At 65.8% G+C, this 224,104-nt stretch carries 231 protein-coding genes, 1 tRNA gene and 2 riboswitches (1 of these 234 running past the window's edge); of the genes, 91 read left to right on the top strand and 141 right to left on the bottom strand.

The annotated features are described in order from the left end of the window. The 4 genes from A8950_RS11720 to rpsL form a co-directional block, all read right to left on the bottom strand. Positions 1-496, bottom strand: a 496-nt coding sequence (locus tag A8950_RS11720; protein ID WP_133613819.1) for a GTP-binding protein, incomplete at its 3' end; no start/stop codon positions are given. Between the two features lie 33 nt (positions 497-529). Further along, the gene (gene fusA, locus A8950_RS11715) at positions 530-2,605 is read right to left on the bottom strand and encodes an elongation factor G (protein WP_133613818.1); all 2,076 of its coding nucleotides are present in this window, start codon (positions 2,603-2,605) and stop codon (positions 530-532) included. A gap of 20 nt (positions 2,606-2,625) precedes the next feature. Further along, positions 2,626-3,096: a 30S ribosomal protein S7 gene (gene rpsG / locus A8950_RS11710; protein ID WP_133613817.1), complete on the bottom strand. Its 471-nt coding sequence runs from the start codon at positions 3,094-3,096 to the stop codon at positions 2,626-2,628. 12 nt (positions 3,097-3,108) lie between these two features. After that, on the bottom strand, positions 3,109-3,480 hold the full coding sequence (gene rpsL / locus A8950_RS11705) for a 30S ribosomal protein S12 (protein ID WP_133613816.1): 372 nt from the start codon (positions 3,478-3,480) through the stop codon (positions 3,109-3,111). 573 nt (positions 3,481-4,053) lie between these two features. Here rpsL and A8950_RS11700 point away from each other — a divergent pair. Further along, a complete protein-coding gene (locus A8950_RS11700) occupies positions 4,054-5,742 on the top strand; it encodes an SUMF1/EgtB/PvdO family nonheme iron enzyme (RefSeq protein WP_166645130.1) in 1,689 nt (562 codons plus the stop codon). 4 nt (positions 5,743-5,746) lie between these two features. On the opposite strand, the gene A8950_RS11695 is transcribed toward A8950_RS11700, so the two are convergent. From A8950_RS11695 to bufA2, 3 genes are all read right to left on the bottom strand, one after another. Beyond that, positions 5,747-6,547 (bottom strand): HvfC/BufC family peptide modification chaperone, encoded by an 801-nt coding sequence (locus A8950_RS11695; RefSeq protein ID WP_133613814.1) that lies wholly within the window; start codon positions 6,545-6,547, stop codon positions 5,747-5,749. Further along, positions 6,544-7,404, bottom strand: coding sequence for an MNIO family bufferin maturase (bufB, locus tag A8950_RS11690; RefSeq protein WP_208109833.1), 861 nt, complete (start codon positions 7,402-7,404; stop codon positions 6,544-6,546). Before bufB ends, A8950_RS11695 begins: the two co-directional genes overlap by 4 nt. Before the next feature lie 74 nt (positions 7,405-7,478). After that, positions 7,479-7,745 carry a BufA2 family periplasmic bufferin-type metallophore gene (bufA2, locus tag A8950_RS11685; protein WP_133613813.1) on the bottom strand — a complete coding sequence of 89 codons (267 nt, stop codon included), beginning with the start codon at positions 7,743-7,745 and terminating at the stop codon, positions 7,479-7,481. A 295-nt stretch (positions 7,746-8,040) separates the two neighbouring features. Here bufA2 and A8950_RS11680 point away from each other — a divergent pair, with 295 nt between their 5' ends. After that, entirely contained in the window at positions 8,041-9,606 is a 1,566-nt protein-coding gene (locus A8950_RS11680; RefSeq protein WP_166645129.1) for a GGDEF domain-containing protein, read from the top strand. 152 nt (positions 9,607-9,758) lie between these two features. After that, the gene (locus A8950_RS11675) at positions 9,759-12,077 is read left to right on the top strand and encodes a PAS domain S-box protein (protein WP_133613811.1); all 2,319 of its coding nucleotides are present in this window, start codon (positions 9,759-9,761) and stop codon (positions 12,075-12,077) included. A gap of 6 nt (positions 12,078-12,083) precedes the next feature. On the opposite strand, the gene parC is transcribed toward A8950_RS11675, so the two are convergent. From parC to folK, 11 genes are all read right to left on the bottom strand, one after another. After that, positions 12,084-14,330: a DNA topoisomerase IV subunit A gene (gene parC, locus A8950_RS11670; RefSeq protein WP_133613810.1), complete on the bottom strand. Its 2,247-nt coding sequence runs from the start codon at positions 14,328-14,330 to the stop codon at positions 12,084-12,086. Positions 14,331-14,442: 112 nt separating this feature from the next. Continuing rightward, positions 14,443-14,961, bottom strand: a complete 519-nt coding sequence (locus tag A8950_RS11665) for a GNAT family N-acetyltransferase (protein WP_133613809.1) — start codon at positions 14,959-14,961, stop codon at positions 14,443-14,445. Between the two features lie 136 nt (positions 14,962-15,097). After that, on the bottom strand, positions 15,098-16,339 hold the full coding sequence (locus tag A8950_RS11660; protein ID WP_133613808.1) for an NAD(P)/FAD-dependent oxidoreductase: 1,242 nt from the start codon (positions 16,337-16,339) through the stop codon (positions 15,098-15,100). Positions 16,340-16,420: 81 nt separating this feature from the next. Continuing rightward, positions 16,421-17,146, bottom strand: a complete 726-nt coding sequence (recO, locus tag A8950_RS11655) for a DNA repair protein RecO (protein ID WP_133613807.1) — start codon at positions 17,144-17,146, stop codon at positions 16,421-16,423. 9 nt (positions 17,147-17,155) lie between these two features. Then, the gene (gene era / locus A8950_RS11650; RefSeq protein WP_133613806.1) at positions 17,156-18,085 is read right to left on the bottom strand and encodes a GTPase Era; all 930 of its coding nucleotides are present in this window, start codon (positions 18,083-18,085) and stop codon (positions 17,156-17,158) included. A 43-nt stretch (positions 18,086-18,128) separates the two neighbouring features. Continuing rightward, positions 18,129-18,908 carry a ribonuclease III gene (rnc, locus tag A8950_RS11645; RefSeq protein WP_243735611.1) on the bottom strand — a complete coding sequence of 260 codons (780 nt, stop codon included), beginning with the start codon at positions 18,906-18,908 and terminating at the stop codon, positions 18,129-18,131. A 6-nt stretch (positions 18,909-18,914) separates the two neighbouring features. Then, positions 18,915-19,712: a signal peptidase I gene (gene lepB / locus A8950_RS11640; protein ID WP_133613805.1), complete on the bottom strand. Its 798-nt coding sequence runs from the start codon at positions 19,710-19,712 to the stop codon at positions 18,915-18,917. 155 nt (positions 19,713-19,867) lie between these two features. Beyond that, positions 19,868-20,278: a holo-ACP synthase gene (gene acpS, locus A8950_RS11635; protein WP_133613804.1), complete on the bottom strand. Its 411-nt coding sequence runs from the start codon at positions 20,276-20,278 to the stop codon at positions 19,868-19,870. Positions 20,279-20,416: 138 nt separating this feature from the next. Further along, a complete protein-coding gene (locus A8950_RS11630; protein ID WP_133613803.1) occupies positions 20,417-22,552 on the bottom strand; it encodes a RelA/SpoT family protein in 2,136 nt (711 codons plus the stop codon). A gap of 101 nt (positions 22,553-22,653) precedes the next feature. After that, positions 22,654-23,037, bottom strand: a complete 384-nt coding sequence (gene rpoZ / locus A8950_RS11625; protein ID WP_133613802.1) for a DNA-directed RNA polymerase subunit omega — start codon at positions 23,035-23,037, stop codon at positions 22,654-22,656. A 163-nt stretch (positions 23,038-23,200) separates the two neighbouring features. Further along, positions 23,201-23,731, bottom strand: coding sequence for a 2-amino-4-hydroxy-6-hydroxymethyldihydropteridine diphosphokinase (gene folK, locus A8950_RS11620; RefSeq protein ID WP_133613801.1), 531 nt, complete (start codon positions 23,729-23,731; stop codon positions 23,201-23,203). Between the two features lie 101 nt (positions 23,732-23,832). On the opposite strand from folK, the gene A8950_RS11615 reads away from it, so the two are divergent. Next, positions 23,833-24,435 carry a LabA-like NYN domain-containing protein gene (locus tag A8950_RS11615; protein ID WP_133613800.1) on the top strand — a complete coding sequence of 201 codons (603 nt, stop codon included), beginning with the start codon at positions 23,833-23,835 and terminating at the stop codon, positions 24,433-24,435. Positions 24,436-24,451: 16 nt separating this feature from the next. Further along, the gene (locus A8950_RS11610) at positions 24,452-25,090 is read left to right on the top strand and encodes a uracil-DNA glycosylase (protein ID WP_133613799.1); all 639 of its coding nucleotides are present in this window, start codon (positions 24,452-24,454) and stop codon (positions 25,088-25,090) included. Positions 25,091-25,214: 124 nt separating this feature from the next. Here A8950_RS11610 and smpB read toward each other — a convergent pair whose 3' ends face one another. Beyond that, positions 25,215-25,691, bottom strand: a complete 477-nt coding sequence (gene smpB, locus A8950_RS11605) for an SsrA-binding protein SmpB (RefSeq protein WP_133613798.1) — start codon at positions 25,689-25,691, stop codon at positions 25,215-25,217. Positions 25,692-25,714: 23 nt separating this feature from the next. After that, the gene (gene dapA, locus A8950_RS11600) at positions 25,715-26,593 is read right to left on the bottom strand and encodes a 4-hydroxy-tetrahydrodipicolinate synthase (protein WP_133613797.1); all 879 of its coding nucleotides are present in this window, start codon (positions 26,591-26,593) and stop codon (positions 25,715-25,717) included. Positions 26,594-26,858: 265 nt separating this feature from the next. On the opposite strand from dapA, the gene A8950_RS11595 reads away from it, so the two are divergent. Then, a complete protein-coding gene (locus tag A8950_RS11595; RefSeq protein WP_133613796.1) occupies positions 26,859-28,871 on the top strand; it encodes a lytic transglycosylase domain-containing protein in 2,013 nt (670 codons plus the stop codon). Positions 28,872-29,075: 204 nt separating this feature from the next. Continuing rightward, positions 29,076-30,080, top strand: a complete 1,005-nt coding sequence (locus tag A8950_RS11590; protein WP_133613795.1) for a threonine ammonia-lyase — start codon at positions 29,076-29,078, stop codon at positions 30,078-30,080. 176 nt (positions 30,081-30,256) lie between these two features. On the opposite strand, the gene A8950_RS11585 is transcribed toward A8950_RS11590, so the two are convergent. The 26 genes from A8950_RS11585 to A8950_RS11460 all read right to left on the bottom strand — a co-directional run bounded on the left by A8950_RS11585 (position 30,257) and on the right by A8950_RS11460 (position 51,151). Then, complete coding sequence (locus A8950_RS11585; RefSeq protein WP_133613794.1) at positions 30,257-30,733, bottom strand: bactofilin family protein; 477 nt, start codon at positions 30,731-30,733, stop codon at positions 30,257-30,259. Further along, positions 30,717-32,339, bottom strand: coding sequence for a M23 family metallopeptidase (locus A8950_RS19805; RefSeq protein WP_166645128.1), 1,623 nt, complete (start codon positions 32,337-32,339; stop codon positions 30,717-30,719). The genes A8950_RS11585 and A8950_RS19805 overlap by 17 nt, the downstream gene beginning before the upstream one ends. 341 nt (positions 32,340-32,680) lie before the next feature. Then, a complete protein-coding gene (cysC, locus tag A8950_RS11575; RefSeq protein ID WP_133613792.1) occupies positions 32,681-34,570 on the bottom strand; it encodes an adenylyl-sulfate kinase in 1,890 nt (629 codons plus the stop codon). After that, a complete protein-coding gene (gene cysD / locus A8950_RS11570; protein ID WP_133613791.1) occupies positions 34,570-35,364 on the bottom strand; it encodes a sulfate adenylyltransferase subunit CysD in 795 nt (264 codons plus the stop codon). The genes cysC and cysD overlap by 1 nt, the downstream gene beginning before the upstream one ends. A 118-nt stretch (positions 35,365-35,482) precedes the next feature. Then, entirely contained in the window at positions 35,483-35,677 is a 195-nt protein-coding gene (locus A8950_RS11565; protein ID WP_133613790.1) for a hypothetical protein, read from the bottom strand. Between the two features lies 1 nt (position 35,678). After that, a complete protein-coding gene (locus A8950_RS11560) occupies positions 35,679-36,035 on the bottom strand; it encodes a hypothetical protein (RefSeq protein WP_133613789.1) in 357 nt (118 codons plus the stop codon). A 3-nt stretch (positions 36,036-36,038) separates the two neighbouring features. Continuing rightward, the gene (locus A8950_RS11555; protein ID WP_133613788.1) at positions 36,039-36,284 is read right to left on the bottom strand and encodes a hypothetical protein; all 246 of its coding nucleotides are present in this window, start codon (positions 36,282-36,284) and stop codon (positions 36,039-36,041) included. 24 nt (positions 36,285-36,308) lie between these two features. Next, positions 36,309-36,518 carry a hypothetical protein gene (locus A8950_RS11550; RefSeq protein WP_133613787.1) on the bottom strand — a complete coding sequence of 70 codons (210 nt, stop codon included), beginning with the start codon at positions 36,516-36,518 and terminating at the stop codon, positions 36,309-36,311. Between the two features lie 10 nt (positions 36,519-36,528). Continuing rightward, complete coding sequence (locus tag A8950_RS11545; RefSeq protein WP_133613786.1) at positions 36,529-37,068, bottom strand: DUF4376 domain-containing protein; 540 nt, start codon at positions 37,066-37,068, stop codon at positions 36,529-36,531. Positions 37,069-37,097: 29 nt separating this feature from the next. Continuing rightward, positions 37,098-38,612, bottom strand: a complete 1,515-nt coding sequence (locus A8950_RS11540) for a hypothetical protein (protein ID WP_133613785.1) — start codon at positions 38,610-38,612, stop codon at positions 37,098-37,100. After that, complete coding sequence (locus A8950_RS11535) at positions 38,609-39,316, bottom strand: hypothetical protein (RefSeq protein WP_133613784.1); 708 nt, start codon at positions 39,314-39,316, stop codon at positions 38,609-38,611. The genes A8950_RS11540 and A8950_RS11535 overlap by 4 nt, the downstream gene beginning before the upstream one ends. Beyond that, entirely contained in the window at positions 39,313-39,873 is a 561-nt protein-coding gene (locus A8950_RS11530) for a hypothetical protein (protein WP_133613783.1), read from the bottom strand. Before A8950_RS11530 ends, A8950_RS11535 begins: the two co-directional genes overlap by 4 nt. Positions 39,874-39,916: 43 nt before the next feature. Then, entirely contained in the window at positions 39,917-40,327 is a 411-nt protein-coding gene (locus tag A8950_RS11525) for a hypothetical protein (RefSeq protein ID WP_133613782.1), read from the bottom strand. Beyond that, positions 40,320-42,584 (bottom strand): hypothetical protein, encoded by a 2,265-nt coding sequence (locus A8950_RS19475; RefSeq protein WP_166645127.1) that lies wholly within the window; start codon positions 42,582-42,584, stop codon positions 40,320-40,322. The genes A8950_RS11525 and A8950_RS19475 overlap by 8 nt, the downstream gene beginning before the upstream one ends. Before the next feature lie 17 nt (positions 42,585-42,601). After that, a complete protein-coding gene (locus tag A8950_RS11515) occupies positions 42,602-43,177 on the bottom strand; it encodes a hypothetical protein (protein ID WP_133613781.1) in 576 nt (191 codons plus the stop codon). Between the two features lie 86 nt (positions 43,178-43,263). Further along, positions 43,264-43,689: a hypothetical protein gene (locus A8950_RS11510; protein ID WP_133613780.1), complete on the bottom strand. Its 426-nt coding sequence runs from the start codon at positions 43,687-43,689 to the stop codon at positions 43,264-43,266. Positions 43,690-43,767: 78 nt separating this feature from the next. Beyond that, on the bottom strand, positions 43,768-44,628 hold the full coding sequence (locus tag A8950_RS11505) for a phage capsid protein (RefSeq protein ID WP_133613779.1): 861 nt from the start codon (positions 44,626-44,628) through the stop codon (positions 43,768-43,770). 228 nt (positions 44,629-44,856) lie between these two features. Then, positions 44,857-45,690 carry a hypothetical protein gene (locus tag A8950_RS11500; protein WP_133613778.1) on the bottom strand — a complete coding sequence of 278 codons (834 nt, stop codon included), beginning with the start codon at positions 45,688-45,690 and terminating at the stop codon, positions 44,857-44,859. Continuing rightward, positions 45,680-45,970 carry a Bbp19 family protein gene (locus A8950_RS11495; RefSeq protein ID WP_133613777.1) on the bottom strand — a complete coding sequence of 97 codons (291 nt, stop codon included), beginning with the start codon at positions 45,968-45,970 and terminating at the stop codon, positions 45,680-45,682. Before A8950_RS11495 ends, A8950_RS11500 begins: the two co-directional genes overlap by 11 nt. Then, entirely contained in the window at positions 45,967-47,679 is a 1,713-nt protein-coding gene (locus A8950_RS11490) for a portal protein (protein WP_133613776.1), read from the bottom strand. Before A8950_RS11490 ends, A8950_RS11495 begins: the two co-directional genes overlap by 4 nt. 68 nt (positions 47,680-47,747) lie before the next feature. Further along, a complete protein-coding gene (locus A8950_RS11485; protein ID WP_133613775.1) occupies positions 47,748-48,425 on the bottom strand; it encodes a hypothetical protein in 678 nt (225 codons plus the stop codon). A gap of 5 nt (positions 48,426-48,430) precedes the next feature. Then, entirely contained in the window at positions 48,431-49,735 is a 1,305-nt protein-coding gene (locus A8950_RS11480) for a hypothetical protein (RefSeq protein WP_133613774.1), read from the bottom strand. Between the two features lie 103 nt (positions 49,736-49,838). Continuing rightward, entirely contained in the window at positions 49,839-50,117 is a 279-nt protein-coding gene (locus A8950_RS11475; RefSeq protein WP_133613773.1) for a hypothetical protein, read from the bottom strand. Further along, a complete protein-coding gene (locus A8950_RS11470) occupies positions 50,114-50,665 on the bottom strand; it encodes a hypothetical protein (protein WP_133613772.1) in 552 nt (183 codons plus the stop codon). Before A8950_RS11470 ends, A8950_RS11475 begins: the two co-directional genes overlap by 4 nt. Positions 50,666-50,669: 4 nt before the next feature. Further along, complete coding sequence (locus A8950_RS11465) at positions 50,670-50,885, bottom strand: hypothetical protein (protein WP_133613771.1); 216 nt, start codon at positions 50,883-50,885, stop codon at positions 50,670-50,672. 41 nt (positions 50,886-50,926) lie between these two features. Further along, positions 50,927-51,151, bottom strand: a complete 225-nt coding sequence (locus tag A8950_RS11460) for a hypothetical protein (protein WP_133613770.1) — start codon at positions 51,149-51,151, stop codon at positions 50,927-50,929. 243 nt (positions 51,152-51,394) lie between these two features. On the opposite strand from A8950_RS11460, the gene A8950_RS11455 reads away from it, so the two are divergent. The 3 genes from A8950_RS11455 to A8950_RS11445 all read left to right on the top strand — a co-directional run bounded on the left by A8950_RS11455 (position 51,395) and on the right by A8950_RS11445 (position 53,986). Continuing rightward, positions 51,395-52,078 carry an XRE family transcriptional regulator gene (locus A8950_RS11455; protein ID WP_166645126.1) on the top strand — a complete coding sequence of 228 codons (684 nt, stop codon included), beginning with the start codon at positions 51,395-51,397 and terminating at the stop codon, positions 52,076-52,078. A gap of 217 nt (positions 52,079-52,295) precedes the next feature. Beyond that, positions 52,296-52,568 (top strand): hypothetical protein, encoded by a 273-nt coding sequence (locus A8950_RS11450; RefSeq protein ID WP_133613768.1) that lies wholly within the window; start codon positions 52,296-52,298, stop codon positions 52,566-52,568. Positions 52,569-52,753: 185 nt separating this feature from the next. Then, positions 52,754-53,986, top strand: coding sequence for a RidA family protein (locus A8950_RS11445; RefSeq protein WP_133613767.1), 1,233 nt, complete (start codon positions 52,754-52,756; stop codon positions 53,984-53,986). Here A8950_RS11445 and acuI read toward each other — a convergent pair. The 4 genes from acuI to A8950_RS11425 all read right to left on the bottom strand — a co-directional run bounded on the left by acuI (position 53,983) and on the right by A8950_RS11425 (position 58,691). Further along, the gene (acuI, locus tag A8950_RS11440) at positions 53,983-54,969 is read right to left on the bottom strand and encodes an acrylyl-CoA reductase (NADPH) (RefSeq protein WP_133613766.1); all 987 of its coding nucleotides are present in this window, start codon (positions 54,967-54,969) and stop codon (positions 53,983-53,985) included. The two genes, A8950_RS11445 and acuI, sit on opposite strands and share 4 nt — an antisense overlap. A gap of 48 nt (positions 54,970-55,017) precedes the next feature. Further along, positions 55,018-56,391, bottom strand: coding sequence for a dihydroorotase (locus A8950_RS11435; protein ID WP_133613765.1), 1,374 nt, complete (start codon positions 56,389-56,391; stop codon positions 55,018-55,020). A 72-nt stretch (positions 56,392-56,463) separates the two neighbouring features. Beyond that, a complete protein-coding gene (locus A8950_RS11430) occupies positions 56,464-57,171 on the bottom strand; it encodes a hypothetical protein (RefSeq protein ID WP_133613764.1) in 708 nt (235 codons plus the stop codon). Further along, entirely contained in the window at positions 57,168-58,691 is a 1,524-nt protein-coding gene (locus tag A8950_RS11425; protein ID WP_133613763.1) for a hypothetical protein, read from the bottom strand. Before A8950_RS11425 ends, A8950_RS11430 begins: the two co-directional genes overlap by 4 nt. A gap of 233 nt (positions 58,692-58,924) precedes the next feature. On the opposite strand from A8950_RS11425, the gene A8950_RS11420 reads away from it, so the two are divergent. Beyond that, positions 58,925-59,125: a YdcH family protein gene (locus tag A8950_RS11420; RefSeq protein WP_133613762.1), complete on the top strand. Its 201-nt coding sequence runs from the start codon at positions 58,925-58,927 to the stop codon at positions 59,123-59,125. A 36-nt stretch (positions 59,126-59,161) separates the two neighbouring features. Here A8950_RS11420 and A8950_RS11415 read toward each other — a convergent pair whose 3' ends face one another. The 6 genes from A8950_RS11415 to fabD form a co-directional block, all read right to left on the bottom strand. Next, positions 59,162-59,614, bottom strand: a complete 453-nt coding sequence (locus A8950_RS11415; protein WP_133613761.1) for a hypothetical protein — start codon at positions 59,612-59,614, stop codon at positions 59,162-59,164. Then, entirely contained in the window at positions 59,611-60,612 is a 1,002-nt protein-coding gene (mltG, locus tag A8950_RS11410) for an endolytic transglycosylase MltG (RefSeq protein ID WP_133613760.1), read from the bottom strand. Before mltG ends, A8950_RS11415 begins: the two co-directional genes overlap by 4 nt. A 34-nt stretch (positions 60,613-60,646) precedes the next feature. Next, a complete protein-coding gene (fabF, locus tag A8950_RS11405) occupies positions 60,647-61,909 on the bottom strand; it encodes a beta-ketoacyl-ACP synthase II (RefSeq protein WP_133613759.1) in 1,263 nt (420 codons plus the stop codon). 165 nt (positions 61,910-62,074) lie between these two features. Next, the gene (locus tag A8950_RS11400; protein ID WP_133613758.1) at positions 62,075-62,311 is read right to left on the bottom strand and encodes an acyl carrier protein; all 237 of its coding nucleotides are present in this window, start codon (positions 62,309-62,311) and stop codon (positions 62,075-62,077) included. Positions 62,312-62,536: 225 nt separating this feature from the next. Continuing rightward, complete coding sequence (gene fabG / locus A8950_RS11395) at positions 62,537-63,274, bottom strand: 3-oxoacyl-[acyl-carrier-protein] reductase (protein ID WP_133613757.1); 738 nt, start codon at positions 63,272-63,274, stop codon at positions 62,537-62,539. A gap of 12 nt (positions 63,275-63,286) precedes the next feature. Then, the gene (gene fabD, locus A8950_RS11390) at positions 63,287-64,234 is read right to left on the bottom strand and encodes an ACP S-malonyltransferase (protein ID WP_133613756.1); all 948 of its coding nucleotides are present in this window, start codon (positions 64,232-64,234) and stop codon (positions 63,287-63,289) included. 126 nt (positions 64,235-64,360) lie between these two features. On the opposite strand from fabD, the gene A8950_RS11385 reads away from it, so the two are divergent. The 9 genes from A8950_RS11385 to A8950_RS11345 all read left to right on the top strand — a co-directional run bounded on the left by A8950_RS11385 (position 64,361) and on the right by A8950_RS11345 (position 69,215). Continuing rightward, positions 64,361-64,705: a GFA family protein gene (locus tag A8950_RS11385; RefSeq protein WP_133613755.1), complete on the top strand. Its 345-nt coding sequence runs from the start codon at positions 64,361-64,363 to the stop codon at positions 64,703-64,705. Between the two features lie 233 nt (positions 64,706-64,938). Continuing rightward, positions 64,939-65,442: a 30S ribosomal protein S6 gene (gene rpsF / locus A8950_RS11380; RefSeq protein WP_133613754.1), complete on the top strand. Its 504-nt coding sequence runs from the start codon at positions 64,939-64,941 to the stop codon at positions 65,440-65,442. Then, positions 65,439-65,744, top strand: coding sequence for a 30S ribosomal protein S18 (gene rpsR, locus A8950_RS11375; protein ID WP_166645125.1), 306 nt, complete (start codon positions 65,439-65,441; stop codon positions 65,742-65,744). The genes rpsF and rpsR overlap by 4 nt, the downstream gene beginning before the upstream one ends. Positions 65,745-65,757: 13 nt before the next feature. Then, positions 65,758-66,336 carry a 50S ribosomal protein L9 gene (gene rplI / locus A8950_RS11370; RefSeq protein ID WP_133613753.1) on the top strand — a complete coding sequence of 193 codons (579 nt, stop codon included), beginning with the start codon at positions 65,758-65,760 and terminating at the stop codon, positions 66,334-66,336. 139 nt (positions 66,337-66,475) lie between these two features. Beyond that, positions 66,476-67,012: a chloramphenicol phosphotransferase CPT family protein gene (locus A8950_RS11365; protein WP_243735610.1), complete on the top strand. Its 537-nt coding sequence runs from the start codon at positions 66,476-66,478 to the stop codon at positions 67,010-67,012. A 63-nt stretch (positions 67,013-67,075) separates the two neighbouring features. Beyond that, entirely contained in the window at positions 67,076-67,474 is a 399-nt protein-coding gene (locus A8950_RS11360; protein ID WP_133613751.1) for a DUF2946 family protein, read from the top strand. A 63-nt stretch (positions 67,475-67,537) separates the two neighbouring features. Further along, the gene (locus A8950_RS11355; protein WP_133613750.1) at positions 67,538-68,122 is read left to right on the top strand and encodes an SCO family protein; all 585 of its coding nucleotides are present in this window, start codon (positions 67,538-67,540) and stop codon (positions 68,120-68,122) included. A gap of 5 nt (positions 68,123-68,127) precedes the next feature. Continuing rightward, complete coding sequence (locus A8950_RS11350) at positions 68,128-68,646, top strand: copper chaperone PCu(A)C (RefSeq protein ID WP_133613870.1); 519 nt, start codon at positions 68,128-68,130, stop codon at positions 68,644-68,646. A 65-nt stretch (positions 68,647-68,711) separates the two neighbouring features. Continuing rightward, positions 68,712-69,215 (top strand): c-type cytochrome, encoded by a 504-nt coding sequence (locus tag A8950_RS11345; RefSeq protein WP_166645124.1) that lies wholly within the window; start codon positions 68,712-68,714, stop codon positions 69,213-69,215. Positions 69,216-69,226: 11 nt separating this feature from the next. Here the strand turns inward: A8950_RS11345 and mutY are convergent, their stop codons facing one another. Further along, positions 69,227-70,309: an A/G-specific adenine glycosylase gene (gene mutY / locus A8950_RS11340; protein WP_133613748.1), complete on the bottom strand. Its 1,083-nt coding sequence runs from the start codon at positions 70,307-70,309 to the stop codon at positions 69,227-69,229. A 74-nt stretch (positions 70,310-70,383) separates the two neighbouring features. Here mutY and A8950_RS11335 point away from each other — a divergent pair, with 74 nt between their 5' ends. The 3 genes from A8950_RS11335 (at position 70,384) to smc (ending at position 75,257) form a co-directional block, all read left to right on the top strand. Further along, the gene (locus tag A8950_RS11335) at positions 70,384-70,908 is read left to right on the top strand and encodes a DUF721 domain-containing protein (protein WP_243735618.1); all 525 of its coding nucleotides are present in this window, start codon (positions 70,384-70,386) and stop codon (positions 70,906-70,908) included. A gap of 199 nt (positions 70,909-71,107) precedes the next feature. After that, positions 71,108-71,776, top strand: a complete 669-nt coding sequence (locus A8950_RS11330) for a DsbA family protein (protein WP_133613746.1) — start codon at positions 71,108-71,110, stop codon at positions 71,774-71,776. 16 nt (positions 71,777-71,792) lie between these two features. Continuing rightward, positions 71,793-75,257 carry a chromosome segregation protein SMC gene (gene smc, locus A8950_RS11325; RefSeq protein WP_133613745.1) on the top strand — a complete coding sequence of 1,155 codons (3,465 nt, stop codon included), beginning with the start codon at positions 71,793-71,795 and terminating at the stop codon, positions 75,255-75,257. Positions 75,258-75,322: 65 nt separating this feature from the next. Here the strand turns inward: smc and A8950_RS11320 are convergent, their stop codons facing one another. After that, positions 75,323-75,637 (bottom strand): hypothetical protein, encoded by a 315-nt coding sequence (locus A8950_RS11320; RefSeq protein WP_133613744.1) that lies wholly within the window; start codon positions 75,635-75,637, stop codon positions 75,323-75,325. A gap of 331 nt (positions 75,638-75,968) precedes the next feature. Between A8950_RS11320 and A8950_RS11315 the strand changes: the two genes are divergently transcribed. The 5 genes from A8950_RS11315 to A8950_RS11295 all read left to right on the top strand — a co-directional run bounded on the left by A8950_RS11315 (position 75,969) and on the right by A8950_RS11295 (position 78,459). Continuing rightward, positions 75,969-76,289 (top strand): AtpZ/AtpI family protein, encoded by a 321-nt coding sequence (locus A8950_RS11315; RefSeq protein WP_133613743.1) that lies wholly within the window; start codon positions 75,969-75,971, stop codon positions 76,287-76,289. Between the two features lie 60 nt (positions 76,290-76,349). Further along, on the top strand, positions 76,350-77,096 hold the full coding sequence (locus A8950_RS11310) for a F0F1 ATP synthase subunit A (protein ID WP_133613742.1): 747 nt from the start codon (positions 76,350-76,352) through the stop codon (positions 77,094-77,096). 61 nt (positions 77,097-77,157) lie between these two features. Next, positions 77,158-77,382 carry a F0F1 ATP synthase subunit C gene (locus A8950_RS11305; protein ID WP_133613741.1) on the top strand — a complete coding sequence of 75 codons (225 nt, stop codon included), beginning with the start codon at positions 77,158-77,160 and terminating at the stop codon, positions 77,380-77,382. Positions 77,383-77,461: 79 nt separating this feature from the next. Further along, complete coding sequence (locus A8950_RS11300) at positions 77,462-77,953, top strand: F0F1 ATP synthase subunit B family protein (protein WP_133613740.1); 492 nt, start codon at positions 77,462-77,464, stop codon at positions 77,951-77,953. Further along, positions 77,953-78,459: a F0F1 ATP synthase subunit B family protein gene (locus A8950_RS11295; RefSeq protein WP_243735609.1), complete on the top strand. Its 507-nt coding sequence runs from the start codon at positions 77,953-77,955 to the stop codon at positions 78,457-78,459. The genes A8950_RS11300 and A8950_RS11295 overlap by 1 nt, the downstream gene beginning before the upstream one ends. 203 nt (positions 78,460-78,662) lie before the next feature. Here A8950_RS11295 and A8950_RS11290 read toward each other — a convergent pair whose 3' ends face one another. The 4 genes from A8950_RS11290 to A8950_RS11275 all read right to left on the bottom strand — a co-directional run bounded on the left by A8950_RS11290 (position 78,663) and on the right by A8950_RS11275 (position 82,006). Then, complete coding sequence (locus tag A8950_RS11290) at positions 78,663-79,169, bottom strand: phasin family protein (RefSeq protein WP_133613739.1); 507 nt, start codon at positions 79,167-79,169, stop codon at positions 78,663-78,665. A 295-nt stretch (positions 79,170-79,464) separates the two neighbouring features. Continuing rightward, positions 79,465-79,857 (bottom strand): GFA family protein, encoded by a 393-nt coding sequence (locus tag A8950_RS11285; protein WP_133613738.1) that lies wholly within the window; start codon positions 79,855-79,857, stop codon positions 79,465-79,467. A 61-nt stretch (positions 79,858-79,918) separates the two neighbouring features. Further along, complete coding sequence (locus A8950_RS11280; RefSeq protein ID WP_133613737.1) at positions 79,919-81,151, bottom strand: amidohydrolase family protein; 1,233 nt, start codon at positions 81,149-81,151, stop codon at positions 79,919-79,921. 15 nt (positions 81,152-81,166) lie between these two features. Next, the gene (locus A8950_RS11275) at positions 81,167-82,006 is read right to left on the bottom strand and encodes an SDR family oxidoreductase (RefSeq protein WP_133613736.1); all 840 of its coding nucleotides are present in this window, start codon (positions 82,004-82,006) and stop codon (positions 81,167-81,169) included. 248 nt (positions 82,007-82,254) lie between these two features. On the opposite strand from A8950_RS11275, the gene gcvA reads away from it, so the two are divergent. Both gcvA and A8950_RS11265 read left to right on the top strand, forming a co-directional pair. Continuing rightward, positions 82,255-83,214, top strand: a complete 960-nt coding sequence (gene gcvA / locus A8950_RS11270; protein WP_133613735.1) for a transcriptional regulator GcvA — start codon at positions 82,255-82,257, stop codon at positions 83,212-83,214. Between the two features lie 55 nt (positions 83,215-83,269). Continuing rightward, positions 83,270-84,271, top strand: coding sequence for a succinylglutamate desuccinylase/aspartoacylase family protein (locus tag A8950_RS11265; RefSeq protein WP_166645122.1), 1,002 nt, complete (start codon positions 83,270-83,272; stop codon positions 84,269-84,271). A gap of 72 nt (positions 84,272-84,343) precedes the next feature. On the opposite strand, the gene pspC is transcribed toward A8950_RS11265, so the two are convergent. The 4 genes from pspC to A8950_RS11245 form a co-directional block, all read right to left on the bottom strand. After that, positions 84,344-84,739 (bottom strand): envelope stress response membrane protein PspC, encoded by a 396-nt coding sequence (gene pspC / locus A8950_RS11260; protein ID WP_133613733.1) that lies wholly within the window; start codon positions 84,737-84,739, stop codon positions 84,344-84,346. 3 nt (positions 84,740-84,742) lie between these two features. After that, on the bottom strand, positions 84,743-84,967 hold the full coding sequence (pspB, locus tag A8950_RS11255) for an envelope stress response membrane protein PspB (protein WP_133613732.1): 225 nt from the start codon (positions 84,965-84,967) through the stop codon (positions 84,743-84,745). 71 nt (positions 84,968-85,038) lie between these two features. Further along, positions 85,039-85,704, bottom strand: a complete 666-nt coding sequence (gene pspA / locus A8950_RS11250) for a phage shock protein PspA (protein ID WP_133613731.1) — start codon at positions 85,702-85,704, stop codon at positions 85,039-85,041. 32 nt (positions 85,705-85,736) lie between these two features. Beyond that, a complete protein-coding gene (locus A8950_RS11245; protein WP_133613730.1) occupies positions 85,737-85,940 on the bottom strand; it encodes a hypothetical protein in 204 nt (67 codons plus the stop codon). 185 nt (positions 85,941-86,125) lie between these two features. Between A8950_RS11245 and pspF the strand changes: the two genes are divergently transcribed. The 4 genes from pspF (at position 86,126) to A8950_RS11230 (ending at position 89,797) form a co-directional block, all read left to right on the top strand. After that, complete coding sequence (gene pspF, locus A8950_RS11240) at positions 86,126-87,130, top strand: phage shock protein operon transcriptional activator (RefSeq protein WP_133613729.1); 1,005 nt, start codon at positions 86,126-86,128, stop codon at positions 87,128-87,130. A 397-nt stretch (positions 87,131-87,527) separates the two neighbouring features. After that, complete coding sequence (locus tag A8950_RS11235; protein WP_208109831.1) at positions 87,528-88,877, top strand: ammonium transporter; 1,350 nt, start codon at positions 87,528-87,530, stop codon at positions 88,875-88,877. A 25-nt stretch (positions 88,878-88,902) separates the two neighbouring features. Continuing rightward, positions 88,903-89,076 carry a hypothetical protein gene (locus A8950_RS19470; RefSeq protein ID WP_166645121.1) on the top strand — a complete coding sequence of 58 codons (174 nt, stop codon included), beginning with the start codon at positions 88,903-88,905 and terminating at the stop codon, positions 89,074-89,076. Between the two features lie 109 nt (positions 89,077-89,185). After that, positions 89,186-89,797 carry a LysE family translocator gene (locus A8950_RS11230; protein WP_133613728.1) on the top strand — a complete coding sequence of 204 codons (612 nt, stop codon included), beginning with the start codon at positions 89,186-89,188 and terminating at the stop codon, positions 89,795-89,797. A gap of 1 nt (position 89,798) precedes the next feature. Here the strand turns inward: A8950_RS11230 and A8950_RS11225 are convergent, their stop codons facing one another. Then, the gene (locus A8950_RS11225; RefSeq protein WP_208109830.1) at positions 89,799-90,464 is read right to left on the bottom strand and encodes a helix-turn-helix domain-containing protein; all 666 of its coding nucleotides are present in this window, start codon (positions 90,462-90,464) and stop codon (positions 89,799-89,801) included. 156 nt (positions 90,465-90,620) lie between these two features. Here A8950_RS11225 and A8950_RS11220 point away from each other — a divergent pair, with 156 nt between their 5' ends. The 3 genes from A8950_RS11220 to A8950_RS11215 all read left to right on the top strand — a co-directional run bounded on the left by A8950_RS11220 (position 90,621) and on the right by A8950_RS11215 (position 93,764). After that, positions 90,621-92,126, top strand: a complete 1,506-nt coding sequence (locus A8950_RS11220) for an aldehyde dehydrogenase family protein (RefSeq protein WP_133613726.1) — start codon at positions 90,621-90,623, stop codon at positions 92,124-92,126. 76 nt (positions 92,127-92,202) lie between these two features. After that, a complete protein-coding gene (locus A8950_RS19465; RefSeq protein WP_166645120.1) occupies positions 92,203-92,364 on the top strand; it encodes a hypothetical protein in 162 nt (53 codons plus the stop codon). After that, complete coding sequence (locus tag A8950_RS11215; protein ID WP_133613725.1) at positions 92,361-93,764, top strand: purine-cytosine permease family protein; 1,404 nt, start codon at positions 92,361-92,363, stop codon at positions 93,762-93,764. Before A8950_RS19465 ends, A8950_RS11215 begins: the two co-directional genes overlap by 4 nt. Positions 93,765-93,806: 42 nt before the next feature. Here A8950_RS11215 and A8950_RS11210 read toward each other — a convergent pair whose 3' ends face one another. The 7 genes from A8950_RS11210 to A8950_RS11180 all read right to left on the bottom strand — a co-directional run bounded on the left by A8950_RS11210 (position 93,807) and on the right by A8950_RS11180 (position 99,762). Then, the gene (locus tag A8950_RS11210) at positions 93,807-94,637 is read right to left on the bottom strand and encodes a sulfite exporter TauE/SafE family protein (RefSeq protein ID WP_133613724.1); all 831 of its coding nucleotides are present in this window, start codon (positions 94,635-94,637) and stop codon (positions 93,807-93,809) included. A gap of 153 nt (positions 94,638-94,790) precedes the next feature. Continuing rightward, complete coding sequence (locus tag A8950_RS11205) at positions 94,791-95,498, bottom strand: fumarylacetoacetate hydrolase family protein (RefSeq protein ID WP_166645119.1); 708 nt, start codon at positions 95,496-95,498, stop codon at positions 94,791-94,793. 61 nt (positions 95,499-95,559) lie between these two features. Then, complete coding sequence (locus A8950_RS11200) at positions 95,560-96,282, bottom strand: ABC transporter permease (protein WP_208109829.1); 723 nt, start codon at positions 96,280-96,282, stop codon at positions 95,560-95,562. 38 nt (positions 96,283-96,320) lie between these two features. Beyond that, positions 96,321-97,166 carry an ABC transporter ATP-binding protein gene (locus A8950_RS11195; RefSeq protein ID WP_208109828.1) on the bottom strand — a complete coding sequence of 282 codons (846 nt, stop codon included), beginning with the start codon at positions 97,164-97,166 and terminating at the stop codon, positions 96,321-96,323. Then, on the bottom strand, positions 97,108-97,869 hold the full coding sequence (locus A8950_RS11190) for an ABC transporter permease (protein WP_133613722.1): 762 nt from the start codon (positions 97,867-97,869) through the stop codon (positions 97,108-97,110). Before A8950_RS11190 ends, A8950_RS11195 begins: the two co-directional genes overlap by 59 nt. Positions 97,870-97,951: 82 nt before the next feature. Beyond that, positions 97,952-98,926 carry an ABC transporter substrate-binding protein gene (locus A8950_RS11185; RefSeq protein ID WP_208109827.1) on the bottom strand — a complete coding sequence of 325 codons (975 nt, stop codon included), beginning with the start codon at positions 98,924-98,926 and terminating at the stop codon, positions 97,952-97,954. A gap of 125 nt (positions 98,927-99,051) precedes the next feature. Continuing rightward, positions 99,052-99,762, bottom strand: a complete 711-nt coding sequence (locus A8950_RS11180; protein ID WP_133613721.1) for a FadR/GntR family transcriptional regulator — start codon at positions 99,760-99,762, stop codon at positions 99,052-99,054. A gap of 154 nt (positions 99,763-99,916) precedes the next feature. Between A8950_RS11180 and A8950_RS11175 the strand changes: the two genes are divergently transcribed. Next, positions 99,917-100,600: a fumarylacetoacetate hydrolase family protein gene (locus A8950_RS11175; protein WP_133613720.1), complete on the top strand. Its 684-nt coding sequence runs from the start codon at positions 99,917-99,919 to the stop codon at positions 100,598-100,600. An 80-nt stretch (positions 100,601-100,680) separates the two neighbouring features. Here the strand turns inward: A8950_RS11175 and A8950_RS11170 are convergent, their stop codons facing one another. Continuing rightward, entirely contained in the window at positions 100,681-101,406 is a 726-nt protein-coding gene (locus A8950_RS11170) for a hypothetical protein (RefSeq protein ID WP_133613719.1), read from the bottom strand. Between the two features lie 365 nt (positions 101,407-101,771). Here A8950_RS11170 and A8950_RS11165 point away from each other — a divergent pair, with 365 nt between their 5' ends. Further along, on the top strand, positions 101,772-102,851 hold the full coding sequence (locus A8950_RS11165; RefSeq protein ID WP_133613718.1) for a magnesium transporter CorA family protein: 1,080 nt from the start codon (positions 101,772-101,774) through the stop codon (positions 102,849-102,851). Between the two features lie 7 nt (positions 102,852-102,858). Here the strand turns inward: A8950_RS11165 and A8950_RS11160 are convergent, their stop codons facing one another. Then, complete coding sequence (locus tag A8950_RS11160) at positions 102,859-103,845, bottom strand: AraC family transcriptional regulator (protein ID WP_133613717.1); 987 nt, start codon at positions 103,843-103,845, stop codon at positions 102,859-102,861. A 303-nt stretch (positions 103,846-104,148) separates the two neighbouring features. Between A8950_RS11160 and A8950_RS11155 the strand changes: the two genes are divergently transcribed. The 3 genes from A8950_RS11155 to A8950_RS11145 all read left to right on the top strand — a co-directional run bounded on the left by A8950_RS11155 (position 104,149) and on the right by A8950_RS11145 (position 109,514). Continuing rightward, entirely contained in the window at positions 104,149-105,570 is a 1,422-nt protein-coding gene (locus tag A8950_RS11155) for an adenylate/guanylate cyclase domain-containing protein (RefSeq protein ID WP_166645118.1), read from the top strand. Between the two features lie 163 nt (positions 105,571-105,733). Continuing rightward, the gene (locus A8950_RS11150) at positions 105,734-107,191 is read left to right on the top strand and encodes a PAS domain S-box protein (RefSeq protein ID WP_243735608.1); all 1,458 of its coding nucleotides are present in this window, start codon (positions 105,734-105,736) and stop codon (positions 107,189-107,191) included. Between the two features lie 4 nt (positions 107,192-107,195). After that, positions 107,196-109,514: a PAS domain S-box protein gene (locus tag A8950_RS11145; protein WP_133613715.1), complete on the top strand. Its 2,319-nt coding sequence runs from the start codon at positions 107,196-107,198 to the stop codon at positions 109,512-109,514. On the opposite strand, the gene A8950_RS11140 is transcribed toward A8950_RS11145, so the two are convergent. The 4 genes from A8950_RS11140 to A8950_RS11125 form a co-directional block, all read right to left on the bottom strand. Further along, positions 109,511-109,987 (bottom strand): YbaK/EbsC family protein, encoded by a 477-nt coding sequence (locus A8950_RS11140; protein WP_133613714.1) that lies wholly within the window; start codon positions 109,985-109,987, stop codon positions 109,511-109,513. The two genes, A8950_RS11145 and A8950_RS11140, sit on opposite strands and share 4 nt — an antisense overlap. After that, positions 109,987-110,814 (bottom strand): pyrroline-5-carboxylate reductase, encoded by an 828-nt coding sequence (proC, locus tag A8950_RS11135; protein ID WP_133613713.1) that lies wholly within the window; start codon positions 110,812-110,814, stop codon positions 109,987-109,989. Before proC ends, A8950_RS11140 begins: the two co-directional genes overlap by 1 nt. Positions 110,815-110,862: 48 nt before the next feature. Continuing rightward, on the bottom strand, positions 110,863-111,366 hold the full coding sequence (locus A8950_RS11130; RefSeq protein WP_133613712.1) for a type III secretion system chaperone family protein: 504 nt from the start codon (positions 111,364-111,366) through the stop codon (positions 110,863-110,865). A gap of 220 nt (positions 111,367-111,586) precedes the next feature. Next, a complete protein-coding gene (locus A8950_RS11125; protein WP_133613711.1) occupies positions 111,587-111,889 on the bottom strand; it encodes an accessory factor UbiK family protein in 303 nt (100 codons plus the stop codon). 155 nt (positions 111,890-112,044) lie between these two features. On the opposite strand from A8950_RS11125, the gene lgt reads away from it, so the two are divergent. From lgt to A8950_RS11100, 5 genes are read left to right on the top strand one after another with little or no spacing between them, the layout of a single operon-like run. Beyond that, on the top strand, positions 112,045-112,857 hold the full coding sequence (lgt, locus tag A8950_RS11120) for a prolipoprotein diacylglyceryl transferase (protein WP_133613710.1): 813 nt from the start codon (positions 112,045-112,047) through the stop codon (positions 112,855-112,857). Then, the gene (locus A8950_RS11115) at positions 112,854-113,921 is read left to right on the top strand and encodes a class I SAM-dependent methyltransferase (protein ID WP_133613709.1); all 1,068 of its coding nucleotides are present in this window, start codon (positions 112,854-112,856) and stop codon (positions 113,919-113,921) included. Before lgt ends, A8950_RS11115 begins: the two co-directional genes overlap by 4 nt. Then, positions 113,918-114,682: a peptidoglycan editing factor PgeF gene (gene pgeF / locus A8950_RS11110; RefSeq protein ID WP_133613708.1), complete on the top strand. Its 765-nt coding sequence runs from the start codon at positions 113,918-113,920 to the stop codon at positions 114,680-114,682. The genes A8950_RS11115 and pgeF overlap by 4 nt, the downstream gene beginning before the upstream one ends. 20 nt (positions 114,683-114,702) lie before the next feature. Further along, a complete protein-coding gene (locus tag A8950_RS11105; protein WP_133613707.1) occupies positions 114,703-115,110 on the top strand; it encodes a cupin domain-containing protein in 408 nt (135 codons plus the stop codon). A 24-nt stretch (positions 115,111-115,134) separates the two neighbouring features. Then, positions 115,135-115,794 carry a MarC family NAAT transporter gene (locus A8950_RS11100; RefSeq protein ID WP_166645117.1) on the top strand — a complete coding sequence of 220 codons (660 nt, stop codon included), beginning with the start codon at positions 115,135-115,137 and terminating at the stop codon, positions 115,792-115,794. 1 nt (position 115,795) lies between these two features. On the opposite strand, the gene A8950_RS11095 is transcribed toward A8950_RS11100, so the two are convergent. From A8950_RS11095 to A8950_RS11080, 4 genes are all read right to left on the bottom strand, one after another. Then, positions 115,796-116,692, bottom strand: a complete 897-nt coding sequence (locus tag A8950_RS11095; protein ID WP_133613705.1) for a DMT family transporter — start codon at positions 116,690-116,692, stop codon at positions 115,796-115,798. Then, on the bottom strand, positions 116,689-118,515 hold the full coding sequence (recQ, locus tag A8950_RS11090; RefSeq protein ID WP_133613704.1) for a DNA helicase RecQ: 1,827 nt from the start codon (positions 118,513-118,515) through the stop codon (positions 116,689-116,691). The genes A8950_RS11095 and recQ overlap by 4 nt, the downstream gene beginning before the upstream one ends. 74 nt (positions 118,516-118,589) lie before the next feature. Beyond that, a complete protein-coding gene (locus A8950_RS11085) occupies positions 118,590-119,072 on the bottom strand; it encodes a peroxiredoxin (RefSeq protein WP_133613703.1) in 483 nt (160 codons plus the stop codon). Positions 119,073-119,215: 143 nt separating this feature from the next. Continuing rightward, positions 119,216-121,174 (bottom strand): protein-disulfide reductase DsbD family protein, encoded by a 1,959-nt coding sequence (locus A8950_RS11080; protein WP_133613702.1) that lies wholly within the window; start codon positions 121,172-121,174, stop codon positions 119,216-119,218. Positions 121,175-121,293: 119 nt separating this feature from the next. Here A8950_RS11080 and A8950_RS11075 point away from each other — a divergent pair, with 119 nt between their 5' ends. Next, positions 121,294-121,869: a YqgE/AlgH family protein gene (locus A8950_RS11075; protein ID WP_133613701.1), complete on the top strand. Its 576-nt coding sequence runs from the start codon at positions 121,294-121,296 to the stop codon at positions 121,867-121,869. Positions 121,870-121,872: 3 nt separating this feature from the next. Here the strand turns inward: A8950_RS11075 and A8950_RS11070 are convergent, their stop codons facing one another. The 13 genes from A8950_RS11070 to coxB form a co-directional block, all read right to left on the bottom strand. Further along, positions 121,873-122,556 (bottom strand): GNAT family N-acetyltransferase, encoded by a 684-nt coding sequence (locus tag A8950_RS11070; RefSeq protein ID WP_133613700.1) that lies wholly within the window; start codon positions 122,554-122,556, stop codon positions 121,873-121,875. A 22-nt stretch (positions 122,557-122,578) separates the two neighbouring features. After that, positions 122,579-123,859, bottom strand: a complete 1,281-nt coding sequence (locus tag A8950_RS11065; RefSeq protein ID WP_133613699.1) for a M16 family metallopeptidase — start codon at positions 123,857-123,859, stop codon at positions 122,579-122,581. Next, positions 123,856-125,271 (bottom strand): threonine synthase, encoded by a 1,416-nt coding sequence (thrC, locus tag A8950_RS11060; protein WP_133613698.1) that lies wholly within the window; start codon positions 125,269-125,271, stop codon positions 123,856-123,858. The genes A8950_RS11065 and thrC overlap by 4 nt, the downstream gene beginning before the upstream one ends. 140 nt (positions 125,272-125,411) lie before the next feature. Next, positions 125,412-127,502 carry a sensor histidine kinase gene (locus tag A8950_RS11055; RefSeq protein WP_133613697.1) on the bottom strand — a complete coding sequence of 697 codons (2,091 nt, stop codon included), beginning with the start codon at positions 127,500-127,502 and terminating at the stop codon, positions 125,412-125,414. A gap of 100 nt (positions 127,503-127,602) precedes the next feature. Next, positions 127,603-129,096 carry a carboxypeptidase M32 gene (locus A8950_RS11050; protein ID WP_133613696.1) on the bottom strand — a complete coding sequence of 498 codons (1,494 nt, stop codon included), beginning with the start codon at positions 129,094-129,096 and terminating at the stop codon, positions 127,603-127,605. Further along, complete coding sequence (locus A8950_RS11045; RefSeq protein ID WP_133613695.1) at positions 129,093-129,842, bottom strand: SURF1 family protein; 750 nt, start codon at positions 129,840-129,842, stop codon at positions 129,093-129,095. The genes A8950_RS11050 and A8950_RS11045 overlap by 4 nt, the downstream gene beginning before the upstream one ends. Positions 129,843-129,872: 30 nt before the next feature. Next, on the bottom strand, positions 129,873-130,229 hold the full coding sequence (locus A8950_RS11040) for a DUF983 domain-containing protein (protein WP_133613694.1): 357 nt from the start codon (positions 130,227-130,229) through the stop codon (positions 129,873-129,875). 21 nt (positions 130,230-130,250) lie between these two features. Next, positions 130,251-131,081 carry a cytochrome c oxidase subunit 3 gene (locus A8950_RS11035; RefSeq protein ID WP_133613693.1) on the bottom strand — a complete coding sequence of 277 codons (831 nt, stop codon included), beginning with the start codon at positions 131,079-131,081 and terminating at the stop codon, positions 130,251-130,253. Positions 131,082-131,159: 78 nt separating this feature from the next. Continuing rightward, a complete protein-coding gene (locus A8950_RS11030; RefSeq protein WP_133613692.1) occupies positions 131,160-131,798 on the bottom strand; it encodes a cytochrome c oxidase assembly protein in 639 nt (212 codons plus the stop codon). Next, positions 131,798-131,950: a hypothetical protein gene (locus tag A8950_RS19460; protein WP_166645116.1), complete on the bottom strand. Its 153-nt coding sequence runs from the start codon at positions 131,948-131,950 to the stop codon at positions 131,798-131,800. Before A8950_RS19460 ends, A8950_RS11030 begins: the two co-directional genes overlap by 1 nt. Further along, the gene (gene cyoE, locus A8950_RS11025) at positions 131,944-132,846 is read right to left on the bottom strand and encodes a heme o synthase (protein WP_133613864.1); all 903 of its coding nucleotides are present in this window, start codon (positions 132,844-132,846) and stop codon (positions 131,944-131,946) included. The genes A8950_RS19460 and cyoE overlap by 7 nt, the downstream gene beginning before the upstream one ends. Positions 132,847-132,953: 107 nt before the next feature. Next, complete coding sequence (ctaD, locus tag A8950_RS11020; protein ID WP_133613691.1) at positions 132,954-134,582, bottom strand: cytochrome c oxidase subunit I; 1,629 nt, start codon at positions 134,580-134,582, stop codon at positions 132,954-132,956. Between the two features lie 34 nt (positions 134,583-134,616). Beyond that, complete coding sequence (coxB, locus tag A8950_RS11015) at positions 134,617-135,507, bottom strand: cytochrome c oxidase subunit II (protein ID WP_133613690.1); 891 nt, start codon at positions 135,505-135,507, stop codon at positions 134,617-134,619. A 571-nt stretch (positions 135,508-136,078) separates the two neighbouring features. Between coxB and hrcA the strand changes: the two genes are divergently transcribed. Together hrcA and grpE are read left to right on the top strand one after the other, a co-directional pair. After that, the gene (gene hrcA / locus A8950_RS11010) at positions 136,079-137,185 is read left to right on the top strand and encodes a heat-inducible transcriptional repressor HrcA (RefSeq protein ID WP_133613689.1); all 1,107 of its coding nucleotides are present in this window, start codon (positions 136,079-136,081) and stop codon (positions 137,183-137,185) included. A 52-nt stretch (positions 137,186-137,237) separates the two neighbouring features. After that, positions 137,238-137,849 carry a nucleotide exchange factor GrpE gene (gene grpE / locus A8950_RS11005; protein WP_133613688.1) on the top strand — a complete coding sequence of 204 codons (612 nt, stop codon included), beginning with the start codon at positions 137,238-137,240 and terminating at the stop codon, positions 137,847-137,849. Here grpE and A8950_RS11000 read toward each other — a convergent pair. Genes A8950_RS11000 through ispH form a run of 4 tightly spaced genes read right to left on the bottom strand, consistent with a single transcriptional unit; the run spans position 137,846 to position 140,787 of the window. Then, positions 137,846-138,403 carry a cysteine hydrolase family protein gene (locus tag A8950_RS11000; RefSeq protein WP_133613687.1) on the bottom strand — a complete coding sequence of 186 codons (558 nt, stop codon included), beginning with the start codon at positions 138,401-138,403 and terminating at the stop codon, positions 137,846-137,848. The two genes, grpE and A8950_RS11000, sit on opposite strands and share 4 nt — an antisense overlap. Continuing rightward, on the bottom strand, positions 138,400-138,846 hold the full coding sequence (gene rnhA / locus A8950_RS10995) for a ribonuclease HI (RefSeq protein ID WP_133613686.1): 447 nt from the start codon (positions 138,844-138,846) through the stop codon (positions 138,400-138,402). The genes A8950_RS11000 and rnhA overlap by 4 nt, the downstream gene beginning before the upstream one ends. Continuing rightward, a complete protein-coding gene (locus tag A8950_RS10990) occupies positions 138,846-139,820 on the bottom strand; it encodes a homoserine kinase (protein WP_133613685.1) in 975 nt (324 codons plus the stop codon). The genes rnhA and A8950_RS10990 overlap by 1 nt, the downstream gene beginning before the upstream one ends. A gap of 22 nt (positions 139,821-139,842) precedes the next feature. Then, positions 139,843-140,787, bottom strand: a complete 945-nt coding sequence (gene ispH / locus A8950_RS10985) for a 4-hydroxy-3-methylbut-2-enyl diphosphate reductase (RefSeq protein ID WP_133613684.1) — start codon at positions 140,785-140,787, stop codon at positions 139,843-139,845. A 316-nt stretch (positions 140,788-141,103) separates the two neighbouring features. Here ispH and A8950_RS10980 point away from each other — a divergent pair, with 316 nt between their 5' ends. The 6 genes from A8950_RS10980 to gcvPB all read left to right on the top strand — a co-directional run bounded on the left by A8950_RS10980 (position 141,104) and on the right by gcvPB (position 146,907). Beyond that, positions 141,104-141,343 (top strand): CDGSH iron-sulfur domain-containing protein, encoded by a 240-nt coding sequence (locus A8950_RS10980; RefSeq protein ID WP_133613683.1) that lies wholly within the window; start codon positions 141,104-141,106, stop codon positions 141,341-141,343. A 59-nt stretch (positions 141,344-141,402) separates the two neighbouring features. Beyond that, positions 141,403-141,993 carry a hypothetical protein gene (locus A8950_RS10975; protein WP_133613682.1) on the top strand — a complete coding sequence of 197 codons (591 nt, stop codon included), beginning with the start codon at positions 141,403-141,405 and terminating at the stop codon, positions 141,991-141,993. A gap of 99 nt (positions 141,994-142,092) precedes the next feature. Further along, a riboswitch (glycine riboswitch) is annotated at positions 142,093-142,198 on the top strand. 3 nt (positions 142,199-142,201) lie between these two features. After that, a riboswitch (glycine riboswitch) is annotated at positions 142,202-142,331 on the top strand. A gap of 77 nt (positions 142,332-142,408) precedes the next feature. After that, on the top strand, positions 142,409-143,545 hold the full coding sequence (gcvT, locus tag A8950_RS10970; RefSeq protein WP_133613863.1) for a glycine cleavage system aminomethyltransferase GcvT: 1,137 nt from the start codon (positions 142,409-142,411) through the stop codon (positions 143,543-143,545). Between the two features lie 78 nt (positions 143,546-143,623). Next, entirely contained in the window at positions 143,624-144,001 is a 378-nt protein-coding gene (gcvH, locus tag A8950_RS10965; RefSeq protein ID WP_133613681.1) for a glycine cleavage system protein GcvH, read from the top strand. Positions 144,002-144,025: 24 nt separating this feature from the next. Then, positions 144,026-145,372: an aminomethyl-transferring glycine dehydrogenase subunit GcvPA gene (gcvPA, locus tag A8950_RS10960; RefSeq protein WP_133613680.1), complete on the top strand. Its 1,347-nt coding sequence runs from the start codon at positions 144,026-144,028 to the stop codon at positions 145,370-145,372. Further along, positions 145,369-146,907: an aminomethyl-transferring glycine dehydrogenase subunit GcvPB gene (gene gcvPB, locus A8950_RS10955; RefSeq protein ID WP_133613679.1), complete on the top strand. Its 1,539-nt coding sequence runs from the start codon at positions 145,369-145,371 to the stop codon at positions 146,905-146,907. The genes gcvPA and gcvPB overlap by 4 nt, the downstream gene beginning before the upstream one ends. 34 nt (positions 146,908-146,941) lie before the next feature. Here gcvPB and A8950_RS10950 read toward each other — a convergent pair whose 3' ends face one another. Continuing rightward, on the bottom strand, positions 146,942-147,892 hold the full coding sequence (locus A8950_RS10950) for an AraC-like ligand-binding domain-containing protein (protein WP_133613678.1): 951 nt from the start codon (positions 147,890-147,892) through the stop codon (positions 146,942-146,944). A gap of 151 nt (positions 147,893-148,043) precedes the next feature. On the opposite strand from A8950_RS10950, the gene A8950_RS10945 reads away from it, so the two are divergent. The 8 genes from A8950_RS10945 to A8950_RS10910 all read left to right on the top strand — a co-directional run bounded on the left by A8950_RS10945 (position 148,044) and on the right by A8950_RS10910 (position 153,888). Continuing rightward, positions 148,044-148,475 carry a 2,4'-dihydroxyacetophenone dioxygenase family protein gene (locus A8950_RS10945; RefSeq protein WP_166645115.1) on the top strand — a complete coding sequence of 144 codons (432 nt, stop codon included), beginning with the start codon at positions 148,044-148,046 and terminating at the stop codon, positions 148,473-148,475. A 52-nt stretch (positions 148,476-148,527) separates the two neighbouring features. Beyond that, positions 148,528-149,508, top strand: coding sequence for a thiamine pyrophosphate-dependent dehydrogenase E1 component subunit alpha (locus tag A8950_RS10940; protein ID WP_133613676.1), 981 nt, complete (start codon positions 148,528-148,530; stop codon positions 149,506-149,508). 12 nt (positions 149,509-149,520) lie between these two features. Continuing rightward, the gene (locus A8950_RS10935) at positions 149,521-150,564 is read left to right on the top strand and encodes an alpha-ketoacid dehydrogenase subunit beta (RefSeq protein ID WP_133613675.1); all 1,044 of its coding nucleotides are present in this window, start codon (positions 149,521-149,523) and stop codon (positions 150,562-150,564) included. Continuing rightward, positions 150,561-150,791, top strand: a complete 231-nt coding sequence (locus tag A8950_RS10930) for a lipoyl domain-containing protein (RefSeq protein ID WP_133613674.1) — start codon at positions 150,561-150,563, stop codon at positions 150,789-150,791. Before A8950_RS10935 ends, A8950_RS10930 begins: the two co-directional genes overlap by 4 nt. 21 nt (positions 150,792-150,812) lie before the next feature. Next, entirely contained in the window at positions 150,813-151,505 is a 693-nt protein-coding gene (locus tag A8950_RS10925) for a lipoate--protein ligase family protein (RefSeq protein WP_133613673.1), read from the top strand. Positions 151,506-151,543: 38 nt separating this feature from the next. Beyond that, complete coding sequence (locus A8950_RS10920; protein WP_133613672.1) at positions 151,544-151,906, top strand: tRNA-binding protein; 363 nt, start codon at positions 151,544-151,546, stop codon at positions 151,904-151,906. Between the two features lie 141 nt (positions 151,907-152,047). After that, positions 152,048-152,551, top strand: a complete 504-nt coding sequence (locus A8950_RS10915) for a pyridoxamine 5'-phosphate oxidase family protein (RefSeq protein ID WP_133613671.1) — start codon at positions 152,048-152,050, stop codon at positions 152,549-152,551. After that, entirely contained in the window at positions 152,548-153,888 is a 1,341-nt protein-coding gene (locus tag A8950_RS10910) for a GAF domain-containing protein (protein ID WP_133613670.1), read from the top strand. Before A8950_RS10915 ends, A8950_RS10910 begins: the two co-directional genes overlap by 4 nt. A gap of 10 nt (positions 153,889-153,898) precedes the next feature. On the opposite strand, the gene A8950_RS10905 is transcribed toward A8950_RS10910, so the two are convergent. The 3 genes from A8950_RS10905 to A8950_RS10895 all read right to left on the bottom strand — a co-directional run bounded on the left by A8950_RS10905 (position 153,899) and on the right by A8950_RS10895 (position 156,570). After that, positions 153,899-155,239 carry an ATP-binding protein gene (locus tag A8950_RS10905; protein ID WP_133613669.1) on the bottom strand — a complete coding sequence of 447 codons (1,341 nt, stop codon included), beginning with the start codon at positions 155,237-155,239 and terminating at the stop codon, positions 153,899-153,901. A 17-nt stretch (positions 155,240-155,256) separates the two neighbouring features. After that, positions 155,257-156,000 carry a response regulator gene (locus tag A8950_RS10900; RefSeq protein ID WP_133613668.1) on the bottom strand — a complete coding sequence of 248 codons (744 nt, stop codon included), beginning with the start codon at positions 155,998-156,000 and terminating at the stop codon, positions 155,257-155,259. A gap of 66 nt (positions 156,001-156,066) precedes the next feature. After that, positions 156,067-156,570, bottom strand: a complete 504-nt coding sequence (locus A8950_RS10895; RefSeq protein ID WP_133613862.1) for a MarR family winged helix-turn-helix transcriptional regulator — start codon at positions 156,568-156,570, stop codon at positions 156,067-156,069. A 104-nt stretch (positions 156,571-156,674) separates the two neighbouring features. Between A8950_RS10895 and A8950_RS10890 the strand changes: the two genes are divergently transcribed. After that, positions 156,675-157,547, top strand: coding sequence for a branched-chain amino acid aminotransferase (locus A8950_RS10890; protein ID WP_133613667.1), 873 nt, complete (start codon positions 156,675-156,677; stop codon positions 157,545-157,547). A gap of 142 nt (positions 157,548-157,689) precedes the next feature. On the opposite strand, the gene A8950_RS10885 is transcribed toward A8950_RS10890, so the two are convergent. Then, positions 157,690-159,273, bottom strand: a complete 1,584-nt coding sequence (locus A8950_RS10885; protein WP_133613666.1) for a DegQ family serine endoprotease — start codon at positions 159,271-159,273, stop codon at positions 157,690-157,692. A gap of 231 nt (positions 159,274-159,504) precedes the next feature. Here A8950_RS10885 and A8950_RS10880 point away from each other — a divergent pair, with 231 nt between their 5' ends. The 3 genes from A8950_RS10880 (at position 159,505) to A8950_RS10870 (ending at position 163,201) form a co-directional block, all read left to right on the top strand. Beyond that, on the top strand, positions 159,505-160,266 hold the full coding sequence (locus tag A8950_RS10880; RefSeq protein ID WP_243735607.1) for a response regulator: 762 nt from the start codon (positions 159,505-159,507) through the stop codon (positions 160,264-160,266). After that, positions 160,263-161,657: an ATP-binding protein gene (locus tag A8950_RS10875; RefSeq protein ID WP_133613664.1), complete on the top strand. Its 1,395-nt coding sequence runs from the start codon at positions 160,263-160,265 to the stop codon at positions 161,655-161,657. The genes A8950_RS10880 and A8950_RS10875 overlap by 4 nt, the downstream gene beginning before the upstream one ends. Before the next feature lie 233 nt (positions 161,658-161,890). Continuing rightward, entirely contained in the window at positions 161,891-163,201 is a 1,311-nt protein-coding gene (locus A8950_RS10870; protein ID WP_133613663.1) for a GAF domain-containing sensor histidine kinase, read from the top strand. 34 nt (positions 163,202-163,235) lie between these two features. Here A8950_RS10870 and A8950_RS10865 read toward each other — a convergent pair whose 3' ends face one another. The 4 genes from A8950_RS10865 to queA all read right to left on the bottom strand — a co-directional run bounded on the left by A8950_RS10865 (position 163,236) and on the right by queA (position 168,066). Next, entirely contained in the window at positions 163,236-164,483 is a 1,248-nt protein-coding gene (locus tag A8950_RS10865; RefSeq protein WP_133613662.1) for an SAM-dependent methyltransferase, read from the bottom strand. Between the two features lie 214 nt (positions 164,484-164,697). Beyond that, the gene (queG, locus tag A8950_RS10860; RefSeq protein WP_133613661.1) at positions 164,698-165,843 is read right to left on the bottom strand and encodes a tRNA epoxyqueuosine(34) reductase QueG; all 1,146 of its coding nucleotides are present in this window, start codon (positions 165,841-165,843) and stop codon (positions 164,698-164,700) included. Between the two features lie 10 nt (positions 165,844-165,853). Beyond that, positions 165,854-166,975, bottom strand: coding sequence for a tRNA guanosine(34) transglycosylase Tgt (gene tgt / locus A8950_RS10855; protein ID WP_133613660.1), 1,122 nt, complete (start codon positions 166,973-166,975; stop codon positions 165,854-165,856). Continuing rightward, complete coding sequence (queA, locus tag A8950_RS10850; RefSeq protein WP_133613659.1) at positions 166,972-168,066, bottom strand: tRNA preQ1(34) S-adenosylmethionine ribosyltransferase-isomerase QueA; 1,095 nt, start codon at positions 168,064-168,066, stop codon at positions 166,972-166,974. The genes tgt and queA overlap by 4 nt, the downstream gene beginning before the upstream one ends. Before the next feature lie 159 nt (positions 168,067-168,225). Here queA and A8950_RS10845 point away from each other — a divergent pair, with 159 nt between their 5' ends. Then, positions 168,226-168,927: a queuosine precursor transporter gene (locus tag A8950_RS10845; protein ID WP_133613658.1), complete on the top strand. Its 702-nt coding sequence runs from the start codon at positions 168,226-168,228 to the stop codon at positions 168,925-168,927. A 190-nt stretch (positions 168,928-169,117) separates the two neighbouring features. Here A8950_RS10845 and A8950_RS19455 read toward each other — a convergent pair whose 3' ends face one another. The 14 genes from A8950_RS19455 to rimP form a co-directional block, all read right to left on the bottom strand. After that, the gene (locus tag A8950_RS19455; protein ID WP_166645114.1) at positions 169,118-170,170 is read right to left on the bottom strand and encodes a hypothetical protein; all 1,053 of its coding nucleotides are present in this window, start codon (positions 170,168-170,170) and stop codon (positions 169,118-169,120) included. Between the two features lie 183 nt (positions 170,171-170,353). Then, positions 170,354-170,917 (bottom strand): hypothetical protein, encoded by a 564-nt coding sequence (locus A8950_RS10835; RefSeq protein WP_133613657.1) that lies wholly within the window; start codon positions 170,915-170,917, stop codon positions 170,354-170,356. 13 nt (positions 170,918-170,930) lie between these two features. Beyond that, on the bottom strand, positions 170,931-171,878 hold the full coding sequence (locus A8950_RS10830; protein WP_133613656.1) for a DMT family transporter: 948 nt from the start codon (positions 171,876-171,878) through the stop codon (positions 170,931-170,933). Positions 171,879-172,024: 146 nt separating this feature from the next. Next, positions 172,025-172,726, bottom strand: coding sequence for a B3/B4 domain-containing protein (locus tag A8950_RS10825; RefSeq protein ID WP_243735606.1), 702 nt, complete (start codon positions 172,724-172,726; stop codon positions 172,025-172,027). 10 nt (positions 172,727-172,736) lie between these two features. Further along, positions 172,737-174,137, bottom strand: a complete 1,401-nt coding sequence (locus A8950_RS10820) for an NAD(P)H-dependent flavin oxidoreductase (RefSeq protein WP_133613655.1) — start codon at positions 174,135-174,137, stop codon at positions 172,737-172,739. 51 nt (positions 174,138-174,188) lie between these two features. After that, positions 174,189-174,947 carry a glycerophosphodiester phosphodiesterase gene (ugpQ, locus tag A8950_RS10815; RefSeq protein WP_133613654.1) on the bottom strand — a complete coding sequence of 253 codons (759 nt, stop codon included), beginning with the start codon at positions 174,945-174,947 and terminating at the stop codon, positions 174,189-174,191. A gap of 63 nt (positions 174,948-175,010) precedes the next feature. Continuing rightward, positions 175,011-177,173 carry a polyribonucleotide nucleotidyltransferase gene (pnp, locus tag A8950_RS10810; RefSeq protein WP_133613860.1) on the bottom strand — a complete coding sequence of 721 codons (2,163 nt, stop codon included), beginning with the start codon at positions 177,171-177,173 and terminating at the stop codon, positions 175,011-175,013. A gap of 270 nt (positions 177,174-177,443) precedes the next feature. Then, positions 177,444-177,713 carry a 30S ribosomal protein S15 gene (gene rpsO, locus A8950_RS10805; RefSeq protein WP_133613653.1) on the bottom strand — a complete coding sequence of 90 codons (270 nt, stop codon included), beginning with the start codon at positions 177,711-177,713 and terminating at the stop codon, positions 177,444-177,446. Positions 177,714-177,731: 18 nt separating this feature from the next. Continuing rightward, on the bottom strand, positions 177,732-178,658 hold the full coding sequence (gene truB / locus A8950_RS10800; protein ID WP_133613652.1) for a tRNA pseudouridine(55) synthase TruB: 927 nt from the start codon (positions 178,656-178,658) through the stop codon (positions 177,732-177,734). A 2-nt stretch (positions 178,659-178,660) separates the two neighbouring features. Beyond that, positions 178,661-179,089 (bottom strand): 30S ribosome-binding factor RbfA, encoded by a 429-nt coding sequence (rbfA, locus tag A8950_RS10795; protein ID WP_133613651.1) that lies wholly within the window; start codon positions 179,087-179,089, stop codon positions 178,661-178,663. Between the two features lie 151 nt (positions 179,090-179,240). After that, positions 179,241-181,829 (bottom strand): translation initiation factor IF-2, encoded by a 2,589-nt coding sequence (infB, locus tag A8950_RS10790; protein WP_133613650.1) that lies wholly within the window; start codon positions 181,827-181,829, stop codon positions 179,241-179,243. An 87-nt stretch (positions 181,830-181,916) separates the two neighbouring features. Beyond that, positions 181,917-182,582 (bottom strand): RNA-binding protein, encoded by a 666-nt coding sequence (locus A8950_RS10785; protein WP_166645113.1) that lies wholly within the window; start codon positions 182,580-182,582, stop codon positions 181,917-181,919. A 30-nt stretch (positions 182,583-182,612) separates the two neighbouring features. Continuing rightward, on the bottom strand, positions 182,613-184,133 hold the full coding sequence (gene nusA / locus A8950_RS10780; protein WP_133613648.1) for a transcription termination factor NusA: 1,521 nt from the start codon (positions 184,131-184,133) through the stop codon (positions 182,613-182,615). Positions 184,134-184,176: 43 nt separating this feature from the next. Continuing rightward, positions 184,177-184,677, bottom strand: a complete 501-nt coding sequence (rimP, locus tag A8950_RS10775; protein ID WP_133613647.1) for a ribosome maturation factor RimP — start codon at positions 184,675-184,677, stop codon at positions 184,177-184,179. Positions 184,678-184,951: 274 nt separating this feature from the next. On the opposite strand from rimP, the gene A8950_RS10770 reads away from it, so the two are divergent. Together A8950_RS10770 and A8950_RS10765 are read left to right on the top strand one after the other, a co-directional pair. Beyond that, positions 184,952-186,058: an enolase C-terminal domain-like protein gene (locus A8950_RS10770; RefSeq protein WP_133613646.1), complete on the top strand. Its 1,107-nt coding sequence runs from the start codon at positions 184,952-184,954 to the stop codon at positions 186,056-186,058. A gap of 58 nt (positions 186,059-186,116) precedes the next feature. Continuing rightward, on the top strand, positions 186,117-186,728 hold the full coding sequence (locus A8950_RS10765) for a hypothetical protein (RefSeq protein WP_133613645.1): 612 nt from the start codon (positions 186,117-186,119) through the stop codon (positions 186,726-186,728). Here A8950_RS10765 and A8950_RS10760 read toward each other — a convergent pair. From A8950_RS10760 to A8950_RS10750, 3 genes are read right to left on the bottom strand one after another with little or no spacing between them, the layout of a single operon-like run. Continuing rightward, positions 186,716-188,095 carry an ATP-binding protein gene (locus tag A8950_RS10760; protein ID WP_133613644.1) on the bottom strand — a complete coding sequence of 460 codons (1,380 nt, stop codon included), beginning with the start codon at positions 188,093-188,095 and terminating at the stop codon, positions 186,716-186,718. The two genes, A8950_RS10765 and A8950_RS10760, sit on opposite strands and share 13 nt — an antisense overlap. Further along, positions 188,092-188,769, bottom strand: coding sequence for a response regulator transcription factor (locus A8950_RS10755; protein WP_133613643.1), 678 nt, complete (start codon positions 188,767-188,769; stop codon positions 188,092-188,094). The genes A8950_RS10760 and A8950_RS10755 overlap by 4 nt, the downstream gene beginning before the upstream one ends. Continuing rightward, complete coding sequence (locus A8950_RS10750) at positions 188,769-189,104, bottom strand: PepSY domain-containing protein (protein ID WP_133613642.1); 336 nt, start codon at positions 189,102-189,104, stop codon at positions 188,769-188,771. Before A8950_RS10750 ends, A8950_RS10755 begins: the two co-directional genes overlap by 1 nt. A gap of 162 nt (positions 189,105-189,266) precedes the next feature. Here A8950_RS10750 and A8950_RS10745 point away from each other — a divergent pair, with 162 nt between their 5' ends. Further along, on the top strand, positions 189,267-189,569 hold the full coding sequence (locus tag A8950_RS10745; RefSeq protein WP_166645112.1) for a PepSY domain-containing protein: 303 nt from the start codon (positions 189,267-189,269) through the stop codon (positions 189,567-189,569). Here the strand turns inward: A8950_RS10745 and A8950_RS10740 are convergent. Beyond that, positions 189,550-189,858: a hypothetical protein gene (locus A8950_RS10740; protein WP_133613640.1), complete on the bottom strand. Its 309-nt coding sequence runs from the start codon at positions 189,856-189,858 to the stop codon at positions 189,550-189,552. The two genes, A8950_RS10745 and A8950_RS10740, sit on opposite strands and share 20 nt — an antisense overlap. Before the next feature lie 181 nt (positions 189,859-190,039). Here A8950_RS10740 and A8950_RS10735 point away from each other — a divergent pair, with 181 nt between their 5' ends. Further along, the gene (locus A8950_RS10735; RefSeq protein WP_133613639.1) at positions 190,040-190,345 is read left to right on the top strand and encodes a YkgJ family cysteine cluster protein; all 306 of its coding nucleotides are present in this window, start codon (positions 190,040-190,042) and stop codon (positions 190,343-190,345) included. 14 nt (positions 190,346-190,359) lie between these two features. Here the strand turns inward: A8950_RS10735 and dnaQ are convergent, their stop codons facing one another. Genes dnaQ through coaE form a run of 3 tightly spaced genes read right to left on the bottom strand, consistent with a single transcriptional unit; the run spans position 190,360 to position 192,539 of the window. Then, entirely contained in the window at positions 190,360-191,052 is a 693-nt protein-coding gene (dnaQ, locus tag A8950_RS10730; protein ID WP_133613638.1) for a DNA polymerase III subunit epsilon, read from the bottom strand. Continuing rightward, the gene (locus A8950_RS10725) at positions 191,045-191,935 is read right to left on the bottom strand and encodes a glutamate racemase (protein ID WP_133613637.1); all 891 of its coding nucleotides are present in this window, start codon (positions 191,933-191,935) and stop codon (positions 191,045-191,047) included. Before A8950_RS10725 ends, dnaQ begins: the two co-directional genes overlap by 8 nt. Positions 191,936-191,945: 10 nt before the next feature. Further along, positions 191,946-192,539: a dephospho-CoA kinase gene (gene coaE, locus A8950_RS10720; RefSeq protein WP_133613636.1), complete on the bottom strand. Its 594-nt coding sequence runs from the start codon at positions 192,537-192,539 to the stop codon at positions 191,946-191,948. 227 nt (positions 192,540-192,766) lie between these two features. Between coaE and A8950_RS10715 the strand changes: the two genes are divergently transcribed. The 4 genes from A8950_RS10715 to A8950_RS10700 all read left to right on the top strand — a co-directional run bounded on the left by A8950_RS10715 (position 192,767) and on the right by A8950_RS10700 (position 199,266). Next, positions 192,767-195,247, top strand: a complete 2,481-nt coding sequence (locus A8950_RS10715; RefSeq protein WP_133613635.1) for a cation:proton antiporter — start codon at positions 192,767-192,769, stop codon at positions 195,245-195,247. Further along, complete coding sequence (locus tag A8950_RS10710) at positions 195,240-196,280, top strand: DMT family transporter (RefSeq protein ID WP_133613634.1); 1,041 nt, start codon at positions 195,240-195,242, stop codon at positions 196,278-196,280. The genes A8950_RS10715 and A8950_RS10710 overlap by 8 nt, the downstream gene beginning before the upstream one ends. Before the next feature lie 191 nt (positions 196,281-196,471). Next, positions 196,472-197,986 (top strand): aldehyde dehydrogenase, encoded by a 1,515-nt coding sequence (locus tag A8950_RS10705; protein WP_133613633.1) that lies wholly within the window; start codon positions 196,472-196,474, stop codon positions 197,984-197,986. Between the two features lie 221 nt (positions 197,987-198,207). Further along, complete coding sequence (locus tag A8950_RS10700) at positions 198,208-199,266, top strand: tetratricopeptide repeat-containing serine protease family protein (protein WP_166645111.1); 1,059 nt, start codon at positions 198,208-198,210, stop codon at positions 199,264-199,266. Positions 199,267-199,311: 45 nt separating this feature from the next. Here the strand turns inward: A8950_RS10700 and A8950_RS10695 are convergent, their stop codons facing one another. From A8950_RS10695 to A8950_RS10680, 4 genes are all read right to left on the bottom strand, one after another. Then, positions 199,312-199,935 (bottom strand): GNAT family N-acetyltransferase, encoded by a 624-nt coding sequence (locus A8950_RS10695; protein ID WP_133613631.1) that lies wholly within the window; start codon positions 199,933-199,935, stop codon positions 199,312-199,314. A gap of 347 nt (positions 199,936-200,282) precedes the next feature. Further along, entirely contained in the window at positions 200,283-200,717 is a 435-nt protein-coding gene (locus A8950_RS10690) for a universal stress protein (RefSeq protein ID WP_133613630.1), read from the bottom strand. Between the two features lie 128 nt (positions 200,718-200,845). Beyond that, complete coding sequence (locus A8950_RS10685; RefSeq protein ID WP_133613629.1) at positions 200,846-201,841, bottom strand: NAD(P)H-dependent glycerol-3-phosphate dehydrogenase; 996 nt, start codon at positions 201,839-201,841, stop codon at positions 200,846-200,848. Next, positions 201,838-202,863: a proline racemase family protein gene (locus A8950_RS10680; protein ID WP_243735604.1), complete on the bottom strand. Its 1,026-nt coding sequence runs from the start codon at positions 202,861-202,863 to the stop codon at positions 201,838-201,840. The genes A8950_RS10685 and A8950_RS10680 overlap by 4 nt, the downstream gene beginning before the upstream one ends. Positions 202,864-203,049: 186 nt before the next feature. Here A8950_RS10680 and A8950_RS10675 point away from each other — a divergent pair, with 186 nt between their 5' ends. After that, entirely contained in the window at positions 203,050-204,105 is a 1,056-nt protein-coding gene (locus A8950_RS10675) for an ABC transporter substrate-binding protein (protein ID WP_166645110.1), read from the top strand. A 48-nt stretch (positions 204,106-204,153) separates the two neighbouring features. Here the strand turns inward: A8950_RS10675 and A8950_RS10670 are convergent, their stop codons facing one another. Next, positions 204,154-204,633 (bottom strand): hypothetical protein, encoded by a 480-nt coding sequence (locus A8950_RS10670; RefSeq protein ID WP_133613626.1) that lies wholly within the window; start codon positions 204,631-204,633, stop codon positions 204,154-204,156. A gap of 235 nt (positions 204,634-204,868) precedes the next feature. Here A8950_RS10670 and A8950_RS10665 point away from each other — a divergent pair, with 235 nt between their 5' ends. Continuing rightward, the gene (locus A8950_RS10665; protein ID WP_243735603.1) at positions 204,869-205,609 is read left to right on the top strand and encodes a GNAT family N-acetyltransferase; all 741 of its coding nucleotides are present in this window, start codon (positions 204,869-204,871) and stop codon (positions 205,607-205,609) included. A gap of 59 nt (positions 205,610-205,668) precedes the next feature. Here A8950_RS10665 and A8950_RS10660 read toward each other — a convergent pair whose 3' ends face one another. Next, entirely contained in the window at positions 205,669-207,291 is a 1,623-nt protein-coding gene (locus tag A8950_RS10660) for a mechanosensitive ion channel family protein (RefSeq protein ID WP_166645109.1), read from the bottom strand. Positions 207,292-207,759: 468 nt separating this feature from the next. Here A8950_RS10660 and A8950_RS10655 point away from each other — a divergent pair. Together A8950_RS10655 and A8950_RS10650 are read left to right on the top strand one after the other, a co-directional pair. Further along, positions 207,760-207,836, top strand: a tRNA-Arg gene (locus tag A8950_RS10655). 117 nt (positions 207,837-207,953) lie between these two features. Beyond that, complete coding sequence (locus tag A8950_RS10650; protein WP_133613623.1) at positions 207,954-208,400, top strand: DUF411 domain-containing protein; 447 nt, start codon at positions 207,954-207,956, stop codon at positions 208,398-208,400. 185 nt (positions 208,401-208,585) lie between these two features. Here the strand turns inward: A8950_RS10650 and A8950_RS10645 are convergent, their stop codons facing one another. Then, entirely contained in the window at positions 208,586-209,158 is a 573-nt protein-coding gene (locus tag A8950_RS10645; RefSeq protein ID WP_133613622.1) for a hypothetical protein, read from the bottom strand. 74 nt (positions 209,159-209,232) lie between these two features. On the opposite strand from A8950_RS10645, the gene A8950_RS10640 reads away from it, so the two are divergent. The 5 genes from A8950_RS10640 to A8950_RS10620 all read left to right on the top strand — a co-directional run bounded on the left by A8950_RS10640 (position 209,233) and on the right by A8950_RS10620 (position 214,958). After that, on the top strand, positions 209,233-209,574 hold the full coding sequence (locus A8950_RS10640) for a hypothetical protein (RefSeq protein WP_133613621.1): 342 nt from the start codon (positions 209,233-209,235) through the stop codon (positions 209,572-209,574). A 12-nt stretch (positions 209,575-209,586) separates the two neighbouring features. Next, positions 209,587-210,747 (top strand): TolC family protein, encoded by a 1,161-nt coding sequence (locus A8950_RS10635; RefSeq protein ID WP_133613620.1) that lies wholly within the window; start codon positions 209,587-209,589, stop codon positions 210,745-210,747. 12 nt (positions 210,748-210,759) lie between these two features. Next, positions 210,760-212,049 (top strand): multicopper oxidase family protein, encoded by a 1,290-nt coding sequence (locus A8950_RS10630; protein WP_133613619.1) that lies wholly within the window; start codon positions 210,760-210,762, stop codon positions 212,047-212,049. Further along, positions 212,033-212,575, top strand: coding sequence for a cupredoxin domain-containing protein (locus A8950_RS10625; protein WP_133613618.1), 543 nt, complete (start codon positions 212,033-212,035; stop codon positions 212,573-212,575). The genes A8950_RS10630 and A8950_RS10625 overlap by 17 nt, the downstream gene beginning before the upstream one ends. Positions 212,576-212,870: 295 nt before the next feature. Then, positions 212,871-214,958 carry a methyl-accepting chemotaxis protein gene (locus A8950_RS10620; RefSeq protein ID WP_133613617.1) on the top strand — a complete coding sequence of 696 codons (2,088 nt, stop codon included), beginning with the start codon at positions 212,871-212,873 and terminating at the stop codon, positions 214,956-214,958. On the opposite strand, the gene A8950_RS10615 is transcribed toward A8950_RS10620, so the two are convergent. Next, positions 214,955-215,320, bottom strand: coding sequence for a hypothetical protein (locus A8950_RS10615; protein WP_133613616.1), 366 nt, complete (start codon positions 215,318-215,320; stop codon positions 214,955-214,957). The two genes, A8950_RS10620 and A8950_RS10615, sit on opposite strands and share 4 nt — an antisense overlap. 165 nt (positions 215,321-215,485) lie before the next feature. Here A8950_RS10615 and A8950_RS10610 point away from each other — a divergent pair, with 165 nt between their 5' ends. Beyond that, entirely contained in the window at positions 215,486-216,979 is a 1,494-nt protein-coding gene (locus tag A8950_RS10610; protein WP_133613615.1) for a M81 family metallopeptidase, read from the top strand. Between the two features lie 40 nt (positions 216,980-217,019). On the opposite strand, the gene A8950_RS10605 is transcribed toward A8950_RS10610, so the two are convergent. Together A8950_RS10605 and A8950_RS10600 are read right to left on the bottom strand one after the other, a co-directional pair. Continuing rightward, on the bottom strand, positions 217,020-218,027 hold the full coding sequence (locus A8950_RS10605) for an ABC transporter permease (protein WP_133613614.1): 1,008 nt from the start codon (positions 218,025-218,027) through the stop codon (positions 217,020-217,022). A gap of 56 nt (positions 218,028-218,083) precedes the next feature. Next, the gene (locus A8950_RS10600) at positions 218,084-218,824 is read right to left on the bottom strand and encodes an ATP-binding cassette domain-containing protein (protein ID WP_133613613.1); all 741 of its coding nucleotides are present in this window, start codon (positions 218,822-218,824) and stop codon (positions 218,084-218,086) included. Between the two features lie 675 nt (positions 218,825-219,499). On the opposite strand from A8950_RS10600, the gene A8950_RS10595 reads away from it, so the two are divergent. The 4 genes from A8950_RS10595 to A8950_RS10580 form a co-directional block, all read left to right on the top strand. Next, complete coding sequence (locus A8950_RS10595; protein ID WP_133613612.1) at positions 219,500-220,489, top strand: sugar-binding protein; 990 nt, start codon at positions 219,500-219,502, stop codon at positions 220,487-220,489. A 276-nt stretch (positions 220,490-220,765) separates the two neighbouring features. Further along, positions 220,766-221,731 carry a galactofuranose ABC transporter, galactofuranose-binding protein YtfQ gene (gene ytfQ / locus A8950_RS10590; RefSeq protein ID WP_133613611.1) on the top strand — a complete coding sequence of 322 codons (966 nt, stop codon included), beginning with the start codon at positions 220,766-220,768 and terminating at the stop codon, positions 221,729-221,731. Between the two features lie 58 nt (positions 221,732-221,789). Further along, positions 221,790-223,328 (top strand): sugar ABC transporter ATP-binding protein, encoded by a 1,539-nt coding sequence (locus tag A8950_RS10585; RefSeq protein ID WP_133613610.1) that lies wholly within the window; start codon positions 221,790-221,792, stop codon positions 223,326-223,328. Continuing rightward, on the top strand, positions 223,325-224,104 hold the 5' portion of the coding sequence (locus tag A8950_RS10580) for an ABC transporter permease (RefSeq protein WP_133613609.1). Its footprint extends 240 nt past the window's final position; 780 of the gene's 1,020 nt are visible here — the first part of the coding sequence; it begins with the start codon at positions 223,325-223,327; the stop codon falls past the right edge of the window. Before A8950_RS10585 ends, A8950_RS10580 begins: the two co-directional genes overlap by 4 nt.

Here is a 224,104-nt window from a genome sequence, read left to right as displayed (position 1 = left end):
CGCCCGGGAATTCGTACTTCGACAGCAACTCGCGCACTTCCAGCTCGACCAGGTCGAGCAGCTCCGCGTCGTCCACCATGTCGCACTTGTTCATGAACACAACCAGCGCCGGAACGCCGACCTGGCGCGCCAGCAGGATGTGCTCGCGGGTCTGCGGCATCGGGCCGTCGGCCGCCGAAACCACCAGGATGGCGCCATCCATCTGCGCCGCACCCGTGATCATGTTCTTCACGTAGTCGGCATGGCCCGGACAGTCCACATGCGCGTAGTGCCGGTTCGTCGTCTCGTACTCGACATGCGCCGTCGAGATCGTGATCCCGCGCGCGCGCTCCTCCGGCGCCTTGTCGATCTGGTCATAGGCCGTGAACGTCGCACCGCCCGTCTCCGCCAGAACCTTCGTGATCGCCGCCGTCAGCGACGTCTTGCCGTGGTCAACGTGGCCGATCGTGCCAATGTTGCAGTGCGGCTTGTTACGCTCGAATTTAGCCTTCGCCATCGTCTTGCTCCGTCAGTGTCTCTGCAGTTCCGGTTAGGCCATCTTGGCGCGGACTTCGTCCGCCACCGCCTGCGGGACCTGCTCATAGTGGTCGAAAGTCATGGTGTACTGGGCGCGGCCCTGGCTCATCGAGCGCAGGGTATTGACGTAACCGAACATGTTGGCCAGCGGCACCATCGCGGTGATGACGCGGGCGTTGCCGCGGCTGTCCATGCCCTGCACCTGGCCACGGCGGGAATTGAGATCGCCGATCACGTCGCCCATGTAGTCCTCGGGCGTGACCACCTCGACCTTCATCATCGGTTCCAGCAGCTTCGGACCGGCCTTGACGATGGCTTCGCGGAAACAGGCGCGCGAGGCGATGTCGAAGGTCAGCACGTTCGAATCAACGTCGTGATAGGCGCCGTCGATCAGGGTCGCCTTGAAGTCGATGGTCGGGAAGCCGGCGATGACACCGGTCTCCTTGGCCAGCTTCAGGCCCTTCTCGACGCCGGGCACGTATTCGCGCGGCACCGAGCCGCCGACCACAGCGTTCTCGAAGACGAAGCCCGAACCCGGCTCAAGCGGCTCGAAGCGGATCTTGACGCGGGCGAACTGGCCCGAGCCGCCGGTCTGCTTCTTGTGGGTGTAGTCGTGCTCGATCGTCTTGGTGATGCTCTCGCGATAGGCCACCTGCGGGGCGCCCACATTGGCCTCGACCTTGAATTCGCGCTTCATGCGGTCGACGATGATCTCGAGATGCAGCTCGCCCATGCCCTTGATGATGGTCTGGCCGCTTTCCGGATCGGAATTGACGCGGAAGCTGGGATCCTCCTGGGCCAGACGGCTGAGCGCCACGCCCATCTTCTCCTGGTCGGCCTTCGACTTGGGCTCGACCGCCACCTCGATCACCGGCTCGGGGAATTCCATGCGCTCCAGGATGATCGGATGCGCCGGATCGCACAGCGTGTCGCCAGTGGTGGTGCCCTTGAGGCCGCAGATCGCGACGATGTCGCCGGCGCGGGCTTCCTTGATGTCCTCGCGGCTGTTGGCATGCATCAAGAGCATGCGGCCGACGCGCTCCTTGTCTTCCTTCACTGTGTTGATGACGGAAGTACCGGTGTTGAGCACGCCGGAATAGATGCGCACGAAGGTGATCGAGCCGACGAAGGGGTCGGTCATGATCTTGAAGGCCAGGCCCGAGAACGGCTCGTCATCCGAGCTCTTGCGGGTCAGTTCCGTCTCACCCTTCACGTCGACGCCCTTGACGTCCGGCACGTCGGTCGGCGAGGGCAGGAAATCGACCACGGCATCCAGCATCGGCTGCACGCCCTTGTTCTTGAAGGCCGAGCCGCACAGCACCGGCACGAAGGTGCTGGCGATGGTGCCCTTGCGGATGAGCTTCTTCAGCGTGTCGACATCCGGCTGCTTGCCCTCGAGATAGGCTTCCATCGCGGCGTCGTCGAGCTCGACCGCCATCTCGACCAGGCGGCCGTGATATTCCTCGGCCTTTTCCTTGTACTCGGCCGGGATGTCGGTGACGACGAACTCGGCGCCCAGCGTCTCTTCCTTCCAGATCATCGCCTTCATGGCGACCAGATCGACCAGGCCGACGAAATCGCTTTCCGAGCCGATCGGCAGGTGGATCACCAGCGGCTTGGCACCGAGGCGGTCGACGATCATGTCGACGCAGCGATAGAAATCGGCGCCGATGCGGTCCATCTTGTTGACGAAGCAGATGCGCGGCACGCCGTACTTGTCGGCCTGGCGCCACACGGTCTCCGACTGCGGCTCGACGCCGGCGACCGAATCGAACACGGTCACGGCACCGTCGAGTACGCGCAGGCTGCGCTCGACCTCGATGGTGAAGTCGACGTGACCCGGGGTGTCGATGATGTTGACGCGGTGGTCACGCCAGAAACAGGTGGTGGCGGCAGAGGTGATGGTGATGCCGCGCTCCTGCTCCTGCTCCATCCAGTCCATCGTCGCCGTGCCTTCGTGCACTTCGCCGATCTTGTAGGACTTGCCGGTGTAATAAAGGATGCGCTCGGTCGTGGTGGTCTTGCCGGCATCGATGTGGGCCATGATGCCGATATTGCGATAACGATCGAGCGGGGTGGTACGCGCCATGATCCTGCTTCCTTCCGCCCTTACCAGCGATAGTGCGAGAAGGCCTTGTTGGCCTCCGCCATGCGGTGGGTGTCTTCGCGCTTCTTGACCGAGTTGCCGCGGTTGTTGGCGGCGTCCAGGAGCTCGGCCGCGAGGCGGTCGGTCATGGTCTGCTCGGAGCGGCCGCGCGCGGTCGCGATGATCCAGCGGATGGCCAGCGCCTGGGCGCGTTCCGGGCGAACCTCGACCGGCACCTGGTAGGTGGCGCCGCCGACGCGGCGCGAGCGCACTTCGAGGTGCGGCTTCACATTGGCCAGCGCCTCGTGGAACAGCTTCACCGGATCGGCCTTGGCCTTCTTTTCGACCGTGGCGAGGGCGCCATAGACGATGCCTTCGGCGGTCGACTTCTTGCCGGCATACATCAGGCTGTTCATGAACTTGGTGAGGACGATGTCACCGAACTTGGCGTCCGGCAGAACTTCGCGCTTCTCGGCGGCGTGACGACGCGACATCTTGGGATCTCCTTACTTCGGCCGCTTCGCGCCGTACTTCGAACGGCGCTGCTTGCGGTCCTTCACGCCCTGGGTATCGAGCGTGCCGCGGATGATGTGATAGCGAACACCCGGCAAATCCTTGACGCGGCCACCGCGGATCATGACGACCGAGTGTTCCTGCAGGTTGTGGCCTTCGCCGGGGATATAAGAGGTGACTTCAAAACCGTTGGTGAGCCGCACGCGCGCGACCTTGCGCAGCGCCGAGTTCGGCTTCTTCGGCGTCGTGGTGTAGACGCGGGTGCACACGCCGCGCTTCTGCGGGCTGGCTTCCAGCGCCGGGACCTTGTTGCGGGCCTTCAGGGGCTCGCGGCCCTGGCGAATCAGCTGGTTGATCGTTGGCATTCTTCTTCCTCACCTCGTTGCGCGTCCGGGCCGGGCCCATTGGCGCAGATCTGCCACTTGCAATGTTTGCCGTAAGCAAAAGCGACCTCATCGCGGCCCTTATTGCTTTCGCAAAGCGGCTCTCGATGCGGTCACCAAAAAAACGCCAGATGGTTCGTGCCGTGAGGCAGAGGAACCCTATGTCGTTTAAGTGCTTTCGCCGGGACAGCGTCTAGGTCGTCGGGCGCGTGAAGCGCCGGGTGACCTACCACCAGCCCCCTTAAAGGCGGGCGGACTATATTGATTCGACCACCCCCGGTCAAGCGGAAGAATCCCCCCGGAAATCGACCTTTTTCAAGGAGTTAGGATGGCTCCCGCGCGCCACGCATGGCTACCATACTGTGGGTGCCAGATGGGCGCCGGACACCAATTCTGGGGTGGCGCGACCGATCCGGAAACCTGTCGGCGGGATTCTGTAATAAAATTACGCGACTCACCGCCCTGCTCGTAGAGGACGCTTGCCCGCCACACGCCTTGCCAGGGGACGGGGGCGGGCCTAGCCTCGGACCGAGACGGTGGCGGCGGAGGGGAGAGATGCGTCTCGCGCCCTTTCTTGTGGTTCTGGCCTGCAGCATCTGGCTCGGCCCCGCACCGGCCGCGGCGGAACCCCGTGTTGCCCTGGTGATCGGCAACGGCGCCTATGATGCCACCCTCGGACCCCTCGCCAATCCGGCGCGGGATGCCGCCCTCGTGGCAGCCAGCCTGGAGCAGGTCGGCTTCAGCGTCCGCATCCTGGCCGATGCCGACCTCAAGGGGATGAAGCGCGCGATCTCGGAATTCGGCCAGCGCCTGCTGGCGGCCGGGCCGGATGCCACCGGCCTTTTCTATTTCGCCGGCCATGGCGTGCAGATCGAGGGCGTCAACTACCTGCTGCCGCTTGCCGCCACCATCGCCACCGAGGCCGATGCCGAGATGGAGGCGGTCAATGCCGATTGGGTGCTGAAGCAGATGGAATTCGCCGGCAACCGCGTCAACATTGTTATCCTCGATGCCTGCCGCAACAATCCGCTGAGCCGGGGCCTGCGCAGCGTCACCCGCGGCCTTGCCCGGATGGATGCGCCGACCGGCAGCTTCATCGCCTATGCCACCGCCCCGGGCGAAGTGGCGCTGGACGGCAGCGACGGCAATTCGCCCTACTCCGCCGCCCTGGCCGCGGCCATCCAGGGCCCGCCGGTCCCGCTCGAGGAAATGTTCCGCAATGTCCGGGTCGCCGTGATGGCGGCGACCGGGCGCCGGCAGGTGCCGTGGGATTCCTCCTCCCTCACCGGGGCCTTTTATTTCAGCGCCGCAGTCGAGGCGGCACCCGCCGCCGTGCCGACGACCGTCCCCGCGGCAGCGGCCGAGCCGGTAGCCGAGGCCAGCGACAGCCGCGGCGGCGCAGTGCCGCCGGCGCCCGGCTCGGTCTTCCGCGACTGCGATTACTGCCCCGAGATGGTGGCGATCGCACCCGGCGGCTATCTCATGGGCACGGCCGCCGGCGCGGAGGTCCGCCATGACGATGAAGGGCCGCAGCACGCGGTCGATATTCCAGCCCCTTTCGCGCTTTCCATCCGCGAGGTCACGCGCAACGACTACGCCGCCTTCGTCAAGGCGACCGGGCGCGCGACGCGGGATTGCTGGTATGGCGATGGTGGCAATGGCCGCATGGCGGCCGAGGGCGATTTCCGTGCGCCCGGCTTCGACCAGGCGGGCGACCACCCGGCCACCTGCGTCAGTTGGGAGGATGCCGTCGCCTATGCCGCCTGGCTCTCCGCGCGCAGCGGTTTTGCCTACGGCCTGCCCACGGAGGCGGAATGGGAATATGCCGCCAGGGCCGGCAAGACGAGCACCTGGCCCTGGGGTGACGACAATCCCTCCGGCGGCTGCGCCTTCGCCAACGGCCTCGATGTCTCGGCCGATCCCGCCTATCCCGGCAACGGCGCCAGCGCCTGCGAGGACGGCTTCGTCCACACCGCGCCGGTGGGCAGTTTCGCCGCCAACGGCTTCGGCCTCCACGACATGCTGGGGAATGTCTGGGAATGGGTAAGCGATTGCTACCGGCCCGGCTATGACGGCGCCCCGGCCGATGGCAGCGCGCTGGCCGATGCGGATTGCGAAAACCGCGTCGCGCGCGGCGGCTCCTGGCTGGAGAATCCCTGGGACATGCGCCTTGCCCGGCGCTATGCGGTGCCGCCGGACGGACGCGAGAACATCATCGGCTTCCGCCTCGCCCGCGATCTCTAGCCGGTCATCCGGCCTGGGTCGATGGCGCCGCATCGCCCGCAAACGCGGCGACCAGTCCCTGCGTCAGCCAGTCATTGATGAATTGCGCGGCGGAATGCTGTGCCGGTGCCGCCTCGTGGGGTCCGGCAGCGAGGGCGAGGCACATCTCGCCCAGGGAACCGCCGCCCTGCATCACCTCGAGTGCGACGCGCTCGGCCGCAGGCAGGGAGCGATACTGGACCGAATCACCCTGTCGCCAGACCAGCCAGGCGCTCTCGTCACCCAAGGCAGCTGTTTCGGAACCTTCGCCACGCAGCAGGCCGCGGCGCAATTCGCCGAGGCCGGCATCGCCGGCAACGACCGCAAGCGAGGCGACGAAGGTGAAGCGCAATCCGGCCGCACTTTCCGGCGGCATGCCGGCAAGGTCGGCGAGGCCGATGGCGGCCTCGTCCGGCGCATCGAAGGCCATGGCGACCGCCCAGTCGAAACGGGCCATTCCGGTGGCGACCGGCGTCACCAGCGGATCCGCCGCGGCAAAGGCGGGCAGTTGCGCGCCGAACCAGCGCAGCGAGGGGTTGCGCGACGGATGTGCCGCGACATAACGCCGGGCTAGGTCGGCGAAGGCGGTCGCGCCCAGCAGGGCGGCAAGACCCGGAAAATCATTGGCCAGTGCCTCGGTCAGGCGCTGGCGATAGGCATAGCGGTAGATGCCGAGGCGATCTGCCGGCGCCAGCTCGCCCTGGGTTTGGATCGCCGGCAGCACGGTTTGCGACCCCAGTGTCAGGTGATCCTGGAACTGCCGCTGCAGGTCGGCCAGCGTCGTCATGCGACCTCGCGGGCGGGGTTTGGTTGCCGCGCTGCCGCCGTCACTTCGCGTGCCCGGTCAAGCTCGGCAACGAGCGCGGGCAATGGCGGGATGTGGTCGTCGCGCTCGATCATGGTGGGCACCGCGCCGAGCCTGGCGATGGTGTAGGCATAGAGCTGCCAGACCGCATCGGCCACCGGCTGGTCGTGCGTGTCGACGATATGCGAGCCGTTGTCCTGATGGCCGGCGAGATGAATCTGCCAGACCGCACCGGCCGGGAGCGCGTCGATAAACTCGGTGGCGCGGAAGCCGTGATTGACGGCGTTCACATGGACGTTGTTGACATCGAGCAACAGCCTGCAGCCGGTGCGCCGCACCAGCTCGGCGAGGAAGTCCCATTCGCTCAGGGCCGATTGCACAAAGGCGACGTAGCTCGAGGTGTTCTCGAGGAGGAGCGGCCGGCCGAGGAAATCCTGCACCTGATCGACGCGCGCCGCGACATGGGCCAGCGCTTCCTCGGTGAATGGCAGTGGCAACAGGTCGTGCATGTTGAGGCCGGCAATGCCGGTCCAGCACAAATGGTCGGAGATCCAGGCGGGCTCGACGCGGGTGGCAAGCTCCCGCAGCGATCCGAGATAGGCGCGATCGAGCGGTGAAGTGGAGCCGATCGAGAGCGAGACGCCGTGCATCACCATCGGGTAGTCGGCGCGGATGCGCGTCAGGTGCCGCAGCGGCGGTCCGCCGCGCACCATGAAATTCTCTGAGATGATCTCGAACCAGTCGATTCCCGTCACACCGGCCTCGATCGCCGGATAATGTGGCGGTCTAAGGCCAAGGCCGAAACCGTGGAGCGCGCTGGAGGAGCCGGGCTGCATCATCGCGTTGCCGCTATCCCGGCCGGCGCCCGCCAATGCTGACCGGCGCCGACCGGAAATTGCATCAGGTTCGGAGATCAGCTGTCGAGCACGGTGCCGCCGGCCGCGGCGCAGGCCTCGGCGCTGGACTGCTCAAGCCAGCCATGGCCCTTGCATTCGTTGAGGCCCTTGCATTCGTTGCTGGCCGTCTTGCAGGCGCTGGTGCCCTTGCACGAATTGATGCCGGCGCATTTCACCATATCGGCCTGGGCCGGCTGGCTGGAAAGGCCGATGGCGCCGCCGGCAAGCAGGCTCAACGCCGCGGCGGCCATGGTCGCGGCTTTCAGGTTGCGCATATTGGTCATGGAGAACTCCCTGGTTCGCTGATGAACGGATCGTTTCGCAGGCCATGGCGACCGCGGCTTGCCGGGGCATGCCGGAGACGGCCAATCGCTCTTGCAGAAGGGGTTTCGCACGTCACCCGCCCGCTGTTACGGCACCCGAACGCGAACCACGAAGATATTGCGCGCCGCGCCGGGGCAAGACGAGCGCACCTTGAGACGCCCGGGATCGGCCGTTAAGCTGGATTCGGCCGCGGCGGCGCCCATACCGCAGCGCAATAAAGGGCCACGCCCCCACTAAGGTCGTCAGGACTGCATGATGCCGTCATCGCCACAGACCGGTCAGGCGGACCGGGATCCAGACCCCGATGGCGCTCACGACAAGGCGGTGGCGCAGGCGCAACTCGGGGCGCTGTTGCGTCAGATGCGGGCGACTTGCCGGGCCAGCGGCATGGCCGTTCTGGCAAGGGCGAATGACCGGCTTGCCGTCGCCGCGGCCGACCCCGCCGGATTGGCCGGACAATCCCTGCCGCCATGGCCGGGAGAGGCGCCAGTCGCCGACGGCACCATACGCGGCACCGCCGACCTGCCCTGGCCGGCTGCCTTCGATGCCTGGCCGGGCGAGACGCCTGCCTACATTGTTGTACTTGCCTTGCCGCCCGGTGCTGGCGCCGACCTGCTGCTGACCTGCTGGGCGCGGGCGGATCGGCCCGATCCGAACACGCTGCAGTCCTTGCGCCAGGATGCCGCCATCCTCCTCTCCTGCCCGCTGGAACTGCGCCGGCTCGCGGCGGAGAAATGCCGCCTGGCCGATCGCCTAGATGCCATTCTCAGCAATGTCAGCTTAGGGATTGCCATCGCCGATGCCACCGGCGAGGCGCATGTCAACGCCATTGCCGCGGGGCTGCTGGGCCTTGATCCCGGACCTGCCGATCCGGGCCGGCTGACCGCTGCCCTGCGCGATCTGCGCACCCGCTGCGAAGTGCGCTCGGCGCTCGACATCGACCGCCCCGGCAGGTCCGACAATGCCGAGTATTGGATGCTGCCCGCCGCTGCCGATCACCCTGGCGCAACCGCTGGCGTAACCTCCGGCCCGGCCAATGCCGGCGGCCCGCGCAGAGTGATCCGCAGCGAGGGCCATGCCATCGGCAGTGTGGGGCATGGCGGCCGTATCTGGCTGTTTACCGACGTGACCGCGCTGTGGGAGAGCGGCGAAAGGTTCAAGCGCCTTAGCGCCGAACTGCTCGCCAGCCGCGCCTCGATCGAGGAACAGGCGCAGCAGGCCCTCGAACTGGCCGAGGAACTGCACCAGCAGAAGCAGGAACTCGAGGTCTCCAAGCGCGAGAGCGACTATCTCGCCAATCATGACCCGCTGACCGGGCTCAACAACCGGCGTGCCTTCCGCCACGCCCTGCAGCAGATGATGGATGTCGCCCGCGGCACCAGGGGCCAGGTCGCGATCCTGTTCATCGATCTCGACCGCTTCAAGGCCGTGAACGACACGCTCGGCCACGATACCGGCGACCAGTTGCTGAAACAGGTGGCGCAAATCCTGACCGAGGCGCTGCGCGACACCGATCTGCTGGCCCGCTTTGGCGGCGACGAATTCGCCATCGCGACACGGGTGCCGGCCCAGGGCGACCTCGCCAAGGTCAGTGCGCTTGGCGAACGCATCCGCCAGAAGCTGCAGATCGCCGTGCCGGCGCCGGCGGCGGAAAATCCCGGTGCCGCGATCGATATCTGCGGCACCATCGGCATCGCGCTCTATCCGGACGATGCCGACAATATCGACGAGCTCTTCATCTGCGCCGACCAGGCGATGTATGCCGGCAAGAAATCGGGGCGCAACCGCGTCGTGCTGTTCCGCGCCTTGCTGCCGGGCTGAACGGAGAATCGCTCACCGGCGTTGACGCCAATCAACCGCCTAGGATCGGAATCGCCTTCTTTGGACAATCCTCGGAAACCGGGCCATGAAAGCGCTTTTCCGGACATTCTCGATTAAGATTAATTTAAATGTAGCGCGCATATTCTGCCGGCATGTCTCCGGATGAATCCGTATCCTCGGCCGTCGCCGACCCTTCGATTCTTGCAGCGGCACTCGACTCGCTGCCGGGCGGCGTGGCGCTGGTCGACGCGGCCGGTCGGATCATCTACATCAACCGCACCCTGGCCGGTTGGTCGGGCGTCGATGCAAAGACGGCCTGCGGCCTGCAACTCGCCGAATTGCTGCCCTTCATCCTCGACCAGGCGCCGATGGCCGCGGCCTTCCGGCGCGCCTTTGGCGGTCTGCGCGGGACCCATCAGATCGAAATCGTTTTCCCCGACGGCATCTCGCGTCTGACGCGGATGGATTGCGTGCCCCAGGCATCGCCCGATGGCGCGATCTGGGGCTGCAGCATCGTGTTCAATGATTTCAGCCAGGCCGAAGCGACCGTGCGCACGCTGGCCAACGAGCGCGCCTTTGCCAACGCCCTCATCGACGTGGTACCGGCCATTGTCCTGCTGCTCTCGCCAGACGGCAGCATCCTGCGGGTAAATCCCTATTTCGAGCAATTGTCCGGCTATCGCCTGGACGAAATCCGCGGCCAAAACTGGGTCACCACCTTCCTGCCGGAACGCGAGCGCAGCCGGATCCTGGGTCTTATGGAGAACGCCATCGGCGGCAAGCCCACGCGCGGCAACGTCAATGCGATCGTATTGCGCAACGGCGAGGAACGCGAGATCGAGTGGTCCGACGCGGCAATCCGCGACGCGCAGGGCCGCGCCGTCTCGCTGCTGGCAATCGGCCATGATGTCACCGATCAGCTGCGCACGCAGGAGCGACTGCAGCGCAGCGAGAGCCTGCTGCGGGAAGTGACGCACCTTTCGCAGATCGGCATCTTCGATCACGACCACATTACCAACAGCATCTATTGGTCGCCGGAACAGGCGGAGATATTCGGCTGGGGTGGGGACGAAACGGTGTCGATCGACAAGTTGTCGGTCTTGTTCCATCCTGCCGACCGCGCGCGTGTCCTGGCCGCAATCGAACAGGCCCACAACCCCGCCGGCGACGGGCGCTTCGACATCGAGTATCGCATCATCCGACCCGACGGGACCGAGCGCTGGATCGACAACCGCTCGCAGACCTTCTTCACCGGCACAGGCGACCAGCGGCGCCCCTTGCGCACCATCGGCGCCGCCATCGACGTGACGGAGCGGCACCGGGCCGACGCAGCGCTGCGCGAGCGGGAGAATCTGCTGCGTCAGGGGGCGCGGATCGGCCGCTTCGGCACCTGGGTCTGGGATGTCAGCAACGATCGCTGCCTGGTCTGTTCCGAGGAACTGGCCGGCCTCTTCGGAATGACGGTCGAGGAGTTCATGCGCGAGCGCGGCAGCGACCGCGCCATCCGCTACGATCCCCTGCCGGCATTTCGCGCCGAGGATGATCCAGGCAGTATTCCCGAGCTAGGTCGGCCTTTCGAGGTCGAGTTCCGCGCCCTGACCAAGGACGGATCGATGCGCTGGTTTCACGAGATCGGCCATACCTATCGCAATCCGGAAACCGGGCTGCTGTGGTCCGTGGGCGTCACCCAGGACGTCACCGAGCGCAAGGAAACGGAAACCGAATTGCGCCGGCTGATCGACGAATCCGCGCGCCTCGCCCAGCTGGCCGAACAGGCGAACCAGGCTAAGTCGGAGTTCCTGGCGACGATGAGCCACGAGCTGCGCACCCCATTGAACGCCATCATCGGATTCTCGGAATTGCTGATGCGCCTCGGCCAAGGCGTTGAACCGGATCGGCTGGACGAATATCACGGCATCATCCTGCAGAGCGGTCGGCACCTGCTCAGCCTCATCAACGACATCCTCGATCTCGCCAAGGTGGAATCGGGACGGCTCGAATTGCGCCCCGAACAAGTATCTCTGCGTGCGCTTGCGTACGAATGCACATCCTATCTGGAGCCCACCGCACAGCCCAAGCGGATCAGCTTCGCTGTCGACGTAGCGGGACTAAACTTCGAGAGCGATCGGCGGCTGCTGAAGCAGCTCCTCCTCAACCTGCTGTCCAATGCGGTCAAGTTCAACCGCGACGGCGGCAGTGTCGCCGTGCGGGCTCAGATCGAGGGCGACACGGTCGTGATTGCGATTGCGGATAGCGGCATCGGCATGAATGCCGAGGAGATCGAGCGGGCATTGCAGCCCTTCCAGCAGATTGCCAACACCTACAGCCGCACCAGTGAGGGAACCGGGCTCGGCCTTACCCTAGTGCAGCGCTTCACCGCCATCATGGGCGGCAGCTTCACCATCGAATCCGAACCCGGCATCGGCACCACAGCCAGGGTCACCCTGCCGCTTCGTCTCCCTGCGTCCTGAACCCACTCAGCCGCTGAACTTGTTGGCCTTGGGGAAGCCGGTGGGCGGCAGGCGACCGGCCTGGGCGCGTTCGCCGATCCAGTCCTTCAGATTGCCGTGGCTCTCGGTCCGGGTCTTGTCCCCAAGCCGCCAGGTGAGGCCCTCGGCGCGGGCATAGACCTTGGCATCGGAGATGCCGCCATCCTTGTATTTCTGCAGCATGACGCCGCGGCCGCGGGTCATCTCCGGCACCTCCGACAGCTTGAAGATGAGCAGCTTCCGGTTCTCGCCGATGACAGCCAGCATGTCGCCCTCGGCGGGGACGCAGATGCTGGCCTCCTCGCCCTCCGGCACGGTCAGCACCTGCTTGCCGTTCTTGGTCTGCGCCACCACGTCGTCCATGCCGACCACGAAGCCGCGACCGTCATGGCTCGCCACCAGCAGCTTGGCTCCGGGCTTGTGGATCATCATGGCGACGATGTCATGCTCGTTGCCAAGGTCGATATAGAGCCTGACCGGCTCGCCATGGCCGCGCCCGCCCGGCAGCTTGTCACAGGGGATCGTGTAGAACTTGCCGTTGGTGCAGAAGATCACCAGCTTGTCGGTGGTCTCGGCATGCAGCTGGAACTTGCCCCAATCGCCTTCCTTGAACTTGATCTCGGCACCGGGCTCGACATGGCCCTTCATGGCGCGGATCCAGCCCTTCGAGGAGCAGATCACCGTAATCGGCTCGCGCTCGACCATCGCTTCCATCGGGATGACGATGGCCGAAGGCGCGTCGCCCATTTCGGTGCGGCGGCGGCCCAGCTCAGTCTTCGGCCCATAGGCCTTCTTCAGTTCCTGCACCTCGCCACCGATGGCGGCCCATTGCTTGTCCTCGGAGGCCAGCAGCCCCTGCAGGTCCTTGCGCTCGGCCGACAATTCCTTGTGCTCACGCCGGATCTCGACTTCCTCCAGCTTGCGCAGGGATTTGAGGCGCATGTTGAGGATGGCCTCGGCCTGGATGTCGGAGAGCTTCCACTTCTTCATCATGACGGCCTTCGGCTCGTCCTCGAAGCGGATGATGCGAATGACCTCGTCGATATTGAGATAGACGATGAGGTAGCCTTCGAGAATCTCGAGGCGCCGCTCGATCTCGGAGAGGCGATGCCTGGTGCGCCGCTGCAGTACGACGCGGCGATGGTCGAGATAGGCCTGCAGCACCTCAGGCAGGCTCATCACGCGCGGCACCTGGTTGGCGTCCAGCACGTTCATGTTGAGGCCGAAGCGGGTCTCGAGATCGGTCAGGCGGAACAATTGTTCCATCAGATGCTCGGGCTCGACATTCCTGGATTTCGGCGTCAGCACCAGGCGGATGTCGGTCGTCGATTCATCGTTGATGTCGTCGAGGAAGGGCAGCTTCTTGTCGAGCAGCAGTTCGGCGATCTTCTCGATCAGCTTGGACTTAGCCACCTGATAGGGAATCTCGGTCACCACGATCTGGTAGCCACCGCCCTTCAGCTGCTCGACATTCCAGCGGGCACGGATGCGGATCGAGCCGCGCCCCGTGCGATAAGTCTCGAGCAGGCTTTCGCGCGTCTCGCAGATGATGCCGCCAGTCGGGAAATCCGGGCCCGGCAGATAGTTCATCAGCGTCTCGATGCGGGCATTCGGCGATTTCAGCAGATGCGCAAGGCAGTCGCAGATCTCGGCCACGTTGTGCGGCGGGATGCTGGTCGCCATGCCGACGGCGATGCCCTGCGCGCCGTTGGCGAGCAGGTTGGGAAAGGCCGCCGGCAAAATCACCGGCTCCAGGTTCTCGCCGTCGTAAGATGCGCGGAAATCGACCGTGTCGTTGTCGAGGTCCTGCAGCATCAGCGCGGCGGCACCGGTGAGGCGCGCCTCGGTGTAGCGCATGGCGGCCGGGTTGTCGCCGTCGATCGAGCCGAAATTGCCCTGCCCTTCCACCATCGGATAGCGCACGGCGAATTCCTGGGCGAGGCGCACCATGGCGTCGTAGATCGAGGAATCGCCATGGGGATGGTATTTGCCCATGACGTCGCCGACGACGCGGGCCGATTTCTTGAAGCCCGAGCCGGGATCGAGGCGCAATTGCCGCATGGTGTAGAGAATGCGCCGGTGCACCGGCTTCAACCCGTCGCGCACGTCGGGCAAGGAACGCGCCATGATGGTAGAGAGCGCATAGGAAAGATAACGTTCGCCGAGCGCCTCGGCGAGGTTGGTGAGCTTGATCTCGCCTTCGGGTGGCGGCGTCTGGGCGGCTTTCTTGGCCATTCGGCTTGTGTTCTTTCAGCGAATCTTGAATTGGGGCGCCATCCTAGGCGGCAAGCCCGGCGCGTCAAGCCTTTGATCCCGCTTCGTTCGCGGCGAGGGGTTTGGCGCCGGCCTAGTCCAGCTTCAACTGCCGGTGCTGCTTGTCGTGGGACTGGCCGCCGACCCGCAGCGCGTCGCGCTCCAGGCCATAGGTCACGAAACCCAGGCGGTCATAGAGCTTTTCGGCGGCCTCGTTGGGCAGGGTCAGGCTCAGCTCGATCTGGCTGATGCCGAGCGAACTAGCCTGGGCGATGACATCCTGCAGAAGTGCTGTGGCGATGCCGCGGCGCTGCCATTGCGGGGCGATCTGCAGGCCCAGCACCTGGCCGATATGGCGGCGCTTGATCCCGGGCTCGCGGCGAAAGCCGATACAGCCGATGAGGTTCCTGCTGGCATCGAAGGCGCCGGTCCAGCGATTGGCGGGGGATTCCTTGAGCCGCCGCTCGGTCGAGGCCAGCGGCTTCTGCGCCTCCTCATCCGCATCGGCACGGAACAGGTGCGGATAGCGCTTCAGGGCGGTGAGGCGGAAGATGCGGTACTGGATCGCATCTTCCGGCGACAGCACGCGGATGGAGAAGGTGCCCTCGGTCATGGCGGCAGCCTAACCCATATTTCCTCTCCACGTCATGCCCGGGCCCAGCGTTGATCCATTTGGCCGGGCATCCAATCTCTCCGACGCAATACTGGATCCCCGGGTCTTCGCCCAGGATGACGATGAGAGGTGGTCCCTAGAACCGGTCCACCCGGAACGGCCGCAGATCGAGGCCGGGATCGCGTCCCGCCGCGAGGTCGGCGATGATGCGGCCGGTGACGGGGCCCAGCGTCAGGCCGATATGGCCGTGGCCGAAGGCAAAATAGGTATTGCGGAAGCGCACGCCCTGGCTGATCACCGGCACGGAATCGGGGATCGAGGGGCGATGGCCCATCCAGTCCGAACGCCCATCCTCGTTGAGTTCGCCGAACATGCGCCGCCCGTGGATCATCAGTTTTTCGGCGCGGGCGTAATTGGGCGGCAGGTCGAGCCCGCCCAGTTCCACCGTGCCGGCGAAGCGCAGGCCGATCTCGAGCGGCGTGATGGCGAAGGAATGGTCGCCGGAATAGAGCGGCATGCGCGGCATCTTGCCGGGGTTCGGCAGGGTCACGTGATAGCCGCGCTCGGTCTCCAGCGGCACGTTATGGCCCAGCATCTTCGCCAGCTTCTTCGACCAGGCGCCGGCTGCCACCACCACCGCATCGCAGGCGATCTTGTCGCCCCCGGCGCGCACATGGGTGGGGCCGTCGGGGCCGAGTTCAAAACCCTGCACCTCCGATTTCACGATCCGCCCGCCATTGGCGGTGAATTGTGCCGCCAGGCGCTGCACCAGGGCGAAATTGTCGGTCACATAGGCGTTCTCGGGGTAGTAGACCGCGTGCTTGTAGATCGGCTGCAGGCTGGGCTCGAACTGGCGGATCTCCTCCTGCTTCAGCACCTTGAAATCGACGCCGCGGCGCTTCTGCAGCTCGAGATCGGACTGGTAGGAAGCGAACTTCTCGTCCTTCTCGAAAATGCCCAGCCAGCCGGTCTCCTTGATCATCAGCGCCTGCCCGGCGAGGGCCGCCAGTTCCTTGTGGGCGGGCAGGGCCTGCACCAGCGCCGCGCGCAGCGCGATCGAGGTCTGCTCGACCTTGGCGGCACCCGACGACGCCACGAAACGCAGCAGCCAGGGGGCCAGTTTCGGCAGATAGGACCAGCGGATGGCAAGCGGGCCCAGCGGGTCCATCAGCATCTTCGGCACGTCCCAGACGATGCCGGGGGTGGCGACCGGGATGCAGCTTTCGGCGGCGATCACCGAGGCGTTGCCCTTCGACGTGCCTTCGCCGGGATCGACCCGGTCGACCACCGTCACCTGGTTGCCGTCCTTCTGCAGGTAGAGGGCGGTGGAAATGCCGACGATGCCGGCACCGATGACGACGACGTGACGCTTGCTCATGATATTTCCGCGTGATGTTGCGCGTGCGATGGCTGGTTGGGCCGGAGCATGGCGAAGGCCCGGCGGCGGGTCAAGGCGGGGTTATCGGCCCACCCGCTCCACCAGGCGGTCGCGCGCGGTAAGGCGCTTTTCGGCACCGGGCGCATCGATGAGATGGGCGTGCAGGAAGTGGCCGGTGAGGCGCAGGCCCTGCTGGATATCGCCCGGCTGCACCGGCGCCGCGGGATCGCAGAGGATTTGCGGCAGCGGCAGCAGGCGCCCGGCATAGCGCCCGGCGCCGGCTGCCGTGACGGCGCGGCCGGTCTTCGGCGAGACGAAGGCGAGCCCATCGGTCGCCCCGGTCACCGCGCAGCTTGAGAGATCGAGGCCGAAGCCGAGATCGGCCAGGATCCGCAGCTCCCAGCGCAGATAGGCAAGGCCCCAATCGCCGGCGCCACCGGCAAGGGCCGCGACCAGATCGGCAAAATCGGCGTAAATGTCGGCATGCGGCGCGCGTTCCGGCAGGGTGGCGTCGATCACCGCGGCGGCGGCATTGAGGGCGGCGAGGCGATCGGCATCGTCCAGCAGCAGGGCGGCATGGGCGGCCAGCAATTCCACCTGGAAATAACCCAATTGCTCGGCGAGTCGCGCGCGCCATTGCACCGCCAGCGCATTGCCGATTTCCAGCAGCGGGCGCGAGCGCCGCGAGGCGCCGCCCTTCACCAGCCCCAGATGCCGCCCATGGTCGCGCGTCAGGCAGGAAAGGATGACGTCACCCTCGCCATGGCGCCGCGCGGAAAGGACGAAGGCGGTATCGGTGAAGTCCACCCTTTCCCCTCATTCCTCGAAATCGAGGCCCATCTCGCGGTAGCGCTCGGGATCGTCCGCCCAGCCGGTGCGCACCTTGACGAAAAGGAAGAGGTGCACCGGACGTTCCAGCATCGCCTGCAATTCCCGCTGCGCGGATTCGCGAATCTGCTTGATCTTCTGCCCGCCCTTGCCGATCACGATCGGCTTCTGGTTCTCCTTGGCGAGGAAGATCACCTGGGTGATCTTGACCGAGCCGTCCTTGAACTCCTCCCAGGCTTCCGTCTCGACGGTGAGCTGGTAGGGCACCTCCTCGTGCAGCTGGCGAAAGAGATGCTCGCGCGTCACCTCGGCGGCGAGGAAGCGCTGCGGCGCATCGGTGATGTGGTCTTCCGGAAAATGATGCGGCCCCGGCGGCATGCGCCGTGCCAGTTCGTCGACCAGATCCGCGACACCGTCACCGGTTTCGGCCGAGATCATGAAGGTGTCGCTGAAGAGCGGCCTGTCGCCGCCACCTGATTCGTTGGCGCCGAGTGCGTTCAACTCGGCCGTCTTGGCCAGCAGCCTTTCCCGCTCCTTCACCAGATCGACCTTGTTGAGCACCAGTATCGCCTGGCGGTTATGGGCCCTCAGCCCCTCGATGATGCGGCGGGTGTCGTCGTCGATCCCCTTGCGGGCGGCATCGACCAGCAGCACCACGGCATCGGCATCGCCCGCCCCGCTCCAGGCCGCCGCCACCATGGCGCGGTCGAGGCGGCGCTTCGGCGCGAAAATGCCGGGCGTGTCAACGAAGACCATCTGCGTCGGCCCCTGCATGACGATGCCGATGACGCGGGCACGCGTCGTCTGCACCTTCGGGCTGACGATCGAGACCTTCTGGCCGACGACGCGGTTGACCAGGGTCGACTTGCCCGCATTGGGCGCCCCCAGCACCGCGATGAAGCCGCAGCGTTGTTCCATGAAGCGATACTTTCTTCGGTTGATGCCGGCAGCTGTTGCCGGCCTAATCTTGGCCCCTGGCGACGGCCGAAAGCAATTCCCGCGCGGCGGCCTGCTCGGCGGCGCGTTTCGAGCGACCGGCGCCGCGCGCCGGTGCGGCGCCTTCCACCGCCACCTCGACCTCGAAGACCGGGTCGTGCGGCGGGCCGTCGCTCCTGACCACGCGGTAGCGTGGCAAGGCGAGGCCGGCGGCCTGGGCCCATTCCTGCAGCGCCGTCTTGGCGTCCTGCGGCGGGATCGCCTCGGCCGACATCAGCGGCTGCCAGTGCCGCTCGATGAAGGCCCGCGCCGCGTCGAGGCCGCCGTCGAGATAGAGCGCCCCGATCACCGCCTCGCAGGCATCGGCCAGCGTCGCCGGATTGTCGCGGCCGCCGCTCTCCTCCTCGCCGCGCGACATCTTCAAATAGCGGCCGAGGCCGAGATCGCGCGCGACGATGGCGAGGCCCTCCTGCCGCACCAGGGCGGCAAGCCGCTTGGCCAGCGCGCCTTCGTCCTCGGCAGGGAAGGCCGCAAACAGCATGTCGGCGACGATGAGGCCGAGCACCCGGTCGCCGAGGAATTCGAGGCGCTGGTTGTCGCCCTGCCTGGCCGCCTTGCCCTTGCCGCTGCCGCTATTGCTGCCGCCGGTTGCGGCGCCGCCGCGGCGCTGGCCGCGGCCGCGGGCGCGGTCGATGGCGCTGGGATGCGTCACCGCCATCTCGAGCAGGTCGGGCCGCGCGAAGGCATGGCCGGTCAGGGCGGCAAGCTCGGCCAGGGTACCGCTGGCGCGGGAGGCGGCCGCCACGCCCGCCTACTCCACCAGATTGCCGAGCCGTCTCCAGCGCAGGGCGGTGACCCAAGTCAGCGGGTTGGTCAGCTCGAAATTGTCGTCATAGGACCAGAACAGGATCTTGGCCGGGCCGATCAGGTTCTCGAGCGGCACGAAGCCCACCGTTCCCAGGTCGCGCTGGTCGGTTATCTCGTCGTCAGTCCCCAGGCCGACGCGGAAGGCGCGGCTGTCATTGGAAGCGTCGCGGTTGTCGCCCATCATGAAATAATGGCCTTCCGGCACGACATAGGTGGGCGTGTTGTCGTATTGGCCGTTGTCGCCCGATCGCTCGATGATGCGGTGGCTGGTGCCATCGGGCAGCGTCTCGATATATTGCGCCGCCTTGCCGCCATAGACGCCCTCGTCGCTGACGAAATCCTCGATCCGCTCGCGCTTGACCGGTGCGCCGTTGATATAGAGCAGCCCTTCCCTGACCTGGATGCGGTCGCCCGGCAGGCCGATCACGCGCTTGATGAAATCGGTCTGCGGCTCGCCCGGCGGGCGGAACACCACCACCTCGCCCCGTTCCGGCAGATCGCTCCAGATGCGGCCCTCGAACGGCACCAGGCCCCAGGGAAAGGAATAGCGGCTGTAGCCGAAGGCGGTCTTGGAGACGAACAGGTAGTCGCCGATCAGCAGGGTCGGCACCATGGAACTCGAGGGAATGCTGAAGGGTTCGTAGGCGAAGGTGCGGATGCCGACCGCGATCAGCGCCGCCCATACGATGGTCTTCACGGTCTCAGCGATCTGGCTGGGCTCGGTCTCGGTCTTGCGCGCCATGTGGGGGATTTGCGCCTTATCGGTCTGGAATCGGGGTGGGGCGCGACTGCGCCCGGCTGTGGGGGCGGATCAAGCCAGCCGGCATAGTTAAAGTCAAGGCCGCTGACCCGCTCCGGAATGTCGCGGGACCCGGGATCGGCCGCTTTTTCAATTGGTTAGTCGCCAGGCGGCTGCGGCAGGGCGGAAATGATGACGATCGCCTGGGCGAGCGGGAAGTCGTCGGTAATGGTGAGGTCGATCTGCGCCACCATGCCGGGGGGCGTGATCGCCTCGAGCCGGCGGAGCGCCCCGTTGGTGAGCTGCAGGGTCGGCTTGCCGGAGGGCAGGTTGACCACCCCCATATCCTTCATGAAGACCTGGTCGCGAAAACCGGTGCCGAGGGCCTTGGAACAGGCCTCCTTGGCGGCGAAACGCTTGGCGTAGGATGCTGCCCTCTGGGCGCGGCGGTCGGATTTCCGCTGCTCCACCTCGGTGAAGACGCGCTGGATGAAGCGGTCGCCGAATCGCTCGATGGATTTCTCGATGCGGCGGATGTCGATGAGGTCGTTGCCGATGCCGAGGATCATGGGGTGGTCCGGTTTCTTTGCTGTGTCATGCCCCGGCTTGGCCGGGGGATCCACGAGTTTGTTGCCGCGCCACGAAAGCAAGTCGTGGATGCCCCGGCCAAGCCGGGGCATGACAAGTCAAGACACCATCAGCATGCCTCACCCTCTCGACCTGTCGACCGAGTTGACCGAGGGTGTGGCGCGCAGGGCGGCGATGATGTTGGAGAGGTGCTTGATATCCGTCACCTCGACATCGACGATGATCTCGAAGAAATCGATCGAGCGGTTGACGATCTTCAGGTTCGAGATGTTGCCGCTGTTCTTGCCGATGACGGTGGTGAGCGAGCCGAGGCTGCCTGGCTGGTTGGTGATGACCACGTCGAGCCGCCCGGTGTGATGGGCGCCGTTCGCCTCCTGGTCCCAGGCGACGTCGAGCCAGCGCTCCGGCGTGTCGGCGAAGCTTTCCAGCGTCTCGCAATCGATCGTGTGGATGGTGACACCCTTGCCCGTCGTGACGATGCCGACGATGCGGTCGCCGGGCAGCGGATGGCAGCAGCCGGCAAAATGCATCGCCATGCCGGGGATGAGACCGCGGATCGGAATGGCCTGCCCGCCCTTCACCTTTTTGGCGCCGCGCTTGGTGGGTGCCTTATCAGCGGGCGGCGTCGCCTTGTGGCCGGGGAAGACCGCGTTGAAGACCTCGCGCGAACCGACGAGGCCCTCGCCCACCTGGGTCACCAGGTCCTCGACCTCGTCCGCCTTGAACTTCTTGAGGACGCCGTCGATCGCCTTTTCCGTGAATTCGTACCCGGCATGGGCGAATTCCTTCTGCAGCATGGCACGGCCGAGTTCGAGGTATTGCGCGCGCTGCTGCGTGCGGATGAAGCGGCGGATGCAGGCGCGGGCCTTGCCGGTGACGACGAATCGTTCCCAGGCGGGTGACGGCGTCTGCGCCTTCGAAGTGACGATCGCCACCTGGTCGCCGTTCTGCAGCGCGGTGCGCAGCGGCATGATGCGGCCGTTGATCTTGGCGCCGACGCAGGTATCGCCGATCTCGGAATGGACGGCATAGGCGAAGTCGACCGGTGTCGCACCCCTGGGCAGGGCGATGAGGTCGCCCTTCGGCGTGAAGCAGAACACCTGGTCCTGGAACATCTCCAGCTTGGTGTGCTCGAGGAATTCCTCCGGCCCGGCGGCATGTTCGAGGATATCCAGCAATTCGCGGAGCCAGCGGTATTGCCGGCCCTCGATCTTGCCGTTGCCCTGCTTGTAGGCCCAGTGTGCGGCGACGCCCATTTCGGCGATCTCGTGCATCTGGCGGGTGCGGATCTGCACCTCGATGCGCATGCGCTGCGGGCCGATGATGCCGGTATGCAGCGACTGGTAGTTGTTCGGCTTCGGCGTCGAGATGTAGTCCTTGAAGCGGCCGGGGATCATCGAATACTTGCCGTGGATGGCGCCCAGCGCCTGGTAGCACTGGCCGATATCGGCGACGATGATGCGGAACGCCATGATGTCGGCCAGCTGCTCGAATTCCATGCGCTTCTTCTGCATCTTGCGCCAGATCGAGTAGGGCGTCTTTTCCCGGCCCGACACCTCGGCCACGATGTCGGCCTCCTTCATCGTCCGCTCCAGTTCGGCGATGATCTTGTCGTTGAGGTCGGTGCCCTGCTCGCGCAGGAAAGAGAGGCGCTGGATGATCGAGTTGTAGGCGTCGGTGTTCAGCTCGGCGAAGGCGAGGTTCTCGAGATCGTCCTTGAGCTGGTGCATGCCCATGCGCTCGGCCAGCGGCGCATAGATCTCCATGGTCTCGGCGGCGATGCGGCGGCGCTTGTCCGGGTTCTTGATGAAATGCAGCGTCTGCATGTTGTGCAGGCGGTCGGCCAGCTTCACCAGCAGCACGCGGATGTCGTTCGACATCGCCAGCACCAGCTTGCGGAAATTCTCCGCATGCTTGGTATGGTCGGATTGCAGTTCCAGGCGCGAGAGCTTGGTGACGCCGTCGACCAGCTGCGCGATCTCGCCGCCGAACATGTCCTGCAGCTGCTCCAGCGTCGCGTCGGTATCCTCGACGGTGTCGTGCAGCAGGCCGGTGGCAATCGAGGCGGAATCGAGCTTGAGGCGGGTCAGGATCTCGGCGACGCCGAGGGGATGCGAGAAATAGGGGTCGCCCGAGGCGCGCGCCTGGCTGCCATGCGCCTTCATCGAAAAAACATAGGCACGGTTGAGGAGGTCCTCATCCGCGCCTGGATCGTAAGACTTCACCCGCTCGACCAGTTCGAATTGCCGGATCATGCGGTCCTCAATGCGCCTTTCTGTGCGACCGGGTGAAAGCCAATCCTTTCTGTCTAGCCAAAAGCGACGGCCGCCAGCCAGCGACCGCGAGCCTGGGTCGATCAGTTATCCGCGTCGGCCGCGTCCTCGAACTCGCCGTCGATGGCCATCTCGGCCTCGTCGGCTTCCTCGTCCGAGATCTGCGCCTGCTGCATCTCGGCCAGGAGGTCGCCGGCGCCGGTGCCGAAACCGGTACCCTCTTCCTCCGGCTCGTCATTCTCGACATGGCGCTGCAGGCCGGTGACGACGCTTTCCTGGAGACCCGGCAGGGACACGGTCTCGTCCGCGATCTCGCGCAGCGCCACCACCGGGTTCTTGTCATTGTCGCGATCGATGGTCAGCTGGGCCCCGGCCGACACTTCCCGTGCCCGCTGGGCGGCGAGCAGGACCAGCTCAAACCGATTGGGAACCTTGAGGACACAATCTTCAACCGTTACGCGCGCCATTTTCGATATGCTCCAGAAATTCGGGTAATTGCCTGAACCGGCTTAATTGCTGAACTTACTATATAGGGCGCCGGGGCTTCAAGTCGACCGGTCTTGTCGGGATGGGGCGGGCGCCATGTCCCACATGCATAACCCAGGCGCATATCCCGAAAACATCGCCTTATCAGGGCCGAAGCGGCCGGATTTCCTGCCCCTGCGGGTCGTCGAGGCGGCCGAGGGCGGCAATCAGCTCGGCAATGGGCCGGCCTGAAACCGGGTGTCGCCAGCCCGGGGCGAGGTCGCGCAGCGGCAGCAGCACGAAGGCGCGTTCCTGCATGCGGGGATGCGGCAGCAGCGGCGCCCCCGTATTCGCCACGCGGTCGCCATAGGCGATGATGTCGAGATCCAGGGTGCGCGGCGCATTGGCGACCGAGCGCACGCGGCCGAATTCCCGCTCGATCCCCTGCAGCACGGCGAGGAGCTCGGCCGGGGCCAGTTCCGTTGCCACCCGGACCACCCCGTTGACATACCAGGGCTGGTCATCGGCCCGCGGAACCGGGGCGGATTCGTACCAGGGCGAGCGCCCGGTGATGGCGATGCCGGCGGCGGCGATCGCCGCCACGGCGCGTTCCAGGGTCTCGACCGGGGTGCCGAAGCGGCTTGGCAGATTGGCGCCGAGGCCGAGATAGATCGCTGCCACGGGATCAGCCTTCATGATTGCTCGAAGCTATTGCAGTGGCATCCGCAACGGCATTAAGGTCCGGCATCGCCATATTCGTCACCCCATGTTTCAGTCATATTCAAGCGAGGTATAGCATGGCACTCCGCTTTTACGCCCAGGAACGCGTCGGCCTTTTCATCGACGGCGCCAATCTGCACGCCGCCGCCCGCGCGCTCGGCTTCGACATCGACTACAAGCGCCTGCTTAAGCATTTCCAGGAGCAGTGCCACCTTATCCGCGCCTTCTATTACACGGCGCTGATCGAGGACCAGGACTATTCGCCGCTGCGCCCGCTGGTCGACTGGCTGGACTATAACGGCTTCACCATGGTGACCAAGCCGACCAAGGAATTCACCGACGCCATGGGGCGGCGCAAGATCAAGGGCAACATGGATATCGAGCTCGCCATCGATGTCCTCGAAATGTCGGCCCATCTCGACCATGTCGTGCTGTTCTCCGGCGACGGCGATTTCCGCCGCCTGGTGGAGGCGGTGCAGCGCCGCGGTGTCCGCGTCTCGGTGGTCTCGACCGTGCGCTCGACCCCGCCGATGGTGGCCGACGAATTGCGCCGCCAGGCCGACATGTTCGTCGAGCTGGAGGAACTGGCGCCGATGGTCGCCCGCGCCAATGCGCCGAAGCGCGAGCCGCGCGCCGATGCCGGGCGCGAACCGATGCCGGACGATGACGGCCAGCACTGAGGGCTGGCGTTGAGCGATGGCGGCCATTGCGGCACCTGACCGGGATTGCGGCCTCTGCCCACGCCTCGCCGCGTTCCGGCACGAGAACCGGCGCAAGCTCCCCGACTACTTCAACGGCCCGGTGCCGGCCTTCGGCGATCCGCATCCGACGTTCCTGATCATCGGCCTTGCCCCCGGCCTGCACGGTGCCAACCGCACCGGGCGCCCCTTCACCGGCGATTGGGCGGGCGACCTGCTGTTCGCCACCCTGCTGGAGCTGGGCCTCGCCGAGGGCGTCTATGACGAGCGGCCGGATGACGGCCTGACGCTGAAGGGCTGCCGCATCGTCAACGGTGTCCGCTGCGTCCCGCCGCAGAACAAGCCCACCCCGGCCGAGATCAAGACCTGCAACCGCTTCCTCAAGGCCGAGATCGCCGCCTCGCCGGCGCGCGTCTATCTGGCCTTGGGCGCCATCGCCCATGATGCGGCGCTGATGGCTTTGGGCGAGAAGCGCAGCGCCCACAAATTCGGCCACCAGCGGCGTCACGCCTTAGCCGACGGTCGCGTGCTCATCGATAGCTATCACTGCTCGCGCTACAACACGAATACCGGCGTCCTCACGCCGGCGATGTTCAAGGCGGCGATGGCGGACGCGAAGAGGGCGGCGGGGCTTTAGGCCGACATCAACTGTCATTCCCTGGCTTGGCCGGGGGATCCACGAATTGCATCCTTCACCTGCAAACAAACTCGTGGATGGCCCGCCTATGCGGGCCATGACAAATGAAATTGCGGCGACCGCCTCAATCCCCGCCGCGGTTGCGCACGATTCGGGCCTGGTCGCGTTTCCAGTCGCGTTCCTTGATGGCGGCGCGCTTGTCGACCTGGCGGCGGCCCTTGGCGATCCCGAGCTGACATTTGGCGCGGCCGCGCTCGTTGAAATAGATCGAGAGCGGCACCACCGTGATGCCCTCGCGCTGGATGGCGCCGATGAGGCGGTTCATCTCGCGCTTCTTCAAGAGCAGCTTCCTGGGCCGGTTGGGGTCGTGGTTGAAGCGGTTGGCCGCCTCGTACTCCGGAAAATGCGCATTCAGCAGCCAGAACTCGCCGTTGCGGTCGCTGGCGAAGGCCTCGTTGATGGAGCAGCGGCCGAGGCGCAGCGACTTTACCTCGGAGCCCATCAGCTGCAGCCCCGCCTCGATCGTATCGGTGATGGTGTAGTCGTGGCGCGCCTTGCGGTTCTGGGCCGCATAGCGGTTGGTCGAGGGATCACGCGCCATGGTGCATTCCGGTCGATCGCGGCTTACTGCCCGATCAGCCCCGCCTTCTGCAATGCCGCCGCCACCTTCTGCTTCGACGCCTCGGAAATGGGCGCCATGGGCAGGCGGAGATCGGGCTGGATATGGCCCATCAGGGAAAGGGCGTATTTGACCGGGCCGGGGCTGGTCTCGCAGAACATGGCGTCATTGACCGGCATCAGCCGCTCATTGATCGCCATGGCCTTGCTGATATCGCCCGCGCGATAGGCTTCGTGCATCTCGTGGGTCAGTTTCGGCGCCACGTTGGAGGTGACCGAGATGCAGCCGACACCGCCCTGGATGAGGAAGGGGAGCGCCGTCGCATCCTCGCCCGAGAGCTGGCAGAAATCGGCGCCGATGGCGAGCCTGGTGCGCGCGGGACGGGCGAGGTCGGCGGTCGCGTCCTTCACCCCCACCACGCGCGGCAGTTCGGCGCAGCGCTTCATGGTCTCGATCGACATGTCGACCGCCGAGCGCGGCGGCACGTTGTAGATGATGAGGGGCAGGCCGGTCGCGTCGTGGATCGCCTTGAAATGCTGGAACTGGCCTTCCGGCGTCGGGCGATTGTAATAGGGCAGCACGACGAGGGCGGCATCCGCCCCCACCTTCTCGGCATGGCGGGTGAGGTCGATCGCCTCGGCGGTCGAGTTGGAGCCGGTGCCGGCGATGACGGGCACGCGGCCCTTGGCGACCTCGATCGCGAGTTCAATGACCCGGTTGTGCTCTTCATGGGTGAGGGTCGGGCTCTCGCCCGTGGTGCCCACCGGCACGATGCCGTCGATGCCTTCCTTGATCTGCCAGTCGACGAATTTCTGGAAGCCGGCCTCGTCCACCGCGTCGTTGCGGAACGGGGTGACCAGAGCGGTCAGCGAACCCTTGAACATGACTTGCTCCCAAAGTGTGAAATTGCCGCTGCTACCCCGCCGGCGCGGCATCTGGCGGCGGCACTGGCGGGAATTCGCGGAAAATAGCGGCGGATGGGGTGGACGGCAAGCATTCCCGCCACGACGTCAACCTTTTGTTAAGGACAAAAATGCCACGATCACTGTGAGATAGCGCACATGTTCCGGGCAAGCCAGATTGATGGCACCGGGCCGGTCGACATAGGATAGCGGCGATCGGCCTTCCGATTCGGCAACCGAGACGAGGATGATGACGGCGCGTCTGACCATCGTTGCAATGTTCCTCAGGGCGAAGTTCGGCCGGTTCCTGGCGGTCATAGCCCTGCTCGCCCTGGCGACCGGCCCGGTGGCAGCCGATGGCGGCCTATCCGCCCATGACCGGAATGTCTACCAGCGCGCCTTCGATGCCATCGCCAAGGACCGCTGGAAAGAGGCCCGGCGCGAGATCGAGCGGGCCAAGGACCCGCTGCTTGGCAAGGTGGTGGTGTGGCTGGATTTGACCCGGCCCGGCCCCGGCCGCTCCTTCGACGAAATGACCGCCTTCCTCAACCAGAATCCGGACTGGCCGCTGCGCGAGCGCCTGACCGCCCAGGCCGAACGCGCCATGCCCGACATCTACCCGACTGACAAGGTGCTGGCCTGGTATGCCGAGCGCGACCCGCTGACCGCCCCCGGCGCCATCAAGCTGCTCGGCGCCTTGCGCGCCAGCGGCCAGGACGAGCGGGCGAGGCGTGTCGCCGCCAGCAGCTGGATCAACCTCGATTTCGGCAAGGAACAGGAGGCGGATTTCATCGCCCGCTTCAAGGACCTGCTGTCGCCGGCCGACCATTTGGCGCGGCTCGACCGGCTGCTGTGGGACGGCAACCCGGAACAGGCGACGCGCATGCTGACCCGGGTCGGCGAGGGCCATGCGCGCCTTGCCAAGGCGCGGATGCAGTTGCGCGACAAGAAGATCACGGCGGCCTCCGCGCGCGGCTCGGTGCCGCCGGAACTGCGCAAGGATCCGGGCCTCGTTTACGAGATGGCGCGCCGGCTGCGCCTCGACGGCAAGGTCGAGAACGCGGTCGCCCTGCTCGACCCGCCGCCGACCGGATCGCGCCGGCCGGATCTGATGTGGGCCGAACTCTATCGTGCCGCGCGGGAGTTGCTGACCCGCGGCGACATCAGTGCCGCCTATCGCCTGGCTGCCGCCCATGGCACCGAGACCGGCGAGGCCTTCGTCGAGGGCGAGTTCTTCGCCGGCTGGATCGCCTTGCGCTATCTCAACGAGCCGGACATGGCGGCGCCGCATTTCCTCAGCCTCTATACCGGCGCCAAATCGGTCATCAGCAAGGCGCGCGGCGCCTATTGGAGCGGCCGCACCGCCGAGGCCAAGGGCGATACCGCGGCCGCCGCCGACTGGTACCGCAACGCCGCCCGCCATGTGACCGTGTTCTACGGGCAATTGGCCGCCTCGCGCCTGCCGGACCCCATTCACCTGCAGATGGATAGCGGCCTGCGCGCGAGTCCTGCAGAGCAGGCCGCCTTCAACAAGTTGGAACTGGTGCGCGCGGTGCGGCAGCTGGGCGATATCGGCGAGAACCAGCGCGTCCGCCCCTTCATCGTCAACCTGACCAACCGCGCCGGCAAGCCGTCCGATTACGTGCTGCTGGCCGGCCTCGCCCGCAGCGTCAAGCGCGAGGACCTCGCCATCCACGTCGCCAAGGAGGCGCGCCAGAGCGGCGTCGAGCTTACCGAATTCCTGTTCCCGACCTTGCGCGTGCCGCAGGACGGTGCGCCGGAAGCCGCCCTGACGCTGGCCATCATCAAGCAGGAGAGCGCCTTCGACCAGCGCGCCGAAAGCTCGGCCGGAGCGCTCGGCCTGATGCAGCTGATGCCCTCGACCGCCAAGCCGCTGGCCAAATCCGTCGGCATCAAGAAGCTCGATCCGAAGAAGCTGCTGAGCGACGCCGGCCTCAACATGCGCCTCGGGCGGCTCTATCTCGACCAGCTGATCGAGCGCTTCGGCGGCTCCTACATCATGGCGATCGCCGCCTATAACGCGGGGCCGAGCCGGGTGCGCCAGTGGAGCGACCTCTATGGCGATCCGCGCCAGGCGGAAATCGACGCCATCGACTGGATCGAGAACATCCCCTTCAACGAGACCCGCAACTACGTCATGCGCGTGATGGAGAACCTGCAGATCTACCGCAGCATCCTGGCCAAGGAAGGCATCCGCATCGCCCTCGACGACGACCTCAACCGGCACGCGGTCAATTGAACCCATACAAGTGGGCGGTTGCCGGGTCGGTTCGATTCCGTCATCCTTGGCGACGGCGGAGAGTCCACGCGTTTCTTCCATAGGACTGCCGGCAAACGCGCGCACGTTCTGCTCCGCCGACGCGTTTGGGCATCGGCCAAGGGATGCGGACCATGACCGTGATGTTTGCGAAGGCATAGTCCAGCCGCCCCATCAGAGAGCAAGATGACAGCGATACCTCCCTCCCCCACCGCAAGCGACGTCGCGGCCGCCGCCGGCCGCCTCAAGGGCCGGGCCGTGCTGACGCCGCTCCTCGACTATCCGCTGCTCAGCGAACGCCTCGGCTTCCGCCTGCTGGTGAAGGCCGAGATCCTGCAGGTCACCGGCTCGTTCAAGTTCCGCGGTGCCGCCAATTGCCTGCTGGCAGCGCTGGAAGCCGATCCGCAGCTGAAGGCGGTGGTGGCGTTCTCCTCCGGCAATCACGCCCAGGGTGTCGCCGCAGCGGCACGGATGCTGAATCTCAAGGCGACCATCGTCATGCCGCAGGACGCGCCGGCGATGAAGATCGCCAATACCCGGCGTCTCGGCGCCGAGGTGGTGCTCTATGACCGCTTCGGCGAGGACCGCGAGGCGCTTGCCCGCGGCATCGCCGCGCGCGAGGGCGGCCGCATCGTGCCACCCTTCGACGATCCCCATGTCATCGCCGGACAGGGCACCGTCGGCCGCGAGATCTGCGACCAGGCGGCGGCAATGGGCCTGACACCGGATACCGTCATCGCGCCTTGCAGCGGCGGCGGCCTCATCGCCGGCATCGCGCTCGCCGTCAAGGACCGGCTGCCGCAGGCCGAGATCTTTGCCGCCGAGCCGGAAGGCTTCGACGATCTCAAGCGCTCGCTGGCCGCCGGCGAAAGGGTGCGGAACGAAGGCGGCCGGGCATCGATCTGCGACGCGCTGATGTCGCCGATGCCGGGGGCCATCACCTTCCCGATCCACCAGCAACTGCTGGCCGGCGGCTTCGCGGTCAGTGACGACCAAGCGCTCGATGCCATGAACCTCGCCCTGCGCCACGCCAAGCTGGTGCTGGAACCGGGCGGCGCCGTGGCGCTGGCCGCGGCGCTGGCCGAACGCGAGCGGCTCAAGGGGCGGAACGTCGTGGTGGTGGCCTCGGGCGGCAATGCCGACCCGGAGATGATCCAGCGCGCGATCGCCCGGCCGGATCCGCTGGCATAGGGCGTCGCACGCGCAAGGTCGGGCGTCACACGCGTCAAGCCCGGGGCCGCCCGGGCCCACGCCCCAAACACAAAGCGCCCCAAACACAAAGCGCCCCAAACACAAAGCGCCCCAAGACAAAGCCCCCGCCGGCGGGCAGCCGGCGGGGGCTTTTTCGTTCCGGCCGCGCGCGGCAATCAGGCGTTGGCGGCGGCCTTCTTCTCGGCCTCGGGCGCCGGCGTGGCATTGGCGGCCGGGGTGACGGCCGGCGCCGTTGCCGCCGGCTTCACGCCACCATCGATGCGGCGGCACATGCCTTCGATGAAAGCGCCCTGCTCGATGGCCAGCGATTTGTGGAGGATGTCGCCAGTCACCTTGGCGGTCTTTTCCAGTACCACGATGTCGGCACGGACCTCGCCATTGACCAGGCCACAGATGCGGACCGATTCCGCCTGCAGGCCGCCCTGGACGGTCGCCCCTTCGCCGATGGTGATGTTGCGGCTCTGCACGTCGCCTTCCACCCAGCCGTCGATCTGCACGTCGCCGCTGCAGACCAGATCGCCGGTGATCCTGAGATCGGCACTGATGATGGAGGGAACGCCGGATTTGCCGCCAGGCCGCGTCGAATCCGTGGCGGCGCCATTCGGCCCCGACTTGTTAACCTTTGAAAACATAACGACCTGCCTTCAGAAAGCCCATCGGGTCGAGGGGCTTCTCGTTGTAGCGGACTTCGTAATGGACGTGGGGGCCAGACGACCGCCCGGTCGAGCCCAGCTTGCCCACCACCTGCCGATATCCAACCACATCCCCGACCTTCACGGAAATGGAATCGAGATGGGCGTAGACCGTGACAATGCCCATGCCGTGGTCGATTTCGACCATGCGGCCATAGCTGCCCTTCCAGCCGGCGGTGACGACCGTACCCGGTGCGGTGGCGAGGACGTCGGAGCGCAGGCTGCCGACGAGGTCGAGCCCCTCATGCCGGGCGCGCTTGCCGTTGAAGGGATCCACCCGTGAGCCAAAGCCCGAGGAGACGTAATAATGATCGACCGGTGCGGCCAACGGTACCGAGCGCAGCACCACCTGCAGCTTCTCCCAGCGCGCCACTTCGTCATCGAGCGTGGCGACGCTGGCCAGCAGCTTCTGCTCGGTCTCGTCCTCGGCGTTCTCCGGGGCCGGCAGGAAAGGGCCGCCCTTGTTGATGCTGGCATCCTCGGCGGCGGCCAGCAGCGCGTCGACGCTGAGCCCGGTCATCGCCACGGTCTTTTCCATGTCTTCGAGCGAGTTGCGCGTGCGCTCGGTGACCGAGGCGACGAAATTGGCCTGCTGCTCCTGCACCGCGGCCACCTTGGCACGAAGGTCGTCGACCGTGCGGGCGAGGTCGGCGCGGCCGAGTTGCAGGGCGTTGCGCTGCGCCACCACCGTGGCGAGGGCGGCCTGGGTCTGCGCCACCTGGCGCGAGAGATCGACATTGCGCGCCTGTGCGACGGTCAGTTCGCCCTGCAGGCCCTCGACCTGCTGGGTCAGCCTGGCGACCTTGTCGGTGGCGACGTCGTGCTGGCGCTGCAGGGCGGCAAGCCGGTTGCTGAGATCGCCCACCTGGCCGGTCAGCTCGGTATTGCTCTTGCGGCTCTGCTCGAGGAGTGCCGTCAGTTCGCTGCGCTCGACCGCCATGCGGCGGCGGTCGCCCTCGATCGTGCGGATCTCGGCCTTGAGGCCGGCGATCTGGTTGGTGAGCGACTGGTTGCGCGCCGCAATCTTCTTGAGATCGGCATCGAAGGCCAGCAGGCGGTTCTTCAGGGATTCGCGCAGCTTGTCGCGCAGCGGATCCTGCTTCTTCACGTCGCGGGCCAGGCCCTCGCCATCGGCCAGCGGGGTGGGCCCTTCGATCTGGGTGGCGATCTGCCGCAGGGGATCGTCCGCCGCCAGCCGCGTGCCGGCATCCTCGCCGGAGAGGCCGAGCAGATAGGCCTCGTCATCGGAGAGGCGCTCGGTGCTGTCCTTGAACTGGGCGAAATAGTTCGAGACCTCGGCAAGGAGGCCGGTATAGGCGCCCTCGGCCTCGCGCACGGCAATGTCGCGGCCGTGCTGGTTGACCTGCTGCAGGGCAAGGCCGATCGAGGTGGCGAGAGTGAGAACGGCGATGCCGCCCAGAACCACGAGGCCGGCCAGTTGGATGCGCGTCGACAGACGCACATATTTGATCTTGCCGTCGCTGCGAAGGATGACCTCGCGCGGTGAAAAATGCCTGCCGATGGCAGTTGAAAGACGGTTTCTCAATTTTCCAGGAAACTTTCCGGTCAACACGATCCCATCCCCCACGGCCCGCCCCATCCGGGACGCCTTAACCACCCCTAGCCGCCATGGCGCCGCCATTGCAGCGGGCGAACTGGCGAGAAGCTTGTTCCGGACCAAGGTTTTGGCCTGGCCCCCCTGGCATTTTCTTTTGCCAATCTTTTCATCAACGCGGGCAGGACATGCCGAAGGCGCGGCGGCCGCCAATCGTTAATTAATTGTTAGCGGGAGTAACTTAGGCGGCTGGTCCCAGGGACGCAAGCCGAATCAGCCCCGGTCGATGCGGCCACTGGAAGTGTCACAAAATGGCTGTCGCGCCTGGCCCGTCAGGGACCGCGCCGGAACATTTTTTCCACATAGGCGATGACCGAATCCACAGCTTCTGCAACCGAGCTGGCATCGGTATCGACCACCAGTTCCGGTGCCGCCGGCGCCTCATAGGGCGCACTTATCCCGGTAAACTCGCGCAATTCGCCGGAACGGGCCTTTTGATAGAGGCCCTTGGGATCGCGTCGCTCACACGTCGAGATATCTGCCTTGATGAAGATCTCGTGGAATCCCCCAGGCGCCTCGCTGGCGGCGAGCGCCTGGCGCGCGCGATCGCGATCGGCGCGATAGGGCGAGATGAAGGCGGTGATGACGATCTGCCCCGATTCGGCGAAGAGAGCCGCCACCTCGCCGATGCGGCGGATGTTCTCGGTGCGGTCCTCCGGCGTGAAGCCGAGATTGGCCGAGAGGCCGCGCCGCACATTGTCGCCGTCCAGCACGAAGACATGATAGCCGCGGCGGAACAATTCGCGTTCGACCGCCATGGCAATGGTCGACTTGCCGGCGCCGGAAAGGCCGGTGAACCACAGCACGCCGCCGGCATGGCCGTTGCGGCGCGCGCGCTCGTCGGTGGTGATGCCATGGGCGACGGCGGTGAGGTTGTCGGCGCGTGCCGTCACCGCGGCGCGCTCGTCGGCAATTCCCTGCAGCGAAATGGTGCCGCCGGCGACGATGTTGCCGCCATCGGCCAGCACGAAGCGGCCGGTCTTCGGATTGTCGGTGGCGGCGTCGAGCGCCAGCAGGGCGGGCGAGCGCAGGCTGACCTCGGCGATGTCGTTGCGCGCGACCGTGCCGCCGGGATTTAGGGTGAAGCGCTCGGGATCGTAGAGGCCGTCGACCCGCTCCACCGTGACATTGACCTCGCGCGTCTGCAGGCGCAGGCGATAGGTATGGCCGATCTCGAGCGGCGCGCGGCCGAGCCAGAACAGGCGCGCGGCGAAGACATGGCTCTCAAGCGGCGCCCGCTCGACATGGCTGGCGATCTCGCCGCGCTCGATGAAGAGCTGCTCGTCGAGGGTGATGCCGACCGATTCCCCGGCCTCGGCCTCGCCACGCGGCGGCGCCGACCAGGTCTCGATGCTGCTGATGCGCGCCGTCTTGTTGCTGGGCGAGAAGACGAGGCGATCGCCGACCTTGAGCCGCCCGCTGGCGATGCGCCCGGCGAGGATGCGCCGGTCGTCGAACTTGTAGACGTCCTGCACGGGGAGGCGCAGCGGCAGCTCGGCCAGCGGTGCCGCGGGATGGAAACTGTCCAGTGCTTCGATCAGCGTCGGGCCGTCATACCAGGCCATGCGCGTGGATTTCTCGGCGATGTTGTCGCCGTCGCGCGCCGCTACCGGGATGATGTAGCTGGGCGTGATGCCGAGGGAAGCGAGATAGTCGGTGTATTCGCGGCGAATCGCGGCGAAGCGGTCGGCCGAAAAATCGACCAGATCCATCTTGTTGACGATGACCGCGATCTGCCTGACGCCGAGCAGGCTCAGCAGGAAGGCATGCAGGCGCGATTGCTGCTGGATGCCGTGGCCGGCATCGATCAGCATCAGGGCGGCTTCCGCGCTGGACGCGCCAGTGATCATGTTCTTGATGAATTCGCGGTGGCCCGGCGCGTCGATGATGGTGTAGTCGCGCTTTTTCGTCTTGAACCAGATCTGCGCCGTGTCGATGGTGATGCCCTGGTCGCGCTCCGACTGGAAGGCGTCCATCAGGAAGGCCCATTCGAACGGCATGCCGCGCCGCTCGCACATCGCCTTGATCGCCTCGAATTTGCCGTCGGGCAGCGAGCCGGTGTCGTGGAACAGGCGCCCGACCAGGGTCGACTTGCCGTGATCGACATGGCCGACGATGACGATGCGCATCAGTTCGCGCGCAAGGGGTTGTGACACGTTCATCACATATACCCCGCAGCGCGCAGGCGTTCGAAGGCGTCCTCGGTCTCGCGGTCCATGGCGCGGCCGGCGCGCTCGGGGGTCCTGGTCGCCTCCAATTCGGCGATGATCTCGGCGATATTGGCGGCTGTGCTATCGACCGGGAAGGTGATGTCGTGGTCGCCCAGCGAGCGATAGCGCTTGCCGTTCTTCGCGAAATAGAGCTCGACCATCGGGATGCCCTCGCGCTGGACATATTTCCAGATGTCGAGCTCGGTCCAGGAAAGCAGGGGATGCACGCGCAGATGCGTGCCCTGGGGCAGGTCGGTGTTGAAATAGTCCCAGAATTCCGGCGGCTGGTCCTTGAAATCCCAGGCGCCGCTTTCGCCGCGCGGGGAAAACACGCGCTCCTTGGCGCGCACACTCTCCTCGTCGCGGCGGATGCCGGCGATGATGCCGGTGAATCCATATTTGGCGATGGTGTCGCGCAGGCCGAGCGTCTTGCGGGCGGCCGAGCGGGCATTGGGCGGCAAGCTGGGATCGGTCGCCTCGACCGGCGGGCATTTCTCGACCACCAGGTTAAGGCCCCATTCCTTCGAGAAGCGCTCGCGAAAGGCGTACATCTCGGGGAATTTCTTCTCGGTGTCGATATGGAGGACCGGGAAGGGCACATGGCCGAAGAAAGCCTTCCTGGCCAGCCAGACCATGACATTGCTGTCCTTGCCCAGCGACCAGAGCATGCCGAGCTTGTCGATGCGGTTGAAAGCCTCGCGCAGGATATAGACGCTCTGCGCTTCCAGCTGGTCGAGATGGTCCATGGGATGGAACAAATTCCGAACGTGATGGGTGACTGGCCCCGTCAATATAGGATCGGTCCCCGTCCCGCAATATGGCCGCCGACTGAAAAAGGAAAGGGCGCTGCCCGGAAGGGTGCGGCTATGTCCCTCCCGGTGTCAGCCTGTGGCGGAGGGCCGCGAAGGCGGCGCGGCGGGCCGCCTCGGCCCCGGCGAGATCGGCCTCGGTCACGGCCTCGCCATTGCGCGCCTTGGCGGCGAGCGCGCCCAGCTGCGCGAGATAAGGAGCCAGGGCGGCAACACCCTGGAGGATGATGGCGGCGGTGGCAGGGTTCATCTCACTGCCCTCCCGCGGCTGGCGGCAGCAAAGGCTTGAGTTCCGCCATCTGCCGCTCCGCCGCCGCCAGATTGGCCTCGGCCAGCTGCGGCAGATGCGCGCGAAAGGCATTGCCGGCGCCGTCCAGCGCCAGTTCGACCGCATCCAGCGTCACGAGGAGGGCGATGGCGGTGCCACTCCCGGGCAGGATAGCTGGCTCGCCCAGCGCCGGGTCCAGCACCTGGTCGAGGCCTGCGGCCAAGCTGCCCGCCAGCAGATTGGCGGCGGCAAGGCGAGCGCCGAGATCGGCCGGCCGATCCGGCACGGCGCAGGCGACGAGCAGCATCGCCGCCCCGAGCATGAAGGGAAGTCCACGCATGGCTCAGCCCTCGCCCTGTTGCGCCGGCAGGTTCGGCACCCAATAGACGACCAGCCCGACGATGAGGGAGACGAGCGCCAGCCGCGCCTCCGCCGTCACCGCGAGGCCGGGCCCGTTCCAGAGTGCCTCGGCGGCAAGCCCCACCAGCCAATCAGCCAAGGGTGCCGCGATCGCCGCAGCCCAGGCCTTGTTGATGGTCATGGCCTTGTTGACGGCGCCGAGCCCCGTCAGATTGTTTGCTGTCGTCATGTCGATCTCCTTTCGATGGCGGGATCACCCGCCCAGATGCATCACCTTCGAGATCCAACCCGCCCCGGCACCGGAGAGGCCGGAGAGCACCATGAGACCGCCCAGGGTCAGCCAGCGCAGGCGCTGCAGATCCTCGAGCCGGTCGGCCAGACGCTCGACGGCGAGGTCGAGCTTTTCGACGCTGACCTGCAGGCGGCCGATCGCCTGCGACGTGGCATCAAGATCGCCGGTCATCCTGCCCACCTCATGTCCCGCCTGATAACGGCACCCAACCGGCCTCGATGTCGTAGGCAGCGATGGCGGCGGCGGTTGCGGCGGCAGCGAGCGCATCGGCATGGGCCCATTTCACCCGGCGCAGGCGCTGGATCTCGGCCTTGGCCGCCTCGCCCAGCGCGATCATCGCCGGCGCATCGGCGAGCGGCAGGAAACTGTTATCGGCCATGCGCCAGGCAAAATCCGCCGGCCAGGGCGCGGCCGCGGCCAGCGCCCAGCGCGCCTCCTGCCCCATGGCGGTGATGTTCTGCTGGTCGACCGCGCGCAATTGCAGCACCTTGCCGTGATAGGCCATGCCGGCGGCGAGCGCCGCCTCGTAGCGCCGCTCAAGGGCCGCCAGCTTCTCGGCCCGGAGATCGGCTGGCGGCCGCACCCAGGCATCGCCCAGCCAGCGATCGCCGGCGCGGTCGGGCGCCGACGACACCTCGACGGCCCCATTGTCGTCCGGCAAGGCGCCGCCACCGAAACCGCCGAGATAACGGCCGTCCGCATCCACGAAATGCCGCAGCATGTGGGTCTCCTTTCTGGGCTGATCCCGGTTCAGCGCGCGCGGGCGCGCAGGATGAGGCGCCAATTGGCGTTGGTGAGATTGGCCTCGGACCCGGTGCCGCCATGGGCATAACCAAAGGCGCTGGCGCCGCTGCCATAGCGCAGCACGATGTTGCTGGCGTCGGCGCGCAGGCCGAGGCCGCGATGGGTGCCGAAGCCGGTGCCGGTATTGGCAAAGCCGATGGCGATCTCGTCCCCCACCGCCCAGCCTGCTTCCGCCGTCTTGCAGCGGAGCACTGGCCGCAGATCCTGCGGCGCCGCGCCCAATCCGTGGGCCAGGGTCAGCGTGCCGCCGGAGGTGATGGAAAGCTCGCCGCTGTCATACGAGTAGTCGCCGGCGAGTGTCTGCCAGGCCGCGCCGTCAGAGCGCAACAGCACCTGGTCGCCGAGGCGCAACAGGCGCTGGGTGAGGCCGTCCAGCAGTTCCGCCCCGGCGGGGTCGAGCGTCACCTCGCCGCTGGCCGCCGCGTTGCGGATGGCGATGACCGCGCCATTGCCGGCGACAGCCGCCGGGAGCAGATCGAGCGTGACGCCGCCTGCGGTGAAACGGAGCTCGCGGCCGAGATCGGCCGCCGCCAGGCTGTGGCCCGAGGCGAGATCGGTGACCGGCAGGGCGAGGCCGGCCCCGCCCACATACCAGCGCGGCGGTGCCGAGACGCAGCGCCAGAGCCCGCTTGCCTCGGCGCGGAAGCGGGCGACATCGCCGGGCGCTGCCGCCACATCGGCGGCACCCGGCAGGATCAGCAGCAGCGGATCATGCGTCAGCGTCAGTGCCGCGGCGAAGCAAAGCTCGACCACCGTGCCGGCAGGAGCGCCCGCCCAGAATGCGCCGATCGTGCTGGCGCCGCTGACATGATGATAGCCGCCGCGGGCAAGGGACGCGGGCTCGGCCAGCGTGGCGGCACTGGCGATGGCGGCACCCTGTCGCCAGAGGGCGGCGAGCCCCCGGGGCGTCACCGCCGCATCGTCGGACGATCCGTCGAGCACGTCGGCGATGCCGGCATAGACGGCAGCCCCCTCCGGCAGGTTGCGATTCTCGAGGCCGCTGGCATCGTGGTTCCAGCCGATCAGCCGCCCGGCCGCGGGCAGCGGCAGGGTGAGGTCGGCAGACGACGCCGTGGGGCTGAGGCGGGGTGTGCGGTCGAGCCGGTCGTCCAGTTCCTGCACCAGGGCGGTCAGGCGATCGAGCGCGCGCTCATGTGTCTCCGCCGGGAAGGGATCGTTCGGGGTGTAGTCGACGAGCTGCGTGCGCCGGGTGCGCCGGATGATGGTCCAGCTGGTGCCGGGTGGCGGCGGTACCAGGGCGGTGAGCGTGCCGCTTTCGCCGCCGCCGCCTCCCAGGGTGAAATCGGTCACCAGGCTGCGCACGGTTTCGCTGCCGCTGGCGAGATCGCGCTCGACCACCTCGATCTCGTCGGCACCGAAAAAGACGAAGGGAATGGCAAAGGCGGCGGTGACCCCGTCGCCGGCATAGGTGATGCGCGATTGCGTGGTGGCGAGGGTCATGACGCCACCTCGGCGATGAGGCGCTGGCAGAGGCGGCGATAGGGTTCCTGCGCGGACGCCTCGGCCGCGCGCAGGGCATCGATGGGGGCACGCGTTTCCGGCCGCGGCAGGGGCAGGAAGGCATCGAAGCCAAGTCCGGCCATGAATTCGGCCAGCCGCCCGCCGGTTGCCGCCATACCCAGTGGCGCCTGAAAGCGGCGCGCCGGAATCTCGCCCTCCAGCGCCGCCGCGCCAAGTCTCTGCGCACCAGCATTCCCGTCGATCGCGTCATCGATCGCCGCGCCGAGTCCGCCCAGGCGCTCAACCTGCGCGAACAGCCGCCGCGCCAGGCGCTCGACCTCGCCGGCCACACGCAACCGCTCGGCCAATTGTGCCTCGACCATCTTGGCCGCGCGCCGGCCGGCGATGGCCGCTGTCCGCGCCGCAGCCGCTTCGCCGGCCGCCCTGTCCGCCGCGATGGCGCGGTCGAGCGCGGCGGCTTCCGCTGCCAGCAATGCGGCTTTGGCGAGGGCCGCTTCCGTCAGGGTCCGCGCCGCTGCATCGCCGAGGGCGGCGCGCAGGGCGGCTGCGTCGCATTCCGCCTGGTGCCGGGTGATGGCGGCGGCAAGCTCGGCACGCCGCGCCGCAAGACCGGTGCCGCTCTGTCTGCTGCTTGGGCTGCCGGTCGCGCTACCGCTCGGGCTGCCACTCGTGCTCTTGCTCATGCCGGACCTCCCGCCTTGCCTTGTTGCGCTTCCGCCAGGGCGGCAAGGCTGCGGATCAGCCAGGGATCGTTGCCGAGGCCGCTCTCGGCCAGGATTGCCGCGATCTCGCCCTGCCCGGCGCAGCGCGCGATCACCGATCGCGCCAGGGCGATGCGGCTGTCGCAGGCCTCGCCCCATTCGCGCGCCAATTCGGCCCGCGCCAAATCCGCCCGTGCCGATTCAACATCGCCGGATGGTGCTTCCAGCCGGCGGCAATAGGCGGCGACAATGCCATTGACCAGGCCCTGCGGCAGGCCCGCCGCGTGGAACCAGCTGCGCGCTGCCGCTTCCAGCGCGCGATCCGGTTCGATCGCGCGCGGCAAGCGAATGACATAATCCTCGGCGCGCGGCGGCGGCGTGAAGGCCGCACCGAGCGCCTCGGCCAGGGGATCGGATGCGGCGACACCCGAAGGTTGGAAGTCGTCGGACACGCTCTGGCCGCGGGCCAGCAGCGCCTCGCGCATCGCCGCTTCGAGCGGGTCAGCCGCGGGATACGGGTCGGTCGGGTCGTGACGCATGGGATATCGCCTCCTGTTCCAATGGGGGTCGGTTGCGTGATTGCTAGCGCAGCTTGATCACTTCCTCGCCGATCCGGCTGAGGCCGGTGAGCGAATCGAGGATGCCGCTGCGCCGGGCGCGGCGCGCGGCGCGCTCCTGCTCGCGCGCGGCGACGTCATGGCCGTGCTGCGTCCAGAACGCGTCGCGCGCATTTTCCTGGGCAAGGTCGCGCTGCAAATCGGCTGGCGAACCCTCGCCGGTGACGCCGCCCTTCAACAGGGCAAGGCGCTGCCGGGCGCGACCGCGCTCGCCCTGGCGGCGGATCTCGTCGGCCTTGCGCGCCCCCTCCTGCCGCAATTCCCGCGCCGCCGCGGCCGCTGCCTTGCCGTCGTCGCCGGCCTGCATGGCGCGGTCGGCCAGTTGCAGGCCAAGGCCGATCATGGTCGGTATCGCCACATGGCACATGTCATCCATCCATCGTTGTTATCTGCGGCATCAGGGCGACGACGGTGCAGGGCAGCGGCTGCTCCTGCACCACCGTCACCAGGGCCCGGTTATCCCAGCCCTTGGGGACGGCGACGCTCTTGTCGCCGCTGAAGAGCGGCGGGCTCTGGTCCATCGCCGTTTCCGGCCTGCGGAAGACGATGTCCTCGGCGCGCGCGGCATCGGCGCCGAGGCGCATGCCGAGACTGTCGACGAGGCGCACGATCACGCGGTGCAGGCGCCGCTTCTTGCCCTGGGCGGGGCCGTCGCCGCCGCCGGCTTCCAGATCCATGGTGACGAGGCGGCTGGCATAGCCGAGGCCGACATGAGCCCAGGAAACGGCGCGCACGAGGCTGACGGTACCGTCGGCGGCCACGATGCGATCGGGATGGGTGGCGCCGTCGGCCAGGATCGTCACCTGCTCGCCGACCAGATGGTCGAGGCCGTCCAGCGTCGTCGCCGCCAGCGCCCAGGCGCCGGACGGCATTTCGTCCAGCGATGGAAACGGCGTCAGGATCGTCGCGGTCACCGAGTTGGCGTCGATCCAGCCGGTGATCAGCGCCCGCGCCACGGCATAGCCGGTACCGTGGCGATAGCGGTGATGCAGTTCGCGCCCGACATCGCCGGGGGCGAAGATTCCGGCAGCCGCGACGAAGGCGACACCGGTGGCACCGGCAAGGCCGGCGCCGCTGCCCGGCGTCACGGCCGCCGTGCCGGCGCCATCGAAGGTGAGACCGGCATCGACGAAGAAGGCGTGGCGCTTGTCATGTTCGTCCTGTGGCGTAAAGGCCAGGGCCAGGCGCTCGACCGAGCGCCGGATCTCGCCCTCGACGCGCCGTTCGACCGCCAGCCAGAGTTCGTCCTGGCTGTCGCCCGGAATGACCGCCAGCGACAGCACGCGCGTCTCGCGACCGCCGATGCGGTGCCGGTGCCAGCCCACCACGTCCTGGTCGCGCAGATAGGTGAGGCCGAGCAGCGCACCATCGGCGCAGGCGACCCAAAGCACCGACCATGGCTCGGCCTGATAGACGATTTCGGTGATACCGGTTCGCGTCAGGTGCCGCGCCAGCAGCGACATCTCCGGCGAGTTGAAGGCGTCGTTCTCGAAATTGTAGGCCATCTCGTAGAGCTTGCGCCGCGCGCGCTGCACATAGAGGACGGCGGCGCCGATGCGCTCGGGCCGGATATCGGCGCTGCCATTGGTGGTCTCGCGCCGCACCACGACATTGCCGGGCGTCACCGCCTCGTTGAGCGAAGACGCCGACAGGTTGAATTCGCCGCCGGTGGTGCCGAGGGCGAGTGTCTTGCCCGCACTCATCCAGCGGATGGCGTTGACGCGGTCATCGGCGATGGTGAAGTTGAGCGCATGGTCGTCGCGCACCAGCCCGTCGGCGGCACTGGGGGCATGGCTTTCATAGGCACCGGCGACCGAGCCCCAAAGGGTCTGCGGCTGCTGGCGGGAATTGGCCATGAACAGGCGCTCCTCGTAGAAGGTCACGGTTGCGGGCCAGCCGGTAGTGGCGGACCAGGCGCCAAGCCGCCAGGCAGTGACGGCCGCGGTGCCGCCGAAATTGGCCTTCACCTCGACCGTCACCTGGGTGGGCGACGTGAAGGCGGTGATGCGGCCCCAGCCCCAGATGGTGCCGTGCTTGAGGCGCAGCAGGCGGCCGATATCGGTCGCCGCGAACAGCGGGCCGGTGGCGGTCAGGGTCACCGCACCGCCGCTGACGGCGGACGGGGCCAGCGTCACGCTGCCCGTGTTCTCGTCGAGATAGGGACCGTCCTGGAACTGTATCTCGCTGAGGCTCCAGGCGGTATGGCCGCTCCGGGCCAGCTTGCGCGGCGCAAAATCGGGATGGCAGAGATAGAGCACATCGGCCGATTGCGCCCATTTCAGGCGGCGCACCGCGGCAAGGTCATAGGGTGTCGCGATCTCGTAGGCGATGCCGGGCGACGTCTCGATGCGTCCGCCATTCATGTAGAAGCGGAAATAATTCTGTCCGGCCTCGATCACATAGGCCTGCTCGGTCGAGAATTCGAAGGGGATCAGGCGAATTTCACCACCGTCCTTCGCCGGCGCCACGAATTGCGTGCCCGGGCGACGCGTCGCCGGCCCTTGCGCCAGCAGCACGAAATTCTCGATCTCGCGGCAGGCGTTGCGGTATTTGTCGAGGTCGATGCGGCCATAGAGTTCGGGCGACCATTCGCCGGCATTGAAGGTGGCAAGGTAATGCGCGCTTTTCGGCATGGTCCCTTCCCCTTCCTTCAGGCCCGGGCCGCCAGCCAGGCATCGACGGCAAGCGTCGCCTGCCCGCCCTCCTGCGCATCGGCGATGCGCGCCTGCTGCAGCAGATCCCGGAGATGGTTGCGCGCCGCCTCGATGCGGCTGGCGCTTTCGGTCAGGTTGCCGGCGAGTTGCACGGCGAGCCTGGCGGCGATCGCTTCGGCCAGCAGCGCGTCATATTCGGCGGCATCGGCGATGCGGCCGATATAGAGGATGTCGAGCGGCGGCGGCAGGTCGCTGAGGATGCGGCGGCCCTCGATGCGGTAGTCGCCGCCGCCGGCGATCTCGATCAGGCGCAGGCAATGGGCCGGTTCCGGCCCCTGCGGCAGCTGGTACTGGTGGGCATAGCCCCAGGCCGGCTTCTCGACCATTGCGGCGAGGCGCGCGCGCCGCTGCGCCGCATTCCAGGGATAGAGCCGCAGCACCGCATCGGCCGCCGGCGCGAAATTGCGCCGGCACAGGCCGGCCGGCTTCGAGCCGTCCTCCAGCGAGGTGATGGGATCGGCGCCGAGAAAGTCGAGCGCCCGGTTGCAGATGGCGATGATGGAAGTGGTCATTATGATTTCACCGCGCGCCGGAGCCGCCCGCCAACCCGCCGGCGCGCGGTGGGGTTGGCGGGACGGCCACAGCGCGCCGGCGCTCCTCAATCCAGTGTGTAGAAGATCAGCACGCGCAGAGTGCCGCTGGCGGGCAAAGCGGCGGCGGCGGGGGTGAGGATCACGATCTCCTCATTCGCCAGCGGCTCGCCGATATTGGCAGCGGGGCCGAAGAGCGTCGGCGTGTCCACCGCGGTGAAGGTGGCCGCGGCGCGATATTTCGCCGGCGTGCCGGCGATGCCGACGGCGAGCGTCGCGGAGCCGAGGCTGACCGTCGACGCGAGCAGGCCGTAGAGTACCCGCGCCCCCTTGGGCAGCCGCGCCACTTCGATGATGTCGGAGGTCGGCTGTGCCGCCAGCGTCACCTTCTCGTTAAAGCAGCGCACGCGGCCATGCACGTCGCCGGCCATCGGCAGATCGACCGGGGCCGTGTTGCGCAACCGGCCCATCTGCAATCCGTATTGAATTGCCATGTTTATCTCCTGTTTGAAGGGAAGAAACGAGCGTCGGCACCGCGGGGTTGGTGGGGCGGCCGCGGTGCCGACGATCAATCAAGCAAGCGTCCCGATCTCGACCACGCCGTCCTCTTCCATGCGCGTGGCGCCGATCGACATCGCGCAATAGACCTGTGTGGCGTAGGACTTGTCGGGGCGTTCGGTGACCTTGACCTTGGGTGATTGCGCCAATGCCAGCAGCAGGGCCGATTGCCGCCAGGCGAGGCAGGCGCGCTCGCCCGAGCCGTTGAGGCCCAGGCGCTGAGTGCGGATGAAGCGGAAGCCGAGGAAGGTATCGATCTGGCCGGCGGCCAGCGCCTTCACCGTGTTGTAGTCGGACGAGGTCACCTGGGTGGTGCCGAGCAGCACGGTGATGTCCTTGGCCGGACAGGCGACATAGCGCGGCTCGTCGGGATCGTTCTCGGCCGCGTCGAGGATCTCCTTGGCCTGGAGCAGCTTGGCCAGCGTCAGGCCGGTGCCGCCGCCGGCGATCTTCTGCGGGGCAGGCAGCGTGACCAGGGTCTGGCCGGTCTTGCCGCTGCGCGCCACGCCATTGGCCTGGGCGATGATGACGTCGTCCATGGCGCGGCCCAAGGCATGGGCCGCTGCCTGGGCATAGGCATTGGTGGGATCGGTCAGGGTCTTCACCTGGTCGAGCCGGTCGACGAGGTCGGAATACTCGTAATCCTCCAGCATCACCTGGCGCCGGGCGTGGGGCGTTTCGGTCAAGGGCGTGTCGGCATGGCGCGACTGGCGCTTGATCGCCGAGCCGGCGCCGATCTGGTCGAAATAGGCGATCTCGCCGGTCACCATTTCCTGGCGCACGGCATCCTTCAGGCGGCTGCCCTTCTGCTGCACCAGCAGCATGATGTTGGCCGAATACATCGCGTTGAACGCGAGCTGCACTTGTGAGGACATGGGTTCTCACTTCCTTTCGTCTTTGGGTTTCGGGTCGGTCGCGGCGAGGTTGCCCCTGCAAGCCGCCGCGCGTGGCAGCGTTGGTGTGGCAGCTGCCACGCGCGGCGTTTTCACAAAGACCTCAAGCCTCGATGCTGACGCGCATCATCGGGCGGCCCGTCTCTTCCGGGCGGTCAGCCGGGCCGCGCTGGGCTGCGGTTGTCCGGCTTTGGATGCGGGGTTGCTCTCTCACGACCCGCCATAGGCGAGGGCGTAGAGGGCTTCCATCCGTTGCACCAGGCTCTGGTGCTCGGGGTGGGTCTTGTTGAGATAGGGGTGCGTCGAATCGGCCTGCGCCTGGCGCTGCAGCTTCGCGATCTCCTGGAGCGCCTCGGCGGGGTTGCGCGGGCCCGCACCGGCGCCGGCACGCGCCGTGATGCTGTCCTCGGCGAGGAGGCGGCCGGCCTTCGCCAGCAATTGCATCAGCGCCGTCTCGCCCAGGGCATCGGCGATGTCGTGGAACGGTGCCGCATCGCCCAGCAGTGCCGCATAGGCGCGCCGCGCCGACTGCATGTTGGCATCGTATTGCCGGCCCCAGAGCGCCTGCAGATCGCCGACCGGGTCGGTATCGGGCAAGGGCGCCGGTGCCGCGGCAGCGGACAAGGGCGCCCCGGCAGCAGGCAGGCGGGCAAGAAAGGCGTCGTGCAATTCGCGCGCCTGGGTCCGGGTGAGGCCGAGGCGATGCGCAGTCTCGCGGTACCAGCCGGCGAGCTCCGCATCATAGGCGTCGCCATCAGGGACCGGCAGGTCATAGCCGTCGGCGTCCTGCGGGCGGCCGAGGCGATCCCAGATCGGCGCCCAGGCCTCGGGCCCCGCATCGGTGCCGGGCAGGTTCAGCCGGTCGCCGCCCACCAGGCGTTCAAGGTGGCGATAGGAGGTGACAGCGTCGCTGGCCGAGCGCCAGCCCTTCTGTTCGACGAAGCGGCCGAGTTCGGGATCAAGTTCCGCCTGCCACCCTGCCTGCGACGGCGCTTCTGCCTGCGGGTCCGGTGTTGCGATCGGGTCGTGGTCGTCATCGGTCATCGATCACCTCCTGGAGCAGGGCCGTGAAATCGGCGGGATCGAGGCCGCACATCTCGGCCAGATGCAGGAAGACGTCGCGTGCACCTTCGTTGAAGGCGGTCTGGTGCGAATCGCCGGGGACGAAACTCGACCGCCCGACCCGGCAATAATGCGCGAGGTCGGCAAGGATGAGCCGCGAACCGGCGCTTTCCGGAGAAAGATGCCGGCGATAGGCATCGGCGACGCGGCGGGCGCGGCTGTGGCCGTGCAGGCGGAGGAGCCAGGCCAGACCCGCCTTCATGCGGCACCGCCGGTCATCGCTTCAAGCAGCGCCGCGCCGGCATCGGTCGCATCGGTCGCATAGGTGGCACCGGCCGCATCGACAGCATCGGCCGGATTGCCCGGCGGCGGTGCTGCGGCGGCGCGCAGATCGGCGACCGCCGCCTTGCTGCGCAGCAAATGGTTGGGCGCGCCGAAGGATTGGGTGAGCGCCCGCGCCGCTGCATCGGCATCGATGTTGTCGTAGATCTCGGGCTTCACCGCGCCGATCGGGGCCAGCGCCTCGAGGGCGCGCACGATCGCCGCCCCCTCGCCCGCCCGCTGCGCCCGGGCCAAGGGCGAGACATATTCGATGCGGACACCGCGCGCCTGCAACTGTCGCGGCGGCGGCGGCAACTGGTTGGCACGGCGCATGATGCCAAACTGGCGGCGGATCAGGGGGTCGAGGAATTCCGCCTGGATGCGGCCGAGATGCGGCCCCATCAGGCGCAGCTTCTCCTCCTGCCGGGCCAGCACCTCGGTCGCGGTCTGGTTGGGCTGCTGCACCATGAGGAGGAGCGAGAAGTAAAAGGCCTGGCGCACGGCCTCGCGGCGCTGTTCCTCGAGCTCCAGGCCGAGGCCGATATTGCCGCCGGCCTGCAGCGGCTCGTAGCGCCGGCGCCCGTTCTCGTCGAGCCCGCCATAGATGATGCCGCCGGGATGGGTGCGCAGGCCGCGGACCGCCACCTCGTCCACCGCCAGCAAGGGCGGGTCGACCGATTTCTGCGCCGCGATGATGGTGGTCTTCGACATCGCGTTCAGCATCTTGATGTCTGGCAGCGCCAGCATCGCCGGGCTATCGCCGTAAAGCCCGCGCGTCGCCGTCGACCAGCGCGGCACCTGGTAGGGGAATTCGTGATAGAAGCCGCTGGCGAGCAGGAGCCCATGCTCGACATCGACATAATGGCTGACGAAGGGCGTCTCGGCGTCATGAGCACTCATGGCGCGGCCCTCCATTCCGCCGGCCTCGCGCGGCATCACCGCGTGCAGGAAGGCAAAGCGCCGGTCGGGTTCCTTCTCGGCCGCGCGCTGGAGGGCGGGATGGCAGGCCTCGCCCCAGCGCGAGACCGCCTGGCGCGCGGTGAACTGGAAGCGGCGGAACAGGGTGTCGACCTCGTCCCTGGCATTCTCGGCGATGAAGCATTCGGAAAGGTGCCGGCAGGAATAGTGGATGCGGCCCGTCTCCGGCACCTCCTCGACGTAGAAGATGCCGGTGCCGAAAGTGACCAGGTCGGCATAGAGCTCCATCACCCGGGCATAAAAGCGCTGGCCGTTGCCGGCGAAGCTGGCGCGCATGCGCCGGGTCACCTCGTCCAGCCACAATTTGGTCTCGGCCGTCTCCTCTTCCTCGGCCAGATCGGCGCGCAAGGTGAACCAGTCATTGGCGGCATTGGTGATGAGGCCCCAGAGCCCCGCCGCCAGGTTCTCGGCCGCCTGGCCGGCGGTGCCGTCGAAGATCTTCTGCGCGCGCTTCTCGCCCGGCTGGCGCAGATGGGTGAAATCGGCCCGCAGCGGCAGGACCAGGTCGGCGATCTCCTGCCAGAGCTGGTCGAGATTGCCGCGTTCGGCGGCAAGGCTTTCCTGGCGCCGGATCAGGTCGCGGGCCAGATCAGGTGCCGGACCGGTTGTCGGACCGGTTGTCGGGTCAGGTGCCTGGTCGCGGGCCGGATTGCTGTCGGTCGTCGGTTTCATGTGGTGGCGTGTTCCCTTGCCAGGTGTCGAGCAGGAATGCGGGCCAGGATCCCAATGGGGGCGGTGGCTCAGGAGCCGAGCAGCTGGCCGCCGCCGATGGGTGCCGCGCCGAGCTGTGCCGCGTCCGGCGTCAGGATGGTGGCGCGCCGGCCGCTCAGGGCCCGCTGGCGGCGCAATTCGTCATCCGCCGCCTTGGCCGCGGCATCGGCAGCCAGCCTGGGATCGGGCTGTTTCGGGGCGGGTTTCGGTTTCGATTTCGGCAGGGCGCACATGTTTTCCTCTCTTTCGAAGACAAAGCCGATGAAGGTCTGGCCGTCGCGGCCGAAGGCCGGATAGACCGCCTCGACCCGGGCACCGAGGCGCAGCAGCCAGCTTTGCGCCATCTCGTGCCCCGCCATGGAGCGGCATTCGGCGCGCCTGGCGCCGAGCCGGTGGAGGGCGGGACGCAGCCGGGTCTGCGCAAAGCGGGTCGCCGCCAGGGCCACTTCCGGCCAGCGGTCGGTTGCGAACATCCAGACCGACCAGTTGCCCGGCCACATCTCGCTGGCGCCGATCGCCGCCACCGCCGCGCCATCGGCAGCGGCGAGGATGGCACCCATGGGATCGGTGGCGAGAATCTCGGCCACCAGGGCGACGGGGTCGTCGTCGAAGCGGGTGGCGAAGATCTCCGCCCGGTCGGCCATGCGCATGTGCCGGGCGACGAAGAGCAGGTCGTCGGAGCCAAGCGGGCGCAAGGGCCGGGACATCTTCCTCACCATCGCATCGGGTCGTATTCGGGTTGCGGCGGTCCCGCCTCGTGCGGCACCCGGCGCACCGGCTGGCCGAGCGCCAGATAGCGGAAGGCATCGGCCCCGTGGCTGGTCCAGTCATGCAGCGGCCGCGCCGAGTAGAGATCGGCCCTGGCATCATAGGCCGGGCGGTAGAGCCGCAGCGCCTCGAGCCCGCGCCCGCATTTGCCGGCATCGAACCAGCAGCGCGGCAGCAGGGCGCGCACCGCCTCGATGCCGTCCTCGAGCGGCTGCGGCTTCAGCACGCGGGCGCGCAATCCCAGCTGGCGCAGGGTCTCGAGCCGCGTCGTGCCGGTGCCGAGCTCGCGCACCGCGACGTCATGGGGCAGCAGATGCTCGCCATAGACATAGGGCTGTGCCTCGAGCTGCTTGACGTAATGCGACAGCGGCACGCCATGGGCCTCGAAATAGTCGATGATCCGGATCTCGCCGCTGCCCAGCGCCTGGGCGAACCAGATCGCGGTGGCGTCGCCGATGCCGAGATCCCAGGCGGTCATCACCGGCAGGCGCGGCTCCCAGGGCACGCGGCCGATCCGGCCGGCGCGCTCGGCCGCGTCGATGAGGGGGGCGTAATAGGCCCCCGGCACGCCGGCCGAGAAGCTGCATTCGAATTCCTGCGCAAATTGCTGCGCCGACATCGCGGCCCGCGCCGCCGCCAGTTCGCCTTCCGGCAAAATGCCGGTGGCGCTGGCCGGATAGCGTGCCGAGAGCCAGGCGGGATCGTTGGCGGCGGCATCATAGAGCCTGGCGAAGTGGTTGCGCCCCATCGGTGTGCCGATGAAGAGCGCCCAGCCCTGGCGGTCGCTCAGCATCGGCCGCACGATCTCCGGCCAGACGCGGGGATGCATCTGGGCGTATTCGTCCAGCACCACGCCGTCGAAATAGAGGCCGCGCAGGCGATCGGCATTGTCGGCGCCATAGAGGCGGATGCGGGCACCGTTGGGCAGTTCCACCCACAGCTCGCTTTCGCTCAGCTTCAGCCCCGGGATGGGCGCGGTGAAGCGCTTCAGATACGACCAGGCGACGTCCTTGGCCTGGACAAGCAGCGGCGCCACATAGCCGAAGCGCGGCTCCGGCGCCGTGCTGGAAGCGGCCCGGGCGATGAGCTCGTTGATGCAGAATACCGTTTTGCCGAAGCGGCGATGCGCCACCAGCACGTTGAAGCGCTTGAGACGCCGATGCAGATCCGCCTGCAGCCGGCGCGGCCCATAGAGATGCACCACCTGCGCCGCTGTCTCCGGCTGCGGTCGCGGCAGGGCTTGTTCCATGCGCTTGGGCTTGCTCCAAAGCAAAATCCCGCGAACCGGGTCGGGTTCGCGGGGCGTAATTCCTCAGCTTATATTTTCATATTACCTTCTTACTGTCTTTTTGTCAAGTAATATTTTCCGGATATTCGGGCTTCCAGCAAATAATGACCATCTGTTCTTGCTTTTTACTTTCGTGACGGCCGAAATCGCCGCTGCCGGGCCGGCCGTGGCCCCATTGCAGCACGGCATTGGCGGCGGCGTTGCGCGCCATGGGGGCCGCCTCCGGGTCCTGCATCACCGCGACCAGGGCGGCGATCGCCGCCTCGGTATGCCGCCTGGCCAGTTCGCGCAGATGATCCCCTGCCGTGCCGGGGTCGGTTTTGTGGTCGACCGGGAGCTTCATCGGCGGGGCCCAGCGAAACTGTCGCCAAGCGCCGCGAGGCCGAGGCGCAGGCGCTGGCAGGCGGTACTCCTGGCGCCCTCCCGGCTGAAGACGAAGCCGGGCCAGACCGCAAAGACGCTGACCGCCTCGGTCATGCGCGCCACCCTGTTGCCGGCTGCCAGCAGATCCGCCTTGGCGCGGCGATAGAGCTGTTCCAGACGGGCAAGGTCCGCCTCGTCCAGATCCGCCGCGGGCAGGCCGCCGCCACCGCCGGAAAAGCCGGCATAGAAGCGGCCATAGCTGACGGTGACGCGGCCGTTGACCCGGCGATAGAGCCCGGCATAGCGCCAGCCGGCGCGCTGTTCGCTCGGGGCGATCCAGCCGCGCGCGGCGAGGAGATCGAGCGGATGCGCGCAAAGCACCGGGTCGAGGCCGCGGGCGAGCTGCGCCCGCTTCAACTGCAGTTCCGCCGTGCCGCCATCCTGTACCGCGGGGGTGGTGCCACACGCATCGTCATTGGCGACGGCGCGTTTCGGCCGGCCGCGCCGGCTCGGCTCAAAGGCGCGCATGGCCTCACTCCTCCTCGTCCAGGCCCATGGCCCAGCGCTCGGCCCATTTCACCAGCCAGAGCGCCCGTTCGGCGGTCATGTCGCTGTTGACCACCTCGAACTCGCCTTCCTCGGTGATGCCGATGCCGAGGAACTGACTCCAGCGGGTCTTCTGGCAGGTGCCGATCGCCTGGTCGGGACGCAGGCTGTCGCTCGGCGGGAAATCGACGATCTCGGCCATGATTCTCTCCTTGTCGCGTTGTCTTGTTCCGGTCTGGCGGGTCAGCATCCGGGCGCGTTGTCGTTGGCGGGCGGGTTCAGCACGACATCGCAATTGCCGCTCTGCCATTCCTCGCTCTCCTTGCAGGCGAGGCAGATGCGGATGAAGGGCCCGGGCGCGCGGAAAATCCGGCTGCAGAACAGGCAGAGGCGGTTGCACCGCCCCCGGCTGGCGCCGGTGACCGTCGGGACTGGATCGAGTTTTTTCGAGTTGCCATTTTGTTCCATATCTGCCACCCCTTTACGGCTTGACGCGTTAGCGCATTATGGCATTATACGCAAAATTTTGTTACGCTGTCAAGCATTAAAAACGTATTCTGCGGCTATGTCTGTCAGGCCGCTGCCGCGCGCTGCCCAGTGGCCGGCCGTTGCTGCATCGCGCCGCTGCGGCCCGTCGCTGCATCACCTGGCGCCGCTCGTGCCCCGCTCCGGCGGGCGCCGGGCGCCACGGCAAGAATGAGGAGCCAATCCATGACCGAAATTTCCGAAGCCGCCCGCCGCCTCAAGGAATTGCGCGAACAGGCCGGCCTCACCATGCGCGCGGTCTCGGAGGCGCTGGGCTGGAGCCTCACGCGCTATCAGCATTACGAGGATCGCTACAAGCGGCGCTTCCTGCCCTTCGAGCTGGCGCGCGAACTTGACGCCCTCTTCTGCCAGCACGGCACCGAGCCCGGCGCCGTGCTGCAGCTGGCCGGCATCGAGCCGGGACAAGGGGTGAGCCAGCGGCGCGATCCGGTGCCGCCGCGCCCGGGTGCGGCGATCGGCCAGACGCAGCGCGATCTGCCGGTATTGGGTGCCGTCAAGGGTGGCAGCGAGGGCTTCTATTTCAATGACGGCGAGGCCAAGGAATTCGTCGAGCGCCCGGCCAATCTGAAGGGCGTCTTCAACGGCTTTGCGCTTTATGTCGACGGCGATTCGATGGAGCCGCGGTATTTCGCCGGCGAGCTGCTCTACGTCAACCCGAATCGGCCGATCACGCGCAACTGTTTCGTCGCGGTCGAGCTCAATGACGGCCAGGGCCTGATCAAGCAATTCGTCCGCCGCACCGATGAGGAGATCGTGCTGCACCAGTTCAACCCGGCGCGCGACATCACCCTCAGGGCCGGCGAGGTGAAGCGGATCTACCGCATCACCGGCACCGGCGAGGCCGGCTGAGCCATAGCGGCGGGGGCGGCGAGGCGGCAGCAGCCAGGGCAGCCGGTCCCCCATCTCCTGGCGGTATCCTGGTGCTCGAGACACCGCAGGCTTTAGCGCGCTTGCCTTGCGGGGGGCGTCGTTAACGATTTTTACGTTGACATCTTACGCTAGTTCTATATATGTTCCATTCGTAAATCCTGACCCGGGATGGGTCAGCCCATGGATGGAGGCATGAATGAGCTTCGACCCCCGCGATCTCAGCGTCCTCGCCTATGCCAATGGCTTCACCCACTGGCATTACCGCAGCCATGATTCCCTGGGCTGCCTCGGCGGCGATTACTTCGCCGCCGCCGCCGACTTGCTCCGTCCGGGCGACCAGATCACGGTGACGCTGCTGGCTGGCGAGCAAGCCGATCTCGCCATCTTCGCGGTCACAGCCATGCACCCCGCGCCACGCCTCTCCCTGCTGACAAGCAGCCATTCAACGCGCCACGCCCTTGCCGCCTGATGCCCGCCACCCGATACCCGCAGACCAATGCCCGCCACCCGATACCCGCAGACCAATGCCCGCAGACCAATGCCCGCCGACCAATGTCCGCGCCGCATCCAAGTCCCGCTTTCCGCGACCGGTTTTCGGTAGCCGCCATGGTCCGCCTGTGATCTCGTGTTGCCCGGCATGAGAGGGATGAGGCGATGCGGAAGAGATTTGCGGAACCGAAGGACCACTGGAACTGGCCGATCAAGGTCACCCACAAGCAGGGTGTTCGCTGCGGCCAGATGATCTGGATGGGCGGCCAGACCGACACCACCGCCGAGGGAATCGTCAATCATCCCGGCGATCTCGCGCGCCAGACCGCCAACAGCATCGCCAATATGGGCCGCGTCCTCGGCGAGATCGGCTGCGACTTCGCCGATCTCGTGAAACTGCTCTGCTTCTATGTCAATGACGGCGGGGTGCAGGAGGCAGATGTCCTGGCCATGATCGCCGCCGCCCTGCCCCGGGATGCGCGGCCGGCCATCACCCTCGTGCCGGTGGCCTGGCTCTGCTATCCCGGCATGGTGGTCGAGATCGAAGGCTATGCCATGCGGGGCGAAGATGACGCCAGGCTGCCGCGCAGTTATGCCGATGGTACGGGGCTTTCCCCGCTGCCCCCGGCATTCGCGCCGGCGCTCCGCTGCGGCAGGATGATCTTCGTCAGCGCGCAATCGCCGGTGGATGCGGCCGGCCATCTCCTCCATGCCGGCGACATCGTCGCGCAGACCAAGCAGGTGATGCAGCAGGTCGGCCGGGCGCTCGGTGCCTTTGGCGCCGATTACGACGATGTCGTCAAGATCAACCGCTGGTATGTCGGCGCCGGCAAGGTCGAGGATTTCGAGCCGGCGGCCCTGGCGTGCGCCGCGCATTTCAAGGAACCGGGCCCCGCCGCCACCGGCGTGCCGCTGCCGCGCCATGCCATTCCCGGCCAGCAGATCAAGATCGAGGTGGTCGCCATGCTGGGCGAGGACGGGCAGCGCCTCAAGCGCCGCCATGTCTGGCCGGAGGGGTTGTGGGACTGGACCATCCACCTTCCCTATCACCATGGCCTCAAATGCCATGACATGATTTTCCTCGGCGGCCAGGTCTCGCTCAACCAGAAGGGCGAGACGATCCATGTCGGCGACATGCAGGCGCAGACCCGTCAGGCGATGACCCATATCGGCACCATCCTCAAGGCGCTTGGCGCCGATTACCGCGACATCTGCAAGATCACCACGGTCTATGCCGGCAAGTGCGGCTATGACGAGTTGCACGAGAACCTCTCGGTGCGCTCGTCCTTCTTCCAGGAGCCCGGCCCTGCCACCACCGGCATCCCCCTCCCCGTCCTCGCCTATCCCGCCATGAGCATCGAGATCGACGCCTTCGCGATGGCGGAGCCGGATCGCTAGACGCCCAGATCGACGACGACGCGGCCCTTGATTTGGCCTTCGAGGATCGCCTTGCCGAGGCGCGGCAGGTCCTCGAGCGTCGCGCGCTCGATCATGGCATCGAGTTTCGCCATGGGGAGATCCTTGGTGAGGCGCGCCCAGGCGATCTTGCGGCGGAAAATGGGACAGGCGACGGAATCGACGCCGAGCAGCGCCACGCCGCGCAGGATGAACGGGATGACCGTGGTCTCCAGCTTGGTGCCGCCGGCCAGACCGCAGGCCGCAACCGCGCCCTTGTACTTCATCTGCGGCAGGATCGCGGCCAGCGTCGAGCCGCCGACCGAATCCACCGCCGCTGCCCATTTTTCGCTGTCGAGCGGCTTGCCGCTGGGTGTCGAGATGGTGGCGCGGTCGATGATCTCGGCGGCACCCAGGTCCTTCAGATAGTCATGCGTCTCGGCGCGGCCGGTGGAGGCGACGACGCGGTAGCCGAGGCTGGCCAGAACCGCGATGGCGACGCTGCCGACGCCGCCGGCAGCACCCGTCACCAATACGTCGCCCTGGTCCGGCTTCACCCCGTGTTCCTCCAGCGCCATGACGCAGAGCATGGCGGTGAAGCCCGCCGTGCCGATCGCCATCGCCCGCTCGGTCGAGAGGCCGGCGGGCAGCGGTACCAGCCACTCGCCCTTGACCCGCGCCTTTTCGGCATAACCGCCCCAATGGATCTCGCCGACGCGCCAGCCGGTCAGGATCACCTGGTCGCCGGCCTTCCAATCCTTGTGGCTGCTCTCCAGCACCGTGCCGGCGAAATCGACGCCGCCAACATGGGGGTAGGTCTTCACCAGGCGGCCGAGGCCGTTCAGCACCAGACCATCCTTGTAGTTGAGGGTGGAATTGTGGACGCGCACCAGCACATCGCCTTCGGGCAGGCGGTCATCGGGCAGATCCTCGATCGCCGAGGTGACCTTGCCGTCCTTCTCGTTCAGCACCAGCGCCTTGAACATGCCAACCAACTCCCCTTGTGCAACTTCCGACCCAACTATCTTCTATGCTCAGCCTTGCGGCTGGATGGTTTCCTGGAACTGGACCGGCTGGCCCAATGCCTTCCCCTGCAATTCGTCCTCGCGCATGACGATGTGGCCGCGGATGATGGTGGCCCTGGGCCAGCCGGTCACCTCCATGCCGTGATAGGGCGTCCAGCCGGCCTTGGTCGCCATCCACTCATTGGTGATGGTGCGCTGCGCCGTGAGATCGACCACCGAGAAATCGGCGTCATAGCCCAGCGCGATGCGGCCCTTGTTGCGGATGTTGAAGATGCGTGCCGGCCCCGCGCTGGTGAGGTCGATGAGGCGCTGCAGGGTGAGCCGGCCCTTTGCCACATGGTCCAGCATGACCGGGAGCAGCGTCTGCACGCCCGGCATGCCGGAGGGGGATTGCGGATAGGGCCGGTCCTTCTCTTCCCGCGTATGCGGCGCGTGGTCGGAGCCGATGCAATCGACCACACCGGCACGCAGGGCCTGCCAGATGCCCGCCTGGTGGTGGGCGTCGCGGACCGGTGGGTTCATCTGCGCATAGGTGCCGAGGCGGCGATAACAATCGGGCGCCGAGAGAGTGAGATGATGGGTCAGCACCTCGACCGTTGCAATGTCCTTGTGAGCAGCGAGGATCGGCATCTCGTCGGCGGTCGAGACATGCAGCACATGGATGCGCCGCCCGGCCTTGCGCGCGATCTTGAGGATGCGCGTCGTCGCCCGGACCGCCGTCTCGACATCGCGCCAGACTGGATGCTGGTCGGGGTCGGCCCCGTCCTTCACCAGCGCCAGGCGTTCGCGCAGGCGCATCTCGTCCTCGGCATGGATGGCGACGCGGCGGCGGCCGTGGCGCAGCACCTCCTCCAGCGTCTCGTCATCGGCCACCAGCAGCGAACCGGTGGAGGAACCCATGAAGATCTTGACACCGGCGCAGCCCGGCAGCTTTTCCAACTCGCCCAGCTGCGATGCGTTCTCGTCGGAAGCCCCCATGAAGAAGGCATGGTCGACCCAGGCGCGGCCCCGGGCCCGCGCCAGCTTGTCGTTGATGGCGGCGGCATCCAGCGTGTTGGGATTGGTGTTCGGCATCTCGAAGATGGCTGTGACGCCACCCAAAGCCGCCCCGGCCGTGCCGCTCGCCAGATCTTCCTTGTGCTCGAGACCGGGTTCGCGGAAATGCACCTGGGTGTCGATGACGCCAGGAAGCACGGTGAGGCCCGTGGCGTCGAATTCCTGGCCGGCGCGCCCGGCCGGGATCACCCCGAGCCCGACGATCTTGCCGCCAGCAACGCCGATATCGAGGTTCTCCAGCCCGTTGGGCGTCGCCACATGCCCGCCCCGGATGACAAGATCGAAAGTGCGGGTCTCCAGGTTCTGGATGTCGGGGTTGTGCGCCATGGGGAAGTCCTCGATTTGCCACCCCGATCTCTAGCCCGCCCGCTGCCATGGACGCAAGCCTGCCGCGGTCGGCTACTCCAATCCCAGCACCGGCTTGAAGCGGTCGTTGAAGGCGCAAAAATCCTCGAAGCTGAGGTCGGGATCATCGTTGAAGACCGTGTAGACCCCATTCATCAACGGCCGCACCAGCGGTACATTCCCTTCGAGGCGCCGGATTACTTCGTCGGGTCCATAGCCCAACGCCTTGCCACAGAGCTCGGCATCCCAATACTGCGCCGGATGCAGCGTGAAGATGTTGTTGCGGCCGTTTATGTCGACGGTTTGTGTCTTGCGCAGCCGATCCACTGCACCCTGATTGAGGTCCTCATATCGAACAAAGTAGTCATCAAAGAATGCCTTTGCCAGATAAGCATGAAAGGCACCGATCACCGCCGGGAAATGCGTTTCTAGGACCAAGCGGTAATCGACGAACTTGTTCCTCGAATCAAAACTGATCGAGAGCTTGTCATCGAATGTGCTCTCGTCTCGATACTTGTAAGTTTCTCCGCGGTAGACATATGTGCCGTACGACTCAATTCCTGGTACGTTGAGCGTGATATGAAAGCCTGCGCCCAAATCTTCCCCGCAGTCTGGCGCCGGAGGCAACTTTGACACTTCACCCCAACCGAACGGAGCTGACAAGGATCGCATGGCGGCAATGATCTCTTTGTGGCGCGTTTCAACACTCTCGCCGTGACGGGCTTTATAATGCAGAAACAGATCTACTTCTTTCCCGCTCATCGCTTCCTCATTCTCGTTCGAACATAGTGGTGATAGTTGTGCTTCTGGATGAATCGTCTTGCCTTCTGTTCAGAAATTACATCATTGAACTCATAAACCACTCGGTAGCCAGGATTCTGAATTAATGCTTCCTTGGTTCGTTCAAGAGTACGAAGCGTCGTTTGCTGCGGGCCTCTACTCCAGATTGCGAGCTTCGTCTTTGCATCGGCGAGCTCAATGAAGTTTCCGTCGTCGGAGACCCCGGACACTTCGAATTTTATGAAGTTTCGGCCACGCTTGTTTGGGTTTACAAAACGTAGTGCTGCTGAAGCGAATTTTTTTGTTCTGACATCGCTAAATGCGCCGTCTGTTCCAGACTGATGTTCGCGCGCACGCTTGTTTTTTGGAAGTGCCTCCGCAATATGGATGAGTCCCTTGTGTTCGCCACCTAACCGATTGGCTTCGGACACAGTGAGCACGTTGGCTTTGCTCTGGTCAATCTGAGCCAATAGGCTTTGTCGAGTGCTACGGTTGTCCAGAACATCATCGACAATCTTCTTCCCCGACTTCACCGTTCTGCGGTTGGGCATGCCGGGGGTTAGGCCGGCGGCGACGAGGGCCCAGTCATCGGCGGTCCATTGGTCGCCGTTCTCGAGGTAATCCCTGAAATCGGCCAGGAGCCCGGCGGCGTCACCGCCGCCCGGCAGGAAGGTGGGTGCGGCCTCGACGATGACACCCATCGTGCCGCGGCGTTCGCGGGCAGCCGCGGTGCGCTGGCGCTCCGCTGCCTGGTTGGCGGCAAAGGCTTCGGCGAGATTGGCGCCGCCCAGCATGTCGAAGAAGGCGTTGAGGCCGGCTGAGACATCGTCCGCATAACCGCCGGTGAGGCCAAGTGCACCCAGGCGGACATGATCGTCCGCGGCCTGCGCGAACTCCTCCAGCGTGATGCCGGGCCTGGTCGCTGCCTCTGCCATGCCGGCGACGCGCCCATTGACGATGCGAGGTCCGCTGCCGGATGACACCGGTCCGGCCGACGCGTGCCGACCGATCGGCCGCGGGGTGGCCTGCCGATTGTCGTTGGCTGCCGGCGGACCTGCCGGCGCCGGTTGCGACGTCGCTGGATTTGTGACCGCAGGATTTGCCGCCTGAGATTTTTCAGCCACAGGCTTAGCCGCCACGGGCGGCGCGGCATTGTCGTTGGCCGCGCCCGGTGGCGTCGCCTTGCCTAGGCGCCATGCCACATATGCGTCCGTGCCCGGCATGCCCTGTGGCCCTGCCGCCTCGGCCGCGATCTCATCCATGGTCTTGCCGGCGACGTGGCCAGCACGGTGGGCGCGGGTGGCGGCGTCTTCCAGGGTGCGGGCGTTGTGGAAATAGTGCCGGCCGTCCGGCCCCTGGTAATGCGGCGGGGTGGCGCCCGCGATCCCGAGCTCGATCGCTGCCCGCGTCGCCGCATCCATCGGCTCGCCCAGCATCCAGGTCTCCGGATTGACCGCCTGGTTATAGGCGGCGCGGTACCGGCCGGAGGGGGTGGCTGCCATCGGTTCTTCTCGCACTGATTATGTATTATGTATAAAACGTAAACGCATTTCAGTCAAGAACAAAATGGGAACATTTTGGTTATGAGGTTTAGCGGGGGTGGCAACGCAACTGGAGACGGCCATACGCGACAGCAGCTTGATGGCGCGCGGGGTCGCTTTGCGGTAAAATTAGCTCTCTGGCGGCAATCACTCAAAAATCAGCTCACGCCAGCAAGGGAGATGGTCGCAACGTGATGATCGGCGTGAATGAGCTGCGCGTGCAGCTGGAGGAATTGCGGTCGGAACATCGCGACCTGGACGAGGCGATCCGTGCCATGGAAGAGGCCTCGCCTTTCAACCAGCTGCAGATCCAGCGGTTGAAGAAGCGCAAGCTGGCCCTGAAAGACCAGATGATCAAGCTGGAGAGCAAGCTGCTCCCCGACATCATTGCCTAGAGCGGTATTGCCGCCTCAGACGGGTTACGCCGGCCCTCAGCAATCCTGCGCGAGGGTCAGGACCTGGGTCGTCAACTCGATGCCGAAGGTGCATTCATAGGGCGGTTCGGCCGGACTGCCGTCGCCATTGTCGCCATAGCAGACCATGCCGTTGCCGTATTTCGACCAGCGCCCGACGCATTCATCCTCGACCGGCTGCATCGGGAAGGCGTCCCACATCTCCCTGGCCGCGTCGCCGGTGACATAGAAGGTGGCGATGGTGGCCTTCGCCCCCTCCTCCGCGCCAAGCGGCGGCAGCATGATGAAATCGCCGATGAGGGGCATGACGGTGTCGTCCATTGCCTCGGCCGGCGTACGGTCGAGCGGTGCCACAAAGGCAACGCCACCGGCCAGCAGAGCGACGAGGCCCAGATAGAGGGCGCATTGCCTGCCGACATTGGTTACGGGTTCGAGGCGCCCGGCCGCTGCGGTTTTTTTCTTTTCGCTCATTCGGACTGGCTCCGTTGCTTCTGGATCTTGCGCCATTTGGCGACGTTGCGGTTGTGGCCGTCCAGCGTCTCGGCAAAAGCGTGGCCGCCGGTACCGTCGGCGACGAAATAGAGTTCCTTGGAGGTGATCGGATTCAAGACCGCGTGCAGCGCCGCCACGCCAGGATTGGCGATTGGTCCGGGCGGCAGGCCGGGAATGACATAGGTGTTGTAGTCGTTGTCGAGGCGGAGATCGGCCGTGGTCAGCTCGCGGCCCAGCGGCGCCTTGCCTTCGGTGATGCCATAGATCGCGGTCGGGTCGGATTGCAGCGGCATGCCGATCCGCAGGCGGTTGTGGAAGACGGCGGCGACGCGGGCGCGCTCGGCCTTTACCCCGGTCTCCTTTTCGACGATCGAAGCCAGGATGACGGCCTCCTCCGGCGTCGAGATGGTCTTCAACTCGGGGTCGCGCTGCTCCCATAATTCGGCGAGCTTCGCCTGCATGTTGGCCTGCATGCGCTCGACCATGGCGCTGCGCTGGTCGCCGCGCACGAAGAAGTAGGTCTCGGGCAGGAGCGAGCCTTCCGGCGGCAGGGATGGCAGCGATCCTTCGAGCAGCGGCATCGCCTCCAGCACGGCGAAGATCTCGGCCACCGTCAGGCCTTCGGCGATAGTGATGCGGTGCAGCACCGATTTCCCCTCGATCAGCACCTGCATGGCGCCACGCGGCGAGACATGGGCGGGGAAGCTGAATTCGCCCGCCTGCAGCGGCTGGCTGTCGGCGTAGAGACGCACCCCCGCCTTGAAGACCAGCGGCTCGGCGATGATGCCTTCCGCCGCCAGCAGCTCGGCGATGGCGGCAACGCCGCTCCCCTTCGGGATCACCAGGGTCTTTTCCTCCGTCAGCGGCCCGTTGCCGTTGAAAGTCGCCTGGAACCAATAGGCAGCGGCGCCCACAGCGAGGGCGCCCAGAAGGACGAGCGCGGCGGCGAGCCTTGCCAGCCTGCGGAAGAGCGACATGGCGGCGGGCGCCCCGGGAATCCTCGACGCCGCCTCAGTTCGGCGCCGCGAAGATCACGCTGGCATTGGTGCCGCCGAAGCCGAAGGAGTTGGAGAGCGCATGACGGATCTTGCGCTGCTTTGCCTGTTTCGGGGCGAGGTCGATATCGCAGCCATCCGACGGATTGGTGAGGTTGAGCGTCGGCGGCGCCACCTGGTCGCGGATCGAGAGGATCGAGAAGATCGCCTCGACGGCACCGGCCGCCCCCAGCAGATGCCCGGTCGCCGATTTGGTCGAGGACATGGTGAGCTTGTAGGCATGCTCGCCGAAGAGGCGCTTGACGGCACCCAGCTCGATCTCGTCGCCAAGCGGCGTCGAGGTGCCGTGGGCATTGATATAGTCGATGTCCTCGGGGTTGAGCTTCGCCCGCTTGAGGGCCGCCGTCATGGCGCGGAAGCCGCCATTGCCGTCCTCCGAGGGGGCGGTGATGTGATAGGCGTCGCCGGAGAGGCCATAGCCCACAACCTCGGCATAGATCTTGGCGCCGCGCTTCTTGGCGTGCTCGTATTCCTCCAGCACCACCATGCCGGCGCCTTCGCCCATGACAAAGCCGTCGCGGTCCTTGTCCCAAGGGCGCGAGGCCTCGGTCGGGCGGTCATTGAAGCCGGTCGACATGGCGCGCGCGGCACAGAAGCCGGCATAGCCGATGCGCCCGATCGTGGCCTCGGCGCCACCCGCCACCATCACGTCGGCGTCATCGAGGGCGATCAGGCGCGCGGCATCGCCGATGGCATGGCTGCCGGTTGCGCAGGCCGTTACGACGGAATGATTGGGGCCGCGGAAGCCGAAGCGGATCGAGACGTGACCGGAGACAAGATTGATGAGGCAGGAGGGCACGAAGAAGGGCGAGACTCGGCGCGGGCCCTTTTCGGCCAGGATGAGCGAGGTGTCGTAGATGCCGTTGAGGCCGCCGATGCCCGAACCGATGAGGACCCCGGTGCGGTCGAGCGATTCCTGGTGGGTCGGCAGCCAGCCCGAATCCTTCACCGCCTCGTCGGCGGCGGCGATGCCCATGACGATGAAGGGCTCCATCTTGCGCTGGTCCTTCGGCGCCACGTATTCGTCCGGGTTGTAATTGCCGCTGGCCTTGTCGCCCAGCGGCACCTGGCCGCCGATCTTGCAGGGCAGGTCGGAAACGTCGAAGGACTGGATCCCGCTGATGCCGGATTCGGCCTTGAGCAGCCGCTTCCAGACATGCTCCACGCCCACCCCCAAGGGTGAGACGATGCCCATACCGGTGACGACGACGCGACGCATGCTGACCTCGCTGCTCTTGCTGTCCGTTCGATATCGCCGCTGCGCGGTGCGGTGCCGACGACATGCCTAAAAATCGCACGGGCCCCAGAATGTGGGGCCCGTGCGCAAAACTTCAACGCTGCCGCCGCCGGCCGGCCATCAGGCCGCAGGCGGCAGGCAACTGGCTCAGGCCGACTTCGACTTGATGTAGTCGATGGCGTCCTTGACGGTCAGGATCTTCTCGGCCGCATCGTCCGGAATCTCGCAGCCGAATTCCTCTTCGAACGCCATGACCAGTTCGACGGTATCAAGGCTGTCCGCGCCCAGATCGTCGATGAAATTGGCACCTTCCGTGACCTTGGCCTCTTCCACGCCGAGGTGCTCGATGACGATCTTCTTCACGCGCTCAGCAACGTCGCTCATCTTGATTTTTCCCTTGTTTGCGCCGGTCCGGAAACGGTCGGCAGTTCCTTGCACTCTCTGTACCCGAAGTAACGCATCCGAACCGCGAGCTTAACCCGGCTTTCCGCCCGGTTTCAGCAGGGATTCCGATGAATCGCCGCGATGTTTCAGCGGTCACTTATCACAACTCGGCGGGATTTGGCCAGTAGCCCGGGCCAGGCTCTGCCTGATCGTGATAAAATGTAATTAAATCATAGCCATACCGCCATTTACGTGAAGTGTCTGGCCGGTCATGTAGGCGGCCTCGTCGCTGGCGAGATAGGCCACCGCCGCCGCGATTTCCCCGGCCGTGCCCATGCGGCCCATGGGAATCCGGGGCAGCAACTGGTTCTGCTGCTCCTCGTTGAGGGCGTCCGTCATGGCGGTGGCGATGAAACCGGGCGCCACGCAATTCACCGTGATGCTGCGGCTGGCCAGTTCCTGGGCCAGCGCCTTGGTCATACCAATCATGCCGGCCTTGGCGGCCGCGTAATTGGCCTGGCCCGGATTGCCGGTGACGCCGACCACCGAGGTGATGCCGATGATGCGGCCGAAGCGGCGCTTCATCATGCCGCGCATGGCGGCGCGGGCGAGGCGGAAGCCGGCGGTCAGGTTGACGTCGATCACCTTCTGCCATTCCTCGTCCTTCATGCGCATGGCGATGTTGTCGCGCGTGAGGCCGGCATTGTTGACCAGGATGTCGAGCCGGCCCATGGCGGCTTCCGCGTCCTTGGCGAGCGCCTCGGTCGAGGCGGCGTCGCCGAGATCGGCGGTCACCACATGGACCCGCTCCTTGAGCTCGGCCGCCAGCGCATCCAGCGCCTCGCGCCGCGTGCCGGACAATGTCACGACGGCGCCCTGGCCGTGCAGCGCCCGGGCGATGGCGCCGCCGATGCCACCCGAAGCACCCGTGACGAGCGCGGTCTTGCCGGAAAGATCGAACATGGATTGCCTCCGTTAGACGAGAATCTTGAGCGCGGCTTCGATATCGGCCGGCTGGCCGACCGATTGCGCCTCGATTTCCTTGTCGATGCGCTTCACCAGGCCGCTCAGCACCTTGCCGGCGCCGAGTTCAAAGACCCGGTCTACATTGAGCTTCTTCATGGTCTCGACGCTCTCGCGCCAGCGCACCGTGCCGGTTACCTGCTTCACCAGCAAATCGCGGATGGTGGCGGGGTCCGAGACCGGCTGCGCCGTCACATTGGCGATGACCGGCACCACCGGCATGTGGATCTGCGTTTTCGCCAGGGCCTCGGCCATGGCATCGGCCGCGGGCTGCATCAGCGGGCAATGGAAGGGGGCGGAGACGGGCAGCATCACGGCACGCTTGGCCCCGGCTTCAAGCGCCAGGGCGCCGGCGCGCTCGACCGCCGCCTTGGCACCGGAGACGACCACCTGGCTTGGATCGTTGTCATTGGCGACGGCGCAGACCAGTTTGGTTTCCGCGGCAGCCGCGGCCGCCACCTTCTCGGCGCGGGCGAGATCGAAATTGAGGAGGGCCGCCATGGCCCCCTCGCCCACCGGCACCGCTTTCTGCATCGCCTGGCCGCGCAGTTTCAGAAGGCGCGCGGTATCGGCGAGGGTGAAGGCGCCGGCGGCGGCCAGGGCCGAATACTCGCCGAGGCTGTGGCCGGCCACATAGGACGCCTTGTCGGCGATCTTGAACCCGCCCTCGGCTTCCAGCACGCGGAGTACGGCCATCGAGACCGCCATCAGCGCCGGCTGCGCATTCTCGGTCAAAGTGAGGTCGCCTTCAGGCCCCTCGAACATGAGATGGCTGAGCTTCTGGCCGAGGGCGTCGTCGACCTCCTCGAAGACAAGGCGGGCGGGCGCGAAGGCCTCGGCCAAAGCCTTGCCCATGCCGACCGCCTGGGAGCCCTGCCCCGGAAACACGAATGCGCGCATGCCTTTGCCTCCCGAAAAGAATTGTGCGGGGAATGAAGAGTGCGGGGCTTAGAGCGCAGGTGACACCCCCCCGTCAAGCGGCTAGGAATTGGCCTGGTTTGGCGCCAATTCCGGGGAGGCAACACCATGCACAAGGGAAGCTGCCATTGCGGGGCGATCCGCTTCACCGTGGACGGCGATTTCGACCAGGCGATCGAGTGCAATTGCTCGCATTGCAGCCGCAAGGGCTATCTGCTGTTCTTCGTGCCGCGCGACAAGCTGCGCCTCGCCTCGCCGGAGGCGACCTTGGCCACCTATCGCTTCAACCGGCATGTCATCGACCATCATTTCTGCCCCACCTGCGGCTGCGCCCCCTTCGGCTTCGGCACCGGCCCGGATGGCAGTGCCACCGCTGCCGTCAACATCCGTTGCCTCGAGGGCGTCGACCTTGCCTCGGTGAACCGCGTCCCCTATGACGGGCGCAGCGTCTAAGGCTAATAGTCCTAGACGCGCCTTGCCTTGTCTTGCCCGGGCACCCTGTGTATAACCCGCCCGTCCATAGCCCTGCCGACCCTCCGTCCTGCTTGCGGGCCACTGTCATCGAACGGTGCGAGGGGATCGGCTAGGCCCGTGAAATGATTGGGTTTTCCAGTCATCTCGGCTGATGCGCTGCCGATCCCCGGCAGACCAGCGGCGGGCCGCTAAGAGCCAGAGGGAGCTGCTTAATGCCGTTCTACGAGAACGTCTTTATTGCGCGCCAGGACGTCACTGCCCAGCAGGTCGACGCCTTGGCCGAAGCCTTCACCGGCATCGTCACCGCCCAGGGCGGTCAGGTGCTGAAGAAGGAATATTGGGGCCTCAAGGGCCTCACCTACCGCATCAACAAGAACCGCAAGGGCCATTTCGTGCTCTTCAACATCGATGCCCCGGCCGGCGCCATCGCCGAGCTGGAGCGCAACATGCGCCTCAACGAGGACGTGCTGCGCTACCTGACCGTGCGCGTCGACGAGCTCGAGGCCGGCCCCAGCGCCATGCTGCAGTCCAAGGGCCGCGACCGCGACGAGCGTGGTGGCCGTGGCGACCGTGAAGGCGGCCGCGAGGGTGGCCGTTTCGGCGGCCGCGGTGACCGCGAGGGTGGCCGTGGCGATCGCGACGATCGCCTGCGTCCGGGTCGCGATCGCGACCGTGGCGAACGCGTTGCTGCCGAAGGTGAAGGAGAGCGGGCATGAGCGAAGTTGAACGTGGCGGCCGCGAGGGCGGTCGCGAAGGTGGCCGCGAGGGCGGTCGTCCGGGCGGTGGTGCGGGCGGTCGCCGTCCCTTCTTCCGTCGCCGCAAGTCGTGCCCCTTCTCGGGCCCGAATGCGCCGAAGATCGACTACAAGGACGTGAAGCTGCTTGGCCGCTTCATCTCCGAACGCGGCAAGATCGTGCCGAGCCGCATCACCGCGGTGAGCACCAAGAAGCAGCGTCTGCTCGCCCAGGCGATCAAGCGCGCCCGCTTCCTGGGCCTGCTGCCCTATGTGGTGAAGTAAGGAGGACGGAAAAATGGAAGTCATCCTGCTCCAGCGCGTCGAGAAGCTCGGCCATATCGGCGATGTCGTCAGCGTGAAGGCGGGCTTTGCCCGCAACTTCCTGCTGCCGCAGAAGAAGGCCCTGCGCGCCACCGACGAGAACAAGAAGCGCTTCGAAGCGCAGCGCGCCCAGATCGAGGCCAACAACCTGAAGCTCAAGGAAGAGGCGCAGAAGGTTTCGGCCAAGGTCGACGGTCTGAAGATCGTCCTCATCCGCCAGGCGTCGGAGACCGGCATCCTGTTCGGCTCGGTTTCGACCCGCGATATCGCCGAGGGCGTCACTGCCGCCGGCTTCACCGTGGAACGCCGCCAGGTGGTGCTCGACAAGCCGATCAAGACGCTGGGCCTGCACCCGGTGCGCGTCGCCCTGCACCCGGAAGTGGTCGTCACCGTGACGGCCAACGTGGCCAAGTCGGAAGACGAAGCCGCGATCCAGGAAAAGGCCGGCGGCTTCGTCGCCAAGACCGACGAGGACGCGACCCCGGATCTCGACAAGCTGCTGGCCGAGGCGGAAGAAGCCTCGGGCACCAGCGGGGAAGCGGCGGAAGCCTAAGCCCAGCGACCGAGAGACGTGACGAAACGGCCGCCCTGGTGAGGGCGGCCGTTTTGCTTTTGCGCCTGCATGGCGCATAGTCGCCGCATCAAATTCTGCCTCGGATTCTCAGGGGGGCCTCCTGTCCATCATCATCCTGTTGAACGGCGTCGGCAGTGCCGGCAAGAGCTCGATCGCCGGGGCCTTGCAGGGGATCACGGCCGAGCCCTTCCTGCATGTCGCCATGGATGATTTCCTCGACATGCTGCCGCCCGGATATTTCGACCATCCCGACGGCCTGGTCTTCGAGACGCTGCAGGAAGACGGACATCCCTCCGTTGCCATTCATACCGGTGTTGTCTGCGAGCGGCTGCTTTCCGGCATGCGGCTGGCTGTGGCGGCACTTGCGGATGCCGGCAACAACCTCATCGTCGACGACGTGCTGTTGGGCGCCGGGGCGGCGCGCGATGATTATGCGCGCCTGCTTTCCAGCCACCGCCTGCATTGGGTCGGCGTGCATGCGCCGCTTGACGTTTTGGAGGCGCGGGAGCGGCTGCGGCCCGACCGGATGCCGGGCCTTGCCCGCTGGCAATTCCCGCGAGTCCATCGCGGCATGCGTTATGACCTCGAGAGCGATACCGCTGCCCTGTCGCCGCAGGCGGTGGCCGTCATCATCAGCGAGAGGTTCGCTCTCTAGGGCCAGTTTGCCGCAGGTCCCCATGCCTTGCCGCGGCATTGCGCCAGCGGGTAGAGTGCCGCCATGATGCAATCGGGATTCCCAGCAGCGCGCCGCCGCACCCTCGCCCTTGTGGCGGGGCTGCTCGCGTTGGTGCTGCAGATCCTGGTCCCGGTGCTGCCGCCATCCGCCATGGCAGGCGCCATGGATTTCGCCGCGGCGACGCCAGAGGAAGCCGCCAGCTTCGCCGCCACCTGCCTTGATTTCGGCGGGACGGACGAGGGCGGCAAGCTTCCGGCCCACCACCAGACGAAATGCCCGATCTGCCTCTCGGTCGCCCAGGCCAAGGGAATCGGCCCGGCACCGCTGGCCTTCGCCGTCAGCCTTGGCTGGTCGATCGCTGCCGACCTGCCGGCGCCCGTTTCCCTGGCCACGGGTCTTGCCGCCAGCCCGTTTGCGTCGCGCGCGCCGCCGCTGGCCTGATTCGCCAACGCTTGCTGCCGGGCGCGCTGGCGCCCGCAATCCAACCATTCAGGAGTTCCGCCCATGAACCGGCGCGTCCTGCTGGTCTCCGGCCTGGCCCTCGTGGCCGCGGCCGGGATCGGCGCCAGCTACATCCTCAACGACCGCAAGATGACCGAGACACTGGCCGTCGGCGGGCCCTTCCGGCTGACCGGGACCGATGGACAGGAAGTCACCGAGGCGGCCCTCAAGGGCAAGTATTCGGTCTTCTTCTTCGGCTTCACCTTCTGCCCCGACGCCTGCCCCACCGCCCTCAACACCTTCACACTGATGCTGCAGAAGCTGGGGCCGGCGGCGGACATGGTGCAGCCGGTCTTCGTCTCGATCGATCCAGAACGCGACACGCCGGAGGCGATGAAGGCATATCTCGAATCCTTCGATCCCCGGATCATCGGCCTGACCGGCTCGCCCGAGGCGGTCGCCGAGACAGCCAGGATCTTTCGCGTCTACTACAAGAAAAGCGGCGAGGGCGAATACTACCTGATGGACCATTCCACCGCGATCATCGTGATGGATCCCGACTTCCACTATGCCGGCGTCATGAACGGCGCCATGCCGGTCGACGAGATGACCGCCCGGCTGCAGGAAATCATGCAGAAAGGTTCTTGAACACCATGCGCAAATTCATCCTCGCCCTCCTGGCCACCCTGGCCCTGGCCCTGCCGGCCGCGGCCCACGAACAGAAACACGGCGATCTGCTGCTGCATCATGCATGGGCAAGGGCGACCCCAGCCGGCGCCAAGGCCGGTGCCGCCTATGTGCGGATCGAAAACCACGGCGACAATGCCGACACGCTGACCGGCGCGGCGGCCGGCATCGCCGCCATGGTCGAGATCCACAGGATGTCGGACGAGAACGGCACCATGGTGATGGCGCCGGCCGGCCCGATCGAGATCCCGGCCCATGGCACGGTCGAATTGAAGCCGCACGGCCTCCACATTATGTTCATGGGATTGAAGCAGCCGCTGAAGGAAGGCGATACCTTCCCGGTCACGCTGACCTTCGCCAAGGCCGGCCCGGTCGAACTGCAGGTCGTGGTCGAGGCGATCGGCGGCACGGGCAGCCACGATGGCGACCAGGATGACGAGGGCCATGACGAAGGTAACGGCGAGGGCGAAGAGCACTCGCATTGACTTGAACGGGAGACGGATTGGGCGCGGCGACTGACCATTCCAGGCAACCGGCTTCATTCCGCAGGGTGACAATCCGGGCGGCGGTGCTACTTGGCGCCGCCGCCCTTTTCATTGCCCTTTATCAGCTGGCAAACCGCGCCATCGAGGCGCATGGCGTGCGGGCAGGGGCGCAGCTTTATCAAGCCAACTGCGCCGCGTGTCATGGCGCACGCCTGCAGGGCCAGGCTGGCTGGCAGAGCGCCGGCTGGCGCAGCCAGGCGAGTGCCGCCGCATGGGCCGCCCCGCCGCTCGATGCCGGCGGGCATAGCTGGATGCATGACGACGCGTCGCTATTCCTCCACACCAAGAACGGCTCGGCGCTCTCACCCATGCCCGGCTTCGGCGCGACGCTCAGCGACAACGAGATCTGGCAGGTCTTCGCCTATGTGAAATCGCACTGGCCGGAGAGTGTGCGCGCCTTCCAGCGGAAGGGTGATCCCTACGCGCCGCTGCCGGCCGACCTTCCCGCGGACTGGACCTATCCCCCCGCCTGCGAGCCGGGAGTCGGGCCGGGAGACCTGCTGCGCTAGAGCGTTTCGCGCTAGGCACTCTTGGCGAGGACGTGATCCACCACCTTGCGCATGACGCTGGGCAGCGCCACCCTACCCAGTTCGTCCACGCCTACCCAGCGATAGGCCGGGTCCGCCTTGACCCGCGTTGCTGCAAGGACGGTCAGCGACAGCGCGAAATGGGTGAAGACATGGCTGACCTGGCCGTCGAGCTTGCGCCAGTTCGCCGCGACGGGCGGCATCACCTCGCCATCGGCAAAGGGCGTGTCGCGCCAGGCGCTGGTCGGCACCTGCATCATGCCGCCGAGCAGACCCTTCTCCGGCCGCTTCTCGAGGGCGATCCGCCCCTGGCGGTCGATCATGGCGAAGCAGAGGCCGTAGCGCTGCGGCCGCTCGGCCTTGGCTGCCTTCCGGGGATAGGTCTCGGCATCCCCCGCTTTCAGTGCCGCGCAATCGGCGGTCAGCGGACAGAGGGCGCATTTCGGCTTGGTCGGGGTGCAGATGGTGGCGCCGAGATCCATGATCCCTTGTGCGTAATCGCCCGGGCGATATTCGGGGGTATGGCGGCGGGCCAGCGCGCGCAGTTCCGCCTTCGCCTTCGGCAGGGGCGCTTCAACCCGGTAGAGCCTGGCCATCACCCGCTCGACATTGCCATCGAGAATGGTGGCCGGGCGGTCGAAGGCGATGGCGGCAATGGCGGCCGCGGTATAGGGACCGATGCCGGGGAGCGCCAGCAGGTCCTCCTCGCTGTCCGGAAAGACACCGCCATGTTCCGCCGCCACGACCTCGGCGCATTTCTTGAGGTTGCGCGCGCGGGCGTAATAGCCGAGCCCCGCCCAGGCGGTCAGCACATCGTCGAGCGGGGCCGCCGCCAGGTCCTCTAGGCGCGGCCAGCGGGCCAGGAAATCGCGGAAATAGGGACCGACCGTCACCACGGTGGTCTGCTGCAGCATGATCTCGGAAAGCCAGACGTGATAGGGATCGGCCCGTTCGCCGGGCCCGGCGCGCCAGGGTAGCAGGCGGCGATGCCGGTCATACCAGGCAAGCAGGCGATCAGGCAGGTTTTCCGGTACGCGGGCGGCGGGTTCCGGCTTGGCGGGCGATTTGCGCGGCATGGCGCTGCACCTTAAAGTCTGCCCGCATGGGCACCAAAGAAGAAAAAGCAAAATCAGCAGCGAAAGCCGTGCCGATGGCCGAGCCGGCACCACGCCGCGCGCGGCTTGCGGCGCTGGCCCAGAACGTGCCGGCTCTCGCCAGGCTTGCCCTCGGCAAGAGGGGCTTTGCCGAGGCCGACCTCATCAGCCAGTGGCCCGCCATTGTCGGGCCGGAACTTGCTGCCCTCGCCATGCCGGTGAAGCTGCGCCTGAAGCGCCCGCGCAAGGAGGCGGCGATGGACCAGACCGGGGGCATTTCCCCTGCCCTGCCCGCCAATGTCGCGGGCGGCACCCTCACCCTGCGCGCCAGCGCCGCCGCCAGCCTGGAGGTGCAGCATCTGAAGCCGCAGATCCTGGCGCGGATCGCCACCTATTTCGGCTATCCCGCCATCAGCGATATCCGCATCGAGATCGGCGACCGGCGATCGGGCGCGGTTGGTCGAAGGCGACCGGCACCCGCCCTTACCTGTGCGGCACCGCCGGATCTCTCGGGCGTCGGCGATCCCGAGTTGCGGGCCGCCCTGCAGCGACTCGGGGCGGCGCGGCGGCTGCGCGGCTAACGCACTGATTTTCGCCCGATTTCCACTGGACAGGATGCGACTCGCCGGAATCCAAAGGCTTATCGCCAAAGCGGCCGACCGACACATTCTTCTCACCGAGGGGTCGCTTGCATACCCCTCTGAATCCTGCCAAATAGCGGCGAAATAAGCGCACCGCCTGCCGCGGGCGGGAGCGCAGCGAAGCAACCCGGAGGTCGGCGTGAATCCACGCAATATCGTCATCGCCATCGTCGTGCTGGCCCTCGTCGGCGTCGGCGGGTTTTATGCCTGGACCAATTTCGGGCCGGGTGCCGGAGATGGCGTGGTGATCGAGGGGCTGCCGGCGCCGATCGACGATCCGCTGGCCCGGGCGCAGGAAGGTGACATGGTGCTGGGCGACGCCAACGCCCCCGTCACGATGATCGAATATTCCTCGCTGTCCTGCCCGCATTGCGCCGCCTTTCACGCCAATATCCTGCCGGAGATCAAGACGAACTACATCGATACCGGCAAGGTGAAGCTGGTGATGCGCGATTTCCCGCTCAATCGCCCGGCGGTCGAGGCCTCGCTTCTCGCCCACTGCGTCTCGCCCATGGCCTATTGGGGCATGACCGAACAGCTGTTCAAGACCCAGTCCGGCTGGGTGACCGAGAACTCGACCATGATGCTGGCGACCATCGCGGCCGCCGCCGGGATCAACAGCCAGGATTTCCAGCAATGCCTTGCCGACGAGGCGAAGAAGCGGAAGATCGTGCAATCGGTCGAGCAGGCGAGCGCCGTCTTCAAGATCGATTCGACGCCCACCTTCGTGATCAACGGCATCGTCGTCGGCGGCGGGCGCTCCTACGAGGATTTCGCCAAGATCTTCGACGAACTCGCGGCAAAGTAGGCGGGGAAGGCGCGCCGTGGTCCAGTTCAATAAGCTTCGCCTGACCGGCTTCAAATCCTTCGTCGAGCCGACCGAACTCACCATCCATGCGGGCATGACCGGCATTGTCGGCCCCAATGGCTGCGGCAAGTCGAACCTGGTCGAGGCACTGCGCTGGGTGATGGGCGAGACCTCGGCCAAGCGCATGCGCGGCGGCGAGATGGACGACGTCATCTTCGGCGGCACCGGCAACCGGCCCGCGCGCAATGTCGCCGAAGTCGTGCTCTCGCTGGACAATTCCGACCGCCGCGTCCCGGCCATGTTCAACGACAGCGACGACATCGAAATCTCGCGTCGGATCGATCGCGGCGAGGGCTCGACCTACAAGGTCAACGGCCGGGAATCCCGCGCCCGCGACGTGCAGCTGCTGTTCGCCGACATTTCGGCCGGCGCGCATTCGACGGCACTGGTCAGCCAGGGCCGCGTCGGGGCCATCGTGAACGCCAAGCCGACCGACCGGCGCTCGCTGCTGGAGGAGGCCGCCGGCATTACCGGCCTGCATTCGCGCCGCCACGAGGCGGAATTGCGCCTCAAAGCGGCGGAAGCCAATCTGGCCCGTCTCGACGACGTCATCATCACGCTGGAAAGCCAGCTGGCGGCCCTCAAGAAGCAGGCGCGTCAGGCCTCGCGCTATCGCAACCTGCAGGACCATATCCGCCGCGCCGAGGCGATCCTGTTCCACCTGCAATGGCAGGATGCCAGGCAGCGCCTGGATTATGCCGAACAGACCTTGATGGCGGCCGAGACGCAGGTGGTCTCGCTCACCTCCGCCGCCGCCATTGCCGCCACGCGGCAGACCGAGGCGGCGACGATCCTGCCCGGCCTGCGCCAGGCCGAGGCCGAGGCGGCCGCCGAATTGCAGCGCCTGACGATTGCCAGGGGCGCCCTCGACAAGGAAGAGGAGCGCATCACCCAGGCCCGCAACGATGCCGAGCGGCAGTTGCGCGAGAACGAGGCCGACCAGAGCCGCGAGAGCGCCTTCACCGCCGATGCCGCCGCCGCCGTCGAGCGCCTGGCGCAGGAGCGCGGCGCGATCGAGGAGACCGCGGCCGAGGAAGCTGCCATCGGCGAGGAAACCCAGCGCCGGGTGGAAGCGGCGCAAGGCGAGGTAGACGAGAGCGAGGCGGAACTGGCGCGCCTCACGCAGGATTTCGCGGCGGCCGAAGCCCGCGCCCAGAGCCTGGTGCGCCGTCTGGACGAATTGCAGCAGCGCCGCCAGCGCCTGGGTAGCCGCGCCCAGGAAGTCGATGCCGAGCGCCAGCGCCTCACTTCCGAGATCGAGAACGATGCCGAGACGCAGGCTGCCCGCGCCGCCGTGGCGGAAGCCGAGGCCGCGCTGGAGGAAGCCCAGGCGGCACTCCACGAGATCGAGGCGGCCCGCGCCAGCGCAAGCGAGGCCGAAACGCAGGCCCGCACCCGGCTGCAGCAGGCGCAAGATGCAAGAGCGCGGCTGAAGGCCGAGGCCGACGCGCTCTCGGCCATCTTTGCCTCGTCCGACGAGGATATGTGGCCGCCCCTGATCGACAGCCTGACCGTGGCGCCCGGCTACGAGACCGCCATCGCGGCAGCATTGGGCGACGACCTGCAGGCCTCGACCGATCTCGGCGCCCCGACCCATTGGCGCGAGGGCGAGGTACTCGCCGACGCCCCGGGCCTCCCCGGCGGCGTGCCGGCACTGGCGCAATTCGTCACTGGCTCGGCCGCCTTGCTGCGCCGCCTGAACCAGATTGGCGTGGTCGCCGACGAGGCCACCTGTCGGGCGCTGGCGCCGCAACTCCGCCAGGGTCAGCGCCTGGTCTCGCAGGACGGGGCCATGTGGCGCTGGGACGGCTTCACCATCGCCGCCGGCACCGAGACCGCCGCCGCCACCCGGCTGAAGCAGCGCAATCGCCTGCGGGAATTGGACGGCGCCCTGGCGACGGCCGAAGCGGAACTGGCCGAGGTCGAAGCCCTGTTCGGCAATGCCCGCGACGAGGCCCAGGGCCTGATCGACCGCGAGCGCAACCAGCGGCAGACCCTGCAGAACGCCTATAACGCCGCCCGCCAGGCGCGCGACCATGCGGCCCGTGCCGAACAGAAGGCGACACAGATGCAATCGCGCCTCGCCGCCATCGCCGAGCAGGCGGAAGCGGTCGCGGGCGATATCGCGGAACTGGAAGCCACCCTGGAGCAGATTGCCGGCGAGCGCGCGGAACTGCCCGACCTGGAAGCGGCCCGCCAGCAGATCAACGAATTGCGCCCGGAAGTGGCCGAGCGGCGGACGCGCCTGGTCGAGGCGCGCTCGGCCCTCGACCGGCTGCAGCGCGAGGCGCAGCAGCGCCAGAGCCGCCTCCTCGCCATCGCCGACGAATTGCGTTCCTGGGAAAGCCGTGCCGCACAGGCCCGCGCCCATCTGGACGATCTCGTCGAACGCCGCGAACACCTGGCGGCCGAGATCGAGCGCCTTGCCGCACTCCCCGAGGAGATCGCGCAGCAGCGCCGCGACCTCATGGACCTGCTGGAGGCGTCAGAGGCCAGGCGCCGCGACGCGGCCGATGCCCTCGCCGCCGCGGAGACGGCCCTCACCGAAGCCGATCGCGGCCTCAAGGGCGAGGAATCGAAGCTGGTCGAGGCGCGCGAGAATCGCGTCCGTGCCGAAGCCGCCATCGCCCAGGCGAAGGAGGCTGCCGATACCCTGGCCGAGCGCATCCGGGAAAAGCTGGAATGCTCGCCGGACGAAGTGCTGACCTTGGCCGACCTCGATCCCTCGGAAGCGCTGCCGGGCCGCGAGGAAACTGAGCAGCGGCTCCACAAGCTGATGCGCGAGCGGGAGAATATCGGCCCGGTCAACCTGCGAGCCGAGACCGAGTCGAACGAACTCGACCAGCAGCTGGCCGGGATGCAGGCCGAGCGCTCGGACCTCATCAACGCGGTCTCGCGCCTGCGCCAGGGCATCGCCAGCCTCAATCGCGAGGGGCGTGAACGATTGCTGGCCGCCTTCGAACTGGTCAACGGGCATTTCACCTCGCTCTTCACGCGGCTTTTCGGCGGCGGCAAGGCGCATCTGCAATTGACCGAGGCCGAGGATCCGCTCGATGCCGGCCTCGAGATCTTCGCGAGCCCGCCGGGCAAGAAGCTGCAGGTCCTCTCGCTGCTCTCGGGCGGCGAGCAGGCGCTCACCGCGCTTGCCCTCCTCTTCGCGGTGTTCCTGGTCAACCCGGCGCCGATCTGCGTCCTCGACGAGGTCGATGCGCCGCTGGATGACGCCAATGTCGAGCGCTTCTGCAACCTGGTGCAGGAACTGGCGCAATCCTCCGGCACGCGCTTCCTGGTCATCACCCACCATCGCCTGACCATGGCGCGCATGGACCGCCTCTACGGCGTCACCATGGCCGAGCGCGGCGTCTCGCAGCTGGTCTCGGTCGATCTCCAGGAAGTGGGCGAGTTGAAAGCAGCGTCGTAAGAGGCGTCCTTTCGGTCATGGTCCGCGCCGGCAGGCCATCCCCTTGCCCGTGACCCTGCGCACGCTTACTGCCAATGCATCGGCCCGGTGAGGAGGTCGCCCACCCCCCAGGCGACGAGGCCGAGGACCACGGCTATCAGCGCCCAGGCAATCCGGGTCCAGCGCCGGCGTTCCGGATGATCGGGGAAGAGGCGCCGCAGCATGCGGGCCGCCAGATGGGCCGCGAGGAGTGCTATACCGATGGCGAGCGGCAGGAAGAAGGGCCAGAAGGGGTAGAAGGGCTCGGTCAGCAGCATGACCAGGAGACCGGCCAGAGCCACGAGGATGCTGCCCCCGGCCAGCAGCATGGCCGCCAGCAGCATGGCCCCCAGTATTCGCATGATCCAGCGCCTTTCCGCTTCTGTTCTGTTTCCCGTCGCCGACCGCCAGCCCGCCATCCAGCCAGGTTCCGGTCAGTCGCCCCCGTCAGTCGCATGAGGGCGATTCCGGTTCAGGGAACCCGGCTCTTAACGCCCCGTTTACACAGGCCGAGGGAAATCGCCTGCGACACCTGAGTCATCCACTTTTTTTCATTTTACTTCAATAGCTTGAATAGAGGCAATTGACCTTGACAGCCAATACCCCCTTGCCTATGTTGCGCGCGCTTCCGGCGATCCTCCCGATCGACGGGGCAGCGGTTTGTTGCTCGGGGGACACTCGAGGATCGGCGACATGACCGAACGGCAACCGGAAGAACTCGATGCATTCGGGGCGAAGCTGAAGGCGGCGCGCGAGCGGATCGAGGGAACCGGGGCCCAGGAACTGGCCAGCGAAGGCACGTCCCTGGGCTATGGCTTCCGCCTCAGCGTCGAATTGCTGGCGGGGCTGCTGGCCGGTCTGGGTTTTGGGTACCTCATCGATGGATGGCTGGATACCCGACCCTGGTTCATGCTGGTCCTGATGGTTCTCGGCCTGGGTGGCGGCATCCTCAATGTGATGCGCGTGACCCGGACCATGGAGCGCCAAGCCGCGGAAAAAGACGAGAAACGATAAGCGCCGACCCAGACCGCCCGACCCAGAGGGCGCCCGGGCGCGCCAGCCGGGGATGACATCGTGGCCGCCGACGCGCACTCACCGCTCGCCCAGTTCGAAATCAAGCCGCTTCTGGAACTGCATCCGTTCGGCATCGACGCAACCTTCACCAACGCCTCGCTGATCATGGTGGTGGTGGTCGCCCTCATTACCCTCTTCATCGTCGCCGGCATGAACAAGGCCACCATCGTTCCCGGCCGCTTCCAGGGCATGGTCGAGTTCTTCTACGAATTCATCGCCAACCTGTTGCAGGAGAACACCGGCTCGGCCGGCAGGAAGTTCTTCCCGCTGGTCTTCTCGCTGTTCATGTTCATCCTGGCCTGCAACCTGATCGGCCTCTTCGGCGTGTTCACGGTCACCAGCCACATCATCGTTACCTTCGCCCTCGCCTTGCTGGTGATCACCATCGTCACCGCAGTCGGTTTCATCCGCCACGGCGCGCATTTCTGCAGCTATTTCGTGCCGCAGGGCGCGCCGATGTGGCTGATGCCGCTGATGATCCCCTTGGAGATCATTTCCTATCTCATCCGCCCGATCAGCCTCTCGGTCCGACTTTTCGCCAACATGGTGGCGGGTCACGTCATGCTGACCGTGATCGGCGGCTTCGTGGTCGGGCTCAACGGCCTGCTGATCGGCTTCGGTGTCATTCCGCTGGCCGCCATTCCGCTGATTTTCGCCCTCGAGGTCCTGGTGGCGCTGCTCCAGGCCTATGTTTTCGCCATCCTGACCTGCATCTACCTCAACGACGCCATCCATCTGGCGCATTGAGGCTGAGGCGGTCTGTTTCCATCAACAGCAACCCGACTTACCTCCAAGAAAGGATCTCATCATGGAACTCGAAGCTGCGAAGATGATCGGTGCCGGTATCGCCGCTCTCGCCCTCGGTGGCGCTGGCGTGGGTCTCGGCAACCTCTTCGGCAATTACATGCAGGGCGCCTTCCGCAACCCGGAAGCCCAGTCGAAGCTGAAGGTCAACCCGATGCTCGCCTTCGCGCTGATCGAAGCCACCGGTCTGTTCGGCTTCGTCATCGCCATGATCATCCTGTTCGGCTAACACCCTGAACAGCTGATTCCGTGATTGCGGCCGGTGCCACGTTCGGCGCCGGCCGATCGACCATCCGGGAGACGGGCTCATGCCCCAATTCGACCCATCCGTCTTTTCCGAACTGCTGGTCTGGCTGGCCCTGACCTTCGTGGCGCTCTATCTGCTGATGTCGAAATTCGCCCTGCCGAAGGTGGCGGCGATCATCGATGCCCGCGCCGAGCGCATCCAGGGCAATCTTGCCAAGGCCGAAGCGATCCAGGCTGAAGCCGCCGGCGTGATGGCCGCCTATGAGAAGGCGATCGCCGACGCCAAGGCCGCGGCCCAGGCCGAGATCGCCAAGGCCCAGGCCCAGATCGCTGCCGACACCGCCAAGCGCGAGGCAGAATTCGCCCAGCGCCTCGGCGCCCAGACCCAGGACGCGGAAGCCCGCATCAAGGCGACCAAGGCCGAGGCCGTGGCCCAGGTGAAGGCGATCGCGGCCGACCTCGCCGGCAGCATCGCCGGCAAGCTGACCGGTGCGGGCGTCGATGCCGCCGCGGCCAGTGCCGCCGTCGACCAGGCCCTGAAGGAGCGTGCGTGATGGAAGTGGAACATCAGGCCAGCATGTTCGCCGACCCGCATTTCTGGGTGAATGTCGGCGGTCTCGTCTTCCTCGCCTTTGCCGGGCCGAAGCTGTGGAAGGCGATCGCCGGCATGCTCGACCAGCGCGCCATGAAGATCAAGGCGGATCTGGACGAGGCGCAGAAGCTGAAGGACGAGGCGCAGGCGCTGCTCAACGAGTATCAGCGCAAGCAGAAGGACGCCTTGAAGGAGGCGGCCGAGATCGTCGAGACGGCGAAATCCGTGGCCCAGCGCCAGATGCGCGACGCCGCCCTCGCCCTGGAGGCCTCCTTCACCCGGCGCGAGAAGCTGGCGCTCGAGAAGATCGCCCAGGCGGAGGCGGCAGCACTCGCCGAGGTGCGCCGCGAGGCGGTCGATGTCGCCGCCCTGGCCGCCAGGGCGCTGATCGTCCGGCAGCTTGACGATGCCCGCAGCAACGCCCTCATCGACGCCGCCATCAAGGATGTCGACAAGCGCCTGCACTGACCGGCGCCACGACCCACAGGAACAAGGCCCGGGAAGGCGACTTCCCGGGCCTTTCTTGTTGCGCCGGGCCGCCCGCAACCGCCCGAAACAATATCAATGCTGGCCGAAACAAGACCGCCCGGCATCAGGCGATGCCGGGCGGTTGTCAGGATCCGGTCGGCCGGCAGGAGGGGACCGCGGCCGAAACTCAGACGGGAACCTGGTTACTTCTTCGCGACCTTGGTGATCGCGGCCTTCACTTCATCGAGCTGGGCGGCAACGCGGCCCTGGATGAGGCCGGCCACTTCGGTGTTCGACTTCTGCACGAGGTCGGTGATCTCGCGGATGTTGGCAACGACCTGCTCGAAACCGGCCTTGGCGATCTCGGCCTGCTTCACCAGCTTCTCCTCGGCGCTCGCCGGCTCGGCGAATTCCTTGGCGACCTTGCTGAACTCCTCGACCGCCTTGCGGGCGATCTCGGCCTGGCGCTGGGCCACGGCCTTGACACCTTCGAACGCGACCTGGTTGGCGGCGGTCAGGGTCTCGAAGTTCTTGCGCTGGGCGGCGAAGATGGCGTCGAAATCGACCATGCCGGTCTTGCCGTTGAAGGCCTTGGCGTAGTCGCCGAACCACTTGCCGAACTCGGCCTGCATCTTGGCGAAATCGGGGGCCTTGGTGAAGTCGGGGAAGCTGACGGTTTCGGTCTCGTGGGTGGTCTGGGCTTTCGCCATGGGGTGTCTCCTCGGTTCCAGAATTTACTGTTGCTGTAATCTGCCGTTCCGGTCCTCAGCTGGGGCGTCCAGGACGCCGATATCGGGCTGCGACCTTCGGAATACGGTCATTGTGCACCGCACAATCTGAGCCTTATATGCGGCACATTCCCGGCGACTTCAAGTGCTTTTTTGCTGCACCGCAATAATATAGATCAAATATGTTACATTACAATGACTTGATGCCGGTCATGCAGCAATTTTGCCGCAGTGTCACCGCCTGTCTCCAGCATATCCCCAGCCGGTTTCCGAAGACCTACTCTTCCGTGCGGCCCGTAGCGTCTCGGTCGCGCGGGTATCGCCGCGCCAGCGGGAAGGGCGGCAGCCAGGATTCCCGCCGGATGGTCCAGAGTTCATAGGTCGGGCGCAGCTGGTCGGTGGCATCGAGCGCACCCAGATTGACCTCGATCTCGTCGCCGCTCCGCGAAAAGACGGAGGAGCCGCAGCGGGGACAGAAATGGCGCCCGGCATAGTCACGAGTCTCGCCCTCGACCGTCACCGCCTCCGCGGGAAAAATCGCCGAAGCGTGGAACAGGGCGCCGTGATGCTTGCGGCAATCGAGGCAATGGCAGAGGCCGACCCGGTAGGGGCGCCCCGAGGCCACGAAGCGGACATTACCGCAGAGGCAACCGCCGGTGAAACGGTCCATGCTGCCGCTCCTCTGTTGTCCCGAGGGACGCGTATCTACAACGCCCGTCCGCGCCCGTCCATCACCGGGGCGCTGCATTGCCGGAACCTTCGGCTGCCAGAAGGGGCTGCAGCATCCGGCCACCAGACGCCACCAGGCGGCCCCGGCGGACGACCTGCCGCGCCGCCGGCCGCTGCCCCAGCGCGTCCCCCAGGGTGGCCACCGGGAGATAGACAAAATCGGCGGGGTTCCCGGGGGCAATGCCGTATTGGTTCAGGCCAAGGGCGCGGGCGCCGGCATGGGTGGCGCAGTCGAGTGCCGCCAGCAGTTCGGCCTCCTTGGCCCAGTCGAAGCGGAAGGCCAGCAGGAAGGCCCGCTCCAGCATGTCGCCATTGCCGAAGGGCGACCAGGCATCGCGGATGCCGTCGGAGCCGCAGCAGATATTGACCCCGAGACCGCGCAGGAACTCCACCGGCGGCAGGCTGGTATCGGCCGGCGCCGTGGTCATCAGCGAGATGCCGAGATCGGCGAGGCGACGGCCCAGTTTCTCGATGCGGCTTTCGGGGAACATGCCGAGGCAATAGGCGTGGCTGATCACTACCTTTCCGGCAAGGCCGCGCGCCGCGGTGAAATCGGCGATGCGCTCGATCTGCCAGAGGCCGAGTTCGCCGCGGTCGTGGAGATGGACGTCGAGCCCCGCCCCATGCCTGCCGGCGAGATCGAAGATGGCGGTGAGATGGCCGATTGGGTCGTTGTCGATCCCGGCCGGGTCGATCCCGCCGACCTGCTCCACACCGAGGCCGAGGGCGCGATCCATCAAGTCAAGCGTGCCCGGCTGGGTCAGCAACCCGGTCTGCGGAAAGGCGACGAACTGCATCTCCACAAGGTCGCGATAGCGCTGCCGCAGGTCCAGCATCGCCTCGACATGGGTGAGGCCAATATCGGGGTCCACATCGATATGCGAGCGGAAATAGAGGCTGCCCCGGGCGATGCAGTGTTCCAGCAGTGCCCCCGCCCTTGTCGCGACCGGCGTGGCCACCTCGCGCAGGATCCGCCGCTCGTTGGCGATGTAGTCCTTCAGGCTGGGACCGGCGGTATTCGGCCGGTAGGGCTCGCCCCACAGCGTCTTGTCCAGATGCACATGGCTTTCGACCAGCGCCGGCAACAGCAACTGGTCGCCGGCCTCGACCACCGCGACATTTGCCGCGGCCGGCGATCCGGCCGGTGCGATTTCGCGGATGCGGCCATCGGCGCAATGGATGTCGACCAGGTCGCCCTCGATCCGGCGCAGGTTGCGATAGACGATCTCGGCCATGCTTGCGCTCTCCAACTATTTCTTGGGCTTCAAGGCCTGCCAGTCGGCCTCGGACATCATGGCGCCGATGAAATTGAACTGGCCGGCGCCCTGCAGCCACTCGCCGCCATCGATGGTGACGACCTCGCCATTGATATAGGCGGTCTCGTCCGCCATCAGGAAGCTGGCGAGGTCGGCGAGTTCCTCATGCCGGCCGGCGCGCTGCAGCGGGTTCTTCGCCTCGAAGGCGGCTGCCATTTCCGGCTTCGGCACCAGGCGTTCCCAGGCGCCAGCCGTCGGGAACGGGCCGGGGGCGATGGCGTTCACGCGGATGCCGCGCCCGCCCCATTCCACTGCCAGCGAACGGGTCATGGCCATGACACCCGCCTTGGCCATGGCCGAGGGCACGACATAGGCCGAGCCGGTCCAGGCATAGGTGGTGATGATCGAGATCACATTGGCCTTGCGCCCTTCGGCCAGCCAGCGCCGGCCGCAGCCAAGCGTCATATAGGCCGCGCCGTGCAGCACGATGCCGAGCACCGCATCGACCGCGCGCGGGCTCAAATTCTCGCTCTGGGCAATGAAATTGCCGGCGGCGTTGTTGAGCAGCGCATCCAGGGGTTTCTCGCCCCAGGCCCAGTCGAGCAGCGCGTCGACCTGGGCCGCATCGCGGACATCACAGGTTCTGTAGGCGACCTTGCCGCCGGTTTCCGCCATCAGGCTCTCCGCAGCCGCGGCCAGCACCTGCTCGCGCCGGCCGCAGATGACAAGCTCCGCCCCGAGCGCGAGATAGCGCCGGCCGATGGAAAGTCCGATCCCGGTGCCGCCGCCGGTGATCAGGATGCGCTTGCCGGCCAGGAGATCGCTTCTGAACATCAGGTCCTCAACTCCTCCGGCAGGTCCATATCGGCGCCCGCGCATTCGTACTGGTATTGGCGGCCGCCAGCGCGGCGCGCAGGATGGGGCCCCAATTGCGCGTGCGAATGTTCCAAAATTGGGCAAGGTCATCAACAAAATTGCGCCGGCACGGGCACGAGGGGTTGGATTTGGCGGAATGTCGGTGAGCGGGCTGGTGCCGGTGTGCTATGGCTGCTGATGGTTGAAACCGAAAATCGGAGGGGATCGTGCGCCGCGTCCTGCCGTCATTGCCGGCACTCACCGTGTTCGAGGCCTCGGCCCGGCACGGCAGCTTCACGCGCGCCGCCGAGGAACTCAATCTGACGCAATCGGCCGTCTCCAAGCAGGTGCGCGGGCTCGAGGATTTTCTGGGACTGCAGCTCTTCGAGCGGGTGCGCCAGCGCATCAATCTGACCGAGGCCGGCGAGGCCTATCTCAAATCCGTGCGCGCGGCGCTGGAGATCATGGAAGCGGCCACGATGGAGGCGCTGGCCTTCCAGAGCGGCGGCGGCGTCCTCAACATCGCCACCCTGCCGACCTTCGGCTCGCGCTGGCTGACGCCGCGCCTCGGCGATTTCGCCGAGCGTCATCCGCGCATCTCGCTCAATGTCACGGCGCGGGCCTGGCCCTTCGACCTGGTCGAGGAGAATCTGGACGTTGCCATCTATTTCGGCGCCGAGCCATGGCCGGGCGGCATCTGCGACTGGCTGATGGGCGAGGTGGTGGTGCCGGCGGTGTCGCCTGCCTTGCTGGCGCCCAAGGGCGCCCTGAAGAGCCCGCGCGATCTGGCCCGGGTCAACCTGCTGCACCACCGCGCGCGGCCGCGCGCCTGGCAGGACTGGCTGGCAGCAGCCGGGGCGCCCAACGTCAATGCCTTCCATGGCCTGCGCTTCGAGCAGTTCGAAATGATCATCCAGGCGGCGGTTGCCGGTGTCGGCATTGCCATGGTGCCGCGCTTCATGATCTCGCGGGAGCTTGCCGACGGCAGCCTGGTGGTACCGTTCGAACCCGCCATGGAGAGCGTCGAATCCTACTACCTGGTCTATGCCGAGCGGAAGCGCTGCCTGCCCAATGTCGTCGCCTTCCGCGAATGGCTGCTGGCCGAAGCCGCGCTGGAACGCGCGGCGCCAGCGGGCAGGAAGCCGGCAAGGAGAGGCAAGGCCGGCGCTCATTCCGGCGCGGAATGAGATCAGGCTCAACCGTCTCTGTGCCGCAACGATGACGCCCGCTACCGTCCGACCCATGTCATCGCAGATCTGGACCCAGCTCGATTTCGACCGCGCCGGCAAGCAGGTGGGGCACCTCCATCTGCCGCATTCGGTACATCGCTCCGCCTATGGCAACATCACCATTCCCATGGGCATCGTGGCCGGCGGCAAGGGGCCGACGCTGCTGCTGACCGCCGGTACCCATGGCGACGAATATGAAGGGCAGATCGCGCTCACCCGGCTGCTGCGCGAGATCGATCCGGCCGCGCTCAACGGCCGCCTCATCGTCATCCCCATGCTGAACGCGCCGGCGGCGCGGGCAGGATTGCGCGTCTCGCCGGTGGACGGGATCAATCTCAACCGCGCCTTTCCCGGCAATCCGCTGGGCTCGCCCACCGAGGCGATCGCGCATTATGTCAGCTCGGTCCTCTTTCCGCTGGCTGACGCCTATCAGGATCTCCATGCCGGTGGTTCCTCGCTCGACTACCTGCCCTTCGTCTCGGTCAGGCGCAGCGGCGATGACGAACTGGATGCCAAGGCGCTGGCGGCGGCGCGCGCCTTTGGCGCACCGCATATCCAGATCTGGGGCCACAGCCCCGATCCCAGGCTGTCCACCGCGGAAGCGAACCGGCAGAAGGTCATCTCGCTGGGCGGCGAGTTTGGCGGCGGCGGTACCGTCTCGCGGGCCGGCATTGCGATGATCGAACGGGGACTAAAACGGCTGATGGCGCATCTCGGCATCATCGCGCCGCGCGACGAACCGGAACCGGCACCGGCCACCGAATGCGAGGTCAAGGGCCGCGATCACTATGTCTATGCGGCGGGCAACGGCCTGTTCGAACCGCTGGCCGAACTGGGTGAGTACGTGACACCTAGCCAGCTCTGCGGCCTGCTGCACGACCCCGACGAGCCGCTGCGCCCGCCGCTGCCACATCACTTCGCCACCGGCGGCATCCTGGTCTGCCGCCGCCATCCCGGCCAGGCCGAGCGCGGCGATTGCCTCGCCCATCTGGCGACGCCGCTCGGTACCCGTTAGATCGAGCCCAGAAAAGAAAAAGCCCTCCCCCATTGATCGGGAGAGGGCAAGGCGGGGCAACCGGCGCCGGGGTCAGCGCCCTTCGAGATCGCGGAAATCGCGGTTCAGCTTGTACTCCTTCGAGGTGACGTGCTTCTCCAGCCGTACCAGCCGATCCTCGAGCGTTCGGAAGCGATAGCGCAGGCTGGAGAAGGTATCCGCCGGCCGCATCGAGACGGCGCGCCAGAACACCGCCTCCTCGCCCGTGCCGTAGACCGGCGAAGGCTTGCGCTTCATGAAGATGGCGGCCAGTACGTACACCACCAGCACCTGCGGCAGGAAGAAGATCGCCGAGATGGCGACGGCAATGCGCAGGGTGCGCCGCTCCCAGCCGAAGTAATCGGCGAAGCCCGCGCAGACGCCGAGGATCACGCCGTTATCCGGGTCGCGATAGAGGTGATGCGGGTTGGGCGAGGTTTCAAAGCTCATGGTTCATACCTTGCTGCGCCAATGCGGGCTTTCCGCATCGAGGATCGCTTCCAGGGTCTGCACGCGCTCTTCCATGCGCTTGGCGCTCTGCCACAGATCGGCCAGCATGCGCTCGTCCTCGGCCGTGAGGCCGCGGGCACCGCGCCATTTGGTGATGTAGTGCAGCAGCAGCCAGAGCGGCAGGACGATGCTGACGAAGAGGATGCCTATGACAAACACGAATTCCATCCGTTCATGATCCCCGCTTGCTGGTGGGAGCGTGGCGGCCGGCGGCCGCGGGCTGGGGCCAGTCTATCATCTCAGCCCTTGCGACCCATCTTCGCCTTAAGGGCCTCAAGTTCGGCATTGATCGCCGATTCCGCCTCGAGTTCGGCGAATTCCTCGGCCAGGCTCTTGCGCCGGCCGAGTTCGAAGGCCTCGACCTCGCCCTCCAGCCGGTCGAGCTTGCGCTCCACCTTCTCGTAGCGCGCCATGGCATCCTCGATGCGGCCGTCATGCAGCTGGGTGCGGATGCGATACTGGTCGCGCGCCGCGCTGTGGCGCAGATCGAAGCTCTTCTGCTTGGCCTTGGCCTCGGCCAGCTTGGCATCGAGCCGCGTCAGGTCCTCGTTGGTCTTGGCGAGGCTCTCATCGACCAGCGCCATTTCCTTGCGCATGAGCGCGATGGTCTGCGCCGCCTCGGCCTTGGCCAGAAGGGCGCCCTTGGCCAGATCCTCGCGGCCCTTTTCGATGGCGAGTTCCGCCTTGCGCTGCCAATCGGCCTCGGCCGCTTCCATCTGCTCGATGCGGCGGCCAAGCTCCTTCTTCTCGGCAATGGCGCGGGCGGCGGCGCTGCGCACCTCGACCAACGTGTCTTCCATTTCCTGGATGATCAGGCGGACGATTTTTTCCGGCTCTTCGGCCCGGTCCAGCATGGCGTTGAGGTTGGAATTGATGATGTCGCCGAGGCGCGAAAAGATACCCATGTCGTCTTCTCCGTAACTTGAACTTGCTGCGATCACATGACGATGCCGCCGAGCACCAGCCCGGCTGCGAAGAACAGCCAGCTTTCCGTCGGCCGCGTCTTCGCCCAGTTCAGCCAGCGATGGGCCGTATGGCCGAAATCGATGCGCTCGCCGCCCTGGTCGTGACGGCCATAGGCGTTACGGCCGCGCTCATCCGCGCCGGTGCGATAGCTGCCATGGTGCTGGTGGAAACTCATTTTTTCTCCTCCGTTCGGCAGAGCCTGATGCTCGGCCTCTACCTCTTTATCGCAGAGGCCGTGCCAGTTTGGGTGACCGGAGGTAAATTGATGTATTTCAAATAATTACCAGAAAGAGACCGGGTTCAGGCATTGCCAATCTCCCATTAATCGGCGAATATTTCGCCGATTAATGGGAATTTTTCATGGCCGACCTGCCACCGCTTCTGGGGGAAGACCCCGCCTTTCTGGCCCTGCTCGACCAGGTTTCGGCCCTGGCGCCGCTCGACCGCCCGGCCCTGGTGATCGGCGAACGCGGCACCGGCAAGGAACTGATCGCAGCGCGCCTCCACTTCCTGTCGGCGCGCTGGGACCGGCCCTTCGTCAAGGTGAATTGCGCCGCCCTTGCGCCGGACCTGCTGGAAAGCGAGTTGTTCGGCCACGAGGCCGGCGCCTTCACCGGCGCAACCCGGCGCCATATCGGCCGCTTCGAGCGGGCTCATGGCGGCACCCTGTTCCTCGACGAGATCGCCAATGCCAGCCTGCGCGTGCAGGAGCAGATCCTGCGCGTGGTGGAGTATGGCGAGTTCGAACGCGTGGGCGGGGGCGAGACACGCGCGGTCGATGTGCGCCTGATCGGCGCCACCAATGTCGATCTGCCGGCGGCGGTCGCGGCCGGCAGCTTCCGCGCCGACCTCCTCGACCGGCTGGCCTTCGATGTGCTGACCCTGCCGCCCCTGCGGGCCCGGCCGCGCGACATTCCGCTGCTGGCGCAGCATTTCGCGCAGGGCATGGCGCATGCGCTCGACCGGGGCGACCTCCCGATCTTCGGCGCGCAGGCGATGGCCGCCCTGCTCGCCTACTCCTGGCCCGGCAATGTGCGCGAATTGCGCAATGTCGTGGAGCGCGCCGTCTATCGCGCAACTGGCGACGGGCCGATCGAACGGATCGACTTCGATCCCTTTGCCTCGCCCTACCGGCCACTGCCGTCGGATGCCGGCCAAGCCGCCGCACCGGCCACACCGTCACTGCCCTTCGATTTCCGTGCGGAAATAGCCGCCACCGAAAAGGCATGGCTGCTGGCCGCCCTCACGGCACAGGGCTGGCATCAGGGCCGCACCGCCCAGGCGCTTGGCCTCGGCTACGACCAGTTGCGCCATCTCCTCAAGAAGCACGGTCTGCAGGCGCCCGCCGCAATCGCGGAGACCTAGCGCCGCCGCGCCCGCCATTCCTCCTTGGTGATCTCCCCATGGTGATCTCCCCATGGTGATCTCCCGGGTTTCACTGGGCAGGCTCGGGCGACTTCACGTGAAGTCCCGGCCTGCGCAACCGGTCAGACTTACGGCACAGATGTGCATCGCAACAATTTTTTGTTGCGATGCACAAGAATCGCGCTAGGCTTTCTCTTGTCCAGCAAGCGGGATCGGCGACCGGCATGGCTTCAGGGAGCATGGCCGGCACCGATCCGGGAACCCAGAGGAGACGCATCGGCGCCGTCGGGGGATGGCCGCCACAATCGCCCAAACGAAAGCAAAACATCACAATCGGTGAGGAACGACCCAGCTGCGCTGCTTCCTAGAAGAATAATTCAACAGGAGAGCTTCACAGATGGATATGACCGAAATGCAAGCCAAGATCGAGGCCCTGGAAAAGGCCGCGTCTATGGCGACCACCGTGAACGCGGAAGTGTTCTACTGGTGGTGTACGGCCCTCATGATCGCCATTCACGCCGGGTTCCTCGCCTATGAAATGGGCGCCTCGCGGGCCAAGAACGCGCTCGCCTCCGGCATCAAGAACCTGCTCGCCTTCGCCTTCATCATCCCCACCTTCTTCCTGTTCGGCTGGTGGATCTATCTTGCCTTCCCTGGCGGTTTTTCGATCGCGGAAGGCTCGGAGGCAGGCCTGCCATGGAGCCTCAACATGGGGCCCAACCTCGCCGACAACGCCTCAGGCATCTTCTATGCGGCCTTCACGCTCTTCGCCGCCACCACCGCCTCAATCATGTCGGGCTCGGTGATCGAGCGCATCCGCCTCTCCGGCTTCACCATTCTCGCCGTCATCCTCGGCTCCGGCGTCTGGATTCTGGGCGCCGCCTGGGGCTGGCATCCAGATGGCTGGCTCAACACCGAATGGGGCCTGCATGACGTTGGTGCCGCCGGCTGCGTGCATATGATCGCCGGCTTCTTCACCCTGGGCGTCCTCATCAATCTGGGCCCCCGCATCGGCCGCTTCAACGCGGACGGTTCGGTCAATGACCTGCCGGGCCACAACATGCCGATGTCCTTGATCGGCCTGATGCTGATCGTGCTCGGCTTCTTCGGCTTCCTCGGCGGCTGCATCATCTATACCGGCGACACCTGGGTCACGATCTACAACACGCCGACGACGCTTTCGGCCTTCGCCTTCAACACCCTGATGGGTGTGGCCGGCGGCATGATCGGCTGCTACCTCACCACCCGGGATCCCTTCTGGATGATGTCGGGGGCACTGGTCGGCGTCATCTCCTCGGCCTCGGGCCTCGACGTCTATTTCCCGGCCTTCGCCTTCCTGATCAGCTTCGTGGGCGGCCTCGTCATTCCCTATGCCAACAAGCTGCTGCTGAAGCTGGGGATCGATGACGCGGTGGGAGCCGTTGCGGTTCACGGCTTCGGCGGTGTCTGGGGCATCCTGGCGGTCGGCATCTTCGCCGCCGGCTATCCCAACATGGTGGGCCCCGAGATCAGCTTCACGGGCCAGTTCAAGAGCATGATCGTCTTCCTGCTCCTGGGCTTCGTTCCGGGCTATGTCTGCTCGCTGATCCTAAAGAAGGTGAAGCTGCTGCGGACCAACGAGGCGGCGGAACTGGCCGGTCTCGACACGGCGGAAGTGCCGGTCACGGCCTATCCGGAAAGCGCCGTGCCGGCCTATACCAGGAACGGCGCCCCCATGACCCCCGCGGCCACCGCGCCGGCGGAATGACACCGATCAGCGAAAGGACCGACACATGAACACGTCACCGATCACCACCTGGGAAGGGGCCGAAGCCTATTTCACCTTCGCCGACAGCCCGACCATTTTGATCCTGCTGGTTCTCGCTGCCGCGGCCGTCTGCGTCGGCGGCATTGTCAGCATGATCAAGCATGAGAGCTATGCCTACAAGAAGCTGAACGGCAAATAGGCCGCAAGCATCACGGAACCGAGGCGGGCCGCCGGAACCATCTCCGGCGGCCCTTTTCATGGCGCGCTCGCCGCCCTAGCCTGTCGTCTCGGATTTGGAGGGCCGCGCCTTGAGCATCGAATTCCTGCTGACCACCCTGATCGTCGTCGTCTCGCCCGGCACGGGTGTTCTCTACGCCCTGGCGACTGGCCTTGGCCGGGGCGCGCGTGCGAGTCTGCTGGCGGCCTTCGCCTGTACCCTCGGCATCATCCCGCATATGGCTGCGGCCATCACCGGGCTCGCGGCACTCCTCCATACCTCGGCGCTCGCTTTCGAGATCCTGAAATATCTCGGTGTCGCCTATCTCCTCTACATGGCCTGGATGACACTCCGCGAAACCGGCAGCCTGAAGGTGGAGGCGGTGCCGACGGTGCAATCGGCCCGCAAGGTGATCACGACCGGTATCCTCATCAACATCCTCAACCCGAAGCTCTCGATCTTCTTCTTCGCCTTCCTGCCGCAATTCGTCAGCGCCGGCCAGCAGGCGGCGCTGACGCGCATGCTGGAATTGTCGGGCGTCTTCATGGCCATGACCTTCGTGGTCTTCGCCGGCTACGGCCTCTTCGCCGCCGCCATCCGCAAGCAGATCATCTCGCGGCCGCGGATTCTCACCTGGCTGCGCCGGACCTTCGCCGCCGCCTTCCTGGCGCTGGGGGCAAAGCTGGCCCTGGCGGAGCGCTGAATCAGATCATCGACGGCGTCACCGCGCAGACGACGATGGCGGTGGTCTTGCCGATATTGGTGAGGCGGTAGGGATGCTTGCCGAAGAACTGGAAACCGCCGCCTGATTCGATGCGCCGCACCTTGCCGTCGACTTCGATCTCGACGACGCCCTGCACGATGACCGCCGCGGTCTCGCCGTCATGGGAGATGAGTTCGTTGCCCGTCCCGGCGCCCGGCGCATAGCGCTCGAAGAACATCTGCAGCTTCTTGTCGCGTCGCTCGCTGCCCAGCACCGAGAGGGCGGCGGCGCCGCGCGTCACCGAGGCAAGTTCGTCCTTGTCGTAGAAGAGGACGTTCCTGTGCGAGGTCGGCAGCGCGAAGAACTCCGCCATCGAAATCGGAATGGCGTTGAGGATGCGGTGGAGCGAGGCCAGCGACGGTGCGTGGCTCTCCTGTTCGATGAGCGAGATGGTGGCGTTGGTGACTCCGGCACGCTTCGCCAGTTCGCGCTGCGACAGGCCGGCCTTCTCCCGCACGGTGCGAAGGCGCGCGCCGACGGCCAGCGCCGAGGCCTGGCTTTCGGCGCGGGCCGAGCGCAACAGCTTGGCGACCGCCTTCGCCGGCTTGCCCTTGTCGCCGGCAATTGCCTTGGCGGCGGGTGCTCTGGTGGTCGCTTTTCCGGCCAAAATTGCATCTCCGATCGGGGGATCGCTACCTAACACGCGGCGCCGGCCGGCGAAACCCGGTTCTCCGAATCCGCTTGCGCGGTAAATTTATCGTGCCATAGTTATAAAAAATTTAAACACTGCCCGGACGGGCGGCAAGGCAGAAGGGGAGAGAACATGGGTTCGCTCAAGGATTTTGCGCGCCTTTCCGGCACCATCTATGTCGCCGGCGCGTGGACGAAGAGTGCCGCCACCACCCAGATCGAGGTCGTCGACCCGGCCACCGAGGAAGTGATCGGCCATATCGCCGACACGACCGATGCCGAGATCGACCAGGCGATTTCGATTGCCAACCAGGTGCGCAAGGATTGGTGGCGCCAGGATTCCCGCAGCCGTGCCGTGACGCTCCACGACATCGCCGCCCGCATCCGCCGCGACAAGGCGCTCTATGCCGAGGCATTGACCCGCGAGGAGGGAAAACCCTTCAAGGAGGCGGTTGACGAGGTTTCCTGGTGTGCCACCGCGATCGATTATTACGCGGAACTGGCCCGCCACGAGACCGGGCGCATCGCCGGCACCACGGTTCCAGGCCAGTTCCATTTCGCGGTCAAGGAGCCCCTCGGCACTGTCGTCATCGTGCTGCCGTTCAACTACCCGCTGGTGCTGTTGTGCTGGGAAGCCGCGGCAGCATTGGCCGCCGGCAATGCGGTCATCGTAAAGCCGCATGAACAGACCAGCCTCACCACGCTGAAATTTATGGAGTTGTTCGAGACGCTGCCGGCCGGCCTGATGCAGGTGGTGACAGGCGGCGGCCGCGTCGGACAGCGCCTGATCGAGAGCAGGGATACGCACGCCGTCGCCTATACCGGCTCGGTCGCCATCGGCCAGCATGTGGCCAGGACCTGCGCCGAACATTTCAAGCCCTGTCTCATCGAAGCCTCCGGCAACGACCCCATGATCATCATGCCCTCGGCGCCGCTCGACATGGCGGCCAGGGGCGCGGCCTTTGCCGCCTATCTCAATTGCGGTCAGGTCTGCACCTCGGCCGAGCGCTTCTATGTGCACGAGAAGGTCCACGACCAGTTCGTCGAGAAACTGGTCGCCGAAGCAAAGAAGCTGCGCATCGGCAACGGTCTGGAGAAGGTCGATATGGGCCCGCTCGCCACCTTGAAGCAGCGCGACCGTTTCGAGGGCATGCTGGCCAAGGCGCGCCAGCAGGGCGCCAAATTCGCGACCGGCGGCGGCCGCCCGCAGGGTCTCAATCGCGGCTGGTTCGTCGAGCCCACGGTGCTGACCGAGGTCACGCCGGACATGGAAATCCTCAACGAGGAGCCGTTCGGCCCAGTAGCGCCGGTCTGCCGCGTGCGCGACTTCGACCAGGCGATCGAGCTGGCCAACCGCTCGCGCTACGGCCTCGGGGCCAATCTCTACACCCTCGACATGGACGAAGCCTTCCGTGCGGTTTCGGAGGTCGAATCCGGCATCCTCTGGATCAACGCGCCGCTTCTTGACAACGACGCGCTGCCATTCGGCGGGCGCAAGCTCTCTGGCACCGGTCGGCAATTGGGGCCGGAGGGACTGAACCAGTTCCAGAACACGAAATTCGTGATGATCGACCCGAAGGCGAGCAACCAGGATTTCTGGTGGTTCCCGTACCAGGACAGCGAAGCTTATCGCGGCTGAGCCCGCGATAGCCGGCAGCGGCGCGCGGCCGTCGACTGAACCGGAACCAGATGCCGCGCATACAGGGGAGGAACAATTGGCATCAGCACCGATACCGGCCGAGCTGGAGCGCCGCATCAAGGCTCTCGAATCGGTCGAAAACCAGGGGGAGGATTTCGACGCGTCGAGCTGGTTCTGGCTCGCCCTCCTCGGCGTGGCCCTGCCGCTGGTCGCTCTGGCCTGGGGGTGGCTGGCATGACCAACACGACGTTCACCCAGATCGAGATTGAAGCCGACAAGAGCGCCTGGCCGCTGCTGCGACATGAACGCAACTGGGGTCCTTGGCAGCTCGGCATTTCCCTGGCGACGGCCGCCGCCGCCACCTGGTGCTACATCATCGGCGAATATGTCGGCTATTATCTCGGCTTCGGCCAGGGCTTCGCCGCCCTGTTCGCCGGCTCCATGATCGGCATGCTGATCGTGACACTGGCCGCGGTGCCAATCTGTATCCGCTTCGGGGTCGATTCCATCGCCTCGGCGAAGCCGCAGTTCGGCACTTCGGGCTGGATCATTCCAGCCGCCATGCAACAGATCTCGATCGTCGGCTGGAATTCCCTGCTGCTGATATTCTTTGCCAAATCCGTCACGCAGCTGCTGATCGCGCTCGGCATCATCGCGGATGGCGAGAGCAGCGTGATCGTGCCGGCGACCATTTTCCTCGCCTGCGTGCTGGTCTTCCTGTTCCTGCTCAAGGGCTCGGGCGGGCTCGACCGCATCGCCAAGATTCTGGTGGCCCATGTCTTCGTCGGCTTCTGGATGCTCTACATCCTGGTGACCCAGCGCTGGGGTGACATCGAGGCGGCAGTGCCGGCCTATGCCTCCAGCGATCCCCTGTGGAACTATACGACCGGCGTCGAGATCGGCATCGTCTCGCTGCTCTCCTGGTGGCCCTATATCGGCGCGATGGTGCGCATGGCGCCGAAGGGGCGCACGGCGGCGGTTCCGATCATGATCGGCATGGGCGCGCCGGTACCGCTGCTCTCGCTCATCGGCATTGCCGGCATCCTGGTCCTGCAGGTTTCGGATCCGGCGGAATGGCTGCGCACGGTGGGTGGCCCCACCTATGGGATCGTCGCGTTGCTGTTCGTCGCGGCAGCAAATCTCGGCACCGCGGTTGCGGGCGTCTACGCCTCGGCCATCGGCCTGCGGCATTTCCCCGGCCTCGACCGGGTCCGCTGGCCGGCGCTGCTGCTTATCACCATCGCGCCGGTGGTGCTGGTGGGCCTCTTCATCCCGGAACTGTTCTTCGCCAATTTCGGGTCGTTCCTGGCGTTCATCGGCATGGCCTTCGCCCCGCTCTGCGGGATCCAGATCGCGGATTACTTCTTCCTCCGGGGCCGTCGTATCGATATCCGCGCCATGTTCGTGGGCGGCGCGGGCAGCGCTTATCGCTTCTGGGGCGGCTTCAACCCGGCGGCCCTGCTGGCCATGGCCGCCGGCTGTGCCACCTATCTCTATCTTCTCAACCCCCTCACCTATGTCAGCAATGCCCCCTACGACTACACGACGGCGACCCTGCCGACGCTGGTCATCTCGGGCCTTGTGCACATTGTTGTTACCCGGCTGGTGGTGAAGCCGGCGGGGAAAGGCGGTTACTGACGAGGCGCGCCGACGGGGCGGGCAACCGGGCTGCCCGCCCCGTCAGCCGAACAGGGTCATCACCATCTTCATCCCGGTGAGGCCGAGAAACAGGGCGAAGCATTTCCGGAGCCATCCCACCTGCATGCCGTGGGCGGCCCTGGCGCCGTAGGGGGCGAAGAGTACCGAAGTGGGCACGATGGCGGCGAAGCCGACCAGGCTGACATAGCCCAGCGAGAACGGTGGCAGACCCTCGGCACCCCAGCCGTTGAGGACGAAGCCCAGCGTGCCCGGAACCGCGATGATCAGGCCGATGGCGGCCGCCGTGCCGACGGCGCGGCGCAGCGGGAAGCTGAACAGCGAGAGGATCGGCACCGACAGGGTGCCGCCGCCAATTCCCATCAGGGTCGAGATCCCACCGATGACCAGCGCGAGCAGCGATCGCCAGGGCTGGCGCGGCAGACTGCCGGCGAGGCTCGTACCCTCCAGCGAGAACAGCATGTAGAGGGCGACGGCCAGTGCCACGAGACCGAAGATTCCGGTCAGCGCCTTGCCGTCGACGAAGGCGGCGACGACGACGCCGATGACGACGCCGAGGGTCACCATCGGCCCCCAGGATCTCAGCAGCGCGCCGTCCACCGCATCGCGCTGCCTGTGCGCGCGCAGCGAGATGATCGAGGTCGGCACGATGGTGGCAAGCGATGTTCCGACGGCGAGATGCGCCCGGATCGCTTGGTCGATATCGAGGAAGTCGAACACATAGAACAGCGCCGGCACGATGACGATGCCGCCGCCGACGCCGAGCAGGCCGGCGAGAAAGCCCGAGCAGCAGCCGACGACGGCAAGGGAAAGCGCCAGCGCCGCGAGTTCGACGCCGTTCAGTGTCTCGAACAATGGATTTCCTGCTATCTGCGCGGCGTGATCCACCCGATCGGATGTTGCCGGCAAGTGCCGGCCGCTCCGGCCGTCCGCGCTTGACTTCCAACCGACGGGCGGTGCGGCAGGATCCCCAGGCAGCGCCCGGGGATCCGGTACCGCCCCCCAGGGTCAGCCCACCCTGATGCTGATCTCGCCGATTCCCTCAACGCCGCCCAGCATCTGGTCGCCCTTCTTGACCGGACCGACGCCGGCCGGCGTGCCGGAATAGATGAGATCACCTGCCTTGAGCTCGAACAGGCCGGAAAGATAGGCAATCATCTCCGGCACCTTCCAGATGAGCTGGTCGAGATCGCCCTTCTGCTTCTCCACGCCGTTGACCTTCAGCCAGACGGCACCCTTCGCAGGGTGGCCGATGTCGGCGGCCGGCACGATCTCGCTGCAGGGGGCGGAATGCTCGAACGCCTTGCCCACTTCCCAGGGTCGGCCGAGCTTCTTTGCCTCGCCCTGGAGGTCGCGGCGCGTCATGTCGAGGCCGACCGCATAGCCGAAGACATGGTCGAGCGCCTTGTCCACGGAGATGTCCTTGCCGCCCGACTTCAGCGCCACCACCATCTCAAGCTCGTGATGCACGTCGTTCGACTTGTCAGGATAGGGAAATACGCCGCCCGAGAGCACCAGCGTGTCCGGATTTTTCTGGAAGAAAAACGGCGCCTCGCGGTTGGGGTCATGGCCCATCTCGATCGCGTGATCGGCATAGTTCCGGCCGACGCAATAGATGCGATGGACCGGGAACACGCTGGTTGAATTGCGGATCGGCAGATGCGGCACCGCATGCGGCGGGAACGCATAGCTGATCTGGGAACTCATCGCGGTCATTTTCTTGCTCCTGCGTAATATGCGACGCGTTGTTCGCGGAAAACTCCCTCGCTGTCGAGCGTCATCGCTTGGCCGCGTAATAGGCCACGCGACGTTCGAGATAGGCGAGGAATTCCGAGATCGAGAATGCCATGCCGAACAGCACGATCAGCACGGCCCAGAAATGCGACATAAGGAAGTTCGAGGAATAGAGCTCGAACAGCGCACCAAAACCCACGATCGAGATCAGCAGCTGGCCGATGATGACGCCTTTCACGGCGCGAATGACGCCGATCCGCACGCCGCCAAGGATTTCGGGCAGGGCCGCCCAGAAGTAGATCTTGAAGAAGGCCTCCAGCGGCTTGGCGCCGAAGCTGCGTGCCATCTCGACCATGGATCGGTTGATCTGCATGACCCCCGCCCGCGTGTTGAGGATGATGATCCAGATCGCGAACAGTGTCGTCGTGATGACGATCGACGTCATGCCGAAGCCGAAGAGAACCATCAGGACCGGCACCAGTGCCGTCAACGGCGCGCTGAGGAAAATGTTGACCCAGGGCAGGATCATCTCGTCCAGCAGCCGGTTCTTGCCGATCAGGATGCCCACCGGGATGCCGATCACGATCGACGCGGCGACACCGCCGATGAAGGCATAGCCGGTCTCGGTCAGCGCCTTGGTAAAAGCCGGCGTCCCGATAATGCCGAACAGCGTCAGGAAGACCTCGGAGATCGGCGGTATGAAGAAGGTCAGGCCGCTGCGACCGACGACCTCCCACAGCAGCGCCCAGAGGATGAGCGACGACATGCCTGGCAGCCTGAGACCGAAAACCGTCATCTCGACCTCTATTCCACGTAGTTGCGCAGCGACGCCCAGATCCGGTCGATGATGTCCAGATATTCCGGGTCGCGGCGGATGTTGACCGCATCCTTGTTGCGGAAGCTGGTCGGCCGGATCACTTCCGAGACGCGACTCGGCCGGGGCAGGAGCACCGCTATCTGATCCGATACATAGACCGCTTCTTCGATCGAGTGGGTCACGAAGATGAAGGTCTTCTTTTCGTTCTGCACGAGGGCCAGCATGTCCTCCTGGAACTTGCGGCGGTTCTGTTCATCCACCGCGGAGAACGGCTCGTCCAGCAGCAGCACCTGCGCATCCACCGCCAGGGCGCGGGCCAGGCCGACGCGCTGGCGCATGCCGCCCGACAATTCATGCGGATAGCTGCGCTCGAACCCGGTCAGGCCGACATTCCTGATATACTTCTCGGCGATGGCCTCGCGCTCGGATTTGGCAACACCCCGCAGCTCGAGGCCGAAGGCGACGTTGCGGAGCACGTTGGCCCAGGGCAGCAGGGCGAAATCCTGGAACACGAATGCACGGTCCGGACCGGGTCCCTCGACCTTGACGCCGTTCACCTCAACGTCGCCCGAATTGGCCTTGATCAGCCCGGCAATGATCTTCAGGAGCGTGGTCTTGCCGCATCCGGACGGACCGAGCAGAGAGGTCAGCTGGCCGCGCGGGAATTCAAGCGACAGGTCGCGCAGCGCCTCGACGTCGTTGTATCTCTTGGACACATTGCGCACGGACACCGCACTTGGCGGCACAATCTCCTGCAGATGATCGAATGACCTGTTAGTCTGATGCATAGCCACGATTGTTTCCTGCAAACAAGAAGTTTTCGACTCGCTCAAGCACGTTCAGAAAGATGACAGCCAGCGCGATGATCGAGAAGATCGCCGCATACATGCTGGGGTAGTCCGCGATCGAGCGGCTGTAGGTGATGATGTCGCCGACTCCGGTGGGCGTGATCTTGAGTTCGGCCAGGATCGCGCCGATGAACCCGGCTGAAATACCGAGCCGCAAGCCGGAAAAGATTACCGGCGAGGCGGCGGGAATGATGATCTTCAGGATCACATCCCGGTCGCTGGCCAGGAACGAGGTCGCCATTTCCTTCATCGATGACGGCGTATTGCGGACCGCCCCGCTGGTGTTGAGGACGATGACCGGCATCGCCATGATGCAGACGACGAAGACCTTTGATGTCAGGCCGATTCCATAGGCCATCACCAGCAGCGGGATGAGGGCGGCCAGCGGTGCCGCCTGCATGACGATGAAGACCGGCGAGAACAGCCAGTCGAAGCGCTCGCTCAGCCCGATCCATAGGCCGAGGCCGATGCCGAAGACGGCCGAGATCGCGACGCCGACCACCAGCGGCTTAAGGGTTTCGCCATAGGCGACGAAGATCGTGCCGTCCAGCGTCATGGCGAGGAGGGCCTGCATCGCCTCCAGAAAGGTCGGGAATGCATAGCTGACGGGAATTCTGCCCGCAATCTCCCATGCCCCGAAGACGATCAGGGCAGAGAGGAGCTTGAGGAACAGTGATCGATGTTTCATGTGCAGAAGCCCTGCCATTCGGAAATGACCGCGGCCATCCGGCGACCGGCCAACGCCGGGCCGGATGGCCGCCGCCAGTTGCCTACTTCAACGCAGCGTCGAGCGGCGCGAAGTACCAGAAGTCGTCGATGTTGAGGGTGGCCGGGTCGCCCTCGAGCTGGCCGGCGCGGGTATACCAGTCCATATCCGCCTTTGCCGCCTTCCGGCCGCCGCCATTGGGGTCATAAAGCCCGCCCTCGACGGCCTCCGCATAGAACCCGTCCAACTCGTCCAGGACCTCCTTGGGCAGCTGCCCAATGGGGCCGTCCGGGTTGGTTTCGCGGCTGATGATGGTCGGATCCTTCGACATGTCCTGCCAGACGCTGACCAGGGCCTTCACGAAGATATTGACCTGCTCTTCGTTCGACTTGATCCAGTCGAGATTGGCGAACAGGGCTTCGTCGCTGGCATCGACATCGAACATCGGCAGGACATGGAATCGATCGCCCGCCTCCTTGAGGATCTTGTTCTTGTTGGAAATGTCGAGGATGGTCGCCTCGCCCTGGCCGGCCAGCAGCGCCGCGACGCGATTGCCGGAACCCGGCACATAGGACCGCTCGCCGAACTTGATGCCCTCGCGTTCCTCGATGACGTTGGCAATGGAATCGGTACCGCCACCGCGCGAGTGCAGCATGATGGGCTCGCCGTTCATATCCTTCAGCGTCGCGTATTTCTTGGTCGTGACCGGGAAGAATTTCAGCTTGGAAAGCTGAAACACGATCCGGATCGGCGCCTTCGACCGCTGCATGATGGCATAGGGCGTGCCAAAGCCGATGTTCATCTGGCCGCTGAGGACCGCCTGGATGGCCAGTTCCTCGTCGGCAAAGGCGGTCCATTCATAGTCCAGGCCATTGGCCTTGGCCCGGTCCAGGGCCACGAAGAACGCAGCCATCTCGTCAGACGGGGTTTCCGCCAGGGCGATCTTGAGCGTCTCGGCCTGCGCCGCTGACATCATCAGGCCGGTCGCCAGCGCGGTCACGCTGGCGAAACTCATCACTCTCTTCAACAGGTGTTTCATGTCATCCTCCCAATGGACTGCTTGTGCATTTTCTTGTTCAACCAACGAATTCGACATTGCGCGAATTCGGCCTTGCGCCCCTGTATCCCCTGGCACCTCGCCCGGCGGGACCTGCCGGCGGCGCCTCAGCCGCCACCGAACAGGCGCTTCGACACCGAATGCAGGTGATTGCTCATCGCCTCATAGGCGGCACGCGGGTCGCGTGCGCCGATCGCCGCGGCAATGCCTTCATGCTCCAGGAAGCTGGAATGATCCGCCGGCGGCTTCACGCTCTGGCGCGTGACATTGCCCCATGCCACCGCGCGGCGGACCTGGTTGAGCTGGTCGAACAGGGTCAGCAGCAGCAGATTGTCGCTGGCCTCGGCGATGGCCCGGTGGAAGTTGTCGTCCTGGATTTCATAGGCCTGCCAGCTTGTCGCGGCGCGCATGCGCTCGATTGCGGCCATCATGTTGCCGATGGCACCGCTGGACGCATTGATCGCCGCCTCCTTGGCAAGCGCGGGTTCGATCGTGAAGCGCGCGCGCATCATGCGGAACGGCGTAATCTGCTGGCTGATCCGGTTCAGGAGATTGCCGCCGAGCAAGGCGCCGGTCGGTTCGGGGGCGTCGCTCTGGGCGGAGATGAAGGTGCCCTTGCCGACATGGCGCCAGATCGCCCCTTCGCGCTCCAGCGATTCCAGTGCCTTGCGCAACGTGTTGCGGGTCATGCCGAGCTGGTCGGTCAGTTCGCGCTCCGCCGGCAGCCTGGCGCCCGGCTTCAGCCCCTTTTCGGCGACATAGGCCCGCAGCCGAGACACGGCTTCCACGTCTTCCAGCGATTCTCGTCTCATCAGCATGCCAGCGTCACCTGTTGCTGCCTTTCCCCTCAAATCCCAAAATCAATCTGAATTGATTTTCAAAACTGATCTACATCCGAATTGATTGATGTTGATCTTAGCGTCTCGCTGGCATACCACAACAGGTAATTTCGCCGGATCGAAAGGTTTTCCAATGACCGATTTTGTTGTTTCGCCGCCACCAGTTGCCGCCATCCCGGTCGGGGGTGGCGGGAAGTTCCCGGTTCGCCGGGTTTATTGCATTGGTCGGAATTACGCCGCCCATGCCGTGGAGATGGGTGGCGACCCGGATCGGGAACCGCCGTTTTTCTTCCAGAAGAACCCGAACAATCTCGATGCCTCTGGCGAATTTCCCTATCCGCCGCATTCCGGCGACGTGCATCACGAGGTGGAACTGGCCGTGGCGCTTGGGTCAGGCGGCGTCAACATTCCGGTCGACAGGGCCCTGGAGCACGTCTGGGGCTATGCCCCGGCGCTCGACATGACTCGGCGCGATCTGCAGAACGAAGCCAAGAGGCTGGCGCGCCCCTGGGAGATCAGCAAGGCGTTCGAACGCTCCGGCCCGATCGGTCTCCTGCATGCCGCGGCTAAGGTCGGGCATCTCGAGCGCGGGCGGATCGAACTCACGGTCAATGGCGAGGTCCGGCAGCAGGGTGACATCAACCAGATGATCTGGAAGGTGCCGGAGATGATCGCCTATCTGTCGGAGTATTTCGAACTGGCAGCGGGCGACGTCATCCTGTCGGGCACCCCCGCGGGTGTCGGCCCGGTGTCGCGGGGCGACCGGATGGAGGTCCGCATCGAGGGGCTGCAGGGCTTCACCGTCAAGGTCGTGTAGGCCCGAAGGAAAGGGTCAGGCGCAGGTTCCCGCCTCGCGCCCCCGATCCATTGCAGCCAGGCCGCAACTGGCCCGTTCCGCTATTCCGCCGCCTTGGCCGTCCGGAATTCCTGGCGCATCGCGCGGGCTCGCTTGAGGCCACCCCGCACCACCTCGTCGAGGCGCTCGGCCTGACCGAGGCGCCGGTCGATCTCGGCCATGGTTCGGGCCAGGTCGGCGCTGTCATCACCGGCCCAGACGCGCAGGGCGGCAAGATGAATCGCCAGGAGGCCGTTGAGACGCAACGCGCCCTTCAGGCCGGCGGCGCTGATCCCCGCCGATTCCAGCATGAGGCGCAGCGAACGCCGCATCTGGCAGGCGAGTGCCGCCGCCTCCAATGGCGTCTGCGGCAATTCGTGCAACAGGGTCAGATAACCGGCGCGGTGCGCCTGCAGGCGGTCGAAGCGCCGCATCAGCAGGTCGAACAGGCGGTCGCGCGGCGTCCCCTCGAGCGGATCGCCCGTCAGCGAAGCGAGGATGGCGGCATCGGTTGCCCGGGTCAGGCCGACCAGCAGATCCGCCTTGCTGGCATAGATCGCATGGGCAGTGGCGAGGTCGAGCCCGGCCGCCTCGGCAATGTCGGCCAGGGAAAGGTCGCACCAGCCGTTCTTGGCGCAAAGATCAAGCAGGGCATCCTGCAGCGCCTCGGCCGGCGCGGCGGCAGACCGGCCGCCTGAGCGTGCATTGGCACGACGGCCGGGCCGGCTTTCCGACTTGGCCCGGCTCCTGGGGCCTTTCGAGGCTGGTTTCCTGGCGGCCTTGGCCATGGGCTTGCCCTCCCGCGCGGTGGTTCTTTCGACCCGAGCTGCAATCGCAATGATATAGGGGCTGCGCCGCCGCGAACAAGCATATCCGCCGGCCGTTTTCACCCGCGCAGGCCGGGGCCGACCGGGCAGATTGACTCGGGGCGGCAAAGGGTTCAAAGAAGCCCCCGTTAACCTATGCTGGCCACCTCCAGATCCCGCGATTGCACCATGACATATTTTCGTCACACCCTGTGCGAACCGCCGAGTAGTAGCAGCGACGGCCGCCGTGTGCGGGCCGTCCTGAGCCGGTAGGGCCTGCGCGCCCCCGGTTCCGCCTCAAGCCATTGCACCACCCAACTTGAGATCGCGAGCAACGGGGACCGAGCATGATCACCGCCTATCGCCATAGCGGCCAGACCTTCGAAAAAACCGTCGTATCCGGCACGCCCAACCTCGCCGCCCGCGATGCCCGCGCCCCGGCCGAGCAATTGCCGAGCCATGTGGCCGCCGAGGGCGCCGATGCGATCGCCAGCATGCCCGCCGACGCAGTGTGGATCGACCTGACCTCGCCCAGCGCTGCCGAGATCGCCGCCATCGAGCGCGTCTTTGCGATCGAGATTCCGACCCGCGAGGAGATGCACGAGATCGAGGCATCGAGCCGGCTCTATGCCGATCACGGGGCCCTGTTCATGACGACGCCGGTCCTGCACCGGGCGGCAACCGACGTGCCGGAGAGCGGCGCCGCGACCTTCGTGCTGCTGCCGGATCGCCTGATCACCGTGCGCTTCATCGATCCGCTGCCCTTCGCCGCCTTCAGCCGGCGCGCCGAGCGTGACCCGGCCATCGCGGCAACGCCGCAGATGATCCTGCTCGGCATCCTGGAAGGCATCGCCGACCGCCTTGCCGACATCCTGGAACTTGCCGCCGCGGATATGGAACGCGTCTCGCGCGATGTGTTCCGCGCACCCGCGCGCCAGACCGGAAAAAAACGCCGCGGGGCAGAAACACGGCATTCCGGCGCCGACCTGCAGAACGTGCTGTTTCGCGTCGCGCGCTGCGGCGACATCGGCACCAAGGCGCGGGATTCGCTGCTGGGCCTCTCGCGCCTGACCCTGTTCCTGACGGCCCAGGCCGATCTCAAGAAGGATACCAAGCTGCGCCTGAAGACGCTCACCCGCGACATCGCCTCGATCACGGACCATGCCAATTTCCTGGGCGGGAAGGTCAATTTCCTGCTCGATGCGACGCTGGGCCTGATCAATATCGAGCAGAACGCTATCATCAAGATCTTCACCGTGGCGGCAGTCGCCTTTCTGCCGCCAACCCTGATCGCCAGCATCTACGGCATGAACTTCGAGTTCATGCCGGAGCTGGGCTGGAGATTCGGCTATCCCTTCGCGATTGCGCTGATGGTGCTGTCGGCAGTGCTGCCCTTCTGGTACTTCCGGCGGCGCGGCTGGCTCTAGGCTGCGCTCAGGGTGCCGTCGGAAAGGCCTGGTCGGTCCGGCGCATGACCGGCGGCACCGCCAGCAGGTTCTTCATGAAGCGCGCCTCCTCGACCGGCGAACGGCCGAACAGGCGTTTGAACTCGCGGCTGAACTGAGACGGGCTTTCATAGCCAACCCGCACCGCCGCCACCGCCGCATTCGCCCCCTCCTGCACCATGATGAGGCGAGCCCGGTGCAGGCGCGTGGTCTTCAGGTACTGGATCGGCGAGGTCTGCGTCACCGCCTTGAAATGGGCATGGAACGCCGCCGGGCTCATGCCCGCCTCCGAGGCGAGGGCCGCGACATCGAGATCGCCGTCGAATTCCTGATGGATGCGGCGCAGCGCCTTAGCCACCTTGCCGAACTGGCTGTGATGGGCAAGGGCCGCGCGCAGCGCCCCGCCCTGCGCACCGGTAAGCACGCGGTAATAGATCTCGCGCAGGATGCCCGGGCCGAGCAGCCGCCGTTCGATTTCCGGCCCGGCCAGGATTTCGAGCAGGCGCAGCACCGCATCACCCAGCGCATCGTCCAGCGGCGTCGCGAAGATGCCCTTGGGTGCCGCCGGCATGTGATGCCCTGCCTGGTCGATCGCCATCAGCATCTCGGCGAGGACCGCGAGATCGACATTGAGCGCCAGGCCCAGCAGCGGTTCCGCCTCGCTCGCCTCGGTCTCGACCTCGAACGGCAGCGGCACGGAAAGAACCAGGTATTGCTGGGCGTCATAGACGAAAGTCTCGTCGCCGAGATAGCCGCGCTTGCGGCCCTGGGCCAGGATGCAGATGCTGGGCTCGTAGAAGACCGGGCTGCGCGGCAGTGGCCGGTTGGCGTGCAGGTATTTGACGCCCTCCAGCGGGGCCGGCGACATGCCAGGATTGGGCGCGAGGTACGAAATCAGCGCCACCATGCGGCGCTGGCGGGAACCCGCGGGCGTCGGCCGGGTCGGGGCAGAATGGGTGGCGGTCGCATTTGCCATCTGGCTGACCTCATTTCGTCGATCTGGGGGAACAGGCTAAGAAATTAGGTTTCTTACGGACAGGATTCCAGACTATCCATAGTTTTAGGCAAGACATATCGAGAATAGGGCAGGTCGCCCGGCACCCGGGCGACGCCTGCAATCCAGCCGGGACAAGTTTTTGCCGTAATCCTGCAGCACCACGACCGGGCAATGACGTATCAAGTCTGGGCCGGCCGGCGGCGGATCACGCCGCCAGCCGGACAGTGGCGGGAAGTGGTCACGGGCAGGAAGAACTCCGGGGAAGGAAGAAGCCAGGCACAAATGAAGGGACGATCGCGAGTTCAAGACCAGACCCATTTCGGTTGGCGGCAGCTGTTTTCCAGCCGCACCGCCGGCGACACACGCCTCGCCGCCGCCATTGCCGCCGAGGAGCAGGCCGGATTGGCCTTCGCCTTTGCGGCGCGATCGATCGCCGTGATTGTTGTTGCCGCCTGGCTGCCGTTCATCGTCGACGCGCCACGGGTCTTCTACTATCTCGCGCTGGTCGGCCTCTTCTTCCTGCTGGGCCTGGTGCCGCATTTGACGCGAGGCTGGCGTCACGCCGACCGGTTGCGGCTCGTCTTCATTCTGTTCGACGTCGTGCTGATCACCGCGGCGATCATGATGCAGCCGCCGGACCGCATTGCCTTCGACTGGCCGGTGCAGATGCGCATCCGCTTCGTCGAGTTCCTCTATTTGATCCTGCTGCTGATCGGCTCGGCCCTGTCCTATCGCCCCGGCCACGTCATCTGGACCGGCCTCTGCATCATCGCCGTCTGGTCGGCTGGCGTGTTCATCCTCTACCACCTTCCCGACACGGTGCGTTTCGAGGAATCGACGGAAAACCTGACCCCGGCCGAGGTCCTCGCGGTGATCCTCGACCCGCGCTATGTCGGCATCACGACGCTGCTGACCCAGAACGTCCTCACTGCCATCGCCACCGGCCTGCTGGCGGCATCGGTCTGGCGCGCCCGCAGCCTGCTGCTGCGGCGTGTGAGGGCCGAAGTCGCGCGCGCCGATCTCAGCCGCTATGTCTCGCCCGATGTCGCCGATGCGATGCTGGCGGCGCAGGCCGGCAGATCGGGTGCTGCCGATTTCGGCCGGCCACAGGTACGCCACGTCGCCGTCATGTTCGCGGATATTCGGGAGTTCACCACATTGGTGGAGAAGCTGGAACCGGAACGGGTCCTGGCCCTGCTGCGAAGCTTCCACGCGCGCGCCACGGCGATCGTCTTCCGCCATGGCGGCACGCTCGACAAATATCTCGGCGACGGGTTCATGGCGACATTCGGCGCCCTTGGCAATGCGTCTGCCGATGCCCGCCATGGCGAGGCAGCCCGTCAGGCCGTCCTCTGTGCCATCGATCTGCATCGCGAGATGGATCGCTGGTGCGAAAAGCGGGCGCAGCGCGGCGAAATCCCGCTGGCACTTGGCATCGGCCTGCATTTCGGCCCCGCCGTCGTCGGCAATGTCGGCGTCGATCAGCGCCTCGAATTCACCGTGGTCGGCGACGCCGCCAATGTGGCGGCACGGATCGAACGCCTGACCCGCGATTTCGACTGCCGCATCGCCGTCTCGGATTCCTGCCTGGCCGCTGCCCGTGCCCTGGCGCCGGACCTGCCAGCCTTCACCGATATTGGGCCGACATTGTTGCGCGGCCGTACAGAACCTGTCCGCCTTCACGTATGGCCTGCGGTGCCGTAGCGGTTTTGTGACAGACTGATAAGAAGCTTGTCACAGCGATGACTAACCATGGCCGCCAAGCAAGGCTCCCGCATTTGACAGTTCCGGCGACTTTCTATGAGATGGGATACAGGGTGAGTTCGGACGGGGGCTGACCGGTCGACACGAGGAGCTTGTCGCAATCGTGACGGTGCAGCGCGATAACTCAACAGGCGAAGCTGCGGAAGGCGAGACAGGACCGGCGGGACGCGCCGGCGCCGAGGCATTGGTAAGCGAGAGCGAGCGGCAGTTCCGCCGCATCGTCGAAGCCTCGCCTAGTGCCCTGGTGATGGTCGACGCCGAGGGCCGTATCGAACTGGTCAACGCCCAGTCCGAACGGCTGTTCGGCTATGGCCGCGACGAGCTCATCGGCCGCTCGGTCGAAATGTTGATCCCGCCGCGGTTCCGCGGACACCATCCGCAGCTGCGCAATGGATTCTCCACCGATCCACGTTCGCGGCCCATGGGTGCCGGCCGCGAGCTCTACGGCATGCGCCGCGATGGCAGCGAATTTCCCGTCGAGATCGGCCTCAATCCGATCGAGACGGATCAGGGCCTGAAAATTCTCTCCGCCATCGTCGACATTACCGAGCGCCGGCGCTCCGCCGAGCGTTTCCGCCGCGTGGTCGAGGCAGCCCCCAATGCCATGGTCATGATCAGCCAACAGGGTCGGATCGAGATGGTCAATGCCGAGGCCGAGCGCGTGTTCGGTTATGACCGGTCGGAGTTACTGGGCCAGTCGATCGAGATCCTGGTGCCGGAGCGGTTCCGCTCGCAGCACCCCGCTTTGCGCCACGGCTTCTTTGCGGCGCCGGCTTCGCGTCCGATGGGTGAGGGCCGCGACCTCTTCGGCCTCAGGAAGGATGGCAGCGAATTCCCGGTCGAGATCGGGCTCAACCCGATCGAGACGGAGGACGGCACCATGATCCTCTCCGCCATTGTCGATATCTCCGACCGCAAGCAGAAGGAGGAAAGCATCCGCCAGGCGCTGCGCGAGAAGGACGTGCTACTCTCGGAAGTCCACCACCGGGTAAAGAACAACCTCCAGATCATCCACTCGCTGCTTGACCTGCAATCCAGCCAGATCGACGATCCCACCGTCATCGCCATGTTGCGCGACAGCCAGAACCGCATCCGGTCGATGTCGCTCATTCACCAGACACTCTACCAGTCCAAGGATTTCGCGCGGGTCGATTTCGCGAATTTCCTCGACAGCCTGCTGCCGACTTTGATGGATTCCTACAGCACGGCATCGGACCGCATCGCCCTGTCCGTCGCCGTCGACGACGTCCATCTGCCGCTCAACCAGGCGATCCCGTGCGGCCTCATCGTCAACGAACTGATCGCCAATGCGTTGAAGCACGCCTTCCCGGGCGGTATGCGCGGCCGGATCGACGTCGCCTCGCGCCGCAGCGGGGACAACGAGGTCGCCCTGTCGGTCAGCGACGACGGCATCGGCCTGCGCGACGGTCAGGAAATCAAGAGCGCGACCCTGGGGTTGACGCTGGTGCAGATGCTGGCGCGGCAGCTGCACGGCGAAATCTCGGTCAACCGGCGCAACCCGACCCGCTTCGACCTGACCTTCCCGGTCGTGGTAGGGTGATACCATGAACATGTCGCCCAAGGTCATGGTCGTGGAGGACGAGGGGGTCGTCGCGCTCAATCTGCGCCAGCGCCTGCAGAAGCTGGGCTATGACGTCGCCGTGGTGGTATCCTCGGGGGCGGCGGCACTTGCCGAGATTGCCCGGAAGCGGCCCGACATCGTCCTGATGGACATCCATATCGAAGGCGAGATCGACGGTATCGAGACGGCCAGCCGCATCCCGCCGGACATGATGCTGCCGGTCATCTACCTCACTGCCTATGCCGAGGAATCGACGCTGGACCGGGCGCGGGCGACCAGACCCTATGGCTATCTGCTGAAGCCATTCTCGGAACGGGAACTGCATGCGACAATCAAGATGGCGCTGGAGCGCCGCAGCAGCGATCTTGCCATGCGCGAGAGCGAAGAGCGCCTGCGCCTCGCCCTGGCGGCGGCAGAGATGGGCTCCTGGGAAATCGACCCGACTTCCGGCGAGATCGAGCACCGGCCCCATGCCGGCCCGTCCGCAGACCTGCAGCGACAGGCGATTCGCAAGGGTTTTCGCGAACTGATCGCCGAAATCCACGAGCCGGATCGTGCCGCGGTCACGGCCGCATTCGAGGAAGCGGTCAGCAGCGACCGTTTGATCGAGCTCGAGTTCCGGCAGAATCTGGCAAATGGCGAGCAGCGCTGGCTGCGCGTGGTCGGACGCGCTTTCGTCGAACCGCCGGATCGCCGCCGCCGCATCGTCGGCGTCGTGCGCGACGTGACCGAACAGAAGCACATCGCAGCCCAGCACCAGGCGTCGGAGAAGAGCTACCGCGATATCATCGACACCATCGACGGTATCGTCTGGGAGGCGGAAAGCGACAAGGAACGGGTCACCTTCATCAGCGACAGCGTCGAGCGAATCCTCGGCTACCCGGCGGCAGTCTGGATGGCCGAGCCATTGTTCTGGGAAAACCACCTATTTCCGGAAGACGCGCCGCTCGCCCGCGCCACCCACGAACGCGCGGTTGCATCCGGCCGTTCCTATGACAGCACCTACCGCATGCGGGCTGCGGACGGGCGACCGGTCTGGATCCACGAAAGCGTCTCGGTCATCCCGCGCGAGAACCGGTCGCGACTGCTGCGCGGCGTCATGGTGGATATCTCCAGGCTGAAGGATGCCGAGGTGGAATTGCAGAGTGCCTCGGAGCGGCTGACCGAGAGCGAGAGCCGGCTGAAGGCAATCCTCGATACGGCACCGATCGGGATTCTGACCCTCGACAGCCGCTTTCAGGTGACGCGCTTCAACCGCGAGGCCGAGCGCATTTTCGGATGGAGGGCGAGTGACCTGCTGGGCCGCTCGATCGAACAGTTGCTGCCGCCAGAAGCCCGGCACCATCACGAGGATCTGCTGCGCCGGTACATGATCAGCGACGGCAGGAGCCGCGCGGTTGGCGACCGGCGCGACATCCGCGGAATCACCGCGGATGGCCGCATCATTCCGCTCGACATCACCATCTCCAAGGTCTCGGTCGGCGGCAAGACCACCCTGACGGCGATCATCCGCGACATGAGCGATCTGCATTCGCGCGAGGAGGAACTGCAGCGCCTGCTGCGCGAGCGTGAATTGGCGCTGGAGCATGCCGAGGCGGCCAACAAGGCGAAGTCCAGCTTCCTTGCCGTGATGAGTCATGAACTGCGCACGCCGCTCAACGCGATCATCGGATTTTCGGACCTGATGCGACGCGAGATCTTCGGCCCGCTGGCCCATGAGCGCTACCGGCAATACGCCGTCGATATCAACGAAAGCGGCGCCCTGTTGCTAACCATCGTCAATTCGATTCTCGACCTGTCGCGCATCGAATCCGGCAAGCAGGACCTCGACATCGCGCCTCTGCGATTCGCGCAAGCATGGCACACCATCGGCCCTGGGCTGGTGGCCCTGGCACAGCAGAGGGGCATCGTACTGGAGGTCCCTGCGCTGGACTCGGATCTGGTCGCCCGCGCCGATTCGCATGCGCTCGGCCAGATCGCCTCCAACCTGGTCACCAATGCGCTGAAATTCACGCCGGCAGGCGGGCGGGTCACGGTGACGATGGCGGCCACAGCCGATGATAGGGAAGTGAAACTGTCGGTCAGCGACACCGGCCGCGGCATCCCGCGTGAGCGCCTCGCCGATGTGTTCCGGCCGTTTGTCCAGGTATCCGATTCCTATACGCGCGATGTCGGCGGCGTCGGCCTGGGCCTCGCCATCTGCAAGTCGCTGGCAGGCGCCATGTCGGGCCGGATCGAGATCGAGAGCGAGGTCGGCCGCGGCACCGAGGTGCGTGTCTTCCTGCCCCGCGCCGATTCCTAGTCCTTGCGAATGGCGGCGACCTTGCCGCCGGTGATACGGACAAGCTCCGCCGGCGTCAGGCGGAAGACGGCATTGGGCGCCCCAGCTGCCGCCCAGATCTCGGCATGGGCCAGCAGATCGGCATCGACCAGGATCGTGACCGGCCCGGCATGGGCCACGGGCGCGACCCCGCCGATGGCAAAGCCAGTCTCGGCGCGCACGAATTCGGCATCGGCCTTGACGATCTTCTCGCCCAGCGCCTGCGCCACCCTGCCCTCGTCGACGCGGTTGACGCCCGAGGCCACGATGAGGATGGCGCGGCCGGATTGCGCCCCCTTGAAGATCAGGGATTTGGCGATCTGGGCAATTTCGCAGCCGATCGCCGCGGCGGCATCGGCCGAGGTGCGGGTCGAGGCGTCGAATTCCCGGATCTCGGTAGCGAGACCCGCCGCTTCGAGGGCGGCGCGGACGCGGGCGACACTGCCATCTGCCATCAGCCGGCCAGCTCTCGCGAGCGATGCGTCGCGGCCGCGATGGCGCGGTTCATCAGGGGCTGGATGCCGTCCGGCGCTGTCAGGACCGCGATCGCCTGTTCGGTGGTACCCTTGGGGCTCATCACCGCCTGCCTGAGATCGGCAGCGGATTCGGGCGATTGCCGGGCGAGCTCGCCCGAGCCGCAGATGGTGGCGCGCGCGAGCCGCATGGCGAGATCGGCGGGAAGGCCGGCGACGCGGCCCGCTTCGGCCAAGGCTTCGATCAGCAGGAAGGTATAGGCGGGACCGCCGCCCGAGACGGCGGTCACCTGATGCATCAGCGCCTCGTCCTCGATCCAGGCGATCTCGCCAACTGCTGCCAGCAACTGCCCGCAGAGGTCGAGGATGTTGGCCGGCACGGCGGGATCGCGATAGATGACGCTCATGCCGCGGCCGACGGCGGCCGGCGTATTCGGCATGGCGCGCACCACATGCACCTGCATGCCGAGCGATTTCTTGAAATATTCGACCGGCTTGCCGGCGGCGATGGAGAGGAAGGTGGTGCCCGGCTGGGCCATCATCTCGAGATGCTCGAGGGCCTCGTCCATGAATTGCGGCTTCACCGCCAAAAGCACCAGGGCCGGACCTAGGCCGTCCGGAATGTCGTCATAATGCGTATAGACCGTGACACCCCGGGCCACGACGTCGTCGAGGCCCTTGGGCGCCGGGTCAATCACGAAAACGTCGCTGCCGGCCACACCCTGCGCCAGCCAGCCGCGCAGCAGCGCGCCACCCATCTTGCCGCAGCCGACCAGCAGCAGTTTGCCCGGCAGTTCCAGTTTGCTCATCTCGGCTTCCGCCCCTTCTTGTTCAGGGGCGGTCGCCTGTCCTTCCCGTCAGGCCGTGCCCTGCGTTTCCAGCAGGGCGGCCTCGACCGCCTCCTGCGGCTTCTTACCGCCCCAGAGCAGGAATTGGAAGGCGGGGTAGAAGCGTTCGCATTCGTTGATCGCCGCCTCCATCAGATCCTCGAGCTGCTCGGCGGTGACGCCCGCCGTGCCGCGCAGCAAAATGGTGTGGCGGAACATCGGCGCCCCTTCCTCGGTGCAGAGGTCGAAATGACCGAGCCACAGGCGCTCGTTGATATGGGCCAGCAATTCGGCGAATTGGGCGCGCTTTCCCGGGGCGACCTTCGTGTCGAAGAGGCAGGAGAAGTACATTGCCCCCAGATCCTCCTGCCAGACGAAGAACATGCGGTATTCGCACCACTGGCCGGTTACTTCGACGATCATCTCCTCGTCGGTCGAGCGGTCGTAGCGCCACTCATTGGCGTTGACCAGTTCTTCCATCATGTCGAGGGGATTTGCGGTCGGGGCCAGGGTCGATTCTTGGGTAAGCTGCATCGAAAGCGCCCTCCATGCGGGTGGCGGCCGGGGCTCTTCCAGCCGCCAGTAATCGACCAGACTGTGCCGTCGGGGTTCGCCACGCTTGGGGGTGCGCGACCCCTAAGGCTTGATGTGAAACGTTAATTTCCCACCAGATTTAGAGTCGCAAATTTGCGACTCTGGCGCAAGCAACATTTACATTGATTAACAAAATTGTCTCGCGCCTGCGGGAGCGGCGTCAGAGATTGGGCTTGTCCGGGGTTGCCGCGGCGTCGTGAACCGGTGCCGCCGCCTTTTCGCCCAGCCTGGCCTCCAGCGCCTCGACACGGCGGGCAAGGCGGATCTGTTCGGCGCGGGCCTCCTGGGCAACCGCTTTCATGGCCTCGAACTCCTCGCGGCTCACCAGATTCATGCGGCCCAGCAGGCGTTCCAGGTGCTGCTGCACCTTGCCCTCGATTTCCTGCTTGAGGCCGGTCAGGGAGCCGAGCGCCCCGGTCGCGACCTTGGCCATGTCGTCGAGAATCCGATTGTCGCTTTGCATGGCGCCCTTCCTGGGACCTTGCGCGTCCCTGACCTTGTGATGACCGTAAGCTTGTGATGACTATCCAGGGGCTTATATAACCGAGCCGGACAGAATCAAGCTAGGCCGGCTTTCTGACCGCGGCACAGCCTCTTATCGGCAATCCCAGGCGAATCATGACCCCTGACAGCGGCTTTTACGTCTATCCCGGATTCGACCCGGTCGCCCTCGATCTCGGCATCGTACAGATCCGCTGGTATGCGCTCGCCTATATCGCCGGCATCCTGCTGGCCTGGCGCTACATGGTCTATCTGGGCAAGAAGCCGCCGGCCCTGGTGAAGCCCAACCACTGCGAGGACATGATCACCTGGGGGACCGTCGGCATCATCCTCGGCGGACGCCTTGGCCATGTGCTGCTGTGGGACCCGGGCTATTACCTCTCCAACCCGGTCGAGATCCTGAAGATCTGGGAAGGCGGCATGGCCTTCCATGGCGGCCTTGTCGGCGTGATCGTGGCGATGATCCTCTATACGCGGCGCGTCGGCCTGCCCTTCTTCGCGCTGGCCGATCTTGCCGCGGCGGCAACGCCGATCGGCCTCTGCCTCGGCCGCATCGCCAACTACATCAACGGCGAGCTGGTGGGCCGCGTCACCGACGTGCCCTGGGCGATCATCTATCCCCATGTCGACAACCTGCCGCGCCACCCCAGCCAGATCTACGAGGCGCTGACGGAAGGGTTGCTGCTCTTCCTCGTCCTCGCCATCTTCGCCCATCGCCAGGGCATCCGCGAACGCCTCGGCACACTTTCCGGCATCTTCCTCATCGGCTATGGCATTGCGCGCGTCGTCTCGGAGATGTTCCGCGAGCCGGAGGCCTTCACCGATTCCCTGGTCGCCACCACCTGGGGCCAGTGGCTCTCGGCGCCGATGATCCTCTACGGGCTCTATCTCGTCTGGCGCGGCCATCACCGCGGGACATCGGCCGCATGAGCGAAGTCATGCAAAGCCTGCAGCGGCGCCTCGCCGCCGAGGGCAGCATGACTATCGCCGCCTATATGGAAACCCTGCTGGCCGGCAGCGGCGGCTATTACCGCGCGCGCGACCCGCTGGGGGCGGAAGGCGATTTCATCACGGCGCCGGAAGTCTCGCAGATGTTCGGCGAGCTCCTCGGCCTCTGGTGCGTCGACACCTGGCAGCGCCTGGGTACGCCCGCCGCCTTCCATCTCATCGAGATCGGCCCCGGCCGCGGCACGCTGATGCAGGACGCGCTGCGCGCCGCGCGCGTGCTCCCCGATTTCCTCAAGGCAAAACAACTGCACCTCGTCGAGATCAACCAAGCCCTGCGCGCGGCACAGGCCGAACGCCTCACCGCCCATGACCCCCGCTGGCATGATTCGGTGGCCACCGTGCCCGAGGGTCCCGCCCTCATCATCGCCAACGAATTGTTCGATGCCCTGCCGGTCCACCAATTCGTCATGACCGAGCAGGGTTGGCGCGAGCGCGTGGTGACGCTGCATGACGGAAAGCTCGCCTTCGCCCTCTCCGCCCCCGGCCCTGCCCTCGCCCTGCTGCGCCCCGCCCATGACGCGGCCAAGGCGGGCGAGATCGCCGAAGTATCGCCGGCCGGGATCGCCCTCGTCGACGCGATCGCGCGGCGGCTGGGCGAGCAAGGGGGGGCCGCCCTGCTGATCGATTACGGCCCGGCACAGAGCGGGCTGGGCGATACGTTCCAGGCGCTGCGCCGCCACACCTATCACGACCCGCTGGAGACACCGGGCGAAGCGGATCTGACGGCCCATGTCGATTTCGCCGCCTTGGCCGAGGCGGCGCGGCAAGCGGGTGCCGCCACGCGCGGCCCCTTCACCCAGGGCGATTTCCTGCGCTCGCTGGGCATCGAGATGCGCTGCAGCATGCTGGCGGCGAAGGCCGACGCCGGGACCGCCGCTATTCTCGAGCGCCAGTGCCGCCGCTTGATTGCGCCCGATGAAATGGGCAGGCTGTTCAAGGTGCTTGCCGTCACCCAACCCGATCTGCAGGAACTGGCCGGCCTATGATTGTCGAAAGCAAGTCGCTCTCCCGCCTCGCCGGCATCGGCCACGGCTTCCTGACAAGGCGCGGCGGCGTTTCCGACGGCATCTATGATTCGCTCAATTGCGGTCTCGGCACCGAGGACGAGAAACACCGCGTCCTGGAGAACCGCGCCCGTGCGGTGAAGGCGGCGGGCCTCCGCGCGACACCGCTCAGCACCGCCTATCAGGTGCATGGCAAGAACGTGCTGGTGGTGGAAGAGCCGCTTGACCAGAACGACCGCCCGCAGGCCGACGGGCTGGTGACCAGGACACCCGGCATCAATCTCGGCATCCTCACCGCCGATTGCGGTCCCGTCCTCTTCGCCGATGCGGATGCCAAGGTGGTCGGCGCCTGCCATGCCGGCTGGAAGGGTGCCGTCGGCGGCATCATCGAGGCAACCGTCGCGGCGATGGAAAGACTTGGCGCGCGGCGCGAGAATATCGTGGCCAGCCTTGGCCCCTGCATCGGCCGCGAGTCCTACGAGGTCGGCACCGAATTTCCGCAACCCTTCATCGCGCAGGATCCGGGCAATGCCCGCTTCTTTACCGTGAATGCCTGCCGCCGCTTTCAATTCGACCTCATGGGCTATATCGAATCGCGCCTCCTCGCCCTGGGCCTTGCCGAGATCGAGGTGACCGGCCACGACACCTGCGCGCTCGAGAGCGATTTCTTCTCCTACCGCCGCAAGACCAAACGCGGCGAACCCGATTACGGCCGTCAGGTCTCGGTGATCGGCCTCATTTGAAGCATCAAGGGAGCACAGTCATGGAAAAGCCAGCGACCGAGCGAGCCAAGCGCGTGCCGGGGCCCGGCGATTTGTCGCGCCATACCGGGGGGAAGAACCGTTCGGTCCTCAACATCTACGCGACGCCTATGGCACCCTATGACATGGACGGGCCCCTGCAGGAGGACATGTCGCTGATCGAGCTTTCCTATGATCGCGAGAAGGCCCAGGGCGCCTATCTCATCCGCATGCAGCCCGGCGCCCAGACGGTGGCGCACGAGCACCGCTTCCGCGAGGAATTCCTGATCCTGGAAGGCGAACTCATCGAAAGCGACGGCACGGTGCTGAAGCCCGGCGACTACATCGTCTACGAGGCCGGCACCTATCACAACAGCCGCACCGAGAAGGGTTGCCTGCTGCTCGGCATCGACTGGAATTTCCAGAAATAGATCTGCGCAGAGGCGCAAAACAGCGTGGAAGACTTCCTTCCCTATGTCGGCTGGACGGTGGCGACCTTGCTGCCGATCATCAACCCCATTTCCGCCGCCGGCATGCTGATCGGCATCACCGGCAATCTGACGGTGGCCGAGCGCAACCGGCAGATCACCATGGCCTGCCTCTACATGACGGCGATCCTGCTCGCCTTCCTGCTGGCGGGCGTGCTCATCATGGATCTCTTCGGCATCTCGATCCCGGGCCTGCGCATCGCCGGCGGCATGATCGTGGCGTTCCTGGGCTTCGGCATGCTGTTTCCGCGCGACTCGCCGCTCGATCCCTCCTCCGACCAGGAGGCGCGGCAGAAGCTCGACATTTCCTTCACGCCGCTTGCCATGCCGGGACTGTCCGGCCCCGGTTCCATCGCGCTGGTCATCACCATGTCGACCAGCGTACAGCAATCGGGCGAGCTTTCGACGCCGATGACCTATCTGGTGATCTCGGTCGGCATCGTGGTGACCGCCATCGTCATCTGGTTCTGCCTGCGCGCGGCCGGCCTTCTCAACCGGTTGCTGGGTGCCAACGGCATCGCCGCGGTCTCGCGCATCATGGGTTTCCTGATGGTCTGCATCGGCGTGCAGTTCGTTATCAACGGCGTGCAGGATCTGATCCACGACCCGGCCTTCTGGCCGCATTGAACTATTTTCGGCCGCGATCCAGCGTGGTTGCGACGACGCCGGCGACAATGACGAGGCCGCCCATCCAGGTGACGAACGCGTAACTTTCGCCGAGAAGGAACGTGCCGATGACCAGGCTGGTCGCCGCCGCGACATAGCCGATCTGCGAGAGATAAACCGGCCCGCCCACCACCTGCAGCCGGAAGAAGAGCGCGAACATCGCCGCCGAAACGGCGATCTGGCCAAGGGTCAACAGGGGTGCCGCCAGCAGCGGCGCGAAAGGCATGGCACCGTCCCAGGCCAGGGCCGCCACGAAAAGGCAGAGGGCGGCGGCGGCATTGCTGCCCATCGCCAATCCCAGCGGCCGGCCGCCCGCCGGCCAGTCCAGCGTGCGATAGACATTGCCGCCGGCAAGGCTCAGCGGAATGAGAAGTGCCGCCATCGCCCAGGCGAAATCGGCCGACCCGCCCAACTCGCCCTTCGAGAGAATGATGGTGAGGGCGCCGGCGCAGCCGAGGGCGATGCCAGCGAAACCCAGCCAGCCGGGTCGCCGCAACCCCATGACGATCGAGATGGTCAGCGTCATGATCGGCGAGAGGGTGAGGTAGATCGCGGTCAGCCCGGCGCCGAGGCGAGGGATGGCCGCATAGATGAGGAGGTTGGGAAAGACGTAGGAGAGCGACCCCGCCACCAGGTAATAGCGCAGATGCCACCGGTCCCAGGCGATGCGCTGTCGGCGCGCCAGGATGACGCCGAGGATGACCAGAGCGCCGCCGCCGGAAATGGCGAAGGACCAGGCAGCCGGCGGGATGCCCGCTTGCGCCGCCAGCTTGCCGAGCGGAAAGCCGATGCCGATCAGAAAGCCGGTCGAGACCAGCAGCGCCAGCGCCGCCGCGCGATCCGAAGACGATGACGTCATGCGAAGGCCGCCAGCACTTCAAGGAAGTCGGCGCCGTAGCGTTTCAGCTTGCGCTCGCCGATGCCGGGAATTGCGAGGAACGAATCCAGATTCTGCGGCCGGCGCGCGGCGATCTCGCGCAGGGTCGCGTCATGGAAGATGACATAGGGCGGCACGTTCTGTGCTGCGGCGAGATCGCGGCGACGTGCGCGCAGGGCATCGAACAGCTTTGCGTCGACCTCGCCCATCGCGGCCAGCAGCGGATCACGCTTGCGCCGCTCGCGTCGCGAGAGGCTGACGGTGGGGCGGCGCAAGGTGAGCGGCACCTCGCCCTTCAGCAGCGCACGGGCGCTTTCCGCGACCGCCAGCGTGTTGAACTCGTCGTCCTGCACAACGAGGAAGCCCAGCGAGAGCAATTGCCGGGCGAGATTCTTCCAGCCATTGGCATCGAGTTCGGTGCCGATGCCGAATACCGGCAATTGGTCATGGCCGAAGCGCGCGGTCTTTTCGGTCGCCTTGCCCAGCAGCACATCGACGAGATGGGCGACGCCGAAGCGCTGCCCCGTGCGCCAGCAGGCGGAGAGCAGTTTCTGCGCCGGAATTGTCGCGTCCCAGCTCTCGCCCGGCTCCAGGCAGATGTCGCAATTGCCGCAGGGTTGCGATTCCTCGCCGAGATAGCGCAGCAATTCGACGCGCCGGCACTGCGTCGCCTCGCAGAAGGCGAGCAGAGCCTGGAGCTTGCGGCGGCTGACCACCTTGCGCGCTTCGGAGAGGTCGGATTCCTCGATGCGGCGCCGCAGCAGCACCACGTCCTGCAACCCGAAGGCCAGCCAGGCCTCCGCCGGCGCGCCGTCGCGCCCGGCACGGCCGGTTTCCTGGTAATAGGCCTCGATCGAGGCGGGGAGATCGAGATGTGCCACGAAACGCACATCCGGCTTGTCGATTCCCATGCCGAAGGCGATGGTAGCTACCATGACGATGCCGTCCTCGGTGATGAAGCGGTGCTGGTTGGCGGCCCGCACCTTCTGCTCCATGCCGGCATGATAGGGCAGTGCCGCGACGCCGCGCCCGCCGAGCCAGGCCGCCACCTCCTCGACCTTCTTGCGCGACTGGCAATAAACGATGCCGGCCTCGCCCCGCCAGGTTCCCTGGATCAGCTCCAACAATTGCCTTCTTGCGTCGCCGCGCTCGGTAACGCGATAGCGGATATTGGGCCGGTCGAAGGAAGTGAGATAGACCGCCGCCTCCTGGAGGGCGAGACGCTCGCGGATCTCGGCCCGCGTCTCCTGGTCCGCCGTGGCGGTGAGCGCCATGCGCGGCACCGCGGGAAATTGCTCGTGGAGCGCTGAAAGCTGGATGTATTCGGGCCGGAAATCGTGACCCCATTGCGAGACGCAATGCGCCTCGTCGATGGCGAAGAGCGCCACCTTCACCTGCCGCAGCAGATTGAGGAAGAAGGGCGTCAGCAGGCGCTCGGGGGCGACATAGAGCAGCTTCAGTTCGCCCCGCTTCATCTGCCCCTCGATCACGCGCATCTCGTCGAGGCTGAGGGCGGAGTTGAGGCAGGCGGCGGCGATGCCCATCTGCTGGAGGGCGGCCACCTGGTCCTGCATGAGGGCGATCAGCGGCGAGACCACGACGCCCACGCCATCGCGCAGCAGCGCAGGAATCTGGTAGCAGACCGATTTGCCGCCGCCGGTCGGCATCAGGACCAGGGCATCGCCGCCACCCACGACATGATCGATGATCGCCGCCTGGGGTCCGCGAAAGGCGGCATGGCCGTAGATCCGGCGCAGGATGTCGAGGGCCAGGCTCGTCCCCGGCTGTGTACCGTCCGCGCTCACGATGGCGATCGATTCCCCAAAACGGAACGGGCGGCGGTACGCTCCGCCGCCCGCAATCTCTCACATGACTCGGGTCAGAGTGCCTTCAGCACGGCTTCGGCGCTCGATACCTCGAAGGCGCCCGGCGCTTCGACATTGAGGGTCTTCACGACGCCGTTGTCGACCACCATGGCGTAGCGGCAGGCGCGGGTACCCATGCCATAGCCGGTACCGTCCATGGTGAGGCCGACCGCCTTCGAGAAATCGGCATTGCCGTCGGCCAGCATCAACACGGTATCGCCGACATTCTGCGCCTTGCCCCAGGCATCCATGACGAAGGCATCGTTGACCGAGAGGCAGGCGATGGTGTCGATTCCCTTGCCCTTGAGCGCCGCCGCGTTCTGCACGAAGCCCGGCAGATGCTTGGCCGAGCAGGTCGGCGTGAAGGCGCCTGGCAATGCGAACAGCACCACCTTCTTCCCCTTGAAGAGGTCGTCGGTGCTGATCGTCTGCATGCCGTCCTTGTCCATGGTCTTCAGCGAAACACTGGGGATCTTGTCGCCAACCTTGATGGTCATCGCGCTTCCTTTCCTGGTACCCGCCGCAAAATCGCGGGCGGCGGGCGTTCTGCTTCCGGTGGGGGTGTGAGGCCTAGATATACGGCCCGCCGGCGCCCCTTGCCAAGTATCGAGGTGCCGCCGTGCCCATGCCGGCCGTGCGGTTATTCCGTGCTGCGCCGCGCCGCATCCAGCGCCGCCAGCACGGCGTCGCTGCTGAGCAATTCGGGGAGGGCGATGCCGCGGGGCGCGCCGGGGCCATAGACCACGTTCATCGGAATGCCATAACGGCCGAAACCGGCAAGATAGGCGCTGATGACGGGGTCGGGATTGGTCCAGTCGGCCAGCATCGGCGTCACGTCCGCGGCACCGAGGGCGGAGCGCACGGGATCGCGCAGCAGGACGAACTCCTTGTTGGCGCGGCAGGTGATGCACCATTCCGCCGTCACATCGACGAAGACGACCCGACCCCTCGCCACCTCCGCCGCAATCGCCTGCTCGTCGAACCTGGTCCAGGCGATGCTGTCATCGCTCTGGCCGCGCTGCCACCAGCCCAGTTGCTGGACCAGCACGCTGCCGAGCCACAGCGCCGTTCCCAGCAGAGACAGGGCCAGTACATGCTTCAGCCAGCGCATCCAGCGCCCGGGGCGCGGTAGCCAGCCGACCAGGGCCGGAAAGCCGGCGATGGCGAGATAGGGCGTGGCAAGGCCAAGACCAAGCGCCAGGAAGATGGCGAGGATCTCGACAGGTCCCGCCGCCAGGGCGAAGCCCACAGCGGTGCCGACGAAGGGCGCCGAGCAGGGTGTTGCCAGCACCGTCGCCAGTACGCCCTGCAGAAAGGCGGCACGGCGCGGCCGGCGGAATTCCGCACTGTCGGCTGCCGCCGCGATGCCGCCCGCGAAGGCCGGTACCGGCACCTGGAACCAGCCCCAGACATTGGCGGCGAAGGCGAGACAGATGACCGCCAGCACGGCCAGGAACACCGGCTGCTGGAACTGGATGCCCCAGCCAATGCCGAGCCCCGCGAGCTTGAGGCCGATGAGGGCCATGGCGAGCAGCAGGAAGGCGCTGACAATGCCGGCGGCACTGGCGACAAAGCTGGCGCGCAGATCGCGCCGCGCCGCGCCCGCCTTTTCGAGGACGCCGGTCAGTTTCAGCACCAGCACCGGCAGCACGCAAGGCATCACGTTGAGGACAAGTCCGCCCAGCCAGGCGATCGCCAGCACCAGCCACATGCCGGCGCCGCCGGTTCGCACCGGCGTCGCGGCCGCGGCGAAATCGGCGACGCGCACAGCCCGCTCCAGGCCGTGATCGCCCTCGACCAGGGTCAAAGTGAGGTTGCTCGTCGCCACCTCCGGCGCGTTGCCGAAACGCTCGACCGGCAGGGAGAAATGGACGCTGCGCCCGTCCAATGCCGGATCGACCGCCGGCTTGCCGAAGATGAGACCGGATGGGCCCTCGACCAGCAGATCCGGCGTCCGGAACGGAACCCCGGCACTTTCCGCGCTGACCTGCAGCTGATCGCCTGCAACCGAAATGCCGGTCACGCGCCAGCGCGCGCGCGCGCCGTCATCCGGCACCAGCGCCTCGGCAGCACTGATGAGGGGCGCGTCGGCACTGAGCCCGGCGGCACCCGCCGGCAGGTCGAAGGCCAGATCGTGCTCGTAGGGAATGCAGATCTGCTCGCAGACGAGATAGCGCAGATGTGCCCTGAGACTGACCGCCTCGCCCGGCCGCTCCGGGGTCACCCGCAGGGGAAACAGCACCCGCTCGCCATAGCCGAAGGTCTGCAGGCCGAAAAGCTCGAACCGGTGCGGCACCGGGAAAGCGAGCTCGGCTGCCGCCACATTCTGCGACCCGGCGATCTCGACCTCCGGAGGAAAACCGGCATCGCCGGGGCTGCGCCAATACGTCTTCCAGCCGGGCGCCAGTACAATCTCGATACCGAAGGGCAGTGTCGGCTCGGCACCGGCCGCGGTCACGGCCGAAACGAGGCGGACGCCGGTATGGTCGGTGCGCGCGCTGTCAGCCGCCGGGGCGGTCCCGGCGGCGGCGGCCAAGCCCGATCCAAGCACAGTCAGGGCCAGTACCGCTCTTGTGATATGCGCCAGTCGATTCACCATTTGCCAACTTTCGGGACGGATTATACCCTTGTTACACGGGGTCGGCTGCGAAGACTTCGTTCCGGCCGGCCTGCGTCAAATCGCCGCCCGCAGGATGTATCAGGAATCGGATGGTAACCATGAAACGAGGGCTGTTGCACCAGGGCTTCATGACCGGGCAATTGCTGGTCGCCATGCCGCAGATGCGCGATGCCCGCTTCACCCGCACGGTCATCTATCTGTGCGCCCACACCGATGACGGGGCCATGGGTCTCATCGTCAACCGCCTGGTGGGCGCCCTCACCTTCCCGGATCTGCTGTCGCAGCTCGGCATCGACGGCGGCAACGAATCCGAGCATATCCGCATCCGCTCCGGCGGCCCGGTCGAAACCGGACGCGGCTTCGTGCTGCATTCGACCGACTACGTCGATGACGCGACCCTGCAGGTAGGCGGCGAAATCGGCCTTACCGCCACCCTCGACATCCTCAAGGACATCGCCGAGGGCCACGGGCCGCGGCGCGCCCTGCTGGCGCTCGGCTATGCCGGCTGGGGACCCGGGCAGCTGGATGCCGAGATGCAGGCCAATGCCTGGCTCAACGTGCCGGCCGACGAGGAGATCGTCTTCGACGACAATCTCGACAACAAATGGGAACGCTCGATCGGCAAGCTCGGCGTCAACCTCACCACCCTCTCCGGCGAAATCGGCCATGCCTGACGCCTAGGCGTCGGCAAGATACTGCCGGAAGGATGCGCCGCCGCGACGCGCCGCGAAATCGTCCGCCAGCATCTGATGGCAAACATGGTCGCGCCAGTCGCCGTTGATCTTCAGATAGCGGGGCGCGAGGCCGATTTCGCGAAAGCCCAGACCGGTCAGCAGGCGCCGGCTGCGCTGGTTCTCCGGAATGCAGGCGGCGTCGATGCGATGCAGGCCGAGGCCGATGGCCGGGTCGCAAACCTCGCCCGCGCCGGCACCGGCGAAGGCATAGGGCAGCAGCAGTTCCAGCGCCTCGCGCATCAGCCCGAGACCGGCATAGGGGGCGCCCATCCAGTAGCCGAGGCTGGCCGATTGCGCCGAGAGCCGCCGCACCTGATTGAGGTTGATGCCGCCCAGCACGAGCCCAGGCCGGGCACCGACGTCGCTCCGCTCCGTGGCGAGGAGATGGAAGGCATAGCCGAGATCGGCATTCCATTCGCGCACCATGCGGCGCTGGCGGGCGCGATAGACCGCGCGCGAGAGGGCCTCCTCGCCCCATGTCGGTTCCCAGGGTTCGAGGAAGGCGCGGCTCTGCCGCCGCAGATCGGACCAGCCGGCGAAATCCCCCGGCAGTGGCGGGCGCAGGCGCACCCTCTTGCCCATCAGCGGTGGCGGCAAGGGTCGATAGCGCGGCTCGAACAGGAACATGGCGCCCCCGGCAGCAAGGGCCTCAAACTCTAAGGCGCTCCTGCAAACTTGCAAGATCCATCACGGCACCGACCGGCCCCATGGTGGTGAGCGTCGGCGTCGAGGCCATCAGGCGGCGAGCGACGCGGGCCAGATCGGTACCGGTCACGGCATCCACCCTGGCCACGATCTCGGCGGACGGCACGGGGCGATTGTGGATCAGCAGTTGCGCCGCCAGCTGCTCGCACCTTGCCGACGTCTTCTCGCGAGCCATCAGGATCCCGGCCTTCAGCTGCGCGCCCGCGCGACGAAGCTCTTCCTCCGGAATTTGGTCGGTCAGTTTCAGCATCTCGTCGCAGACGATCGGCAGCAGTTCGGCCGCCTCCTTTTCGCCGGTGCCGGCATAGATGCCGAAGATGCCGGCATCCGACCAGGCGCTGGCGAAGGAATGGATGCCGTAGACCAGGCCCCGCTTTTCGCGCACCTCCTGGAACAGGCGCGAGGACATGCCGCCGCCCAGCACCTGCGACAGCACCGCGCTGGCGTAGTAGTCGGGGTCGTGGATGCCGATGCCGTCGAAACCCAGCACGATGTGGGCCTGTTCGAGGTCGCGATCGAGGCGCAATTCGCCGCCCTGGTAGCGCGCCGGATCGGTCGCCGCCGCGCCGCCCGGCGGCAGCTGATCGAAGGCCGCCAGGGCGAGGTCGACCAGGCGCCGATGCTCGACCCTTCCGGCCGCCGCCAGCACCATGTTTCCGGGACGATAGCGGCTCAGCATATAGCCGGCGATCGCCTCGGCCTTGAGTTCGGCGATGATCTCGGCGCGGCCGAGGACCGGACGGCCCATGCTCTGTTCCGGAAAGGCCGTCTCCTGGAAGTGATCGAAGACGATGTCGTCCGGCGTGTCCTCCGCCTGGCCGATCTCCTGGATGATGACGCCGCGCTCGCGCTCCAGTTCCTGGGCGTCGAAGGTGGAATGCTGCAGGATGTCGGCAATGAGGTCGAGGGCAAGTGCCGTATCCTCGGCCAGCACCTTGGCGTAGTAGGCGGTCTGCTCGCGCCCGGTATAGGCGTTGAGGACGCCGCCCACATTCTCGATTTCCACCGCGATGTCGCGCGCCGAGCGACGCCGCGTTCCCTTGAACGCCATGTGCTCGAGAAGGTGCGAGACGCCATTCTCGGCCGCATCCTCGTGGCGCGTGCCGATCCCGACCCAGACGCCCAGTGACACCGTCTCGACCGAATCCATGCGGTCCGTGGCGACGCGAAAGCCGTTCGGCAGGGTCGTGATCTCGACGCTGTCCTCTGTCAATCGAACATTCATCGGTTGTGGCCGAGGCGAGTATTGGCGAGCACGAAGTCCTGCACCCGGGCAAGATCGTTGGGCAGGTCGGTCAGCCGCTCGCGGGCCGACATCAGATGCGCAAGATGTGACGGTAGAGCCGGGCGGATGCCGGTCGCCTGCTCGACCGCATCGGGGAATTTTGCGGGATGCGCGGTCGCCAGCGAGATGATCGGGGTCGCGGATTTCGCGGCGGATCTGCGCGCATCGAGCGCCGCGGCAAGGCCGATGGCCGAATGCGGGTCCACCAGCATGCCGGTACGGCGGTGGACGTCACGCATGGCGGCCAGCGTCTGCCGGTCGTCGAGGCGATGGGCGTGGAATGTTTTCGCCACGCGGCCCCAGTGTCGCTGAGGTGCCGTGAAGTGGCCGCTCCTGCGGAATTCCTGCATGGCGGCGGCCAGTTTCTCGCCCTTGCGGTCGAAGAGGTCGAACAGCAGCCGCTCGAGATTGCTGGAGACCTGGATATCCATTGAGGGGGAGAGCGAGGGCGTCACCCGGGTGATCTTCATGGCACCGCTGGAGAAGAAGCGGGTCAGGATGTCGTTGCGGTTGGAGCCGACGATCAGCCGCTCGATCGGCAGGCCCATGGATTTCGCCGCATAGCCGGCATAGACATTGCCGAAATTGCCCGATGGCACGGCGAAGCTGACCGCACGGTGCGGCGCCCCCAGAGCGATTGCCCCGGTCACGTAATAGACGACCTGGGCAAGCACCCTGGCCCAGTTGATGGAATTCACCGCCGCCATGTTGACACGATCGCGGAAGGCCTGGTCGTTGAACATCGCCTTGACCAGGTCCTGGCAATCGTCGAACGAGCCGTCGATGGCGATGTTGTGGACGTTGGCGGCATCGATCGTGGTCATCTGCCTGCGCTGCACCTCCGAGACGCGGCCCTTCGGGTGCAGGATGAATATGTCAATGGCGGCGCGGTCACGGCAGGCCTCGAGGGCGGCCGAACCGGTATCGCCCGAGGTTGCGCCGATCACCGTGATGCGCTCGCCCCGCGCCTTCAGCACCCGGTCGTAAAGCTGGCCAAGGAGCTGCAGCGCCACGTCCTTGAAGGCGAGCGTCGGGCCGTGGAAAAGTTCCATCAGCCAGAGCCCCTCGTCGATCTGGACGAGCGGTGCCACCGCCTGGTGGCGAAAGGTGCCGTAAGCCTCGGCAATGGCGCCCTGCAGCGCCTTGCCGGCAAGTGACCTGCCGACGAAGGGCCGCATTACCTGGGCGGCCACTGCGCCATAGGGCTGGCCGGCAAGGCGGGCCTGCGCCGCCTTGCCCAGTTGCGGCCAGGTTTCCGGCACATAGAGCCCGCCATCGCGGGCGAGGCCGGTGAGGAGCGCCTCCTCGAAGCCGAGACGCGGCGCCTGGCCGCGCGTGCTGATGTAACGCAAGGGGAAATCCTTCACTGACCCTCGATTGCGCCCCAAATTAGGGCGGCGGCCGCGCCCTGACAAGCAAGGCAACACCCGATCCGCGCCGGTTGCCCCTGCGAAATTGTCATGAATCCCGTGAGAACCTTGCGCCGGCAGTCCTATTTGACCGCCATCTCGACCGCCCGGACCCGCGCCGCCGGCAGGGTCAGGGTTACCGTCGTCCCGGCACCCAGGACGCTGTCGATGACCAGTTCGCCGCCATGCATTGCTGCCAGTTTCTGCGAGATGGCGAGGCCGAGCCCGGTGCCCTCCCGCTTGTGGCGAAAATCGACCCCACTGCCCTGGAAAAAGGGCTCGAAGATGCGTGCCACAGTCTCCGCAGACATGCCGATGCCCCGGTCCGTGACGCTGAGGGCGAGGCTGCCGTCATCCCGGCAGCGCGCCCTGAGGGTCACGACGCCCTTTTCCGGGCTGAACTTGATGGCATTGGAAATGAGGTTAAGCAGGATCTGCCGGACCGCCCGCTGGTCGGCGACGAGGCCGAGACAGGTATGGGGATTGTCGACCTCGACACGGATGCCGCGCCGCTCGGCGGCCGGTGCGTTGATCCGTACCGAGCTCGCAATGAGATGGTCGAGTTCGCCCAGTTCCTCGTTGATTTCGAAGCGACCGGCTTCGATCTTCGACATGTCGAGGATGTCGTTGATGAGTTGCAGCAGGTGCTGGCCGGACGCCATGATATCGCCGATATGCTCGCGCTGTTTGGTAGTTAGGGCGCCGAACGCCTCGGAGTTCATCACCTCGGCAAAGCCGATGATGGCGTTCATCGGCGTTCGCAATTCGTGGCTCATGGTGGCGAGAAAGCTGGATTTGGCGCGGTTCGCCGCCTCGGCCTGGTCGCGCGCCACCTCCAGTTCCCGCTCGCGCTCGGCCAGCGCCAGTTCACGGGTCTTCAAGACGGTGACATCGGTCATCATGCCGCGCAGTTCCAGCGTGCCGTCGGCCTTGCGGTCGATGCGAAAGAGATCGCGGATCCAGACCGGCGAGCCGTCCTTGTGTACCAGGCGATATTCCCATTCGTAGTCGCGCTCCGGCACAAGCTCGCTGGCATCGATCGAGGACATGCGCGGCAGGTCCTCGGGATGCATGAAGCGGAACCAGGCCTTGGGCTCGTTCCACTCGGCCAAGGAGTGGCCGGTCATGGCCTCGATGCGGTCGCTGATGAAGCTGTAAGTGATGAATTGCGGTCCGGGCATGGCATAGGGTGCTACCTTGGTGTTGTCGATCAGCATGCGCAGGCGGGATTCGTTCTCGGCGACGCGATCCTGCTCGCGATCCTGCTCGGCGCGCGCGATCGCCACGATCATCAGCCCGCATTCAACCGCAAGCAGGAAGACGATCAGCGCCGGCAGGACATGGGGCCCGGCCAGTCCGGCAAACAGCGTAACCCCCTGGCTGGCGCCGGCCACGAGAACAAGGGCGAAGATCATCGCGGCCGTGCTGGCACCGCGGCGCCCGTAGCGGGTGAGTGCATAGAAGGCGAGCGGCAGGCCGAGCAGGGCGAGATAGACGGCGGCGCCGAGGAATTTGTCGGGCAGCCACCAGACGATCCCCACGAAGACGAAGGCGATGAGCACAAGCCAGCGCAGTTCGGCAGGATGCGGGCCGCGCGCCTGCGATTGGGTGACCCAGACGATGGCGAAGGGAACCGCGGCAAGCAGCGCCACCGCGTTCGCCGCCAGCAGCATCAGCCAGCTGGCGGCGAACGTGCCGGCTGGGCCGAAGCCGAGTGCCCGGCTCAGCAGCAGGGACAGCCCGGCAAGGAGTCCCGGCACCAGCAGGCCGGCCACCAGGGCGAGGCGGCCGAAATCGCGCTGGTGCCGCAGGCGCAGGTCGATCGGCGCGAAGAGAGAAAGTGCCAGCACGGCGATTACCGCAGCGACGAGATCGCCGCCGGCCGCTAGCGCCCCCGGCCCCCAGGCGCCGCCATGGCGATAGACCTGGAAAGCGAGCGCCACCACGGCGACAGGCGGCAGCATGCGCCAGCCCAGCACCAGGAGCGGCGCCAGAAGAAAGGCGGGGGCACCCCAGACGAACGGCAGCAGATCGGGGCGCAGGCCCGCAATTTCGCCGCCGACATGGTAGGCATAGACGGCCGCAACCAGGGCCACCAGCATGGCATAGGGCCGCTGGTGACCGCGATTTGTGGCGGGGTCGGAACCTCCCCTGTAACGGCCAGCTCTGATCATGGGTGTCCCCTTCGCCCCATGCTGCCAATCCGCCCGGGTTTACTCAAGTGCCTGGCCGCCGACAGTCTGGCCGCCGACAGTCTGGCTGCTGGACCGGTTCTCACACCCCGAGATAACGGCGCTCGAGATGGGCGCGAAACACGCCGGCATCGAGCGGCCGGCCGGTGGCGCGGGTCACGATCTCGGCGGTGGTCAGGCTTGAGCCGAGGCCGTGCACGTTCTCGCGCAGCCAGGCAAGCAAGAGGCTAAAGTCGCCGCGGCCTAGGGCGGCAGGAATGCCGGGATCGGCCGCGGCCGCGCTGGCATAGAATTGCGCCGCGTTCATGGCGCCGAGGCTGTAGCAGGGGAAATAGCCGAAGGCGCCGTCGAACCAGTGGATGTCCTGCAGGCAGCCTTCGCGATCACTGGTCACGGCAAGGCCCAGCAGGTGCCGCATGCCCTCGTTCCAGGCGCCCGGCAGGTCGCGCAGCGCAAGGTCGCCGGAAATCAGCGCCTGTTCCAGGCGATAGCGCAAGATGACATGGGCGGGATAGGTAACCTCGTCGGCATCGACGCGGATGAAGCCGGGCGCGACGCGGGTATAGAGGCGGAACAGGTTGTCCGGCGCGAAGGCGGCGTCATTGCCGGGATAGGTTTCCCTGAGCAGCGGCGAAAGAAAGGCGCAGAATTCGCGGCTGCGCGCGGCCTGCATCTCGATCAGCAGCGACTGGCTCTCGTGCAGCGCCATGCCGCGCGCCTGGCCCACCGGCTGGCGCCGCCAGGCCTCCGGCAGGCCGCGCTCGTACAGCGCATGCCCGGTCTCGTGGATGACGCCCATCAGAGCGCCGGCAAAGGACAGCTCGTCATAGCGCGTGGTGATGCGCACGTCGTCCGGCGTGCCGCCGCAGAACGGATGCAGAGAGGTATCCAGGCGGCCGTGACGGAAATCGAAGCCGAGGATGCCCATCACCCTTTCGCCCAGCGCCTTTTGCGTGGCGATCGGAAAGGGCCCGGCCGGCTCGACCGGGGCGCCTTCGCTCTGCTGCCGTTCCAGGACACGGCCCAGGAAATCGGGCAGGAAGGCGGCATAATCGTCGAAGATCGGCGTGATGTCGGCAATCCGGGCGCCGGGCTCGAACTCGTCCATCAGTGCCTCGTAGGGCGACAGGCGCAGTTTCTCGGCCTTGGCTGCCGCGGCCTCGCGGGTGAGGTCCAGCACATGGCGCAGCGGCTCAATCACCGCACCAAAATCGCCCGCCGGCCGTGCCGCGCGCCAGGCCTTCTCGCAGGCGGTCCGCGCGCGCGTCATCGCCTCGACCAGGCGCGGCGACAATGCCGTCGCATGGGTATGCAGGCGGTGCATCTCGGCAAGGTTGGCACGCTGCCAGGAATCGAGTTCTTCCGCCTCGGCTGCGGCAAGCAGCTCGGCCGTGTCCGACGCCGTCATCATCTCGTGGGCAATGACGCCGAGGACGGCCAGCTGCTCGGCGCGCGCCCCGTGGCCACCCTCCGGCATGACCGCCGCCATATCCCAATGCAGCATGCCCGCCGCCTCGTTGATTGCCCCCATGCGGGCAAAGCGCTGTTCCAGGCTGCGATAGGAAGGTGCGTTCATGGCTGTCCCCGGGGCGACCTGGCGGCCTGGCCCTTTTCCAGGCTCGACATCACGTAGATGACGATGAGGGCGAGCGCCAGGGAGCCCCAGGTGATGGCATATTGCAGATGGTCATTGGGCAGGTTGATGCGGGTCTGGCCGCCGATCGGGAAGCCACCCGGGACCTCGCCCTTGACGATGTCTAGGTAGAGATCCTGCCGCAGGGGCAGGCCGCTGGCGGCCGCGATCTCGGCGGGGTCGAGATAGTACCAGGTATTCTTCTGCGGCTCGTTGTCCGGCTGGAACCAGGCCTGACGCTGCGGCTGCCGCACCAGGGCCTCGATCGCGATGCCATCCGGCAACTGGCCCTCGGCCCGCGTTTCCGGCTGCTTCTTTTCATTGGGCACCCAGCCGCGATTGACCAGAACGGCGCCGCCGCCATCGGCCAGCAGGAACGGCGTCACGACCCAGTAGCCGACATTGCCGTTCTGCGAGCGGGCGGCGAGGTAGAATTCGCGGGCATGGTCGAAGCGGCCGAGCAGTTCGACGCGGCGGAATTCGGCCTCGGCGATATTGGCGCCGATCGGCGGCAGGGGAATTGCGGTCGCCTCCGACCGTGCGACACGCTCGGCAATCAGACCTTCCTTCCAGTAGAGCCGCTGTACCTGCCAGACGCAGAGCGCCAGCATGAAGAGGACCGCCGGAATGGTGATCAACGTCGGCCAGAGTTTGGGCCGGAAGCGGGAAAGGAGGCTCGGTTGCGTCATCAATCGATATCCGCCGCCGGCGCGGGCGGACTATTCTACCCGGTGCTCGGCGGCCTGGTGGTGGAATTGCAGGGCGATCATGACACCCTTTAGCGGCCGCAGCATAGCGATGGCTGCGCCCAGGACCAAGGGCGGCCACAGCACGACATGCACCCAGAAGGGCGGCTCGAGACCGAACTCGACCCAGAAGACCAGCGGCGCCAGAATGGCGCCCAGCAACAGAATGACGAAGACCGCCGGCCCATCGCCGCTATCGGCCGCCTTGAGGTCCAGGTCGCAATGCTCGCAGCGCTCGCGCACCGTCAGCAGGCCGCGAAAAAGCCTGCCCTGCCCGCAGCGCGGGCAACGGCAGGCCAATCCGGTCAGGATGGGAGCGCGGACCGTCACCGGGCCGGCGCTCCCATGGCGTTATGCACCATAATAGGGGCCGGGACCCGAACCCCAGATATAGATCCAGGCGAACAGGAACAGCCAGACCACGTCGACGAAGTGCCAGTACCAGGCTGCCGCCTCGAAGCCGAAATGATGATCGGGCGTGAAATGCCCCTTGAAGCCGCGAAACAGGCAGACGATCAGGAACAGGGTGCCGACCAGAACGTGGAAACCGTGGAAGCCGGTCGCCATGTAGAAGGTCGAGGAGTAAATCCCGTCCTTGAAGCCGAACGGCGCATGCGCGTACTCATAGGCCTGGAAGCCGGTGAAGATGATGCCCAGCAGGATGGTGAGGGCGAGGCCGCGGATGAAGTTCTGGCGGTCGCCTTCGCGCAGCGCGTGATGCGCCCAAGTGACCGTGCAGCCCGACAGCAGCAGGATGAGGGTATTGAGCAGCGGGATCTGCAGCGGGTCCAGCACCAGGACGCCCTGCGGCGGCCAGACGCCGCCGACGGCATCCTTCGGGAAGAGCGAGGCGTCGAAGAAGGCCCAGAAGAAGGCGACGAAGAACATCACTTCGGAGGCGATGAACAGCGCCATGCCATAGCGCAGGCCGATCTGCACGACCGGGCTGTGCGCCTTGTCGATTTCGGCTTCCTTCACCACATCGCGCCACCAGCCCAGCATGGTGAGGAGGATGAGGACGATGCCCGGCAGGACCGAGACCAGGAAGCCGGCCTTGCCGTGCATGTAGAAAACCATGCCGATGGTGAAGACGCCGCCGGCAATGCTGCCGACCAGCGGCCACGGGCTGGGATCGACCAGGTGATAGGGGTGGTTTGGCTTGTGCGCCGCCGCATCGCTCATGGCTTCAACTCTCTCTTCTCTCATCGCACCGGCCCCGGTATCTCTCCCCCGTGCCGGCTGGATTGCACGTCAATCTACTCAACTACCGCCATTTTGGCCAGCTTGTGCCGGAACCGTCGCTTCCGGCACAAGGTCCGGCGCCACGGCGCCCAGGCTGACCGGGTCGTTCTCTACCCGGAAGAAGGTATAGGACAAGGTGACCTCGCCGATCTTCCCGAGATAGGGGTCTTCTTCCAGCTGCGGGTCGAGATAGAACACCACCGGCATTTCCACCCGCTCGCCCGGCTTCAGCTCCTGCCGCTCAAAGCAGAAACACTGCACCTTGACGAAGTATTTGCCGAAAATATCCGGCGACACGTTGAAGGTGGAGGAACCGGTGACCGTTTCGCCGGTCGGGTTCTCGGCGACATAGGTGGCGGTATAGGTGACGCCGGTCCGCACCGTCATCTTGTTCTCGGTGGGGAAGAAACGCCACGGCATGCCGGCGGCGAGGTCCGCATTGAAGGTGACGGTAAGATCGCGCGTGCCGATGGCAACACTGGCCTCCTCGGCGCGCATCGGCGTACCGCCGAAACCGGTCACCCGGCAGAACAGGTCGTAGAGCGGCACCGAGGCGAAGGCGAGCCCGGTCATGCCGGCGACGAGGCCGACCAGCCACATCATGACATTGCGGTTGCGCTGGCCGAGATTGCGGCTGGATTCGGGTGTGGCGGCCATCAATTGCCCCCCATCTTGACGATGGAAACGATGAAGACCAGGACGACGAAGAGTACGAGGGCCCCGGCGAGGGCCCAGTTGCGCTGCCGCAGGCGCCTCGCCCGTTCTGCCTCGATGTCGAGATGCATCGCGGTGCCCACTTCCTTCACCATGCCAAAGTGCCCCGCACCAGGCTGACGAGTCCGGGTGCCCGGTCCAGCATCAGCACGAGGAAATGCAGGAAGAGGTAGACGAGCGAAAAGCCGAACATCTTCTTGGCCCAGACGAGGTCGTCCGAGCGCAGCACGCGCCAGGCGCGATATATGAAGCCGGCATTGAGCACGATCGCGGTCGCGCCATAGACCCAGCCGGCCACGCCGAGAAAGACCGGCGCCAGCGCCACCGGCGCCAGCAGCACGGTATAGAGCAGCATCTGCTTCTTGGTGGATTCCATGCCGGCGACGACCGGCATCATGGGCACGCCGGCCCGCATGTAGTCCGGATTGCGCCAGAGGGCGAGCGCCCAGAAATGCGGCGGCGTCCACATGAAGATGAGCGCAAACAGCGGCAGCGAGGCCCAGTCGATCGAGCCGGTCACCGCCGCCCAGCCGATCATCGGCGGGAAGGCGCCGGCGGCGCCGCCGATGACGATGTTCTGCGGCGTGCGGCGCTTCAGCCAGATCGTATAGACGACGACATAGAAGAAGATGGTGAAGGCGAGCAGGGCCGCCGCCGCGACGTTAACCGCAAGGCCCATCAGCATGACCGAGAAGGCCGAAAGCGCGAGGCCGAAGGCCAGGGCCTGTTCCGGCGCAACATACCCCTTGGGAATCGGGCGGCCGCAGGTGCGGCTCATGATTCCATCGATGTCGCGGTCATACCACATGTTCATGGCGCCGGAGGCACCGGCGGCAACCGCGATGCACAGCACGGCCACCGCGGCGATCAGCGGATGGATTTCGCCCGGCGCCACATAGAGCCCGGCAAAGCCCGAGAACACGACCAGCGACATGACGCGCGGCTTCATCAGCGCCCAGAAATCGCCGACGCGGGCACCCGCGGCGACCATCTCGGCGGCCAGGTCGCTCTTGTCATGCACGTTATGAAGCGCGTTTCGACGCACTGCTGTCACATCCCGAAAGTGCGGGCGGCGGGTGATGCCCGCCGCCAGCCGGTTCAGTGGTGCTTCGCCGGTTCGATCACCGGCAGCGTTTCAAAGGTGTGGAAGGGCGGCGGCGAAGGCAGCGTCCATTCCAGCGTGGTGGCGCCCTGCCCCCAGGGATTGGCAGCCGCTTTGCGGCCGGCGATCACCGTGTAGAGCGCCATCACCACGAAGAAGAGGGTGGAGGCGAAGGCGATATAGGAGCCGATCGAGGAGATGTGGTTCCAGAAGGCGAAGGCGTCCGGGTAGTCCGGATAGCGCCGCGGCATGCCGGCCAGACCCAGGAAATGCTGCGGGAAGAAGGTCAGGTTGACGCCGACGAAGGTGGTCCAGAAATGCAGATGGCCCGCCCATTCGGGGTGCTCGCGGCCGGAGATCTTGGAGATCCAGTAGTAATAGGCACCGAAGATCGAGAAGACGGCGCCCAGGCTGAGCACATAGTGGAAATGCGCCACCACGTAATAGGTGTCGTGCAGGCCCTGATCGAGACCGCCATTGGCCAGCACGACGCCGGTGACGCCGCCGATGGTGAACAGGAAGATGAAGCCCAGCGCCCAGACCATGGGCACCCGGAACTCGATCGAGCCGCCCCACATGGTGGCGATCCAGGAGAAGATCTTCACGCCGGTCGGCACCGCGATCACCATGGTGGCGGCGGTGAAATAGGCGCGCGTATCGACGTCGAGGCCAACCGTATACATGTGATGCGCCCAGACCACGAAACCGACGAAGCCGATCGCGACCATGGCGTAGGCCATGCCGAGATAGCCGAAGACCGGCTTCTTCGAGAAGGTCGACACGATCTGGCTCATGATGCCGAAGCCCGGCAGGATCAGGATGTAGACCTCGGGGTGACCGAAGAACCAGAACAGGTGCTGGAACAGGATCGGATCGCCGCCCATTTCCGGCTTGAAGAAGGCGGTGCCGAAATTGCGATCGGTCAGCATCATGGTGATGGCGCCGCCGAAAACGGGGAGCGACAGCAGCAGCAGGAAGGCCGTCACCAGCACCGACCAGACGAACAGCGGCATGCGGTGCAGGGTCATGCCGGGAGCGCGCATGTTGAAGATGGTGGTGATGAAGTTGATGGCGCCGAGGATCGACGAGGCGCCGGCCAGATGCATCGAGAAGATCGCCATGTCGACCGCCATGCCCGGCTGGCCGTCGGAACAGAGCGGCGGATAGAGCGTCCAGCCGCAACCCACGCCGCCATCGACGAAGGCCGAGCCGATCAGCAGCGCGAAGGACGGGATCAACAGCCAGAAGCTGATGTTGTTCATGCGCGGGAACGCCATATCGGGCGCGCCGATCATCAGCGGCACGAACCAGTTGCCGAAGCCGCCGATCAGCGCCGGCATGACGGTGAAAAAGATCATGATGAGCGCGTGGGCGCTGATGATCACGTTCCAGTGCTGGCCGTCGACCTGGGCATCGGTGCCGAAATACTGGATGCCTGGCTCCATCAGCTCCATGCGCATGTAGATCGAGAACAGGCCGCCGATCAGGCCCGCGCAGATCGCGAAGATAAGGTACATCGTGCCGATGTCCTTATGATTCGTGGAGAACAGATAGCGCTTGAGGCCCGTCGGGTGATGGTCGTGGTGATCGTGGGCGTCGTGATGCGTGGTGCTGACGGGGCTCATGGCTTTGTCCCTATACTCGGATTAGCTGGCTGGTTCAGTTGGCGGCCATCTGCGTGCCGGCCGCGGGCACCGCGACCTCGGCGGTGGGCACGGCCTCCTCCTCGAGCGGCGTATACTTGGCCTTCGCCTCCTCGAGCCAGGCGGCATATTCCTCCGGGCTGACGGCGCGGATCTTGATCGGCATGAAGGCATGCAGCGTGCCGCACAACTCGGAACACTGGCCGTAATAGATGCCTGGCCGGTCGATGTTGAACCAGCTTTCGTTGACGCGGCCCGGCACGGCGTCGTGCTTGATACCGAAAGCAGGCACGGTCCAGGCATGGATCACGTCTGCCGCGGTGATCTGGATGCGGATGTTCTTGCCGACCGGCAGGACGACCTCGTTGTCGGTCTCCAGCAGGCGCAGCTGGCCGGGCTGGAGATCGGCCGTCTGGATCATGTTGGCGTCGAAGGTGAACTTGCCGTCGTCGGGGTACTCGTAGGTCCAGTACCATTGCTTGCCGATGGCGCGGATGGTGAGATCGGTTTCCGGCAGGTCGAGCTGCTTGTAGAGCAGCTTGAACGAGGGCACGGCGATGCCGATCAGGATCAGGATCGGGATGACCGTCCACAGCACCTCGATCGTGGTGTTGTGGGTAGTCTTCGAGGGCACCGGGTTGCGCTTGGCGTTGTAGCGGATCATCACCCAGAGCAGCAGCAGCATCACGAAGATGGTAATGCCGGTGATGATCGGCATCAGCACCCAATTGTGGAAGTGATTGAGGTCGACCGCGATCGAGGTGGCCGGTTCCTGCAGGCCGAGTTGCCGGTCCTGCGGCGCCCCCAGGATTTCCTGGGCCAGGGCACCGCCCGCCATTGCCAGCGAACCGGCAGCCATCGTCACCGCACCGGCCGCTTGCGCCACTACCCGGCCGCACTTCTGCATCAGAAACATCTCGATCCCATCCGTTATGGCAAGAGTGGCGACGCGGGCGTAACGGAACAAATCCTGAACGCACCTGCCGCCATCCCCGGCTGATCTACCGGCCCTGCCGACAAGCGCCGCCCCGGGGATCGGGCATTCCGCCCGGTCCGGATGTCGCTGTGCCTTCACTGCCGGCGCATTGGCTGCGCATGGAAAGCCATGCGGCCCCCCACAAAGCAGGCTGAAACTACACGGGACCTTGCGCTAACTCAAGCATTGCCAAGGGGATGTCGGCCCCGGGACAGGGCGGCCCGGCGGGCGCCAAGGCCTTGTCGGGTCGGGCTTCCCGATTTCCCCTCCGCCAATGCGGCAATGTGCCGCAAGAGCTGATCTTAACTTAGATTAATCCGCGACGCTCTGGTGAATGACCCGACACCAACCCCCGGGACCAACCCACGGGACTACCCCCGGCGCCAACCCGGGAACCAACCGACGCGCCACCCGGGCACCGCCTTCACGCGGCGCGGCGTTGAATGCCATCGCAAGGCACCTTAAATTGGCGCATGATGGTTTCAACCCGAGCGGTAACCACATGCAATTCCGACAGAATTCAGGCAACCAGTCGACTTCCGCGAGCATCCAGCACCGGCCGGTGCTGAGCGAGATGTCGGCGCGGTCGCGCGATATCTTCCGGACCATCGTGGAGGCCTATGTCGAGACCGGCGAGCCGGTCGGCTCACGGACCCTGTCGCGGCGGCTGGGCCAGTTGACCGGCGGCCAGTTGTCGCCGGCCACGATTCGCAATGTAATGGCGGATCTCGAGGAACTTGGCCTGCTGTTCGCGCCGCACACATCGGCCGGCCGCCTGCCGACCGAACTTGGCCTGCGCCTGTTCGTCGATGGCCTGATGGAGACTGGCGGCCTCACCGAGGACGAGCGCTCCTCGATCGACGCGCGCTGTGCCGCGGCCGGCCGCTCCCTGCCCGAGGTCCTCGACCAGGCGACGCTGATGCTCTCCGGCCTCTCGCGCTGCGCCGGCATGGTGGTGGCGCCGAAGACCGACAGGCCGCTGAAACACCTTGAGTTCGTGCATCTCGCCCCCGGCCGCGCCCTCGTCGTCATGGTGACGGAAGGCGGCATGGTGGAAAACCGCATCGTCGACGTGCCGGTCGGATTGCCACCCTCGGCCCTGATCGAGGCGACCAATTACCTCACCACGCGCCTCGCCGGCCGTACGCTGGCGCTCGGCCGCGACCAGATCCTGCAGGAACTGGAGAGCGAGCGCGCCGCCCTCGACGCCCTCACCAAGAAAGTGGTCGAGGCGGGCCTTGCGTCCTGGTCCAGGGAGGACAATTCGGGCGCCCTCATCGTGCGCGGCCAGGCGCATCTGCTGGAGGACGTCACCGGCGTGGCCGATCTCGAGCGCCTGCGCTCGCTCTTCGCCGCCCTTGAAGCCAAGGAGCAATTGCTTAAATTGGTCGAGGCGGCTGAGGTGGCCGACGGGGTCCAAATCTTCATCGGCGCCGAGAGCGACCTGTTCGGTCTAGCCGGCTGCTCGGCGGTGATTTCCCCCTATCGCGACAGCCAGCGCCGGCTGATCGGCGCCATCGGCGTCATCGGCCCCAGCCGCATCAATTATGCGCGCATCATCCCCATGGTGGACTATACCGCCAAGGTCATCGGCCGGATTCTCGGCTAAGGAAGACGCAGCATAGCGACACAGCATCTTGGTCAGGAGTTGAGCAACCGTCATGTCGGCCCAGAACGAAAAGACTGCCGAAACCGCGCCCGAAACAGACGCGATCGACAACCCGGTCAATCCGGGTGCCGAAATCAATCTTGATGCCGTCGGCGACGTCGCCGGGCTGCAGGCCGAGATCGCCGCGCTCAAGGACCAGCTGCTGCGCGCCGTGGCCGAGACCGAGAACACCCGCCGGCGCCTGACGCGCGAGCGCGACGAGACCGCGAAGTACGCCGCCAGCAATTTCGCCAAGGAGATGCTGGGGGTCGCCGACAATCTCGCCCGCGCCCTTGCCGCCATCCCCGCCGAGGCGCTGGCCAGCGACGAGGCATTGAAGAACCTCTATGACGGCGTCTCGGCGACCGAGCGTCAGCTCGACGCCGCCTTTACGAGGCAGAGCATCAAGCGCATCTGGCCGGAAGGCGAGAAGTTCGACAGCAATCTGCACCAGGCGATGTTCGAGGTCCCGGGCACCGACAAGCCGCAGGGCACCGTGGTCCAGGTATTGCAGGCGGGCTATGTCATGCACGATCGCCTGCTGCGCCCGGCACTGGTCGGCGTCGCCAAAGGCGAGCCGAAGCCGGCTGGCGACCAGCCGCCCCACGTCGACACGGTGGCCTAGAAGCCGATCTTGTCGGCCTTCATCACGCTGATGGTCCGGCCGCCGGCACCAAAACCGTCGAGCAGCAGGTTGTGGTGCGCAGAGATCTGTTCCGCGCTGAGCGCCCCTGCATCAGCAGTGGCATGGCCGTCGGCGACCAGCGTCACGTCATAGCCCAGCGTCACCGCCCGGCGCGCGGTCGTATCGATGCAATACTGGCTCATGCAGCCGCCCAGCACGATGCGGGAGACTCCTTTCGCCTTCAGCGCGGCATCAAGCCCCGTCTCGAAGAAGGAATCGCTCGCCTGCTTGTGAATCAGCGTGTCGTTCCCCAGCGGCGCGATTTCCGGGCGCAATTCCCAGCCCGGCTTGCCGCGGCCCAGGCGATGGTCCGGCCTGCCGTCATGCTGCACGACGACGACCGGGACGTTCGTCTCGCGGGCCAGTCGCTGCAGGGAAGCCATGCGCGCCACCACAGCGTCCACCGCGCTGTCCAGCACGGGCTGCCGTTGCGGCGATCCCAGGCCTTTCAGGATGTCCTTCTGCAGATCGATGATGACGAGGGCCGTGGTCATGCTGATCTCCCCGGAATGGCACTGCGTGCCAGCGCGTCAGCGCGTTCGTTTTCGACATGGCCGTCATGGCCCTTGACCCAGATCCATTCGACCTTGTGATCCTTCAGCGCCGCATCCAGGCGCTGCCACAGATCGACATTCTTGACCGGCTTCCTGTCGGCGGTCCGCCAGCCGTTTTTCTTCCAGCCATGGATCCAGGCCGTGATGCCGTTCTTCACGTACTGGCTGTCGGTATGGAGCCGCGCCCGCACCGGCCCTTTGAGGGCCTCCAGCGCGGCGATCGCCGCCATAAGTTCCATGCGGTTGTTGGTGGTTTCCTTCTCGCCGCCCGACAATTCCTTCTCGGTGGCGCCATAGCGCAGCAGGGCGCCCCAGCCGCCCGGCCCCGGATTCCCGGAACAGGCACCATCGGTGAAGATGTCGACGGTCTTGAGATCAGACATCACAAGCCATAGGCCGCGACACTCCGCGCCTGCTGATGGAAGGTCAGTTTCTTGAGGTATTCCAGGGGATCCTTCGGCTGCACGAAGGCGCCCGGCGGATGGTTGAGCCAGTCATAGAGGCGCGTCAGCAGGAAGCGCAGCGCCGAACCGCGCGCCAGCAGCGGCAGGGCCGCAAGTTCATCATCCGAGAGGGGTCGCAGGCGGCGATAGCCCTCGATCATGAGCCGCGCCTTGGTCACGTTGAATTCGCCCGCCCTGCCGCCACTTGCGGCCTCGAAGCACCAGGCGTTGAGGCAGATGGCAAGGTCATAGGCGAGGAAATCGGTGCAGGCGAAGTAGAAGTCGATCAGACCGGACAGCCGCTCGCCGATGAAGAACACATTGTCGGGAAAGAGGTCGGCATGGATGACGCCGCGTGCCAGGCCGGTCGGCCAATTCCCAGCCAGATGATCGAGCTCGGCCGTAATGACCTGGCCGAGGCCCGGTTTCACCTCGTCGGCGCGGTCCTTCGTACTGGCAACCAGGAGCCGCCAGCCTTCGACCGACAGATTGTTGGGCCGCTGCATCGGGAAATCGGCGCCCTTCAGATGGAGATCGGCCAGCGCCACGCCCACCTGCTGGCAGTGCTTCTCGGTCGGTCGGCGCGGCCACATGCCCTCGAGGAACGAGATGAGGGCCGCCGGCCGGCCGCACAATTCGCGCAGCGCCACGCCGTCCCTGGCCTTGATCGGCGTCGGGCAGTTGAGGCCCTTTTCCGCCAGATGCTCCATCAGGCCGAGGAAGAAGGGCAGGTCCTCCTTGTGCACGCGCTTTTCATAGAGCGTCAGGATATAGCTGCCACCGGTCGTGTGCAGGATGTAGTTGGAGTTCTCGACGCCCTCGGCAATCCCCTTGCAGGAGACGACATCGCCGATGTCATAGGCGGCAATGAAGGCCGCCAGTTCGCCATCCGGCACTTCGGTATAGACGGCCATGGACTAGGCTTCCGATCGGGGCTCAGGCTGTGAGGGCGCGGGGCAGTTTGAAATGCGTCGTCTCGGTGGTTACCGACACCTCGTCGGTATCGATCTCGAACCGGTCCCTGAGGGCGGCGATCACTTCCTGCACCAGGATCTCCGGTGCCGAGGCGCCGGCCGTGATGCCGACGGTGCGGACATCCTGGAACCAGCGCCAGTCGATCTCGGCCGCCTTCTGCACCAGATAGGCGGAGGGACATCCGGCCGAGACCGCGACTTCGACCAGGCGCCGCGAGTTCGACGAATTCGGCGCGCCGATCACCAGCATCAGGTCGCACTTTTCCGCGATCGCCTTGACCGCCTGCTGGCGGTTGGTGGTGGCGTAGCAGATGTCTTCCTTGCGCGGTCCGTGGATGTTGGGAAAACGCCGCTTCAGGACGGCGATGATGCCGATGGTGTCGTCGATGGAAAGGGTTGTCTGGGTGATATAGGCGAGATTGTCCGGATCGCCGACGGACAGCCTCTCGGCATCCTCGGCCGTCTCGACCAGGGTGACGGCGCCGTCCGGCAATTGCCCGATCGTGCCGATCACCTCGGGATGGCCGGCATGGCCGATCAGGATGATGTGCTGGCCGGCGGCATGATGGCCCTCGGCCTCGCGGTGCACCTTGGAGACCAGCGGGCAGGTGGCGTCGAGATACATGAGTTCGCGCCGCTCGGCATCTTCGGGCACCGATTTCGGCACACCATGGGCAGAAAAGACCACCGGGAACTTGCCCGGAATCTCGTCCAGTTCCTCGACGAAGACGGCACCCTTGCGCTCCAGCGTCTCGACCACATGGCGGTTGTGGACGATCTCGTGGCGGACATAGACCGGGGCGCCATAGCGCTCCAATGCGCGCTCGACGATCTGTATGGCGCGGTCGACGCCGGCGCAAAAGCCGCGCGGCGCAGCCAGGTAGACGGTCAGTTTGGACTTTGTCATGTCTTCCGGGTCTTGGTTTCCGGCGCCGGGATGTGTCGCTCTTTCCCGGAATATAGGGTTTTGGACTTGCGAGGCAATGTCTAATGCGCGGCGGTAGCGGCGATGGCGCGGTTTTGCCGGGGCAGCGCCGTACCGGTTGTCCGATCGCGCCGGCTTCACTAAAGTCCGGCACCGACCTAGCATCGTCGCGGCAATCGGAATTTAACATTCCTGCTGCCGGTAATTCCTGGTGCTGGTAAATGCCGGTCCCGGTAGATACTGGCCCCGGCACATCAAGTGTTTGGCCCGCATCCACCGTCAGAAAGGAGAAAGTCGCATGTCCGAGCCGCAGATCGCGCAGAAGGCGCCTTTCAAGGTCGAGGTCGAGGCCGGCAAAACCTATTTCTGGTGCGCCTGCGGCCGCAGCAGCAAGCAACCCTTCTGCGACGGCTCGCATCAGGGAACCGGCCTTTCGCCGGTGAAGTTCCAGGCCGGCGACGCCAAGACGGTCTTCTTCTGCGGCTGCAAGAACAGCGCAAAACAACCCCTCTGCGATGGCACCCACAACAGGCTCTGACAGGCACCCGAACGGCCTGCATACCCGCAAGCGGTCGCGGAACCTCGGAAAGGACAAAGATGCTCGGCACCAAACGACTCGCATGGCAGCTCCGCCCGGCCAGGAAGCTTGCCGCCCCGGTTCTGGCGCTCCTCGCCGGGGCCGGGCTGCTCGCCGCCTGCAGCAGCGATGAGGGTTCACCGCGCAGCCGGCCCTGTCCGCAGGTACGCGTGGTGAATGACGCGTCCTATCTCACGCGCTTTGCCGGGCCAGCCGAGGACCTGACCAATACCTCGTTCGAGGCACGCATCACGCGTTCCAAATCGCTCTGCTACTACGAGGAGAACCGCTCGACCGGCGCCACCACGATACGCTCCGAGATACAGCTGGAATTCGGCGCTTCCCGCGGCCCCAACAACCCGGACAGCGCTGCCCGGTTCCGCTATCGGGTCGGCGTCACCGGTCCGGGCGGCCAGCTGCTGCCAGGCGACCAGCTGATGGATGTCGAGATTCCCTTCACCGCCTCGCGGGTCCAGGGAACCATCCAGGACGAGGTCCTGGTCTATACGCCGCTGAACCAGGGCGAGAACGGCGATTTCTATCGCATCTGGATCAGCCTGGAGCTGACGCCTCAGGAACTCGATTACAATCGCCGCAACCCGCTGCAATGAAGCAGCCGTGGCAGTTCGTGCCGCAACTGCACAAAAATATGGCGCCCAGCGGATAGTCCTTGACGGAACATCCGCCGCCAGCCCATCTTGCCGGCGGCAAAACCCGCGTCGGGAGAGACTCAGGACTGGCCAGAGTGACCAGCGATGAGCGCCGAAGGAGCAACCGCCCCCGGAAACTCTCAGGCAAAAGGACCGATGCGGGGAAAAACTCTGGAAAGCGGATGGCCCCACACCTGGGCTTCATCCCACCGAAGGAGTAAACCGCCAGCCTTCCTACAGGCGCGCCCGGTTGCGGCGCGCGGGGCCGACGGCCAATCTCTCAGGTTCCGAAGACAGAGGGGGGTCGCGCGGGCTGTCCGGCAAGGACGCCCGGTCGCGGTCGCCATCTGTCGGAAGGATTCTAAGCGTGAGCGCCATCAGCGGGACCGACCAGGCCCTTCATCGCACCGCCCTATATGACCTGCACCTGTCTCTGGGCGCCAGGATGGTGCCGTTTGCCGGTTATGACATGCCGGTTCAATATCCCGCCGGCATCCTGGCCGAACACCAGCACACGCGCGCGGCCGCCGGACTGTTCGACGTTTCTCATATGGGCCAGATCCGCCTCCGGGCGAAGGATTTCGCGACCGTGGCGGCGGCGCTCGAGAAGCTCTGCCCGGCCGATTTCATCAATCTGAAACCCGGCCAGCAGCGCTATTCCTTTTTTCTCGACGACCGCGCCGGCATCCTCGACGACCTGATGGTGACAAGGATGGGTGCCGGCGATGATGGCGACCATCTTTTCATGGTGGTGAATGCCGGCTGCAAGCTGGCCGATATCGCGCATCTCAGGGCGCATCTCGACAAGGCCTGCGACATCGAGGTGATCGCCGACCGCTCGCTCATCGCGCTGCAGGGACCGCAGGCGGCGGCGGTCCTCATCCGCCACGCACCCGGCAGCGCCGCACTTACCTTCATGCAAGGGACCGCGCTGGATGTGGCCGGGATCCCCTGCCTCGCCACGCGCTCCGGCTATACCGGCGAGGACGGGTTCGAGATCTCGGTACCGGACGGCGCCGTGCACGATCTGGCGCAGCGCCTGCTGTCCGATGCCGCGGTAAGGCCGGTCGGGCTGGGTGCGCGCGACTCGCTCCGCCTCGAGGCCGGGCTCTGCCTGCACGGCAACGACATCGGCCCGGCCACGAATCCGGTCGAGGCGAACCTAGTCTGGGCGATGCAGAAGCGCCGCCGCGAGGAAGGCGGCTTCCCCGGTGCTGCCATCGTGCAGCAGCAATTGCGCGACGGTCCAGCACGCCGCCGTGTCGGTATCCTGCCCGAGGGCAAGGCGCCGGCCCGCGCCCATACCGAAATCTCGGACCAGAACGGCGCAACCATCGGCGAGGTCACGTCCGGCGGCTTCGGGCCCAGCCTCGGCGCGCCGATCGCCATGGGCTATGTGGCGACGGCACAGGCCGCCGACGGCACGCAACTCAACCTGATGGTGCGCGGCAAGGCCCTGCCGGCGAAGGTGGCGCCGATGCCCTTCGTGCCGCATCGCTACCATCGCGGCTAAGTCATCATGGTCAGTTTCACCGGAGAAAAGCGCGACGATCCCAGCAGGACGCGCGCGAAAACAGAGGAGATATCAGGGATGAGCGGTATTCGCTTCAGCAAGGAACATGAGTGGGTGAAGCTTGAGGGCGATGTCGCCACGGTGGGCATCAGCCCCTATGCCCAGGAGCAGTTGGGCGATGTGGTGTTCGTCGACCTGCCGGCCATCGGCAAGAAAGTCGAGAAGGGCAAGGAGCTTGCGGTGGTCGAATCGGTCAAGGCAGCCTCCGAGGTCTATGCGCCGGTGGGCGGCGAGGTGGTCGAGGTCAACGCGGCCCTCGGCGACGCGCCCGGCACGGTCAACGAGGACGCGCTGGGCAAGGGCTGGTTTGCCAAGCTCCGCATCGCCAGCAAGGCCGAGCTCGACGAATTGATGGATGAGGCCGCCTACAAGGCCTATTGCGACGGCCTGCATTGAGCCAGAGAGAGGATCGGACGCATCATGCGCTTCCTGCCGCAGACTGATGCCGACCGCCAGGTGATGCTGGCGAAGATCGGCGTTCCCTCGATCGACGCCCTTTATGGCGACGTGCCAAAGGAAAAACTGCTGGCCCAGCCGATTGCGGGGCTTACCAATCATCTGCCGGAGATGGAGGTGGAGCGCGTCATCGGCGGCATGGCGCGCAAGAATCTCGGCACCTCGGAGGCGCCGAGCTTCCTGGGTGCGGGCGCCTATCGCCATCACATCCCGGCGGCGGTGGATCACCTCATCCAGCGCGGCGAATTCCTCACCTCCTACACGCCCTACCAGCCCGAAGTGGCCCAGGGCACGCTGCAATACCTGTTCGAATTCCAGACCCAGGTGGCGCTCGTCACCGCGATGGATGTCGCCAACGCCTCGATGTATGACGGCGCCACGGCGACAACGGAAGCGGTCGCCATGGCGAACCGCGTCACGCGGCGGAAAAAGGCCGTGCTCTCCGGCGGTCTGCATCCGCATTATCGCGACGTGGTCGTCACCCACGGCCACCACACCGGCTTCGAAACCGTGGTGGCGCCGCTGGATGCAAAGGGCAAGGAGGATCTGGTTGCGCAACTGGGGCCGGATGTTTCCTGCGTGGTCGTGCAGAATCCCAGCTTCTTCGGCCATCTCTCGGATTTCACCAGGCTCGCCGAGGCGGTCCACGCGGCGGGCGCCCTTTTGATCGTTGCCGTGACCGAGATCGTCTCCCTCGGGCTGGTGACGCCGCCCGGCGAGATGGGTGCCGACATCGTCGTCGCCGAAGGCCAGTCACTCGGCAATCCCTTGGGCTTCGGCGGGCCCTATGTCGGCCTCTTTGCGGCGCGCGAAAAATACCTGCGGCAGATGCCGGGGCGCCTTGCCGGCCAGACCGTCGATGTCGATGGCAGGCGTGGCTGGGTCCTTACCCTCTCCACCCGCGAGCAGCATATCAGGCGCGAGAAGGCGACCAGCAACATCTGCACCAACTCCGGCCTCTGCGCGCTGGCCTTCACCATGCACCTCACCCTGCTGGGCGAAGCGGGGCTTGCGAAGCTGGCCGCTCTCAACCACGCCAAGGCGAGCCGGCTAGCCGATCGACTTGCCGCCCTGCCCGGCGTCAAGCTGCTGAACGACACATTCTTCAACGAGTTCACCCTGGCCTTGCCGAAACCGGCCGTGCCGGTGGTCGAGGCGCTGGCGAAGAAGCGCATCCTCGGCGGCGTACCGGTCTTCCGCCTGCATCCCGCCCCGGAGGCGGAGAACCTGCTGCTGGTGGCGGCGACGGAACTCAATAGCGACGACGACATGGCCGCGCTCGAGAGCGGCCTCAAGGAGGTGCTGGCATGAGCGCGCCCGCCAATGTGAACGTGAACACCGATACCATCTCGGGCAATCGCGGCCTGATGATCGAGGAGCCGCTGATCTTCGAGATGGACGTAAAGGGCCGATCCGGCGTCGACCTGCCCGACGTGCCGCAGCACAAGGAACGCCTGGGCAGCTTGAAGCGCAAGGGCGCGATCGGCCTGCCGGGTCTCGCCGAGCCGCAGGTGGTGCGCCACTACACCAAGCTGAGCCAGAAGAACTACGCGATCGACATGTCGGTCTATCCTTTGGGCTCCTGCACCATGAAGCACAATCCGCGCCTCAACGAGAAGATGGCGCGCCTGCAAGGAATCGCCGACCTGCATCCGATGCAGCCCGTCTCGACCGTGCAGGGGGCGCTGGAACTGATCGATACCCTGGCACACTGGCTGAAGACCCTGACCGGCATGCCGGCCGTCGCCATGTCGCCGGCCGCCGGCGCCCATGGCGAGCTTTGCGGCATGCTGGCCATCCGCGCCGCGCATCTCGCCAAGGGCGACGCCAGGAAGCGCATCCTGGTACCGGAATCCGCCCACGGCACCAACCCGGCCACCGCCGCCAGCATTGGCTACGAGGTCGATCCGGTCCCGGCGGATGAGCGCGGCCGCGTCGACCTTGCCGCCTTCAAGGCGAAGCTCGGCCCCGATGTCGCCGGCACCATGATCACCAACCCGAATACCTGCGGCCTGTTCGAGAACGACATCGTCGACATCGCCGATGCGATCCATGGAGTGGGTGGCTACTTCTACTGCGACGGCGCCAATTTCAACGCCATCGTCGGCCGCGTGCGGCCGGGCGATCTCGGCGTCGACGCCATGCACATCAATCTTCACAAGACCTTCTCGACACCCCATGGCGGCGGCGGGCCGGGTTCCGGCCCGGTCGTGCTGTCGGCGGCGCTCGCCCCCTATGCGCCACTGCCCTACGTCACCCACGGCGCCAACGGCTTCGATCTGGTCGAGCATGATGACGGTCCGGATGGACCAAAGGGGTCGTTCGGCCGCCTCAAGGGTTTCCATGGCCAGATGGGCATGTTCACCCGCGCGCTATCCTACATGCTGAGCCACGGCGCCGACGGCCTGCGCCAGGTCTCGGGCGATGCGGTCCTCAATGCGAACTATCTCCTCGCCTGCCTGCGCGACGAACTCACCGCCGCCTTCCCCGGCACCTGCATGCACGAGGCGCTGTTCAATGACGACTTCCTCGAAGGCACCGGCGTCACCACCCTCGATTTCGCCAAGGCGATGATCGACGAGGGCTATCACCCGATGACCATGTATTTCCCCCTGGTCGTCCATGGCGCCCTGCTGATGGAGCCGACAGAAACCGAAAGCAAGATCGGCCTCGATCGTTATATCGGCGTGGTGAAGGGCCTCGCCAAGCGCGCCAAGATGGGCGACGCCGAGTATTTCCGCGGCGCCCCCTATCACACGCCGCGCCGGCGCCTGGATGAAACGCTGGCCGCGCGCCAGCCGATCCTGCGCTGGAAGCCGGAGGAAACCAAGCAGGCGGCGGAATAGCCGCGGGGGCCGTCATCGCCGGCGGATGCGGCCCCTATGGATCCTTGCGGAAGGCCCTGGGCGAGAGGCCGAAGGCCGCCTTGAAGGCACGGCTGAAATGGGCCGAATCGCTGAAGCCCCATTGATAAGCGATCTCGCTGATCGAGGCGTGCGGTCGCGCCTTCAACTCGTCGCGGCAGCGCTGCAGGCGCTGGCGCCAGATCCAGCGGTCGAGGGTGATGCCGCCGGCATTGAACAGGCGATGCACCTGCCGCGCCGAGAGACCGAGCGATGCCGCCACCAGTTCCGGCCCCAGGGCAGGGTCGTTGAGGCGCGCGAGCACGAAATCCTGGATGCGCGCGCGGAGCGCGCGCTGATAGGCACCTTCGCCTGATTCCGCTTCCGGCTCGATCGCCGCGACCAGCAGGTCGAGTGTCGCGCGCAGGACCGGCGCCTGCAGCCCAGCCGGCAGGGCAGCTCCTTCCCGGGCCAGGGCGCGCAGATGGGTTGTCAGCAACGCGCCGCGACCGCGCCTGCCGCTGATCGGCCGCATGACCAGATCGGCCGCCATGGGCAGCAGGTCGGTCACGGCCTCCTGCGGCACCAGCAGGGTAATCTTCTCCAACTCGTCCGGCAGGCCGAACTCGATCGGCCGGGTCGAATCCCACAGGGTGAAGGAACCGGCTTCGAGCACGATCTCGCGGCCCGCCTGGTTGAGGCTTTCGCGGCCTTTCAGGATATAGAGCAGGCCGAAGGACGGCTCATGCGATTGCCCGATCTCGTGACGGCCGCGGCGGCCATGGCAGGGGTCGCAGGCACAGTGCACGATCTGCGCCCGGCCGAAATCCTGGTGCCGGAAGCGCGCCCGGAAATCGCCGGCGTCGCGGCGCGGCAGGTCCCAGCCGAGATGCGTGTCGGAAACCGCCTCGCGCCACCAGTCATATTGCCGCGCCGGCGGCAGGACGGAGGTCGACTGGATCATGCTTTCCTGGATACCCGGCTGCATGGCTGGCCTCTTCGAGGGCTTGGCAGGCTGGAGCAAGTTTTGCGTCCCGCTCCGGCAAGACCTGAGCGGCAGTGCATCGCCATACTGTCCTGCAGAATCCGGAACCAGTCAAATCAACGAGTTTCTGGAACAAACTGGAAGGAAACCGACAATGGCCGATGCGCTTCCGGCGGACAGCAATCCCGCCGACATCCTGTGCGAAACCGAAAAGATGGCGTGGATTCCATTCACCGATGCCATCGCCTTCAAGGTGCTGCGGGTCAGCCCCGAGACCGGCACCTGGACCGTTCTTTTCAAATGCGACAAGGGCTCCAGTTTCGCGCCGCATTTCCATTACGGCGCCGGCGAATATCTGATGCTGAAGGGCGTCATGGACTACCGCGCCGGCATCGCCCGCGCCGGCGATTACGGCTATGAGCCGCTCGGCGTCTATCACGAGCGCACCGAATTCCTGGAAGACACGGTTCTCTGGTTCGCCAATCACGGCCCGGTTGCCTTCGTGAACCCGGACAAGTCGATCATCATGATGCTCGACTGGAAATTCTTTGCCGACGCGCAGGCGAAACAAGCCCTGGCCGCCTGACATCTTCGTCCTGGCAACACCTCAACCGGCATCACATCAGGGGAGGCGTCCGATGCGCCCGAGTCCAAAGCAATGGCTCTGGATGTACCAGACCATGGTGAAGTCCCGCATTTTCGAGGAACGGATCGCCGCCGCCTATTTCGAGGGCAAGTCGCCAGTCTTCAACATGGCGAATGGCCCTATTCCGGGCGAGATGCACCTCTCCAACGGCCAGGAACCCTGCGCCGTGGGCGTCTGTGCGCATCTCGATGCCGGCGATTTCGTCACCGCGACCCACCGGCCGCACCACATTGCCATCGCCAAGGGGGTCGATCTCGACGCCATGGCAGCCGAGATCTTCGGCAAGGCAACGGGCTTGAGCGGTGGTCGTGGCGGCCATATGCACATATTCGACGCCGCGGTGAATTTCTGTTGTTCCGGCATCATCGCGCAAGGGATGGGGCCGGCGGTGGGGGCTGCCACCGCCTTCAAGCTGCGCAATGAAAGGCGCGTCGCCGTCTCCTTCATCGGCGAAGGGGCGGCCAATCAGGGCGCCTTTCACGAATCGCTCAACCTCGCCGCAATCTGGCAGGCGCCGGTGGTCATCGTGATCGAGGACAATGCCTGGGGGATCTCGGTCGCCAAGGCGCAATCCACGGCAGTGCCGCAAAACGATGCCCGCGCCGCCGCCTATGGCATGCCGGGGCACCGCGTCGCCGGCAACGATCCGGAGGCGATCTTCGCCGTGGCCGGCGCCGCCATCGCCCGGGCCCGTGCTGGCGAGGGACCCAGCCTGATCGAGATCGAGACCCACCGCCTGGCCGGACATTTCATTGGCGATGCGGAAGGTTATCGGCCCAAGGGCGAGAAGGAGGCTCTGACCGACCCTATTCCGCAGCTGCGCGCGAAGCTGCTCGGCCTCGGCATCCTGGACCCGACGGCGGACCGTGCTCTCACCGATGAGGCGGAAGCGCTGGTCGACCGGGCGATCTCCAAGGCGCGCGCGGCAGCCTATCCGGTGCCCGAGCAGGCCTATGAAAAAGTCTTCGCCTGAGGGGAGAGTGTCATGACCGCAACCGCCACCATCCTGCCCAACCGGACGCGGCGCAACCTCACCATCGCCAAGGCGATGGCCGAGGCGATCGCCCAGGAGATGCGCCGCGACGATTCGGTGCTGGTGCTGGGCGAGGATATCGCCGCCCTCGGCGGCGTCTTCGGCAATACCCGAGGTCTGCTTGATGAATTCGGTCCGGCACGGGTGCGCGACACGCCTATTTCCGAGACCGGCTTCATTGGCGCCGCCGTCGGCATGGCGGCGGTCGGCCTGCGGCCGGTGGTCGAACTGATGTTCGTCGACTTCTTCGGCGTCTGCATGGATGCGATCTACAACCTCGCCGCCAAGAACTGCTATTTCTCCGGCGGCCAGTCGCCGGTGCCGCTGGTGCTGATGACCTCGGTCGGCGGCGGCTATGGCGATGCCGGGCAGCACAGCCAGTGCCTCTATGGCACCTTTGCCCATCTCCCCGGCATGAAGGTGGTGGTCCCCAGCAACGCACATGACGCCAAGGGATTGATGATCCGGGCCATCCGCGACGACAACCCGGTGATCTTCATGTTCCACAAGGCGCTGCAGGGCATGGGCTGGCTCGGCACGGTGCAGGGCAGCATCACCGACGTGCCCGAGGATGCCTATGAGATCCCCTTCGGCCAGGCAGCGATCTGCCGGGCCGGCAACGACATCTGCATCGTCAGCCTGGGGGCCGGCGTACATCTGGCGCTCGACGCCGCCCAGAGTCTCGGCGAAGAAGGCATCGCGGCGGAGGTGGTCGATCTTCGCACCCTGGTGCCGCTCGACCGCGCCACCATCATCGCCTCGACGGCAAAGACCGGGCGCCTGCTGGTGGTTGACGAGGATTATCAGAGCTTCGGCGTCTCGGGCGAGATCATCGCCTCGGTGGTGGAATCGGGCGTTGCACTGAAGGCGCCGCCACGGCGCATCGCCTTTCCCGACATCCCGATCCCCTTCAGCCCGGCGCTGGAGCATCCCGCCCTGCCCAGCGCGGCAAAGATTGTCGCCACAGCCCGGCAGATCGTGCGGGCAGGCCGATGATTCCGGTGGTGATTCCCGCCGATCTCTGGGAAGGTGAGATCGAGGGTGCCGTCTCCGCCTGGCTCTTTGCCGATGGTGATGCGGTGCGCGCAGGCGATCTGATTGCCGAGGTGATGGTGGAAAAGACCAGTTTCGACGTGACGGCCCCGGCTGCCGGCATCCTGCGGATCCGCGTGCCGGCGGAACAGCCCTTCAAGCGCGGCAGCATCATCGCCGCCATCGCCTGACGGGTTGCCGCCATCTTCCGATTGATCGACAACCTGGTACCGGCGGCAGCGGAACCGGCGCTGGCCGGAGAAGCCGAATTGCTGGACGGGGTTGCCGCCGGTGCCCAGGCCGCTGCACGCCTTTGGCGTATGGACGAGGCGCTGATCGTGCCGTCGCGGGTGGCCGCCCTCGCCGGCTTCGAGCCGGCAGCGGCGGCTTCCCTTGCGCGTGGCTGGCCGGTCCTTGTGCGCGCGACCGGCGGCGCCCCGGTGGCGCAATTTCACGGCATGCTCAACATCGCCCTCGCCTATCGCATTGGCCCTGGGAACCCATGGTCGATCGACGATGCCTACCGGCACCTGGCCGATCTGCTCGCCCGTGCCCTCGGTGAACTCGGCCTCGCAGTCGAGACGGGCGAGATCGCCGATGCCTTCTGCCCCGGCCGCTATGACCTTGCGCTGGGTGGTCGCAAGATCGCCGGCGTCGCCCAGCGCCGCAAGCGCGCCACAGGCGGCGGCCAGGCGATCCTCGCTCATGCCTGCCTGCTGGTCGAAGGCGAACTCGCCCGCCCCTTCGATGCCCTTGCCGCCTTCGAGGATGCATTCATGCCAGAACGGCGCTGGCGCCCCGGGGCGGCGACCTCGCTCGCCAGCCATCTCGGCCGCGAGTCGGTCCTGGATATTGTCGCGGCAATCTTCCGCGATGCCTTGCGCACGACGCCGCTCCCCGGTTAGATCGCTGGCAGGAACCTGCGCGACCCGAGACGGAATCCATGACCAGCCAGCCGGAACCGATTGCCGCCGAAATCAGCTATGACGACTTCCGCAAGGTCGATATCCGGGTCGGCACGATCGTCGCCGCCGAGCCCTATCCGGAGGCGCGGCGTCCGGCCTACAAGCTGACCGTCGATTTCGGGCCCGAGATCGGAATGAAACGCTCGTCGGCCCAAATCACGAAGCGCTATGCCCTTGATGAACTGCCCGGCCGGCAGGTGGCGGCGGTGGTGAATTTTCCGAAGAAGCAGATCGGCAAGTTCATGTCCGAAGTACTGGTGCTGGGATTTCCGGATGCGGAGGGCGAGGTGGTGCTGGTGGCACCCAGCCTCGACGTGCCCAATGGCGGCCGGCTCTATTGACCGGCGGCAGGCGAATGTGTCGGTTTGGGCCGGCTCCCGGTTCAAGCCGGCGGACCCGACCGTGACGGCGCGCACTCGACCGGATTCGGTGCCGATCCTATCTTCCCAGGCAACGGACACATCATCTGGTGCCGAAGCCTCATGAAACTCGACCCCGCCATCCTTGCCCTGATCAAGGGACCGGTCGCCATGTCGGTGGCGACCCGCGACGCCACCCATGTGCCCAGCCTGTGCCACGCCTATGGCTGCCGCTGGCAGGCAAAGGAACAGGTCCTGCGGCTGTTCGTCCTCGCCGACGAGGCGCAGCCGCTGCTGGCCGATCTTGCCGCCAATGGCGAGATCGCCGCCGTCTTCAGCGACGTTCGCAGTTTCCGCTCGCTGCAGATCAAGGGCAATGACGGCCGCGCTGCTCCCTTCGACGCGCAGGATGCACGCGAGCGTGCGCGCCATTATCGCCAGACATCGGCCGAGCTGGTGGCGCTCGGCTATCCCGAAGGGCCGGCCCAGGGTTATTTCAGCGCGCCGGAATCCGGCCCCTTCGTGACCCTGGTTTTCAGACCACGCGACGTTTTCCAGCAGACACCCGGGCCCGGCGCCGGACAGCGCCTGACCGACCTGGCGGATTTTGCCGCCGCGGCGGCATGAGCGAGGTCACCTTGACAGCCCTGCGCGCCAGCCTGGAAGGGACGATTCCGTCCGAGATTGCCACCTGCGATGCCGATGGCATCCCCAATGTCAGCGTCATCTCCGACGTGCATTATGTCGATGCCGAGCACGTCGCCATCTCCTACCAGTTCTTCAGCAAGACCCGCGCCAACATCCTGGTCAACCCGCGCGCCACCGTGCTCCTCAAGCACCCGCAGACCTGCGCGCAGCACCGGCTGCACCTCCACTACCTGCGGACCGAGAGCGAGGGCGGATTGTTCGAGGCGATGAAGGCCAAACTGGCCGGCATCGCCTCCCATGAGGGGATGGCCGGCGTCTTCCGCCTTTTGGGAGCCGACGTCTACAAGGTCATCCGGATCGACACCGTGCGCCCGGATCAGTTGCCGGCGCCGCTGCCACGCACACCGCTGCTTGCCGCCTTGCGCCAGACGCTGGCGCGGCTGGCGGCGGCGAGGGACCTCGACAGCCTGATTGCCTGCCTGATGGAACAACTGGCCGCAGAATTCCAGATGCCGCATGTGATGCTGCTGATGTCCGATGCCGGCGGCGAGCGGCTTTATACCGTGGCCAGCCATGGCTATCCGGAATCCGGCGTCGGCGCCGAGATCCTGCCGGGCCAGGGCGTCATCGGCGTGGCGGCACGCGAACGGACCCCGATTCGCATCGCCCATGCGACGCGCGACTACCTCTATGGCCGCGCCATTCGCGACGCGCTCCGCGCCAGTCCGCTGGCACATCGCCTGGAGACCGAGATCCCCCTGCCCGGCCTCGGCCACAGTGCCAGCCAGATCGCGTTGCCGCTGCTGCAGGAGGGCCGCCTCCTCGGCATCCTCTACGCGGAAAGCCCGGAGGAGGGCCGCTTCGGCTATGACGAGGAGGATGCGCTGGCGATCCTCGCCGGGCATCTCGCCGAGGCGATCTGCCGCCTGTCCGGCGAAACGGAGGAAGCCACGCCGCCCGCCGGCACCGCCCGGCCGCTGGACAGCGGTGCGCCGCTGGTAATCCGCCACTACGCCGCGGATGACAGCGTGTTCGTCGAGGACGAATATGTCATCAAGGGCGTTGCCGGCTCGATCCTGTGGCTGTTGCTGGGCGAGTATGCCAAGGGCGGGCGCACCGAATTCAGCAACAAGGAGTTGCGCCTGTCGCCGCAGATCCGCCTGCCCGAATTCTCGGAGAATCTCGAGGCGCGCCTGATCCTGCTGCGCAAGCGCCTGGCGGAACGCTGCCGCCACATCGCCCTCGACAAGGCCGGGCGCGGGCGTGTCCGCCTGGTCCTGGCGCGGCCGGTGCAATTGATCGAAGCGGAAGCCTAGTCGGACCGGGCTACAAAGGCACCCGAATCACCGCTCGCAGGCCGCCGCCCGGCGCATCCTGGAGTTCCAGATCGCCGCCATGGCCGCGGATGATGTCACGCGCGATGGTGAGGCCAAGACCGGTCCCGCCCGTCTCCGGATTGCGCGACTGCTCCAGGCGGAAGAACGGCTTGAACACGTCCTCGCGGGCGCCCGCCGGAATGCCGGGACCGTTATCGTCCACCATCACCTCGACATGGCGCGGCTTCAGATCGAGTGTCACGGCCACCCGGCTGGCATAGCGCTGGGCATTGCCGACCACATTGCCCAGCGCCCGGCGAAAGGCATCGCGACGCAACGGCACGACGATGCCGCGGGCCGGCAGGGCAAGCTCGATGTCGGCGCCGTGGCGGCGGGCGTCACCCGCCACATCGGCCACCAGGGCGGCGATGTCGGTCGGCTGCGGGTGCTCGGTTCCCTCGCCGCGGGCGAAAGCCAGATAGGCGCCGATCATGCGCTCCATGTCGGCGACATCCTTCTTGAGATCGGCGATGTCGGGTCCGTCACCCATCATGGCAAGCTGCAGCTTCATGCGCGTGAGCGGCGTCCGCAGATCGTGGCTGACGCCGGCCAGCATCTCGGTCCGCTGCACGATCTGGCGGCGGATGCGGTTGCGCATCAGGTTGAAGGCCTGGCCGGCCAGTGCAACCTCGGTGGCACCGTCGGGGCGGAACGGCGCCATCTCGCGACCCTTGCCGAAATCCTCGGCCGCCTGGGCAAGGCGCTTGATCGGCTGTACCTGGTGACGCATGAACGAGGTGGCGACGGTCAGCAGGGCCAGAGACGTCCCCACCATCCACAGCAGGAAGACATAGGTGGTCGATGAGAACAACCGCCGACGCGGCACCACCACATGCAGCACCCCGTCCGCCAGCTGGACATGGATCTCGATCAGCTTCTCGAGGCTGCGGCTGTCGATGATGAAGGGCCGCTCGACGCGCGATTCCAGGGCACGGGCCAGCTGCTGGTCGACCAGGTTCTGGCGCATGATGGTGGGATCGTTGGGCAGGATCTCGCCGGATTTGAACGTCAGTTCCAGGCCCATATCGTCATCGACGATGGCAAAGAGCGGCTGCAATTCCTCTGCCGTCGGGTGGCGCGGCATCATCTGCACGATGGCGCCGATCTCGCCTGCCACCGATTGCGCGAGGCGGCGCGTCACCGTTTCCCAGTGACTGTCATAGAAGACCCAGGCCGACACCACCTGCAGCAGCACGATCGGCGTCACGATGATGAGGATCGAGCGGCCGAGCAGGCTCCGCGGCAGCATGCGCTCGAAACCGGTCAGCCAGTCGCGGAAGGGATTGTGCATCGTTGCGCCCGCCCGGCTCAATCCGGCCTGAGCACATAGCCGATGCCGCGCACCGTCTGCAGATAGCGCGGAAACCTGGGGTCATCCTCGATCTTGCGCCGGAGGCGCGTCATCTGCACATCGACCAGGCGCGAGGCATTGGATTCGGCCCCGTTTTCATGGCCGTTTTCCGTTGCAACCTCGCCACCCGCCTCGCCGTTGCGGGCCAGCAATTCGTCGCGGCTCACCGCCTCGCCGGCCCGGCGCGCCAATTGTGTCAGCAGGTCGGACTCCGCCTCGGTCAGGTGCACGATTTCGCCGCTGCGCAACAGGCGGCGGCGGGCAATTTCGAAAGCGAAGGCGCCGAAGCGGACGGTGCCGGTGGCCGGGGTCGGCTTCACCGCGACGGCCTGGGCGCGCTTCAGGATGGCATTGATGCGCAGCACCAGTTCCTTCGGCTCGAACGGCTTCGAAAGATAGTCGTCGGCCCCGCGTTCGAGGCCGTTGATGCGGTCCTGCACCTCGCCCATGGCGGTCAGCAGCAGAATCGGCACGGCATTGTCCAGCCGCAGCGATTGCGTGAGCTCGAGCCCGGTCTCGCCCGGCATCATGATGTCTAGAACGATGAGGTCGAAGCTGATCGAGGCGAGCCTGGCCCTGGCATCGGCGGCATCGGTGGCCAGCGTCACCCGGAAACCCTGTTCGGTGAGGTAACGGCCGATCAACTCGCGCAGCCGCTTGTCGTCATCGACGATGAGGATATGCGCCGGATGCTGGCTCATGCCCGAATACCGCCCGTCTTGCCGCCCGCCACGGCGCCCGCCTTGGCCACCGTCACGATCACGGCGTCAACGCCCGCCACCGGGGCCGGCAGGGCCGCGAAAGCGCGCGCGGTCCTCTTCATTGACGAGGCCGAGGAGAACCTTCTTGAACCCCTCGACCGCTTCGGCGCCGGCCGCCTTGTAGGCTTTCGCCACCAGCGCCCGCTGGTCTTCGGTCAGCTTGCGCTCGAGCTCAGCCCCCTTTTCAGTGAGCGAGAGCAGGCGCTGCCGGCGGTCGGTGGTGCCCGGCTTCTGCACGATGAAGCCCTCGCGCACCAGCTGCGACAGCACACGGGAGAGGCTCTGCTTGGTGATCTTGAGGATGTCGAGGAGGTCCGAGACCGTCATGCCCGGATTGCGGCCGACGAAATAGATCACCCGGTGATGGGCGCGGCCGAAATCATAGGCGGCCAGTGTCTGGTCGGCCTTGGCGGTGAAATCGCGATAGCCGAAGAACAGCATCTCGATCCCCTGCCGGAGTTCATCGTCCCGCAGGAACAAGGGGTTAGGCTGTGACTTGGAATCCGTCATCATTTTATGTCAGGCTTGTTGACTTATCTGGTCGAATGTTTTAAAACCACCCTCAATTCGGGTTTCTTTATAACCCGACACAAGGGTTCGCGTAGGAGGAATTCATGAGCCTGGTGCCTTTCGACGATCGAGACGGTGAAATCTGGATGGACGGCAAGTTCATTCCCTGGCGCGAGGCAAAGCTGCACGTCCTCACGCATTCGCTCCATTATGCCTCAGCCGTGTTCGAAGGCGAACGCTCCTATAATGGCAAGGTGTTCAAATCACGCCAACATACCGAGCGCCTGCATAAATCGGCCGAGATTGTCGGCTATCGCCTGCCCTTTTCCGTGGACGAGATCGAGGCGGCCAAGACCGATTTGGTGAAACGCACCGGGTTCCAGAACTGCTATGTCCGCGCCATCGCCTGGCGCGGGTCCGAGATGATGGGCGTCTCGGCCCAGCAGAACAAGATCCATGTCGCCATCGCCGCCTGGGAATGGCCCTCCTATTTCTCGCCTGAACTGCTCGCCAACGGCATCCGCCTAAAATGGGCAAAGTACAAGCGACCGGCCCCGGACACCGCGCCCACGGCAGCCAAGGCCTCCGGCCTCTACCAGATCTGCACCATTTCGAAGCACGAGGCCGAGCAGGAAGGGTTCCAGGACGCGATGATGCTGGATTACCGCGGCCTGCTGGCGGAAGCCACCGGCGCCAATGTCTTTCTTGTGCAGAACGGCGAGTTGCACACGCCGAAGCCCGATTGCTTCCTCAACGGCCTGACCCGCCAGACGGTGATCGAGCTTGCCCAGCGCCGCCAGATCAAGGTCATCGAGCGCGCGATCCAGCCGGAGGAACTGGGCAGAACCGACGAAGTCTTTCTGGTGGGCAGCGCCGCCGAGGTGACCCCGGTCGGCCAGATCGGCGAGTACAAGTTCAAGGTCGGCCCGCTGACGCGGCAGATGCGCGAGGACTATCTGAAGGAAGTCGGGGCCTAGGGCTCCCCGCCGCGGCCGCGGGAAAAACGGGGCGTTCCCGAACGAACGCCCCGTCTGGCGCTGGAGTCAGGCCGGAGGCATTGCGACGCCTCGCCTGGGCGTTCTTCGGCCTGGGTGTCCTTCAGCCTGGGCGTGCTTCAGCCTAGGCGTCCTTCAGATTGACCGCCACGAAACGATCGCGGCCGTCGCGGTTGACGAGCATGAGGAGGACCGGCTTCGCGCTGTCCCTCACCTTCAAGGCCGCCTCGGCGATCTCGGCTGGCTTGCTGACCAGGCGATCTCCCACCTTGACGATCACGTCGCCTGGCCGGATGCCCTGTTCGAGAAGCGGCGAATTGTCGGCAAGATCCGCGACGACCACGCCCGCGGCGTCATCGGCGAGGCCGAAACGCTGCCGCGCCGTATCGTCGAGCGGGGCGAGGCGCGCACCGAGCACGTCGCTCACCACGATGCCACCGCTGGATTCCGGCGCAGGACCGGCACTCGCCACCACCGCATCGTTCTCCATGCGGCCGATCGTGGCATTGAGCGTTTGCTCGCGCCCGCCCCGCAACACGAGGATCTCGGCCTTGTCACCGGGTTTCGCCGCCGCCACCAGGCGCGGCAGGTCGCGCAGTTCCTTCACCGCACTGCCGTCGAAGCCGAGAATCACATCGCCCGCTTCGATGCCGGCCTGGCCGGCCGGGCTTGCCGGATCGACATTGGCGACGAGGGCGCCCCGAGGTTCGTCGAGACCGAGGCCCTGGGCGAGGTCGGGTGTCACCTGCTGGATCTCGACGCCCAGCCAGCCGCGTTCGACCGTGCCGTTCTCGCGAAGCTGCGCCACCACATCCCTGGCAAGATTGCTGGGGATGGCGAAGCCGATGCCGACCGACCCGCCGGAGGGCGAATAGATCGCCGTGTTGATGCCAACCACATTGCCGGCAAGATCGAAGGTCGGCCCGCCGGAATTACCACGGTTGATGGCGGCATCGATCTGGATGAAATCGTCGAACGGGCCTTCCTGAATGTCGCGGCCGCGGGCCGAGACGATGCCGGCTGTCACCGTGCCGCCGAGGCCGAACGGGTTGCCGACCGCCATTACCCAATCGCCGACCCGCGCCTTGTCGGAATCGCCCCAGGCGACCGAAGGCAGCTTGCGCTCGGTCTCCACCTTGAGGAGCGCGATATCGGTCTTCGGATCGGTGCCGATGAGCTTGGCCGGCAGTTCGGTATCGTCATTGAGCGTCACCGTGATTTCGCTCGCCCCCTCGATCACGTGGTTATTGGTGACGATGTAGCCGGCGGGGTCGATGATGAAGCCCGAACCGAGCGAGGTGGCATTGCGCGGTCGTACCGGTCGCTGTCCGTCCTGTCCGAAACCGCGGCGATGCTGCTCGAGGAAGGGGCGCAGGAACTCCTCGAAGGGCGAGCCCGGCGGAAATGCGAAGGGCAGGTCGCCCGGCCCGTCCGGGCCCATGCCGTCCGCGCCAGACCCGTCCATCCGGTGGGTCGAGGAGATGTTGACCACTGCCGGGGCCACCTTCTGCGCCAGATCGGCAAAACTGGCCGGACGGCCATCCTGCAACAGCGCCGGCTGGTCGGCATTGGCGGGGTGCATCTGGGTCAGGGCGATGCTGGGCGGAATGATTGCGAGGCCCCCCAGGATCAGGGCGGCGCGGGCGGTGCGGCGGAACAGATCGGCGTGGCGACCTGACGCGGCCTCGCCTTTTGCTGCGTTGCTCATGTCGGTTCTCCCTTGGGCTCTATGGGCGGATACGATCGGTATCCCCTCTGGCACCGATATTGGGCCGGGCCGGCCACGGCGAAATGTCGGCCCGCCCCCTGTTTGGCAACGGATCATGACCGGGCCTTGCCTTGTTACGTTCTGTTACCAAATAGGAAGTGCGCGCCGACGCGCGCTTGGCACATTGCAGTGGCGCAATGCATTTTTCCGGCCAAATTCCGGCGACGAGACGTGACCGACAAGACGCCCCATATCCTGGTGGTCGATGACGACCGCGAGATTCGCGACCTGCTCTCGCGCTTCCTGCAGAAGCACGGGTTGCGCGCCAGCACGGCCGCCGACGGGCGCGAGATGCGCCGCGTGCTGGGCGATGCCCGCATCGACCTCATCGTCCTCGACATCATGCTGCCCGGCGAGACCGGTCTTTCCCTTTGCGCTCAGTTGCGGGCCGAGGGCGGGCCCAACCGGCTGATACCGATCATCATGCTGACGGCTGCCGGCGACGAGACCGACCGCATCGTCGGGCTGGAGATGGGGGCCGACGATTATCTGCCCAAGCCCTTCAATCCGCGGGAATTGCTGGCCCGGATCCGCGCCGTGCTGCGGCGGCGCGGTGGCGAAGCGGCACCGGTCGCGGGTGGCGGCACCGAGCTGCAGTTCACGGCGCCCGATGGCGGTGCCTGGCGGATCGAGCTTGGCGCGCGCCGGGTGGTGGGGCCGGCTGGACCGGTCGACCTTTCCAGCGGCGAATTTGACCTGCTTGTGGCAATGGCCGAGCGGCCACGCCGTGTGCTCAGCCGCGATCAGCTGCTGGACCTGACGCGCGGCCGTGCCGCGCAGCCCTTCGATCGCGCCATCGATGTGCAGATCGGCCGCCTGCGGCGCAAGATCGAGGTGGACCCGGGCGACCCGCAGCTGATCACCACCGTGCGCGGCGAGGGCTATCTCTTCGCCGCCGCCGTCAGCCGGGTCGAAGCCGCGGCGGCATCATGAACCTGCGCCGCTTCGTTCCAGATTCGATTCTCGCCTGGCTGCTGCTGATCCTGGTAACCGCCGTGCTGGCCTCGCAAGCAGTCACCGTCCTACTCCACAATATCAACCGCAACGAAGTGCTGCTGCGCCTCGAGGATCAGCGTGCCGCAGAGCGCATCGCCGCCCTGGCCACCTTTCTCGACCACACCGCACCGATCCTGCGGCGAGGTGTCGCCGACGCGATGAGCGGGCCCTCACTCGATGTCCGCGTCGGGCCCGAGCCGCTGGTGGCGCAGCCGCAGCCACCGCGCGACCTCGTACCGCTGGCCACGGCACTGGCGGACCGGCTGCAGCGCGTTGCCTGGCGCGAGATCAGGGTGGGAGCCGGGATCATCGAGGCTCGCCATGCAGCCCGCGCCGTCGTCCCGGTCCGGGTGGCGATCCGGCTTGCCGATGACAGCTGGCTTAATTTCGAGTTCCCCATGGTGGCCGATCTGCCATGGGCCAGCCCGCAGCTGATCGGCCTCACGATCGGCAGCGTCGTCGCCGTGCTCGGGCTCTGTCTTTATGCCGTGCTGCGACTGATGCGGCCGCTGAATCGGCTGACGCGCGCGGCGGAATCCCTCGGCCGTGCCGGGGTCGATGCCGGCGGCCGCCTGGTCCGCCAGGGCGGTGAACGGCTGCCGGAACAGGGTGTCGGCGAGTTGCGCCGCGCCGCCAGCGCCTTCAATGCCATGCAGGCACGGATCGCGCGCCTGATCGAGGACCGGCTGCAGATGATTGCCGCCATCTCGCATGACCTGAAGACGCCGATCACGCGACTGCGCCTGCGCGCCGAATTCATGGCCGATAACGAGCTGCGCCAAAAGATGCTGGCCGATCTCGACGAGATGGAGACGATGATCGGCGCCACCCTGGCCTTTGCCCGCGCGGAAGGCAATCCGGAGCCGGCGGCGGCAATCGACCTGCGCGCTCTGCTGCGGGAAGCCGCGGAACACCAGTCGGCCGCCACACTCGACATTGCCGGTGACGGCCCGTGGATGACGATTTGCCAGCGACTGGCGCTGAAGCGCGCGCTCGGCAATCTGATCGACAATGCCATCCATTACGGCGCCCGCGCCGCCATTGCGCTGTCGCGCAAGGGACAGGCGTTCGAGATCCTCATCGAGGATGACGGACCCGGCATACCGGAAGGCGAGATGGAACGGGTCTTCCATCCCTTCTATCGGCTGGAACAGTCGCGTAACCGGAACTCGGGCGGGACCGGCCTTGGCCTCGCCATCGCCCGGGCAGCGATTCTGGCCCAGGGAGGCACGATCGAACTGCAGAATCGCAAGGACGCGGGGGAGGCCGTGCGCGGCTTGCGCGTTCGGGTACTGCTGCCGGCCGATCCGGGCTCCTCGGCGTCCTGACGGCAATTCGTTAACACGTCTTGCGCGAGTTTTACGATTTATTCACCATTCTCGACGCTTGTTGATCGGTGCGTCATGGCTTAGTGAAGTCCCCAACCGGAGAGCGACGGCAGACCGCCGGGAAGAGCCCAGCGCCTTTCCCGCTGCATGTTTGTTGCATCCGAAGATCGCCTGGGGCGCGCCGGCAAGCCGGCGCGGTAACGCGGGCGTGTGGGCGGGGGCAGTACGACGCAATGGCGGCGAGCAGCGAGCTCATCGAATTGATGGCGGAACGCCGGCAGGAGGAATCCCTGCGCGGTGCCGAGCAATCAATCCTGCAGGCCATTGTGGCCGGCACGGCCCTGCCGGAAATCCTCGATGCCGCCTGCCGCGCCCTGGAACAGGTCCTGCCAGATTCATTCTGCTCAATCCTGCTGCTGACGCCCGACGGCCTCCGCCTCACCAATGGCGCCGCGCCGAATCTGCCGGCGGCCTATTGTGCGGCGATCGAGGGCGCGCCGATTGGCCCCAAGGCCGGGTCCTGCGGCACCGCCGCCTTCATCGGCAGGAGCGTCATCGCCGAGGATATCGCCACCGACCCGTTATGGGAGGATTACCGGCAATTCGCCCTGCCGCATGGGCTGCGTGCCTGCTGGTCGATTCCCCTCAGCGTCGAGCGAGACGGCGGCAAGGTGCTGGGCACCTTTGCCACCTATCATCGGTTGCCCTGCGCTCCGAGCGAGCGCGAGCTGGATGTCGCCCGGCGTCTTGCTGCCTCGGTCGCCATCGCCATTCAGCGCAAGCAGCTGGACGAGGAACTGATTGCCGAAAAGGAAAAGGCCGAGGCTGCCAACCGCGCTAAGTCGGAATTCCTCGCCAATATGAGCCACGAGCTGCGCACGCCGCTCAATGCGATCCTTGGATTTTCCGAACTGATCGACACGCAGAAACTGACGCCCGAAAAGGCGAAGGAATACGCGCGCGACATCAACCGCTCGGGTCGCCAGCTGCTTGACCTCATCAATGACATCCTCGACGTCGCGCGCATCGAGGCGGGCTCGACCCGGATCAACCGCCAGCACTGCAACATTTCCAGCATCATCGCCGAGCAGGTCGATCTGGTACGGCATGCCTTTCCGGGTGCCGCGACGATCGTCATCGCCGATGCCGGCGACCTGCCGGAGATTCAGGCCGATCCGCGGGCCATGCGCCAGGTGATCCTCAATATCGTCGGCAATGCCGCAAAGTTCACGCCCCCGACCGGCGCCATCCGCATTTCTGTCGATGCGACGCCACCGGGCCTGCGCGTCGTCGTGAGCGATAGCGGGCCCGGCATTGCACCGGACGTCCTCAGGGAGATCGGCAAGCCGTTCCGGTCCGGCGAGGCGGTCTATTCCCGTCGATATGGCGGCAGCGGCCTCGGCCTCTATATCAGCCGCGAGTTACTGCGCGCCCATGACGGCGTGGTCGAGATCGACAGCGAACTGGAGCGCGGCACAACGGTCACGGTCTGCCTGCCGGAAAGCGCTGTATTGCGCCCCGGCCGGAGCAGTGCCGGCGCTTGATCCTGCGTCCAGGCGGGTTAAGGCAGGGCCTGGCCTATTCCGCTGCCTCGCCGCTCTTCCAGGCGATCTTCGCCTTCGGCGCCGCCGCTTCCTGGCGCTCCCAGTCGAACATGTAGTCGCGGGTGATCGGCACCGCCTTGATGCCGCGGCTCATCTGGATCTGGAAGACCATGTTGTAATCATAGCGGAACGAGACCTCGCTGCCGATCAGGTAGAATTCCCACATGCGGCAGAAGCGCTCGTCATAGAGGGCGCGGATCTTGTCGCGGTTGCGGTTGAAGTTCTCGCGCCAGCAACGCAGCGTCTCGGCATAGTGCAGGCGCAGGATCTCGATATCGGTGACCCACAGTCCGGTGCGCTCGATCACCGGCAGCACCTCCGAGAGGGCCGGTGAATAGCCGCCGGGGAAGATGTATTTCCGGAGCCACGGATTGGTGTGGCCGGGGCCGTCACGCCGACCGATCGCATGCAGCAGGGCGACGCCGCCCTCGACCAGCAATTCCTCGACCTTGCCGAAGAACTCCGGGAAGTGCTTCAGGCCCACATGCTCGAACATGCCAACCGAGACGATGCGGTCGAAGCGGTCCGGCTCCAGGCGGTAGTCCTGCAGCTTGAACTCGACCTGGCCTTCCAAACCCGCCGCCTTCACACGCTGGCAGGCAACCTCGTGCTGTTCCCTGGAAAGGGTGACGCCCGTGACCTTCACGCCGGCCGTCTTGGCGAGATAGATGCCGAGCCCGCCCCAGCCGCAGCCGATATCGAGCACCTTCTGTCCCGGCTCCAGCAGCAGCTTGGAGGCGATATGGCGCATCTTGGCCTGCTGTGCCTCGGCAAGGCTCGCCTCCGGACGCTGAAAATAGGCGCAGGAATACTGCATGCTCTCGTCGAGAAAGAGCTCGAACAGCTGGCGCGACAGGTCGTAGTGATGCGCGACATTGCGCTGCGCCAGGCCGACAGGGTTGTGCTGGTGCCACCAACGCAGCAATTTGTTGAAGACGCCCATCACGCGCTGCATCTTGGCGCCCATGAGACCGCTGGTATTGACCATGCCGATCTCGATGAGATTGTAGAGCGACCCCTCTTCGATGGTGAGGCGGCCATCCATATAGGCCTCGCCCACCTTCAGCCAGGGATTGAGCCCCATTTCCATCGAGACCTTCGGGTCGTGCAGCCGCAGGGTAACGGCGGGCGATCCACTGCCGAAATCCTGGCGCCGCCCAAGGTGGTCGATGACGGAGATCCGACCGGTCCGGATGCCGGCCCGCAACAATCGCGCGAACATGCCTGCCCCCTTCGAAGCCGGCTTCGCTCCCATCCCCGAGAGACCGGCTCTGGTGATTTTGCAGCTCTCAACGTGGTTAAGAATAGGAAAGGATAGTTTATGCCGTCAATTGCCGCGATCGCTCGACCGAGCCTTTGTCAGATCATGTTTTTGCCCATGGCGGCAACGACATCCCCTTGAATCTGGAAGCTTTACAAATGAACCTGGCGAGGCATCAGGCGAGCCATTCCGAACGCGCTGAACTGTCATGCTCGAAAGGGATGGCAGCTTGCGCCATTGCCGACCAGCGCGCGGGCGCCAATTGCCGCAGGGCCCAGATGGCAGCGCCCCGGACGATCGGACTGGCGTCCCCAAGCAAGCGCTCCACCGCCGGCAGCAGGGCCGGCTCGCCGCTGTTGGCGATGGCAATGAGGACATTGCGGATAAAGCGGTCGCGGCCGATGCGCTTGATCGGCGAGCCGGAAAACAGGGCGCGGAAGCCGGCATCGTCGAGTGCCACGAGATCGGCCAGCGCCGGCGCCCGCAGATCGTCCCTTGCTGCCAGTTGTGCCTCGCTTGCGATGGCGGCGAACTTGTTCCAGGGGCAAACGGCCAGGCAGTCATCGCAGCCATAGATCCGGTTGCCCATCGCCCGGCGGAAGTCGCGCGGAATCGGCCCGGCATGCTCGATGGTGAGGTAGGAGATGCAGCGCCGGGCATCGAGCTGATAGGGCGCCGGAAAGGCACCGGTCGGGCAGGCATCGAGGCAGGCACGGCACGAGCCGCAGTGATCGATCTCGGGTGCGTCCGACGGCAGATCAAGCGCCAGATAGATTTCTCCCAGGAACAGCCAGGAGCCCAGTTCCCGCGAGACGAGGTTGGTATGCTTGCCCTGCCAACCGATGCCGCCTGCCTGGGCCAGCGGCTTTTCCATCACCGGCGCCGTATCGACGAAGACCTTGATCTCGGTCGCGTAGGTTTCCGCGACCCAGCGGCCGAGACGCTTCAGCTTTTTCTTCACCACGTCGTGATAGTCGCGGTGCCGCGCATAGACCGAGATTCCGGCCCTGTCCTTCTGCGCCAGCACCGAAAGCGGGTCTTCGTCCGGTCCATAATTCAGCCCGAGCACCATGATGCTGCGCGCATCCGGCCACAGCACCCTGGGATCGCCGCGCCGGTCGGCCTTCTCGGCCAGCCAGCCCATCCCGCCATGGCGCCCTTCCTTGAGGAACTGCGCCAGATTTTCCCGGGTCGCGTCAGCGAGTGCCGCCGGGGCGAAGCCCACCGCGTCGAAGCCTTCGGCCAGGGCCTGCGCCCGCAGCGCCGCCCTTATGGCGGCTGGGTCGCGGCTGCTGCCCGCTGCCTGGCCAGGTACTGGCATGCCCTTCCTCCTAGCCCGGCAGGTCCCCCAGGGCCTGCCCGCGCTCGAACTCGGCAATGAAATCGGCGAGCCTGCCTTGCTCGATCGCCGCGCGCATTCCCTGCATCAACTCCTGATAATAATGGAGGTTGTGCCAGGTCAGCAGCATCGCCCCCAGGATCTCCTTGGTCTTCATCAGATGGTGGATATAGCCGCGCACATAGGCGCTGCAGGCCGGGCAGGCGCATTTGGGATCGATCGGGCGGTCGTCGCTGGCGTGGCGGGCATTCCGCATATTGATGTCGCCATAGCGGGTATGTGCTAGGCCGGTGCGGCCGGAGCGCGTCGGCATCACGCAATCGAACATGTCGATACCGCGGGCGACGGCACCGACGATGTCGCCGGGCTTGCCGACGCCCATCAGATAGCGGGGCTTTTCACGGGGCAGGAGATCCGGCGTGTAGTCGAGTACGCCGAACATCTGCTGCTGGCCCTCGCCGATGGCAAGGCCGCCGATGGCATAGCCGTCGAAGCCGATCCGGACCAGCGCTTCAGCCGATTCCCGGCGCAGATTCGGATAGATGCCGCCCTGGACAATGCCGAACAGCAGATAGCCGTCGCGGTCGCGGAACGCCTCCCGGCAGCGCGCCGCCCAGCGCATCGAGCGGCGCATCGATTCCGCCGCCTGTTCGGGAGTTGCCGGAAAGGGTGTGCATTCGTCCAGCACCATGGTGATGTTGGAATCCAGGAGGTCCTGAATTTCGATCGAGCGCTCGGGTGTCAGCATGTGCTTCGAGCCGTCGATATGCGAGCGGAATTCGACGCCCTGTTCGCTGATCTTCCTGAGATCGGAAAGCGACATCGCCTGGAAGCCGCCGCTATCAGTCAAGATCGGTCCCGGCCAGTTCATGAATTTATGGAGGCCGCCAAAGGAGGCGACGCGCTCGGCACCGGGGCGCAGCATCAGGTGATAGGTATTGCCCAGCACGATCTCGGCCCCGGTTGCCTTCACCGATTCCGGCAGCATCGCCTTTACCGTGCCGGCCGTCCCCACCGGCATGAAGGCCGGCGTGTTGACGATGCCATGGGCGGTGTGGATGCGACCGCGCCGCGCCTTGCCGTCGGTGGCAAGAAGATCGAACCGGCCGCTCATCGGCGGCACTCCAGCAAACTGGCATCGCCATAGGAGAAGAAGCGATAGCTGCCGGCGATGGCATGGGCATAGGCCGCGCGCATGCGCTCCAGGCCGGCAAAGGCCGCGACCAGCATGAAGAGAGTGGATTTGGGCAGATGGAAATTGGTCATAAGCAAATCCACGATCTGGAACCGGTAGCCGGGCGTGATGAAGATATCGGTCGCGCCGGCGAAGGGCAAAAGGCGGCCGTCTTTCGCGGCGCTTTCGAGGATGCGCAATGATGTGGTGCCGATTGCGACGATTCGCCGGCCCTCGGCCCGGGCGCGGTTGACGGCATCGGCGGTTGCGGCACTCACCTCGCCATATTCGGCATGCATGCGATGTTCGGCGATATTCTCCACCTTGACCGGCAGGAAGGTGCCGGCGCCCACATGCAGGGTGACGCGATGCTGCTCGACGCCGCGCCGCTCGAGGGCCGCCAGCAACTCGGGGGTAAAATGCAGACCCGCCGTGGGCGCCGCCACCGCCCCGTCGCGCGCGGCGAAAATGGTCTGGTAGTCGCTGGCATCGGCGCTGCCAACGGCGCGGGATTTCCGGATATAGGGCGGCAGCGGCATGGCGCCGAAGCGCGCGAGGTTGGCCTGGAAGGCAACGGGGTCGCTGCCGAAATCGAACAGTATCTCGCCTTCCGGCTTCTTCTCGACAACCGTCGCCGCAAAATTTTCACCGAAGGTCACGGTATCGCCGGGTTTCAGCTTCTTCCCCGGCTTGGCAAAGGCCCACCAGCGCACGGCATCAGCCGCCCGGGCATCCCGGACCCGTGCATCCTCGATCAGCGTCACCTCGATCCCGGCCGTGCCCCGTTTCCCCGCCAGCTGCGCCGGAATGACCCGTGTGTCGTTGCTGATGAGGAGATCGCCTGCCTGCAGCAGCCCGGGCAGGTCGCGAACCCGGAAATCACCGAAACCATCGCCCACGCCGCTGGGCACCGCCGGAACATAGAGCAGGCGCGCGGAATCGCGGGGGTTCGCCGGATAGAGCGCTACCCGCTCCGGGGGCAGCGCGAAATCGAAATCGGATAAGGTTAACGGAGTTCGGGGACCGGTCATGGCCGGGGTTTTAGCTTTCTCCTGCCCACTTGTCATGGTCCGCCGTGATCCGGTCGCCTGCCTGCGGCAAGCATGGCGCCATGCAGTGCCCGGCCTTGCTGGCCCTGCCCCATGGGTCTATAACCCCGCCAAAATCCGCCCATTTTCCGAGACATCGCCATGCCCGCGACCGGCCCGCAATCCGACCTCACGCGCCATTCGACCCTGTTCGTGGTCGTGGTGGCCCTGTTCGTCACCAATCTGCTGATCTCCAACGTGATCGCCGCCAAGGCGATCCTGATCTTCGACTATCCCCTGCAAGCGGCCGACCTTATCTTCCCGATCTCCTATATCCTCGGCGACATCCTGACCGAGGTCTATGGCTTCAAGCGGGCGCGGCGCGTGATCTGGATCGGCTTTGCCTGCAACGTCTTCGCGGTGACCGCCATCAGCCTCGGCCAGGCGCTGCCCGCCCATCCCGACTGGACCGACCAGGCTTCCTACGAGGCGATCCTCGGCAGCCAGCCGCGCATTCTCGCCGCCTCCTTCGCCGCCTATCTGGTCGGCGAGTTCATGAACTCGACCATCCTTGCCAAGATGAAGGTCTGGATGGAGGGCCGCCACCTCTGGATGCGCACGATCGGCTCGACTGTGATCGGCCAGGGCTTCGACACGGCGATCTTCCTGACCATCGCCTTTTATGGATTGTGGCCGAACGATCTTCTCTTCTCGGTGATGCTGAGCCAGTGGCTGTTCAAGATCACCTATGAGGCGCTGGCAACGCCGCTCACCTATCTGGTGGTAAACAGGCTGAAGCGCGCCGAAGGCATAGATGTCTATGACCGCGACACCAATTTCAGCCCCTTCGCCCTCGGCAAATGAGGCGGCAGAAAGTACGACGATAGGCGTGGCGCCCTCGACCAGGCCAGATAGGCGGGATAAGACGCCGCGGCGGTCACGCAGATGGCAAGGCTGCGGCTGCGCAGGCCCAGAATGAGGCCCAGAGCCTGTTGCTCGCGCTGCAATCGCGCCGGGAAAGGCGGTCGCGCGGATTCCTCCTCGACCGGCCCGATCATGGCAGTCGCACCCGCTCCGCCTCCAGCGGATCCCGCTCCGAGGGCTCCGATCCCGGCCGTTCCAATCCCGGCCGTTCCAATCCCGGCCGTTCCGGCCGCAGCCGCTCCAGGCCGAGCCCGGCCAGGTGATAATCGAGGCACCATTGTGTGAATGGCTCGATGCGGGCGGCGTCGTAATGGTGCCGCGCCGCCACGTCATTGCCGGCCCGTTCCGCCAGCAGGCCGGCGAGGCGCCGGTAGAGCGCAAGAGATTCCGCGCGGATGCCCCAGGGCTGTTGCTCGAGACGCGTCATCAGATCGGCCGGGACGGCTCGACCGCAAAGGACATCCCAGGCGATGGTCGCCCAGTCCTGCGGATTGGCGGCAAGGGCCGCCTCGATTACGGGTCGCGGTTCCAGCCACCCGGCGACGCGGTCGAGCACCGCCTGGCGAAGGGTTTCGTCAGACCCTGGATGGGCGCCATCCTCGGCCCGGAATGCCGCAGCAGCGTCGAGGGAGGCGCGCAGCCGCGCCCGGTCACCCGCCAGCAGCGCCAGTTCCGCCGCGGCGAGGGCAAGCCGGCGGCGAAATTCGGGCTGGCAATCGGCCAATTCCGGCCCGTCTTCCGCCACCGAGCGCGCCTCGTCGATTCGCCCCAGCGCCAGTCCGAAGGCGACGATCGCCTGGCTGGCGAAAGCCAGATCCTCGCCTTCCTTCGCCGCCCGGTGCATTGCCGCCACGGCGGCGTCGAAGGCACCCTGGGCGGCGCAGGCAAAGGCGAGGCGCCGCAGGGCCTCATGCGGGTAGCCGCAGCCATCCGCGAGGGCAGCGCGGAACTCGCCCTCCGCGGCCGCCGCCTCGCCCTGGTCGAAGAGATGTCCGCCGAGAAGGACGCGGAAATCACCGCGCGTCTGGCAGGGCGGGCACACCCCGATCGCGGCACGGTAGAGAGCGAGTGCACCGGCAATATCGCCGGCCTTGAGCGCTGCATCGGCCTCGTCCACCTTCATCACCGCGGCGATGAAACGCATCTTGTCGTCGTGGTTCAGCCTGGCCTCTTCGTCGAACATGCGACCCATCCTTTCTGTTCTCTATATGTTCAGGATGGGGCGCTGCTGTAAATAGCCGATTGCCGACATTCGATATCGGAATTCAGGCAAGGATTCCAAAGGCCTGCGATGTCCGACAGGGCGTAGCGCAGAGCCCGGCGCCCCGCAGTTCAGAGGGTGGGACCGATCCGGGCACGGCGTTGTTCAAGGCATGGCCAGGCGTTCGCGCTCGATCACGGTGAGCAGGCGATAGGGATCATCGGCGGCGCAGGATTCTTCCGCCTTGTCGAGCAGGCGCTGGGCGAAGCCGCGGTCGCCGTCATTGATGGCAAAGGCGCCGGCATAGAAGGAGAGTTCGCAGAGCCGCGCCAGCTTGCCCTCATTGCTGATGCCGGCACCCCTGATCGCATTGGCGACCTGCTGCAACTGCTTGAAGCCGAGCAGATAGTCGATCACCGGCCGGGGCCAGGCGCCGTCGCGGCTGTGTTCCACCGCCATGGAGAGGATGGCACGACCATCGGCGGCATTGGCACCGTCGGCGGCGAGGCGGCTTGCGATCAGCCCTTGCAGCAAGATGAGGCGGTTGAAATCCTCCGGATGGGCCGCATTGATAGCAGCGCGGACCGATTCGTCGGCGGCGCCGTAAAGGCCGTCCATGTATTGCTCGCGCGCCCGCTGCTCCAGCGCGGCGCTGTCCGCGGCGAAGCCCGCATTGATCCCTGGCGCCAGCATCAGCAGAACACCGAGACCGGCCTGTCGCCACCCCATGCCATCCCCCGCCTCAGGCGCGGCGGGTGCCGTTCCGCCGGTTGCCGACGATCCCCAGCCCCGCAATGGCCAAGAGGATAAGCCCCATCCCCACCCCCTCGACAAGCCCCGGCCTCTCACCCAGTTGCAAGCCGGAAAGGACGATGCCGAGGAGCGGGGTCAGCATGATGCTGAGCGAGGCGAGGCCGGCCGAGAGCCGGCTGATGAGGGTGAACCAGATGACATAGGCCAAGGGCGTCGCCGGGCCGATGTTGTAGAGGATCGCGGCGATAAAGGCGGGCGTCCAGTCGATCGGCGGTTCCGGCACCAGCAGGGCGACGAGACAGAGGATGATGGCCCCCACCAGCATCTGCCAGGCGGTGAGCGCCATCGAATCGATCGCCCCGAATTTCATCGCCCTTTTGGTGACGATGACGCCGATCCCCCAGGTGAGGCCGGCAGCGAGGCCAAGGGCGATATTGAAAAGATCGCCCGAGCCGCCGCCCTGGAACACGATGCATCCGATGCCGATGAGGGCAAGCCCCGCCGCCGCCCATTGCACGGCCGGCACCCTCTCGTGCAGGAATGCCGCCGAGAAGACCAGCACCCAGAAGACCATGGTGTAGTTGAGGATGGCGGCGCGCCCCGCCGTGCCGGTCGAGATCGCCCAGGTGATGAGGCCGAAGCAGCAGGCGGTCTGGAACAGGCCAACCAGCGCCACGGTCTTCCAGCGCGCGGCCATCAGGCGCCAATGCAGATTGCGCCCCATCAGCTTGAAGGTGGCCATCAGCACGATGGCACCACCCAGGAAGCGCAAGGCGGCGAAGGCAAAAGGCGGCGCATCATGGGTCGCCACCTTCATCATCACCCAGTTATAGCCCCAGACCAGCGACAGCGTCGCGATCAGGGCGGCGACTTGCCAGGGTTTGAGGGGCGCAGGTCTCGAGCGGTCGCCCTTGCCGGCAGGTTCTGTTCGGTCCAAATCTATCGTCCCGGAAATGGCTTGCGCGGCAGCCTAGCGCATTTCCCGTCGGGCCACAGACCCAAGTATTGCGGCCACGCATGCCGCGCACGCATGGCAGGACAGCGGCCATGGCCATATCAACACGGGTGCGAGGCGAACGCCCGTTACAGGCCCGGCAAGGTCAGCAAGTCGGCCCGGATGCGCGCGTCCGGTGACATTGCCTGCAAGCCTGCGACAAGTGCCGCGCCTGCCGCCTGCAGAGCCTCAAGCGGCATGGGCGACAGGCTCTCCAGGATGAACCACATGCAGCGCGCATCGGCATCGAGCCGGGTCCGCACCCCCTGCCGCCAGTTCCAGCGGCGACAGGTGACCCCGAGATCGTCGCGCCAGATGACCTCATTGGGTTCCGGCGCCTCGATGACGGGGCTTCCATCCTTCATCGTGTCGAAGGCCTCGGTACCGTCGGCGATGGTGAGGCGCGGCGACCCGACATAGGCCTCGAGATTCTCGCCGCCGACCGGCACGGCAAATTGCAGGCTGATCGCGTTGTAAAGATCCACCACGGGATTGACGCGCGGCAGCGCGCCGTCGCGCAGGAAGCGCTTGCGGAGCGCCTCGGCCGAGCAGGGGGTGCGCTGCGGCTTGGCGCCGAAGCGCTGGAACACCTGCGCCCAGGCGGCAAGATGCACCCCGGCCCAGTCTGGCTGGTTCCGGGCTGCTGCCTTGTAAGCGTCATCGAGGGCGATTTCGGCAACCGAGCCGATGTTGGGACCGCCCGCCTCCATGACGATGCTGAAGGCACGGAAATCCGGCGCCAATTCGGCGATGCGCGGATCGATCGACGGGACCATTGGCGCGGCCGACACCCGCCGCGTCCTACTTGCCCGTCACCAGCCGCTCGATCAACTGCTTCACCGACGGGATAAAGCCGTTGGCATAGAAGGGATCGTCCTTGAAACGATAGGCGTTGTGGCCAGCGAACATCAGCTGGTCCTCCAGCTTGTCGGAATGGCTGATCTCCTGAAGAGTCTTCTGGATGCAGAAGCTCCTGGGGTCGGCCTTCCGGCCGGTGGTGCCCTCCTCGTTCTGCGCCCAGTTCGAGAAATTGCACGCGGAAAGGCAGCCCATGCAATCGATCTGGTCCTTCAGGATCTCGTTGGCCTTTTCCCGGGTAACGAAGATGAGGGTCGAATCCGGCGTGCGCAGGGTTTCGGTGAAACCCTGGCGGACCCATTCCTCGGCCCTGAGCTTGTCGGCCGCGGTGAGATAGACCAGGCGACCGCGCGCACCGACGGCGAAGGGCCATTCATGCTCGCCCACCTTGTCGTGGGAGAAGGCCACCTGCCGCTCGGAACGATCACGCAATTCCTGGATGAAGGCGTTGTTCACGGCCGAGGAATAGAAGCCCGTCGGGCTGAAGCGGTTGAGGAAGACGTCGCCCTTTTCCAGGGTCAACAGACGTTTCTTCCAGGCATCGGAGATCGGGCTTTCCTGGGTCAGCAACGGCCGCGTCCCGAACTGGAAGGCAATCGGGCCCAGTTCCGGGTTGTCGATCCAGTCCTCCCATTCCTCGAGCGCCCAGACGCCGCCCGCCATGATGATCGGCGTGTCGGCGAGGCCGCATTCCTCGCGCATCGTCTTGCGCAATTCGCGCACGCGTTCATAGGGCGCCTGCGGCTTGGTCGGGTCCTCGACGTTGGAGAGGCCGTTATGGCCGCCCGCCAGCCACGGATCCTCGTAGACGACGCCGCCCAGAAGGTCATGGAACTTGTGATAGGCGCGCTTCCAGAGGGCGCGGAAGGCGCGGGCGGAGGAGACGATCGGGTAATAATGGATGCCGTATTGGGCGCAGATCTCGGCAATGCGATAGGGCATGCCGGCGCCGCAGGTGACGCCGTGAATGAGGCCCTTGGCGCCTTCCAGCACACCGTGCAATACGCGCTCGGCGCCGCCCATTTCCCACAGCACATTCATGTGCAGGCGGCCGGCCTTGCCCATGACATCGCGGGCGATCTTCGCCTGGGCGATACCGCCCTTGATGGCGTAATCGAGCAATTCTTCGTGGCGCTCGCGCCGCGTCTTGCCGCGGTAGATCTGGGGAATGGGGTGGCCATTCTCGTCATAGGAATCGGCATTGACGCCGGAAAAGGTCCCGACACCCCCGGCCAGCGCCCAGGCGCCGGAGGATTGCCCGTTGGAGACCGAAATGCCCTTGCCGCCTTCCACCAGCGGCAATACCTCGGCCCCCGAAATCAGCAGCGGCTTCAATGCCTTCAAAACGTCCTCCCGTGGCGGGCCGATGGGTTCCCGCCTTGTTGAATTATATCGTTATTGTGCGGGCAAATCCAAGATTCGGGCGCCGACGCGCCGGGGCGCATCGGTGAATACGCCATCGACGCCCCAGCCGATCAGCTGGGCCGCGCGTTCGGCATCGTTGACCGTGTAGACCAGCAGGCCATAGCCCGCCGCCTTGATCTCGCCGGCCCATTCCGCGCTGGCGTCCCGGTCCCAGATGTTGACCGTGGCAACGTCGAGACGTCGGGCAATGGCCGCCCAATCCGCCGGATGTTCCTCCAGCAGAAGGCCGCGGGGAAATTCCGGGAATTCGTCGCGCGCCACCTCGAGACAAGGCAGGTCGAAGCTGGAAACGAGGGGGCTGGGCCTGGACACCGGCCAGGATTCACGGAGCTCCGCCAGCACGAGGCGGGCCGTCTCGATCTCGCGGCCCGGGCAGGGCTTCAGTTCGAGATTGAAGGCCAGGTCGAGTTCAGCAAAGAGGGCGAGCGTTTCCTTTAGCAGCGGCAACCGCTCGCCGGCGAATTGCGGCCCCTTCCAGGATCCCGCATCGAGGCGGGCAAGCTCGTCCCATGTCTTCGCGCGTGCGGCACCCTTGCCATTGGTGGTGCGATCGACCGTGTCGTCGTGCAGCAGGAAGCACCGGTTGTCGGCCGAGAGCTTGGCGTCAAACTCGACCCAGACGGCACCCTGGCGCTTCGCCTCGCGGAAGCCGGCAAGCGTGTTTTCCGGCGCCGCCTCGGCGGCGCCGCGATGGCCAATCACCCGGGGCAGCGTCAGTTTCAGCGACATCGGATGACCTGCTGAAAACGATAAGGAGCCGGGGCGGCCAAACGGCCGCCCCCGTAACCCTGCCTATTCAGCACGCTCGGCGTTGCGCTGCGCGCGCCGCTCGGCATCGGCCTTGGCGACCTCGTCGGAAATGTCGGTACCGGTCGCCTGGTCGACCACGCGCATGGACAGTTTCACCTTGCCGCGATCATCCATGCCGAGGACCTTCACCTTCACCGCTTGGCCGACCTCGACCACGTCCGAAGTCTGCTTGACGCGGTGCGCCGCCAGTTCCGAAATGTGGACGAGGCCATCGCGGCTGCCCAGGAAGTTCACGAAGGCGCCGAAATCCATGATCTTGACGACCTTGCCGTCATAGATGACGCCGACTTCCGGCTCGGCGACGATGCCCTTGATCCAGTTGATGGCGGCCTCGGCGGCCTTGCCGTCGACTGCTGCCACCTTGATGGTGCCGTCATCCTCGATATCGACCTTGGCGCCGGTCACTTCACAGATCTCGCGGATGACCTTGCCGCCGGTGCCGATCACTTCGCGGATCTTGTCCTTCGGGATGTTGATGACGGTGATGCGCGGCGCGTTCTGGTTGACGTCGTCGCGCGCACCGGTCATCGCCTTGGCCATTTCACCCAGAATATGCAGGCGGCCGTCCTTGGCCTGGGTGAGGGCGATCTGCATGATCTCGGCGGTGATCGAAGTGATCTTGATGTCCATCTGCAGGGCGGTGATGCCCTGGGATGTGCCGGCCACCTTGAAATCCATGTCGCCGAGATGGTCCTCGTCGCCGAGGATGTCGGAGAGGACCGCATAGCCGTCCTTCTCCTTGATCAGGCCCATGGCGATGCCAGCCACCGGGCGTTCCAGCGGCACGCCGGCATCCATCAGCGAGAGCGAGGTGCCGCAGACCGTCGCCATCGACGACGAGCCGTTGGATTCGGTGATCTCGGAGACGACGCGGATGGTGTAGGGGAACTTCTCCTTCGCCGGCAGCAGCGGGTGGATGGCGCGCCAGGCCAGCTTGCCATGGCCGATCTCGCGGCGGCCCGGCGAGCCCATGCGGCCGGCCTCGCCGGTCGAATAGGGCGGGAAATTGTAGTGCAGCATGAAGGTCTCGCGGTACTCGCCTTCCAGCGCGTCGATGATCTGCTCATCGGTGCCGGTGCCGAGCGTCGCCACGGCGAGCGCCTGTGTCTCGCCGCGGGTGAAGAGGGCCGAGCCGTGGGCGCGCGGCAGCACGCCCACCTCCGCCACGATCGGGCGCACGGTCTTGGTGTCGCGGCCGTCGATGCGCACACCCGTCTTAAGGATGTTGCCGCGGACGATGTCCTTCTCGAGGTCCTTGAACAGCTTGCCGACCAGTTCGGCCTTCTTGTCGTCGGTGCCGATGGCGGCCTTGGCCGCTTCCTTTACCGCCGCCACCTTGTCGGTGCGCGCCTGCTTCGCCGTCTCGCGATAGGCCTCGGCCAGCTTCTCGGAGAATTGCGCGGTGAGCGCCGCCGCCACTTCCTCGGCTGCCGGATCGGCGGGGGTCAGCTCGCGCGGGTCCTTCGCGGCGAGTTCGGCGAGTTCGATGATGGCATTGATCACCGCCTGGAATTCCTTGTGGCCGAAATTGACGGCCCCCAGCATGACTTCCTCGGAAAGCTCCTGCGCTTCCGATTCCACCATGAGAACGCCCTCGGCCGTGCCGGCGACGACGAGATCGAGCTTCGAGTTCGGCAGGTCCGAGCGCTTCGGGTTGAGCACATAGGCGCCGTCGACATAGCCGACTCGCGCCGCACCGATCGGGCCCAGGAAAGGAATGCCGGAGATGGTGAGCGCCGCCGAGGCACCGACCATCGCGACGATGTCGGGATCGTTCTCGAGATCATGCGAGAGGGTCGTGCAGACGACCTGGGTCTCGTTGCGATAGGAGGCATGGAACAGCGGGCGGATCGGACGGTCGATCAGGCGGCTGGTCAGCACTTCCTTCTCGGTCGGGCGCCCTTCGCGCTTGAAGAAGCCGCCGGGGATCTTGCCCGCGGCAAAGGTCTTCTCCTGGTAGTTGACGGTCAGGGGAAAGAAATCGACGCCGGGCTTCGGCGACTTGGCGCCGACGGCGGTGCACAGCACCACGGTCTCGCCATAGGTGACCAGCACGGCGCCGTCGGCCTGACGGGCAATACGGCCGGTCTCGAGGGTCAGCTTGCGGCCGCCCCACATGATTTCTTTCTTGAAAATCTTGAACATGTCCTGGTCCTTCATGGATTCCGGACCCCCGGGTGCCAATGCACCCGCAAGACGGCCGGAATCGGTCACTCGACCCTTGCGGTTGCCGGACCCGCGAAAGCAACGCACGATGCGAAATGGTGGCGTTGCTTGCGTCGGCCCGGCTTTCTTGGCGGCTGGTGCGGCGGTCGATGAACCGCGCTAGCCGCTTCTTTCATCCGGAAGCAATGCCCCCGGATAGGACAATCCCGCCCGCGGACTTTACGACCGGGGCGGGATCGACCGGATGGCTTAGCGGCGCAGACCCAACTTGCCCAGGATGTCCTGGTAGCGCTGGTTGCTGGTCTTCTTGAGGTAGTCCAGCAGGCGGCGGCGCTGGCCGACCATCACCAGGAGGCCGCGACGGGAATGGAAATCCTTGTCGTGGCTCTGCAGGTGCTCGGTCAGATTCTTGATGCGCTCGGTGAGGATCGCGATCTGCACTTCCGGCGAACCGGTGTCGTTGGCGGCCTTCGCGAATTCCTTGATGACTTCCTGCTTGCGTTCCGCAGTGATCGACATCGACCTTCTCCTTTGGTCCTAATGGTTGATGACGCGCACCGGGACGATTTCACCAGCTTCGTAGCGGGTAATCGCTACCAGCCTGCCCTCGGCCATGGCGCAAACCAAGCCGCCCGGGGTGAATCCCCGGATTCGATCGCGGTCTTGGCGGTGGAGTAATCCAACCGGTTGCCCGGACCGAAGGCGAATCGCCTCGGTGGCCGACAAGGCCAGCGCCGGGATGTCGTCCAGCGCGGTCTCGATCGGCAACAAATGCTCAAAAGCGGCCGGACCATGCCCCAAAGACCTGAGGGAGTCCAGTGAAATCGCCTGTTTTTCCGTGAAACCCCCAACAGATAGGCGCCGCAGGGCCGAAACATGGCCGACCGACCCCAGATATAGAGCGAGGTCCCGGGCAAGGCTCCGCATATAGGCACCCTTGCCGGAGCGCACCTCGAACACGGCCTCGTCGGCACTCGGCCGGGCTATAAGACGGAAATCCTCGATGCGAATGATGCGGGGGGCCAGTTCCACCTTTTCTCCCTCGCGGGCCAGGTCGTAGGCCCGCTCGCCATCCACCTTGATGGCGGAAAATGCCGGTGGCACCTGCGAGATCTCGCCGATGAAATGGGGCAGTGCCGCGCGGATCTCGTCATCGCCAGGCCGCTTGTCGGAGCGAGCCGTCACCGGCCCTTCCGCATCGTCGGTCGCGCGCGCCTCGCCGAATTTCAGTGTGAAGCGATAGGTCTTCACCCCGTCCATGACGTAAGGAACCGTCTTGGTGGCTTCGCCCAGCGCAATCGGCAGCAGGCCGTCGGCCAGCGGGTCCAGCGTGCCGCCATGCCCGGCCTTCTGGGCGTTGAACAGTTTGCGGACGATCGCCACGGCCTGGGTCGAGGTGACACCGACCGGCTTGTCGAGGATCAGCCACCCGTCGACCTTGTCGCCCTTCTTGCGCCTCGCCATGCTCAGTCTTCGTCGGCTTCCGGTTGCTGCCTGGCGATATCGGCCTGCACGACCGGATCGTGCAGCAATTGTTCGATCCGGTTCGCGGCCTCGAAGCTTTCGTCGATCTTGAAGCGCAGCTGCGGCGAGACGCGCATCTCGACATGGCGCGCCAGTTCGCCGCGGAAGTAGCCGGCGGCACGGTTGAGCGCCCGCACCAGCCGCTCGGCGCCCTCATGCGACTGGTCAAGCCCGAAGTGCGTCATGAAGACGGTCGCATTGCGCAGATCGGGGCTGATCTTCACCGCCGTTACCGTCACCATCTTCCCCGCCAGATCCGGGTCCGAGAGCCGGTCCTCGGCGATGATCGCGGCCAGTGCATGGCGCAATTCCTCGCCCACGCGCAACTGGCGCTGGCCGGCATGGGGGGTGACTGTTTTCTTGCGTGGCATCTCGTTCTTGCTCGTTGACTACAAATCGTCATGGCCGGGCTTGGCCCGGCCATCCACGAGTTTGCAAGCGATCATCCGGCTTCACCAAGGTACTCGTAGATCCCCGGGCCAAGCCCGGGGATGACGAATTCAAACGTGGAAGTCCAGGCCCTTACGCCAGAGCGCGGGCGACTTCCTCCACCTCGAAGCATTCGATGACGTCGCCCTTCTCGATATTGTCGTAGTTCTCGAAGGCCATGCCGCATTCGAAGCCTTCCTTGACCTCGCGGACCTCGTCCTTGAAGCGGCGCAGCGTCTTCAGCGTGCCTTCGTGGATGACCACGTTGTCGCGCAGCAGGCGGACCTTGCCGCCGCGCTTCATCAGGCCTTCGGTCACCATGCAGCCGGCGACCTTGCCGGTCTTGGTGATGTTGAAGATCTCGCGGATCTCGGCATTGCCCAGGAACTTCTCGCGCAGCGTCGGCGCCAGCATGCCGGACATCGCTGCCTTGATGTCGTCGACCACGTTGTAGATGATCGAGTAGTAGCGGATGTCGACATGGTCGCGCTTGGCCATCTCGCGCGCCTGCGGGTTGGCGCGGACGTTGAAGCCGATGATCATGCCGCCCGAGGCGCGGGCCAGGGTGACGTCGCTTTCGTTGACGCCGCCCACCGCCGCGTGCAGCACGCGCGCCTTGACCTCGTCGGTCGCCAGCTGGTTGAGGCTGGAGACGATGGCCTCGACCGAGCCTTGCACGTCGGCCTTGATGACCACGGGCACTTCCTTGGCCTCGCCGGCCTGGATCTTGGAGAACATCTGCTCGAGGGTCGAGCGGGCACCCGCCGCCGCCTGCTTCTCGCGTTCGCGATGGGCACGGAACTCGGTGATCTCGCGAGCGCGGGCTTCCGATTCCACGACGACGAACACGTCGCCCGCCTGCGGTGTGCCCTGCAGGCCCAGCACCTCGACCGGCATGGCGGGGCCGGCGCTGTCGATGTTACGGCCGCGATCGTCGAGCAGCGCGCGCACACGGCCCCATTCGGCGCCGGCCACGAAGATGTCGCCCACCTTCAGGGTACCCTTCTGCACCAGCAGGGTTGCCACCGAGCCGCGGCCGCGCTCCATCTTGGCCTCGACCACGGCACCCACGGCGGAGCGGTCGGGATTGGCCTTGAGGTCGAGGATTTCGGCCTGCAGCAGCAGGGCTTCCTCGAGCTTGTCGAGGTTCATCTTGGTCTTGGCCGAGACCTCGACGGTGAGCACGTCGCCACCCATTTCTTCGGTCACCAGCTCGTGGCTGAGAAGCTCCTGGCGCACGCGGTTGGCGTTGGCGTCGGGCTTGTCCATCTTGTTGATGGCGACCAGGATCGGCACCTTCGCCGCCTTGGCGTGATGGATGGCTTCGACCGTCTGCGGCATGATGCCATCATCGCCGGCCACGACCAGCACGACGATGTCGGTCACATTGGCGCCGCGGGCGCGCATTTCCGTGAAGGCGGCGTGGCCCGGCGTGTCGATGAAGGTGATCTTCTTGGACGAAGGCAGCGTCACCTGATAGGCGCCGATATGCTGCGTGATGCCGCCAGCCTCGTGCGCCGCCACGTCGGTCTGGCGCAGCGCATCGAGCAACGAGGTCTTGCCGTGGTCGACATGGCCCATGATGGTGACGACCGGCGGGCGCGGCAGCAGATGATCGTCGATATCCGCCTCGCCCTCGAGGCCCAGCTCGACATCGGCCGCGGAAACGCGGCGCACGGTGTGGCCGAATTCGCCGATGATGAGCTCGGCCGTATCGGCATCGATGGTCTGGTTGATGGTCGCCATCACGCCCATCTTCATCAACGCCTTGATGACATCGGCGCCGCGCTCGGCCATACGATTGGCAAGTTCCTGGACGGTGATCGCTTCGGGGAGAATGACTTCGCGCAACACTTTTGCCTGGTTCTGCCCGCTCATCATGTGAGCGCGGCGTTCTTTTTCGGTACGGCGGCGGAACGCAGCGACCGAGCGCTGGCGTTCGCTGCCTTCGGAATCGAGGGCCTGGGTGACCGACAGCTTGCCGCGGCGACGCTGGTCGTCCTTGCCGCGCACCGGTGTCTTGACGGCGGGCGGGCGATGGCCGGTGGTGGTGCGGCGACGGGCGCTTTCGTCTTCTTCCTCGCCCTGCTTGGCGATCGCCTTGGACAGGTGCATGCGGCCGGTATGGGGGTGGGCCCCCTCGGCCTCGCCGGCAGCCGGCGCCTTGGCCGGGGCGGCAGCCTTGACCGCCTCATCTGCCTCGCGCTGCTTGCGGGCGGCCTCCTCGGCAGCCTTGCGCTCTTCCTCTTCCCGACGGCGGCGATCCAGTTCCGCTCGCTCGCGCTCGCTGCGTTCGGCGGCACGGCGCGCTTCCTCGGCCTCGGTCAGCTTGCGGCTGTCCTCGTCCTTCTTTGCCTGTTCCAGCGCCTTCAGCCGGGCCTGGCGCTCCTGCTCGGTCAGGCTGTAGTGGCGATCCTCGACCTCGGGCGCCGCCGTGGTGACCTGGGCTTGCGCCGCAGCAGCCGGCTTCGGCGCCTCGGCTTCCGGCGCCACTTCCAGCTTGCCGCCAGCACCGGTGGTGTAGGTGCGCTTCTTCTTGACCTCGACGGCGACGGTCTTCGTCCGGCCGTGCGGGAAGCTCTGTCGCACCTGGCCGCCATCCACCGTCTTCTTCAGCTCGAGCTTGCCCGGCGAAGACAGCTTCAGCGGCTTGCGGGTCGGCGTTTCGGTATCACTGGACATGCTTCGCGTGTTTCCGTTCGTCAGACTTCGTTACAACTCATACCATTCAAGGCTCGCCCGGGGATTTCCCAGGGCTTTGCCGGTGCCTTACCGGGTACCGCCCGTCGCCGGTGCGGGTTGGAAACCCGCATAGCGCCGCAAGGTGACACCCAATCTCTCGGCCATGCCGCCCGGCCGGACCGCCAGATGCACGGCGGTCAGCCTGCCCACGGCTGGCGCCAAGGCCTCGCCCGGCAGCGGCGCCCATATCTCTACCCCAGAACCGGCCCGCACTCCAGCCGCCGCAAGCCGCGCCAGCTTGGCCCTGCCGTCGGCGGCGCCGTCGCTGGCCTCGATCAGCAGCTGGACCTTGCCGGCACGCAGGGCAGCTTCGACCTTCTCGAAACCGGCCACCAGATGACCGGATTTCTTGGCGAGGCCCAGCTGGTCCAGGATCTGCCGTTCCAGCAGCACCCGCACCTGCTCGACCAGATCGGCCGCGGCGCGCGCCTTGCCGCGGCTCACCTTGGCAAAGACCTGCCGCTTCAATCCCTCGGCCAGCACGCTCGCATCGGCCGTCACCCAGTAGCCGCGACCGGGCAGATCGCCCCTGAGGTCTGGCACGATGCGCCCGTCGGGCGCGGCGACGAAGCGGATCATCGCCGCCTTGTCGTGCAATTCCCGGGTGACAATGCAGGTGCGCTGCGGCCCGGTTTCCTCAACCGGGCCTTCCGGCACTTCTCCCGCGACCGCATTGTCGGCCGGCTGCATCATCGTCCCGTCCAAGCTACTTCCCGTCCCCGCCTATTTGTCGCCCTCGAACCAATGCGCGCGCGCCGCCATGATGACGGCGTTGGCGTCATCGGCCGAGAGGTCGAAATCCTTGAGGATGCCGTCATTCTCGTCGATCAGTTCGTCGGCGGCGAGATCGGCGAGATCGTCGAGGGTCTTCACCCCCTTCTCGCCCAGAGCCACCAGCATGGAGGGCGTCAGCTTCTCGATGGCGGCCACCTCGTCGCTGACACCCAGTTCCTTGCGGCGCTCGGTGGCGCGCTCGGATTCGGCCTCCAGCCAGGCGGCGGCGCGAGCCTTCAGCTCGGTCGCCACGTCGGTGTCGAAGCCCTCGATCTCGGCCAGATCCTCGACCGGCACATAGGCCACTTCCTCGACCGAGGCGAAACCCTCGGTCACCAGGAGGTGCGCGATGACGTCGTCGACGTCGAGTGCGTCCATGAACATCTGCGAGCGGGTCTTGAACTCTTCCTGGCGGCGCTCGGATTCCTGCGCATCGGTCAGGATGTCGATGTCGAAGCCGGTTAGCTGCGAGGCGAGGCGCACATTCTGGCCGCGGCGGCCGATCGCCAGGGACAATTGGTCATCCGGCACCACGACTTCAATACGCTGCGTGTCCTCGTCGATGACGACCTTGGATACCTCAGCCGGGGCCAGCGCGTTGACCACGAAGGTGGCCGGGTCCTGGCTCCAGGGAATGATGTCGATCTTCTCGCCCTGCAACTCCTGGACGACCGCCTGGACGCGGCTGCCGCGCATGCCGACGCAGGCACCGACGGGGTCGATGCCGCTGTCGTTCGACATGACGGCGATCTTGGCACGGCTGCCGGGGTCACGGGCCACCGACTTGATCTCGATGATGCCGTCATAGACCTCCGGCACTTCCTGGGCGAACAGCTTGGCCATGAACTCGGGATGGGTGCGGGAGAGGAAGATCTGCGGGCCGCGCTGTTCCTCGCGCACGTCATAGATGATGGCGCGGACCCGGTCGCCGGTGCGGAAGGTCTCGCGCGGCAGCAACTCGTCGCGCCGCAGCATGGCTTCGCCGCGGCCGAGGTCGACCGTCACATTGCCGAACTCGACGCGCTTCACGAGGCCGTTGACGATCTCGCCCTTGCGGTCCTTGAACTCGTCGAACTGGCGCTTCCTCTCGGATTCGCGCACCTTCTGCACGATCACCTGCTTCGCCGTCTGGGCGGCGATGCGGCCGAAATCGATGGGCGGCAATTCGTCGATGAGCAGATCGCCCAACTTGGCGTCGGGCTTGCGCCGCTGCGCCGCCTTCACCGGGATCTGGGTGTATTCGTTCTCGACGTTTTCCACCACTTCCTGCACGCGAATCAGCTTGATCTCGCCGGTCTTGCGGTCGATCTGGGCGCGGATGTCATGCTCATGGCCGTATTTCGAGCGGCCGGCCTTCTGGATGGCCTGCTCCATGGCGGTGAGCACGTCGTCGCGGTCGATGCTTTTTTCGCGCGCGACCGCGTCGGCGACCTGCAGAAGCTCCATGCGGGGGATGGCAATGGTTTCCATGGTGTCCTCGGTTGGGATCCTCGTTGGATACGGATTTCGGTGTTCAGTTCAGGGTCGCGGCTTCTTGCGCCTGGTGGGCGGCAATCAGCGCGTCGGTCAGCACCAGCTTGGCCTTGGCGATGGAAGCGAGCGGCAGCACGACAATCTCGCCCTCGCTCTCGATCTCGACCGCGTCGTTGCGGACGCCCTTCAGCACGCCCTTGAAACGCTTGCGGCCATCGACCGGCTCATGAGTCTCGAACTTGGCCTCGTGGCCGGCGAAACGGTCGTAATCCTTGGGCCGGGTCAGCGGCCGATCAATGCCGGGCGAGGAAACCTCGAGCGAATAGGCGCCGGAGATCGGATCCTCGACGTCGAGCACGGCCGAGATGGCGCGGGAAACCCGGGCGCAATCCTCGACCGACATAACGCGGCCATCGGCGGGCTCGGCCATGACCTGCAGCACCTTGCGGGTGGACCCGGCGAGCGTCACGCGCACGACCTCATAGCCCAGCGCCTCGATGCTGGGCCGGATCATGGCCTCGATCTGGTCGGTCAGTGACATGCGGTCGCGGTTTTCCGATTACTTTATTGAAATTGCTGGATTTTCCAGGGCACCGCCGAAATCCGGCCAATAAAAAAGGCGGGCCGTTGGCCCACCCTTCTGACCGGATCTCATTGGATCCTGGGATTTGGCCCGGACTATAGGCATTTCAAGCCGGGATGCAAGGGGATTCGGGTTCGGTGCGGATACCCCGTTTCGCCGGATTTATCCGTTGAAGCCAGAAGGAGACGGTGCCTAGGCTTGACCCTTCAACGGCCCTGACGGGGAGGCCGCCATGCCCGCTTCGCAGCAAACGAGCCGCCTTGCCGTCAGATCGGCGCGAACGCGTTGCGTCCTGGTTCCATTGACGATCGCGCTGGGAACGAGTGCCGCCGTAGTGCGAAACGTGCCGCTGCTTCTGCTGGACCTCGCCACCGGCGAAGGGGTTGTCGGGAAATCCTACATCTTCTGCTACTCGCCAGCAAATGCGCGCGCCATCGCCGGTTTCATCGCCGATGCGGTCGAACTGGTACGCGGCCAGCCGGCGGCGCCGGCCGACATTGCGCGCAAGCTTGGCCGCAGATTCGCCCTCATCGGCGTCACCGGCTCGGTTCGTGCGGCGCTTTCCGCGATCGATATCGCGCTTTGGGATGCGCTGGGCCGGCTGGCCGGACAGCCGCTCGCCACCCTGCTTGGCGCCAATTTGCGCCCGCTCCCGGCATATGACAGCCGCGGCCTCGGTTTGATGGCGCCGGAAGCCCTCGCCGCCGAGACTGAGCTTCTTCGCGCAAAGGGGTTGCGGGCGGTCAAGTTGCGGCTGGGTTACCCTACATTGTCGGAAGACCTGACAGCGGTGCGCACGGTACGACAGGTGTTACCCGAGGGAATGCCCGTGATGGTCGACTACAATCAGGCGCTGTCGCCCGCTGAGGCCGTGCAACGCGGCCATGCCCTGGCCGGCGAGAAAATCTATTGGCTGGAGGAGCCGATTCGGCATGACGACTACCCCGGAAATGCCCTGATTGCACGGTCCGTGAAGGTGCCCCTGCAAATCGGCGAGAATTTCAACGGGCCATACGCGATGCTCGACGCGATTGCAGCCGGCGCCTGCACCTATGTCATGCCTGATGTCGCCAGGATCGGCGGCGTTACCGGCTGGATGCAGGCGGCAGGCATTGCTGCTGCGAAGGCGATCGAAATGTCGTCACACTTGATGCCGGAAATCAGTGCGCATCTCCTCGCCGCCAGCCCGACCCGACATTGGCTGGAATATGTCGATTGGGCAGACGCCATACTCGAAGAACCGATGCGGATCGCAGACGGTTGCGCCATTGCGCCGGAAGGTCCCGGGCTCGGCTTCTCGTGGGACGAGGCCAAGATTGGCAAACTGGACGCGCTCTAGGCATGCCCGCTACAAGGTCCATTCGGTTCTCCACCCTTGCCTGCCGCCGGTTGATTCAATGATTGAAGATGCGAGTTCTGCCGCAGCGACATCGCAATTGCCGACGGTCATTCAAGCCGGCTTCCTCGATCTGCTCCCCCGCTTCCTTGGGCTCACCCTTCTGCTGATGCTCTGGCTGGTGCTGCAAGCCCTAGGCTGGGTGGCCGAGGCAGTTTTTCACACCTCCATCCCAACCATCCTGGCCGCAATCTTCGGTCTTGCCCTGCTGCCGCATTGGCTCTCGGTGCTGGTGGCCTTGGTGTTTCCGGCCCGGCGGCGGCTGGTCGTCGACGAAAACGGGCTTTCCTTTCGCCTCGGCATGTCGGTGTATGCGGCGGACTGGGCGCAAATCGACGCGATCACCCAGGCAAAATCGCCGTTCGGTCGACCGGCTCTGCGCGCCAGGGGCGGATTGCGCATCAGATCCTGGCTTTGGGCGGCGCTCGAATGGCCCCTTCTCCTGGCGGCGTGGCTGGCCATGGTCTGCCTCGCCGTTCTGATCGATTCGATCGCCGCCTCCGCGATCGATTTTCCGTCGAGGGACACCTACACCATCCCCCGATTGTTCACACGCGGCCAGAATCTCGGCCTATTGCAAGCGAGTCTCGGCCCGCGCCTTCAGAGGTCGTGAGCCTTGCGCAATCTGACCTCGGCCGAAAAACCACCCTCCAATCGGTTCGCGAGGATGAGACTGCCGCCATAGGCGTCGAGCAATTCGCGGGCGATGGCGAGGCCGATGCCGGTGCCGGCCACCTGCTCGTCGAGGCGCAAGCCGCGTTCGCCCAGCGCCGCGAGGGCGGCCGGCGGCACGCCCGGCCCGTCATCCAGGATGCGGATGACGACCTCGGCACCGTTGCCCGCGGTTTCCACCCGCACCATCTCGCGCGCCCATTTCATCGCATTGTCCATCAAGTTGCCGAGCAGCTCGGTGAGATCATGGGGGTCGATCGCGACCATCGCCGGCGCTTCGAATGCCAGTTCCCAGGTCAGCGTCTCGCCCTTTGGACTGCGTTTCAGCGCCTCGGCCAGGCCGGTGACGGCGCGCAGGAGATCGGCCCGGCCGCTATCCCGAGCCGGGCGACGGGTGCCGGCATGGGCGGCGAGGCGCACACGCGCCAGTTCGTGATCGACATGGCGGCGCATGCGGGCGACCAGCTGCTCGATTTCGCCGGCGATCTCGCCCTGGCCGGATTCGCGCAGCTTGCGGGCGTCATTGGCCAGCACGGTCAGCGGCGTCTTCAGGCCGTGGGCGAGGTCGCCGGCCCGCGCCCGGGCCCGCGCCACGTTCTCCTCTTGGGCATTGAGCAGTTCATTGACCTCGGTCACCAGCGGCTGGATTTCGTCCGGCATCTCGGCATCCAGGCGCTGGGCCTGGCCGGTGCGCACCGCCTGCACCGCGCGGCGCATCGCCTCCAGGGGCTTCAGGCCGATATTGACCTGGACCCAGAAGGCGGCGGTCAGCACCAGGGCGAGCAACACCAGGGCCGGGCCGATCTCGGCCGCAAATTCCCGCCGCGCCAGCGCGATCTCGCCCTCCTCCATGGCGATGGCGAAGCGCAATTCCTGCCCGGCGCCGCGCTCGAAGGTGAGACGCCGCTCATAGACCCGCAAGGTGGTCCCGTTCGGCCCGGCCAGGTCATAGATCTGCGGTCGCCCCGGTTCCGCCGCCGCTGGCGGCAGGTCCAGCGCCACGTCCCAGAGCGAGCGCGAGCGCTGCATGTCGCCCGAGGCCGGATCGACGATCTGCCAGTAGAGCCCGCCATAGGGTTGCTGGAAACGAGGATCGGCCAGGGGTCGCCGCATCTCGGCCCGGCCATCGGCCGTGAATTCCAGGGCCGCTACGATCTGGTTGAGAAAGGTATGGAGTTCCGCATCGACCCGCCGCGTCACATGGCGGTCGAACAGGGCCACCAGGCCAAATCCGGCCAGGACCAGCGCCAGGCTGATCGAGATGGCGGCCGCCAGCAGCAGCCGCAGCCGCAGCGACCGGCGCTTCATGCCGGGCCGCTGAATTCGGCCCCGCTCATCACATAGCCGAAACCGCGTCGCGTCTCGATCAATTCCGGCCCGATCTTCTTGCGCACGCGCCCGACCAGCACCTCGATCGCGTTGCTGTCGCGCTCGTAATCCTGGGCGTAGAGATGCTCGGTGAGTTCGATCTGGGTTACCACGCGGCCGGCATGATGCATCAGATACGAGAGCAGGCGGTATTCCTGGGGTGAAAGATTGAGCGGTGCGCCGTCCCTGGTGACGCGCATCTGCTTCGGGTCCAGGATCAGGCTGTTCACCTGCAGCAGGTTGTTGGCCTGCCCGGTGGAGCGCCGGATAATGGCCCGGAGCCGCGCCAGCAATTCCTCCATATGGTAGGGCTTCGGCAGGTACTCGTCGGCACCGGCATCGATCCCCTCGACCCGCTCGCTCCAGGAACCGCGTGCCGAGAGGATGAGGATTGGAAAGCGCCGGTGGTTGCCGCGCCAGCGTTTCAGGATGGAGAGGCCGTCGAGACCCGGCAAGCCTAGATCCAGGATCACCGCGTCATATTCCTCGGTATCGCCCAGGAACCAGGCGTCCTCGCCATCGCCGGTCACGTCGACGACATAGCCGGCGGCTTTCAGGGCCTGGGTGACATCCTCGGCGATGCGCCCTTCATCCTCGACCAGCAGCACCCGCATCAGTCAAACTCGACCTTTAGGACATCGCCGCTCTTGGCGTCGATCTCGACCTCGCGCACGCGTCCATCCGCGTCGATGATCTCGATATCATAGATCCAGTTGCCGGTCTTGCGCTCCAACTCGATCTCGACCACATCGCCCTGGAAATCGCGCTCAATCAGCGCCAGCACCTGGCCAAGCGGCAGGATTTCCCCCTGTTCCAGCGCCTTGCGCGCGGTTTCATGATCCTCATCGTCGTCTTCGGCACGCAGCGCCGGCGCCGGCGCCATTGCCAGGACGGCGGCGAGCAGCAGGGTGCCGGCGGCGAGAAGCGGCTTGAAAATCGACTTTTTCATCCAGCGGTCATCGCAAATCCGGCCTGACAGTTCGCTGACAGGGGTCGTCAGGGGCCGTTCAGGGCGGGGTTCCTATTCTGCTTGCACCGTAACGGATCGCCACCCCCGTTGCCATCTTTGGGGGCCATCCTTTCCATGAACATTATTCAAGGAGCCAAGTCCATGCCGTCCATCACTGCCGCGAAATTCGCCTTTATCCTGACACTCACCGCGCCGCTCGCCCTGTCCGCCGGTCCGGCCGGCGCGGATGACGATTGGGAGCGCGACGATTGCCGCGTCACCGCCGGCGCCCAGCGGATCGACAGCAGCCGGGCGATCCAGATCGCCGAAGGCCTCGGCTACCAGGTGACGGAATTCGAGATTGACGATGGCTGCATCGAACTGGAAGGCCGCGACCGCCATGGCGCCAAGATGAAGCTGCGCCTGGACCCGGTCTCCGGCGACATCATCCCCTATCGGCGATGATTCCCCAGCGCCGCATTTCCCGGATTGCCTTGACCGCGTAGAGCGCCAGAAGAAAGAGGAGTGCGACCGGCAAGGTGAGGAAGAACCAGAGCGGCGCCAGATTGGCGCCCTGCAAACCGCCGACGATGCCGATCAGCAGCGTGATCGCCATCGCGGCGGCCGGGACGCAAGCCAGCCGATGCCAGCCGCGCCGAAAACGGCGCAGGGCCCGAATCTGCAGCCACAGATAGGCCGCCAGCATCAGCAGCGGCACGACGCCATAGACGAAATCGAGATGCGGCAACGTCACTTCACCCCAGCAAGGTCACCCGAAGCGATTGCCAGCATAGCCTGCGTGCAGGCGCGCACCAACAAACAAGCTTTGTGTCAAATGCCCGGGACTTGTGACAAGGCTGTGGCGGCACGTCCCCGCTTGCCAATGCGCCGCCGGCATGACATGGCTGCGCCATCGCACCCAACCCGGTCCCCCGATGTCGCTAGACCTGTCGCACCTTTGCCAGACCTGTGGCGCCTGCTGCGCCACCGATGCCGCCTGGCCGCGCTTCAGCCTGGAGGACGAGGCGGATCTCGCCCTCATTCCACCTGATCTGGTGAAGCCGGATGGCAGCGGCATGGCCTGCGAAGGCGATCGTTGCAAGGCACTCGCCGGCGAAATAGGGCGAGCCACTACCTGCACCATCTACGGCCTGCGCCCCGATGTCTGCCGGCTCTGCCAGCCCGGCGATGACGCCTGTGCGATCGCCCGGACCAGGCACGGACTGACGCCGCTGGCCTGACCCCCCAGCCGCCGCTATTGCAGCCAGAGCGGGTCCTTCAGCTTGGCGACGAAGGCGGCATGGGCTGCCAGTTCCTCTGCCGTCGGCGCATGCGGGCGCGGCGGGCGGGCCGGGCGGTCGCCTTTGGGGCCGGCGCGGCGGGCAAAATCCATGTCGCCGCTGGCCGTCTCCTCGGCGCCGAGGGTGAGGCCGGTCTGCCGGCCGCCCAGCAATTCCAGATAGACGTCTGCCAGCAATTGCGCGTCGAGCAGTGCGCCGTGCAGCGTGCGGTTGGAGTTGTCGATGTTGAACCGCTTGCAGAGCGCGTCGAGCGAAGCGGGGGCGCCCGGGAATTTCCGGCGCGCCATGGTCACCGTATCGACCGCGCGCTGCATGGGCAGCGCCCGGCGCCCCGCCTTCTCGAGTTCGAAGTTGATGAACTTCATGTCGAACTCGGCATTGTGGATGACCAGCGGCGCCGCATCGAGGAAAACCAGGAAATCCTCAGCCACTTCGGGGAATTTCGGCTTGTCGGCGAGAAACTCGGTCGACAGGCCGTGGATGCGGAAGGCCGCCTCCGGCATCTCGCGCTCGGGATTGAGATAGCGGTGGAAGTTTTTCCCCGTGGGGATGTGGTTCATGAGTTCGATGCAGCCGATCTCGACCAGCCGGTCGCCGGTCAGCGGATCGAAGCCCGTGGTCTCGGTATCGAGGACGATCTCACGCATATTCGACATGCCCGGTCAGATGTTGCGGCAACGATTCGAACGCCACCTTGTTCCCGGCAGGATGCCCGGCCAGGAACGCGCTGGCAAGTTGGGTGGCGCGCGCCGGATCGCCGGTGGTGAAGCAGCGCAAGGCGGCCGGTACCGGGCCGAAACTCTTCATCTCGGGATGGCGGAAGAGATAGGCGGTGAGCGCGTCAGCGGTGCGCTGGGGTTGCGAGACAATGCGGGTGCGATCCGGCAGGACGGCGCGGAACAGGTGCTCGACCAGCGGATAATGCGTGCAGCCGAGCACGACGGTATCGACCGGCACGCCACCGAGCTGTCGATCGAGGGCCGCCACATGGGCGGCGACCGATTGCATCAGCCGGTCCTCGGGCGCCCCCGCCTCGATCAGTCCGGCGAGGTCGTCGCAGGCCTGCTGGAAAACGGCGAGATGCGGCGCCCGCTTCGCCACCTCATGGAGATAGGCGCCCGAGGCGACGGTGGCGGGGGTGGCGAATACGCCCAGCACCTCGCGCCGCCGCAGCCCGTCGGCTGGGCTTGCCACCGCATGCCAGGGGTTTTGTGCGATCTCCTCGATCATGGGGACGAGGACGCCAAGGCAGCGGTGGTTGGGATAGGCCAGCGGCAGCCATTCCTGCTGCAAGCGCCGCAGCGCCACGGCGGCAGCCGTGTTGCAGGCAAGGATCACCAAAGTGCAACCAAGACCGAACAGGCGGGCGACCCCAACCTGGGTCAGCGCCAGGATTTCCTCCGGCGAGCGCTGGCCATAGGGCGCATTGGCATGGTCGCCCAGATAGATGAAGCGCTGCCGTGGGAGGCGGCGGCTGAGGGCCGAGAGGATGGTGAGGCCGCCATGGCCGGAATCGAACACCCCGATCATGCAACCCGGCTCATGCTGTCCTGCGCATGCTGCGCACCACCTTCTGCAGGGCGACCAATGTCGGCCGCCGGCCCAGCCCCGTTTCCACCACCCAATCGGCCAGCAGGCGCTTCTCTCGGTCCGGCATCTGCCGGCCGAGAACCTGGGCGAGGCGCTCGGGCGTCATGCCCGGCCTTTTCAATACGCGCTGTTTTTGCAGAAATTGTGGCGCCGTCACCACGACCACGCGATCGCAGCGTTTCTCGCCCCCGGTTTCAAACAGGAGTGGGATGTCGAGCACGACCAGGTTCCGCCGCGCCGCCCGGCAGCGCCGCAGGAAGGCGGTCTCCTCGGCCCGGACCAGCGGATGCAGGATCGCCTCCAGGCGCTTCATCTCGGCGGGGCGGCCGAAGACACGGGCGCCCAGTTCGCCGCGGTCGATGGCGCCGCCGACCGCCGTTCCGGGGAAGGCGGCGGCAACCCTTGCGACCGCCTGGCCGCCGCGTCCCATCAGCCGGTGGACGGCGGCGTCGGCGTCATGCACCGGCACGCCCAGGCGTCGCAGCATGGCGGCCGCCGTGGATTTTCCCATGCCGATCGATCCGGTGAGTCCCAGGATATGCATGTCCTGGGATGGCGGCAGGACCCGATTCTTGTCAAGCGACGGGGAGGAAACTGGCTGGCAACGGCCGGCCGGAAAGCGAGGTGGAGAGAGCTGCCATGCGACTGGCGCCATGCAACTAGCGCCACCGTGACCGACATCACCGCAGCCCGCTTCGGCTTTGGACCGCCGGCCGGCTTCCGGTCTATAAGGGGGTCTCGCATCCGTCCGCCACGGGGTATCCCAGCTTCATGACCAGCATCGGGTTAGTCGTCTTCGGGCTGGTCAGCCTGCTGGGGCTGATGAGCCTGCTGCCGCCGCTGGCGGCGCGGCTGCGACTGCCCTATTCCGTCCTCCTCGCACTGGTCGGCCTCGGCCTCGGCCTCATCGTTACCTTCCGGCCGGATCTCGGCGTTCCCTCTCCCGCCCTGCACGAGATCATCGAGGCCCTGGCCAGCGTCGAGGTGTCGTCGGAATCCTTCCTGCTGATCTTCCTGCCGGCCTTGCTGTTCGAAACGGCGATCGCCATCGACGTCCGGCGGCTGCTGGACGATATCGCCCCGGTCCTGACCCTGGCGGTGCTGGCCGTCGTCATCTGCGCCGTCACGGTCGGCGTCGCCCTCGCCATGGTCTCGCCCTTCGGCCTGGTGGCCTGCCTGCTGCTGGGCTCGATCGTCGCCACTACCGACCCCGCCGCCGTCATCGGCATCTTCCGAGAGGTGGGCGTACCGAAACGGCTCACCACGCTGGTCGAGGGCGAAAGCCTGCTCAACGACGCCGCCGCCATCGCCCTTTTCGGCCTGCTGCTGCCGATCCTCCTGGGCGAGGGCCGCGCCGGCATCCTCGCCACGATCGGCCATTTCCTGACCAGTTTCCTGGGTGGCGGACTGGCCGGCTTCGTCATGGGGCGAATCGCCTGCGCCCTCCTTTCCGCCATGGGCGGCTGGCCCCGGGCCGAGATCACGCTGACCATCGCGTTGGCCTATCTGAGCTTCGTCATTCCCGAACACTACTTCCACGTCTCGGGCGTCGTCGCCTGCGTCACCGCCGGGCTGGTCCTGGGCTCGATCGGCAAGACCCGCGTCAGCGGCCATACCTTCGAACAGATGGAAGGGGTCTGGGCGCAGCTGGGCTTCTGGGCCAATTCGCTGATCTTCCTGCTGGCCGCCATGCTGGTGCCGCGCATCATGGAAGACACCACGCTCCGCGAACTGGGCTATGTCGCCGTCGTCTTCCTGGCGACCCTGGCCGCGCGCGGCATTGCCGTCTTCGGCCTGATGCCGGTCTTGACCCGGATCGGCCTGATGCAGGGCATCAACCACCGCATCAAGACGGTGATCGTCTGGGGTGGCATGCGCGGCGCCATTTCGCTGGCCCTTGCCCTCGCCGTGGTCGAGAACACGGCGCTGCCCCCGGGCCTGCGCGATTTCGTCGGCACCGTGGTATGCGGCTTCGTGCTGGCGACACTGCTGGTCAATGCCACGACCCTGCGCACCCTGGTCGGCTTTTTCCACCTCAACCGCCTGAGCCCGGTGGCGCGCGGAGTGCGCGACCGGGCCAAGCTGATGACGCTGACCGACATCGCCCACGAGGTCGAGACCATCGCCCAGGCCGAGGGTATCGACCGCGAGGTCGTGAATACGACCCTGGCCGAGATCGAGCGGCGCCAGAATATCGCCCGCAGCCAGGTGCAGGGAGCGGAATTGCCGGGCGAGGATGTCGTCAAGGTGGCGCTGACCGTCGCCACCGCGCGCGAGATCGACCGCTGCTACGAATTGCTCAACGCCCGCATCGTCGACCGGCGTGTGGCCGAGATGCTGCTGCGCGAGGCGCAGCGTGTGCGCGACGCGGTGCGCGCGCTGGGACGCCCGGCCTATCTGCAGGCGGCCGGGCAGTCGGTCCGCTTCTCGCCGACTTTCCGCTGGCGCCTGGCGCTGCATCGCCGCTTCGGCTTCGACCGGCCGCTGGCGGCAGCCCTGGCCGATCGGTTCGAGTTCCTGATGGTGCAGCACCGGATATTGACCAGCCTGGTGCCGTTCTGCCGCGACCGCCTGCAGCCCCTGGTGGGCGAGGACGTGACCGGCGCCGTGGTCGATCTGGTAGCTGCCAGGGCCGCCATCGTCGAGCGCTCGCTGATCGCCCTCAAATTGCAATATCCGGCCTATGCGGCGGAACTGCAGCGCCAGTTCCTGGCCCGTATCGCCCGCCAGCGCGAGGGCCTCGCCTACCGTGTGCTGGCCGAGAACCAGGTGGTGAGCGGCGAGGTCGAGCGCGAATTGCGCGACGAGGTCGAGGCCTATTGGCAGGGTCTCGATTCCCGGCCGCGGCTGGATGCCAGGCTCTCCGCCATCGATCTGGTGCAGCGCGTGCCGATCTTCCGCGATCTCGACATCCAGCGCCAGCAGGCCATCGCCGCCTTGCTGAAGCCGCAGCTGGAATTGCCGGATGCCGTCATCGTCAAGCGTGGCGACCGCGGCGATGCGATGTATTTCATCGCCTCCGGTGCCGTGCGCGTGCTGCTGGAGAGAGAAGAGGTTGAACTCGGCAGTGGCGATTTCTTCGGCGAGCTCGCCCTGCTCACCGGCCAGCCGCGCGTCGCCGATGTGCTTGCCATGGGCTATTGCCAGCTTCTCGCCCTGAAGGCGCGGGACTTCCAGCGCCTGCTGCTGCAGGATGCGGGATTGAAGGCACGCATCGAGGACGTGGCGAAGGAGCGGCTGAGGCGTGACTGACCGCCCGGACATGGATGTCACCGGCGGCGAAGCCGGAAAACCGCTGTCGCCGGATCCCGCCCCCGCCCCCCTGCCGCCGCTGCCCTCGGCGCGCGAGCGGCAGCTGGCCGCCGACCGGCCGCTCTACGGCATTCTCTGCCTCATCGGCGCCGGCATGATCTTCTCGGTCTTCAATGCGATCGTGAAGCATCTGGGCCAGGAATTGCCGGTGCTGGAGGTAGCCTGGGGCCGCTATGTCTTCCATCTGGTTTTCGCCCTCGGCTATGCCGCCATTGCGGCCCGCATGACCGGTTTGGGCTCGCCGCTGACATGGTCGCAGCGCTGGGGAAACTCGCTGCGCTCGCGCCGGCCGGGCCTCCAGTTCCTGCGCTCGCTGCTGATGCTGGCGACGACGCTGCTGTTCTTCCTGGCGCTTACCTATATCGACCTCGCCACGGCGACCGCGATTGCCTTCGTCGAGCCCATGGTGATCACCATCCTCTCCTTCCTCATCCTCAAGGAGACGGTCGGGTTGCGCCGCTGGAGCGCCGTCATCATCGGCTTCGTCGGCGTCCTCATCGTTGTCCGGCCGGGCTTCGGCATGGCCCATGCGGCGGTCCTGCTGCCGGTCCTCTCGGCCAGTTGCGGTGCCGGCTACAACGTCTTGACCAGGATCGCCGCGCGCCATGACGGTAACGCCACCTCGCTGTTCTATTCGGCGCTGGTGGGCTGCGTGGTGCTTTCCGCCTGCATGCCCTTCGTCTGGCAGGCGCCCAGCTGGGACCAATGGCTGCTGCTGGGCGCCATTGGGGTAACCGGCGGGGCGGCGCATACCCTGGTCATCCGCGCCTTCTCCTTCGCCTCGGCCTCGATTGTCGCGCCCTTCATCTATGTGCAGCTGCTCTGGGCCATGGCGATCGGCTATGTCTGGTTCGACAGCTGGCCCATCCTCACCACCTGGATCGGCGCCGGCATCATCATCGCCACCGGCATCTATACCGCGCATCGCGAGCGGGTGCGCGCGCGACAGAAAGCCCTATCCCAAAAGGGGTAGCGGCGCTGCAGAATGTCAGCGGTCCTGCAAATCGGCAGCGTCTAGCGGGCGCAATGGCGCCGGTGCTATAAGCTAGCCCGAGCCAGGGCTGGCCAAAACAATCCGGCAGCAAGGCCGAAAGCCCCGAAGCCAGGAACCAGGATGAAAGCCGGGGGAATTTCCCCGCGCCGCAACACAAGGGAGTGAACACCATGAATCTCGATCAAGCCAGGAAACTGGACAAGAAGTCGTTCCGGAAATACGCCGACAAGCTGAAACTGGAGACCCGCAACTTCATCGACGGCAAGTTCGTCGACGCCAGGAAGGGCCGGAAGTTCGAAACCATCAACCCGGCCACCGGCGAGGTGATCGCCTCGGTCGCGCGTTCCGACGCCAGCGACGTCGATCTGGCCGTGAAGGCCGCCCGCAAGGCCTTCAAATCGGGCGTCTGGTCCAGGATGGCGCCGCGCGACCGCATGACGGTGATCTACAAGTTCGCGCAATTGATCGAGGAGAATGCGCTGCAATTCGCGCTCCTCGATTCCACCGACATGGGCAAGCCGATCAGCGAGATGCTGAACATCGACATCCCCGGCGCGGTGATGACCTTCCAATATTTCGGCGAGACCATCGACAAGATCGAAGGCACCGTGACCTCGACGGCATCGACCGAGTTTCACTACATTCTTAGGCAACCACTGGGCGTCATCGGCTGCATCGTGCCGTGGAACTATCCGCTGATGATGGCGGCCTGGAAGATCGCCCCGGCCTTGGCGGCCGGCAATTCGGTGATCCTGAAGCCGGCCGAGCAGTCACCGCTTTCGGCCAGCCTGCTTGCAAAACTGTTCATGGAAGCGGGCGGCCCGGCCGGTGTGCTTAACGTCGTCCAGGGTCTCGGCGAGGAGGCCGGCAAGGCGCTCGCCCTCCACATGGATGTCGACAAGATCGGCTTCACCGGCTCGACCGAGGTCGGCAAGCTGATGATGGTCTATGCCGGCCAGTCGAACATGAAGCGAGTCACCACCGAATGCGGCGGCAAGACCCCGCAGATCATCACCGCCGACGCCCCCGATCTCGACATGGCGGCGCAATATGCGGTCAACGGCATCTATGGCAACCAGGGCGAGGTCTGCAATGCCGGCTCGCGCATCCTGGTCGACGCCAAGGTGCATGACGAGTTTGTCGCCAAGTTCCTGGAGAAGGCCAAGGCCAGCTTCAACCCGGGCGATCCGCTCGACCCCGCCACGACGATGGGCCCACTGGTCACCAAGGAACAACAGAAGCGTGTCCTTGGCTATATCGACATCGCCAAGAAGGAAGGCGCCAAACTGTCCCTGGGCGGCGCCGTGCCGAAGGGGCTCGAGAAGGGCTGCTATGTGGCGCCCACTCTCTTCACCGGCGTGAAGAACGACATGCGCATCGCGCGCGAGGAAGTGTTCGGCCCGGTCGGCACCATCCTCCCCTTCAAGAAGATCGACCAGGCGATCGAGATCGCCAATGATTCGATCTATGGCCTTGCTGCCTCGATCTGGACCTCGGATGTCAGCCTTGCCCACAAGGCGGCGCGCGACATCGAGGCCGGCATCGTCTGGGTCAATTGCTTCGACCATGGCGACATGACCTCGATCTGGGGCGGCTTCAAGCAATCCGGCATGGGCCGCGACAAGTGCCTGGAGACGCTGACCACGGTGACCCAGACCAAATCGGTCTGGATGCATCTCGGCTGAGCGATATTCCGTCCGCATGACGGGGGCGGCAGGGCAACCTGCCGCCCTTTTTGTTGGGGCAAATCGGCATGGTTGCAGTGACACCCGCCTTGCGACATAAAATTGAGGCGAAGCAATTGGACGCGAGGTCGGATTTGAACGTCAGGCAATGTGTCAGGGCCGCTGCGCTGGCCCCCTTGTTGGTCCTGCTGCTGGCTGCGATACCGGCTGGCCGACTTGCGTTGGCAGACGACAACGGTGTCTGCCGCGCATCCCTCGGCCTCGATGGGGAATTGCGCCAGGGGGCAGATGCCGATGCCACGGCGGCGGCCTGTCTGGCGGCTGCGGAGCAGCGCAAGGATCCGCCCTCGCAATACATGGCCGGGCTGATCTACGAGCGGGGTATTGGCCGCGAGGTGGATTCCGACAAGGCCAAGGCCTGGTATCGCCGCGCTGCCAACAAGGGCCATGCCGAGGCGCAACTGGCCATGGGTCGCCTGTCGGAGAAGACGAACTACCCCGACTGGGCGCTGGCCTGGTATGCCAAGGCGGCACTGAGCCGGAACCAGGCGGCAGCCCAGTCGCTGCTGCGCCTGAAACCGCTCAAGCCGGACGAAATGTGGCGAGCGAACATGCGCGCCATCGCCATTGATGACAGCTTTGGCGGACTGAGCGACGTCCATGCCACCGGCTCCGGCATCGTCATCGCCGAGGACGTGGTTGTCACCAACGAGCATGTGGTTGAGGGCTGCACCAATGTTACGGTTGCCCCCGGGATTCCGGCCAAGGTGGTTGCCGCGGATGCCAAGCGCGATCTCGCCATCCTGCGTACCAGGATTCGCGCCGGCGAAATTGCGACCCTTGCGGCCGATCCGGACATCGCCACCGGGAAGCCGCTGCTGACCGGGGGCTATCCGGGGGCCGGGGACAACGCGCCCACCTATACGGTGACCGAAGGCAGCCTGTCGCAGCGCAAGATCAGCCACAAGGACGAGGTCGATTTCTGGCTGCTCACCAACAAGATCGATCCCGGCAACAGCGGCGGCCCACTGGTCGACGAGGCCGGTCTGGTGCGCGGTGTGGTGTTCGCCTCGCTGCCGATCACCGGCATCGTCAAGAAATCGGCGCCAAAGGGCGGCCACGAGGGGATGGCGATCCGGCTTGCTGCGCTGAAGGGCTTTCTGGACGAGCAGAAGATCGCCTTTCGCAGCGCGGCTGCCGAGGCACCGATGAGCCGGAACGATCTCGACGCCCGGCTCGCCGGCTTTACCGTGCTGGTGACCTGCTTCCAGCCAGAGTGATGGCCGGCGCAGTCACTGGCGCAGTCACCGGCGCCGGTCGCGGCATCAGTGCTGGTCGAGAGGCTGCTGCCCTGGCATTGCGGCCTGGCTGGCAAAGATCGCCGTCAGCGGACTCTGGATGCCGCTGGCGATGGCCGCCGGCTCCAGGCCGTGGACATGGCGGATCTCGCCCTGAACCTGGCCGAGGAGGCCGCGTTTCAGCGGTGCCACCTGCAGGCGCTCCGGCCGCGCTTCGCCCGGCATGACGAAGCCGTGGGGGGCCGCCGGTACGAAGCCGAAGCGCTTGTAATAGTCGACATCGCCCACCAGCAGCACCAGATCGTGGCCCAGCTCGGCCGCGATCTCGAGGGTGCGGAAGGTTAGCGTGCGGCCGATCCCCTTGCCGGCGAGGCGGGGGGCGATGCCGAGCGGCCCCAGCAGCAGGGCGGGATGGGCCTCGGGCCCGATATGGATCGGCCAATAGCGGATCGTGCCCACGATCTCGCCGCGGTGTTCGGCGATCCAGGAAAGTTCCGCCACCGGCTCGACGCCGACGCGGTAGAGATAGGAAGCCTTGTCGAACCGCGCTCGCCCGAACACCGCGTCGAGCAACTGCTCGACGCCGGCGGCCAGCGCGGCGGATTCAGGCTTGATGGTGAACGCAAACTGCGAGGTATTGCTCTGGTTCATCGATGGAGATCCTTGGATGAAGCGGTTCTCGTTTTTGGGCAGGACCGGGTACCGGCCTTGCCTTCCGCTTCGGATCTCTCGGGTGCCTGTGGGACCCCGTCCCGCACCCTTGCAACCCTAGGCCTCGCGCACAGCCGATACCGCCACCCGCCCGGCCATGCCGTCAGCGGTGGTCAGCGATCGTCGTCGGAGACTGAGGTTGCACATCGAACGAGCCTTCCGGCTGTTGCAGATGTAGGGCGATATAGGGCAAGGCGGCCGCCAAATCCATAAAAATCTGCGGGCAGGCCGATGACAATTGCATGTTGCCGCGGTGACTGCCGACGCTTCGACTGGCGGCGCTTCGCCTACCGGACGATCGTGACCGGGCAATGGGCGAGGTTCACCACGTCGGCCGCAACCGAGCCGAGGAGCAGCCGCTTGGCGCCGGTGCGCCCTTCCGAACCCATGACGATGTGGTGATAGGAGTTGGTCTCGGCATAGGCGACGATCGCCTGGGCGATTTCATCGCCGGGCGCCCGCACCGCGGCGATGCGGCGGATGCCGGCCTTCAGCGCCACCTGGAGCGCCTCCAGCAATGCCCGGTCGGGCGGCAGGCGGCCGGCATGGATCGCTTCCGCATCCCAGACGATCGGCGCCGGGTCGTCCTTGGGGTCAGTGATGGTGATGAAACTCAGGGGCAGCGCGAGGCGCTGGGCAAGCTCGACGGCAAAGACCACGGTCTTCTGGGCCGGGGCCGATCCGTCGGTCGCGCACAGGATCTTGTCGAGGGTGACGCTCATGTCGCTTCCTTTTGCCGTTGCCGCGACTCGGGCCTGCCGCTGCCCGCCCGCCAAACATTGTCACCGATCGCCGCCCCCGCCTCAATCCTCCCGCGATCAGCCGGCGCGCCCGAAGCGTCCCGGGTCGCTCAACTCTCCCGCTTGAGCGGCCGCGCCAGCAGATTTTCCGCTTCGGCGGCGAGGCTGCCGCCGCCATGGAGAATGCGCTCGACCGAAGCCGCAATCGGCATCTCTACGCCCAATTGCCGTGCCAGCGCCAGGACGGCCGGCGCCGTGGTGACGCCCTCGGCGACGCTGCGGCGGCCGGCCAGGATATCGGCGAGCGGGCGCCCCTGCCCCATCTCGATGCCGAGCGACATGTTGCGCGATTTCGGGCTGGAGCAGGTGAGCACCAGATCGCCGAGGCCGGCGAGGCCCATCAGCGTCTCCTGCCGACCGCCCTTGGCGAGCGCCAGGCGCGTCACCTCGGCGAGGCCCCTTGTGATGAGGGCCGCGCGGGCATTGTCGCCGAGCCCGGCACCGATGGCGAGGCCGCAGGCGATGGCATAGACGTTCTTCACCGCGCCCGCGACCTCGGTCCCGACCAGGTCCTCCGAACCATAGGGCCGCAGCGCGCCGTGGCTGAGGCTTCGCATCAGGCGCTCGACCAGGGCACCATCGGGTGCGGCGATGGCAATGGCGGTCGGCAGGCCGCGCGCCACATCGATCGCGAAACTGGGCCCGGAGAGGGCGGCGACTGCAACGCCCGGCAGGGCCTCGGCCGCGATCTCGTGCAGCAGCAGGCCGCTCTCCTGCTCGATTCCCTTGGCACAGAGGACCAGCGGCGCGCCGATCCGCCAGAGCGGGCGCGCCTTCTGGCAGAAGGCGCGGAAGTGCTGCGCCGGCTGGGCATAGAGCACGGCATCGGCATCCAGCGCCGCGGCAAAATCGGCCGTCACGGCAAGTTCCGCCGGCAATTCGATATCGGGAAGATAGGCGGCATTGCACCGCGTCGCCGCGATGGTGGCCGCCAGTTCCGGGCGGCGGGCATGAAGGAAGGCGCGGCAGCCGCCCCTTGTCGCGATAAGGGCCAGCGCCGTGCCCCAGGCACCGGCGCCGATGACGGAAACCTGTGCAAGGGTCATGACAGCAGGAACCCGTCCTTGAGCGGATCGTCGGCCTCTGCGGTGAAGACCGCCCGGCCGGTATAGTAGGCGCGTCCCGCCACCTCGGCGCGGATGCAATCGAAGCGGCCGCTCGTCTCATGGCCGACGACGCGACCGTCGAACAGCGCGCCGGTGACGCTTTCGAACCGGCGCCATTCGCCATCCGCCACCTGCCCGCGCGCCGCCATCAGGGCAAGGCGCGCGGTGACGCCGCTGCCTGTGGGCGAGCGGTCGACCTCCTCGGCGGCAAAGACGCAGATATTGGCCGATGGCGCCGCCTTGCCATCACCGCCATCGGTCAGGATGGTGCCATAGAGGAAAGCGAGATCTGCATCGTCGGGATGATCCAGCGCCACGGCCTTTTTCACCGCCTCTGTAACGGCTGCAGCGGCAGCCACCAGGTCGCGCGTACGCGCGCCCCGGACATCAAGGCCAAAGGCCGCCGCCGGCAGGATTGCGTAAAAGGCGCCGCCATAGCCGATATCCAGCAGCACCCGGCCATGGCCCGGCACCTCGACCGCGCAATCGAGCGCGAAGGCGAAGGCCGGCACGCTGACGAAACTGACGCGGCCCTGCTCGGGTCCCCGTGCCGCCACCGTTACCTCGACCAGGCCGCAGGGACATTGCAGCCGAAGCCGGGCAAAGCCGTCGCCTTCCGGCTGAATGATACCCTGATCCAGCGCATAGCGGCCGAGGGCGATCGTGGCATGGCCGCACATGGTGCTGTAGCCCTCGTTATGGATGAACAGCACCGCCATATCGACACCCGGAATGTCCGGCGCGACGGGGAGGACGCCGTACATGTCGTAATGGCCGCGCGGCTCGAACATCAGGCGCCGGCGCAGATGGTCGAGATGGTCGCGGGCATAGCGTCGTTTCTCCAGGATGGTGCGGCCGGGAATCTCGGGATAGCCAGCCGTCACGATGCGTACCGGCTCGCCGCCGGTATGCATCTCGACCGTATGAATGTCGCCTGCTTCGATCCTGCCGGATTCCGACACGCCCAACTCCGTCGCCTCGAACCATGTCCGCCTTGGCCGGTTTGCGCTTTCGCGTCCGGCCCAATCGCCTGTAGTCTGAAATCCGGTCCCGGCGCAAGCCCGCGCCACGCGCCGGGGCGCCGCCCTGCAACCGACCGGACCATGCCCCAGCATCCGACTAACCGCATATTCTGCACCCGGCCCGCCTTGGCCTTGCTCGGGACCTGCCTGACGGCGCTCTCGCTGGCGATCCTGCCCGCCTCTCCTGCCTCGGCGCAATCGCCCGAAATGGCCGAGACCGCCATTGCCCAGGCGGCACGCCCGGTCGTCTCGGTGCAGCTGCCGCCCGGGCCCGGCCTGCGCCATATAGGCCTGCTGCTGGCGGCGCGGCGCGGCTATTTCACCGCCGCCGGGATCGACGTCGTGCTGCAGCAATCCGCTCCCGGGCAATCGCCGGTGGTGCGCCTGGACGAGGGCAATACGGACCTTGCCATCGACATCATGCCGGCAGCCCTGCGCGCCCGCGCTGAAGGCCGCGATGTCGTGCATGTGGCGCAGTTGTTCCAGCGCGCGACCCTCAGCCTGGTCTGCCGGCCGGCGATCGACCAGCCGGGAAAACTGGCGGGCGAGAATGTCGGCGTCTGGCTGGGCGGGTGGGAAAGCTCCTTCTATGCCTGGCTCAACCGCCTCGGTCTCAGCTATTTCGCCAGCGGTGGCGGTGTCACCGTGCTGCGCCAGGGACAGGATGCGGAGCTGTTCCTGGCTGGCGAGGCCGATTGCATGACGACCACCACCTATCTTGCCCCCATGCAACTGGCGGCACTGGGCGAGGAGCGCGCCCGGCTGGTCACCTGGCAATATGAGGAGCTCGGCCTCGGCGTGCTCGAAGACGGGCTCTACGTCCGGCGCGAGGCGCTTGCCGACCCGGTGCGGGTCGATGCCTATGCGCGCTTTCTATCGGCTGCGCTCCGAGGCTGGCAGGTCGTGCTCGACAATCCGCGCGAGGCGGAGAGGCTGCTGGCCGGCCTGCCCGAGAATGCCGAAATCGGCGGGGCGGTGATCGCCGAGGCGCTGGGCGGGATTGCCGCGGCCCTGCCGACCGATGGCGAGGTCACTGGCCGGCTCGATATGACCGCCTATGACCGCACCATCAACCTGCTGCTGACCGGCGCGCCCGAGCCGGTCCTGCGGGCGGCGCCGGATGGCGCCCTGAGCGACATCCTGCTGGCAATCCGATCCGGGCGCGCGGGCCAGCGCAACTAGGGCAAGGCGGATCGGGGCGGAGACGACCGGTCGCCCCCGCCCCGGGGACTATTCCCTGAATGCCGGCAATTCATCGAGCGGCCGGGCGCGCTTCAGGCCATGCTTGCCGGCGGGACCCTTGGCCGTAGCGACGGTAAAGGCGATGCGCGGTTCCATGGCGACGTAGAGCAGCCGGCATTCCTGGCCGCTGAGGCTCCGGCATTGCGACAGCGCGGTGCCGCCGAACACGTTGATCTGGCAGCTGATCTCCGGGCAGTAGACGCCATATGAGTTGCGGCCGTCGACGCTGACGGCAAAGGCGCCGCGTCGCATGGGATCCAGCTTGCCGAGATATTCCTGCAGCGCTTCTGCCGTCGACTGACTGATCACCAGCGGGGCCGCGCCTGGCGTCGTCGCCGCCTGCGGGGCGGCGCAGCCGGCAAGCGTCGCCGCCAGGAAGGCGATGCCGAATTGCAGGCCGCGGCGGGTCGGGTTGGCCCTGCCGGCGCAGCCGGTCCCGGTTTCAACCTGGTTTCGTCGGGTTCGCATGACGATGACTCCCATCATTAATGGTCGCGTTGTCCATCAACTAGGCCATGGGCCGGGTTGCGGCAAGTGACCGGCTTCACAGGTGCGCCGCCGCCAGGGGCCGGACCTGCGCGGAAAATTGACCGCCATCACATGCGGCGGGATTCCCAACCATGGCATTGCTGCACTACGGCGGCTAGATTTCGCCGGAGATTCGGTCCCGATGGGCCGGCATTTGCCATCAGGAGCTGCAAGCGTGACCACATCCGGAACCACGTCGCCCGACGAGGGCCCCATCTGCAACGCGCTCGGCCAGCCGGTCGGTTTCCCGGTACCTGGCTGGCAGGCCCGGCCGCTGCCGCCGCTAACGCCGATCGAGGGCCGCTTCGCCCGGATCGAGCGCCTAGACCCAAGCCGCCATGCCGCAGACCTGTTTGCTGCCAATGCCGCCGACCGCAGCGACGCCATGTGGACCTACATGCCCTATGGGCCCTTTGCCGATTTCGATGCCTATCGCAACTGGGCCGCCGACATGGCGTCGAGGACCGATCCCTTCTTTCATGCCATCATCGACCGCGCCAGCGGCGAGGCGCGGGGTGTGGCCAGCTTCCTTCGGATCGATGCCGCCAACGGCGTCATCGAAGTGGGGCATATCGCCTATGCCCCCGCCCTGCAGCGCACCAGCGCCGCCACCGAGGCGATGTACCTCCTGATGCGGCGGGTTTTCGACGAGCTTGGCTATCGCCGCTACGAGTGGAAGTGCGATGCCCTCAACGCGCCCTCCCAGGCGGCGGCCAGGCGGCTCGGTTTCACCTATGAGGGAACCTTTCGCCAGGCCGTGATCTACAAGGGCCGCAATCGCGACACCGCCTGGTATGCCATCACCGACCGCGACTGGCCCCGCCTGCGAGCCGGCTTCGAGGCTTGGCTCGCACCGGAGAATTTCGACCTGACCGGCCGCCCACGGCGACGGCTGGGCGAATTGACCGGCGCCTGAACGCCCGGCTTTCGCAACGCCAGAAGCAGGACCACCACCGGCGATCCAGTGCCGGGGAATTATTCCTTCGCCGGAGCAGTGAACCAGCGTTCCTTCGGCACGACCAGCGGCTGCGGCGGTTGTTCGTAGAACTGCGGCGACATGATCTGGACGCCATACTCGTTGAACACGTCTTGGATCGCCCCATGCAGAGCTGAGAGGGCCGGGACGCGCTCGGCCGGTGTCGAGATCACGGCAAATAGTTCGTATTCGACATAGAAGTCCGTCAGGGCCCGCTGGTAGACGTAGGGTGCAGGCGTGACGGCGATCTGCGGCACGCGTTCGGCCGCCATCAGCAGCATGGCATGAACCTGGCGCCAGGGCGTGTCATAGCCGATGGTGATCTTCGTTGAAATCTGCGAGGCGCCGTTCCCCAGGCGCTGTGAATAGTTGATGACCGTGTTTTCGACCAGAACGGAGTTTGGAATGGTCACCTCCGCATTGTTCGGGGTGATGAGCTTGGTGGATATCGCTCCGACTTCCGAAACGGTGCCTTCATGCGTATCGATCTGAACGTAATCGCCCGGGCGAAGCGATCGCGAATAAGCAAGGACCGTGCCGCTCATCATCTGTGAGACGACGCCCGTCGAACCCAGCGAAACCATGAGGCCGAAGAGAACGCTAAGACCCTGGAAGGCGAGACTGGAGGAACCGGGGATGTAGGGATAGGCGACCGCCAGGGCGATGCCCCAGATCAGGATGCGCAGGATCTTGCGCGTAGCCCCCGCTGTCTCCGGATCGACCAGCGGCACCCTGAGACGGCGTTCTTCGGCCGCCTGAATGACATTGCCCAAGGTCAGATTGACCGCCTGGGCCAGCACGATGATCACGGCGACCGTCAGAATACCTGGAATTGCATCGAGGATGCCGGCACCGAGGTCCTCGATCAGCTGCAGGACGATACCGCCCATCCGGCTGCCGAGCGGCTGGGTGACCGGGAACTGGCTTAGGGCGAAGGTAATCCAGAGATAGGCCAGCAGGAGAATCGTGAAGGTGGTCAACAACTGCACGATGCGGGCGGTGAAGGCATAGCCATAGCGTCGCCAGTCGAAACCGGCATGGGTTGCCCGCTCGATGCTGCGCGCGATGATACCGTTGACCCATTCGAGGATATGGATGCGCAGCAACCAGACCAACCAGATCAAGCCAACGCAAAGGATCGCGGCGCCAATGCTGAAGCCGATCGCGCGCGCCAGAACTTGCGGCCGGCGCTGCTCCAGCCTTGCCGAGAAGGCCTCCTTCAGCTTTTCCCGGGCGTCGAGGGCAAGCTCTTCGACTGTGGTCGGCAATTCGGGGTCGATATCCCCCGGCGAAATCCCGAACAGCAATCGGCCGTCCAGGGTGAGAACCAGCCCGGTCCGGTTGCCCAGGGTGATCTGTTCGAGCTCGATTTCATTTTCCAGCAGCGCGTCGTCGATTTCCGACAGGCGGCGATGCGAGAGTGCTGCGCGCTGCTGCGGCGTCAGCGGACCCACCGAGTCCCGGAAGGTGATAATCTCGCGGTTGAGGAAGGTCAGCGTGACCGGCGGGGGTGGGGCGACCTCCGTTGGCGCTTCCTGGGCAATCGCCGGCGCGGCAACAAGGATCTGGCCGAGCATGACCACGCAGAGTGCCGCGAATGCCAGGTGACGCCAGAGGGCCATGGGACGGTTCCTTGTTCGAGAGCGCATCATTGGCAGGCGATCATCCGGCCAGGGGCGATGGCATTATCCTTCCCAGGCCAGGATGGCCGATTCGCTGCCGTTGAAGATCTTGCCTGATCACAATCGTTCGGCAAGGCCTGCGGGCTGTCCGCTCCGGCGGGCGCCACTTTTCCGGTCGCTGACGGCAAGGGCGATACCATGAGGTGGCAACGCGGCGCGCAGGCCTCCCGGTTTGGCAACCAAGCGGGAAACATCCGAATGGGCGCTTTGCGGATCATCAAGTCAGTCCGTAATCGGGCCCTGCGGCCGCCGCGGCGCCAGTCATTGCGCTAATGGCAGTGGCACGGCAGCTGGGCAAATTGAGCGGCGCCCGACCGCTTGGCTTCTGAAACGGCCGGCTTTTGCAACGCACTGGCAAGCTTGCTATAAGGTCCGCGCCCGCTGCCCGCCCAGGGCTGCATGGCATGCGTCCCCGTAGCTCAGCAGGATAGAGCGTCGGTTTCCTAAACCGTAGGTCGGAGGTTCGAATCCTCTCGGGGACGCCATATCTCGACGCTGTCGCCACCTGAGCAACAGATGACAGGGCACTGCGCCGGGATCGTGGATGGCGGCAAGGTCGCCAAACGGCGCCCGGTCAAGCTCAAGCCAAGGAGTGCTTCGCCATGAACAGACGCGCAGCCCTTGCCAGCCTGATTGGGTTGGGTTTTGTTCTTGTTTCGTTCAGATCTCCCAAGGCCAGTGCCCCGCAGATGCACCTGGTCAAGGATCCCAATTGCGGCTGCTGCACGGATCATGCGGCCTATCTGCAGGCACATGGTTTCGCGGTCACGATCGAGGAATCGACCGATCTCGACCAGATCCGGCGCCAGCGGGGCATTCCCGATCATCTCGCCGGCTGCCATTCGATCTTCGTCGAAGGCTATGTCATCGAAGGCCATGTCCCCGCCGCTGCGATCCGCAAGCTGCTGGCCGAGCGCCCGGCCATCAAGGGTATTGCGCTTCCCGGCATGCCGCCAGGATCGCCGGGCATGAGCGGCACCAGGGAGGGGCCATTGCTGGTGCTGGTGATCGACGACGGCATCATGCCACGCACCTTCTGGTCGGATTAGCGGCTGCATATCCGGCCTTGGCGATGTCGAACCTTGCCACGCGGGAAGGTTCAGGGACGTGTCTCGGTCGCGCCAAGAAGGTGCCACAAGAACGTACCAATCCTGCCTTATATGGATGTTGGGCGTCGCCTTGCGCTTGACCGGAAGTACAATATCTCGCATAGAGACGAAGACGTCTCCCTCGTTTATTGCGGCGGCAAACAAGCGTGCAAATGGCAAGGCTGACACGCCTCCTGATGGCGATTATGTTCCTGGTCACCGCGGTTGCGGGAACGTCGGCCAGTGCGCACGCTTTGTGCGGGGGATGGTCGGACGTACTGGCCGGCCGACAATCGACAGATGAATTCTCTCAAGGTTCCGGGCACGCATCCGGACACGAACACAATTCCCGGCATGACCATGGGAACGGTCATGGGCATGAGAACCGGGATGAAGTGAGCCCCCAGGCGGCGCTCGGCCACGACCACCTGCAGATCACCGCCGCGAAGGCCCCATCGCATGATCACGGCCAGTCGGACCAAGGGATCAGCGATGCGCTGCCGAGCCACTGCCATGGCAGTGCCGGTTGCCCGGGCTGCGTCCTTGCAACGATCGGGGACTTGCCTGCCATGGCATTGACGACAATCCTCTTCCGGTATGCACCGGTTGACGGCAGTTCCCTGGAACCGATCGGTCATTTGCACCCGCCCCAGTTCGCCTGAGTTCTCATCAGCGGTTTGTTCCTGCAATCCCGCGCCGGTGACGGTCGCGGTGATCATGGCAGGCGCATCCGGCTGAAAAGCATCGCTGCCTATAGCTGGCGGCGCAGGACCTTATGCAACTGGAGCACATCATGCAGAAAAATCTGCCCATTCTGGCGGCGGCATTTCTCGGGCTTGTCTGGCCGATTTCGGCGCCAGCAACGGACGAAGTGGCCGCCCCGTCCCATCCCGCCGATCCGGCGCAAGCCGATCGTCAAGCCGACACCATCGATCCCTTCGCACTCGCCGTTCCGCTGCTAAACCGCGAGGCGCCAATCCCTTCCTACAGCGGGGTCACCGCGCCTAGCGGTCAGCCGGCAACCGGCCGGACCGACATGATGCCGGGGATGGATCACGGCAACATGCACGGCATGGATCACGGCAACATGCATGGTGCTGGTCATGATCACATGCCGGCCATGCCCGGCAACTGAGGGGAGGGTGCAATGAAGCTTCCCTTTCCCCTGGCCGAGGTCGCGGCTCGCCATTCCAAATGGTTGCTGATGGCAGGGACTGCCTTGCTGGTTTCCGCCTGTTCGGCCACGGAACTGGCGAATTTTCCCGACACCAACCGGGTTGTGGCGCGCGCCGACTATCTGGACCGCAAGCCGCTGCCTGCACTCAGCGACTATCAGGTGGCCGCGCAGCAACGTGTCCGCAACCTGCTGACTCGGCCGATGACGGTGGGTGCGGCGGTCGAGATCGCCATGCTCAACACGCCGCATCTGCAGCAGGTCTATCAGTCGCAGCAGATCTGGGACGAGGACCTGGTCCTCGCCATGGCAGAGGCCGCGGCAACCGAAACCGACGTCAACCATACCGAGATGGATTGGACGGCCGCACGCCTAGCCCTCATGAAATCGGTCAATACGGTCGACCGTTTCGACTTCCCGAAGGAGTATTTCGATACGGTCGAGGATTTCGTCGAAGTGGGCGAGGACGTGCGCAAGGCCTATTTCGCGGCAGTCGCGGCACAGCAATTGCAGAACATGCTGGAGCATGCGGCCACCGCCACGCAGGCGGCGGCCGAACTGGCAAATGCGCAATACCAGGCCGGTACGGCAAACCGGCGCGCGCAGGCCTTGCACCACATGACCCATGCCGAAGTGGTGAAGGCGCTGGCGCATGCCAAGCTGGAGGCCGTATCCACGCGCGAGACGCTCAATCGCCTGCTCGGCCTCTGGGGGGACGACGCCAACTGGACGGCGCCGGAAACCTTGCCGCCATTGCCGGAGGCGCGCCCGGTCTTCGACGGCCTGGAGGAGTTCGCCCTCGAGCGACGCCTCGACCACCTCAGCGAACGGAAATCCTGGGCACTCTGGCACAGTGCCGTCGATGTCCGCTCCGAGGTTCGGGAAAACTATGCCGCCCTGCAGATCCATTACGACATCGCCAAGTACCAGCGCGACACCGTGCTGCCGCTCTCCGACGTCGTGCTGGGTGAAACCCAGCTCGAGTACAACGGCATGCTGATGGGCGTCTATGACCTGATCGATGACACGCGCGGTCAGGTCGAAGCGGGCCGCGAATATGTGGCGGCACTGCGGGATTATTGGATTGCCGAGGCCGAGCTGGTGCAATCGGTCGGCGGCGCATTGCCCAATTGAGGAACCCAGAAAATGAATCGCAGACAATTCTTCGCTGCCTCCGGGCTTGGCCTCGCTGCCGGCGCCGGCCTGATCTCCCGTGCCATCGCAGCCCCCGCCGAGCCCGAGAGTTTCACCGACCCGGCCACCCGCCAGCCACTCTCGGCCGACGGTCGCAGCTACACGCCCGTCGTCACCCTCAACGGCGGCTCGCTGCCCTGGCGCATGAACAACGGGGTCAAGGAGTTCCACCTGGTGGCGGAGCCCGTGCAGCGCGAGTTCGCGCCCGGCATGGTGGTCAATTGCTGGGGCTATAACGGTTCGTCGCCTGGTCCAACGATCGAGGTCGTCGAGGGCGACCGGGTCCGTATTTTCGTCACCAACAAGCTGCCGGAACACACCACCATTCACTGGCACGGGATTTTGCTGCCGAGCGGCATGGACGGTGTCGGGGGGTTGACCCAGCCGCATATCCCCAAGGGTAAAACCTATGTCTACGAGTTTACCGTCCGGCATAGCGGCACGTTCATGTACCACCCGCATTCCGACGAGATGGTGCAGATGGCCATGGGGATGATGGGCATGTTCATCGTGCATCCGCGCGACGGTTCACACCGGGTCGATCGGGATTTCTGTTTCCTGCTGGCGAGTTGGGATATCGATCCCGGCACCTTCACGCCGAATACCGCGGAGATGACCGACTTCAATATGTGGACCTTCAACAGTCGCGTGTTTCCAGGCATCGACCCGCTGGTGGTCCGCCAGGGCGACCGGGTGCGAATCCGCGTCGGCAATCTGACCATGACCAACCACCCGATCCACCTGCATGGCTACACGTTCAAGGTCACCGGCACGGATGGCGGCTGGGTTCCGCCATCCGCCCAATGGCCCGAGGTGACGGCGGATATTCCGGTCGGTGCCATGCGGGCGTTCGAGTTCGTGGCGGATGTGGAAGGGGATTGGGCATTCCATTGCCACAAATCGCACCACACGATGGGGCCGATGGGTCACGATGTCCCGAACATGATCGGCGTCGACCAGAAAAAGGCGACACCGAAGATTGCCAAGCTGCTGCCTGACTACATGTACATGCCGATGGGCGAGAACGGCATGGCCGAGATGCAGGACATGGTCGCCATGGGCATGACCCTGCCCGAGAACACCTTGCCGATGATGACCGGCGAGGGTCCCTTCGGGCCGATCGAGATGGGCGGGATGTTCACCGTCCTGAAGGTCCGCAAGGACGTCGCCCCCGGCGACTACAGCGACCCCGGCTGGTACGAGCATCCGGAGGGAACCGTCGCCTATGAATACAAGCCCTGACCACACCACCATCAACGTCAATCCAGGAAGAGAAACCATGATGAAAGCGATATTTGTCACCCTGCTTGCCGCCGCATCTCTGATGAGCGCCACGGTCGCCGCCAATGCGGCCGGAACCCATGAGGGCGGGCACTACGAGTTCGGCGAGCCGGGCAAGGCGGAAAACGTCACCAAGACAGTGCTGGTCGATGCCGTTGATGAAAATGGCGAAATGCGATTTGTTCACGAACCGCTGACGATCAAGCAGGGAGACGTCGTCAAGTTTGTCGTCACCAACAGGGGGACCATGCCGCATGAGTTCTCGGTCGGCGATTCGCCCAGTCAACGCGCGCATGCGCTGATGATGGAGAAGATGCCCGATATGAAGCACGAGAACGACGCCACCGCGATCACCCTGGAGCCCGGCGAGACGAAGGAGCTGATCTGGGCCTTTACCAAGCCGATCAAGGGGCAGATCGAATTGGCCTGCCAGATGCCCGGTCACTATGCCGGCGGGATGGTGACAAAAGTCAGAATGGTGAAATAGAGAGGCGCTTCACCTCTCTATCCCGGAGATTGCCCTTGGTCATTTCCCTGGGGGCAATCTCCGGCTGCAGCCAACAGATCTCTCCGACGGGCTCGTTTGGGGTTGCCAGGACGGCACAAATCCATTTCCTTCCTGGGGCCACGGGTTTCTGGGATCATGAACTGGCAGAGAGCCCAATTTTCCTAGCAAAGGACGATGTTCTTAAGCCAAGACTGATGCGCTTAAGCGCTTCTTAATCGCCCATCTCTAAAATGCTTCTCAAATCCGAGACATTGCGAAAAGGGGGGTGGGGATCATGAATCTGTGGAATCGCCTGTCGCTGGCCGGCAAGCTGCTGCTGCCGATCTGCCTTGCCCTTATCATCGGTCTTGGCGTCTCGACCTATATCGTACGCGACCGATCCGCATTTGAAACGCAGACGCTGTCGATCAATCTAGGGCGCGCCACGGCGGAGGCTGCCGCCGCCAAGGTACAGTTGCGGTTCAACACGGCGTTCGAGGTAGCCCGCGTCCTCGCCGAGAATACGCTGGCGGCAAAGGAAGCCAACAAGCCGCGCCAGGACTTGATCGATGCGACCAAGGCCGCAACGCGCGCCAACCCGGACCTGGTCGGCACCTGGATCGAGATCATCGCCGACGGCTATGACAACAAGGCCGAGGAATACAAGGGCACGACCGGCATGACCGCTGGTGGCCGAATCTCGATCTATACCGTCCACAAGGACGGCGATGTCGATGTTGCACCGCCCTCCGAAGGCGAAAACGAGGCCATCAACCAGGATTACTTCAAGGGTGCCTTCGATTCCGGCCAGGAATATATCTCGGTGCCCTATGTTTACCCCGTGAATGGCGTCGACGTTCTGATGACCAGCGTCACCGTGCCGATCATCGAGGACGGCAAGCCGATCGGAGTCGCCGGCGTCGATCTCGCCCTCGATTCACTCGGCGAGCAACTCGCCAAGGAGATGCCGCTGGGAGATGGTCAGGTGTTTCTCGCCTCGGCTGACGGGTCCTGGGTCGCAAACTCAGATCCGGATTTCGTCGGCAAGACAATCAAGGATACGCGCCCCGATTTGCTGCAGCATGTCGAGAAGGCGGTCGGCGGTGAGGCGCTGGAACTGACCGAATTCTCCGATGCGTTGCAGGTCGATGTCCTGCGGATCCTGTCGCCGGTTGCCCTGGGGGAAGCACCGCGGCCCTGGGTGGTGATGACGAATTTGCGGATGCCGACGGTCAATCGACCGACCGATGCCATCACCCAGATCGTTCTGATTTCGTCCGGTGTGCTGGTGGTGGCCCTGACATTGGTGATGATCCTGCTGGTGCGCTCCCTCGCGGCAAAGCCGGTCCAGCGACTGACCACCACCGTCGAGCAGCTGGCCGGGGGCAACACCAATGTCGAGGTTCCCGGTACGGCGCGCGGCGACGAACTGGGCGTGATGGCCAAGGCGATCGAGATTTTCCGCCAGAAGCTGATCGAGATCGAGGCCCTGCGCCAGCAGACCCAGGCGGCCGAGGCGGAAGCCGCAGCGGCGCGCCGGCGCGGCATGCTGGAACTGGCCGATTCCTTCGAGGCCTCGGTCAAGGGCGTGGTGCAGGCCGTCTCGTCCTCTGCGGTCGAGCTTGAGGCCAATGCGCAATCCATGTCGAGCGTGGCCGAAGAGGCGACAAAGCAGGCACAGGCCGTGGCAGCAGCCACCACCGAGGCCTCGACCAGCGTTACCACGGTGGCAGCTGCGTCCGAGGAGCTGTCGGCCTCGATCGGCGAAATCAGCCGCCAGGTCAGCGATTCCGCCCGCACCGCCAATGACGCGGTGGGCGAGGTCGACAAGACCGGCGAAACGATGAGCGAGCTTGCCGCCGCAGCCGAGGAGATCGGCGGCATCGTGCGCCTCATTGGCGAGATCGCCAGCCAGACCAATCTGCTGGCCCTGAATGCCACGATCGAGGCGGCGCGCGCGGGCGATATGGGCAAGGGCTTTGCCGTGGTCGCGTCGGAGGTGAAGAACCTCGCCAACCAGACCGCCAAGGCGACCGAGGAGATTACCGGCCGCATCCAGAAGATCCAGACCACCACCAATGCAGCAGTCGAGGCCATGGGTACCGTGAAGGCGACCATCGCCAAGGTGAGCGAGATCTCCTCGGCCATTGCCGCGGCGGTAGAGGAACAGACCGCCGCCACGGCGGAGATCTCGAGCAACGCCACCCAGGCCGCCAGCGGCACCGAGGAGGTGGCGCGGTCGATCGAAGGCGTCAGCCGCGCTGCCGACGATGCCGGGAGTGCTGCGGGTCAGGTACTGGAGGCGTCCGGCGAACTGGCCAAGCAGGCCGAAGCCCTGCGCCACGAGGTCGACAGCTTCATTGCCCGTGTCCGCGCCGGCTAGGCTGGATCCTGTTCGGTCACCAGCACCAGGAAGCTTGCGGTCGGCAGGGTGATGCGGCCGGATTGCAGGGCCTGTTTCCGGGCCTGCAAAGCCGCCTGTTCTTGCGCGTCCTCCTGCATCTGGGCCTTGATGTCGGCAGCGATCTGTTGCTCGACCGCTTCACGCTCGGCCGGCGCCATGGCCTTCAGATCGTCCTCGCTGAGGCCATGGGCTTTCAGCCAAGTGTCGCGCATCCGTTCAGCCGGGGACTTCTCCATATAGGCAAGAAATTCCGCCCGCGGCCCCCGTTCCAGAGGGTCAGCCTTGCCGGATGCGACGGTAACGCCTGGCGGCAATCCGCCAAACAACCCATTGATGTTCATGACACTCTCTCCCGATCCGGCGCGTCGATGCGACATCGCGTTGCCGAACGCATCGAATGGGCAAGCAGGAACCGCGCCAATCTGTGATTTTCATCCTGACGCGATGCCCGGCCTTTGGCATAGTCGGGCACAGCCGGAAGATCAGAGCCCGAGGATTTTCAAACCATGCGCATCGTCGCCGCCCAGATGAAGCACGAGACCAACACCTTCTCGCCGGTGCCGACACCCTTGCGCCGCTTTTCCGGTCGCAGCGGCTTTCCGCTGGAAGGCCAGGCAGCCCATGACGCCTTCAAGGGAACGGGTGCTGCGCTGGCGGCCTATATCGACATTGCCGAACGCGCCGGCGCCGAGCTGGTCATCCCGCTTGCCGCCGATGCGAGTCCGAGCGGCCCGGTCGCGGCAGATGCCTTCAAATACATGTCCGACAAGATCTGCGCCGCCGTCGAAAAGGGCTGCGATGCGATCATGCTTGACCTCCACGGCGCCATGGTGACCGAGGAGGTCGAGGACGGGGAAGGTACCCTCCTCGCCCGCATCCGCACCATCGCACCGGAAACGCCGATTGCCGTCGCCCTCGACATGCATACCAATCTTTTTCCGGCCATGGTCGACAATGCGACCGTGCTCGCCGGCTACAGCACCTATCCCCATGTCGATGTCTACGAGACGGGATGGCGGGCCGGCACCACGCTGATGCGCGCCATGAAGGGCGAGGTAACGCCAACCAAGGCCTGGGGCAACCGGCCGATGCTGCCCCATGTCATGCGCCAGGGCACCCATGCCTTCCCGAATCGCGAGATCCAGGCCCGGGCGCGCGAGATGGAAGCCAGGGGCGAGGCACTGCTTGCCACGGTCTTTGCCGGCTTTCCCCATGCCGATGTCTATCATGCGGGCTTGTCCGCCATCGTCGTCACCGACAACGATCCGGCCAAGGCTCAGCAGCTGCGCGACGAATTGCTCGACATGGCCTGGCGCGACCGCGCCGCCTTTGTCTATCGGCCGGAGCCAATCGGGAAGTCCCTCGCCCGCGCCCGCGAACTAGCCGAGGGTGCGGGCGCCGGCCCGGTCATCCTCCTCGACCACTATGACAACTGCGCCTCCGGCGGCACCATGGACACGACCCGGGTATTGAAAGCGATCCTTGATTCCGGTCTGGACGATGTCGCGGCCTTCGCCATTCACGACCCGGCCGCGGTAACAAAGATGGTCCAGGCCGGCATCGGCGCCACGGTGACCCTGCCGATCGGCGGCTGGAACGACCTTCCCAGTATCAAGGCCAAGGGCGAGCCGCTGACGGTGACCGGCCGCGTGAAGCTCATTTCCGACGGTCGCTATCGCAACCAGGGCCCGATGGAGCGCGGCGTCCTGCAGGACATGGGCGCCACCGTGGTGCTGGACACCGGAAGGGTCGACATCGTCATCCTTTCCAACCACGTCGAACCCTATGATATCGAATGCCTGATGAGCCTCGGCATCGACCCCATGCGCAAGAAATTCATCATGCTGAAAAGCCGCGTCCATTTCCGCGCCGGCTTCCAGGATCTCGCAAAGGGCATCGTCGAATGCGAAGGTGTCGGCGTCTGCACCTCGGATTACAGCCAGCTCGACTTCAGGCACGTTCGCCGCCCGATCTATCCACTCGATCCGGACCTGCAGTGAAGCGCCGTCCCCAGTCGGGGCGCTTCTGGTCGGGCCATCTCTAGTCGCGCCGCCTGATATTCCTGATCCGGTCGAACAGTACTGCGAGGATGATCGCGCCGCCGATGAAGGTACCCTGCCAGAAGGCGTTGATGCCGAGAAGGCCCAGGCTGTTGCGGATCACCTCGATCAGCGCGGCGCCGACCAGGGCGCCCAGCGCCGTGCCGACCCCGCCGGCCAGATCCGCCCCGCCGATGACGGCGGCGGCGATAACCTGCAGTTCCATGCCGGCACCGATATTGGTGGTAACGGCGCCCAGCCATCCGGTCTGGACGATGCCGGCGATGCCGGCGGAAAGGGCCGAGATCATATAGACCGCGACCTTGATCGGACGCACCGGGACACCGGTCAGGATGGCGGCCTGTTCGTTGCCGCCGATGGCAAAGACGTGACGGCCGAAGCGGGTCCAGCGCAGCACGAAACCGGTGAGCGCCGCCAGCACCAGCATATAGAGCACCGGATTGGCGATGCCGAAAAGCCAGGCGCCGCCGCCCAGTGCCAGCAGCTTGTCGTGATCGGGGCCGAACTCGAAGACGACGGTGTTGTTGGATGCCACCATGGCAAGGCTGCGGGCGACCGAGAGCATGCCCAGCGTCACGACGAAGGGCGGAAAGCCGAGATAGGCGATGAGGATGCCATTGAAGGCACCGACTACCAGCGCCGTGCCGATCGCAGCCGCGATGCCGATCTCGATGCTGTAGCCCGCATGCATGGTGACGGCCAGCACCATGCTGCAAAGGCAGAGGACCGAGCCGACCGAGAGGTCGATCCCGCCGGATATGATGACGATCGTCATGCCCAGCGCGATAATCGCAACGAAGGTGACGTTGCGCGTGATGTTGTAGAGATTCTTCGACGTCGCGAAGGAATCGGTCGCGAAGGAAAGATAGAGGCAGGCGAGAATGACGGCGATGAATACCCAGAAGGTCTGGCTAGATAGCAGGGCGGCGAGCCTGGTGTGCTGCTTCTGGGCAATCGACTGGTCGAGCGAGTTGGTCGAATCGGTCATGGGCGATCTTGCTTCGTCGGAGCTGCGGGTGCGGTGATCTGGCGTCTCGGCGGGGGTCATGCCGTTTCGATGGCGCCGGTGATGAGTCCGGTCACCTCCTCTGGCGAGCTGTCCGCGATGCGCTTGTCGGCGACCTTGCGACCACGTCGCATGACGATGACACGGTCGGCCACGGTGAACACGTCCGGCATGCGGTGGCTGATGAGGGCGACCGCGATGCCGTGATCGCGCAATCGGCGGATGAGATTGAGGACCTCCGCGACCTGGCGTACCGAGATCGCCGCCGTCGGCTCATCCATCAGCACGATCTTCGGGTCGGAGAGGCGGGTGCGCGCGATGGCCACTGCCTGACGCTGGCCGCCGGACATCTGCTTCACCAGGTCGCGCGGCCGGGTCTCCGATTTCAGCTCGGCGAAGATCTGCGCGGCGCGGCGATACATGGCGGCGTAATCGAGCACGCTGAACGGGCCGAAACCGCGCCGCAACTCGCGCCCCAGATAGACGTTTGCGGCGGCCGTCAGGTTGTCGCACAAGGCCAGGTCCTGGTGCACGATTTCGATGCCGTGGCGCCGCGCATCGACCGGGCGGTGCATCACCAATTCCGCACCATCCAGGCGCATGCTGCCGTGGCTGGGACGGAAGTTGCCGGCGATCATTTTTACCAGGGTGGATTTGCCGGCCCCGTTGTCGCCCATCAGGCCGACAACCTCGCCGGCCTCCAGCGAGAAGGATACATCGCTGACGGCATGGATGGCGCCGAAATGCTTCGAGATGTTCTGCAGTTCAAGAACCGGCACGTGATCGTCGCCCTCCCCAGGCAGATTGGCGGTTGCTTGCAGCGAGGCCACTTGCAGCGATGCGTTTGGCCGCGTGATCGACCGTTGCTGCGGGGCGGCACTTGTTTTTCGAGTGTGCGATTTTTTGATTCCGCAACGCAGCCGCGCAACTCTAGGCAGCCTTGTTCCAAGGCGTCAATTGTCTGCGCTGTGATCTGTGCTGCCTGCCGCACTGCACACCTCAAACGCCTCAATCGTTAATTATTATCGTACAAAAGATTCTATTTGTACGACAAAACTATTGACGGTGGAAAACAGCCGCGATTAGCTTCCTGCGGGAGAATGAATCCGGCAACGGCACCGCGTATAGCAGCTCGAGCAGGGCGGAATGCGAGCCAACGACATGCGGGCCAGAGAAGCATAAGCCTGAGCGAACGCAGGCCCGAGAAGTGTGCACCGGATTTACATGCGAGGGAGGGTGGATCGCAGCCGGACCAAAGCGGCTGCTTTGCCGGAACGGCCACGACGATTGAGGCAATGCGCATCTTTGGGTCGCCGTGTTGATGCCGCCTGACTCAGTCGGGCGCTCAGGAGAAAGCGCGACTGGCCTCGATCGATCGGTCTTGTCGCGCGTGACGGACGGGAAGTCCGTGGATGTCATTCCGTGGGTTTGATCTGGAGCAATGGGAGGAAACAATGAGAACACTGCCGATGCTTGCAGCCGCGATCGTACTGGCGCTTTCCGCCAGCCCGGCCTTGGCCAAGAAACAACTGGTGATCGTGGTCAAGGGCCTCGACAATCCCTTCTTCGAAGCCATCAACCAGGGCTGTCAGAAGTGGAACAAGGAGAATCCCGATTCCGAGTATGAATGCTTCTACACCGGCCCCGCCTCGACCTCCGATGAAGCCGGCGAGGCGCAGATCGTGCAGGACATGCTGGGCAAGCCCGATACGGCGGCAATCGCCATTTCGCCGTCGAACGCCAAGCTGATTGCCCAGGCGATCAGGAACGCCAATCCGACGGTTCCCGTAATGACGCTCGACGCCGATCTCGCGGCCGAGGATTCAGCGCTTCGCATGACCTATCTCGGTACTGACAATTACCTGATGGGCTATCGGATCGGCGAGTACATCAAGGAGAAGAAGCCGAATGGCGGCAAGGTGTGCACGATCCAGGGCAATCCCGGCGCCGACAACATTCTGCGCCGCGCCCAGGGCACACGCGATGCACTGAGCGGGCAGAAGGGCCTTGCCGAACTCAAGGGCGAAGGCGGCTGGACCGAGGTCGCCGGCTGTCCCGTCTTCACCAATGACGACGGCGCCAGGGGTGTGCAGGCGATGACCGACATCCTGGCCGCCAATCCGGATCTCGATGCCTTTGCCATCGAGGGAGGCTGGCCGCTTTTCGGCGCGCCGCAGCCCTATCGCGATCTGTTCCGGCCGATGGCGGACCGCATCGCCAGCGGCGATTTCGTCATCTCCGCCGCCGATACGATCGGCGAGGAAGTGGCGATCGCCCGGGAAGGCCTGGTGACGGCGCTGGTCGGCCAGCGGCCCTTCGAGATGGGCTACAAGGCGCCCAGCGTGATGCTGGACCTCATCGCCGGCAAGAAGGTTGATGATCCGGTCTTCACCGGCCTTGACGAATGCACCAAGGACACGGTCGAAACCTGCATCCAGAAGTAGGCGATGGCGAGAGAGGGCGCGCCGGCGACGGCGCGCCCTCTTCTTTGCGGCGGCGGATGGTTTGCGCATTGCTGGCGACAGGCTTTTTGCACGAGAGCGGAATGCAGCCGACCTATTCCGCACATGCGAAGGCAGTTTGCATCTGCAATAAATCATATTGTATTATAATATCCCTTCCCAAGCTTCCCGGCCTGTGGCATGGGTTTGGGCACCCGCCGGCTTTGAAGCGGCCCGCTTGAGGCCGCGAACCGGCGGATCCAAACGGGAGAAACACGCATGACATTGATACGTTCGCTGAGGCGGCTGCTGGCCGCGACCGCCCTTTCCGCCGTCGCCCTGTCGGCGGCACATGCCGAGGACCTCACCATCGGCTTCTCGCAAATCGGGTCGGAATCCGGCTGGCGCGCCGCCGAAACCAAGGTGTCCAAGATCGAAGCCGACAAGCGCGGTATCGACTTGAAGATCGCCGATGCGCAGCAGAAGCAGGAAAACCAGATCAAGGCGATCCGCTCCTTCATCGCACAGGGCGTTGATGCGATCTTCCTCGCCCCGGTGGTCGCCACCGGCTGGGATGCGGTATTGGCCGAGGCGAAGGAGGCCGAGATCCCCGTGGTGCTGCTTGACCGTACCATCGACACCCCGGACGAATCGCTCTACCTCACCGCCGTCACCTCCGACACGGTCTATGAGGGCAAGGTTGCCGGCGAGTGGCTGGCCGAGAAGACCGCCGGCAAGTGTGCCATCGTCGAACTGCAGGGCACGGTCGGTTCCAGCCCGGCGATCAACCGCAAGAAGGGCTTCGACGAGGCCATCGCCGTGCATGCGGAGATGAAGATCATCCGCACGCAATCGGGCGACTTCACCCGCGCCAAGGGCAAGGAAGTGATGGAAAGCTTCCTCAAGGCCGAGAACGGCGGCAAGAATATCTGCGCCGTCTATGCCCATAACGACGACATGATGATCGGCGCCATCCAGGCGATCAAGGAAGCCGGATTGAAGCCGGGCAGCGACATCCTCACCATCTCGATCGATGCCGTGCCCGACATCTTCAAGGCGATGGCCGATGGCGAGGCCAATGCGACCGTCGAACTGACGCCGAACATGGCGGGCCCGGCACTGGATGCCATCATCGCCTACAAGAAGGACGGCACCGTTCCGCCGAAATGGATCCAGACGGAATCCAGGCTTTATCTGCCGGATACCGCGGCGGCGGAATACGACGCCCGCAAGGACCTCTATTGAACTTCCGTATCCCGTGGCCCGGCGCGCCGGGCCGCGGGAACCTCGTTACGGTCGCATCATGAATTCAGCCCGGCAGCCAGCGCTTCTCGACCTTCGCGGCATCGCCAAGTCCTTCCCTGGCGTGCACGCGCTGAGTGACGTCGATTTCACCCTGCACAAGGGCGAGGTGCACGCCCTTCTCGGCGAGAACGGCGCCGGCAAATCAACCCTCATCAAGGTATTGACCGGCATCCATCGGCGCGATGCCGGCACCATGCATCTGGAGGGGCAGCCGATCGACCTGCATGACCCCGCCGACGCGCAGCGCCTCGGTATCGGCACCGTCTATCAGGAAGTGAACCTGCTGCCCAATCTGACAGTCGCCGAGAATATCTATCTCGGCCGCCAGCCGACCCGCCTTGGCTTCGTAGACCGGCGGCGCATGGCGCGGGATGCCCGCGCGCTGCTGGCCGGCTACGGGCTCGACATTGACGTCAATGCAGCGCTCGGCGACTTCTCGGTCGCCGTGCAGCAGTTGGTAGCGATTGCCCGTGCCGCCGATCTTTCCGCTCGCATCCTCATTCTCGACGAACCCACCGCCAGCCTCGATGCGCAGGAAGTCGCCACCATGTTCGCGATGGTGCGGCAGCTGAAGGCGCAAGGCCTCGGCATCGTCTTCGTCACGCATTTCCTCGACCAGGTCTACGAGATCGCCAATCGCATCACGGTGCTGCGCAATGGCCGCCTGGTCGGCAGCCATGCCACAGCTGATCTGCCGCGCCTCGACCTGGTGCGCCTCATGCTGGGCAAGGAACTGGCCGAAATAGAGTCCGCCGATCACGCGCATGGTCCGGGCCGCGGGGGCTTGTGCGCCAGCTTCCGGGATTTCGGCAAGCGGCGTTATCTCGCGCCCTTCGACCTCGACATCCATGAGGGCGAGGTGATCGGCATCGCCGGTCTGCTGGGTTCGGGCCGCACCGAGACGGCCAAGCTGATCTTCGGCATCGAGCGCGCCGACCGGGGCGAGGTGCTGGTCGATGGCGCCAGTGCCCGCCTTGCCGCACCGCGCGACGCCATCGCCCTCGGCTTCGGCTTCTGCCCGGAGGACCGCAAGACCGAGGGCATCGTCGGCGAATTGTCGGTGCGCGAGAACATCATTCTCGCCCTGCAGGCGCGCCGGGGCTGGATCAAGCCAATTCCTGCTGCCGAGCAGAAGCGTATCGCCGAGGAATTCGTCCGCCGCCTCGACATCCGCACCACCGATATAGAGAAGCCGATCGAGCTGCTTTCCGGCGGCAACCAGCAGAAGGCGCTGCTGGCGCGCTGGCTCGCCACCAATCCCCGCATCCTCATCCTGGACGAGCCGACGCGCGGGATCGATGTCGGCGCCCATGCCGAGATCATCCGCCTGATTCGCGAATTGTGCGGGCGCGGCATGTCGCTTCTGGTGATATCGTCCGAGCTTGACGAGATCACCGTCTACAGCGACCGCGTCGTGGTGCTGGCCGACCGGCGCCATGTCGGGGAACTGCGTGCTGCCGAAATCTCGCCCCGGAGCATCATGGCGGCAATCGCGGGTACGGACGCACCGGTGGCGCAACAGGAGCGACCGGCATGACCCGCCACTTGAAGGCGGCGGCACCGCAACTGGCAGCCTTGTTCCTGGTGCTGCTGGCGAACTGGATCGTGTTTCCGGAGTTTTTCCATATTCGCGTTCAGGATGGCAGGCTCTACGGCTCGCTGGTCGATGTCTTCAACCGCGGCGCGCCGGTGGCGCTGCTCGCCATCGGCATGACCCTGGTGATTGCGACCAGGGGCATCGATCTCTCGGTGGGTGCCGTCATGGCCATCGCCGGCGCCACCGCCGCCACCCTGGTCAATGACGGCCATGGCGCGATGACGGCGATCGCGGCGGCCCTTGCCGTCGGCCTTCTTTGCGGGTTGTGGAACGGCATCCTGGTGGCGCTGCTCGACATCCAGCCGATTATTGCCACCCTCATCCTGATGGTGGCCGGGCGCGGCATCGCGCAGTTGATCACCGAGGGACAGATCGTCACCTTTGTCGATCCGGCACTCATTTTCATGGGCTCCGGCGCCATCGCCGGCATACCCATGCCGGTAATCCTCGCCTTCCTGGCGCTCTGCGTCACCCTTTTCCTCTATCGACGCACGGCACTTGGTCTGCTGACCGAGGCGATCGGCATCAACCGCCGCGCCAGCGCCTATGCCGGCGTCAATGCCCGCGCCGTCCTGCTGGTGGCCTATGCCTGGTGCGGCCTGACCGCATCGCTGGCCGGCATCATCGCCGCCGCCGACATCAAGGGGGCGGATGCCAACAATGCCGGATTGTGGCTGGAACTCGACGCCATCCTCGCCGTGGTGATCGGCGGCACT

Origin of the sequence: Dongia mobilis (assembly GCF_004363235.1) — a bacterium.
Lineage (GTDB): Bacteria > Pseudomonadota > Alphaproteobacteria > Dongiales > Dongiaceae > Dongia > Dongia mobilis.
This window is presented reverse-complemented; position numbering and strand designations above follow the sequence as displayed.

Bases quoted from the DNA above. Each gene is read 5' to 3' on its own strand.
- fusA (WP_133613818.1), bottom strand. From the start codon at position 2,605: ATGGCGCGTACCACCCCGCTCGATCGTTATCGCAATATCGGCATCATG.
- rpsG (WP_133613817.1), bottom strand. From the start codon at position 3,096: ATGTCGCGTCGTCACGCCGCCGAGAAGCGCGAAGTTCTGCCGGACGCC.
- rpsL (WP_133613816.1), bottom strand. From the start codon at position 3,480: ATGCCAACGATCAACCAGCTGATTCGCCAGGGCCGCGAGCCCCTGAAG.
- A8950_RS11700 (WP_166645130.1), top strand. From the start codon at position 4,054: ATGCGTCTCGCGCCCTTTCTTGTGGTTCTGGCCTGCAGCATCTGGCTC.
- A8950_RS11695 (WP_133613814.1), bottom strand. From the start codon at position 6,547: ATGACGACGCTGGCCGACCTGCAGCGGCAGTTCCAGGATCACCTGACA.
- bufB (WP_208109833.1), bottom strand. From the start codon at position 7,404: ATGATGCAGCCCGGCTCCTCCAGCGCGCTCCACGGTTTCGGCCTTGGC.
- bufA2 (WP_133613813.1), bottom strand. From the start codon at position 7,745: ATGACCAATATGCGCAACCTGAAAGCCGCGACCATGGCCGCCGCGGCG.
- A8950_RS11680 (WP_166645129.1), top strand. From the start codon at position 8,041: ATGCCGTCATCGCCACAGACCGGTCAGGCGGACCGGGATCCAGACCCC.
- A8950_RS11675 (WP_133613811.1), top strand. From the start codon at position 9,759: ATGTCTCCGGATGAATCCGTATCCTCGGCCGTCGCCGACCCTTCGATT.
- parC (WP_133613810.1), bottom strand. From the start codon at position 14,330: ATGGCCAAGAAAGCCGCCCAGACGCCGCCACCCGAAGGCGAGATCAAG.
- A8950_RS11665 (WP_133613809.1), bottom strand. From the start codon at position 14,961: ATGACCGAGGGCACCTTCTCCATCCGCGTGCTGTCGCCGGAAGATGCG.
- A8950_RS11660 (WP_133613808.1), bottom strand. From the start codon at position 16,339: ATGAGCAAGCGTCACGTCGTCGTCATCGGTGCCGGCATCGTCGGCATT.
- era (WP_133613806.1), bottom strand. From the start codon at position 18,085: ATGGAACAACGCTGCGGCTTCATCGCGGTGCTGGGGGCGCCCAATGCG.
- lepB (WP_133613805.1), bottom strand. From the start codon at position 19,712: ATGGCGCGCAAGACCGAGACCGAGCCCAGCCAGATCGCTGAGACCGTG.
- acpS (WP_133613804.1), bottom strand. From the start codon at position 20,278: ATGATCCTCGGCATCGGCAACGACCTCATCGACATCCGCCGCATCGAG.
- A8950_RS11630 (WP_133613803.1), bottom strand. From the start codon at position 22,552: ATGATCCGGCAATTCGAACTGGTCGAGCGGGTGAAGTCTTACGATCCA.
- rpoZ (WP_133613802.1), bottom strand. From the start codon at position 23,037: ATGGCGCGCGTAACGGTTGAAGATTGTGTCCTCAAGGTTCCCAATCGG.
- folK (WP_133613801.1), bottom strand. From the start codon at position 23,731: ATGAAGGCTGATCCCGTGGCAGCGATCTATCTCGGCCTCGGCGCCAAT.
- A8950_RS11615 (WP_133613800.1), top strand. From the start codon at position 23,833: ATGGCACTCCGCTTTTACGCCCAGGAACGCGTCGGCCTTTTCATCGAC.
- A8950_RS11610 (WP_133613799.1), top strand. From the start codon at position 24,452: ATGGCGGCCATTGCGGCACCTGACCGGGATTGCGGCCTCTGCCCACGC.
- smpB (WP_133613798.1), bottom strand. From the start codon at position 25,691: ATGGCGCGTGATCCCTCGACCAACCGCTATGCGGCCCAGAACCGCAAG.
- dapA (WP_133613797.1), bottom strand. From the start codon at position 26,593: ATGTTCAAGGGTTCGCTGACCGCTCTGGTCACCCCGTTCCGCAACGAC.
- A8950_RS11595 (WP_133613796.1), top strand. From the start codon at position 26,859: ATGATGACGGCGCGTCTGACCATCGTTGCAATGTTCCTCAGGGCGAAG.
- A8950_RS11590 (WP_133613795.1), top strand. From the start codon at position 29,076: ATGACAGCGATACCTCCCTCCCCCACCGCAAGCGACGTCGCGGCCGCC.
- A8950_RS11585 (WP_133613794.1), bottom strand. From the start codon at position 30,733: ATGTTTTCAAAGGTTAACAAGTCGGGGCCGAATGGCGCCGCCACGGAT.
- cysC (WP_133613792.1), bottom strand. From the start codon at position 34,570: ATGAACGTGTCACAACCCCTTGCGCGCGAACTGATGCGCATCGTCATC.
- cysD (WP_133613791.1), bottom strand. From the start codon at position 35,364: ATGGACCATCTCGACCAGCTGGAAGCGCAGAGCGTCTATATCCTGCGC.
- A8950_RS11565 (WP_133613790.1), bottom strand. From the start codon at position 35,677: ATGAACCCTGCCACCGCCGCCATCATCCTCCAGGGTGTTGCCGCCCTG.
- A8950_RS11560 (WP_133613789.1), bottom strand. From the start codon at position 36,035: ATGCGTGGACTTCCCTTCATGCTCGGGGCGGCGATGCTGCTCGTCGCC.
- A8950_RS11555 (WP_133613788.1), bottom strand. From the start codon at position 36,284: ATGACGACAGCAAACAATCTGACGGGGCTCGGCGCCGTCAACAAGGCC.
- A8950_RS11550 (WP_133613787.1), bottom strand. From the start codon at position 36,518: ATGACCGGCGATCTTGATGCCACGTCGCAGGCGATCGGCCGCCTGCAG.
- A8950_RS11545 (WP_133613786.1), bottom strand. From the start codon at position 37,068: ATGCTGCGGCATTTCGTGGATGCGGACGGCCGTTATCTCGGCGGTTTC.
- A8950_RS11540 (WP_133613785.1), bottom strand. From the start codon at position 38,612: ATGACCCTCGCCACCACGCAATCGCGCATCACCTATGCCGGCGACGGG.
- A8950_RS11535 (WP_133613784.1), bottom strand. From the start codon at position 39,316: ATGAGCAAGAGCACGAGTGGCAGCCCGAGCGGTAGCGCGACCGGCAGC.
- A8950_RS11530 (WP_133613783.1), bottom strand. From the start codon at position 39,873: ATGCGTCACGACCCGACCGACCCGTATCCCGCGGCTGACCCGCTCGAA.
- A8950_RS11525 (WP_133613782.1), bottom strand. From the start codon at position 40,327: ATGGATGACATGTGCCATGTGGCGATACCGACCATGATCGGCCTTGGC.
- A8950_RS19475 (WP_166645127.1), bottom strand. From the start codon at position 42,584: ATGCCGAAAAGCGCGCATTACCTTGCCACCTTCAATGCCGGCGAATGG.
- A8950_RS11515 (WP_133613781.1), bottom strand. From the start codon at position 43,177: ATGACCACTTCCATCATCGCCATCTGCAACCGGGCGCTCGACTTTCTC.
- A8950_RS11510 (WP_133613780.1), bottom strand. From the start codon at position 43,689: ATGGCAATTCAATACGGATTGCAGATGGGCCGGTTGCGCAACACGGCC.
- A8950_RS11505 (WP_133613779.1), bottom strand. From the start codon at position 44,628: ATGTCCTCACAAGTGCAGCTCGCGTTCAACGCGATGTATTCGGCCAAC.
- A8950_RS11500 (WP_133613778.1), bottom strand. From the start codon at position 45,690: ATGACCGATGACGACCACGACCCGATCGCAACACCGGACCCGCAGGCA.
- A8950_RS11495 (WP_133613777.1), bottom strand. From the start codon at position 45,970: ATGAAGGCGGGTCTGGCCTGGCTCCTCCGCCTGCACGGCCACAGCCGC.
- A8950_RS11490 (WP_133613776.1), bottom strand. From the start codon at position 47,679: ATGAAACCGACGACCGACAGCAATCCGGCCCGCGACCAGGCACCTGAC.
- A8950_RS11485 (WP_133613775.1), bottom strand. From the start codon at position 48,425: ATGTCCCGGCCCTTGCGCCCGCTTGGCTCCGACGACCTGCTCTTCGTC.
- A8950_RS11480 (WP_133613774.1), bottom strand. From the start codon at position 49,735: ATGGAACAAGCCCTGCCGCGACCGCAGCCGGAGACAGCGGCGCAGGTG.
- A8950_RS11475 (WP_133613773.1), bottom strand. From the start codon at position 50,117: ATGAAGCTCCCGGTCGACCACAAAACCGACCCCGGCACGGCAGGGGAT.
- A8950_RS11470 (WP_133613772.1), bottom strand. From the start codon at position 50,665: ATGCGCGCCTTTGAGCCGAGCCGGCGCGGCCGGCCGAAACGCGCCGTC.
- A8950_RS11465 (WP_133613771.1), bottom strand. From the start codon at position 50,885: ATGGCCGAGATCGTCGATTTCCCGCCGAGCGACAGCCTGCGTCCCGAC.
- A8950_RS11460 (WP_133613770.1), bottom strand. From the start codon at position 51,151: ATGGAACAAAATGGCAACTCGAAAAAACTCGATCCAGTCCCGACGGTC.
- A8950_RS11455 (WP_166645126.1), top strand. From the start codon at position 51,395: ATGACCGAAATTTCCGAAGCCGCCCGCCGCCTCAAGGAATTGCGCGAA.
- A8950_RS11450 (WP_133613768.1), top strand. From the start codon at position 52,296: ATGAGCTTCGACCCCCGCGATCTCAGCGTCCTCGCCTATGCCAATGGC.
- A8950_RS11445 (WP_133613767.1), top strand. From the start codon at position 52,754: ATGCGGAAGAGATTTGCGGAACCGAAGGACCACTGGAACTGGCCGATC.
- acuI (WP_133613766.1), bottom strand. From the start codon at position 54,969: ATGTTCAAGGCGCTGGTGCTGAACGAGAAGGACGGCAAGGTCACCTCG.
- A8950_RS11435 (WP_133613765.1), bottom strand. From the start codon at position 56,391: ATGGCGCACAACCCCGACATCCAGAACCTGGAGACCCGCACTTTCGAT.
- A8950_RS11430 (WP_133613764.1), bottom strand. From the start codon at position 57,171: ATGAGCGGGAAAGAAGTAGATCTGTTTCTGCATTATAAAGCCCGTCAC.
- A8950_RS11425 (WP_133613763.1), bottom strand. From the start codon at position 58,691: ATGGCAGCCACCCCCTCCGGCCGGTACCGCGCCGCCTATAACCAGGCG.
- A8950_RS11420 (WP_133613762.1), top strand. From the start codon at position 58,925: ATGATCGGCGTGAATGAGCTGCGCGTGCAGCTGGAGGAATTGCGGTCG.
- A8950_RS11415 (WP_133613761.1), bottom strand. From the start codon at position 59,614: ATGAGCGAAAAGAAAAAAACCGCAGCGGCCGGGCGCCTCGAACCCGTA.
- mltG (WP_133613760.1), bottom strand. From the start codon at position 60,612: ATGTCGCTCTTCCGCAGGCTGGCAAGGCTCGCCGCCGCGCTCGTCCTT.
- fabF (WP_133613759.1), bottom strand. From the start codon at position 61,909: ATGCGTCGCGTCGTCGTCACCGGTATGGGCATCGTCTCACCCTTGGGG.
- A8950_RS11400 (WP_133613758.1), bottom strand. From the start codon at position 62,311: ATGAGCGACGTTGCTGAGCGCGTGAAGAAGATCGTCATCGAGCACCTC.
- fabG (WP_133613757.1), bottom strand. From the start codon at position 63,274: ATGTTCGATCTTTCCGGCAAGACCGCGCTCGTCACGGGTGCTTCGGGT.
- fabD (WP_133613756.1), bottom strand. From the start codon at position 64,234: ATGCGCGCATTCGTGTTTCCGGGGCAGGGCTCCCAGGCGGTCGGCATG.
- A8950_RS11385 (WP_133613755.1), top strand. From the start codon at position 64,361: ATGCACAAGGGAAGCTGCCATTGCGGGGCGATCCGCTTCACCGTGGAC.
- rpsF (WP_133613754.1), top strand. From the start codon at position 64,939: ATGCCGTTCTACGAGAACGTCTTTATTGCGCGCCAGGACGTCACTGCC.
- rpsR (WP_166645125.1), top strand. From the start codon at position 65,439: ATGAGCGAAGTTGAACGTGGCGGCCGCGAGGGCGGTCGCGAAGGTGGC.
- rplI (WP_133613753.1), top strand. From the start codon at position 65,758: ATGGAAGTCATCCTGCTCCAGCGCGTCGAGAAGCTCGGCCATATCGGC.
- A8950_RS11360 (WP_133613751.1), top strand. From the start codon at position 67,076: ATGATGCAATCGGGATTCCCAGCAGCGCGCCGCCGCACCCTCGCCCTT.
- A8950_RS11355 (WP_133613750.1), top strand. From the start codon at position 67,538: ATGAACCGGCGCGTCCTGCTGGTCTCCGGCCTGGCCCTCGTGGCCGCG.
- A8950_RS11350 (WP_133613870.1), top strand. From the start codon at position 68,128: ATGCGCAAATTCATCCTCGCCCTCCTGGCCACCCTGGCCCTGGCCCTG.
- mutY (WP_133613748.1), bottom strand. From the start codon at position 70,309: ATGCCGCGCAAATCGCCCGCCAAGCCGGAACCCGCCGCCCGCGTACCG.
- A8950_RS11335 (WP_243735618.1), top strand. From the start codon at position 70,384: ATGGCCGAGCCGGCACCACGCCGCGCGCGGCTTGCGGCGCTGGCCCAG.
- A8950_RS11320 (WP_133613744.1), bottom strand. From the start codon at position 75,637: ATGCGAATACTGGGGGCCATGCTGCTGGCGGCCATGCTGCTGGCCGGG.
- A8950_RS11315 (WP_133613743.1), top strand. From the start codon at position 75,969: ATGACCGAACGGCAACCGGAAGAACTCGATGCATTCGGGGCGAAGCTG.
- A8950_RS11305 (WP_133613741.1), top strand. From the start codon at position 77,158: ATGGAACTCGAAGCTGCGAAGATGATCGGTGCCGGTATCGCCGCTCTC.
- A8950_RS11300 (WP_133613740.1), top strand. From the start codon at position 77,462: ATGCCCCAATTCGACCCATCCGTCTTTTCCGAACTGCTGGTCTGGCTG.
- A8950_RS11295 (WP_243735609.1), top strand. From the start codon at position 77,953: ATGGAAGTGGAACATCAGGCCAGCATGTTCGCCGACCCGCATTTCTGG.
- A8950_RS11290 (WP_133613739.1), bottom strand. From the start codon at position 79,169: ATGGCGAAAGCCCAGACCACCCACGAGACCGAAACCGTCAGCTTCCCC.
- A8950_RS11285 (WP_133613738.1), bottom strand. From the start codon at position 79,857: ATGGACCGTTTCACCGGCGGTTGCCTCTGCGGTAATGTCCGCTTCGTG.
- A8950_RS11280 (WP_133613737.1), bottom strand. From the start codon at position 81,151: ATGGCCGAGATCGTCTATCGCAACCTGCGCCGGATCGAGGGCGACCTG.
- A8950_RS11275 (WP_133613736.1), bottom strand. From the start codon at position 82,006: ATGTTCAGAAGCGATCTCCTGGCCGGCAAGCGCATCCTGATCACCGGC.
- A8950_RS11265 (WP_166645122.1), top strand. From the start codon at position 83,270: ATGTCATCGCAGATCTGGACCCAGCTCGATTTCGACCGCGCCGGCAAG.
- pspC (WP_133613733.1), bottom strand. From the start codon at position 84,739: ATGAGCTTTGAAACCTCGCCCAACCCGCATCACCTCTATCGCGACCCG.
- pspB (WP_133613732.1), bottom strand. From the start codon at position 84,967: ATGGAATTCGTGTTTGTCATAGGCATCCTCTTCGTCAGCATCGTCCTG.
- pspA (WP_133613731.1), bottom strand. From the start codon at position 85,704: ATGGGTATCTTTTCGCGCCTCGGCGACATCATCAATTCCAACCTCAAC.
- A8950_RS11245 (WP_133613730.1), bottom strand. From the start codon at position 85,940: ATGAGTTTCCACCAGCACCATGGCAGCTATCGCACCGGCGCGGATGAG.
- pspF (WP_133613729.1), top strand. From the start codon at position 86,126: ATGGCCGACCTGCCACCGCTTCTGGGGGAAGACCCCGCCTTTCTGGCC.
- A8950_RS11235 (WP_208109831.1), top strand. From the start codon at position 87,528: ATGGATATGACCGAAATGCAAGCCAAGATCGAGGCCCTGGAAAAGGCC.
- A8950_RS19470 (WP_166645121.1), top strand. From the start codon at position 88,903: ATGAACACGTCACCGATCACCACCTGGGAAGGGGCCGAAGCCTATTTC.
- A8950_RS11220 (WP_133613726.1), top strand. From the start codon at position 90,621: ATGGGTTCGCTCAAGGATTTTGCGCGCCTTTCCGGCACCATCTATGTC.
- A8950_RS11215 (WP_133613725.1), top strand. From the start codon at position 92,361: ATGACCAACACGACGTTCACCCAGATCGAGATTGAAGCCGACAAGAGC.
- A8950_RS11205 (WP_166645119.1), bottom strand. From the start codon at position 95,498: ATGACCGCGATGAGTTCCCAGATCAGCTATGCGTTCCCGCCGCATGCG.
- A8950_RS11200 (WP_208109829.1), bottom strand. From the start codon at position 96,282: ATGTCGTCGCTCATCCTCTGGGCGCTGCTGTGGGAGGTCGTCGGTCGC.
- A8950_RS11190 (WP_133613722.1), bottom strand. From the start codon at position 97,869: ATGAAACATCGATCACTGTTCCTCAAGCTCCTCTCTGCCCTGATCGTC.
- A8950_RS11185 (WP_208109827.1), bottom strand. From the start codon at position 98,926: ATGAAACACCTGTTGAAGAGAGTGATGAGTTTCGCCAGCGTGACCGCG.
- A8950_RS11180 (WP_133613721.1), bottom strand. From the start codon at position 99,762: ATGCTGATGAGACGAGAATCGCTGGAAGACGTGGAAGCCGTGTCTCGG.
- A8950_RS11175 (WP_133613720.1), top strand. From the start codon at position 99,917: ATGACCGATTTTGTTGTTTCGCCGCCACCAGTTGCCGCCATCCCGGTC.
- A8950_RS11170 (WP_133613719.1), bottom strand. From the start codon at position 101,406: ATGGCCAAGGCCGCCAGGAAACCAGCCTCGAAAGGCCCCAGGAGCCGG.
- A8950_RS11165 (WP_133613718.1), top strand. From the start codon at position 101,772: ATGATCACCGCCTATCGCCATAGCGGCCAGACCTTCGAAAAAACCGTC.
- A8950_RS11160 (WP_133613717.1), bottom strand. From the start codon at position 103,845: ATGGCAAATGCGACCGCCACCCATTCTGCCCCGACCCGGCCGACGCCC.
- A8950_RS11155 (WP_166645118.1), top strand. From the start codon at position 104,149: ATGAAGGGACGATCGCGAGTTCAAGACCAGACCCATTTCGGTTGGCGG.
- A8950_RS11145 (WP_133613715.1), top strand. From the start codon at position 107,196: ATGAACATGTCGCCCAAGGTCATGGTCGTGGAGGACGAGGGGGTCGTC.
- A8950_RS11140 (WP_133613714.1), bottom strand. From the start codon at position 109,987: ATGGCAGATGGCAGTGTCGCCCGCGTCCGCGCCGCCCTCGAAGCGGCG.
- proC (WP_133613713.1), bottom strand. From the start codon at position 110,814: ATGAGCAAACTGGAACTGCCGGGCAAACTGCTGCTGGTCGGCTGCGGC.
- A8950_RS11130 (WP_133613712.1), bottom strand. From the start codon at position 111,366: ATGCAGCTTACCCAAGAATCGACCCTGGCCCCGACCGCAAATCCCCTC.
- A8950_RS11125 (WP_133613711.1), bottom strand. From the start codon at position 111,889: ATGCAAAGCGACAATCGGATTCTCGACGACATGGCCAAGGTCGCGACC.
- lgt (WP_133613710.1), top strand. From the start codon at position 112,045: ATGACCCCTGACAGCGGCTTTTACGTCTATCCCGGATTCGACCCGGTC.
- A8950_RS11115 (WP_133613709.1), top strand. From the start codon at position 112,854: ATGAGCGAAGTCATGCAAAGCCTGCAGCGGCGCCTCGCCGCCGAGGGC.
- pgeF (WP_133613708.1), top strand. From the start codon at position 113,918: ATGATTGTCGAAAGCAAGTCGCTCTCCCGCCTCGCCGGCATCGGCCAC.
- A8950_RS11105 (WP_133613707.1), top strand. From the start codon at position 114,703: ATGGAAAAGCCAGCGACCGAGCGAGCCAAGCGCGTGCCGGGGCCCGGC.
- A8950_RS11095 (WP_133613705.1), bottom strand. From the start codon at position 116,692: ATGACGTCATCGTCTTCGGATCGCGCGGCGGCGCTGGCGCTGCTGGTC.
- A8950_RS11085 (WP_133613703.1), bottom strand. From the start codon at position 119,072: ATGACCATCAAGGTTGGCGACAAGATCCCCAGTGTTTCGCTGAAGACC.
- A8950_RS11080 (WP_133613702.1), bottom strand. From the start codon at position 121,174: ATGGTGAATCGACTGGCGCATATCACAAGAGCGGTACTGGCCCTGACT.
- A8950_RS11075 (WP_133613701.1), top strand. From the start codon at position 121,294: ATGAAACGAGGGCTGTTGCACCAGGGCTTCATGACCGGGCAATTGCTG.
- A8950_RS11070 (WP_133613700.1), bottom strand. From the start codon at position 122,556: ATGTTCCTGTTCGAGCCGCGCTATCGACCCTTGCCGCCACCGCTGATG.
- A8950_RS11065 (WP_133613699.1), bottom strand. From the start codon at position 123,859: ATGAATGTTCGATTGACAGAGGACAGCGTCGAGATCACGACCCTGCCG.
- A8950_RS11055 (WP_133613697.1), bottom strand. From the start codon at position 127,502: ATGATCAGAGCTGGCCGTTACAGGGGAGGTTCCGACCCCGCCACAAAT.
- A8950_RS11050 (WP_133613696.1), bottom strand. From the start codon at position 129,096: ATGAACGCACCTTCCTATCGCAGCCTGGAACAGCGCTTTGCCCGCATG.
- A8950_RS11045 (WP_133613695.1), bottom strand. From the start codon at position 129,842: ATGACGCAACCGAGCCTCCTTTCCCGCTTCCGGCCCAAACTCTGGCCG.
- A8950_RS11035 (WP_133613693.1), bottom strand. From the start codon at position 131,081: ATGAGCGATGCGGCGGCGCACAAGCCAAACCACCCCTATCACCTGGTC.
- A8950_RS11030 (WP_133613692.1), bottom strand. From the start codon at position 131,798: ATGGCCGCCACACCCGAATCCAGCCGCAATCTCGGCCAGCGCAACCGC.
- A8950_RS19460 (WP_166645116.1), bottom strand. From the start codon at position 131,950: ATGGTGAAGGAAGTGGGCACCGCGATGCATCTCGACATCGAGGCAGAA.
- cyoE (WP_133613864.1), bottom strand. From the start codon at position 132,846: ATGGTCGCCGCGGGTGCCCGCGTCGGCGATTTCTGGGCGCTGATGAAG.
- ctaD (WP_133613691.1), bottom strand. From the start codon at position 134,582: ATGAGCCCCGTCAGCACCACGCATCACGACGCCCACGATCACCACGAC.
- coxB (WP_133613690.1), bottom strand. From the start codon at position 135,507: ATGCAGAAGTGCGGCCGGGTAGTGGCGCAAGCGGCCGGTGCGGTGACG.
- hrcA (WP_133613689.1), top strand. From the start codon at position 136,079: ATGCAATTCCGACAGAATTCAGGCAACCAGTCGACTTCCGCGAGCATC.
- grpE (WP_133613688.1), top strand. From the start codon at position 137,238: ATGTCGGCCCAGAACGAAAAGACTGCCGAAACCGCGCCCGAAACAGAC.
- A8950_RS11000 (WP_133613687.1), bottom strand. From the start codon at position 138,403: ATGACCACGGCCCTCGTCATCATCGATCTGCAGAAGGACATCCTGAAA.
- rnhA (WP_133613686.1), bottom strand. From the start codon at position 138,846: ATGTCTGATCTCAAGACCGTCGACATCTTCACCGATGGTGCCTGTTCC.
- A8950_RS10990 (WP_133613685.1), bottom strand. From the start codon at position 139,820: ATGGCCGTCTATACCGAAGTGCCGGATGGCGAACTGGCGGCCTTCATT.
- ispH (WP_133613684.1), bottom strand. From the start codon at position 140,787: ATGACAAAGTCCAAACTGACCGTCTACCTGGCTGCGCCGCGCGGCTTT.
- A8950_RS10980 (WP_133613683.1), top strand. From the start codon at position 141,104: ATGTCCGAGCCGCAGATCGCGCAGAAGGCGCCTTTCAAGGTCGAGGTC.
- A8950_RS10975 (WP_133613682.1), top strand. From the start codon at position 141,403: ATGCTCGGCACCAAACGACTCGCATGGCAGCTCCGCCCGGCCAGGAAG.
- gcvH (WP_133613681.1), top strand. From the start codon at position 143,624: ATGAGCGGTATTCGCTTCAGCAAGGAACATGAGTGGGTGAAGCTTGAG.
- gcvPA (WP_133613680.1), top strand. From the start codon at position 144,026: ATGCGCTTCCTGCCGCAGACTGATGCCGACCGCCAGGTGATGCTGGCG.
- gcvPB (WP_133613679.1), top strand. From the start codon at position 145,369: ATGAGCGCGCCCGCCAATGTGAACGTGAACACCGATACCATCTCGGGC.
- A8950_RS10950 (WP_133613678.1), bottom strand. From the start codon at position 147,892: ATGCAGCCGGGTATCCAGGAAAGCATGATCCAGTCGACCTCCGTCCTG.
- A8950_RS10945 (WP_166645115.1), top strand. From the start codon at position 148,044: ATGGCCGATGCGCTTCCGGCGGACAGCAATCCCGCCGACATCCTGTGC.
- A8950_RS10940 (WP_133613676.1), top strand. From the start codon at position 148,528: ATGCGCCCGAGTCCAAAGCAATGGCTCTGGATGTACCAGACCATGGTG.
- A8950_RS10935 (WP_133613675.1), top strand. From the start codon at position 149,521: ATGACCGCAACCGCCACCATCCTGCCCAACCGGACGCGGCGCAACCTC.
- A8950_RS10930 (WP_133613674.1), top strand. From the start codon at position 150,561: ATGATTCCGGTGGTGATTCCCGCCGATCTCTGGGAAGGTGAGATCGAG.
- A8950_RS10920 (WP_133613672.1), top strand. From the start codon at position 151,544: ATGACCAGCCAGCCGGAACCGATTGCCGCCGAAATCAGCTATGACGAC.
- A8950_RS10915 (WP_133613671.1), top strand. From the start codon at position 152,048: ATGAAACTCGACCCCGCCATCCTTGCCCTGATCAAGGGACCGGTCGCC.
- A8950_RS10910 (WP_133613670.1), top strand. From the start codon at position 152,548: ATGAGCGAGGTCACCTTGACAGCCCTGCGCGCCAGCCTGGAAGGGACG.
- A8950_RS10905 (WP_133613669.1), bottom strand. From the start codon at position 155,239: ATGCACAATCCCTTCCGCGACTGGCTGACCGGTTTCGAGCGCATGCTG.
- A8950_RS10900 (WP_133613668.1), bottom strand. From the start codon at position 156,000: ATGAGCCAGCATCCGGCGCATATCCTCATCGTCGATGACGACAAGCGG.
- A8950_RS10895 (WP_133613862.1), bottom strand. From the start codon at position 156,570: ATGACGGATTCCAAGTCACAGCCTAACCCCTTGTTCCTGCGGGACGAT.
- A8950_RS10890 (WP_133613667.1), top strand. From the start codon at position 156,675: ATGAGCCTGGTGCCTTTCGACGATCGAGACGGTGAAATCTGGATGGAC.
- A8950_RS10885 (WP_133613666.1), bottom strand. From the start codon at position 159,273: ATGAGCAACGCAGCAAAAGGCGAGGCCGCGTCAGGTCGCCACGCCGAT.
- A8950_RS10875 (WP_133613664.1), top strand. From the start codon at position 160,263: ATGAACCTGCGCCGCTTCGTTCCAGATTCGATTCTCGCCTGGCTGCTG.
- A8950_RS10870 (WP_133613663.1), top strand. From the start codon at position 161,891: ATGGCGGCGAGCAGCGAGCTCATCGAATTGATGGCGGAACGCCGGCAG.
- A8950_RS10865 (WP_133613662.1), bottom strand. From the start codon at position 164,483: ATGTTCGCGCGATTGTTGCGGGCCGGCATCCGGACCGGTCGGATCTCC.
- queG (WP_133613661.1), bottom strand. From the start codon at position 165,843: ATGCCAGTACCTGGCCAGGCAGCGGGCAGCAGCCGCGACCCAGCCGCC.
- tgt (WP_133613660.1), bottom strand. From the start codon at position 166,975: ATGAGCGGCCGGTTCGATCTTCTTGCCACCGACGGCAAGGCGCGGCGC.
- queA (WP_133613659.1), bottom strand. From the start codon at position 168,066: ATGACCGGTCCCCGAACTCCGTTAACCTTATCCGATTTCGATTTCGCG.
- A8950_RS10845 (WP_133613658.1), top strand. From the start codon at position 168,226: ATGCCCGCGACCGGCCCGCAATCCGACCTCACGCGCCATTCGACCCTG.
- A8950_RS19455 (WP_166645114.1), bottom strand. From the start codon at position 170,170: ATGTTCGACGAAGAGGCCAGGCTGAACCACGACGACAAGATGCGTTTC.
- A8950_RS10835 (WP_133613657.1), bottom strand. From the start codon at position 170,917: ATGGGGTGGCGACAGGCCGGTCTCGGTGTTCTGCTGATGCTGGCGCCA.
- ugpQ (WP_133613654.1), bottom strand. From the start codon at position 174,947: ATGTCGCTGAAACTGACGCTGCCCCGGGTGATTGGCCATCGCGGCGCC.
- pnp (WP_133613860.1), bottom strand. From the start codon at position 177,173: ATGTTCAAGATTTTCAAGAAAGAAATCATGTGGGGCGGCCGCAAGCTG.
- rpsO (WP_133613653.1), bottom strand. From the start codon at position 177,713: ATGTCGATCACTGCGGAACGCAAGCAGGAAGTCATCAAGGAATTCGCG.
- truB (WP_133613652.1), bottom strand. From the start codon at position 178,658: ATGGCGAGGCGCAAGAAGGGCGACAAGGTCGACGGGTGGCTGATCCTC.
- rbfA (WP_133613651.1), bottom strand. From the start codon at position 179,089: ATGCCACGCAAGAAAACAGTCACCCCCCATGCCGGCCAGCGCCAGTTG.
- infB (WP_133613650.1), bottom strand. From the start codon at position 181,829: ATGTCCAGTGATACCGAAACGCCGACCCGCAAGCCGCTGAAGCTGTCT.
- A8950_RS10785 (WP_166645113.1), bottom strand. From the start codon at position 182,582: ATGATGCAGCCGGCCGACAATGCGGTCGCGGGAGAAGTGCCGGAAGGC.
- nusA (WP_133613648.1), bottom strand. From the start codon at position 184,133: ATGGAAACCATTGCCATCCCCCGCATGGAGCTTCTGCAGGTCGCCGAC.
- rimP (WP_133613647.1), bottom strand. From the start codon at position 184,677: ATGTCACTGACCGACCAGATCGAGGCCATGATCCGGCCCAGCATCGAG.
- A8950_RS10770 (WP_133613646.1), top strand. From the start codon at position 184,952: ATGCCCGCTTCGCAGCAAACGAGCCGCCTTGCCGTCAGATCGGCGCGA.
- A8950_RS10765 (WP_133613645.1), top strand. From the start codon at position 186,117: ATGATTGAAGATGCGAGTTCTGCCGCAGCGACATCGCAATTGCCGACG.
- A8950_RS10760 (WP_133613644.1), bottom strand. From the start codon at position 188,095: ATGAAGCGCCGGTCGCTGCGGCTGCGGCTGCTGCTGGCGGCCGCCATC.
- A8950_RS10755 (WP_133613643.1), bottom strand. From the start codon at position 188,769: ATGCGGGTGCTGCTGGTCGAGGATGAAGGGCGCATCGCCGAGGATGTC.
- A8950_RS10750 (WP_133613642.1), bottom strand. From the start codon at position 189,104: ATGAAAAAGTCGATTTTCAAGCCGCTTCTCGCCGCCGGCACCCTGCTG.
- A8950_RS10745 (WP_166645112.1), top strand. From the start codon at position 189,267: ATGCCGTCCATCACTGCCGCGAAATTCGCCTTTATCCTGACACTCACC.
- A8950_RS10735 (WP_133613639.1), top strand. From the start codon at position 190,040: ATGTCGCTAGACCTGTCGCACCTTTGCCAGACCTGTGGCGCCTGCTGC.
- dnaQ (WP_133613638.1), bottom strand. From the start codon at position 191,052: ATGCGTGAGATCGTCCTCGATACCGAGACCACGGGCTTCGATCCGCTG.
- A8950_RS10725 (WP_133613637.1), bottom strand. From the start codon at position 191,935: ATGATCGGGGTGTTCGATTCCGGCCATGGCGGCCTCACCATCCTCTCG.
- coaE (WP_133613636.1), bottom strand. From the start codon at position 192,539: ATGCATATCCTGGGACTCACCGGATCGATCGGCATGGGAAAATCCACG.
- A8950_RS10715 (WP_133613635.1), top strand. From the start codon at position 192,767: ATGACCAGCATCGGGTTAGTCGTCTTCGGGCTGGTCAGCCTGCTGGGG.
- A8950_RS10705 (WP_133613633.1), top strand. From the start codon at position 196,472: ATGAATCTCGATCAAGCCAGGAAACTGGACAAGAAGTCGTTCCGGAAA.
- A8950_RS10695 (WP_133613631.1), bottom strand. From the start codon at position 199,935: ATGAACCAGAGCAATACCTCGCAGTTTGCGTTCACCATCAAGCCTGAA.
- A8950_RS10690 (WP_133613630.1), bottom strand. From the start codon at position 200,717: ATGAGCGTCACCCTCGACAAGATCCTGTGCGCGACCGACGGATCGGCC.
- A8950_RS10685 (WP_133613629.1), bottom strand. From the start codon at position 201,841: ATGACCCTTGCACAGGTTTCCGTCATCGGCGCCGGTGCCTGGGGCACG.
- A8950_RS10670 (WP_133613626.1), bottom strand. From the start codon at position 204,633: ATGCGAACCCGACGAAACCAGGTTGAAACCGGGACCGGCTGCGCCGGC.
- A8950_RS10660 (WP_166645109.1), bottom strand. From the start codon at position 207,291: ATGGCCCTCTGGCGTCACCTGGCATTCGCGGCACTCTGCGTGGTCATG.
- A8950_RS10650 (WP_133613623.1), top strand. From the start codon at position 207,954: ATGAACAGACGCGCAGCCCTTGCCAGCCTGATTGGGTTGGGTTTTGTT.
- A8950_RS10645 (WP_133613622.1), bottom strand. From the start codon at position 209,158: ATGATCACCGCGACCGTCACCGGCGCGGGATTGCAGGAACAAACCGCT.
- A8950_RS10640 (WP_133613621.1), top strand. From the start codon at position 209,233: ATGCAGAAAAATCTGCCCATTCTGGCGGCGGCATTTCTCGGGCTTGTC.
- A8950_RS10635 (WP_133613620.1), top strand. From the start codon at position 209,587: ATGAAGCTTCCCTTTCCCCTGGCCGAGGTCGCGGCTCGCCATTCCAAA.
- A8950_RS10630 (WP_133613619.1), top strand. From the start codon at position 210,760: ATGAATCGCAGACAATTCTTCGCTGCCTCCGGGCTTGGCCTCGCTGCC.
- A8950_RS10625 (WP_133613618.1), top strand. From the start codon at position 212,033: ATGAATACAAGCCCTGACCACACCACCATCAACGTCAATCCAGGAAGA.
- A8950_RS10620 (WP_133613617.1), top strand. From the start codon at position 212,871: ATGAATCTGTGGAATCGCCTGTCGCTGGCCGGCAAGCTGCTGCTGCCG.
- A8950_RS10615 (WP_133613616.1), bottom strand. From the start codon at position 215,320: ATGAACATCAATGGGTTGTTTGGCGGATTGCCGCCAGGCGTTACCGTC.
- A8950_RS10610 (WP_133613615.1), top strand. From the start codon at position 215,486: ATGCGCATCGTCGCCGCCCAGATGAAGCACGAGACCAACACCTTCTCG.
- A8950_RS10605 (WP_133613614.1), bottom strand. From the start codon at position 218,027: ATGACCGATTCGACCAACTCGCTCGACCAGTCGATTGCCCAGAAGCAG.
- A8950_RS10595 (WP_133613612.1), top strand. From the start codon at position 219,500: ATGAGAACACTGCCGATGCTTGCAGCCGCGATCGTACTGGCGCTTTCC.
- ytfQ (WP_133613611.1), top strand. From the start codon at position 220,766: ATGACATTGATACGTTCGCTGAGGCGGCTGCTGGCCGCGACCGCCCTT.
- A8950_RS10585 (WP_133613610.1), top strand. From the start codon at position 221,790: ATGAATTCAGCCCGGCAGCCAGCGCTTCTCGACCTTCGCGGCATCGCC.